204 protein-coding genes and 1 pseudogene (2 of these 205 cut by a window edge) are annotated in these 224525 nt (G+C 68.6%); 118 read left to right on the top strand and 87 right to left on the bottom strand.

Features of this window, described 5'->3' with window-relative positions; genetic code table 11:
- The 6 genes in view from hutF to IEY14_RS12065 are tightly spaced (at most 53 nt apart) and all read left to right on the top strand, a layout consistent with a single transcriptional unit that may run on beyond the window.
- Window positions 1-1341 carry the 3' portion of a formimidoylglutamate deiminase gene (gene hutF, locus IEY14_RS12040; protein WP_188908725.1) on the top strand. It extends 39 nt beyond the left edge of the window, so only the last 1341 of its 1380 coding nucleotides appear in the window; the start codon falls outside the window, past its left edge; its stop codon occupies window positions 1339-1341.
- Window positions 1338-2861 (top strand): HAL/PAL/TAL family ammonia-lyase, encoded by a 1524-nt coding sequence (locus IEY14_RS12045; RefSeq protein WP_188908726.1) that lies wholly within the window; start codon window positions 1338-1340, stop codon window positions 2859-2861. The genes hutF and IEY14_RS12045 overlap by 4 nt, the downstream gene beginning before the upstream one ends.
- Window positions 2858-4063 (top strand): imidazolonepropionase, encoded by a 1206-nt coding sequence (gene hutI, locus IEY14_RS12050; protein ID WP_188908728.1) that lies wholly within the window; start codon window positions 2858-2860, stop codon window positions 4061-4063. The genes IEY14_RS12045 and hutI overlap by 4 nt, the downstream gene beginning before the upstream one ends.
- Entirely contained in the window at window positions 4060-4875 is an 816-nt protein-coding gene (hutG, locus tag IEY14_RS12055) for an N-formylglutamate deformylase (RefSeq protein ID WP_373288975.1), read from the top strand. Before hutI ends, hutG begins: the two co-directional genes overlap by 4 nt.
- The gene (hutU, locus tag IEY14_RS12060) at window positions 4872-6545 is read left to right on the top strand and encodes a urocanate hydratase (protein WP_188908730.1); all 1674 of its coding nucleotides are present in this window, start codon (window positions 4872-4874) and stop codon (window positions 6543-6545) included. Before hutG ends, hutU begins: the two co-directional genes overlap by 4 nt.
- 53 nt (window positions 6546-6598) lie before the next feature.
- A complete protein-coding gene (locus tag IEY14_RS12065) occupies window positions 6599-7174 on the top strand; it encodes a HutD/Ves family protein (RefSeq protein WP_188908732.1) in 576 nt (191 codons plus the stop codon).
- Window positions 7175-7177: 3 nt separating this feature from the next.
- On the opposite strand, the gene IEY14_RS12070 is transcribed toward IEY14_RS12065, so the two are convergent.
- From IEY14_RS12070 to IEY14_RS12105, 8 genes are all read right to left on the bottom strand, one after another.
- Window positions 7178-7951, bottom strand: a complete 774-nt coding sequence (locus IEY14_RS12070) for an enoyl-CoA hydratase-related protein (RefSeq protein ID WP_188908734.1) — start codon at window positions 7949-7951, stop codon at window positions 7178-7180.
- Entirely contained in the window at window positions 7948-8832 is an 885-nt protein-coding gene (locus IEY14_RS12075; RefSeq protein ID WP_188908736.1) for a 3-hydroxyacyl-CoA dehydrogenase family protein, read from the bottom strand. Before IEY14_RS12075 ends, IEY14_RS12070 begins: the two co-directional genes overlap by 4 nt.
- Before the next feature lie 12 nt (window positions 8833-8844).
- Window positions 8845-10050 (bottom strand): CaiB/BaiF CoA transferase family protein, encoded by a 1206-nt coding sequence (locus IEY14_RS12080; RefSeq protein ID WP_210318373.1) that lies wholly within the window; start codon window positions 10048-10050, stop codon window positions 8845-8847.
- Window positions 10051-10064: 14 nt separating this feature from the next.
- Entirely contained in the window at window positions 10065-11603 is a 1539-nt protein-coding gene (locus IEY14_RS12085; protein ID WP_188908740.1) for an HAL/PAL/TAL family ammonia-lyase, read from the bottom strand.
- 83 nt (window positions 11604-11686) lie between these two features.
- Window positions 11687-12598 carry an ABC transporter substrate-binding protein gene (locus tag IEY14_RS12090; RefSeq protein ID WP_188908741.1) on the bottom strand — a complete coding sequence of 304 codons (912 nt, stop codon included), beginning with the start codon at window positions 12596-12598 and terminating at the stop codon, window positions 11687-11689.
- A 38-nt stretch (window positions 12599-12636) separates the two neighbouring features.
- A complete protein-coding gene (locus IEY14_RS12095) occupies window positions 12637-13323 on the bottom strand; it encodes an ABC transporter permease (RefSeq protein ID WP_188908743.1) in 687 nt (228 codons plus the stop codon).
- A gap of 2 nt (window positions 13324-13325) precedes the next feature.
- A complete protein-coding gene (locus IEY14_RS12100) occupies window positions 13326-13970 on the bottom strand; it encodes an ABC transporter permease (RefSeq protein ID WP_188908745.1) in 645 nt (214 codons plus the stop codon).
- The gene (locus IEY14_RS12105) at window positions 13967-15079 is read right to left on the bottom strand and encodes an ABC transporter ATP-binding protein (RefSeq protein WP_188909248.1); all 1113 of its coding nucleotides are present in this window, start codon (window positions 15077-15079) and stop codon (window positions 13967-13969) included. Before IEY14_RS12105 ends, IEY14_RS12100 begins: the two co-directional genes overlap by 4 nt.
- A gap of 267 nt (window positions 15080-15346) precedes the next feature.
- Here IEY14_RS12105 and IEY14_RS12110 point away from each other — a divergent pair, with 267 nt between their 5' ends.
- Entirely contained in the window at window positions 15347-16054 is a 708-nt protein-coding gene (locus tag IEY14_RS12110; protein WP_188908747.1) for a MipA/OmpV family protein, read from the top strand.
- Window positions 16055-16058: 4 nt separating this feature from the next.
- Here IEY14_RS12110 and IEY14_RS12115 read toward each other — a convergent pair whose 3' ends face one another.
- Genes IEY14_RS12115 through IEY14_RS12150 form a run of 8 tightly spaced genes read right to left on the bottom strand, consistent with a single transcriptional unit; the run spans window position 16059 to window position 23748 of the window.
- Window positions 16059-17438 carry a sigma-54-dependent transcriptional regulator gene (locus tag IEY14_RS12115; protein ID WP_188908749.1) on the bottom strand — a complete coding sequence of 460 codons (1380 nt, stop codon included), beginning with the start codon at window positions 17436-17438 and terminating at the stop codon, window positions 16059-16061.
- On the bottom strand, window positions 17428-19224 hold the full coding sequence (locus tag IEY14_RS12120) for a sensor histidine kinase (protein ID WP_188908751.1): 1797 nt from the start codon (window positions 19222-19224) through the stop codon (window positions 17428-17430). Before IEY14_RS12120 ends, IEY14_RS12115 begins: the two co-directional genes overlap by 11 nt.
- Complete coding sequence (locus IEY14_RS12125) at window positions 19221-19766, bottom strand: DMT family transporter (protein WP_188908753.1); 546 nt, start codon at window positions 19764-19766, stop codon at window positions 19221-19223. The genes IEY14_RS12120 and IEY14_RS12125 overlap by 4 nt, the downstream gene beginning before the upstream one ends.
- Window positions 19763-20899 (bottom strand): GNAT family N-acetyltransferase, encoded by a 1137-nt coding sequence (locus IEY14_RS12130; protein WP_188908755.1) that lies wholly within the window; start codon window positions 20897-20899, stop codon window positions 19763-19765. The genes IEY14_RS12125 and IEY14_RS12130 overlap by 4 nt, the downstream gene beginning before the upstream one ends.
- Window positions 20896-21765 (bottom strand): alpha/beta hydrolase, encoded by an 870-nt coding sequence (locus tag IEY14_RS12135; RefSeq protein ID WP_188908757.1) that lies wholly within the window; start codon window positions 21763-21765, stop codon window positions 20896-20898. The genes IEY14_RS12130 and IEY14_RS12135 overlap by 4 nt, the downstream gene beginning before the upstream one ends.
- On the bottom strand, window positions 21762-22112 hold the full coding sequence (locus IEY14_RS12140) for a DMT family transporter (RefSeq protein WP_188908759.1): 351 nt from the start codon (window positions 22110-22112) through the stop codon (window positions 21762-21764). The genes IEY14_RS12135 and IEY14_RS12140 overlap by 4 nt, the downstream gene beginning before the upstream one ends.
- Complete coding sequence (locus IEY14_RS12145; RefSeq protein ID WP_188908761.1) at window positions 22109-23059, bottom strand: arginase family protein; 951 nt, start codon at window positions 23057-23059, stop codon at window positions 22109-22111. The genes IEY14_RS12140 and IEY14_RS12145 overlap by 4 nt, the downstream gene beginning before the upstream one ends.
- Window positions 23059-23748: an MtnX-like HAD-IB family phosphatase gene (locus IEY14_RS12150; protein WP_188908763.1), complete on the bottom strand. Its 690-nt coding sequence runs from the start codon at window positions 23746-23748 to the stop codon at window positions 23059-23061. The genes IEY14_RS12145 and IEY14_RS12150 overlap by 1 nt, the downstream gene beginning before the upstream one ends.
- Window positions 23749-24165: 417 nt before the next feature.
- Here IEY14_RS12150 and IEY14_RS12155 point away from each other — a divergent pair, with 417 nt between their 5' ends.
- From IEY14_RS12155 to IEY14_RS12180, 6 genes are all read left to right on the top strand, one after another.
- Window positions 24166-25503 carry an aspartate aminotransferase family protein gene (locus IEY14_RS12155; RefSeq protein ID WP_210318375.1) on the top strand — a complete coding sequence of 446 codons (1338 nt, stop codon included), beginning with the start codon at window positions 24166-24168 and terminating at the stop codon, window positions 25501-25503.
- 148 nt (window positions 25504-25651) lie between these two features.
- A complete protein-coding gene (locus IEY14_RS12160; protein WP_188908767.1) occupies window positions 25652-26002 on the top strand; it encodes an MbcA/ParS/Xre antitoxin family protein in 351 nt (116 codons plus the stop codon).
- 11 nt (window positions 26003-26013) lie between these two features.
- Window positions 26014-26511 (top strand): RES family NAD+ phosphorylase, encoded by a 498-nt coding sequence (locus IEY14_RS12165; RefSeq protein WP_188908769.1) that lies wholly within the window; start codon window positions 26014-26016, stop codon window positions 26509-26511.
- 269 nt (window positions 26512-26780) lie between these two features.
- Window positions 26781-28538, top strand: a complete 1758-nt coding sequence (locus IEY14_RS12170) for an ABC transporter ATP-binding protein/permease (RefSeq protein WP_188908771.1) — start codon at window positions 26781-26783, stop codon at window positions 28536-28538.
- An 11-nt stretch (window positions 28539-28549) separates the two neighbouring features.
- On the top strand, window positions 28550-29833 hold the full coding sequence (locus IEY14_RS12175; protein WP_188908773.1) for a glucoamylase family protein: 1284 nt from the start codon (window positions 28550-28552) through the stop codon (window positions 29831-29833).
- Window positions 29830-31242 carry a glycoside hydrolase family 15 protein gene (locus tag IEY14_RS12180; protein WP_188908775.1) on the top strand — a complete coding sequence of 471 codons (1413 nt, stop codon included), beginning with the start codon at window positions 29830-29832 and terminating at the stop codon, window positions 31240-31242. Before IEY14_RS12175 ends, IEY14_RS12180 begins: the two co-directional genes overlap by 4 nt.
- Here IEY14_RS12180 and IEY14_RS12185 read toward each other — a convergent pair.
- Entirely contained in the window at window positions 31193-34495 is a 3303-nt protein-coding gene (locus IEY14_RS12185) for a GH36-type glycosyl hydrolase domain-containing protein (RefSeq protein WP_188908777.1), read from the bottom strand. The genes IEY14_RS12180 and IEY14_RS12185 overlap by 50 nt on opposite strands.
- Before the next feature lie 168 nt (window positions 34496-34663).
- Here IEY14_RS12185 and IEY14_RS12190 point away from each other — a divergent pair, with 168 nt between their 5' ends.
- Window positions 34664-35443: a hydroxypyruvate isomerase family protein gene (locus tag IEY14_RS12190; protein ID WP_188908779.1), complete on the top strand. Its 780-nt coding sequence runs from the start codon at window positions 34664-34666 to the stop codon at window positions 35441-35443.
- A 52-nt stretch (window positions 35444-35495) separates the two neighbouring features.
- On the opposite strand, the gene IEY14_RS12195 is transcribed toward IEY14_RS12190, so the two are convergent.
- The 6 genes from IEY14_RS12195 to IEY14_RS12220 form a co-directional block, all read right to left on the bottom strand.
- Window positions 35496-36740, bottom strand: coding sequence for a DUF2254 domain-containing protein (locus IEY14_RS12195; RefSeq protein WP_188908781.1), 1245 nt, complete (start codon window positions 36738-36740; stop codon window positions 35496-35498).
- Entirely contained in the window at window positions 36737-38095 is a 1359-nt protein-coding gene (locus IEY14_RS12200) for a chloride channel protein (RefSeq protein ID WP_188908783.1), read from the bottom strand. The genes IEY14_RS12195 and IEY14_RS12200 overlap by 4 nt, the downstream gene beginning before the upstream one ends.
- 197 nt (window positions 38096-38292) lie before the next feature.
- Window positions 38293-38565, bottom strand: a complete 273-nt coding sequence (locus IEY14_RS12205) for a hypothetical protein (RefSeq protein WP_210318377.1) — start codon at window positions 38563-38565, stop codon at window positions 38293-38295.
- A gap of 109 nt (window positions 38566-38674) precedes the next feature.
- Window positions 38675-38932 carry a 30S ribosomal protein S21 gene (rpsU, locus tag IEY14_RS12210; protein WP_188908787.1) on the bottom strand — a complete coding sequence of 86 codons (258 nt, stop codon included), beginning with the start codon at window positions 38930-38932 and terminating at the stop codon, window positions 38675-38677.
- 89 nt (window positions 38933-39021) lie between these two features.
- On the bottom strand, window positions 39022-39249 hold the full coding sequence (locus IEY14_RS12215; protein WP_188908789.1) for a hypothetical protein: 228 nt from the start codon (window positions 39247-39249) through the stop codon (window positions 39022-39024).
- Between the two features lie 256 nt (window positions 39250-39505).
- Window positions 39506-39715, bottom strand: a complete 210-nt coding sequence (locus IEY14_RS12220) for a cold-shock protein (protein WP_188908790.1) — start codon at window positions 39713-39715, stop codon at window positions 39506-39508.
- 441 nt (window positions 39716-40156) lie between these two features.
- Here IEY14_RS12220 and IEY14_RS12225 point away from each other — a divergent pair, with 441 nt between their 5' ends.
- Together IEY14_RS12225 and IEY14_RS12230 are read left to right on the top strand one after the other, a co-directional pair.
- Window positions 40157-40393, top strand: a complete 237-nt coding sequence (locus IEY14_RS12225) for a hypothetical protein (RefSeq protein WP_188908793.1) — start codon at window positions 40157-40159, stop codon at window positions 40391-40393.
- 116 nt (window positions 40394-40509) lie between these two features.
- A complete protein-coding gene (locus IEY14_RS12230; protein ID WP_188908795.1) occupies window positions 40510-40902 on the top strand; it encodes a YkvA family protein in 393 nt (130 codons plus the stop codon).
- Between the two features lie 75 nt (window positions 40903-40977).
- Here IEY14_RS12230 and IEY14_RS12235 read toward each other — a convergent pair whose 3' ends face one another.
- Complete coding sequence (locus tag IEY14_RS12235; RefSeq protein ID WP_188908796.1) at window positions 40978-41823, bottom strand: oxidoreductase; 846 nt, start codon at window positions 41821-41823, stop codon at window positions 40978-40980.
- Window positions 41824-41911: 88 nt separating this feature from the next.
- Here IEY14_RS12235 and IEY14_RS12240 point away from each other — a divergent pair, with 88 nt between their 5' ends.
- Window positions 41912-42481, top strand: a complete 570-nt coding sequence (locus IEY14_RS12240) for a TetR/AcrR family transcriptional regulator (RefSeq protein WP_188908798.1) — start codon at window positions 41912-41914, stop codon at window positions 42479-42481.
- A gap of 96 nt (window positions 42482-42577) precedes the next feature.
- On the opposite strand, the gene IEY14_RS12245 is transcribed toward IEY14_RS12240, so the two are convergent.
- Window positions 42578-43150, bottom strand: a complete 573-nt coding sequence (locus tag IEY14_RS12245) for a TetR/AcrR family transcriptional regulator (RefSeq protein WP_188908800.1) — start codon at window positions 43148-43150, stop codon at window positions 42578-42580.
- A 122-nt stretch (window positions 43151-43272) separates the two neighbouring features.
- On the opposite strand from IEY14_RS12245, the gene IEY14_RS12250 reads away from it, so the two are divergent.
- Window positions 43273-43836, top strand: coding sequence for a DUF308 domain-containing protein (locus IEY14_RS12250; protein ID WP_188908802.1), 564 nt, complete (start codon window positions 43273-43275; stop codon window positions 43834-43836).
- 73 nt (window positions 43837-43909) lie between these two features.
- On the opposite strand, the gene IEY14_RS12255 is transcribed toward IEY14_RS12250, so the two are convergent.
- Complete coding sequence (locus IEY14_RS12255) at window positions 43910-45064, bottom strand: citrate synthase (RefSeq protein WP_188908804.1); 1155 nt, start codon at window positions 45062-45064, stop codon at window positions 43910-43912.
- An 84-nt stretch (window positions 45065-45148) separates the two neighbouring features.
- Here IEY14_RS12255 and IEY14_RS12260 point away from each other — a divergent pair, with 84 nt between their 5' ends.
- Window positions 45149-46216: a citrate synthase/methylcitrate synthase gene (locus tag IEY14_RS12260; RefSeq protein WP_188909250.1), complete on the top strand. Its 1068-nt coding sequence runs from the start codon at window positions 45149-45151 to the stop codon at window positions 46214-46216.
- A 15-nt stretch (window positions 46217-46231) separates the two neighbouring features.
- On the opposite strand, the gene IEY14_RS12265 is transcribed toward IEY14_RS12260, so the two are convergent.
- The 9 genes from IEY14_RS12265 to IEY14_RS12305 form a co-directional block, all read right to left on the bottom strand.
- A complete protein-coding gene (locus tag IEY14_RS12265; protein ID WP_188908806.1) occupies window positions 46232-49033 on the bottom strand; it encodes a PAS domain-containing protein in 2802 nt (933 codons plus the stop codon).
- A gap of 197 nt (window positions 49034-49230) precedes the next feature.
- Window positions 49231-50631, bottom strand: a complete 1401-nt coding sequence (locus IEY14_RS12270) for a sensor histidine kinase (protein WP_188908808.1) — start codon at window positions 50629-50631, stop codon at window positions 49231-49233.
- Window positions 50618-51295 carry a winged helix-turn-helix domain-containing protein gene (locus IEY14_RS12275; RefSeq protein ID WP_188908810.1) on the bottom strand — a complete coding sequence of 226 codons (678 nt, stop codon included), beginning with the start codon at window positions 51293-51295 and terminating at the stop codon, window positions 50618-50620. Before IEY14_RS12275 ends, IEY14_RS12270 begins: the two co-directional genes overlap by 14 nt.
- 157 nt (window positions 51296-51452) lie before the next feature.
- Window positions 51453-52247, bottom strand: a complete 795-nt coding sequence (locus IEY14_RS12280; RefSeq protein ID WP_188908811.1) for a glycosyltransferase family 2 protein — start codon at window positions 52245-52247, stop codon at window positions 51453-51455.
- Window positions 52248-52700: 453 nt separating this feature from the next.
- A complete protein-coding gene (locus tag IEY14_RS12285) occupies window positions 52701-53465 on the bottom strand; it encodes a DeoR/GlpR family DNA-binding transcription regulator (protein ID WP_188908813.1) in 765 nt (254 codons plus the stop codon).
- 69 nt (window positions 53466-53534) lie between these two features.
- A complete protein-coding gene (locus tag IEY14_RS12290) occupies window positions 53535-54350 on the bottom strand; it encodes an ABC transporter permease (protein ID WP_188908814.1) in 816 nt (271 codons plus the stop codon).
- Between the two features lie 7 nt (window positions 54351-54357).
- Entirely contained in the window at window positions 54358-55281 is a 924-nt protein-coding gene (locus IEY14_RS12295) for an ABC transporter permease (RefSeq protein ID WP_244639455.1), read from the bottom strand.
- Window positions 55278-56354: an ABC transporter ATP-binding protein gene (locus IEY14_RS12300; protein ID WP_188908816.1), complete on the bottom strand. Its 1077-nt coding sequence runs from the start codon at window positions 56352-56354 to the stop codon at window positions 55278-55280. Before IEY14_RS12300 ends, IEY14_RS12295 begins: the two co-directional genes overlap by 4 nt.
- A 38-nt stretch (window positions 56355-56392) precedes the next feature.
- On the bottom strand, window positions 56393-57532 hold the full coding sequence (locus tag IEY14_RS12305; RefSeq protein WP_188908817.1) for an ABC transporter substrate-binding protein: 1140 nt from the start codon (window positions 57530-57532) through the stop codon (window positions 56393-56395).
- A gap of 171 nt (window positions 57533-57703) precedes the next feature.
- On the opposite strand from IEY14_RS12305, the gene fabG reads away from it, so the two are divergent.
- Complete coding sequence (gene fabG, locus IEY14_RS12310) at window positions 57704-58474, top strand: 3-oxoacyl-ACP reductase FabG (protein WP_188908818.1); 771 nt, start codon at window positions 57704-57706, stop codon at window positions 58472-58474.
- A gap of 30 nt (window positions 58475-58504) precedes the next feature.
- On the opposite strand, the gene IEY14_RS12315 is transcribed toward fabG, so the two are convergent.
- Window positions 58505-59830: an aspartate aminotransferase family protein gene (locus tag IEY14_RS12315; RefSeq protein WP_188908820.1), complete on the bottom strand. Its 1326-nt coding sequence runs from the start codon at window positions 59828-59830 to the stop codon at window positions 58505-58507.
- Window positions 59827-60825: a phosphotransferase enzyme family protein gene (locus IEY14_RS12320; protein WP_188908822.1), complete on the bottom strand. Its 999-nt coding sequence runs from the start codon at window positions 60823-60825 to the stop codon at window positions 59827-59829. The genes IEY14_RS12315 and IEY14_RS12320 overlap by 4 nt, the downstream gene beginning before the upstream one ends.
- A gap of 219 nt (window positions 60826-61044) precedes the next feature.
- On the opposite strand from IEY14_RS12320, the gene IEY14_RS12325 reads away from it, so the two are divergent.
- The 9 genes from IEY14_RS12325 to IEY14_RS12365 all read left to right on the top strand — a co-directional run bounded on the left by IEY14_RS12325 (window position 61045) and on the right by IEY14_RS12365 (window position 69756).
- Window positions 61045-61263: an acylphosphatase gene (locus IEY14_RS12325; protein ID WP_188909252.1), complete on the top strand. Its 219-nt coding sequence runs from the start codon at window positions 61045-61047 to the stop codon at window positions 61261-61263.
- A gap of 324 nt (window positions 61264-61587) precedes the next feature.
- On the top strand, window positions 61588-62232 hold the full coding sequence (locus tag IEY14_RS12330; RefSeq protein WP_373288971.1) for a Rieske 2Fe-2S domain-containing protein: 645 nt from the start codon (window positions 61588-61590) through the stop codon (window positions 62230-62232).
- Window positions 62229-63074, top strand: a complete 846-nt coding sequence (locus tag IEY14_RS12335; RefSeq protein ID WP_188908825.1) for an aromatic ring-hydroxylating oxygenase subunit alpha — start codon at window positions 62229-62231, stop codon at window positions 63072-63074. The genes IEY14_RS12330 and IEY14_RS12335 overlap by 4 nt, the downstream gene beginning before the upstream one ends.
- Entirely contained in the window at window positions 63071-63727 is a 657-nt protein-coding gene (locus IEY14_RS12340) for a glutathione S-transferase family protein (RefSeq protein ID WP_188908827.1), read from the top strand. The genes IEY14_RS12335 and IEY14_RS12340 overlap by 4 nt, the downstream gene beginning before the upstream one ends.
- Window position 63728: 1 nt before the next feature.
- Window positions 63729-65108, top strand: a complete 1380-nt coding sequence (locus IEY14_RS12345; RefSeq protein ID WP_188908829.1) for an amidohydrolase — start codon at window positions 63729-63731, stop codon at window positions 65106-65108.
- A gap of 31 nt (window positions 65109-65139) precedes the next feature.
- On the top strand, window positions 65140-66237 hold the full coding sequence (locus IEY14_RS12350; protein WP_188908831.1) for a BMP family ABC transporter substrate-binding protein: 1098 nt from the start codon (window positions 65140-65142) through the stop codon (window positions 66235-66237).
- Between the two features lie 2 nt (window positions 66238-66239).
- Window positions 66240-67757: an ABC transporter ATP-binding protein gene (locus IEY14_RS12355; protein WP_188908833.1), complete on the top strand. Its 1518-nt coding sequence runs from the start codon at window positions 66240-66242 to the stop codon at window positions 67755-67757.
- Window positions 67754-68848, top strand: a complete 1095-nt coding sequence (locus IEY14_RS12360; RefSeq protein WP_188908835.1) for an ABC transporter permease — start codon at window positions 67754-67756, stop codon at window positions 68846-68848. Before IEY14_RS12355 ends, IEY14_RS12360 begins: the two co-directional genes overlap by 4 nt.
- Window positions 68845-69756: an ABC transporter permease gene (locus IEY14_RS12365; RefSeq protein ID WP_188908837.1), complete on the top strand. Its 912-nt coding sequence runs from the start codon at window positions 68845-68847 to the stop codon at window positions 69754-69756. The genes IEY14_RS12360 and IEY14_RS12365 overlap by 4 nt, the downstream gene beginning before the upstream one ends.
- On the opposite strand, the gene IEY14_RS12370 is transcribed toward IEY14_RS12365, so the two are convergent.
- Window positions 69744-70241 carry an amidase family protein gene (locus IEY14_RS12370; protein WP_210318379.1) on the bottom strand — a complete coding sequence of 166 codons (498 nt, stop codon included), beginning with the start codon at window positions 70239-70241 and terminating at the stop codon, window positions 69744-69746. The two genes, IEY14_RS12365 and IEY14_RS12370, sit on opposite strands and share 13 nt — an antisense overlap.
- A gap of 149 nt (window positions 70242-70390) precedes the next feature.
- Between IEY14_RS12370 and IEY14_RS12375 the strand changes: the two genes are divergently transcribed.
- Complete coding sequence (locus IEY14_RS12375) at window positions 70391-70903, top strand: amidohydrolase family protein (protein ID WP_244639457.1); 513 nt, start codon at window positions 70391-70393, stop codon at window positions 70901-70903.
- A gap of 91 nt (window positions 70904-70994) precedes the next feature.
- Here the strand turns inward: IEY14_RS12375 and hydA are convergent, their stop codons facing one another.
- The 5 genes from hydA to IEY14_RS12400 form a co-directional block, all read right to left on the bottom strand.
- Window positions 70995-72398: a dihydropyrimidinase gene (gene hydA / locus IEY14_RS12380; protein ID WP_188908841.1), complete on the bottom strand. Its 1404-nt coding sequence runs from the start codon at window positions 72396-72398 to the stop codon at window positions 70995-70997.
- Window positions 72395-73612: a cysteine desulfurase-like protein gene (locus IEY14_RS12385; protein WP_188908843.1), complete on the bottom strand. Its 1218-nt coding sequence runs from the start codon at window positions 73610-73612 to the stop codon at window positions 72395-72397. Before IEY14_RS12385 ends, hydA begins: the two co-directional genes overlap by 4 nt.
- A 25-nt stretch (window positions 73613-73637) precedes the next feature.
- Window positions 73638-74312: an amino acid ABC transporter permease gene (locus tag IEY14_RS12390; RefSeq protein WP_188908844.1), complete on the bottom strand. Its 675-nt coding sequence runs from the start codon at window positions 74310-74312 to the stop codon at window positions 73638-73640.
- Window positions 74313-74374: 62 nt separating this feature from the next.
- Window positions 74375-75157 (bottom strand): transporter substrate-binding domain-containing protein, encoded by a 783-nt coding sequence (locus IEY14_RS12395; protein ID WP_188908846.1) that lies wholly within the window; start codon window positions 75155-75157, stop codon window positions 74375-74377.
- A 156-nt stretch (window positions 75158-75313) separates the two neighbouring features.
- The gene (locus tag IEY14_RS12400; RefSeq protein ID WP_188908849.1) at window positions 75314-76063 is read right to left on the bottom strand and encodes a GntR family transcriptional regulator; all 750 of its coding nucleotides are present in this window, start codon (window positions 76061-76063) and stop codon (window positions 75314-75316) included.
- A gap of 249 nt (window positions 76064-76312) precedes the next feature.
- Here IEY14_RS12400 and IEY14_RS12405 point away from each other — a divergent pair, with 249 nt between their 5' ends.
- Both IEY14_RS12405 and IEY14_RS12410 read left to right on the top strand, forming a co-directional pair.
- Window positions 76313-77851, top strand: coding sequence for a gamma-glutamyltransferase family protein (locus IEY14_RS12405; protein ID WP_188909255.1), 1539 nt, complete (start codon window positions 76313-76315; stop codon window positions 77849-77851).
- Window positions 77852-77861: 10 nt separating this feature from the next.
- Window positions 77862-79079, top strand: a complete 1218-nt coding sequence (locus tag IEY14_RS12410) for an amidohydrolase family protein (RefSeq protein WP_188908851.1) — start codon at window positions 77862-77864, stop codon at window positions 79077-79079.
- 31 nt (window positions 79080-79110) lie between these two features.
- Here the strand turns inward: IEY14_RS12410 and IEY14_RS12415 are convergent, their stop codons facing one another.
- Complete coding sequence (locus tag IEY14_RS12415) at window positions 79111-80079, bottom strand: SDR family NAD(P)-dependent oxidoreductase (RefSeq protein ID WP_188908853.1); 969 nt, start codon at window positions 80077-80079, stop codon at window positions 79111-79113.
- Between the two features lie 163 nt (window positions 80080-80242).
- Here IEY14_RS12415 and IEY14_RS12420 point away from each other — a divergent pair, with 163 nt between their 5' ends.
- A complete protein-coding gene (locus IEY14_RS12420; protein WP_188908854.1) occupies window positions 80243-81136 on the top strand; it encodes an AraC family transcriptional regulator in 894 nt (297 codons plus the stop codon).
- A 137-nt stretch (window positions 81137-81273) separates the two neighbouring features.
- On the opposite strand, the gene IEY14_RS12425 is transcribed toward IEY14_RS12420, so the two are convergent.
- Window positions 81274-82896, bottom strand: a complete 1623-nt coding sequence (locus IEY14_RS12425) for an ABC-F family ATP-binding cassette domain-containing protein (RefSeq protein ID WP_188908856.1) — start codon at window positions 82894-82896, stop codon at window positions 81274-81276.
- Window positions 82897-83059: 163 nt separating this feature from the next.
- Window positions 83060-84118 (bottom strand): LacI family DNA-binding transcriptional regulator, encoded by a 1059-nt coding sequence (locus tag IEY14_RS12430; RefSeq protein WP_308422028.1) that lies wholly within the window; start codon window positions 84116-84118, stop codon window positions 83060-83062.
- 133 nt (window positions 84119-84251) lie between these two features.
- Between IEY14_RS12430 and IEY14_RS12435 the strand changes: the two genes are divergently transcribed.
- The 4 genes from IEY14_RS12435 to IEY14_RS12450 are packed head-to-tail and all read left to right on the top strand — an operon-like array spanning window position 84252 to window position 88607.
- Complete coding sequence (locus IEY14_RS12435; protein WP_188908860.1) at window positions 84252-85196, top strand: sugar ABC transporter substrate-binding protein; 945 nt, start codon at window positions 84252-84254, stop codon at window positions 85194-85196.
- Between the two features lie 32 nt (window positions 85197-85228).
- A complete protein-coding gene (locus IEY14_RS12440) occupies window positions 85229-86767 on the top strand; it encodes a sugar ABC transporter ATP-binding protein (protein WP_188908862.1) in 1539 nt (512 codons plus the stop codon).
- A complete protein-coding gene (locus IEY14_RS12445) occupies window positions 86764-87759 on the top strand; it encodes an ABC transporter permease (RefSeq protein WP_188908864.1) in 996 nt (331 codons plus the stop codon). The genes IEY14_RS12440 and IEY14_RS12445 overlap by 4 nt, the downstream gene beginning before the upstream one ends.
- A gap of 5 nt (window positions 87760-87764) precedes the next feature.
- Entirely contained in the window at window positions 87765-88607 is an 843-nt protein-coding gene (locus tag IEY14_RS12450) for an N-acyl homoserine lactonase family protein (RefSeq protein ID WP_188908865.1), read from the top strand.
- A gap of 206 nt (window positions 88608-88813) precedes the next feature.
- Here IEY14_RS12450 and IEY14_RS12455 read toward each other — a convergent pair whose 3' ends face one another.
- The 9 genes from IEY14_RS12455 to IEY14_RS12495 form a co-directional block, all read right to left on the bottom strand.
- The gene (locus tag IEY14_RS12455; protein WP_188908867.1) at window positions 88814-90325 is read right to left on the bottom strand and encodes an alkaline phosphatase family protein; all 1512 of its coding nucleotides are present in this window, start codon (window positions 90323-90325) and stop codon (window positions 88814-88816) included.
- Window positions 90309-91346 carry an ABC transporter ATP-binding protein gene (locus IEY14_RS12460; RefSeq protein WP_210318381.1) on the bottom strand — a complete coding sequence of 346 codons (1038 nt, stop codon included), beginning with the start codon at window positions 91344-91346 and terminating at the stop codon, window positions 90309-90311. The genes IEY14_RS12455 and IEY14_RS12460 overlap by 17 nt, the downstream gene beginning before the upstream one ends.
- Window positions 91343-92242 (bottom strand): ABC transporter permease, encoded by a 900-nt coding sequence (locus tag IEY14_RS12465; protein ID WP_188908869.1) that lies wholly within the window; start codon window positions 92240-92242, stop codon window positions 91343-91345. The genes IEY14_RS12460 and IEY14_RS12465 overlap by 4 nt, the downstream gene beginning before the upstream one ends.
- Window positions 92230-93132, bottom strand: a complete 903-nt coding sequence (locus IEY14_RS12470; protein ID WP_188908871.1) for an ABC transporter permease subunit — start codon at window positions 93130-93132, stop codon at window positions 92230-92232. The genes IEY14_RS12465 and IEY14_RS12470 overlap by 13 nt, the downstream gene beginning before the upstream one ends.
- A 4-nt stretch (window positions 93133-93136) precedes the next feature.
- Entirely contained in the window at window positions 93137-94270 is a 1134-nt protein-coding gene (locus IEY14_RS12475) for an extracellular solute-binding protein (RefSeq protein WP_188908873.1), read from the bottom strand.
- 58 nt (window positions 94271-94328) lie between these two features.
- Window positions 94329-95132 (bottom strand): phosphonoacetaldehyde hydrolase, encoded by an 804-nt coding sequence (gene phnX / locus IEY14_RS12480; protein ID WP_188908876.1) that lies wholly within the window; start codon window positions 95130-95132, stop codon window positions 94329-94331.
- Complete coding sequence (locus IEY14_RS12485) at window positions 95129-96292, bottom strand: TIGR03364 family FAD-dependent oxidoreductase (protein ID WP_188908878.1); 1164 nt, start codon at window positions 96290-96292, stop codon at window positions 95129-95131. Before IEY14_RS12485 ends, phnX begins: the two co-directional genes overlap by 4 nt.
- Before the next feature lie 136 nt (window positions 96293-96428).
- Window positions 96429-97322, bottom strand: a complete 894-nt coding sequence (locus IEY14_RS12490; protein ID WP_188908880.1) for a LysR substrate-binding domain-containing protein — start codon at window positions 97320-97322, stop codon at window positions 96429-96431.
- Window positions 97323-97670: 348 nt separating this feature from the next.
- Window positions 97671-98354 (bottom strand): GntR family transcriptional regulator, encoded by a 684-nt coding sequence (locus IEY14_RS12495; protein WP_188909257.1) that lies wholly within the window; start codon window positions 98352-98354, stop codon window positions 97671-97673.
- 159 nt (window positions 98355-98513) lie between these two features.
- Between IEY14_RS12495 and IEY14_RS12500 the strand changes: the two genes are divergently transcribed.
- The 4 genes from IEY14_RS12500 (at window position 98514) to IEY14_RS12515 (ending at window position 102281) form a co-directional block, all read left to right on the top strand.
- Window positions 98514-99410 (top strand): substrate-binding periplasmic protein, encoded by an 897-nt coding sequence (locus tag IEY14_RS12500; RefSeq protein ID WP_244639459.1) that lies wholly within the window; start codon window positions 98514-98516, stop codon window positions 99408-99410.
- A gap of 15 nt (window positions 99411-99425) precedes the next feature.
- A complete protein-coding gene (locus IEY14_RS12505; protein ID WP_210318383.1) occupies window positions 99426-100166 on the top strand; it encodes an amino acid ABC transporter permease in 741 nt (246 codons plus the stop codon).
- A gap of 14 nt (window positions 100167-100180) precedes the next feature.
- The gene (locus IEY14_RS12510; protein WP_188909259.1) at window positions 100181-100972 is read left to right on the top strand and encodes an amino acid ABC transporter ATP-binding protein; all 792 of its coding nucleotides are present in this window, start codon (window positions 100181-100183) and stop codon (window positions 100970-100972) included.
- A 112-nt stretch (window positions 100973-101084) separates the two neighbouring features.
- Entirely contained in the window at window positions 101085-102281 is a 1197-nt protein-coding gene (locus IEY14_RS12515) for an NAD(P)/FAD-dependent oxidoreductase (RefSeq protein ID WP_188908884.1), read from the top strand.
- A 356-nt stretch (window positions 102282-102637) separates the two neighbouring features.
- Here IEY14_RS12515 and IEY14_RS12520 read toward each other — a convergent pair whose 3' ends face one another.
- A complete protein-coding gene (locus IEY14_RS12520; RefSeq protein WP_188908886.1) occupies window positions 102638-103609 on the bottom strand; it encodes an oxidoreductase in 972 nt (323 codons plus the stop codon).
- 431 nt (window positions 103610-104040) lie between these two features.
- On the opposite strand from IEY14_RS12520, the gene IEY14_RS12525 reads away from it, so the two are divergent.
- The 16 genes from IEY14_RS12525 to IEY14_RS12600 all read left to right on the top strand — a co-directional run bounded on the left by IEY14_RS12525 (window position 104041) and on the right by IEY14_RS12600 (window position 126453).
- Window positions 104041-104775 (top strand): response regulator, encoded by a 735-nt coding sequence (locus IEY14_RS12525; RefSeq protein ID WP_188908889.1) that lies wholly within the window; start codon window positions 104041-104043, stop codon window positions 104773-104775.
- Window positions 104772-106217 carry an ATP-binding protein gene (locus IEY14_RS12530; protein ID WP_244639460.1) on the top strand — a complete coding sequence of 482 codons (1446 nt, stop codon included), beginning with the start codon at window positions 104772-104774 and terminating at the stop codon, window positions 106215-106217. The genes IEY14_RS12525 and IEY14_RS12530 overlap by 4 nt, the downstream gene beginning before the upstream one ends.
- 36 nt (window positions 106218-106253) lie before the next feature.
- A complete protein-coding gene (locus IEY14_RS12535) occupies window positions 106254-108137 on the top strand; it encodes an adenylate/guanylate cyclase domain-containing protein (protein WP_188908891.1) in 1884 nt (627 codons plus the stop codon).
- Between the two features lie 160 nt (window positions 108138-108297).
- Window positions 108298-109479, top strand: a complete 1182-nt coding sequence (locus IEY14_RS12540; protein ID WP_188908893.1) for an efflux RND transporter periplasmic adaptor subunit — start codon at window positions 108298-108300, stop codon at window positions 109477-109479.
- On the top strand, window positions 109476-112685 hold the full coding sequence (locus IEY14_RS12545; RefSeq protein WP_188908895.1) for an efflux RND transporter permease subunit: 3210 nt from the start codon (window positions 109476-109478) through the stop codon (window positions 112683-112685). Before IEY14_RS12540 ends, IEY14_RS12545 begins: the two co-directional genes overlap by 4 nt.
- A 598-nt stretch (window positions 112686-113283) precedes the next feature.
- Entirely contained in the window at window positions 113284-114864 is a 1581-nt protein-coding gene (locus IEY14_RS12550; RefSeq protein WP_188908897.1) for an ABC transporter substrate-binding protein, read from the top strand.
- Between the two features lie 76 nt (window positions 114865-114940).
- The gene (locus tag IEY14_RS12555) at window positions 114941-115921 is read left to right on the top strand and encodes an ABC transporter permease (RefSeq protein ID WP_188908899.1); all 981 of its coding nucleotides are present in this window, start codon (window positions 114941-114943) and stop codon (window positions 115919-115921) included.
- Window positions 115921-116844 carry an ABC transporter permease gene (locus tag IEY14_RS12560; RefSeq protein WP_188908900.1) on the top strand — a complete coding sequence of 308 codons (924 nt, stop codon included), beginning with the start codon at window positions 115921-115923 and terminating at the stop codon, window positions 116842-116844. Before IEY14_RS12555 ends, IEY14_RS12560 begins: the two co-directional genes overlap by 1 nt.
- Window positions 116844-118703, top strand: coding sequence for a dipeptide ABC transporter ATP-binding protein (locus tag IEY14_RS12565; RefSeq protein WP_188908902.1), 1860 nt, complete (start codon window positions 116844-116846; stop codon window positions 118701-118703). The genes IEY14_RS12560 and IEY14_RS12565 overlap by 1 nt, the downstream gene beginning before the upstream one ends.
- Entirely contained in the window at window positions 118703-119563 is an 861-nt protein-coding gene (locus IEY14_RS12570) for a DeoR/GlpR family DNA-binding transcription regulator (protein ID WP_244639461.1), read from the top strand. The genes IEY14_RS12565 and IEY14_RS12570 overlap by 1 nt, the downstream gene beginning before the upstream one ends.
- Window positions 119556-120848 (top strand): Zn-dependent hydrolase, encoded by a 1293-nt coding sequence (locus tag IEY14_RS12575; protein ID WP_188908905.1) that lies wholly within the window; start codon window positions 119556-119558, stop codon window positions 120846-120848. Before IEY14_RS12570 ends, IEY14_RS12575 begins: the two co-directional genes overlap by 8 nt.
- A gap of 2 nt (window positions 120849-120850) precedes the next feature.
- Window positions 120851-121816, top strand: a complete 966-nt coding sequence (locus tag IEY14_RS12580; protein WP_188908907.1) for a phosphotransferase family protein — start codon at window positions 120851-120853, stop codon at window positions 121814-121816.
- A 7-nt stretch (window positions 121817-121823) separates the two neighbouring features.
- Window positions 121824-122759, top strand: a complete 936-nt coding sequence (locus IEY14_RS12585) for a phosphotransferase (protein ID WP_188908909.1) — start codon at window positions 121824-121826, stop codon at window positions 122757-122759.
- 413 nt (window positions 122760-123172) lie between these two features.
- A complete protein-coding gene (locus tag IEY14_RS12590; RefSeq protein WP_210318410.1) occupies window positions 123173-123646 on the top strand; it encodes a VOC family protein in 474 nt (157 codons plus the stop codon).
- Window positions 123647-123725: 79 nt separating this feature from the next.
- The gene (locus tag IEY14_RS12595) at window positions 123726-124424 is read left to right on the top strand and encodes a glutathione S-transferase family protein (protein WP_188908911.1); all 699 of its coding nucleotides are present in this window, start codon (window positions 123726-123728) and stop codon (window positions 124422-124424) included.
- Window positions 124425-124530: 106 nt separating this feature from the next.
- Window positions 124531-126453: a methyl-accepting chemotaxis protein gene (locus IEY14_RS12600; RefSeq protein ID WP_188908913.1), complete on the top strand. Its 1923-nt coding sequence runs from the start codon at window positions 124531-124533 to the stop codon at window positions 126451-126453.
- A 70-nt stretch (window positions 126454-126523) separates the two neighbouring features.
- On the opposite strand, the gene IEY14_RS12605 is transcribed toward IEY14_RS12600, so the two are convergent.
- On the bottom strand, window positions 126524-127336 hold the full coding sequence (locus tag IEY14_RS12605) for a beta-keto acid cleavage family enzyme (protein ID WP_188908915.1): 813 nt from the start codon (window positions 127334-127336) through the stop codon (window positions 126524-126526).
- Between the two features lie 93 nt (window positions 127337-127429).
- Here IEY14_RS12605 and IEY14_RS12610 point away from each other — a divergent pair, with 93 nt between their 5' ends.
- The 7 genes from IEY14_RS12610 (at window position 127430) to IEY14_RS12640 (ending at window position 134017) form a co-directional block, all read left to right on the top strand.
- A complete protein-coding gene (locus IEY14_RS12610; RefSeq protein WP_188908917.1) occupies window positions 127430-128320 on the top strand; it encodes a MurR/RpiR family transcriptional regulator in 891 nt (296 codons plus the stop codon).
- Complete coding sequence (locus IEY14_RS12615; RefSeq protein WP_188908920.1) at window positions 128317-129642, top strand: aspartate aminotransferase family protein; 1326 nt, start codon at window positions 128317-128319, stop codon at window positions 129640-129642. Before IEY14_RS12610 ends, IEY14_RS12615 begins: the two co-directional genes overlap by 4 nt.
- Before the next feature lie 208 nt (window positions 129643-129850).
- Entirely contained in the window at window positions 129851-130597 is a 747-nt protein-coding gene (gene glnH, locus IEY14_RS12620; RefSeq protein ID WP_188908922.1) for a glutamine ABC transporter substrate-binding protein GlnH, read from the top strand.
- Window positions 130598-130667: 70 nt separating this feature from the next.
- On the top strand, window positions 130668-131324 hold the full coding sequence (gene glnP, locus IEY14_RS12625; protein WP_188908924.1) for a glutamine ABC transporter permease GlnP: 657 nt from the start codon (window positions 130668-130670) through the stop codon (window positions 131322-131324).
- Entirely contained in the window at window positions 131321-132049 is a 729-nt protein-coding gene (glnQ, locus tag IEY14_RS12630) for a glutamine ABC transporter ATP-binding protein GlnQ (RefSeq protein WP_188908926.1), read from the top strand. The genes glnP and glnQ overlap by 4 nt, the downstream gene beginning before the upstream one ends.
- The gene (locus IEY14_RS12635) at window positions 132039-133085 is read left to right on the top strand and encodes a C45 family autoproteolytic acyltransferase/hydrolase (protein ID WP_188908928.1); all 1047 of its coding nucleotides are present in this window, start codon (window positions 132039-132041) and stop codon (window positions 133083-133085) included. Before glnQ ends, IEY14_RS12635 begins: the two co-directional genes overlap by 11 nt.
- A complete protein-coding gene (locus IEY14_RS12640) occupies window positions 133082-134017 on the top strand; it encodes a MurR/RpiR family transcriptional regulator (protein ID WP_188908930.1) in 936 nt (311 codons plus the stop codon). The genes IEY14_RS12635 and IEY14_RS12640 overlap by 4 nt, the downstream gene beginning before the upstream one ends.
- Before the next feature lie 223 nt (window positions 134018-134240).
- Here IEY14_RS12640 and IEY14_RS12645 read toward each other — a convergent pair whose 3' ends face one another.
- Genes IEY14_RS12645 through IEY14_RS12660 form a run of 4 tightly spaced genes read right to left on the bottom strand, consistent with a single transcriptional unit; the run spans window position 134241 to window position 138710 of the window.
- A complete protein-coding gene (locus tag IEY14_RS12645) occupies window positions 134241-135152 on the bottom strand; it encodes an amidohydrolase family protein (protein WP_188908932.1) in 912 nt (303 codons plus the stop codon).
- Window positions 135149-136135: an ABC transporter permease gene (locus IEY14_RS12650; RefSeq protein WP_188908934.1), complete on the bottom strand. Its 987-nt coding sequence runs from the start codon at window positions 136133-136135 to the stop codon at window positions 135149-135151. The genes IEY14_RS12645 and IEY14_RS12650 overlap by 4 nt, the downstream gene beginning before the upstream one ends.
- Window positions 136132-137667 (bottom strand): sugar ABC transporter ATP-binding protein, encoded by a 1536-nt coding sequence (locus IEY14_RS12655; protein ID WP_188908936.1) that lies wholly within the window; start codon window positions 137665-137667, stop codon window positions 136132-136134. Before IEY14_RS12655 ends, IEY14_RS12650 begins: the two co-directional genes overlap by 4 nt.
- An 8-nt stretch (window positions 137668-137675) precedes the next feature.
- Window positions 137676-138710 (bottom strand): sugar ABC transporter substrate-binding protein, encoded by a 1035-nt coding sequence (locus IEY14_RS12660; RefSeq protein ID WP_188908938.1) that lies wholly within the window; start codon window positions 138708-138710, stop codon window positions 137676-137678.
- Between the two features lie 276 nt (window positions 138711-138986).
- Here IEY14_RS12660 and IEY14_RS12665 point away from each other — a divergent pair, with 276 nt between their 5' ends.
- The 13 genes from IEY14_RS12665 to IEY14_RS12725 all read left to right on the top strand — a co-directional run bounded on the left by IEY14_RS12665 (window position 138987) and on the right by IEY14_RS12725 (window position 153226).
- A complete protein-coding gene (locus tag IEY14_RS12665) occupies window positions 138987-139916 on the top strand; it encodes a LysR substrate-binding domain-containing protein (protein WP_188908940.1) in 930 nt (309 codons plus the stop codon).
- A 258-nt stretch (window positions 139917-140174) separates the two neighbouring features.
- Entirely contained in the window at window positions 140175-141536 is a 1362-nt protein-coding gene (locus IEY14_RS12670; RefSeq protein ID WP_188908942.1) for an NAD(P)H-dependent oxidoreductase, read from the top strand.
- A gap of 31 nt (window positions 141537-141567) precedes the next feature.
- Window positions 141568-141888: a putative quinol monooxygenase gene (locus IEY14_RS12675; RefSeq protein WP_188908944.1), complete on the top strand. Its 321-nt coding sequence runs from the start codon at window positions 141568-141570 to the stop codon at window positions 141886-141888.
- On the top strand, window positions 141881-142879 hold the full coding sequence (locus IEY14_RS12680) for an NAD(P)-dependent oxidoreductase (RefSeq protein WP_188908946.1): 999 nt from the start codon (window positions 141881-141883) through the stop codon (window positions 142877-142879). The genes IEY14_RS12675 and IEY14_RS12680 overlap by 8 nt, the downstream gene beginning before the upstream one ends.
- On the top strand, window positions 142876-143862 hold the full coding sequence (locus tag IEY14_RS12685; protein WP_188908948.1) for a sugar phosphate isomerase/epimerase family protein: 987 nt from the start codon (window positions 142876-142878) through the stop codon (window positions 143860-143862). Before IEY14_RS12680 ends, IEY14_RS12685 begins: the two co-directional genes overlap by 4 nt.
- Before the next feature lie 52 nt (window positions 143863-143914).
- Window positions 143915-144793 carry a ribokinase gene (locus IEY14_RS12690; protein ID WP_188908950.1) on the top strand — a complete coding sequence of 293 codons (879 nt, stop codon included), beginning with the start codon at window positions 143915-143917 and terminating at the stop codon, window positions 144791-144793.
- 380 nt (window positions 144794-145173) lie between these two features.
- Window positions 145174-146268 (top strand): transporter substrate-binding protein, encoded by a 1095-nt coding sequence (locus IEY14_RS12695; RefSeq protein WP_188908952.1) that lies wholly within the window; start codon window positions 145174-145176, stop codon window positions 146266-146268.
- Window positions 146265-146867, top strand: coding sequence for an ANTAR domain-containing response regulator (locus tag IEY14_RS12700; RefSeq protein ID WP_188908953.1), 603 nt, complete (start codon window positions 146265-146267; stop codon window positions 146865-146867). Before IEY14_RS12695 ends, IEY14_RS12700 begins: the two co-directional genes overlap by 4 nt.
- Before the next feature lie 8 nt (window positions 146868-146875).
- Window positions 146876-147772 carry an ABC transporter permease gene (locus IEY14_RS12705; protein WP_188909264.1) on the top strand — a complete coding sequence of 299 codons (897 nt, stop codon included), beginning with the start codon at window positions 146876-146878 and terminating at the stop codon, window positions 147770-147772.
- The gene (locus IEY14_RS12710; protein ID WP_188908954.1) at window positions 147772-148692 is read left to right on the top strand and encodes an ABC transporter permease; all 921 of its coding nucleotides are present in this window, start codon (window positions 147772-147774) and stop codon (window positions 148690-148692) included. Before IEY14_RS12705 ends, IEY14_RS12710 begins: the two co-directional genes overlap by 1 nt.
- Before the next feature lie 33 nt (window positions 148693-148725).
- The gene (locus tag IEY14_RS12715; protein WP_188909265.1) at window positions 148726-150327 is read left to right on the top strand and encodes an ABC transporter substrate-binding protein; all 1602 of its coding nucleotides are present in this window, start codon (window positions 148726-148728) and stop codon (window positions 150325-150327) included.
- Window position 150328: 1 nt separating this feature from the next.
- Window positions 150329-151273, top strand: coding sequence for an acetamidase/formamidase family protein (locus tag IEY14_RS12720; RefSeq protein ID WP_188908955.1), 945 nt, complete (start codon window positions 150329-150331; stop codon window positions 151271-151273).
- A 213-nt stretch (window positions 151274-151486) separates the two neighbouring features.
- Window positions 151487-153226: an ABC transporter ATP-binding protein gene (locus IEY14_RS12725; RefSeq protein ID WP_188908956.1), complete on the top strand. Its 1740-nt coding sequence runs from the start codon at window positions 151487-151489 to the stop codon at window positions 153224-153226.
- A gap of 90 nt (window positions 153227-153316) precedes the next feature.
- On the opposite strand, the gene IEY14_RS12730 is transcribed toward IEY14_RS12725, so the two are convergent.
- The gene (locus IEY14_RS12730; RefSeq protein WP_188908957.1) at window positions 153317-154048 is read right to left on the bottom strand and encodes a FadR/GntR family transcriptional regulator; all 732 of its coding nucleotides are present in this window, start codon (window positions 154046-154048) and stop codon (window positions 153317-153319) included.
- Between the two features lie 162 nt (window positions 154049-154210).
- Between IEY14_RS12730 and IEY14_RS12735 the strand changes: the two genes are divergently transcribed.
- From IEY14_RS12735 to IEY14_RS12765, 7 genes are all read left to right on the top strand, one after another.
- Window positions 154211-155194, top strand: a complete 984-nt coding sequence (locus tag IEY14_RS12735) for an arabinose ABC transporter substrate-binding protein (protein ID WP_188908958.1) — start codon at window positions 154211-154213, stop codon at window positions 155192-155194.
- A gap of 67 nt (window positions 155195-155261) precedes the next feature.
- Entirely contained in the window at window positions 155262-156776 is a 1515-nt protein-coding gene (araG, locus tag IEY14_RS12740; protein WP_188908959.1) for an L-arabinose ABC transporter ATP-binding protein AraG, read from the top strand.
- 6 nt (window positions 156777-156782) lie between these two features.
- Entirely contained in the window at window positions 156783-157733 is a 951-nt protein-coding gene (araH, locus tag IEY14_RS12745; RefSeq protein WP_188908962.1) for an L-arabinose ABC transporter permease AraH, read from the top strand.
- Window positions 157734-157738: 5 nt separating this feature from the next.
- Window positions 157739-158632 (top strand): aldose 1-epimerase, encoded by an 894-nt coding sequence (locus IEY14_RS12750; protein WP_188908964.1) that lies wholly within the window; start codon window positions 157739-157741, stop codon window positions 158630-158632.
- Window positions 158629-159777: a galactonate dehydratase gene (gene dgoD / locus IEY14_RS12755; protein ID WP_188908966.1), complete on the top strand. Its 1149-nt coding sequence runs from the start codon at window positions 158629-158631 to the stop codon at window positions 159775-159777. Before IEY14_RS12750 ends, dgoD begins: the two co-directional genes overlap by 4 nt.
- A 5-nt stretch (window positions 159778-159782) precedes the next feature.
- Window positions 159783-160562, top strand: coding sequence for an SDR family oxidoreductase (locus IEY14_RS12760; RefSeq protein ID WP_188908968.1), 780 nt, complete (start codon window positions 159783-159785; stop codon window positions 160560-160562).
- A 130-nt stretch (window positions 160563-160692) separates the two neighbouring features.
- Window positions 160693-161382, top strand: coding sequence for an MgtC/SapB family protein (locus tag IEY14_RS12765; RefSeq protein ID WP_188908970.1), 690 nt, complete (start codon window positions 160693-160695; stop codon window positions 161380-161382).
- A 98-nt stretch (window positions 161383-161480) separates the two neighbouring features.
- On the opposite strand, the gene IEY14_RS12770 is transcribed toward IEY14_RS12765, so the two are convergent.
- The 7 genes from IEY14_RS12770 to IEY14_RS12800 all read right to left on the bottom strand — a co-directional run bounded on the left by IEY14_RS12770 (window position 161481) and on the right by IEY14_RS12800 (window position 169018).
- Window positions 161481-161948, bottom strand: coding sequence for an NUDIX hydrolase (locus IEY14_RS12770; RefSeq protein WP_188908972.1), 468 nt, complete (start codon window positions 161946-161948; stop codon window positions 161481-161483).
- 29 nt (window positions 161949-161977) lie between these two features.
- Window positions 161978-162982, bottom strand: coding sequence for an inorganic phosphate transporter (locus IEY14_RS12775; protein WP_188908974.1), 1005 nt, complete (start codon window positions 162980-162982; stop codon window positions 161978-161980).
- Between the two features lie 9 nt (window positions 162983-162991).
- Window positions 162992-163636 (bottom strand): DUF47 domain-containing protein, encoded by a 645-nt coding sequence (locus IEY14_RS12780; protein WP_188908976.1) that lies wholly within the window; start codon window positions 163634-163636, stop codon window positions 162992-162994.
- A 170-nt stretch (window positions 163637-163806) separates the two neighbouring features.
- Complete coding sequence (locus IEY14_RS12785) at window positions 163807-164625, bottom strand: inositol monophosphatase family protein (protein ID WP_188908978.1); 819 nt, start codon at window positions 164623-164625, stop codon at window positions 163807-163809.
- A gap of 5 nt (window positions 164626-164630) precedes the next feature.
- On the bottom strand, window positions 164631-165695 hold the full coding sequence (locus IEY14_RS12790) for an ABC transporter ATP-binding protein (protein ID WP_188908981.1): 1065 nt from the start codon (window positions 165693-165695) through the stop codon (window positions 164631-164633).
- The gene (locus IEY14_RS12795; RefSeq protein ID WP_188908982.1) at window positions 165692-167932 is read right to left on the bottom strand and encodes an ABC transporter permease; all 2241 of its coding nucleotides are present in this window, start codon (window positions 167930-167932) and stop codon (window positions 165692-165694) included. Before IEY14_RS12795 ends, IEY14_RS12790 begins: the two co-directional genes overlap by 4 nt.
- Before the next feature lie 60 nt (window positions 167933-167992).
- Window positions 167993-169018, bottom strand: a complete 1026-nt coding sequence (locus tag IEY14_RS12800; RefSeq protein WP_188908984.1) for an ABC transporter substrate-binding protein — start codon at window positions 169016-169018, stop codon at window positions 167993-167995.
- 136 nt (window positions 169019-169154) lie between these two features.
- Between IEY14_RS12800 and IEY14_RS12805 the strand changes: the two genes are divergently transcribed.
- Window positions 169155-170183: a LacI family DNA-binding transcriptional regulator gene (locus IEY14_RS12805; RefSeq protein WP_244639462.1), complete on the top strand. Its 1029-nt coding sequence runs from the start codon at window positions 169155-169157 to the stop codon at window positions 170181-170183.
- A gap of 160 nt (window positions 170184-170343) precedes the next feature.
- On the opposite strand, the gene IEY14_RS12810 is transcribed toward IEY14_RS12805, so the two are convergent.
- The 3 genes from IEY14_RS12810 to IEY14_RS12820 are packed head-to-tail and all read right to left on the bottom strand — an operon-like array spanning window position 170344 to window position 173314.
- The gene (locus IEY14_RS12810; protein WP_188908988.1) at window positions 170344-171540 is read right to left on the bottom strand and encodes an NAD(P)/FAD-dependent oxidoreductase; all 1197 of its coding nucleotides are present in this window, start codon (window positions 171538-171540) and stop codon (window positions 170344-170346) included.
- The gene (locus tag IEY14_RS12815; protein ID WP_188908990.1) at window positions 171537-172247 is read right to left on the bottom strand and encodes a methyltransferase domain-containing protein; all 711 of its coding nucleotides are present in this window, start codon (window positions 172245-172247) and stop codon (window positions 171537-171539) included. Before IEY14_RS12815 ends, IEY14_RS12810 begins: the two co-directional genes overlap by 4 nt.
- Complete coding sequence (locus IEY14_RS12820) at window positions 172244-173314, bottom strand: type III polyketide synthase (protein ID WP_188908992.1); 1071 nt, start codon at window positions 173312-173314, stop codon at window positions 172244-172246. The genes IEY14_RS12815 and IEY14_RS12820 overlap by 4 nt, the downstream gene beginning before the upstream one ends.
- A 248-nt stretch (window positions 173315-173562) precedes the next feature.
- Here IEY14_RS12820 and IEY14_RS12825 point away from each other — a divergent pair, with 248 nt between their 5' ends.
- Complete coding sequence (locus tag IEY14_RS12825) at window positions 173563-175128, top strand: DHA2 family efflux MFS transporter permease subunit (protein WP_188908994.1); 1566 nt, start codon at window positions 173563-173565, stop codon at window positions 175126-175128.
- 193 nt (window positions 175129-175321) lie between these two features.
- On the opposite strand, the gene IEY14_RS12830 is transcribed toward IEY14_RS12825, so the two are convergent.
- From IEY14_RS12830 to IEY14_RS12850, 5 genes are read right to left on the bottom strand one after another with little or no spacing between them, the layout of a single operon-like run.
- Window positions 175322-176803 (bottom strand): NAD-dependent succinate-semialdehyde dehydrogenase, encoded by a 1482-nt coding sequence (locus IEY14_RS12830; RefSeq protein WP_188908996.1) that lies wholly within the window; start codon window positions 176801-176803, stop codon window positions 175322-175324.
- Window positions 176787-177383: a sarcosine oxidase subunit gamma gene (locus IEY14_RS12835; RefSeq protein ID WP_188908998.1), complete on the bottom strand. Its 597-nt coding sequence runs from the start codon at window positions 177381-177383 to the stop codon at window positions 176787-176789. Before IEY14_RS12835 ends, IEY14_RS12830 begins: the two co-directional genes overlap by 17 nt.
- A complete protein-coding gene (locus tag IEY14_RS12840; RefSeq protein ID WP_188909000.1) occupies window positions 177376-180324 on the bottom strand; it encodes a sarcosine oxidase subunit alpha family protein in 2949 nt (982 codons plus the stop codon). Before IEY14_RS12840 ends, IEY14_RS12835 begins: the two co-directional genes overlap by 8 nt.
- Entirely contained in the window at window positions 180321-180599 is a 279-nt protein-coding gene (locus IEY14_RS12845; protein ID WP_188909002.1) for a sarcosine oxidase subunit delta, read from the bottom strand. Before IEY14_RS12845 ends, IEY14_RS12840 begins: the two co-directional genes overlap by 4 nt.
- A gap of 13 nt (window positions 180600-180612) precedes the next feature.
- The gene (locus IEY14_RS12850) at window positions 180613-181863 is read right to left on the bottom strand and encodes a sarcosine oxidase subunit beta family protein (protein ID WP_188909003.1); all 1251 of its coding nucleotides are present in this window, start codon (window positions 181861-181863) and stop codon (window positions 180613-180615) included.
- Window positions 181864-181958: 95 nt separating this feature from the next.
- On the opposite strand from IEY14_RS12850, the gene IEY14_RS12855 reads away from it, so the two are divergent.
- The 10 genes and pseudogenes from IEY14_RS12855 to IEY14_RS12900 all read left to right on the top strand — a co-directional run.
- On the top strand, window positions 181959-182942 hold the full coding sequence (locus IEY14_RS12855; protein ID WP_188909004.1) for a GlxA family transcriptional regulator: 984 nt from the start codon (window positions 181959-181961) through the stop codon (window positions 182940-182942).
- 50 nt (window positions 182943-182992) lie between these two features.
- Window positions 182993-183679, top strand: coding sequence for a helix-turn-helix domain-containing protein (locus IEY14_RS12860; RefSeq protein ID WP_188909005.1), 687 nt, complete (start codon window positions 182993-182995; stop codon window positions 183677-183679).
- 140 nt (window positions 183680-183819) lie between these two features.
- On the top strand, window positions 183820-184731 hold the full coding sequence (locus IEY14_RS12865; protein WP_188909006.1) for a class II glutamine amidotransferase: 912 nt from the start codon (window positions 183820-183822) through the stop codon (window positions 184729-184731).
- A 36-nt stretch (window positions 184732-184767) separates the two neighbouring features.
- Window positions 184768-185454 carry a GltB/FmdC/FwdC-like GXGXG domain-containing protein gene (locus IEY14_RS12870; RefSeq protein WP_188909007.1) on the top strand — a complete coding sequence of 229 codons (687 nt, stop codon included), beginning with the start codon at window positions 184768-184770 and terminating at the stop codon, window positions 185452-185454.
- 22 nt (window positions 185455-185476) lie between these two features.
- A complete protein-coding gene (locus tag IEY14_RS12875; protein ID WP_188909008.1) occupies window positions 185477-186805 on the top strand; it encodes an FMN-binding glutamate synthase family protein in 1329 nt (442 codons plus the stop codon).
- Window positions 186806-186897: 92 nt separating this feature from the next.
- Complete coding sequence (glnT, locus tag IEY14_RS12880) at window positions 186898-188205, top strand: type III glutamate--ammonia ligase (RefSeq protein WP_188909009.1); 1308 nt, start codon at window positions 186898-186900, stop codon at window positions 188203-188205.
- A complete protein-coding gene (purU, locus tag IEY14_RS12885; protein WP_188909011.1) occupies window positions 188198-189100 on the top strand; it encodes a formyltetrahydrofolate deformylase in 903 nt (300 codons plus the stop codon). Before glnT ends, purU begins: the two co-directional genes overlap by 8 nt.
- Window positions 189101-189538: 438 nt before the next feature.
- Window positions 189539-189823: a hypothetical protein gene (locus tag IEY14_RS12890; RefSeq protein WP_188909013.1), complete on the top strand. Its 285-nt coding sequence runs from the start codon at window positions 189539-189541 to the stop codon at window positions 189821-189823.
- Window positions 189820-191532, top strand: coding sequence for a methyl-accepting chemotaxis protein (locus IEY14_RS12895; protein ID WP_188909015.1), 1713 nt, complete (start codon window positions 189820-189822; stop codon window positions 191530-191532). The genes IEY14_RS12890 and IEY14_RS12895 overlap by 4 nt, the downstream gene beginning before the upstream one ends.
- A gap of 70 nt (window positions 191533-191602) precedes the next feature.
- A pseudogene (locus tag IEY14_RS12900) lies at window positions 191603-191997 on the top strand (IS5 family transposase); the annotation flags it as partial.
- A 117-nt stretch (window positions 191998-192114) separates the two neighbouring features.
- Here IEY14_RS12900 and speB (IEY14_RS12905) read toward each other — a convergent pair.
- Complete coding sequence (gene speB / locus IEY14_RS12905) at window positions 192115-193005, bottom strand: agmatinase (protein ID WP_244639475.1); 891 nt, start codon at window positions 193003-193005, stop codon at window positions 192115-192117.
- Window positions 193006-193272: 267 nt separating this feature from the next.
- Between speB (IEY14_RS12905) and speB (IEY14_RS12910) the strand changes: the two genes are divergently transcribed.
- The 6 genes from speB (IEY14_RS12910) (at window position 193273) to IEY14_RS12935 (ending at window position 199003) form a co-directional block, all read left to right on the top strand.
- Window positions 193273-194307 (top strand): agmatinase, encoded by a 1035-nt coding sequence (gene speB, locus IEY14_RS12910; RefSeq protein WP_188909019.1) that lies wholly within the window; start codon window positions 193273-193275, stop codon window positions 194305-194307.
- Between the two features lie 170 nt (window positions 194308-194477).
- On the top strand, window positions 194478-195308 hold the full coding sequence (locus tag IEY14_RS12915) for a transporter substrate-binding domain-containing protein (protein WP_188909021.1): 831 nt from the start codon (window positions 194478-194480) through the stop codon (window positions 195306-195308).
- 56 nt (window positions 195309-195364) lie between these two features.
- Window positions 195365-196009 (top strand): amino acid ABC transporter permease, encoded by a 645-nt coding sequence (locus tag IEY14_RS12920; RefSeq protein WP_188909023.1) that lies wholly within the window; start codon window positions 195365-195367, stop codon window positions 196007-196009.
- The gene (locus tag IEY14_RS12925) at window positions 196006-196668 is read left to right on the top strand and encodes an amino acid ABC transporter permease (protein ID WP_188909025.1); all 663 of its coding nucleotides are present in this window, start codon (window positions 196006-196008) and stop codon (window positions 196666-196668) included. Before IEY14_RS12920 ends, IEY14_RS12925 begins: the two co-directional genes overlap by 4 nt.
- Window positions 196665-197474: an amino acid ABC transporter ATP-binding protein gene (locus IEY14_RS12930; protein WP_188909027.1), complete on the top strand. Its 810-nt coding sequence runs from the start codon at window positions 196665-196667 to the stop codon at window positions 197472-197474. The genes IEY14_RS12925 and IEY14_RS12930 overlap by 4 nt, the downstream gene beginning before the upstream one ends.
- Window positions 197475-197617: 143 nt before the next feature.
- Complete coding sequence (locus IEY14_RS12935) at window positions 197618-199003, top strand: FAD-binding oxidoreductase (protein ID WP_188909029.1); 1386 nt, start codon at window positions 197618-197620, stop codon at window positions 199001-199003.
- An 11-nt stretch (window positions 199004-199014) separates the two neighbouring features.
- Here the strand turns inward: IEY14_RS12935 and IEY14_RS12940 are convergent, their stop codons facing one another.
- Together IEY14_RS12940 and IEY14_RS12945 are read right to left on the bottom strand one after the other, a co-directional pair.
- Window positions 199015-199605 (bottom strand): flavin reductase family protein, encoded by a 591-nt coding sequence (locus tag IEY14_RS12940; RefSeq protein WP_188909032.1) that lies wholly within the window; start codon window positions 199603-199605, stop codon window positions 199015-199017.
- Between the two features lie 2 nt (window positions 199606-199607).
- Complete coding sequence (locus IEY14_RS12945) at window positions 199608-200960, bottom strand: LLM class flavin-dependent oxidoreductase (protein ID WP_188909034.1); 1353 nt, start codon at window positions 200958-200960, stop codon at window positions 199608-199610.
- 156 nt (window positions 200961-201116) lie between these two features.
- Here IEY14_RS12945 and IEY14_RS12950 point away from each other — a divergent pair, with 156 nt between their 5' ends.
- Window positions 201117-202028, top strand: coding sequence for a LysR substrate-binding domain-containing protein (locus tag IEY14_RS12950; protein WP_188909036.1), 912 nt, complete (start codon window positions 201117-201119; stop codon window positions 202026-202028).
- Window positions 202029-202203: 175 nt separating this feature from the next.
- Here the strand turns inward: IEY14_RS12950 and IEY14_RS12955 are convergent, their stop codons facing one another.
- A complete protein-coding gene (locus IEY14_RS12955; RefSeq protein WP_188909038.1) occupies window positions 202204-202722 on the bottom strand; it encodes a DUF1993 domain-containing protein in 519 nt (172 codons plus the stop codon).
- Complete coding sequence (locus IEY14_RS12960) at window positions 202719-203936, bottom strand: MFS transporter (protein WP_210318391.1); 1218 nt, start codon at window positions 203934-203936, stop codon at window positions 202719-202721. Before IEY14_RS12960 ends, IEY14_RS12955 begins: the two co-directional genes overlap by 4 nt.
- Before the next feature lie 107 nt (window positions 203937-204043).
- Here IEY14_RS12960 and IEY14_RS12965 point away from each other — a divergent pair, with 107 nt between their 5' ends.
- A complete protein-coding gene (locus tag IEY14_RS12965; protein WP_188909040.1) occupies window positions 204044-204613 on the top strand; it encodes a TetR/AcrR family transcriptional regulator in 570 nt (189 codons plus the stop codon).
- A 181-nt stretch (window positions 204614-204794) separates the two neighbouring features.
- On the opposite strand, the gene IEY14_RS12970 is transcribed toward IEY14_RS12965, so the two are convergent.
- The gene (locus IEY14_RS12970; protein WP_244639463.1) at window positions 204795-205523 is read right to left on the bottom strand and encodes a GntR family transcriptional regulator; all 729 of its coding nucleotides are present in this window, start codon (window positions 205521-205523) and stop codon (window positions 204795-204797) included.
- A gap of 196 nt (window positions 205524-205719) precedes the next feature.
- On the opposite strand from IEY14_RS12970, the gene IEY14_RS12975 reads away from it, so the two are divergent.
- The 8 genes from IEY14_RS12975 to IEY14_RS13010 are packed head-to-tail and all read left to right on the top strand — an operon-like array spanning window position 205720 to window position 214606.
- A complete protein-coding gene (locus tag IEY14_RS12975) occupies window positions 205720-206805 on the top strand; it encodes an ABC transporter substrate-binding protein (protein WP_188909042.1) in 1086 nt (361 codons plus the stop codon).
- 28 nt (window positions 206806-206833) lie between these two features.
- Window positions 206834-208321 (top strand): sugar ABC transporter ATP-binding protein, encoded by a 1488-nt coding sequence (locus IEY14_RS12980; protein ID WP_188909044.1) that lies wholly within the window; start codon window positions 206834-206836, stop codon window positions 208319-208321.
- Window positions 208314-209285, top strand: a complete 972-nt coding sequence (locus IEY14_RS12985) for an ABC transporter permease (RefSeq protein ID WP_188909046.1) — start codon at window positions 208314-208316, stop codon at window positions 209283-209285. Before IEY14_RS12980 ends, IEY14_RS12985 begins: the two co-directional genes overlap by 8 nt.
- Window positions 209282-210223 carry an ABC transporter permease gene (locus IEY14_RS12990; protein WP_188909048.1) on the top strand — a complete coding sequence of 314 codons (942 nt, stop codon included), beginning with the start codon at window positions 209282-209284 and terminating at the stop codon, window positions 210221-210223. The genes IEY14_RS12985 and IEY14_RS12990 overlap by 4 nt, the downstream gene beginning before the upstream one ends.
- 4 nt (window positions 210224-210227) lie before the next feature.
- Complete coding sequence (locus IEY14_RS12995; RefSeq protein WP_188909050.1) at window positions 210228-210968, top strand: cyclase family protein; 741 nt, start codon at window positions 210228-210230, stop codon at window positions 210966-210968.
- Window positions 210965-212167 carry a mannonate dehydratase gene (gene uxuA, locus IEY14_RS13000; protein WP_188909052.1) on the top strand — a complete coding sequence of 401 codons (1203 nt, stop codon included), beginning with the start codon at window positions 210965-210967 and terminating at the stop codon, window positions 212165-212167. Before IEY14_RS12995 ends, uxuA begins: the two co-directional genes overlap by 4 nt.
- Window positions 212164-213579, top strand: a complete 1416-nt coding sequence (locus IEY14_RS13005) for a mannitol dehydrogenase family protein (protein ID WP_188909054.1) — start codon at window positions 212164-212166, stop codon at window positions 213577-213579. The genes uxuA and IEY14_RS13005 overlap by 4 nt, the downstream gene beginning before the upstream one ends.
- Before the next feature lie 13 nt (window positions 213580-213592).
- The gene (locus tag IEY14_RS13010) at window positions 213593-214606 is read left to right on the top strand and encodes a Zn-dependent oxidoreductase (protein ID WP_188909056.1); all 1014 of its coding nucleotides are present in this window, start codon (window positions 213593-213595) and stop codon (window positions 214604-214606) included.
- Window positions 214607-214768: 162 nt separating this feature from the next.
- On the opposite strand, the gene IEY14_RS13015 is transcribed toward IEY14_RS13010, so the two are convergent.
- Genes IEY14_RS13015 through IEY14_RS13025 form a run of 3 tightly spaced genes read right to left on the bottom strand, consistent with a single transcriptional unit; the run spans window position 214769 to window position 217214 of the window.
- Entirely contained in the window at window positions 214769-215527 is a 759-nt protein-coding gene (locus IEY14_RS13015; RefSeq protein ID WP_188909059.1) for a TetR/AcrR family transcriptional regulator, read from the bottom strand.
- On the bottom strand, window positions 215524-216393 hold the full coding sequence (locus IEY14_RS13020; protein WP_188909060.1) for a histidinol-phosphatase: 870 nt from the start codon (window positions 216391-216393) through the stop codon (window positions 215524-215526). The genes IEY14_RS13015 and IEY14_RS13020 overlap by 4 nt, the downstream gene beginning before the upstream one ends.
- A complete protein-coding gene (locus tag IEY14_RS13025) occupies window positions 216390-217214 on the bottom strand; it encodes a metallophosphoesterase family protein (RefSeq protein WP_188909062.1) in 825 nt (274 codons plus the stop codon). The genes IEY14_RS13020 and IEY14_RS13025 overlap by 4 nt, the downstream gene beginning before the upstream one ends.
- A 272-nt stretch (window positions 217215-217486) precedes the next feature.
- Here IEY14_RS13025 and IEY14_RS13030 point away from each other — a divergent pair, with 272 nt between their 5' ends.
- The 4 genes from IEY14_RS13030 to IEY14_RS13045 are packed head-to-tail and all read left to right on the top strand — an operon-like array spanning window position 217487 to window position 221328.
- Complete coding sequence (locus IEY14_RS13030) at window positions 217487-218602, top strand: extracellular solute-binding protein (RefSeq protein ID WP_188909064.1); 1116 nt, start codon at window positions 217487-217489, stop codon at window positions 218600-218602.
- Window positions 218603-218609: 7 nt separating this feature from the next.
- On the top strand, window positions 218610-219512 hold the full coding sequence (locus IEY14_RS13035; protein ID WP_244639464.1) for an ABC transporter permease: 903 nt from the start codon (window positions 218610-218612) through the stop codon (window positions 219510-219512).
- Window positions 219509-220297: an ABC transporter permease gene (locus IEY14_RS13040; RefSeq protein WP_188909066.1), complete on the top strand. Its 789-nt coding sequence runs from the start codon at window positions 219509-219511 to the stop codon at window positions 220295-220297. Before IEY14_RS13035 ends, IEY14_RS13040 begins: the two co-directional genes overlap by 4 nt.
- Window positions 220294-221328: an ABC transporter ATP-binding protein gene (locus tag IEY14_RS13045; protein WP_188909068.1), complete on the top strand. Its 1035-nt coding sequence runs from the start codon at window positions 220294-220296 to the stop codon at window positions 221326-221328. Before IEY14_RS13040 ends, IEY14_RS13045 begins: the two co-directional genes overlap by 4 nt.
- Window positions 221329-221478: 150 nt before the next feature.
- Here the strand turns inward: IEY14_RS13045 and IEY14_RS13050 are convergent, their stop codons facing one another.
- The gene (locus IEY14_RS13050) at window positions 221479-221718 is read right to left on the bottom strand and encodes a hypothetical protein (RefSeq protein ID WP_188909070.1); all 240 of its coding nucleotides are present in this window, start codon (window positions 221716-221718) and stop codon (window positions 221479-221481) included.
- A 280-nt stretch (window positions 221719-221998) separates the two neighbouring features.
- Between IEY14_RS13050 and IEY14_RS13055 the strand changes: the two genes are divergently transcribed.
- Window positions 221999-223750, top strand: a complete 1752-nt coding sequence (locus tag IEY14_RS13055) for a cobalamin-dependent protein (protein ID WP_188909072.1) — start codon at window positions 221999-222001, stop codon at window positions 223748-223750.
- Window positions 223747-224525 carry the 5' end (the start) of an FAD-binding protein gene (locus IEY14_RS13060; RefSeq protein WP_188909075.1) on the top strand. The gene runs 841 nt beyond the window's last position, so only the first 779 of its 1620 coding nucleotides appear in the window; the start codon lies at window positions 223747-223749; its stop codon lies beyond the right edge, outside the window. The genes IEY14_RS13055 and IEY14_RS13060 overlap by 4 nt, the downstream gene beginning before the upstream one ends.

Consider the following 224525-nt stretch of genomic DNA (forward strand, 5'->3'; position numbering starts at 1 on the left):
CTTCTGCCCGATGGCTGGGCCCGCGATGTCGTGATCGATGTGGGAGGGGATGGTCGGATCGCCTCCCTCGCTTCGGGGCCGATGTCGGGTGAAGGCGAGCGTCTTTCGGGTCCTGTCGTTCCCGCCCTCGCCGATCTTCATTCCCATGCCTTCCAACGGGCGATGGCGGGCCTCGCCGAGCGGGCGGGACCCGGCGACGACAGTTTCTGGACTTGGCGCTCGCAGATGTACCGCATCGTCGGCCGCATGACGCCGGACGACGTCGAGGCGATCGCGGCCAAGCTCTATGTCGAATTGCTGAAGGGTGGCTTTTCGCATGTCGCCGAGTTCCACTATCTCCATCACGGCGCCGGCGGCGTGCCTTACCGCGATCCCGCCGAAACCTCGCATCGCATCCTGGCGGCCGCCGCGAGGACCGGGATCGGGCTCACGCATCTGCCTGTCTTCTACGCCCATTCGAATTTCGGCGGCGCGGAGCCCGGCGAAGGGCAGCGGCCGTTCCTGCACGACGTGGACGGCTTCCTGTCCCTTCTCGAACGTCTCGCCCCCGCCTGCGGCACGGCTGGCGCCACGTTGGGGCTGGCCCTTCATTCGCTGCGGGCCGCGACCCCGGACGAGGTGAGGGCCATCCTCGGTGCCGAGACGACGGGCGGGCCGATCCACATCCACGTCGCCGAGCAGGAGCGCGAAGTGGAGGAGTGCCTGGCCTGGTGCGGCCGGCGGCCGGTGGAATGGCTGCTGGACGAAATGGACGTCGACCCGCGCTGGTGCGCCATTCACGCCACGCATATGACGCCGGACGAAACGGCGCGCCTTGCCGCCTCGGGCGCGGTGGCCGGCCTTTGCCCGGCGACCGAGGCCAATCTCGGCGACGGCATCTTCCCCGCGACCGCCTACCGGGCGGCCGGTGGCCGGTTCGGGATCGGCACCGACAGCCATGTCGCGACGAGCGTCGCCGAGGAGCTCCGCCTTCTGGAATATGGCCAGCGCCTGCGGGATCGCCGCCGCAATCGGCTCGTCGCCGGGCCGGGTGCCTCCGTCGGACGCACCCTGTTCGAAGCGGCCCTCGCCGGCGGCGCGCAGGCCTGCGGCAGGGCGGTACACGGTCTGCGCGTCGGAGCTCCCGCCGACCTCGTCGTTCTCGACGGCAACCATCCCTTCGTCGCGGCCGCCGCCGAAGGGGAGGGGGAGGACACGCTGCTCGACCGCTGGATCTTCGCCGCCCCCGATGTCCTGCGCGACGTGCTCGTCGGCGGACGCGTCGTGATCCGCGACCGTCGTCACGCCGACGAAGATGCGATCGACGCAGCCTTCCTGAAAGCGCTCCGGAGGCTGCAATGAACGCTGCGTCCGAAACCGCCGCTGCCGCCGCGATCGCGATCGACGGCCCGCTCGCTCCAAGCGATGTCGCGGCCGTGGCGCGCGGGGCGCGGCTGACGCTTTCGAACGCGGCCCGCGAGCGCATCGCCGAGGCGCGGCGGATTGTCGTCGCCCTCTCGGATCAGGGTATTCGGGGCTACGGCATCAACACGGGCGTCGGCGCGCTGTGCGACGTCATCGTCGATCGCCCGTTGCAACAGGCCTTGTCTCGCAATCTCCTGTTCAGCCATGCCTGCGGCCTCGGAGACCCCCTGGGGCGCGAGGCGACGCGCGCGGTGATGGCGGCCGAGATCAACGGCTTCGCGCACGGCGCCTCGGGCGTCAGGCTGGAGGTGGTGGAGGCGCTCGTCGCCCTGCTGGATGCGGACATCCTGCCGATCGTGCCCTCGCGCGGCTCGGTCGGCTATCTCACCCATGCCGCCGCGATCGGCCTGGTGCTGATCGGCCAAGGCGAGGCGATGGCGCGGGGCGAACGGATTTCGGGGCGCGAAGCCATGGCGCGCATCGGGCAGGCGCCTCTGGTTCTCGAAGCCAAGGAAGGGCTCAGCCTCGTCAACGGAACGCCGTGCTCCACCGGCTTGGCCTGCCTCGCGCTGGCGCGCTTCGCCGAGCTTCTCGACTGGGCGGACGCGGCGGCGGCCATGACCCACGAGAATCTCGGAAGCCAGATCGGCACCTTCGACGAGGCGACCTTGGCCCTGCGACGGTCCGAGGGATTGCAGGCGGTGGGCCGCCGCATGCGCCGCCTCCTCGCGGGCAGCGCGCTGCTGGATGCCAGGATCGGGCAGCGCACGCAGGACCCGCTGAGCCTGCGCGCGGTGCCCCATGTCCACGGCGCAGCGCGGGACGTCTTGACCAATGCCGAGATCGTGGTGGCGAACGAACTGGCGAGCGTCACCGACAATCCGGCGGTCGCCGGCACGGTGGAGCGGCCCCTGGTGCGATCCGAGGCCCATGCGGTCGCCGCCGCCTTGGCCCTGACGCTCGACGGGGTCGCCACGGCCGCCGCCGAGGTCGCGGCCATCGCCGAGCGGCGGATCGACCGGCTGGTGAATCCGCTGGTGAGCGGCCTCCCAGCCTTTCTCGCGCCGGAGGGCGGCATCTTCTCCGGCTATATGATCGCGCAATACGCGGCCGCGGCGCTCGTGGCCGAGAACCGGCGCCTCGCACAGCCCGCGAGCCTCGACGGGGGCATCACGTCCGCGCTTCAGGAGGACATGCTGCTCCATGCGACGCCGGCGGCGACGAAGCTCCTGGCGATCCTCGACAATCTGCGGGACGTCCTCGCCGTGGAACTTCTCGCGGCAAGCCAAGCCTATGAGCTGCAGCCGATCGAGGGCCGCGCATCCGGCACCGAAGGGCTCTACCGGCGCGTCCGGGCGCTCGTTCCCGCCTATGCCGACGACCGACCGATGAACGCGGATATCGCCGCCATGGCGGCGCTTCTGGCCCTTCCGGCTTTCGCAGGAGACCGTTCATGACCCGAGTTCTGACGAATGCGCGACTGGCCACGCTGGCGGAAGGCTCCGCCGGGCTCGGCCTCGTGGAGGATGGGGCGGTTCTGATCGAGAGCGGACGCATCGCCTATGCCGGGCCGCAGGCGGGGCTGCCGCCGGCGGCGGGCGCCGAGCGGCTCGATCTCGGCGGACGCTGGGTGACGCCCGCGCTGATCGACTGCCACACGCATCTCGTCCACGGCGGCAACCGGGCACGGGAGTTCGAGATGCGCCTGGCGGGCGCGACCTACGAGGAGATCGCCCGTGCCGGCGGCGGCATCGTCGCCTCGCTGGCGGCGACGCGCGCGCTCTCCGTCGCGGAGCTCGTCGAGACCGCTCTCCCCCGGCTCGACGCGCTGCTCGCCGAAGGCGTCTCGACGGTGGAGGTCAAGTCCGGCTACGGCCTCGACATCGAGACCGAATGCCGGATGCTGGAGGCGGCGCGGGAGCTGGAGACGCGGCGCCCGGTGCGGATCGCGACGAGCTGGCTCGCCGCCCATGCGGTGCCGGCCGAATACAAAAACCGCAAGGCCGACTATCTCGCCGAAGTGGCGATCCCCGGTCTGCGCGAGGCGCATTCGCGCGGTCTGGTCGACGCGGTGGACGGCTTCTGCGAGGGCATCGCCTTCTCGGCCGAGGAGATGGCCGAGGTCTTCGCGGCGGCGCGGGCGCTCGGCCTGCCGGTGAAGCTTCATGCCGAACAGCTGTCCCATTGCGGCGGCGCCGCGCTGGCCGCGCGCTCCGGCGCGCTCTCGGCCGATCATCTGGAATATGCGACGGCCGAGGACGCGGCGGCGATGGCGGCAAGCGGCACCGTCGCGGTGCTTCTGCCGGGAGCCTATTACTTCATCCGCGAGACCAGGACGCCGCCGGTCGATCTCTTCCGCCAGGCGGGCACGCGGATGGCGCTCGCCACCGACTGCAATCCCGGCACCTCGCCGCTGACCTCGCTGCTCCTCACCATGAACATGGGCGCCACGCTGTTCCGCCTGACGGTCGAGGAATGTCTCGCGGGAACGACGCGCGAGGCGGCGCGCGCCCTCGGCCTCCTCGCCGAGACCGGCACGATCGAGGCCGGCAAGTCCGCCGATCTCGCGGTCTGGGATGTCGGGAGCCCGGCCGAGCTCGTCTACCGCATCGGCTTCAACCCGCTCCATGCCCGCGTCTTCCGGGGCGAAAGGATCTGATCTTGTCTGTCGTCGAGACCTCTTCGGGCTCCTCGCCCGTGATCCTCGCCTTTCCCCATACCGGAACGGCGGTGCCACCGGACATCCTCGTCCGGCTGAATGCCGAAGGGCGCCTGCTGCGCGACACCGACTGGCATGTCGAGCGCCTTTATGACGGCCTCCTCTCCGAGGCGAGCGTGGTGCGCGCCACTTTCCACCGCTACGTGATCGACGCCAATCGCGATCCTTCGGGGGAAAGCCTCTATCCCGGCCAGAACACGACCGGCCTCGTTCCGCTCACCGATTTCGACGGCCAGCCGATCTGGCGCGAGGGCGCCGAGCCGGACGCGGCCGAGATCGCCCGGCGGATGGAAACCTTCCACGCGCCCTATCACGCGGCGCTCGCGGCCGAGATCGAGCGGGTGAAGGAACGCCACGGCGTCGCGATCCTCTACGACTGCCACTCGATCCGCTCGACCATCCCCTTCCTGTTCGAGGGACGATTGCCCGACTTCAACATCGGCACGATGAACGGCACCACCTGCGCGCCGGCGGTCGAGGCCGCCGTGGCCGGCTTCTGCACGGCGGCGGCGGACTATGCCACGGTCGTCAACGGCCGCTTCAAGGGCGGCTGGACGACGCGCCATTACGGCCGGCCGGAGAGGGGCGTCCACGCCATCCAGATGGAACTGGCGCAGGCCTCGCATCTCGCCGAGGAAGTGCCGCCCTTCGCCCTCGATACCGCCAAGGCCGAGCGCCTTCGCGCCGTGCTCGGCGCGATCCTCGCGCGCCTCGCCGACCTCGCCCCCTCCCTGAAGGAAGTCCGCCCATGAGCAATCCGCGTCACAACATCCGCGAGGTGCGCGCCGCCACCGGTCCCGAGATCACGGCCAAGAGCTGGCTGACCGAGGCGCCGCTGCGCATGCTGATGAACAATCTCGATCCGGCGGTCGCCGAGAATCCGAACGAGCTCGTCGTCTATGGCGGCATCGGCCGGGCGGCGCGCACCTGGGACGATTTCGACCGCATCGCCGCCACCCTGCGCGACCTCGAGGCCGACGAGACGCTGCTCGTCCAGTCCGGCAAGCCGGTCGGCGTGTTCAGGACCCATGCCGACGCGCCGCGCGTCCTCATCGCCAATTCCAATCTCGTGCCGCATTGGGCGACTTGGGACCATTTCAACGAGCTCGACCGCAAGGGGCTCGCCATGTACGGCCAGATGACCGCCGGCTCCTGGATCTATATCGGCACGCAGGGCATCGTGCAGGGCACCTACGAGACCTTCGTCGAGGCCGGGCGCCAGCATTACGACGGCAGCCTGAAGGGCAGGTGGGTGCTGACCGGCGGGCTCGGCGGCATGGGCGGCGCGCAGCCGCTCGCCGCCGTCATGGCCGGCGCCTCCTGCCTCGCGGTCGAATGCAACCCGGATTCGATCGAGTTCCGCCTGCGCACCCGCTATCTCGACGAGAAGGCCGAGACGCTGGACGAGGCGATGGCGATGATCGAGCGCTGGACGGCGGCCGGCGAGGCGAAATCGGTCGGCCTCCTCGGCAATGCCAGCGAGATCCTGCCGGAGATGGTGCGGCGCGGCATCCGTCCCGACATCGTCACCGACCAGACCTCGGCCCATGACCCGATCAACGGCTATCTGCCGGCCGGCTGGACCATGGCGGACTGGAAGGCCAAGCGCGAGAGCGATCCGAAGGCGGTGGAGAAGGCGGCGCGCGCCTCGATGCGCGCCCATGTCGAGGCGATGCTCGCCTTCCACGCGGCCGGGGTGCCGACGCTCGACTACGGCAACAATATCCGCCAGGTCGCCAAGGACGAGGGCCTGGAGAACGCCTTCGCCTTTCCGGGCTTCGTGCCGGCCTATATCCGGCCGCTCTTCTGCCGGGGCATCGGGCCCTTCCGCTGGGCGGCGCTGTCCGGCGACCCGGAGGACATCTACCGCACCGACGCGAAAGTGAAGGAGCTTCTTCCCGACAACGCCCATCTCCACCGCTGGCTCGACATGGCGCGCGAGCGCATCGCCTTCCAGGGCCTGCCGGCGCGCATCTGCTGGGTCGGCCTCGGCGACCGGCACCGGCTCGGCCTCGCCTTCAACGAGATGGTGCGCAACGGCGAATTGAAGGCGCCCGTCGTCATCGGCCGCGACCATCTGGATTCCGGCTCCGTCGCCTCGCCCAACCGCGAGACGGAGGCGATGCGGGACGGCTCGGACGCGGTTTCCGACTGGCCGCTCCTCAATGCGCTCCTGAACACCGCGTCGGGCGCGACCTGGGTGTCGCTCCATCACGGCGGCGGCGTCGGCATGGGCTTCTCGCAGCATTCGGGCATGGTGATCTGCTGCGACGGCAGCGAGGACGCCGACCGGCGGCTCGCCCGCGTCCTTTGGAACGACCCGGCGACGGGCGTCATGCGCCATGCCGATGCCGGCTACGACATCGCGCTGGATTGCGCCAGGGACCAGGGTCTGCGCCTACCGGCCATCCTCGGCAACTGACGAGCGGAGGGCCGGCGCGAAGCTCCGGCCGCCCCTCGGGACGGAGAGACGGAATGCGCGTTCTCAGAAGCGTCGATCACCGGCGCATGGCCTGGAAGAACGGCGGCGGCGAGACGGTGGAGATCGCCGTCCACCCGGCGGAGGCGGATCTCGCCGGCTTCGACTGGCGGGTCTCGATGGCGCATGTCGCGAGCGACGGTCCGTTCTCCCGCTTTCCCGGCATCGACCGTACGCTGGCGATCCTCTCGGGCGCCGGCCTTCGGCTCGACATCGACGGTCTCGGCCGCCATGATCTCGCGCCGGGCGACGCGCCGCTGGCCTTTCCCGCCGATGTCGCGACGACGGCCGTCCTCAAGGACGGGCCGATCACCGATCTCAACGTGATGACGCGGCGCGGCGCTTTGCGCCATCGCGTCGAGCGCCGGACCGTCGCCGATGCGCTCGCGCTCCGTGTCGCGGCGCCCTGGATCCTGCTCCTGCCCCGCGACCCGCTCACCGTGACGGCCGAAACCGGCATCCCCGTCGCGCTCGCGGCCGGCGACGCCCTCCTTCTCGAAGGCGATACCGGCCCGCTCACGCTCGCCGCCGAAAGGGCGGCGCTCTTCGTGGTGACGATCGAGGGCGCGTGAGGCTCAGCGCCCGGTAAAGCGCGGCGTCCGCTTTTCCGCGAAGGCGCGCATGCCCTCGGCCCGATCCTCGCTCGCCGCCATCAGCGCCGACAGGGCGCGCTCGAAGGCGATGCCGGCCGACAGCGGCGTCTCGAAGCTCTGGAGCACCGCGCGCTTGGCGAATCGCGCGGCCAGCGGCGCGCGCTCGGCGATCCGCCCGGCGAGCGCCAGCGCCTCCGCTTCCGCCGCGCCCGCCTCGACCAGGGTGCTGGCGAGGCCGAAGCGGCAGGCCTCCTCGGCGTCCAGGCGGCGCCCGGCCAGGATCATCTCCATCGCCAGCGACTTGCCGACCGCCCGCACGAGGCGCTGCGTGCCGCCGGCGCCCGGCAGCGTGCCGATCGCTGCTTCCGGCAGACCGAAAACCGCACCGCGCTCGCAAACGACGATGTCGCAGATCAGCGCCAGTTCCAGGCCGCCGCCCAGGCAATAGCCGGACACGGCCGCGACGATCGGCGTCTCGATCGCCGCGACGGCGTCCCATTGTTCGCTGAAGCCGCTGCGATAGAGCTCCATCGCGCTGGCCTCGCCGAGCGCGCCGATATCGGCGCCGGCGGCGAAGGCGCGCGGCTCGCCGGAGATCACCGCGGCGCGAATGTCGGGATCGACGTCGAAGCCGCGCAGCGTCGTGACGAGACCGTCCAGCATCGGCCAATCGAGGGCGTTGCGCTTGGCCGGGCGGTTGAGGACCACCTGGGCGACCGCTCCATGGCGGCGCGAAAGAATCGTCGCTTCGCTCATGCCCGGCGTCGCTCGGTCAGAAGGGTGACGATCGCGTCCCGTTCGGCCTTGGTGGCGGTGCTCGCCTCGTCCGTCCATTCGTAGAAGCCGCGTCCGCTCTTGGTGCCGAACGCCCCCTCGCCCGCGAGCCGGGCGACGAGCGGCGGCACGCCGCCATCGGCATGCAGGGCCGGCATCAGCACGGCGGCGACCTTCGCCACCGTGTCGAGCCCGGCAAGGTCCATCAGGCGCAAGGGGCCGGCGGCGCACCAGCGCGGCGCAAGCGTCGTCTCCACCGCCCGGTCGACATCGCGGATCGTCGCGACGCCGCTCTCGACGAGGTGCAGCGCCTCGCGCAGGATCGCATATTGCAGGCGGTTGATCACAAAGCCGGGCAGGTCGGTCGCGACCTCGATCGTCTCCTTGCCGATCGCTCCGCAGAGGGCGCGCGCCCGCTCGACCACATGTTCGGCGGTTTGCGGCCCGCGTACGATCTCGACCAGGGGCATGACGGCGGGCGGATTGAACCAGTGCAGCCCGACGAGGCGCTCCGGACGTGTCATCTCCGCCGCGATCGCGCCGATCGGCACGCTCGACGTATTGGTGGTGAGAAGGCAATCGTCCGGCACCTGCGCCTCGATCCTGGAGAAGAGCGCGCGCTTCAGCTCCAGCTCCTCCGCGACATTCTCGCTGACCGCGCCCGCGCCTTCGAGGCAGGATTCGAGCTCGGTCGAGAAGCGGATGCCGGCGGCCGCCTCGCCGAGCGCCTCGCGGGCCTTATCCAGCGTCGCCGCGCTTCGCGAAAAAAGCGCGACCTCGTAGCCGAGCCGGGCGAAGACGCCGGCGATGCCGGCGCCCATCGTGCCGGCACCGATCACCGCGAGCTTCGGAAGATCCGTCATGCTCCGTCCCCTTCAGATGACGCCACGAGCCTTGAGGCCCGCGATCTGGTCGTCGGTCAGCCCGAGTTCGGCGGCCAGGACCGCCGCCGTGTCGGCGCCGAGCGCGGGCGCGGCAAGATCGCCCTCCGGCGCCGCGCCGCTGAAGCGCACCGGCTGCGGCATGACGCCGAGGACGGCGCCGTTCGGCTGGCGCGTTTCTCGCAGAAGACCGCGATGGCGGGCATGGTCGCTCGCCAGCATCTCGGAAAGCGTCCAGATCGGCGCCGCCGGAATGCCCGCCGCGGCCATGGCCGCGACGATCGTCTCGACGCTCCGCTCTGCCGTCCACGCCTCGATGGCCGCATGGAGAGCGTCGCGATGGACGAGGCGCCGCGCATCGGTCGAGAAACGCGGATCGTCGGACAGGTCCTTCCGGCCGATGGCCTCGGCGAGCCGCAGGAACAGCGGATCGTTCGCCACCGCGATCACCACATGGCCGTCGGTGCCAGCGAAGGAATCCATCGGCGCGCTGACCGGATGGGCGTTGCCGAGGCGTCCGGGCGAGGGCAGGCCGCCGGCGATCTGCGACAGAGTGACCATCTGGAGCGAGGCCATGGCGTCGAGCATGGCGACGTCGACATGCTGGCCGGTCCCGGTCCGGTCGCGCTGCAGCAGCGCCGCCAGCGCGCCGAAGGCGCCGTAGAGCCCGGCGACGACGTCGCCCACCGCGTCGCCGATGCGCGTCGGCGCGCCGTCCGGCCAGCCGGTCACGCTCATGATGCCGCCCATGGCCTGGACGATGTGGTCGTAAGCCGGACGCTGGGCGAGCGGCCCGTCCTGACCGAAGCCGGAAATGCTGACATAGACGAGGCGCGGGTTGAGGAGCCGGGCGCGTTCGTAGTCGAGGCCGAGCCGCTGCGTGACGCCGGGGCGAAAATTCTCGATCAGGATATCGGCGCCCGCCACGAGCCGGCGGACGATCGCCAGCCCTTCTTCCGACTTCATGTCGAGTGTGATGCTCTTCTTGCCCCGATTGACCAGCATGAAATAGCAGCTCTCCCCGTCGAGAAACGGGCCGAAGGCGCGGGAATCGTCGCCGCGTCCGGGAATCTCCACCTTCACGACCTCGGCGCCGAGATCGGCGAGCATCGAGGCGCAGAGCGGTCCGGCGAGGACGCGCGACAGGTCGAGCACCTTCACGCCGGCGAGCGGCGCCGGCACGGCGGCGGGAGGGGTCATGACGGTCTCCTCGGTCATTCGGACCGGATCGCGGCCGCGACGAAGGCCTGGAGGTCGCCGCCGTCGATCAGAGCGCGCACGGCGGCCAGATCGGGCGCCATCACCCGATCCTCGAGGCGGCGCGGAACGCGCGAGCGGATCGCGTCGCGGGCGGCCGCTGTGCCCCGGCCGGGGCGAAGCGGCGCATGGAGGTCCAGCGCCTCGGCCGCGCAGAGCAGCTCGATCGACAGGATGTCCGCGAGGTTGTCGGCGGCCTTGCGGGCCTTCAGCGCCGCCGAAACGCCCATCGAGACGTGATCCTCCTGCCCGGCGCAGGTCGAGACCGTATGAACGCTCGCGGGGGCCGCGAGCGCGCGATTATCGCCGGCCAGTCCCGCCGCGACATAGGGCGGGATCATGAAGCCCGAATGGGCGGCGCTGCCATCGGCGAGAAAGGCCGGCAGGCCGCTGAGATGCCGGCTCGTCAGGCGGTCGGAGCGTGCCTGCGAGATGGTGGAGAGCGCCGCGATCGCGATGGCCAGATGATCGAGCGCCAGCGCCGTGGGCGCGCCATGGCCGTTGCCGCCCGGCAGGGCGACGAGTTCGTCGTCCTCCAGCGTGAAGACCGGATTGTCGGTCACCGAGTCGATCTCGATCTCGATCACCCGCCGGACATGTTCGAACGTGTCGCGCGCCGCGCCATGGACCTGGGGAATGCAGCGCAGGCTGAGCGCGTCCTGCAGACGGTGATCGCGGTTCGCGGCGAGGATCTCGCTTCCGTCGAGGAGCGACAGCAGGCGGTCGGCCGTCGCGATCTGGCCGGGATGCGGACGCAGGCGATGCAGACGCGGATCGTAGCCGCGCGTGTTGCCGCGCAGGGCCTCGAGGCTCATCGCGCCCGCGAGATCGGCCAGCGGCAGGAGCGTCTCGATCCGGGCGACGGCGAGCGCGCCGAGCCCGGTGATCTCGCAGGCATTGCTGATGAGCGAATGGCCCTCGCGGGCGCCGGGCTGGTGAAGGGGAATGCCGGCGCAGGCCAGCGCCTCGCCGCCGGGCAGCCGCTCGCCGGCGAAGAAGGCCTCGCCCTCGCCGAAGATGGCGAGGCCGATATGCGAGGTGGCGATCAGATAGCCGACCGAGCCCGCGATGGGCGCGACAGGCGTGACGCCCCGGTTCAACATGGCGGTCATGGTGACGACGAGATCGGGCGAGACGCCGCTCGCGCCCTTGAGGAAGGCCTCGACCAGGACCGCCATGATGGCGCGGGCGCCCGTCGCGTCGAGCGGTTCGCCGACGCCGCTCGCATGGCTCCGCAGCATGTTCATCTGGGCGCGGGAGAGTTCGTCCGGTCGCAGCGCGACCGAATAGAGATCCCCGACGCCCGTGGTCAGGCCATAGATGGCGCGCCCGCCGGACACCGCCTCGCCGACCCGCCTGTGCAGATCCGCCATGCGGGCGAGCGCCGCCTCGTCCAGAACGACCGTCGCGCCCCGGGCGATCGCGGCGATGGCGCGGGCGCCGACGGGCGCGCGGCCGAGGATCACCGGTGCGGGCGAATCGGAGAGGGATGGCATGGCGCAGTCTCAGAGTGAAGGCGGAAAGGACCGGCGAGCGACCGCCGGTCCGGTTGTCGGCGCGGGAGGTGCGCGGTCGCCGGTCAGTTCAGCTTGTGCTTGGCCAGCCAGTCCTCGGCCACCACATCGAAGCTCTCGTGGTCGGCAAGGCGGCCGTTCATCACAATGAGGTCCTCCGTGGTGAGGGCGGCCGACACGGCATCGAGCGCCTTCGTCACGGTATCGTCGACCTTGGCGGCCGCGATCACCGGCACGATGTTCTGGGCCGGGAAGAGATTCTTCACGTCTTCCAGCGCGACGAGATCGTTGGCGGCGATGGCCGGATCGGTGGAGGTCATGTCGGCGGCCTGGACCTGACCGTTGAGCAGGGCCGACAAGGTCAGCGGTCCGGCGACGTCGAGCGTCTTGAAGGACTTGAACTCGAGGCCGTAGACGTCCTTCAGGCCGACGACGCCTTCCTTGCGCGTCTTCCACTCCGGCGGACCGCCGAGCACCAGTTCATGCGCATGCGGCTTCAGGTCGGCGATGGTCTTCAGCTTGTACTTGTCCGCCGTGGCGCGCGTCACGGCGAGGATGTCGGAATCCTGCGCCGGCGAGGGCGTCAGCATCGAGACACCCTTCGGCAAGGCCGCCTTCAGCGCCTTCGCCACATCGTCGGGCGCATGGGCCGTGGCGGTCTTGTCGAGATAGCTCAACGTCGCGCCGGCATATTCCGGCAGGAGATCGATCGAGCCGTCGAGCAGCGCCGGCATGTAGACCTCGCGGCTGCCGATATTGAGGCGCGTGTCGACATTCATGCCCTTGGCGGCCAGCGCCTTCGCGTAGATCGTGGCGAGGAGTTGGCTTTCCGGGAAGTCGGCCGAGCCGACGACGATCGCCGTCGCGTCGGTGCGGGCAGGGGCGTCGCCGGCGAGCGGATCGTTCGCGGCGGCGGGCAGCACCGCCAGGGCGAGAAGCCCCAGGGCGCCGAGGGCGGGAATCAATCGGAATGCCATGCGAACTGCTCCTGTGGGTGGGGAAAGGATGGCGGCCGTCAGACGGCGCGGCGCGGGATGCGGCGGGTCAGGCCGGGCGAGACCGCGAGGCGTGACAGGAGGCCGATGAGGAGATCGACGGCGAGGGCGAGAAGACCGACGAGCACCGCCCCAGCCGCCATCTGATAGTAGTCGTTCTGGGCGCGGCCATCGATGATCAGGCGCCCGAGCCCGCCGAGCGAGACATAGGCGGCGATGGTGGCGGTGGAGACGATCTGCAGCGTCGCGGCGCGCAGTCCCGAGAAGATCAACGGCAGGGCGCAGGGCAGCTCCACCCCGAACAGGATGCCGAGCGGCCGGTGACCCATGCCGCGCGCCGCGTCGACCGCCGCCGGATCGACCGCCGCGATGCCGGCATAGGTCGAGGTCATGATCGGCGGCACCGCGAGAAGCACGAGCACGATGAGGCTCGGCACGACGAAGGCGAGATCCGAGGCGAAGATCGGTCCGAACAGGATCACCAGAAGCACGATCAGCCCGAGGCTTGGCAGCGCGCGCAGAGCGTTCGCGAAGCCGGCGACGAAGATCACGCCGCGCCGCGTATGGCCGACATAGAGGCCGATCGGCAGGGCGATCAGACAGGCGAAGGCGAGTGCCACCGCGCTATAGGCGAGATGCTGGGCCAGAAGGACGGGAACGCCTTCCTCGCCCTGCCAGTGATCGGGAGTGAGGAACCAGTCGAGCATGGTCAACGCGCCTTCGGCTGCCAGGGCGTCAGCCGACGAGCCACGAACAGCACCAGCCCGTCGAGGCAGGCGGCCAGCACGACGCAGAGGACGATGCCCGCGACGATCGGCGTCAGGAAGCGCAGTTGCAGACCTTGCGTGAAGAGAAGGCCGAGCTGCGGCGTGCCGACCAGGGCGGCGACGGATACGATACTGACATTGGAGACGACCGCGACGCGCAGGCCCGCGGCGATGACCGGGACGGCGAGCGGCAGTTCCACGAACAGGAAGCGTGGCAGGGCGCGATAGCCCATGGCGCTCGCCGCCTGCAGAACGTCGGGCGAAACGGAGTCCAACCCGTCGCTGACCGTCCGCACGAGCAGGGCGAGAGCGTAGAGGGTGAGGGCGGCGACGACGTTGATCGGATCGAGGATCTTCGTGCCGAGCACCAGCGGAAGGAGCACGAAGAGCGCGAGAGAGGGGATCGTATAGAGAAGCCCGGCTGCTCCGAGAAAGGTGGAGCGAAAGAGACCGGAGCGCTGCGCGATCCATCCGAGGGGAAGCGCCAGGAGAAGGCCGATCAGCACGGGAAGGACGGAGAGACCCAAGTGCCAGAGAAACAGATCGGCGATGCGCCCGGACTCGCGCCAGAGCCAATCGAACCTCATGCGCGCGCCTCCGAGCGGGTCCGCCGGGCGCCCTCGACGGCGGCGACGACGTCCGCCAGCGTCGCCGTTCCGACGAGCTCGCCGTCCGGCCCCACGACGACGCCGCGCCCGGACGGGGCGCTCAAGGCCGCGTCCATGACATGCCGTAAGGTGCTGCCCTGCGGCGCCAGCGTGCCGCTGAGGTTGAGATCGCCTTCGCGGACGGGACCCGCCAGAGATGTGCTGTCGACCCAGCCGAGAGGGCGACGCGCCGCATCGACTACCAGCACCCATCGGTCGGTCGCCGCCGCGCGAACCGCCTCGGGCGTCGCCCCGAGCGGCACCGTCGGCTCGGCGCAAAGCGGCAGCGCGGCGTCGAATTCGGCGAAGGACAGATAGCGATAACCCCGATCGCGACCGACGAACTCGGCCACGAAAGCGTCCGCCGGCCGAGCCAGCAGGGTCTGCGGCGTCGCGATCTGCGCCAGAGTTCCGCCCGTCCGCAGCACCGCCACCTGATCGCCGAGCTTCAAGGCTTCGTCGATGTCATGGGTGACCATGATGATCGTCTTGCCGATCTCGCGCTGGAGGCGGAGGAACTCGTCCTGCAGCTGCGCGCGCACGACGGGATCGACGGCGCTGAAGGGCTCGTCCATCAGCATGAACTTCGGATCGGAGGCCAGGGCGCGCGCGACACCGACGCGTTGCTGCTGTCCGCCCGACAGCTGCCACGGGAAGCGGTGCGCGAAGGCCTGGGTCAGCCCGACGCGCTCCAGCAGTTCATGAGCGTCCTTGAGAGCCTTCGGCTTGGCGATGCCGTTCAGGCGCGCGGTGGACGCGATGTTCTGGACCACCGTCAGATGCGGAAACAGGCCGGCATGCTGGATGACATAGCCGATCCGACGCCGGAGCAGGGCGACATCCATCCGGTCCGTCGGCTCGCCGTCGAGGAGAATGGACCCGGAGGAGGGAGCGATTAGCCGGTTGACCATGCGAAGCGACGTCGTCTTGCCGCAGCCCGAAGGTCCGACGAAGACGGTCAGCTTGCCGTTGGGCGCTTCCAGCGAGAGCCCGTTCACCGCGGTCGTCGCGCCCGGATAATGTTTGCTGACATTGTCGAAGACGATCATGCCGGCCACCGATGCTGCGCATTCCGGTGAGCGCTGCGGAAAGACAGGCCGCTTGATGAAACCTCGAACCACATGGTGCCTCGCCACCCACTTGTCTATACATGCTGGCACGATCCTTCGGGATGAGCAAGCGCCTATGGCTACAAAGAAAGCGGGAAAGCTCTATGGCGCTAATTTAAGCGGGCTGAGCACTCGCTCACTCGATCCATAGTTTCGACATGAGCCTTGGGCATGGTCGGCGGGTCACGTCGCCAGCGGCCCCGAACGATGCGGAACCTTCGAGCCATCATTGTTCTCGCCGTCCTCGCGGCGCCGTGTGTCGCCGGTGCGGCGGATGCCCCTGGTAGCGCGGCGGACACGGCGCCCGGCTGGATCGCGACGCTCGGCTTCAGCGCCGAAGTCGCGACGGGCGGCGATTACTCGGTCCTGCCGTCGACGTTCGATCTGCGCCGCGCCGACGAGCCGGAAAGCTTCGGCGCGCCAGACGACGCCTTCGGCTTTTCGCTCCTCGACTGGAACGGCCTCGCTCTCGGCCCGGCGGCGGACCTGCGCTTCGTCGGCCATCGTCTTGCCGTCGACGGCGGGGCCTATGCCGAATATTGGCCGATCGAGAATCATCTACGGCTGCGGGCGGAAGCCCTCGCCAATGTCGGGGAAGGCGAGGGGGCGCATCTCAGCCTCGGCGGCGACATGGTGCTGCCCGCCGACGGTGTCACGGTCTCGGCCGGCCCCCGGCTGACGCTCGGCACCGACCGTTATTTCCGGACCGGCGCCGACGCGGAGGCAGCAGTGCCCGCCTCGCGCCGCTTCTATGCGGGCGCGACCGCCGCCGTGAAGCTGCCGGTGACGCCGGCCGTCTCGACCACGCTCTACGACGAATATCAGACGCCGCTCTCCGGCGCCGGCCGGCGCGACGGCAATCCGGAAAACACGATCGGCCTCGAACTCGACTATTCCTTCAAGGTCGGCGGCTGACCGGTCAGGCCGCCACGACGCGGGCGACCACGATGCCGTGCTTCTTGATGCGGTGCCAGAGACTGCGCTCGTTGATGCCGAGAAGCTTGGCCGCCTCGACCTGCACGCCGCCGCTCTCGCGCAGCGCCGCGACGATCCGCGTCCGCTCGAACTCATCGAGCGCCGCGTCGAGATCGATCGGGAAGGCCGCCGCGTCGCGCGGCGCGGCGGGCCGCTGCGTCACGTAGGGCGGCAGATCCTCGACGCCGATCGAGTTGCCGTGCGAGGAGATCAGCGAGCGCTCGACGCAGTTCTGCAATTCGCGGATGTTGCCCGGCCAGTCGTAGCGCATCAGCAGGGCCTCGGCCTCCGGGCTGAAGCGCACGTCGCGCCGTCCGACCTGCGGCCCGATCTCCTCGGCGAAGCGTTTCAGGAAGAGCGGGATGTCGCTTGCCCGCTCGCGCAGCGGCGGCAGGCCGATCGGGAAGACGGCGAGGCGATAGAACAGATCCTCGCGGAACGTGCCCTCCGCCACCATGCGCTTCAGGTCGCGATTGGTGGCGGCGATGATGCGCACGTCGACATGGCGCGTCTGCGAGCCGCCGACCGGCTCGAACTGGCGCTCTTGAAGCACGCGCAGGATCTTCGCCTGGAGCGCCAGCGGCATGTCGCCGATCTCGTCGAGAAACAGGGTGCCGCCGTCGGCCTGGGCGAAGCGGCCGGCGCGATTGGCGGTCGCGCCGGTGAAGCTGCCCTTCACATGGCCGAAGAATTCGCTTTCGAGGAGCGGTTCGGGAATCGCCGCGCTGTTCACCGCGACGAAGGGCCGGCGCTGGCGCGGGCTGTTGAAATGGATGGCGCGGGCGATGACCTCCTTGCCCGTGCCGCTTTCGCCGGTGACGAGCACGGTGGTGCGCGAGGCCGCGACCTCCGTCACCGCCTTCAACACGTCCTGCATGCGGGGCGAGGTGCCGACGACGCCGTCCAGCCGATGCCGCCCTTCCAGCTCGCGATGAAGCCGATCGTTGTCGCGCAGCGCGTCGTGAAGGCGCAGCGCGTTCGCCACCGCCGCCTCCAGCTCGTCGAATTCGATCGGCTTGCCGATATAGTCGAAGGCGCCCTCCTTGATCATCTGCACGGCGTCGCGCAGCGTGGTGAAGGCGGTCATCACCACGACGGGCAGGATGGGATGGAGGCGGCGGATCTCGGCGAGGAGGTCGCGCCCGCTCATGCCGGGCATGCGGAGGTCCGTCAGCACGAGATCGACCGTCTCGCGTCCGAGCTGGACGAGGGCGTCCGGCGCGCTCGCCGCCGCGAGGACCTGATAGCCGAGGCCCTCCAGCATGCCGCCGAGCACGTCCAGAAGCCGTTCCTCGTCATCGACGATCAGAATGCTATGCGCCATGGCGAACCGTTCCGCCGGCGGGCGCGCCGGCCAGGGGGAGCGTCAACTCGAAGGCCGCGCCGCCGCCCGGCGCGTTGCGGGCCTCGATCCAGCCGCCGTGACTTTCGACGATCGCGAAGACCGTCGCAAGGCCGAGCCCAGTGCCGGTCTGCTTGGTGGTGACGAAGGGATCGAAGATCCGCTCGAGAAGATCCGGCGCGATGCCGGGCCCGTTGTCGGTGACGGTGACGGCGAGAGCCTTGTCGGGTGCCGGAGCGATCGCGATTCGAAGGCGCCCGCCAGCCACCCCGGCCATGGCGTCGAGCGCGTTGAGGATGAGGTTCAGGAAGGCCTGGACCATCTGGTCGAGATCGACGGCAAGGCGCGCCTCGCCCGACCGGTCCTCCACCTCGAGCGCCACGCCGCGCGCCGCGATCTCCTCGCCGCAGAAGCCGAGGACGCGGGCGACGAGCTCGGCCGGCCGGATCTCGCTCGTGCGCTGCGCCGGCCGCGCGAAGATCAGGAAGTCGCGGATCAAGCGGTCGATGCGGCGCACCTCCTCGGCGACATAGCCGAGCCGCCGGGCATCCGCCTCGCTGAGATGGGGACCCCGCTGGACGAGCTCGGCCGTCGTCTTGATGATGCCGAGCGGGTTGCGCACCTCGTGGGCGAAGCCGGCGGCGACCTCGCCGAGCGTCGCGAAGCGCTCCTTGCGCCGCAGGCGGGCCTGGAGCAGGCGATAGTCCTGGAGCTGCGCCGCCATGGTGTTGAAGGCGAGCGCCAGCCGGTCGAGCTCGTCGCCGCCGGTGACGGGGATGTGCTGGCTGAAATCGCCCCGCGCCACCGCGTCGACGCCCCGTCCCAGCCGCCCGACGCGGCGGGTGAGGAAACCCGACAGGGCGATGCCGGCGACGACCGCCAGCGCCATGCCGGTGGCGAAGATCGTGCCGAGAAGCAGCCAGGGCGAGCCGAGCAGCGGCCGGCCGCCGAGATCGATGTCGAAGGAACAGGCGACGACGCCGACCAGCCGGTCGCCGGCCTTGATCGGCGCAAGGACGCCGATGGCCGAGCCGGTGCCCGACCAGGGGGAGTCGAGATAGCGCCCCGGCGGCAGGGCGGCGAGCCGGGCCAGCGTCTCGGCGTCCGGCACGGCCGCATTGCCCTTGCCGCCGGAATCGTAGACCGCGCGGAAGGCGCCGTCGATGTCGTAGAACAGCGTCAGGCCGAGCGAGCCGATCGTGTTGATATCTTCGATGAAGGCGGCGTCGAGGAAATTGCCGACGAAGACCTCGACGGGGCCGCCGGCGCTGTCGACCCGCTCCTCGCCGCCGGTCGCGAGGATCAGCTGGCCGCCGCCCCGGAAGAGATACACGTCGCGGCCGTTCTCGAAGGGCAGGCGCGTCAGGCTGTCGAAGGGCCGGCTCGTATAGAGGAGATGGCCATCCGGCTCGCGCACGGTGAGGATGTCGTAGCCGAGCGCATCGAGAAGATGCGGCTCGTCGCGCGCCGGCGCCGACCCGGCGCGCGCCGCCGCGACGATCCGGTCGAGATGGTGCCGCGTGACGAAGCCCCGGATCACCGGCACCGCTTCGTCGCCGCCGCGCGCGATGCTCGTCGTGAAGAAGCGCGTGATCTGGAACAGCCAGGATTCGACATTCTCCGTATAGGTCGCGGAGACAGCGGAGGCGGCGATCTGCGAGGTAATCAGCATCGGCACGACGCTGACGGCGACGAGCACCGCCACTAGCTTCCAGCGCAGGGACTCGCGCCAGAGCCGCCAGAGCCGCCAGAGCCGGGCAAGACTCACGTCGCCTCGTTTCCCATCACGACGAGGCCGGCGAGGATTAGAAGGATGCCGGCGCCGCGCGCCGGGCCAACCGCCTCGCCGAAGCCGAGAACACCCGCCGCGACGATGGCGAGGGCGACGACCGCGCTCATCGGAAAGCCGCGCGACAGCGGCACCTTGTCGAGGATCGCCATCCAGGCGGCGAAGGAGCCGAGATAGCCGAGCGCGCCGACGATCACCCATGGCTCGGCGAGCGCCGCGCGCAGGAAGGCCGCGCCGAAGGGCAGTCCCGCCAGCCCCTCGCCCCCCGCCTTCATCGCCGCCTGCGCGAGCGTCTCGCAGGCGACGAGCGCCGCCCAGGCGGGGAGCATATGCAGGAGAGAGAGCGTCGGAGCGCGGTCGATCCCTGCCTCCTTGAGGGGCGTCGAGCCTTGCGGCGGTGGCCCTCCTTGCCGGTGCTCGGCACCGTCCTCCGGGCTGCTGCCCAGCTTCCCCTCAAGGGAAGAGCGCACCGCGTCGGGAGGCGCCACCGCCGCGAGCGGGGCGGCCGCTCGGCCGCTCATGCCTCCGCCTCGACGAGTCCGGCAATGGCCGGATCGAAGCGGTCGAGCCGGACGAGGCGGGCGATCTGGAGGAGGATGGTGTTGATCACCGGATTTCGATGCCGGAAATACTGCGCGTTGGGCGACAGGCGGCAGCCGAGCTTCAGCTTCGGGCCGTAGAAGGCCTGACCGCTCTGATAGACCGGCCTGCCGTTCTCGATGCACCAGGCGACGTTGACCATCCAGCTGTTGAAGTAGAAGTTCAGCTTGCGCGCCACGGCGTAGTCCATGCCGACATATTTGTCGATCAAACGGTCTTCCGCCTCGATCACGAAATTGAAGCCGAACAGCCGCTCCTCGTGGAAATAGAGGATCACCGCCGCATGCGGCGCCAGATGGCGCAGCACCGTCGGGAAATAGTCGCGCGGCAGATATTCGAACTGCAATTCGCTGTTCTCCACCGTCTGGCTGTAGAGGGCATGGACCTCGTCGGCCACATCGTCGATGGTCCGGCGGCGCTCGATGCGGACCGCGGCGAAGGCCTTCGCCTTGCGCCGCAGATCCTTGCGCGTCGCCTTGCCGAGGCTGGCGAGATAGGCGTCGAGACTGGCATAGGGCAGCGGCAGGCTGGCGGTCGGCAGACCGGGCAGGAGCGCGAAGCCCGCCCCTTCCGCCAACGGCTCCCAGAGGGCGCGGTCGGCCTCGGCGGCGTCCTTCACCGCGAAGAGGCCGTAACCGCGCGCCGCAGCGAGTTCCCGGGCCTCGTCGACGAGCCGGGTGAGATGCGCCGCCCGGCTGCCCGGCGCGACACGCGGCGCGAAGCCGACATGGCAGACCTCGGCGACCGGCGAGCCGAGCGCGAAGAGATCGAGTTCCATCAGCCGGGGCAGATGCCGGTGCAGCCGATCGGATATGCGGCGCAGCGGTCCTTGGAGTGTCGTGTCGACGCGATAGCGCGTGCCGAAGGCCGGCACGATGGCGAGCGGCCCGTCTCCGTCGGCGAGAACCGCGTAGAACCAGGTGAAGCCCGGCGGACCGGCGAGCTCGCAGGCGCGGTAGAAGTCGTAATTCTCTGCCTCGCGCGGAAAACAGGCCTCCCAGGCGGTGCGGCCGATCGCCTCGATGCCGGGCAGAAGCGCGACGGCGGCGCTCATGCCAGCGCCTCGACGAGCGGCGCGACGGCCGCGATCCCGCTCGGCGCTCCATGCCGGCGCAGGAAGGCGAGGGACAGGTCGGCGACGCGGTCGCGCTCCCGGTCGACGGTGATCATGTGATAGCTGTCGTGGAGGAACTCGATCTCCGCCGGGCCGCCGAGCCGTCGCTGGAGATAGCGGGCATTCCTCGGGCTGCTGACATCGTCCTCCACGGCCTGGACGATGAGGCTCGGCACGGCGATTGCCGGCAGACGCGCCTTCACCGCCCGGATCAGCTTCAGAAGCTGGTGGAGGCTCTGGCCCGGCGTGTCGAGAAGGCCCGCCTCCTCGCTCCGGCCCTTAGTCATCGCCGCGACGATCCGCTCGCGCAGCCGATCGTCCTTCAGCCCGTAGGGATGGGCCTCGCGGAACCGATAGAAGCGCCCGAAGCCGAGCGCCAGCGCCGGCGGCAGCAGGACATGGCCGCGCGGGATGCTCCAGCCATCGTAGAAGAGGGTCGGCGAATAGAGGAGCGTGCCGCGCAGGGCCGGCCCCAGTTCGGCGGCGGCGTGAAGGGCGAGGAGCGCCCCCATCGACAGTCCGCCGACAAAGACCTTCTCGTGGCGGCGCGTCAGCCGCTCGGCCGCCGCGACGGTGGCCTCCGCCCAGTCCGTCCAGCGCGTCGCCAGGAGATCGGCCTCCGTGCCGCAATGGCCCGGCAGCTTCAGGCCGTGCACGGTGAAGCCCGCCTGGGCGATGCGCCGGCCGACGAGCTTCATCTCGGCCGGAGTGCCGCCGAGGCCATGGACGAGGAGAAGGGCGGCATCGCCGCCGGGAAAGGCGAAGCCGTGGCCGGACAGGATCGCGTCGTGAAGGGGAGCGTTCATGCGCTGGCTCCGACAAGGGCCGCACCGGCGGCGATGAGAAGGGTGGCGAGAAGGCGCCGGCGCGGCACCGCCTCGCCGAGAAGGAGGCGGCTGGCGATAAGGACGCCGCCATAGGAAAGGGTCGCGAGGGGAAAGGCGACGGAGAGGTCCGCGCGCGACAGGACGAAGAGCCAGGCGACGAACTCAACCCCATAGGCGAGGATGCCGAGGGCGATCACCGGCGAGCCGAGGACGCGGGCCGGAAGGCCCGTCTGCGGCGCCCGGTCGAGTCCGAGCTTGAAGAGGATCTGGCCGGCGACGTCGAGAAGGATGGTGAGGCCGAGCGCCAGCGCCGTCGCACCGCTCATTGCAGCGCCTCGAAAGCGCCGATGAGGACGCGATTGGTCGCCGCATTGCGTTGGAGTCCCCGTTCCACGGCCTGCGGCGTCGGGCGGGGCGGTTGGTCGAGGACGGCCTCGGCGAACTTCATCGGATGGCGATGGGCGAGCGTCGCGTATTCGCCGCAGATGTCGGCGCCGACGATCTCGCAGCGCGCGGCGATCTGCGGCAGCGCCGCGAGCAGATGGGCGAGCGGCATCCGGCCCTGGTCCCAGTTGGTGAAGGCCTCGTCCGGGGCGAGCACGTCCTTGTCGATGGTGATCCAGACGCGACGCGTCGGCAGGGCGTCGAGAATTTCCGCCAGCGCGGCGGCGAAATCCTCCTCGTCGAGATTGCGCCAGAGGATGGCGCCGTTCCGGTAGCGGTGGCCCGGACCGTCGGCGACACCGCGCCGGGTCTCCGTCGGGGGCCGGCGCCAGGCGAAGACCTGATGGCGTCCTTCGGAAAGCGCGGCGAGATTAGCGCCCTTGCGGTCCGGCCGATCGAGATCATCGCTGCACGGACCGATCGTCACGACGCGGTGCACATGGTTCTCGGCGAGCGCCATGTTCACCCAGCCACCGCAATGACGGGTGGGAAAGCAGCGGCACCAGTCCGGGTGATTGTCGAAATGAAGGACCGAGAGCGGTCCCGTCGCGCGGGCGATGAGCGCGGCGGAGACATGGTGATAGTCGCCGGAGCCGACGAGGGTCAGCGGAAAGCGCGCCGCCGCGCCCGCCGTCGCGGTCTCGGCCTCGGCGAGCGCTTGTTCCAGCCGCGACCAGCTGCGCCCGTCCGACCAGAGGCGCAAGGCGCGGCCGAGGCCGGAGAGGTCGAGGCGGACGGCGCTGCCCTCCGCCAGCCGCGCCGCGAGCATCGGCTGCCCCGGGAGGCTGCCGTCGAGGTCGAGAAGGCGGAGCGACGGGGCGTTGCCCATCACGCCGCCTCCGTCGCGGCCGCCGGGTGCCGCGACCGGTCGCCGAGAAGCCGCATCGCCACCGGCAGGAGGCCGGTCAGTTCCGCGAAATCGCCGAAGACGAGATGGCGGCGTCCGGTCCGGGCGCAATGGGCGGCGAGCGCCTCCTTGGCCAGCACGAGATCCACGGCGGCGCTGGCGCAGAAATCCGAACGGCCGTCGCCGATCAGCACGGTCGGCCGCGCCGACGCGCGGATCGCCACGGCGCATTTGCAGGTGCCGGAGGCGGCGCGGCACCCGGCATCGGCATGGGGACTTTCGAGCCGGTAGCGCCGCTCGCCCTCGGCGACCAGCCGGTTGGCGACGATGTCGAGGCCTCGAAGCCCATGACGCGCGAGAACGCGCCGGATCGCGTAGTCGATGCCGTCGCTGACGATGGTAAGGCGAATGCCGAGCCGCGCCGTCGCCGCGAGGAAGGCAGGAAAGCCCGGATCGATCTCGACCGCGTCGAGCGCCGCGTCGAGCGCCGGCCGCGAGGCCTCAATCAGCCCCACCTGCCGCGCCATGCATTCGCGCGAACCGATGGCGCCGGCTTTCCACAGGCGTTCTAGGTCCTCCCAGCCCGGCAGGGCGAGGCGCTCGAGGAGATGGTCGGTGACATCCGTCCGGGAAACGGTGCCGTCGAAGTCGCAGAGAATATCGAATGCCATGGCGAGATGTCCCTGGGCGAAGCGTCCTTGCACGGCGCCGGCCCGTCCGGCCCTCGCCCGCCCCTTCCATGGCAAGCGGCGTGCCAGACCGCTCGCGCCCCTTGTTTCACGACGTCGCGCCGCGATCGCGCTCCGTCCCGCCCCGGCAGCGTCCTCCAAAATTTGGAGGCGCCCGGCCGTGACGGCGCCGTGGAACCGTTGGCGCCCCCGCGAAGCCCCGTCACGCCGGGCCTTTGTCCCCGTCCTCCAAAAATTGGAGCGTCCCTCGCGTCTTGGAGGCGCCGCGCCGGGGTCCCGCCGGTCATTCCGGCACCAAGGCCCGCCGCGATGGGACTTGGGCGAGTTGGCACGGCTCTTGCGGATTGGGTGGCGGACCGGTCGGGCCCTGTGCAGCCCGCCTTCGCCTGGAGACTTGCCGTGAACATCGCCCTGAAGCTCGACCGCCGCACGCTGGCCAGCGCCCAGCTTTTCGCCGACGCCCAGCGCGTCATTCCCGGCGGGGTCAATTCGACGGCCCGCGCCACCTGGTCGGGCTGGGAACCCTATCCGATCTTCGTGGCGAGCGGGCACGGCGCCCATGTCGTCGATGTCGACGGCAACGACTATGTCGACTACCTGCTCGGCCTCGGGCCGATGATCCTCGGCCACCGGCCGGCGAAGGTGACGCGCGCCGTGGTGCGGCAGATCGAGGAGGTCGGCACGGTCTTCGCCCTGCCGGCGGCGGCCGAGGCGGAGCTCGCCCGCAAGATCGTCGCCGCCGTGCCGAGCGTCGAGATGGTGCGACTATCGAATACCGGCACGGAGGCCGTGCTCTACGCGACGCGTCTCGCCCGCGCCTTCACCGGGCGGCGCCGGATCGTGCGCTTCGAGGGCATGTATCACGGCTTTTCGGACGCGGTTTACTGGAGCAAGCATCCCGATCTCGCCAGCGCCGGGCCGGACGAACAGCCGGTGCCGGTCGCGCAAGGGCCGGGCCTGCCGAAAGGTGTCGAGGACAATCTGCTGATCCTCCCGTGGAACGATGTCGAGGCATTGCGCGAGGCGATCCGCGTCCATGGCCACGAGATCGCGGCCGTCCTCACCGAGCCGATGATGTGCAATACCGGCTGCATCCTGCCCCGGCCCGGCTATCTGGAGGCCATGCGCGAGCTGACGGCGGCGGCGGGCATCCTTCTCATCTTCGACGAGGTGATCACCGGCTTCCGCCTCGGTCTCGCCGGCGCCCAGGGCGTCTTCGGCATCACGCCCGACCTCTCGGTCTTCGCCAAGGGCCTCGGCGGCGGCTTCCCGGTGGCGGCGGTCGGCGGAAGGCGCGACGTGATGGCCCTCGTCTCCGACGGCACGGTCTCGCTCGCCGGCACCTATACGGCGAACGGCATCGCGGTCGCGGCGGCGAACGCGACGCTGGACGAGCTCGCCGTCCCCGGCGCCTACGACCGGCTCTACGAGACCTCTGATCGGCTGCGCCACGGCCTCGCCGAGATCTTCGCCCGCAGCGGCCTTCCGGCCCATGTCGTGGGGCTCGGCCCGGTCTTCCAGGTCTGGTTCGCGGACGGCCCGATCCACAGCTATCGCGACGCGGAGCGCCGGGCCGACCAGGCGATGTTCCGCCGCTGGTGGCTCGGCATGATCGAACGCGGTGTCCTCTTCCATCCGGGTGCCTACGAGAATCTCTTTGTGTCCTTCGCCCATACGAAGGCGGATATCGACGTCACCCTCGCGATCGCCGCCGAGGTCGTCGCGCGGCTCCGATAGTCCGAACGACGGAAGCGTCCGGCGCGCGGACCAGGAGAGCGGCGCTCCGACGTCTCGGGGCGGTCGCCGTGTCTTCTCCCTTGATCGCCACACCAACTGACGCCATATTGCGTCAGGCAACATGGCAGATACGACTGGAACGCGCCCGATGAGCCTGATCCGCTATGCCGACGAGGGGTTCTTCGCGCCGGCTAAGATCGCGGATGTCTTCCGGACCACCCGCGAGGAGATCGCCCGCAGCGCGGGCCTGGGCCGCGACGCGGTGCAACGCAAGGATCGTGTCCGGTCGGACCGGACGCAGCGCCGTCTGCGCGAGGTCGTCGAGATCGTCAATAAGGTGGAGCCGCGCTTCGGCTCGGCCCTCCTCGCTTATGCCTGGTTCCGGTCGGAACCCCTGGCCGGCTTTTCCGGCCAGACCGCGATGCAGCTCGTCCGAAGCGGCCGGGCGGAAGAGGTGCTGGACTATATCGACGCGGTGGATGCGGGCATCCACGCCTGACCGGCCCCGCCATGCGCTATCGCGGTCTCTTGTTCCGCGCCCTCAATCCCGTCTTCGCGCGCGAGCCGCTCTCGGGCCGCGGCGCCGAGATCTATGGCGGTCGCTTCAACCCGAAGGGCATGCCGGCGCTCTACGCCTCCCTGTCCATCATGACGGCGCTGCGCGAGGCCAATCAGGTCGGCAGCCTGCAGCCGACGGTGCTCGTCTCCTACGAGGCCGCGATCGAGCGCGTCTTCGACGCGACGGATGCCGGACTGCTGCAAGCGGCGGGCCTCGACCCGGCGGCCCTGGCGGACCCGTCCTGGCGGGACGAGATGAAGAGCCGAGGCGAAGCCGCCACCCAGGCCTTCGCGCGCCGGCTGTTCGCCGAAGGGTTCGACGGCCTTCGCGTTCGAAGCTTCGCGCCGGGGGCCGGCGCCAAGGATCTGAACCTCGTTCTCTGGCGCTGGGGAGCCTTCGGCACCTCGCGCCTGACGCTGATCGACGACGAGAACCGCCTATCGCGCTAGGCGCCGGCAGCCTGCGGCACCAGGCAGCGGCCGCCGCCCCCTTGACGGTCGTGTCCGCAGGACTTGCTAACCCTTAGATGAACGGCCGCGTCCGGACCGGGAACGCCCCTGCGGGCGCCACCGGTCCGGCCTCGGCCCCGGATCGACATCTCGAGACGCCCTCGGCGCGTCGGCTGGACTTCTTCGTCTTGCCGGAGGCGCGCCTTCCGGAGAAAGGGATCGGCTGCATGAGCGAAGCACCGGCGCAAGGCTTCGGGACAGAGGCCAGGATGATCACGCTCGCGTTCTGGAAATCGCCCCAGCGCAACAAGATCCTTCTCCTGGCTCTGGCGCTGGTGTTCGTCGTCGGGGCGGTGGCCTATGCCCAGATCTGGCTGAACGCCTGGAACCGGCCCTTCTACGACGCCCTGGCCCGGAAGGACTTCCCGGCCTTCGTGCGCCAGCTCGGCGTCTTCGCGGGTCTCGCCAGCGTCCTTCTGGCCCTCAACGTCGCGCAGCTCTGGCTCAACCAGACGGGCAAGGTGGCCCTGCGCGAGGGGCTGGTGCACGATCTTCTCGACGAATGGCTGAAGCCCCTGCGCGCCTTCCGGCTCTCCAATGCCGGCGAGATCGGCGCCAATCCCGATCAGCGCATCCACGAGGATGCGCGACATCTCACCGAGCTCTCGGTCGATCTCGGCATCGGCCTCCTGCAGGCGACGCTGCTTCTCCTCAGTTTCGTCGGCGTCCTGTGGAGCCTGTCGCGCAGCCTGGTGCTGCATATCGGCGGCCAAAGCTTCACGCTGCCGGGCTACATGGTGTGGAGCGCACTTCTCTATGCCGGCGCGGCCTCGCTCCTGTCCTGGTGGGTCGGGCGACCGCTGATCCAGCTCAACGCCGCGCGCTATGCCCGCGAGGCCGAACTGCGCTTCGCCCTCGTCCGCATCAACGAGAGCGTGCGAAGCATCGCCGCCTATGGCGGGGAGGGGGACGAGAGGGCGAGGGTCGAGACGATCTTCCAGACCGTGCTCGCGACCTCGCGCCGGATCGTCGGCGCGGTCACCCGGTTGACCTGGGTGACGGCGGGCTATGGCTGGTTCACCCTGATCGCGCCGATCCTGGTGGCCACCCCGATCTACTTCAACCCCAATGCCAATTTGAGCTTCGGCGAACTGATGATGATCGTCGGCGCCTTCAACCAGGTGCAGCAGTCGCTGCGCTGGTTCGTCGACAACTTCTCCGTCATCGCCGACTGGCGGGCGACGCTGATCCGCATATCGAGCTTCCGGCGCACGATCCTGGCCATCGATACGCTGGGACGCACCGAAGGCCGGATCACCTTCGAGAAGGACGGTCCGTGTTTCCGCTTCGAGAATCTTTGCATCGCGGCGCCCGAGTGCTGCCGGCTGAAGGAGACGGCGGTCGAGCTCAAGCGCGGCGAGCGGGTGTCGGTGGTCAGCGAGACCGGGCAGCAGCATAGTCTGCTGTTCAGCACCCTGGCCGGCCTCTGGCCCTGGGGTAGCGGACGCATCGTCCACCCACCGCGCCGGTCCGTCATGTTCATGCCGGCGCAGGCCTATATGCCGCCCGGCACGCTGCGCGCGGCGATCACCTATCCCCATTCCGAACGGACGCAGGACATCGGCAAGATCGCCAAGGCATTCGAGGCTCTCGGGCTCGAACGCCGGCTCGGCGCGCTCGATAAGGTCGATCGCTGGGACCAGCTCGGCAATGACGAGCGCCAGCGTCTGGCCTTCGTGCGGGTGATCCTGCAACGGCCCGACTGGCTGGTGCTCGACGACGTGCTAGATCCCTTGGAGGACGAGACTCGGGCCCGGGTCGAGGCGCTGTTCGACAACGAGCTGAAGGATATGGGCATCATCAGTCTCGGGGATGCCGAGCCCGACAAGCTGTTCACGCGGGTCCTGCATCTGGTGGCGAACCCGGCCGGCGAGTGCTTCGAGCCGGTCGCGAGCGCCCAGGCGGCGGCGAAGGCGGCGGTGCAGGAGCCCGAGCGGTCGGCGCAGCAGACGGTGCCCGCGCAATGAGGGGAGACGGCATGCCGCAGGCAGGAGCGCAGAAGCGGGGGACCATCGCGCGGGGCGGCACCCTGACGGACGGGCAGCTGCTCGACCGCGTGCAGCAGCAGTCCTTCCTTTACTTCTGGGAGGGCGGCCATCCCGTCAGCGGCCTGGCGCGCGACCGCATCCCGCGCGACGGGGTTTGCGAGGACGATAAGGTGGCGATCGGCGCCTCCGGCTTCGGCGTCATGGCGATCATCGTCGCCTGCGAACGCGGCTGGGTGACGAGAACCGAGGCCGTGGCCCGCATCGGCCGCATGCTCGACCTTCTGACCGAGGCGCCCTGCTATCACGGCCTCTTCCCGCATTTCATGAACGGCGCGACCGGTGCCGTAATCCCGTTCGGACGCAAGGACGACGGCGGCGATCTCGTGGAATCGGCGCTGCTGCTCCAGGGCCTCCTCTGCGCGCGGGCCTATTTCGACGGCGAGACGGATGGCGAGCGGCGCCTGCGCGGGGCGGTCACCTATCTGTGGAACGACGCGGAATGGAGCTGGTACACGCAGGGGCGCGAGGTGCTGACCTGGCATTGGAGCCCCACGAACGGCTTCGCGCTCAACCATCCGGTGCGGGGCTGGAACGAGTGCCTGATCGCCTATGTTTTGGCGGCTTCCTCGCCGACCTTTCCGATCGCGCCGGCCGTCTATCATCGTGGATATGCGGAAGGGCGCTTCTTCCTCAACCGCCGCATGCAGGAGGATATCGAACTGCCGCTCGGCCCCGATGGCGGCGGCCCGCTCTTCTTTGCGCATTACTCCTTCTGCGGCCTCGATCCGCGCGGCCTGCGCGACGCCTATGCGGACTACTGGGAGCAGAACGTCCGCCACACCCTGATCAACCGCGCCTACTGCATCCGCAACCCGAAGGGCTTCAAGGGCTATGGGCCGAACTGCTGGGGCCTGACCGCCAGCGACTCGATCGGTGGCTACGACGCGCATGCGCCGGACCACGATCTCTCGGTGATCAGCCCGACGGCCGCCCTATCGAGCCTGCCTTACGCGCCGGCCGAGGCGATGGCGGTGCTGCACCATCTCCACGACGATCTCGGCGACCGTCTCTGGGGCCGCTACGGCTTTCTCGACGCCTTCAGCGAGGAGCATGGCTGGGTGGCGGACTGGTTCCTCGGCATCGACCAGGGGCCCATCGTCACGATGATCGAGAACCATCGCAGTGGGCTGATGTGGCGTCTCTTCATGAGCGTTCCGGAGGTGCGGACCGGCCTCGCGCGATTGGGCTTCCAGTCCCCGGCGCTCTCGGCATGACCGATACCGACACCGATCTCGACGGCTGGATCGCCGGGCAGGCCGAGATCGCCGCGACGGCGATGCTGCGGGCCATCTCCGCCACGGACCTGGTGAAGCATCGGCCGGGATTCGGGCAGACGGTCGTTCCCCTCCCGGGTTCCGTGCTGGCCTCGCCGGTGCCGGCCTCCTACGACCCGGATCCCGACTATTTCTTCCACTGGTACCGCGATTCCGCCATCGTCATCGACGCGCTGCGCGTGGCGCGGATCGAAGACCTCGTCGGCGATGTCGCCGAGACGCGCCTGCGGGAATTCGTCGAATTCACGCTGTCCCTGGATCGGATGGACCGCGACGGCCGTCCCGCCCATGCGAGGTTCCGGCAGGGCACCACGCCGGACTTCCTGCGCTTTGTCCGCGACGAGGCCGAGATCGGCCGCTGGACGGCGGATTGGGTGCGCGGCGAGACGCGCGTCAACCCGGACGCCACGCCGGACTTCACCCGCTGGGACCGCCCGCAAGCCGATGGCGTCGCCTTGCGGGCCATCGCGCTTCTGCGCTGGCCGAACGGCGCGGACGAGGGCCTGCGCACCGGCCTGCGGGCGGTGATCGAGGCCGATCTCGCCTTCACCCTCGCGCATGGCCGCGAGCCCTCCTTCGACATCTGGGAAGAGGAGCTCGGGCACCACTACTATACGACGCTCGTCCAGGCCGAGGCGCTCGGCCTCGGCGCGGCCTGGTTCGCCGAACTCGATCGACCCGTCGAGGCGCGGGCCTGCGCGGTGGGGGCCGACGAGCTCGCGTCCCGGCTCGGCGAGTTCTGGGACGGGAGGCTCGGCTTCATCCGCTCGCGGCGGGGCGTTTCGGGCGGCTCGGAGCGGAAGGCGCTCGACGCCGCCACGCTTCTCGCAGTGATTCATGCCGGCCGGGCGTCGGGGCCGCACAGCATCCTCGATCCCCGGGTCCAGGCGGGCGTCACGGCGCTCGAATCCCTGTTCGAGACCGCGTACGCGATCAATCGCGACCGGCCGGCCGACCGGGGACCGGCGCTCGGCCGCTATGCCGGCGACGCCTATTACAGCGGCGGCGCCTATTATTTCTCGACGCTCGCGGCGGCCGAGTTCTACTATCGGCTGTCGGCGGCCTTGCGGGACGGCGCGGACCTGCCGGCCGCCGCCGAGAACGGGCGCTTCCGCGAGCGCCTTCCGGCGGGCCGCGACCGGCCGGCGAGCGCGGCGGCGGCCTTGCGCCAGGGCGATGCCATCATGGCGACCGTCAGGGCCTACACGCCGGCCTCGGGCGCGATGTCCGAACAGTTCGACCAGGGGACGGGCGAGCAGACCTCGGCCCGGCATCTCACCTGGAGCTACGCGGCCTTTATCACGGCGGCGGCGGCGCGTTCGGCCGCGACAGGTCGCCGTCGAGCCTGAGGTCCCGCAAGGGCGAAGGCAGACACGGCACTCGCTCGCGCCGGCCGAACATCCGGCGAAGGCCGAGCGCGTGGCGGACGAGCATGTTTACGTAGAGCGCCGGTCCGCTCGAATAGATGCGCCAGCCGCCGTCGACCGCGATCGTGCCCTCGCGAACGCGCCCCCATTCGGCGCTCGCCTGATAGCGGTCGCGGAAGGCGGCGTCGCTGCTGGAAAAGTAGGTGTTGCGTTGCCGCAGCGCGGCGTGGCCCAGGCGGTCGGTCACGGAGATCGGGTTGACCACCGCCAGCGCATCCCACAGCGCCTGCGGCTCGCCGAGCATCGCCATGGCTTCGGCATAGCGCAGATGCGAATGCGTATACATCAGCCCGATTTCCCGGCCGAAGAAGGCCGCCGACTCGGCGCGCCGGAAGATCGTCTCCGGGCCGCCATGATAGGCGAGCGGGCGCTCCATCAGCCGCACCCCGTCCGGAAAGGCGAGATGCTCGTGGATGAGATCGCGATGATGACGCGCCTGTTCCGGCGTGAACAGCCCGCCGATGATGCCCTGCGTCATCGGCAGCAGGGAGGCGCGCAGGCCTGTGCGCCGGTCGGCCGGATGCAGCAGGAGTTCCGGCTCGCCGCCGTCCGGCGGGAAGATCGCGTAGCCCGCGACCGTGCCGTCGCGCATCAGGAGGCGCTCGAAGTCGGCGTGCATCCGGTCGCCGAGCGCCGCGAGGCCCGCGGCCCGCTCCGCGTGGCCGGCGCGGCGCTGGATCTCGGCATAGCGGCTAACCTGCTGGGCGAGAAGCGCGACGGTCCAACTGCTGACCATCCGGTCGCGCAACTCGGGATCGACGGGCTGGAGGGAGTCGTTCCAGTCGCCGTGGCCGTAGCGGATGAGCGCGGTGCCGGGCACGAACCGCTCGCCTACGGCCGCGAGCAGCCCCTCGACATGCGCCGAGACCGGGGTGACGGCTCCGATCGGCCGCGCCGCGTCCTCGCGCCGCCAGGGCACCGGCTCGTCCAGGATCGCCAGATCATTGGTCGCCTCGATATAGTCGCACAGCGCCTTCAGCGGCCAGACGATGACGTCGCCATGCGCCTCCCGGCCCCTTATCTCGGCATAGGGTTCCAGCATGAACCATTGCGGCCAGTCGCGGGCCGCCTCGTCCTGCTGGGCGAACAAAAGACGCAGGATCTCCTTCACCGGGGCGTCGTGCTCCAGCGCCAGGAGAAGCTCGACCGGCCCCTGGCAGACGTCGCGCGTGCCCCAGGCGGCTCCGGTATATTGCTCCAGCCCGTGCGGAACGGTCAGATGCACCATCGCGTCATGCACGAGCCAGGGGAAGGCGGTGTTGACGGCCTCGACATCGGCGTTTCCCGAAATGCCGCCGAGACGAAGATCCCGGCTCACCTGCCGCCAGAAGCCGCCCGTCTTCCGGCGCGTGGCCGCCTCGTCGCCGTCGCGCGCGACCCGATCCGCCAGCGCTTCCGCTGCCGCCGCATCCGTCAGCGAGCCGGTGACGGCGAAGGCGAGCGCATGGGTCGGCACGGTGCGGATCGCCGCGTAGCCGCCGCTGCCCCGGAGGCCCTCCGCGTCGAGCAGTTCGTCCCCGCCGAGCGCGTCCACACAGGCCGGGTCGGCGACGACCAGCCGGTAGCTGGCGTCCGGATAGGTGCGGCCCCACAGATCCTCCGGGTCGGGCCGGAACGTGAAGCACCGGGCGGAGCGGTCGACGGCGACGCGCCCCCGATGCGCGAATTCCCGCGATCCGAGCACGAGACGGCCGAAGACGAGGAGGCGGCAGGGCGCTCCGTCGACAGCGACACGCCAATGCAGCGCGGGCTCGTCGGCCGAGATCACGGCCGATACCGTGACCGTGCGACCGGGTGTCCGGTAGATCCACCGGCAGTCCCCGAGCCCCATCTCGAAGGCGGAAGGCACCGCGAGCAGGCGCCAGCCTTCCTCGGTTTCGATCAGCATGCGCAGCCCGCCGTCGCGCAGGATGTTGAACGGATCGCGCGAGACCGAGAAGAGCTGGTGAAACGAGGTGTTGCCGATGGTGAGCTGGGCGCCGAACACGCCGTGCATCCAGGCGGTCGCGCTGAGCGTCGCCTCGTCCGGCAGCATGGCCCGCCCGCTGCGCAGGATCGCGCCGTGGCGCCGGGCCACCAGAAGCTCCTTGTCCCGCAGCACGACATGCCGGTCGTGGCCGTCGCCCGGGACGAAGAAGGACAGAAGGCGTCCCTCGCGATGCTCCTCGTGCCGCCGTTCCGGATAGAGCGCCGCGATCGCTTCCGCGTCCAAGGGCTCCGAACGAAGCGCCAAAGCATCCTGAAGGAGGTTCCGTCGCGGCGTCGCGGTCGGAACCTCGCGCGGGACGAAGGTCGCGCCCGCCCGTTCGGCCATGGCCACGACGGCGAGATCCGCGTCGCCGGAAGCCGCGGGGTGATCGGGCTGGTAGAGGCCGAAGAAGGTCCAAGCGGCACTTTCTCCCGGCGCTATCGTCGCGGGCCGCGACTGGAGCGCGGCGCAAGCCGTCTCGGCCTGCAACCGGACGGAGGGCAGATCGCTGCCGAAGCCGGCCTCCAGTTCGTCGGCATCGCGGAAGGCCGGTCCCATCACCTGCCGGGCATCGGTGGCGAAGGCCGCCGCGCCGTCGAGACAGCCATGCGCCGCCCAAGGATGGGTCTCCCCCGAGCCGACACCGGCTTGCGCGAGATTCTGGCGGGTCATGAGCACCGGCCCGATCCGCTCGTGCCGGGCGACATGGTGATCGAGATATTGCGAGGCATAGGCCTCGTTGCCCATGAGAAAGCCCTGATCGCCGAGACCGAGGTCCTGGACGAGGACGGCGTCGCAGGAGAGGGGCTCCGCCGAGCCGTTCTCGACCTCCACGCGCCAGAGCCAGAGCGCGCCGGACGGCGCGAGCGACAGGGTCAGGCGATAGGCGAGGCCCCGATCCTCGCCCTCCCAGACGGCGCGGTCGCGATCGACCCCGAAGCGGCCGCGCGCGCGGGGTCCGCAAAGGTCGAGCTGCCGGGCGTCGGGACCACCGATGCGCAGCGTGATCCGTGCCAGCCCGCATCCGAGGGGCGAGCCGAGGACCTGCCCGATGAGGATGCGGTGTCCCCCGGCCTCATGCGCGAGCCCGAAGACGGTCCCGTTCGGCAGAAGATCGCAGACCAGGCCGCCGTCACCGGCGATCCGGCGCAGGCCGAGTTCGTCCTGCCGAGGTGTCGAGAACGATGCTGAAGGGACCTGCTCCACGACCGCGTGCTCCGAAATTTACGCCTTCGCATGATGTAGGGCGCCACTGGGGGCCGCGCCCTAGCGCGGCATGCCAGCTTTTTGCGATGAGGCATCGCCGCGCCGCCCCTGCGGCCGCTTCGGGGAACGCGCGCTTCGAGATAGGGTGCGACGGATGAGGAGAGCCGCATGATCGCGTCGTCGACGATTCCCCTGTCGGCCAATCTGGGCTTCCTGTGGGGCGAGCTGGCATTGCCCGACGCCATTCGCAGCGCCAAGCGAGCGGGCTTTGCCGCCGTCGAATGCCACTGGCCCTTCGAGACCGATCCGGCCGCCGTGGCGGACGCGCTCGCCGAAACCGGCCTTCCCATGCTCTCGCTCAACACGCGGCGCGGGAAGCCCGGCGAAAACGGGCTGGCCGCTCTGCCGGGGCGCGAAGGAGAAGCGCGCGACGCCATCGCGGAGGCGGTCCGGTACGGCGCGCGGATCGGGGCGCGCTCGGTCCATGTCATGGCGGGGGCGGCCCGTGGGCTGGCGGGCGCGGAGGAGACCTTTCTGGCCAATCTCCGCTTCGCCGCCGATCTTGCGGGCGGCAACGGCATGGGCGTCCTCGTCGAACCCCTCAATCCGAGAGACGCGCCGAACTATCTCCACGCGACCGTCGAGGAGACGGCCGCGCTTCTCCATCGCCTCGACCGGCCCGAAGTGCGCATCCTCTTCGACTGCTATCACCAGCAGATCATGGGCGGCGACCTTCTCAGGCGCTTCACCGCCCATCGGCACCTCATCGGGCACGTCCAGTTCGCGGCCGTCCCCTCGCGCGCCGAGCCGCATGGGGGCGAGGTGGCCTATCCCTGGCTCTTTCGAGCCTTCCGGGAGGCTGGTTACGAAGGCCATTTCGGCGCCGAATACAGGCCCGCCACCACAACCGGGGCGGGCCTTGCATGGATGCGAGAATTCAAGGGCTGACGGCGATCCGCCGTCTCGCCCCGCGGAAGATCGGCAGGACGGCATTGGGCAATCAGATTTCCGATGCCAGCGCTCGCAGCGCCTGCTTGTCGGTCTCGAGGTCGAGAGCGAGTTCGGCCCGCTCCAGGGCCAGGCGCGCGTGCCGCCTTGCGGCATCCGCGAAGCCGGGATGGTCGAGGCGCGATAGCGTGCGCAGCGCCTTCTGAAGGCGGATGCCGACCTCCACCACGCCCGCGCCGTCCCGGCCGACCGCCAGGAACGCGTCGTCGAAGAGATCGTCGACGCGAAGCGGCGGCACGAAGACATTGTCGATCGCGCCCTCCTCGGCATCGGTCGGCGCGGCCCAGGCGGCGAGAACGCGCAGCAGGCGCCCGATCACGTCGACCGCCGTGCCGAGATCGTTGGTGGCGGGCGACAGAGCTCGGCTGGCGACCTCCGTCAGGACACAGATGCCGAAGCGCGGGTCCTGATCGAAGGATCGCCGGTCGCCGATCGTGAAACATGCCGAGAGCGCGGCCTCGTCGGCCGGTCCCCCGTCCACCGCGAGGATCGGTTCGGTCGGATCGGCCAGCTCGCCGGGAAGCCGGAGCACGAAGAGGCGGGCATCGGCGGCGGCGGCGAGTTGCGACAGGGCCTCGACATCGATGTGCTGCACGTAGCCGATGGCCCGCGAGGCGACGAGCCTGGCGCCGGAGGGCAGCCCGGCCCGCCGGTCCGCCAGCGGCCGGCAGCCGAGATAGGGCGTGCTGCGGCGCTCGCGGATCGCCTCGATCGCCGCTTCCTCGACCCTCTGCGTCGTTTCCGTCACCCGGCCGAGGCGCGAGAGGTGGTCGATCCAGCGCAGCAGCGTCACCAGGATGAAGCCGATGACGAGGATCGTGACGCCGAAAAGGACAACGCGCCCCTCTTCGCCATAGATGCCGGTGGACAGAGCGATGATGCCGACGAGGCTGAACAGGAAGGAGCCGATGAAGGTCGACAGCACGTTCTGGGTGGTCGAGTCCTCCATGATGAGGACATTGGCGCGGGGCGTGACGTTGCTGGTCGCGGCCGAATAGGCCGAGACCATGGTGGAGAGCGAGAAGGTCGTCACCGTCAGCATCGAGGAGGCGAGGATGCCGAGGATGTTGTCCACCGCGTCCGCTCCGATCCTGGCGGAAAGGCTCCACGAGATGTAGGGACTCGCCCAGGCGCCCAGCAGGGCGGTCGCGATGGCCAGGGCCGAGAACAGCCCGGCGCGGAACCAGATCCGCCGGGTCAGTCGGCGAAGGAGCCAGCGCCAGCGCCCGAGCGTCATGCGGTCTTCTCCATCTCGTCGGTCCGGCGGCGGCGCAGCACGTCGGCGACGTAGTTGCGCGACAGGCTGTGATAGAGCGGCCCGCCCGACACGAGGCGGGCCGTGCCGAAGCCGATGAGCGAGGCCAGCATCACCGGCACGACATTGCCCTGGTTGCCGGTCATTTCGAGGATGATGACGAAGGCGGTCATCGGCGCCTGGACGACGCCGGCGAAATAGCCGGCCATGCCGAGCGTGGCGGCGATGCCGGTGCTGCCCCCGAGCACGAGGCCGAGGGTCGAGCCGAGACCGGCCCCGACGGAGAGCGAGGGCGCGAAGATGCCGCCGGGAATGCCGGACACCATCGAGGCGAGCCCGGCCGCGAACTTGGCGAGAAAGAAGAAGGCGGGCAGGGGCGTTCCCTCGACGGCGGCGCGCGCCTGCTCGTAGCCCGTGCCATAGGTCGTTCCGCCGGTGAAGAGGCCGATCAGCGCGACAACGAGACCGCAGCCGGCGGCGATGCCGACGATCCGACCGGGCGCGCCTTTCGTCCAGCGCCGGATCCGCCGGATCAGGCTGAGGGCGCCGGCGCTGAAGAGCGCGCCGAGCGCGCCGCCGGTGATTCCGCAGAGGACGACCAGAACCCAGCCGCTCGCCGAAGCGACGCTGGCCTCGCTGCGACCGAAATAGGTGTAGTTGCCGGTCAGCGCCAACGAGGCGAGGCCGGCCAGGACGACGGCGGACAGGACAAGACCGTTGGTGCGCGCCTCGTAGGCGCGGCCCATTTCCTCGATCGCGAAGACGATGCCGGCGAGGGGCGTGTTGAACGCCGCCGCGATGCCGGCCGCGGAACCCGCCAGGATCAGCCCCCGCGCCTGCGCCATGCCGCCGAGGCGGCCCGCCGCCAGCATGATGGCGGCTCCGACCTGCACCGTCGGCCCCTCGCGGCCGATCGAGGCGCCGCACAGGAGGCCGACGAGGGTAAGGACGATCTTGCCGGAGGCGACACGCAGGGACAGAAGGAGACCGCGATCCTCGTCACGCTCCAGATGGCGGGCGGCGATCGCCTGTGGAATGCCGCTTCCCTGAGAATTGGGGAAGAAGCGCAGCGCCAGATAGCTCGACAGGGCGAAGCCGAGCGGCGGCAGGAGAAGCGCCGCGATCGGTCCTTGGGAAGCCTGCGCGTGCAAGGCGGCGAAGACCTGCTGCGCCCAATCGGCCAGCCTGGCGAAGACGACGCTGACGAGCCCCACCGCCAGGGCGCCCGACCAGAAGACGAGACGCGGGCGCCAGAGGCGCTTCGACATCCAGACCGCGCGGGAGCGCCGCAGCATGGGGACGCGCCCGAGCCGGCGTCCCGGCGATCGTCGATTCATCTTCTGCACCGGGCGGGACCATGGCTTCCAGACGGAACCCGTGATGGCGAAACCGGCGGCGATTGTCGAGCGGGATCGGCGCGGGCAGTTCGATCTCGTTGCCGATGGCAGTCAGCGTCAGCGTGAGCCGATCAAACCCTTTTCCGAGACCCCGGACCTTGCGCCGGGTCTCGGCGTCGGCGCGCCCGGCGCCGGCTTCAGGCCTCGCCGCCGGTGCCGGTCCTCGCCCGGACGGATTGGCTTCGCGACGCCCGCGCCGCGCCCCGCCGGTCCTCCGACCGCAACAGCCGCAGGGCCTCCCGGCCCGCTGGCGTCAGCCGGAACCAGCAGGAATAGCGCCAACCGATATCGAAGCGCACGAGATCCTTGCCGACCAGACGCTCGCAGACGGCGATCTGATGCGCGGTCAATTCCTCGGCTTCGAGGCCGACCGCGTCCTCGGCCGACCCGTCGTTGAGAAGTTCCAGCATGACGCGCTGAGGCTTCGTCAGGGCGCCAAACCGCCATTCGCTGTTTCTCAAGGCCGGATATCCTTTATTTCGGTGCTCGGTTGATCGCAGACAGCATTCCGACGGGCGATCAGGAACTCCGCGCCGGCCGGGCGACCTTCGGCTCGGCCCGCTTCGGCGCCGGCAGAAGACCTTCGCGCTGCGCCAGCTTGCGCGCCGCCTTGCGGCTGCGGCGGATGGCTTCCTGTTTCTCGCGGACGCGCCTTTCGGACGGTTTCTCATAGGCGCGCCGTGCCCGCATCTCGCGAAAGACGCCTTCGCGCTGCAGCTTGCGCTTGAGCGCGCGCAGCGCCTGCTCGACATTGTTGTCGCGAACGTCGACCTTCATTCGGTCTCTCCTGCCTTTGTCTCTGGTTCGGTCGGGCATGCCGGCGCAGGTGCCCGCGGCTCGCGGAAACCGATCGCCGGCGTCCGAAACTATCGGCGAATGAGGCGCGTGGCGGCCGAGGGGCGCATCGGCTTCGCGCGCTCGGGTCTGACGACCCCGTCGCGCTCCATCCGCAGCGCCTTCAGGCGGGCGGTCTTCTCGTCGTTGGCCTTGGCCTCCGCACTCACGAGGAGCGCGGCCAGGCCTTCGCCCGTCGTGTCGGGCTGCGGACGAAAATGCCGCTCCGCCAGATCGCGGAGATGAGAATTGCTGTGCATGAATGACTTTCGTTCGCCGGCGTTTCGCTCGACCACGGAAGGGTGGGAGTGCCGGCTGGATTTTCCGGCTCCGACAGTCGGAAACCGGGATCGCCGTGGATGGCGAGAGGAAGATGATGCCGCACCGGTTTGGCGCGGCATCCGTCCATCGAGCTTCGCCCCGCCAGTACATCCGTGGTCGGCGCGAAGACGATGGAATTTCAGAGCGTGACCGAGCCCGCCTCGACGACGAGCCACGGTCGGACGCTTGTCAGGCTCAGGCGGCCTGGAGATTGTCGGCCGACTGCTTGCCGGTGCGCCGATCGGCGACGAGGTCGTAGGAGACCTTCTGACCATCGTTCAGGGTCGTCAGACCCGCGCGCTCGACCGCGCTGATATGGACGAAGGCATCCGGACCGCCATTGTCCGGCTGAATGAAGCCGAAGCCCTTCTGGGCGTTGAACCACTTCACGGTTCCCATAATCATCGGGAGACCTTTCTCACGCATAGGTATATCGTCGGCGCGCACGAGTTGCGAACCGCTCAAATCGAACAAAAGGTGGGAAGACAGAAGAACAAGCACCATTCCGATGGTGCGAGGCCAAATGATCCGGCCGAATATCGATTTCTACAACATATGGACATGGCTCGTCATATGCAAGGACCGGAAGGAATTCATTTTGGTTTCATGGAAGAGAGCTGACGACGGCGGGAGGGATTTCGAGGCGACGCTTCGTGATCGGGACCGCCGCGCGAAATCGTCCTCGCTCCGCACGTCGTCCGGGAGCGGCCGTCGATCCGACGTCGTCGCGACGACGCGCGTCGATCCGGCAGGCGGCTGACCATTAGCGGGCGACCGGTGTCGGACCGGATCGGGACCGTCGCGTTAACGGATGGACGGAGCCCGACCCGCGAAGGGATCAAGTCGATGAAGTCGCTCGTCCTCGCTCTCTGGCTGGTGCATTCCTGGTATCCGCTCGAATGCTGCAGCGATCAGGATTGTCATCCGCTGGCCGAGGCCGAGAAGGTCGACGGCGGATATCGGGCGGAGGGCATCTTCTATCCTTCCGCCATCGTGAAGCCCTCGCCCGACAACCGCTTCCATGCCTGCTACGCACCGAAGACAAAGAAGGCCCTCTGCTTCTTCGCGCCGCTGGCCGTCTGACAGGCGCCGTGTCGAAGGACCGATCCGGACGGACGGCGTTCGATCGACGGAAGAGGTATGGGTGAGGCGTCTTGGCCTTCACGCCCGCCTAACCGCTGCCGGCTATCCTCGGCGCCATGACCGGTTGGCTCTCTTCGGCGAAACGCTGGGCGCGTGCGATCAAGCGCGACGTCGTGGCGCTCTGGATCGCCGCGCGCGATCCCCGGACGCCTGCCGCGGCCCGGATCGTCGCCGCCATCGTCGCCGCCTATGCGCTTTCGCCAGTCGATCTCATTCCCGATTTCATTCCGGTCCTCGGCTATCTGGACGACCTCCTGATCGTGCCGCTCGGCATCCTATGGGCGGTGCGCCTGATTCCCGCGCCGCTGATGGAGGAGTTCCGCGCCCGGGCGGTTCGGCGGACGGACCGTCCGACGAGCCGCGCCGGACTGATCGCCATCGTCGCGATCTGGCTGGCGGCCGCGATCGCGGCCGCGCTTCTGGCCTGGAGCCGTCTCGCGGCCCGATGACGGCGGTCCGCCGAGATCGTGGCCGTGACGGGACCGGGCGGGCGAGAGCGTCGGGCACGCCCGTCCCGTCACCGATCAGGCGGCGAAACCGGTGGAGCGCGAAACGCCGTCCCAGGCGGCGAGCTCGGCCCGCATGGCCTCCAGCTTCCGCGTGACCAGCCCCAGCGCATCCTCGCCGAGGAACAGCCGTGTCGGCGGGTCTTCGGCCGCGACCAGCGCCAGCAGCACCTCTGCGGCCCTGGCCGGATCGCCCGGCTGATGGCCGCTCTTCGCCTGCCGCGCCGCGCGAATCGGATCGATGACGGCATCGTAATCCGCGATGCTGCGCGGCGTGCGGTCCATCGACCGGCCGGCCCAGTCGGTGCGGAACTGGCCGGGCGCGAGCGCCGTGACCCGGACCCCGAAGCCGGCGACTTCCTTGCCGAGCGCTTCCGAAATGCCTTCCAGCGCGAATTTCGAACCGCAGTAGAAGGCGATCCCCGGCATGGTGATGAAGCCGCCCATCGAGGTGACATTCACGATATGCCCGGACCGGCGCGCGCGCATGCCCGGCAGCACCGCCTTCATCATCGCCACCGGCCCGAACACATTGGCCGCGAACTGGCGCTGGAGGTCGTCCATCGACGATTCCTCCACCGCGCCTTCATGGCCATAGCCGGCATTGTTCACGAGGACGTCGATCGCGCCGACCCGCCGCTCGACCTCGGCCAGCGCGTCCGGGACCGCATCGTAATCGGTCACGTCGAGCACGATCGGATGGGCACGCCCGGGCGCGAGCGCGGCGAAGAGCTCGGCATCGCCGGCGCGCCGCACCGTGCCGATCACCCGGTGGCCGGCCTCCAGGGCGCCGATGGCGAAGGCGCGTCCAAGCCCGGAACTGACGCCGGTGATGAGAAATGTCTTGGCTGCATCGGCGACCATGATCAAACTTCCTTCGATCGTTTGTTTATATCATGATATAGATAATGGCATGGCGGATCGCAAGACGAGATCGAAGGGAACGGATCCCATGCCGGCCAGCCGAGGCGAGCCGGTGCGCCAGCGCGTCATCGACGCGGCGGAACGATTGCTGCGCGACGGCAAGGCCGACTTCTCGATGCGCGATCTGGCCGCCGGGGCGGGCGTCAGCTTCGCCACGCCCTTCAACCAGTTCGGCAGCAAGGCGGCGATCATGCACGCCCTTTCGCAACGGCGGATCGAGGCGATGACCCGGCGGCTCGCCGGATCGCCGGTGCCGCCGGACGCGGCGGGGCGCATCTTCCTCGCCGTCGACATCGCGGCGGCCGTGATGTGCGAGGAGCCGGCGGTCAACCGGACCGTCATGTCCTGGATCGGGACCGCCGGGCCGACGCCCGGCCGGGCCTGGGAGCGTTCGACCGCTCTCTGGGCTCTCGCGCTCGGCGCGGGCGAGGGGCTGGCGCAGTCGCGACGGGACGAGGCGCTGCGCCGTCTGCCCGGTCAACTCGCCTTCGCCTTTCGCGGTGTCCTGTCCTTCTGGACCGCGGGCGAATTGCCGGATGACGAGCTGGCCCCGAAGGCCCGCGACATCGCCGGCACGTTGCTGCTCGGCTATTCCTGAGGACGGTGCGACAGCGCGCGGGACAGAACGCGGCGAAGGAAACCGGCGCAGCTGTCGCGACGCGCGGGTATCATCGGCCCCCGGGCGAGCGATAGGTCAGGCGCGCAGCCGTTCGGCCGGCGGCGTGACGATGGCCTGAAAAAGCTCGGGATCGCCGAAGGCGCGGGCCGACAGGAGCGCGCCGTGGACGGTCGCCATCAAGACCTGGGCCTCCTCTTCGGCCTTGCCCGACAGGCGCAGCGAGCCCTGTTCCGCTCCCGCCGCCAGGGTCGCGGCCAGCCATTCGACCAAGGCCTGAAAGTGGAGGCGAACCTCGGCGGCGACGGATGCCGGCAGCGAGGGCAGCTCGCTGGCCAGCATGGCACAGACGCAGAAGGGCTGCGTCGCGTCCTGAACGCATTTGCGCCAATAGCCGAGATAGGCATCGAGCTGCGCGGCCGGCCCCGCGACATGCCGTCGGATGGCCGAAAGGCCGGCTTGCGTCTGACCGACATAGCGGCGGACCAGGGCCGCGACGAGGTCCGCCTTCGTCGGATAGTGATGGTGAATGCTGGCTTTGCGGATGCCGACGACCGCCGCGATGTCGGCATAGCTGAAGCCATGATAGCCGCCGGCGATCAGCAGCGACTGCGTCACGTCGAGGATGCGGTCGGCGGTCGAGGTTTCCATGGGGCAGGGCCTAGCTTTCGAAGGCGAGGAGGACAAGGGGCGTGGAACCGGTTCTCGCGCCGACGGGTTGACGGCTCAAAATCTACCAACTAGTAGGTAGATACTTCAAGAAAGGTCAACCAATGCCATCGTCATTTCCCTCGCAGTCCCACTGGCTGCGGTCCTATTACTACGCCCGGACGGTCTTCTCGGTCGCTTGGGTGGCGGGCGCCATCTTGGCGGCCGACAATGCCTTTGCCGTGGCGCTTCTCCTGGTGCTCTATCCAGCGTGGGACGCCGTCGCGAACTTCGTCGATGCGCGGGTCAGCGGCGGTCTGGCCGCGAACAGGAGCCAGAGCCTGAACGTCATCGCCAGCGCCCTGACAGCGGTCGTCGTCGCGCTCGCGATCCTGCGGGACATGCACTCGGTTCTCGCCGTCTTCGGCATCTGGGCCGGACTGTCGGGCCTTGCTCAACTCGTCACGGGCTTACGGCGCAGGCGCTCCGAAGGCGCCCAATGGGCGATGATCCTGAGCGGAGGCCAGTCCGTCCTCGCCGGCGCGCACATGATCCAGAAATCGCTCGGCGCGGCGGCGCCCTCGATCACCGACATCGCTCCCTATGCCGCCTTCGGCGCCTTCTACTTCCTGCTATCCGCCCTGTGGTTGACCGTCGCCGCCTTCCGCGGATCGGGTAAGGTCGCGTGACGAGCGGCCATTCCAGGGGCGGCGCGCCGATGCCGCCCCGGTCGGCGCGGTCCGTGCGGCACCGAGAGGCTTCTCACGGGCTCGCGGCCTCGTCCGGTCGCGGCCCGACATAACGCGCCCGGGGGCGGATCAGGCGTCCCGTCTGCACCTGCTCGAGCGCATGGGCGATCCAACCGGTGCAGCGGGCCGTGGCGAAGATCTGGAACGGCGCGTCCTCGGGGAGGGCGAGCCCCGTCGTGAGCGCGGTCAGCGCGTAGTCGATATTCGGCCGCTGGCCGCTCGCCGCCTCGACCGCCCGGCGGAGGTCCTCGAAATCCTGCGGCGGCGCGAAGGCGGACAGAAGCGCCCGCGCCCTCGGATCGCCGTCCGGATAGAGCGGATGGCCGAAGCCGGTGAGGGCGAGCCCATCCGCCAGCCGATCCCGCACCGCCGTCTCCGCGCCCTTGCGACGCGCCTCGTCCAGGAAGCCGCGCAGGCGGCCGGCGATGCCGCCATGCAGGGGGCCGGACAAAGCGGCGAGCCCCGCCAGCGCGCAGGCGGCGAGCGAGGCGCGGGTCGAGGCCGTCACGCGCACCGCGAAGGTCGAGGCGTTCAATTCGTGGTCGGCGAGAAGCACGAGGCTACGCCGGAGAAGATCGGCGCCCTCAAGGTCGCAGCTCCAGGCTTGCGCCAGCCGCGCATGGATCGGGCCGGTGCCGGGCCCGCCCGCCACGGCGTCGACGAGGAGGTCGAGCACGGACGCGGCTTCGAGATAGAGCGAGCGCGCCGTGCGCGCGCCCATCACGCCGTCGCTCGCCGCCTTCGCGGCCAAGGCGCCGAACATGCGCTGCTTCGCCGAACCCGCCGGCACTGGAAGATGCAGGGGCGGGAAGGGCGCCTCGCCGCAGGCCCAGAGGAGACGGGCGACATCCTCCAGGCGCGCCGTCTCGGCCAGCACGGCGGCGTCGTGCCCGCGATAGCAGAGCCGTCCCCCGGCAACCGTGGTGATCGCCGAGGCGAGGACCGGCTCGCCCCAGTCGATCGCATCCTCGGCGATGGCGGCATCGCGTCGCCCGCGCGCCTTGCGGTGCTCCAGGCGCATCACATCCGCCGCCCGGTAGAGGCTCCGCCGTGGATCGGCCTCGTCCGGCCGTGCCTCGATCCGCCCGCGGCTGGCATAGGCGTAGAGCGTCTGCGGCTTGAGGCCGAGCCGAAGCATCACGTCGCGAGCCGTCAGCCATTCGCTCATCGGACGTTGATTATATGTTTCAAGATTGATCGTCATCCCGATCCTGCCCATCGATTGCGCGAAGACGCAAGGGAGCAGACGATGATGACGGACGGTCTCGACGGCGTGGTGGCGGCCTCCACCATTCTTTCCGATGTGGACGGCGCGGCGGGACGCCTGGTGATCCGGGGTCGTTCGCTCGACGAACTGGCAGGCCGGACGAGCGTCGAAGAGGCGACGGCGCTGCTTTTCGACGGCTTCTTCGACGACAGGCCGTCCGGCGGCGAGTGGCGCGCGCATCTAGGCCAGGCGAGGCACGCGGTCTTCGCGGAAGTCGCGGCGTTGGATGAGCGGCTGATCCGCCATGGGCCGCTCGAAGCCGTGCGCGCGCTGGTCGCGCGGCTGGCGGATGGCGAGGATCTCGCGACCGCCCTGCGCCTCGTCGCGGCCCCGGCGGTGTTTCTGCCGTCTTATCTACGGCTGCGCGCCGGCCATGCGCCGGTGGCGCCCGATGCCTCGCTCGGCCATGCGGCGGACGTCATGCGCATGCTGCGCGGCCAGCCGGCGTCGAGCGTGGAGGCGGCCGCCCTCGAAACCTATCTCGTCACGGTCTGCGACCATGGTCTCAACGCCTCGACCTTCGCCGCCCGCGTCGTCGCCTCGACGCAGGCCGGGCTCACATCGGCGGTGCTGGCGGGTCTCGGGGCCCTGAAAGGCCCGCTGCATGGCGGAGCGCCCGGTCCGGTGCTGACGATGCTGAACGATATCGGCGAGGCCGGCGACGCGCGCGCCTGGCTGGAAGCGGCGCTGGCGCGGGGCGAGCGCCTGATGGGATTCGGCCATCGCATCTACCGCGTCCGCGATCCGCGCGCGGACGCCCTGAAGCGCGCCCTCGCGACGCTCGGCGTCGAAGCGGGACGGCTTGCCCAGGCGGAGCAGGTGGAGGCGGCGGCGCTCGCGGTCCTCAAGGATCACAAGCCGGGCCGGAGGCTGGAGACGAATGTCGAATTCTACACCGCCGTTCTTCTGGACGCCCTCGGCTTTCCGGCCGACAGCCTGACCTGCGTCTTCGCCATGGGGCGCAGCGTCGGCTGGCTGGCGCATGCGCGCGAACAGGCGACGAGCGGCAGGCTGATCCGCCCGCAATCGCGCTATGTCGGCCCCGCGAGCTAGGCGCCGGCCTTCGGGCTAGATCTTGGGCTGATCGGCCGTGACCGGCATGTCGATGACGCAATGGATGCCATCCGCGCCGAAGACATAGCTCGTCCGCGCCTTCAGCTGATAGGGCAAAGCCTTCTCGATCAGCTGGCGACCGAAGCCGCCGCCCTTCGCCGCCATGTCGCCCGTCGGCATGTCGGGCACGCCGCTCTCGCGCCAGTCGACCAGCAGGCGCCGGCCGCCGCTTTCGCTCCGCACCTGCCAGCGGATCGTCAGATGTCCGACATCGGACGCCAGCGCCCCGTATTTGACGGCATTGGTCGCGAGCTCGTGCAGCGCGAGGGCGAAGGTCTGGACGGTCGTCGAGCGCAACCGCACGCCGGTCGGCCCCTCGAGCGTCAGCTGGCGCGCCGCGCCGTTCTGCAGAAGGCCATGGGCCGAGAGTTCGGCGCGCAGGAGTTCGTCGAAGGTGATCTTCTCGCCGCTCTCCAGTCGCGACAGGAGGCCGTTGACGCGGGACAGCGCGCCCAACCGGTCGCGGATGCTGGTGCGGAACTCGTCGGCGGAGGACGAGGCTTCGAGCGTCCGCTCGACCAGCGAGCGGACGACGCCGATGAGGTTGCGGGTGCGATGCTGGACCTCGTGGATCAGGACCATCTGCCGGTCGAGCAGCTCGCGCTTCTCCGTCGTGTCGATCATGGCGCCGACCATGCGGATTGGGCGGCCCTCCTCGTCGTAGAAGAACTTGCCGCGCGCCGCGCACCAGTGGATCGCGCCGTCCGGAAGGAGGGTGCGGAACTCATGGACATATTCGGTCCGGCTGTCCCTGGCGCTCCGCAGCGCGGCCTCCGTCGCCTCGCGATCGTCGGGATGGAGCCTGCTGGCCCAGGCCTCGTAGCTCGGCACGACCTCGCCAACCGCATAGCCCTCCATGCGGAAATGCTCGTCCGACCAGTGGATGCGCTCGGCCACCATGTCCCAGTCCCACAGCCCCACCCTGCCGACCTCGACAGCACTTCGCAAGCGTTCCTCGCTCGCTCGGAGCGCCTCCTCGATCCGTTTCAGCTCGGTCGCGTCATGGCCGACGCCGCCGATGCTGGTGACGACGCCATAGTCGTCGCGGATCGGGAAATCGGTGTTGCGCAGCCAGCGCACCTCCCCATCCGGCCGCCGGATCCGGTAGTCGAAGCTCGTCCGCTCGCCGGCACGGACCCGGCGAATGGCGGCGAGCGCCTCGCCGCGATCGGCCGGCTCGACCAGCTCGACCCAGCGCCGGAAGTCGTTGCCATGGAGCGCCGCCTCGCGGCCGATGCCGTAGATCGTCTCGAAGGCCGGCGTCAGATAGGTCCATTGCAGCGTTTCGGCATCGCGAATCCAGAGGACATCCGTCGAGGCTTCGCCGAACTGGCGCAGCCGCTCCCTGCTCGTGCGCAGCGCCTCCTGCGTCTCCTTCTGCTCGGTGATGTCGAGATGAGCGCCCACGAGACGCGTCGGCCTGCCGTTTCCGTCCCGCTCGATATCGGCACGGGCATGGATCCACCGTATCGCGCCATCGCTCGGCCGGACGATGCGATACTCGCTCTCATAGCCGCTTCCGCCGCCCTCCAGGGCCGCGAACAGGGTACGCTCCGCCGCCTCGCGATCGTCAGGATGCACGCGTGCCCGCCACTGCGCGTGGGTCTCTTCCGAGCCGGTCGCCGACAGGCCGTGAAGCCGCAGATATTCCGGCGAGCGCTTGCTGCGCAGCCCATTGGCGATGTCGATATCGAGACCGCCCACCTCGCCGATGCGTTGGACCCGCGCGAGGTCGAGTTCGCGTTGCCGGAGCAGGGCCTCGGCGCGCGCGCGCTCGATCGCGGTCCAGGTCCGCGCGGCGACTTCCTCGACCAGCTCGATCTCCGCCGGCTCGAAGACATGGGGACTGGCGTAGTTGACGCCGAGAAAGGCGACGAGGCGGCCCTGCTTCAAGACGGGCACGTTGAGCGAGGCGGCGACGCCCGCCTCGGCGAGCCGTCGCTTCTGAGTGCCGTCGAGCGTCGCGTCGGCCTGGATGTCCGGTTGGATGCGCAGGCGCCCGGATTGCAGCTGGTCGAGAATGTCGGGTCCATAGGCTTCGTATCGGAACTCGCCGACGATCTCCTGCGTGCCGTCCACGAAATTCGGCGCGACCGCGAATGTCGCATCCTTCGGCCGGTGCTCGGCATAGGCGACACGGTTCGCGCCGAGATGCCGTCCGAGCATGGTCGTCGAGGTCGTGCGGATCTCGTCCGCCTCGCCAAGGGCCCGAATGGCGTCGCTGAGTTGCAGGAGAAAGGCCTGACGCCTCTCGCTCTGCCGGAGCATGCCGAGGCTGAGCACCTTCGCGGTGGTCTCGGTGGCGATCGACAGGAAGCCCGCGACCTCTCCGCTCGCCTCGCGCAGCGGCGTCCAGGAATAGGTGAAGTAGCTCGGCTCGTCCTCGCCGCGACCGGCGAGCCGCACCGGCTGGTCCTCGAGATAATGCGCCTCGCCGGCCATCGTCCGCGTGACGATCGGCTCGTAGTCGGTCCAGACCTCGGCGAAGACCTCTCGAAACGACCTGCCGAGGCTCGCCGGATGTTTCGCCCCCAGAATCGGGACGATGCAATCGTTGTAGAGCGAGACGGTCTCCGGCCCCCAGCCGAGGAAGACGGGCTGGCGAGCGGCGACCATGAACCCGACGACGGTGCGGAGGGTGGGCGACCATTCGGCGATCGGTCCGAGCGAGGTCTGCGACCAGTCGAAGGCGCGGATGCGTTCGGCCATCTCGCCGTCGCCCGGCAGCCAGGATCGGAAGACGCTTTCGCTATCCATGCATTCATTGGACATGACGCCGTTGCCCGCCGAAAGCCTGATGTTGATGCCAACCTAAGGAGCCCTGCCATCGACATCTGTCGAACAGCCTCCGAAGCCCTGACAGAACCTGTGGGTGGAGGAGGGGCTCTTCGCCGCCGTCAGGCTCGGGACGCCGAAGATCTGCGAGCGACGGACGGGCGGGACCGCCGGCCGGATCAATCGGCGGGCGTGGGGAAGGCCACGCGGATCAGGAGGCCGGGATCGTTGCCGAGGGCTTCGATCCGGGCCTCGTGGAGGTCCGCGATCGCGGCGGCCATGGCGAGGCCCAGGCCGTTGCCCGGCGTCGTGCGGCTGCGATCCTGCCGGTACAGCCGGCGAAAGATCCTCGCATGTTCGCCGTCCGGCACGCCGAGGCCGTCATCGGCGAGTTCCGCCTCGATCGTCCCGCCGGCGCGGCTGGCGCGGAGCGTCAATCGCGTCGCGGTCGCGGCATGCGTCAGCGCGTTTTCGATGAGATTGGCGAAGAGCTGCTGGAGAAGGTCCCGGTCGCCGTCCACGCTGAGATCATCGGCGACGACGAGTTCGAACCGCAGTCCCGCATCTTCGGCGACCGTATCGTAGATGTCGTGGAGTTGCGTCAGGAGTTGCCCCAGATCGAGCCGCGCGAAGCGCGAGCGGCGGGCGCCGGCCTCGATCTGCGCGATGCGCAGGAGGGCGTTGAAGGTCTCGATGATCGTGTCCGCCTCGGCGGTCGCGTCCGCCACGGCCTCCTGAAGGACCCGGACATCGCCCGCCTGGCGCGCGGCGCCGTCGAGGCGCTGGCGCAATCGGGCGAGCGGCGTGCGCAGATCGTGCGCGATATCGTCGGAGACCTGCTTCAGGCTCTCCATCAGGGCTTCGACGCGCTCCAGCATCCGATTGATGTCGCTGGACAGGCGGTCGAGCTCGTCGCCGCGGCCGAGCACCGGCAGCCGCTGGTCGAAGCGTCCGCCGGCGATCGTGCGCATCGTCGCGGCGATGGCATCGACCCGCCGGGTCGGCCCGCTGCTGACGGCGAAGCCGCCGATCAGCGCCAAGAGGGCGGTGAGGCCGCTGCCCCATTTCAGCGCGTCGAGGACGATCTCCTGAAACTCGCCGAGCAGATAGGAATTGCGCGCGATCATCAGCCGCTCGCCGTCCGGAAGGACGAGGCCGAGCGAGAACAGATGGACCTTATGCTCGTAATTGGTGTCGGAGGCTTCGCGCAGCGCCTCGCTGGAGGCAATCAGCTTCGGCTTCGGCTTCTGCTCGGACCAGCCCTCGCGCCAGAGCTCGCCGGGCAGATTGCCGGCGATGACGCCGCCGCCCGCGTCGAGGAGCAGATAGAACTGATCCGTGGCGGCCGCCATCGTGCGCTCGGCGACGGCGGCCCGCAGGGCGGCGCCGCCCTTCGCCGCCTCCGCCCCGAGCAGCCGTTCCAAATCCTCCGCGATCGTGGAGCGGATCACCGCCGCGACCTCGGAGCGCGCCGCCATGTAGACGGCGCCGAAGATCGCCAGCACCGAGACGAGGAAGAACACGGCATAGCCGACCCCCAGGCGGAAGGAGGTCGTGCGCAGGCGGTCAGGCAGGCGCATTCAGGCAATAGCCGGCGCCTCGGATCGTGCGGATCATCTCCTTGTCGAAGGGCTTGTCGATCTTGGTCCGCAGGCGGCTCATATGGGTCTCGACGATATTCGTCTGAGGATCGAAATGCAGCTCCCAGACCCGTTCCAGGAGCATGGTGCGGGTCAGGATCCGTCCGCGATTGCGCATCAGATATTCGAGCAGGCGGAACTCGCGCGGCTGGAGCTCGATCGCCTGGCCGGCGCGCATCGCGCCGCGCGTCAGGAGATTGAGTTCGAGGTCGCCGACGCGCAGCACCGTCTCCTCGCGCCGGCTCGGCGCGCGCCGCCCGAGCGCGTGGACGCGCGCCAGGAGCTCGGAAAAGGCGAAGGGCTTCAGGAGATAGTCGTCGGCTCCGGCCTCCAGGCCCTCGACGCGGTCGTCGACACCGCCGAGGGAGGTGAGGAACAGGACGGGCACGTCCTTGCGGGCCGAACGCAGCGCCCGCACCAGCGACAGACCGTCGAGGCCGGGCAGCATCCGGTCGACGATCAGCACCTCGTAATCGCGCGTGCAGGCGAGTTCCATCCCGCCCGGGCCGGTCGCCGCGTGGTCGACATCGTGGCCTTCCTCGCGCAACCCGTCGCAGACATAGTCCGCCGTCTGGCGGTCGTCCTCGATCACGAGCAGCTTCAAGTCGCCCCCATCGTCTGCGCGCCGCCGCCGGCGGCACGGTCCGGCACCGCGCGCCGGACCAGCGGCGCCGAACGGATGGCGGCTGCCGCAGGGTGACGGATATCGATCGCGGCCTGCCTAGCCGTCGGCGCGCCGTCTGCCAAGAGGGGCGCCGCGCTCAGGCCGCCAGACGCGGCTGGTCGGACGCGGCGCCGGGAGGGCAGAGGTCCGGGGACGCGTGCCAGACGGACCGGCCGGCGACTATTCTCTTCTCGATGCCGCGCGCCGCGCGCCAGTCTCGGCCGATATCCTCGATGTAATAAGCGCCCATCTCGCCGAGGATCAGGTTGCGATAGGGCGCGACGAAGGCTTCGAGAACCGGATTGAGCCCCCGGCAGAACTGCTTCTCCGGATCGAATTGCGGATCCATCCGCCGCGCGGCGGCGCGGGCGAAATCGCCGCGCAGGAACGAGGGACCGGTGAGGAAGTTCGGCATCCGGACCTTGAAGGGCAGGGCGACGCCGAGCATCCGGCGGCTGCGCTTGATGTAGCAGAACGGCCCCTTGCCCGGAATGTCCCAGTTCTTGTTGGCATGGTTGAAGCTGACCTGGCCGACCGCCGCGTCCGCGAAGCGCGGCAGGATGTCATCTGGCGCGACCGTCCGGCCGAGCAGCCAGTCGTCCTCCAGATGCAGGATCAGCTCCGTGCGGCTGTTCAGCCAGGTCCGCGCGACCGCCGCGGCGAAGCCGCTTGCCTTCGGGCAATAGATCTCCGCATCGGGGTCCAGGTCGCGCAGGATCCGCGCGCAATCCTCGCCTTCGTCGAAGGAGCCGAAGACCGGATCGATATTGGCGATGACGCGACGGATGCGGAAATGGCGGAAGAGGCCCGCCTCGAAGGAGGCCAGCGTCCGCGACAGCACATCCGGCCGCCGGGCGGCGGTGATGCAGACATCGATCTCGGGCAGGATCATTCGCCGGACCTTCGGGTTCCCGCTCCGGCCGGGCTCGTCCAGCGCCCGCCGAAACCCATCCGCCGGATCGGCGGGCCGAGCTATCCCGGCGCCGGAGATCCTGCCTCCGGCATCTTGGGGGCACGTGTCCGGAACTATAATCTTTCGTATGGAAACGAGCCGGAACACCCGGCACGGCCTTTCGATCGCCGTGTCCGTCCCGCATGCCGGGCCACCGCCGACCCTCGTCGGCACCGGCACTCCCGCGCCGGCGCGACGCCGGAGCCCGAGGAACGGGAAGGGGCTTCCGCTCCGTCCGCCTTCCGGCGTATGGTTGCAGGCGTGCTGTGAACGACCCGGCATTAATCCATATGGATCATCATCTTACGCATGGTTGCATAAGTTTCATTATGGAACTTTAACGTCGTATCGAGCCTATATGGCAGCGCTGCGCCAACCCATATTATGGAAGGTTCAACTGGTGAGCGTCAGTCGCACCCCACTCGCCCGAATCTCGGCCGCGAGGTCGTCGGCCGGCGGGCGATCCGTCACGAGATGGCCGATCTTCGGCCAGGGCGCGTAGCGCGACGGGAAGATCAGGCCGAATTTCGAGTGATCGGCGACGACCATCGTCGCGGCGGCGCGCCGTGTCATGGCGGTATAGATCGCGCCGCATTCGATCAGGGCTTCGGTCGGCCCTTCTTCCATCAGGCCGCTCGCGCCGAGAATGGCGAAATCGGCACGGAAGCTTTCGAGGAAGGCCACGGCATGGGCGCCGACGATCGCCCCCTCCAGCGCGTGATATTCGCCCGGGAGCATCACGACCTTGATCGTCGGATTGATGGCCAGCACCGTCGCGACACCGAACGAATGGGTGATCACGGTGACGTTCTTCATCTCGGTCGCGATGCGGCGGGCGACGTGGACGGTGGTGGAGCCGGAGCCGATCATCAACGTATGGGCGCCGGCGAGCGGCCCCATGGCGGCGCGCGCGATACGCTGGCGCTCCTCCTGGAACAGGAGATGGCGCTCGGTCACCGAGGGCTCGGAACTCAAGGGGCGCGTCGCGCCTCCATAGGTTCGATTGAGAAGCCCCTGATCGGTCAGCTCGTCGAGGTCGCGCCGGATCGTCTCCGTCGACACCGACAGGATGCGCGCGAGTTCGGCGACGCGAAGGCTCGGCTGGCCGTCCAGCTCGGCCAGGATGCGCGACTGGCGGCGCGATTTCGACGACGCCATGATGATCCCGGCTCCCCCGTTCGCCCGGCGATTGCGATAGGACGATCGCCCGGAGCAGGCAAGCGCCCCTCAACCGGACGAATGGGCCGCCGCGCGCCGCCGGAGCAGGAGCGTCCCGACCCCGCCGGCGAGGAGGACGAAGGCGGCGGCAAGCGTCGCCATCGTGCCAAGGGCCGGCACCATCGGCGTATAGCCCGCGACCATCTTCGAATAGAGCCATTTCGGCACGGTGGAATCGGCGCCCGCCGTATAGAGCGACAGCGGAAAATTGCCCCAGGAGAGAAGGAAGGCGAAGAGCGCGCCCGACCAGATCCCCGGCCAGAGGATCGGCAGCGTGATCTCCCGCAGGATGAACAGGCGCGAGGCGCCGAGATCGCCGGCCGCCTCTTCCAGCACCGGATCGAAGCCATAGACCTGAATGGCGATGACCAGCGTGACGACCGGGACGATCCAGACGAGATGGGCGATCACCACGGTCTTCCAGCTGGGATCGATGCCGAGCGCGTTGAACCAGAGAAGCAGCGCGAGGCCGAGCACCGGCTGGGGAAAGAAGATCGGCAGGAGGATCAGCTTCTGGAACAGGCGCCGGCCCTTCCAGTCGTAGCGGGCGAAGGCGAGCGCGCCGAAGAAGGCGAAGGCGACCGAGATCGCCGTCACCAGAAAGGCGACGAGGAGGGAGGTCCGCACCAGCTCGTGGATTTCCAGCGACGCCCAGGTCCGGTCCCACCATTCCAGGGAGAATGCGCGCACCGGAAAGGCGAAGTAGCGGCCGCGGGACAGGCCGGCCAGCGCCCCGCAGAGGATCGGCAGATAGACGGCGAAGAGGACGAGCCCCGTCCAGACGCCGACGAACAGATGGCGGCGCGAGCTTGCGATCGAGTTCATGGCCCCCTCACCGCCGTCCGAGGATCGTGTCGAGATCGAGCCGGCCCATGACGAAGAGCGACAGACCACTGACGAGAACGACCAGGATCAGCGCCAGCGCCGCGCCGAGCGGCCAGTTCTGCGCATAGGTGAAAGCCACCTCGATATCCTGCGCGATCGTGATGACCGACTGGCCGCCCAGCACCTTGGACTCGGCGACCGCGCCGGCCGACAGGACGAAGGTCAGAAGCATGCCGATGAGGATGCCAGGCATGGCGAGCGGCAATTCGACCTCGCGCCAGATCATCAGGCGGGATGCGCCGAGATCGCGCGCCGCGTCGACGAGATCGCGAGGCACCATGGCGAGGCCGAGCGTCATCGGGAAAAGCATGAAAGGCAGGTAGACATAGACCATGCCGAAGAGCGTCGCGCCCGGTTTGAAGAGAACCTCCGGCACGGTGCCGAGACCGAGCCAGCTCAGCGTGCCGTCGAGCACGCCGTTCTTGATGAAGAACAGCACCCAGCCGAAGAGCCGGACATTCTCCGAGACGAAGAGCGGAAAGACGAAGAGCACGCTGACGAAGCCGGCGGCGCGGCCGAAAACGCAGGTGAGCCCATGGGCGATCGGATAGGCGACGATCGCGAGGATCGCGACCGTAACGGCGGCAAAACCAAGCGACCAGGCGAAGGATGTCCAGACCGTATTGGCCGGATCGACGATCGCGCGGAAATTGGCGAGGGTGAAGGAGCGGAAGGCATCGTAGCTGCGCGGCGTCGCGAAGGCATAGGCCGCGACCGTGACGAGCGGGGCGAGGAAGCCGAGCGCCAGCAGGACGAGAACGGGAAGAGCGGCGCGCGGACCCGCGCCGAGGCGGAAGCGGCGGAACGATGCGCCCTCCTCCCGCGCTTCGGCGATGGCAGGTCGGGCGGCCGAATCCATGGCGACGCTCATCGCGCCACCACGATCGCGTCGGCGGCGTCCCAGCCGATCCGCACCGTGGCGCCCGTCGGCGCCGTGCCGCCGGCCGGCGCCTCGACGAGGAAGGTGCGTTGCGCGGCGTGGACTCGGTACTGGATGCGCGAGCCCAACGAATAGCGGTTCCGCACCTCGCCGGAGAGGACGTTCTCGGCGCTCGCGGCCTCGCCGACGAAGCGCATGGCCTCCGGGCGCACGACCAGCGCCGCCGTCTCGCCGAAGCGGTCGGCCGCCGGATCGACGGCGAGGCGCCCGGTCTCTGCCGCCGCCCAGCCGCCGGCTTCGCGATGGATGTCGAGAACGTTCACTTCGCCGAAGAACTCGGCGACGAAGCGGTTCGTCGGCCGACCGTAGATCTCGTCGGGCGTGCCGATCTGCGCGATGCGCCCGGACTGCATGACGGCGATCCGGTCCGACATGACCATGGCCTCCTCCAGACTATGCGTGATGTAGACGAAGGTCTTGCCGCTCTCCCGGTGAAGCTCCTTCAATTCCTTTTCGAGGATCTTCTTCAGCTTGTAGTCGAGCGCCGAGAGCGGCTCGTCGAAGAAGAGTACGTCGGGATCGTAGGCGAAGGCGCGGGCGAGCGCCACGCGCTGGCGCTCGCCGCCCGAGCAGCGCGTGACGTTGCGGCCGTAATAGCCTTCCGGCAGGCGGACCATCCGCAGGAGTTCGAGTGCGCGGGCCTTGCGCTCGGCCGGCGGCATCTTTCGGACCTTCAGCGGAAACTCGATATTCTCCCCGACGCTTTTGTGCGGGAAGAGCGCAAGCGACTGGAAGACGAGGCAGGTGGGACGCCGGTCGGGCGGCACGTCGTTCATCAGGACGCCGCGCAGCGTGATATTGCCCTCGCTCGGCCGTTCCAAGCCCGCCAGCATGCGCAGCAGCGTGGTCTTGCCGGAGCCCGAGGGGCCGACGATCGTCAGGAACTCGCCCTCGCGGATATCGAGGTCGATGCCGTCGACGGCGGGCACGTCGGAAAAGATCTTGCGGACGCCGACGAGCTGGAGAACAGGCCGCGCGACCGGCTCGGCAGGGTTCGGATTCATGACATGGCTCCCGGATCGAACGACGGAACGAGACGTCCTCAGCTGCGCTGCCGTTTGGCGTTCAGCATCAGATCCAGCGCCTTATCGTAGTCCGGGACGATGTCGTACTCGGCCGAGCGGGCCATCTCCTCTTCCAGCGTGTCCCACTGGATGGCGTCGAGCTCGTCCTTGGTGAAGAGCGCGAAGCATTTCGGATCACCCATCTGGGCGACGGGATTGAAGGTCCCTTCGGCGAAGGCGACGCGATGGGCGACCTCGGGCTTCTGCACGTATTTGAGGAAGTCGGTCGCCAGCGGCGAAAGCTCGGGATTGTTGACGGTCGAGGTGATCTCGATCCAGGCGATGCCGCCCTTGCCGGCGATCGGCCCCTTCAGCGGCGTGACGGCGCGCATCTCCGGATAGCCGTCGGCGCGGGCGGGTGAGACGGAATAGGTGCCGCCGGTGAGATGCAGGTCGATCTCGCCGGAAACGAGCGCCTGGTTCATGGTGGCGGCATCGCCGACGAGCTTGGCGCCCTTGAAGACGCGCAGCGCCGTCGCCTCGAACTTCGCCATCTCCTCGAGCCCGTGCTCCTTGAAGGGATCGATGCCGGCGACCATGAAGATGTTGAAGACGTTCCAGTCGTCCGATTCGAGAATGCCGTAGCGCCCGGCCATCGCCGGGTCGTTGAACAGGTCCCAGCCCTGTTCCTCGGCCGACGCCTTCGACACCTTATTGGTGTTGACGACGAAGCTGTATGGCCCGAAGCGCTGCGCCATGCCGAGAAGCTCGGAGCCGTTTTCGCTCATCGCCCAGCGATAGGGCGGCTTGAACGCCGGCAGCATGGAGTCGAAGAAGGGCTCGAATTCGGCGCGCGGCAAGGGCTTGATGAGCCCGGCCGGGGCCATGATCTTGCGCGCCCAGGGATTGTTGACGTTGATGAGATCCCAGATCCGCGTCTCGCCGGCGCGCAGGCGATTGATCATGGTCGGATCGTTGGTCAGGCTCTCGGCCTTGACCGTGGCGCTCGTCTCCGAGCGGAAGGGGTCGAGGACCTGCGCGGAATTGTAGCCTTCCCAGCAGAGAATGTTCAGTTCGCCCGTCCGCGCGGCGAAGGCGGCGCCGACCTCGGCGAACGGAGCGGCGGCGGCCGCGGCGCCGATCATCTTGAGAACGGAACGTCTGGAAAGCGCGGTCATCGCTCTACCCCTCGATCTGTCGCGGCCTATCCGTCGATGTGGGGAGACTGTCGAATTATTGTGGCACTTGCAACATGAAAATGGCGCGACTAGCATCGCTCGCGCGCAGATGGATGAATTGCGTAAGATTTCAGCAGATCGCCGAAGCGCAGGGCGATCGAAAGGGTATCGATGTTCATATCGCTGGAAGGAAAGAGCGCGATCGTCACGGGGGCGAGCCGTGGGATCGGTCGCGGCATCGCGGCGGGTCTGGCAGGCGCCGGGGCAAAGGTGCTCGTCGTGTCGCGGAGCCGCGACGAGGCCGGGGCCGTGGCGGAGGCGATCGGCAACGGCGCCGTGGGTTTTTCTGCCGATGTCGCCTCGCCCGAGGGGTGCGGCGCCATGGCGGCGGAGGCGGAGGCGCGCTTCGGCGGCATCGACATTCTCTGTGCCAATGCCGGCATCTTTCCGGCGGCCAAGCTCTCGGAGATGACCGCCGACGATTTCGACCATGTGATGGCCACCAACCTGCGCTCGACCTTCCTCAGCGTGCAGGCCGTCTTGCCGGCGATGGAGCGCGGCGGCAAGGGACGTGTCATCCTCACCTCCTCGATTACCGGCCCGGTGACCGGCTATCCCGGCTGGTCTCATTACGGGGCGAGCAAGGCCGGGCAGCTCGGCTTCATGCGGACGGCGGCGATCGAGCTCGCGCCGCGCAACATCACGGTGAACGCGGTGATGCCCGGCAACATCTTCACCGAAGGGCTGGAGGGCATGGGGGCCGACTATATCGCCCGGATGGAGGCCTCAATTCCCCTGAAGCGTCTCGGCCGGGTCGAGGACATCGCGAACGCCGTGCTGTTCTTCGCCTCCGACGAGGCCGCCTATGTCACCGGACAGGGTCTGGTGGTGGATGGCGGGCAGATCCTGCCCGAATCGCTTGGCGCCCTCGAAGCCATGTGAGGCGGATGCCCGTCGGTCCCGGCGAGGCGCTCAGCGCTCCGCCAGGATCGCGTCCAGCGTATCGGTGAAGAGGGCCGCATGGTCCTCGGCGAAGGGCAGCGGCGGGCGGATCTTCAGCGTGTTGCCGTGGAGCCCGGCGGCCCCGATGAGGATGCCGCGCTCCTTCATGGCGTTGATCACATGGCTGGTCAGCGCCGCATCCGGCGATCCGTCCTCCGCGTCGATCAGATCGAGGCCGATGAAGAGGCCCGCCCCGCGCACCGCGCCGATCGCGGCATGGCGTGGCATCAAGGCTTCCAAGCCCTCCTTCAGGCGCGCGCCGACCACCTGCGCATGGTCGATGAGACCTTCTTCCGCGATGACGTCCAGCACCGCCAGGCCGGCGGCGGCGGCGACCGGATTGCCGCCGAACGTATTGAAATAGCCCGTCTCGGCGCAGAACCGGTCGAGAAGCTCCGGCCGCGTCACGACGCCGCCCATCGGAAAGCCGTTGCCCATCGGCTTGCCCATGGTGACGATGTCGGGGACCAGCCCATGTCGCTCGAAGCCCCAGAACCCGGCGCCGGTGCGCCCGAAGCCGGGCTGCACCTCGTCCGCGACGAAGAGCCCCCCGGCCTCCCGCACGATCCCGGCGGCGTCGCGAAGAAAGCCGGGCGGATCGGCATGGATGCCGTCGGAGGAGAAGATCGTATCGACCACGAGGCCCGCGAAGCCGAGGCCCTGCGCTTCGAGATCCGCGATCGCGGCCTTCAGCGCGGCGGCGAAGCGGGCGCCGACATCGCCGCCGGCCGCGATGTCGGGGGCCGGGATCGTGCGCACATGCGCCGCCGGGCGGCGGCGGAGCAGCGAGGACGGGGAGATTTCCGTCACGGCGGCGGTATTGCCGTGATAGGCGGCCTCCGTCACAACGATGCCCCGTGCCCCGGTGAAGCTATTGGCGATGCGGAGCGCCAGATCGTTGCTCTCGCTGCCCGTGCAGGTCATCAGGAGATTGGTGAGGGGCGCCGGGAAGGTGGCGAGCAGCCGCTCGGCATAGGCTTCCACCGGGCGCGTGAGATAGCGCGTATGGATGTTCAGCGCCGCCGCCTGCGCGGCGATCGCCGCGACCACCTTCGGATGGCAATGGCCGACCGACGGCACATTGTTATAGACGTCGAGATAGCGCCGACCATCCGCATCGAAGAGATGGACACCGCTGGCGGAGACCATCTCGATCGGCCGCTCGTAGAACAGGACGGACGCCGCGCCGAACTGCTCGCCCCGCCGCCGTATCTTGCCGGCAATCGCGCCATCGATCCCGCCGATCCTGCCGGGATCGAAGCGGTTCATCGAGAGAATCTCGCGAGCCGCGCTCATGCCGCGCGCTCCGCCGCGCCGCCGGCGAGATAGCGCTCGGCGAGGGTGACGGTGCCTTGCGTATAGGCGGGGCCGAGGGCCTTAGCGGTCGGGGTCTCGGCATGCGAGGCGATCCAGGCGGTGAGCTGCATCCGGCGCAGCATGACGAAGGCCGGCAGCATCGCCGCCTGCGCCTCGGCGAAGAGCGCGACGCCGCGATAGCCCTCCAGCCAGGCCTCCATCAGCGCCGGCACGATCGGCTCGTGCTCGATGAAGCTGACGGCGGCGGCGAAGTCGTAGCCGAACCACGAGAAGCCGCAATCGTCGAAGTCGATCACCGCCATCTCTTCGCCCTCGACCAGAAGATTGGCGGCGCGCAGGTCGCAATGGACGAGGCCGAAGCGGTCCTCCGCCTCGCCGAAGGCGGCCGTGTCCGCTTCGAGCCGCCGGTGCAGGCGCTCCAGCACCGCGCGGCCCGATGCGTCGAGGCCGAGGGCATCGCGCCAGTCGCCCCAGTAAGCCTTGGCCCCGAGGATCGTCGCGAAGTTCCAGCGCTTGCGCGTGAACCCCGCCGGCCGGGTCCAGCCCCTGGCATGGCGATGCAGGCGGGCGTTGATCGCGCCGAGATGGCGGAACCAGCGCGGCAGGTCGTCCCCCGCCTCCGGCTCGCGCCCGCCCCGATGCTCGAAGGCGACGACATGGCGCCGCGTGTCGCCGTTCTCGAAGGCGACGAGCAGCTTTCCGTCGCGCGTCGGCACCGGGCGGGGCGTCGGCACCACGTCGGCCGCGCGCAGGGCCTCGATCCAGGCAAGCTCCGAGGCGATCTCCGCTTCGGTGTGATAGTCCGGCCGATGGACGCGCAGGATCAGCCGCCGGTCCGGCTCCTTCAGAAGGAACGTGGCGTTCTCGGACACCGTCAGGAGATCGAGCGTCGCATCGGGCGAAGCGCCCCATTCAGACAGTCTGGCCCGCACGGTCTCGGCCAGCCGCTCGATGAAGCCCTGATCGTAAAGCATTCCGATACACCTCGTCGCGAAACTTGGCAGATGCAACACCAAATATGTGTAACTTGCAACACTCGAAGGAGTGGCATTAGCGCCTGCTTTTGATCGGTGGAGGCGGGGCGCTGGCGTCGGCGACCCGCGCTTGCCATGCGCTCGGCGCGCCCGCAAAATCGTCGCTGCAAATTTGATGGAGGCCGCCTGTTGGATCGAAGGGATCTGGATCGCGAACGGATGACAATCACCGGCGATTTGGCCGTCGAAGCCTTTCTGCCCTGGATCGACCGCCACGCCGCCAAGCTGGGACTGTCGCCGACCGTGGTGCGAGCCGTGTCCGACCGGATCGAACTCGACCTGTCCGGTCCGTCCGAACTTCTGGACATGCTCGAGATCGGATGCTGGCTCGGGCCAATCGACGCCATGGTCGAAGGCATCGAGCGCCGGCCTTTGTGACGACGAGGCCGATCGGCGCGGTTCGAGAATCCTTCCGCTCTTGCTTCCAAACGAAGCGCCTCGCGCACGGCTCATGGCTGCCCTCCGCCCAATTGGACGGCCCCTCCACTTCCGCCGCGATCAGTTCACCCATCTTGAGGCTGAGCCACCGCACTGGATCTCGCCATGCGCTTGGGCGAAGCGGTGGCGCGCCGATTGCCGCCGATTTAGGCGATTGCGCATGATTTAGACATGCGTTGCTGTTGTTTAAAGCTTGTGCAGCCCATTGAGCGCCGATTAGATGTGCAGGTTGCGAGGCCCGGCGGTCGAGGCCGTCTGCATGGGGTGCGGAGTGGAATGACGGCTTGCTGGATGCCGATCGCTCTATCGTCGGATCTGCCGGCGGCCAGCGTCATGCCGATCGCGACGCCCGCCGGCGCTCTGGCTCTCTGGCGCAGCGCGTCCGGTCGCCTTACGGCGGCGGCGGATCGCTGTCCGCATCGCGGCATGCGCCTGTCGCACGGCTTCGTGCGGGGCGAGGCGCTGTCCTGCATCTATCACGGCTGGAGCTACGATGCCTCGGGGCGTTGCGTACGCATTCCCGCCCATCCGAACCTGACGCCGGGCCAGTCGATTTGCGTCGCGACGCGGGCGGTCGACGAAACGGGCGGCATCATCTGGCTCGCCGAGGAGCGGCCGGAGGCGCCGGTGCCGCGCCTCGCCGGCCTGTCGCCCGTGCGTTCGCTGACGGTCGACGCACCGCTGCCGGCGGTGGAGGCGGCGGCCGGCGCGAAGGCCGACGCTGTCGGCCATATCGCCCGTACCGACGGGGCACCGGGCTTCCTCCTCGCGGCGCAGCCGGACCGGCGGACGCTCGTCCATGTGCTCGTGGCGGAAGCGGCGGGGCCGGCCGAGCGTGTCGCGGCCTCGCGGGCGGCGGAAGCGCTGCGCCGCGCGGCGGAAGCGATCCGGGAGGAGATCGCGGCATGAGCGCCGATCCGATGCGCGACGAATGGTATCCGGTCGGGCTCGCGAGCCGGCTCCGGCGCGCCGGCCGCGCCACGGCGCTGATGGGCGAGCCGATCCTCGTCTCCGGCGAGGCCGGCGGTTCGGCCCGCGTCACCGATGGAGCAGGCCGCGAACTGCCCGTCCTCATGCGCTACGGCCATGTCTGGACTTCGCTCGGCGCGCCCGAACGGGACCTCTTCGCCCTTCCCGAAGCCGGCCAGCCGGGGCGGCGGCTCGTCGATGTCGGCGTCGTGCGCGTGCGCTGTTCGCCGCTGCGCGCCGTCGAGAACTTTCTCGACATCGCCCATTTTCCCTTCGTCCATACGGACATCCTCGGCGCCGAACCGCATACGGAAGTCGCGAACTACAAGGTCGAGATCCGCGAGGATGTCGACGAAGTCTGGGCGACCGAAGTGGAGTTCTACCAGCCGCAGGCCGCGAAATCGGCCGAAGGCGGCCTCACCACCCGTTACATGTATCGCGTGCCGGCGCCGACCGCCTCGATCCTCTACAAGACCTGCCCGCCGCGCCCGAGCGAATGGGATGTCATCGCGCTCTTCGTGCAGCCGCTCGCCGAGGATCTCTGCGACGTCTGGCCTTGGATGGCGCTGTTCGACGACGACACGCCGATGACCGACCTGATCCAGTTCCAGCAGCTCATCTTCCTGCAGGACCGCTCGATCCTGGAAAACCAGATTCCCCGGCTCCTGCCGCTCGACCCGGGCATGGAGATCCCGACACGCGCCGACCTCACCTCGGTCGCCTATCGGCGCTGGCTGAAACGGCGCGGCTATCGCTACGGCGCGCAGCTGGTGGCGCAATGAAGCTCTACGACTACGTCCTCTCGCCGAGCTGCTACAAGGTGCGGCTGATGGCGGCGCTGGCCGGCGTACCGCTGGAGCTTCGTGCCGTCGACTTCCATCCGGGCGAGGAGCATCTGACGCCGGCGCTTCTCGCGCTCAATCCCGCCGGATCGCTACCGATCCTGGAGGACGGCGAGCTCGTCCTCACGGAATCGGCGGCGATCCTCACCTATCTCGCGGCCAGGTCGGCGCCGGCCTGGCTGCCGGACGGACCGGAGGAGACGGCCCGCGTCCAGCAATGGCTCGGCTTCGCCCATCGTCTCACCGCCTCCCTCGGCGGCGCCCGCCTGCACGAGATGCTGGTGCGGCCGGGCGATATCGACCGTTTGCAGGCGGAGGGCGTCGCGGCCCTGCGCGAACTGGAGGCGGGACTCGTGGAACGGCGCCTTCGCGGCCAGCCCTTCCTCGCGGCCGGCCGGCCGACCATCGCCGACATCGCCTGCTTTCCATATGTCGCGCTCGCGCCGGACGGCGGCGTGTCGCTCGATCCCTATCCGGCCATCCGCCTCTGGTCGCGCGCGCTCCGCTCGCTCGACCGCTTCGTCGAGATGCCGGGCATTCACCGCCTGCACGAGCTAAAGCCCGAGCCCGGCCAAGCCATGGACGCCGCCTGACATGGCCGGACATCTCCTGACGAATTGCGCGGCGGTCATCGCCAATCTGGGCCAGGGCCCGATCGTCCTGCGCGACGTCGATCTTCTGACGGAAGGGCCGGCGATCGCAGCGATCGGTCCGAACCTCTCGCAAGGCGAGCTGCCGCTTGGCACCGAGCGGCAGGATGCCAGCGGCTGGTTCGTCTATCCGGGCCTCATCAACACGCATCACCACTTCTTCCAGTGCTTCGTGCGCAACCGCGCCGAGCTCGACTGGACGAAGCTTTCCGTCATCGAATGGCTGGACCGGATCTATCCGATCTTCTCCCGTCTGTCGGAGGACGGCTTCTATCACGCCTCGGTCACGGCGATGGCGGAACTCGTCAAGCATGGCTGCACCACGGCCTTCGATCACCAATATTGCTTCCCGCGACAGGCGGGCAAACGGCTGATCGACCGCCAGTTCGAGGCGGCGGACCTTTTCGGCCTGCGCTTCCACGCCGGGCGTGGCGGCAACACGCTGCCGAAATCCGAGGGCTCGACCATTCCCGACGCCATGCTGGAGACGACGGACGAGTTCATCGCCGATTGCGAGCGCTTGATTCATACCTATCACGACGGCAGCAGCTTCAGCCTGCGCCAGGTGGTGGTGGCGCCCTGCCAGCCGGTGAACTGCCGCCCCGAGACCTTCGTGGAATCGGTGGCTCTAGCGCGTGCCCACGGCGTGGTGCTGCACAGCCATGTCGGCGAAGGGGAAAGCGCCGTGATCGAGGCGCGCCACGGCCGGCGCACGGTCGACTATTGCGCCGAGCTCGGCTTCGCCGGGCCCGACACCTTCTATGCCCATGGCTGGGAACTGACCCATGACGAGCTCGCCCGCATGGCGGCGAGCGGCACCGGCATCGCCCATTGCCCGGAGCCCGTCTATCTCGTCGGCGCGGAGGTGACGGACATTCCCGCCATGGCCGTCCTCGGCCTGCGCATCGGGCTCGGCTGCGACGGCGCGGCCTCGAACGACAATTCGAACCTGATGCACTGCATCCATTCGGCCTATATGCTGCAATGCCTCGTGGCCGCGACGCGGCGTCGTCCGGTGCCGCCGCCGGCCGAGTTCCTCGCCTATGCGACGAGCGGCGGCGCCGCTCTTCTCGGCCGCAGCGATATCGGGCGCCTCGCGCCCGGCATGGCGGCCGATCTCTTCGCCATCGACACGCGGCGCATGGATTATGTCGGCACGCGCCACGATCCCCTGAGCCTCATTCCGAAGGTCGGCATCGGCACGGCGACGGATCTCACCATGATCAACGGCCGCATCGTCTGGCGGAAGGGCGAATTCGTCGGGCTCGACGAGGCACGGCTCTTCGCCGAGGCGGAAGCGGCCCTCGCCCGCTTGGATCTCTAGACGCTTTCAGACCTTCATGAGGGGAATTGCCATGCCGACCACCATCGCCCGCCGCGCGCTTCTGAAGGGCGCCGCCGCCACCGGCCTCGCCGCGACGCTCGGGGGGCGGATCGCCCGCGCCGAGGCACCGCTCGGCATCACCCTCGTCATCCCCTCTCCCGTCGGCGATGTCGGCTGGGGCCATGCCCTCGTCGCCGGTCTGGAGCCGGTGAAGGCCGCCTATGGCGACAAGGTGAAGGTGACGGTGCTGGAGAACATCCAGGAAGGGCCGGACGCCGACCGCATCATGAACAAGACGGTGGCGGACGGCAACAAGGTGCTGATCGCCGGCTCCTTCGGCTATCAGAACGGCGCGCTCCAGATCGCCCGCCGCCATCGCGACGTGACGGTGCTGCATGCCTCCGGCTTCCAGGTGGCGCCGAACTTCTCGCCTTTCGCGGCGCGCTATTATCAGGGCACCTATCTCCTCGGCATGGCGGCGGCCGCCCTCAGCCGCTCGGGCAAGCTCGGCTCGGTCTCCGCCTTCCCGATCCCCGAGCTGATCACCTCGCTGAACGCCTTCACGCTCGGCGCGCAGGCCGTGCGGCCGGACATCGAGGTCGCGGTCGTCTGGGTCAATTCCTGGTTCGATCCCGCCAAGGAGCAGGAGGCGGCCAAGGCCCTGATCGCGCAAGGCTGCGGCGCCATCTTCTCCAACGCCCAGGACACGCCTTCCGTCATCTCGGCCTGCGAGGCGGCGGGCGTGCCGGTCTTCAATCTCAACTCCTCCATGAAGGCCTACGCGCCGAAGACCTATCTCGGCTGCGTGGCGACGGACTGGTCGCCCTTCTTCAAGGCCTCGGTCGACGCCCATCTCGCCGGCAGCTTCAAGGGCGCGAACGCCTTTCTCGGCGTCGCCGATAAGGTCGTCGCGGTCACCGACTGGAACCCAGCCATTCCCGCCGAGACGATGGTGCGAATCCGGGAGACCGAGGCGAAGATCGCGGCCGGCGGCTTCTCGCCCTTCACCGGCCCGATCGCCAAGGCGGATGGCAGCGTGGGCGTTCCCGCCGGCGCGACCCTCGCCGATGCCGAAATCATCGCGATGAACTGGCATGTGAAGGGCGTGTCGACGCCGCTGCCCGCCTGACCATGTCCGCCCCGCTCCTGTCGCTGCGCGGCCTTTCCAAGAGCTATGGCCGGATCCAGGCGAACCGGGCGATCGACCTCGACGTCGCGCCCCGGTCGATTCATGCCGTTCTCGGCGAGAACGGGGCGGGCAAGTCGACGCTGATGAAGCTGATCTCCGGCGTCGAGCAGCCGGATGCGGGCATGATGGCCTGGAAGGGCGAGGCGCTCGCCCTCGCCTCGCCCGCCGAGGCCCGGCGCCGGGGCATCGCCATGGTGTTCCAGCATTTCTCGCTTTTCGAGACCCTCACCGTCGTCGAGAACCTGCGGCTCGTCATGCCCGGCGGGCGGCGCGAACTCGCCGAGCGCCTGATCCGGCTCGGGCGCGAGTTCGGCCTAGAGGTCGATCCCTTCGTCCACGTCCATGCGCTGTCGGTCGGCGAGCGGCAGCGGGTCGAGATTCTGCGTTGCCTGATGACCGACCCGGAACTCCTGATCCTCGACGAGCCGACCTCCGTTCTGCCGCCGCAGCTCGTGGTGGCGTTGTTCGAGACGCTGCGGCGCCTGCGCGACAAGGGCGTGTCGATCCTCTTCATCTCGCACAAGCTGGAGGAGATCCGCGCCATCTGTGACCGGGCGACGATCCTGCGCGACGGCGCGGTGACGGGCACGCTCGAGCCCCGGCACCACGATGCCCAGGCTCTCGCCCGGCTGATGATCGGCCGCGAGATGCCCCGGCCCGTGCCGGCGGCGCCGCGCGAGCCCGGCGAGACGCGGCTCGAGCTGATCGGCCTCGACCATCGCCCCGAAGACCCGTTTGCAATGCCGCTGCACGGCATCGACCTGAAGGTCCGGGCCGGCGAGATCGTCGGCATCGCCGGCATTTCCGGCAACGGCCAGAACGAACTGGCGGCCCTCGTCTCCGGCGAGACGGTGCTGCCGCCGGAGGCGAGCGACCGGATCTTCATGATCGGCCGCCCGGTGGGCGAACTCGGCGCCCGCGACCGCCGGGCGCTCGGCTTCGCCTTCATGCCGGAGGAGCGGCTCGGCCGCGGCGCCGTGCCGGATATGCCGCTCGCCGCCAATGCCCTCCTCACGGCTCACGCCAAGGGCCTCGTGCGGCGCGGGCTGGTCGACCGCGCGAAGGCCCGCGACTTCACTGCCGCCTGCATCCGCGACTACGACGTGCGCACCCCTGGCGTCGAGGCGGAGGCCGGCGCGCTGTCGGGCGGCAATCTCCAGAAATTCATCATCGGCCGCGAGATCATGCTGGCGCCGAAGCTGCTCTTCGTCGCCCAGCCGACCTGGGGCGTCGATATCGGCGCGGCCGCCGCGATCCGCGGCCGTCTCGTCGCGCTGCGCAACGAAGGGGTCGCGATCCTCGTCGTCTCGGAGGAACTGGAGGAGCTGTTCGAGCTCTGCGACGTGATCCATGTCCTGGCCGGCGGCCGGCTCAGCCCGCCGCTCCAGGCGCGCGACACGAGCGCGGAAGTGATCGGCCGCTACATGATGGGCGCCGAGCCGGCGGAGGCCGCTGCGTGAGCCGTCTTCCCCTCTTGCCGGTCCTCGCGCGCCGCGAGCGCCTGTCGCCGGCAGCCGCCCTTCTCGCGCCCGTTCTGGCGCTTCTCCTATCGGGGGCGTTGACGCTCGGCCTCGCCGTCCTCACAGGACGGGACGCGGCGGCCGTGGCGACCGCCCTCGTTCTCGAACCCTTTCTCTCCTGGTCCGCCTTTTCCGAAGTCCTCCTGAAGACCGGGCCGCTGCTCCTCATCGCGCAGGGCCTCGCCATCGGCTACCGGGCCAAGGTCTTCAATATCGGGGCCGAGGGCCAGTTCATCCTCGGCGCCATCGCCGCATCGGCCATTCCTGTCCACCTGCCGGAAGGCGAGGGCCTGTGGATCTGGCCGGCGATGCTGCTGCTCGGGGCGCTCGGCGGCGCGGCCTGGGCGGCGCTGACGGCATTCTGGCGGGTGCGCCTCAACGCGAGCGAGATCCTCGTCTCCCTCATGCTCTCGCTCGTCGCGGCGCAGGTCCTGAACTATCTGCTGCTCGGCCCGTGGAAGGACCCGAACGGCTTCAACTTCCCGCAATCCGTGATGTTTCCGCTCGACGCGACCCTACCGATCCTCTTTCCCGGCACGCGCGTCAACGTCTCGTTCCTCCTCGCGCTTCTCGCCTCGCTGGCGGCCTTCGTCTTCATGCAGCGCAGCTTCGCCGGCTTTCGGCTGGAGGTCGGCGGGCTCGCGCCGCGCGCCGCCGCCTATGCCGGCTTCGACGAGAAGCGGGCGATCTGGCTGTCGCTCCTCGTCGGCGGCGCGGCGGCGGGGCTCGCCGGCGCGGCCGAGGTCGCCGGCCCGCTCGGCCAGCTCCAGCGCTCGATTTCGACCGGCTACGGCTATTCCGCCATCATCGTCGCCTATCTCGGCGGCCTCCATCCGCTCGGCATCCTCGTCGCCGCCCTGGTCATGGCGGCGATCAGCATCGGCGGCGACAGCGCCATGGTCTCGGCCGATCTGCCGCTCGCCGTCGTGCGCGTCTTCCAGGGCGCGCTGCTCCTGGCCTATCTCGCGGCTTTCGCCTTCGCGCGCTATCGCCTGGAATGGCGGCGTCCGGCCGCGCCGAGGCCGGCATGAACGCGCTGGCCTTCGTCCTCGCGGGCACGCTCGCGGCCGCGACGCCCTTTCTCCTCGCAGCGCTCGGCGAACTGGTGGCGGAGCGGTCGGGCGTCCTCAATCTCGGCGTCGAGGGCATGATGGCGCTCGGCGCGGTCCTCGCTTTCATCACCGTCCGGCATGGCGGCGGCCACGGGCTCGCCTTCGCGGCGGCGGGCGCCGGCGGCGCGGGCCTCGCGCTGCTCTTCGCCCTCTCGGTGCTGGGCCTGCGCACCAACCAGGTCGCGAGCGGCCTGGCGATCGGCCTTCTCGGCCAGGGCCTCGCCGCCCTCTTCGGCCAGAGCTACGAGAGCCAGATTGTGCCGGGCCTGCCAAAGCTTGCCCTGCCAGGCCTTTCCGAGCTTCCGGTGCTGGGCGGTTTCTTCGCGCAGGATCTCGTGGTCTGGCTGACGCTCGCCGTGACGCTGGCGATCGGGACGATCCTCGCGCGTGGCAAGCTGGGTCTCGTCCTCCGGGCCGTCGGCGAGAATCCGAAGGCCGCCCATGCCACCGGCATCCCGGTCGTCGCGGTGCGCCTCGCGGCCATCGCCTTGGGTGGGCTGATGGCCGGCTTCGCCGGCGCCTATGCGGCCACGGTCTACACCCCGCTCTGGGCGGACGGGATGATCGCCGGGCGCGGCTGGATCGCCATCGCGCTCGTCGTCTTCGGCACCTGGCTGACGGGCCGAATCTTTCTCGGCGCCTGCCTGTTCGGCGCCCTGTCGCTGACGGGTTTCGCCGCCCAGGCCGTCGGCGTCAGCCTGCCGTCGCAGTTTCTCGCTAGCTTGCCCTATCTCGTCACCATCCTCGTCCTCGGCGTTATCTCGGCGAACAAGCGCCTGATGAAGCTGAAAGGCGTCGCCTCGCTCGGCGAGCCCTACGAGCGATGAGGCCGCCGGCAGGTCGGCCGGCTTCGTGGCATTGCCGGCTGAAGCCGCCGGAAGACGGGATGAACCTCGGCTTGGAAAGCTCGGTGCGGCCCGCCTTCTAGCTTAAGAGTCCCCTGCCGCATCCTTTCTCTAAACGGTGAGAGGCGCGCGAGGGAATGGCCCCACCGATCCTCCGCCTCTAACCGGGCGGCCAGGGCTAGCAGCAGGTGCTCCCTGTCCAGCGGACCCAGGATTTGCACCGGCAGAGGCAAGCCTTCGCCGCCCTCGCCGAAAGGCAGCGTCAGCGCCCGAAAGCCGGAGACATTCGCCGAGGGGGCGAACGGGGCGCACTCGAGCATCCATTCGAAATGTCGATCGACGTCGTCGTGATCAAGCGGAAAGCTGCCGAGCGGCTTTGGCGGACCGGGGAGCGTGGGCGTGAGGGGGGCGTCGATAACCTCGAAGATCCGCCAAAGATCGGCGCCGACGAGGACCATGTCCCGCATCACGCCTCAGATATTCATGGCGCTCATGGCCTGACCTTATTCGGCGACGCACCGCGTAGTCTTCTCGACCGTCGAAAGATCGAGATTCATCCGGTTTGCCGCCTCGGCGAGGTTGGCGGCGACGATGCCGCCCAAATCCTTAACCAAGGTTGGAACGCTGGCGAAGGGCATCGCCGATCAAGGTCGCGGCGGGCCTCCATAAGATCGGCAGCTTCGATTTCCGCGAATGGGCCTCGGCGCACGAGGTCTACGAGATGGCGACGCTCGGCGCCGCGCGCTCCGGCCTGATGGACGCGGAAGTCGGCTCGCTGGAGGTCGGCAAGGCGGCGGACATCGTGCTCCTCGACCGCACGGCCTGGGGTTTCATCCCGCTGCACGATCCGATCAACCAGATCGCCTTCAGCGCCGCGTCCGAATGCGTCGAGACCGTCATCGTCGACGGCCGCGTCGTGATGCGCGATCGCAAGCTCGCCCGGGCCGACGAGACGGCGATCCGCGAGGAGATCATCGAGGCGGCCGAGCGCTTCCGCCGGGAGGCCTGCCCCGACATGAGCCGCGGCGCCGCCATCGTGCGCCCCTATCTCGAAGCCATGCATTTCGAGACGACGGGCGGGACCGGTCTCGGCCTCGCCGACGAGTCCCGCCGCGTCCGCCCCTCCTGAGCCGATGGGCTTTCGGGGCCCCTCGCCGCGCGGTCTCGGCGACGTCGCCCGGATCGCCTCGCCCGGCGGGGAAATGCCCGGCTTCTACGCCTCAGAAGGTGGCAAGGGCCGAGCGGGTGCGGGCCACGTAGCGTCCCGCGCCCTTCGTGCCGACGAGTTCGCCGTCGCGGATCATCACCTTGCCGCCGACGATCATCGTCTTCGGCCAGCCGGTGATCTCGATGCCCTCGTAGGGGCTGTAGTCGGCTCCGTCATGCAGATCGGCATGGCGGATGGTCCGCTTTTCTGCCGGGTCCCAGATGGCGATGTCGGCGTCCTTGCCGATCGCGATGGAGCCCTTCTTCTCCAGGCCATAGGTGCGGGCATGGTTGGTGGCGGTCAGCGCCACGAAGCGCGGCAGGTCGATCCGGCCTTTCGCGACGCCTTCCGAGAAGAGGATCGGCAGGCGCGTCTCGACGCCCGGAATGCCGTTCGGAATGTGCCGGAAGCTCGTTCTGCCCTTCGGATTCAGCTTGCCTGCCGGGTCATCGTAACGGAAGGGGCAATGGTCGGAGGAGAAGAGATCGAAGACGCCCGCCTCGATCCCGCGCCAGCAGGCCTCTTGCTCGGCCTCGTCGCGGGGCGGCGGCGAACAGACGAATTTCGCGCCCTCCCAATCCATGCCGTCGAGGTCTTTCGCGGTCAGGACCAGATATTGCGGACAGGTCTCGCCGACGACCTTCTGGCCGCGCGCGCGTGCCCGCGCGATCTCCTCCATCGCCGCGCCGTTGGAGACATGGACGATGACGATCGGCACTTCGGTGATCTCGGCCAGCGACAGGGCGCGATGGGTCGCCTCGCGCTCCACGGCGACGGGCCGGGTCGCGGCATGGGCCTTCGGCCGGACCTCGCCCGCCGCCTCGTGCCGGCCGATCAGGTAGCGGATCGCGTCCTCGTTCTCGCAATGGACCATGACGAGCGCACCGGTCCGCCGCGCCGTGTCCATGGTGGCGAGGATCTCGGCATCGTTCAGCCGCAGGCCCTCATAGGTCATGAAGACCTTGAAGGACGTGTAGCCGCTTTCCACCAGCGCCGGCAGCTCCTGACCAAGCACGGCCGGCGTCGGATCGGAGACGATCAGATGGAAGGAATGGTCGGTATAGCAGTTGCCTTCGGCCAGCGCGTGATAGGCACTCAGCGCCTCGCGCAGTGACTGGCCCTTCTCCTGGAGGCAGAAGGGAAGCACGCAGCTATTGCCGCCGAAGAGCGCCGAGCGCGTGCCGCTCTCGAAACCATCCGCCATGACGATGCCGTCGCCCGAGGGCTGGGCGAGATGGACATGGCTGTCGATGCCGCCCGGCAGCACGAGCCGGTTCGAGGCGTCGATCACCTCGGCCGCCTCGCCGAGGCTGTCGCCGATCTGGACGATCGTGCCGTCGCGGATGCCGATATCCGCCTGGAAGACGTCGGCGGCCGTCGCGATCGTGCCGCCCCTTATGACGAGGTCGAAGCTCAAAGCCTCGGCTCCAGCGCCGCGATCAGGCGATCGACCTCCTCCACTGTGTTGTAATGGATCATCGACACGCGCACGACGCCGTCCTGGCGCATCAGTCCATGCTCCTCGACGATCCGGCGCGCATAGAAGTCGCCGAAGCGGATGCCGACCTTCGCCGCGTCGACCGCCTCGACCACCGCTTTGGAACTCTCCTCGCCAACCGTGAAGGAGAGTGTCGAGACGCGGTCCTCGATGGCGGTGGAGCGCCGGCCGATCACCCGGACGGAGTTGCGCGAGGTGAGGAAATCCATCAGCCGCGCGGTGACGATGCGCTCCTGCTCGGCGATGGCCGCGAAACCCGCCTCGATCGCCGGCCGGCCGCCGGAGGCGCCCTCGCGGCGCCCCAGTTCCTCGACATAGTCGACGGCGCCGATCGAGCCCCAGGCCGCCTCGTAATTGATGTTGCCGGGCTCCAGCTTGTGCGGAACGCGGCTCTTGTCGAAGAAGTAGTGATAGATGTTGTCCAGCGCCTCCAGCTTGTCTCGCCGGCCGTACATCACCGCGTGATGAGGCCCGAAGACCTTGTAGACGCTGAAGACGTAGTAATCGGCGCCGAGCGCCTTCACGTCGATGGCGCGATGGGGGGCGTAGGCGACGGCATCGACGACGAGATCGGCGCCGACGGCATGGGCGATCTCCGCGATCTCGGGGATCGGGTTAATCGTGCCGAGAATGTTCGAGGCATGGGTGACACAGACGAGCTTGGTGCGCTCGCTCATCAGGGCTTTCAGGTCTTCGAGATCGAGCTCGAAGGTTTCAGGATCGCAGCGCCACCATTTGATGACCACCCCGCGCGCCTCGTGCTTCAGCCAGGGGCCGATATTCGCCTCATGGTCGACATTGGTCAGGATGATCTCGTCGCCCGGCTGCAACCGGCTCGTCATCGCTTCCGACAGGAAGCGCAGGAGAACAGTGGTGTTCGGCCCTTCGATGATCTCGCCCCGGTCGCAATTCATCATCAGGGCGAAGGCGTCGCGCGTTTCGGAGACGCGCTGCAGGGACAGCTGGCTCGGCGCGTAGCTCGCGCCGGTCTGGACATTCGAGGTCAGCAGGTAGTCGGACATCCGCTCGGCGACGCTGCGCAGCACCTGGCTGCCGCCGGCATTGTCCATGAAGGCCCATTCCCCCGCGAGGGCGGGAAATTGCGAGCGGACGAAGGAGAGATCGAGGGGCATCGGGGGACTTTCGGGAAGGGCCGCGTCAGCGCGCGGCGCGGCGCGCATGATGGGACTCGTAGCGCGCGACGAGACGCACCATCGGCAAGAGGAGCAGTAGATAGATGACCGCCGCGCCGATGAGCGGCGTCGGATTGGCGGCGAGCGCCTGAGCCTGCGTCGCCTGTTTCAGAAGGTCCGGCAGCGCGACGACGGAGGCGAGCGCCGTGTCCTTCAGGACGTTGATCGAATTGTTGGTCAGCGGCGGAATGACGATGCGCACCGCCTGGGGTAGGATCACGTGGCGCATCCGCCGATAGGCGTGCAGGCCGAGCGCGTCGGCGGCCTCGAACTGGCCGCGCGGGATCGCCTCGATGCCGGCGCGGTAGATCTCGGCGGCATAGGCGGCCGAGACGGTGGAGAGCGCGAAGACGGCCGCGACGAACGGTGAGAAGCGGATGCCGAGGAAGGGCAGCGCGTAATAGACGATCACCAGCCAGACGAGGACCGGCAGGGCGCGGAACACGTCGATATAGGCGATGGCCAGCAGCCGGACGGGCTTGGCGGCATAGAGCCGCGCGAGGGCCAGAAGCAGGCCGCCGGCGAGACCGAGGGCGATCGACAGGGCGCCGAGCAGCACGGTCCGACCCAGCCCGTCCAGAAGGAGCGGGAAATAGCGGACGAGCACGCCGAGATTGAAGAAGGTCGATACGATGTCCATCGGTCAGCCGTCTCGCGCCGGAAGAGCGCCGGAGGCCGTGGCCTCCGGCAGGAAGAGCCGCGTCAGAGCTTCGGCATCTCCGCTTCCTTGGCCGTCGAGGTGGAGGCGTCGGGGGCCGAGCCGAACCACTTTTCGTGGAGCTTGGCCAGGAAGCCGTCCTTCTTCAATTCGCCGATCGCCTTCGAGGCCTCCGCCGCCAGCGGCGAATCCTTGGCGAACATCATGGAATATTGCTCGCCGGTCTTGATGCGTTCAACGACCGCATATTGCGGCTTGTCCTTGATGTAATAGGCGACCGCCGGAATATCGGAAATATAGCCGTCGATGCCGCCATTGCCGAGGTCGAGCATGGCGGGCGACAGGCCCTCGAAGCGGCGGATGTCGGCGATGCCGTATTCCTTCTGGTGCTCGGTCGCCCAGATGTCGCCGGTCGATCCGGTATCGACGCCGACCGTCTTGCCCTTCAGCCCCTTCAGCCCTTCGATGCCCGACGATTTGAGCACCGAGAGCGACTGGTCGCTGTCGTAATAGGGCTGGGCGAAGGAAACCGACTCCAGGCGCTTCTTCGTGATGGTGATCGAGGAGATCGCGGCATCGATCCGGCCCGACTGCACCGCCGAGAAGAGGCCGTTGAACGGGATGTTCTCGATGGCGACGTCGTCATAGCCGAGGCGCTTGGCGACTTCCTTGGCGAGTTCGACCTCGAAGCCGACATTCTGCGCCGACTCGTCCTGAAACTCCCAGGGGACGTTGCCGATATTGGCGCCGACCGTCAGCGTCTTGGCGAAGGCCGGACTGACGAGGGCGGCCGCGAGGCCGAGTGCGGCGAGCGTGATGCGGATCATGGAAGCTCCTTCGGTGACAGAGGAACGACGCCGAGCATCCGCACAAAATCCGACCAAGTGGATGCTCAACAATCGTGCAGGCTTATTGCATGCACTTTATGATGCAATCTGTACGGCCGATTTGACGATCCGCAAAGCGAAAACTTCGAAGTCCCGTTAGGATTTTACGGAGGAAGGACGCGGTCTCCCTTTCGGCGCGCGCGGCCGCTCGGCGACGGCCGGGCGCTCGGCCGCCGCATAGGGGCCGAGAATGTCCATGAGATCGCCCCGCGATTGCGGCATCTTCAGGAAGGCTCTCGCCGCCACCTGATCGAGATGGTCGCCCATCAGCGCGGCCGCCGCCTCGCCATCGCCGGCCGTCAGGGCCTCGATGACCGCGCGGTGCTCGGAAATGGCGCATTCGGAGGAATGCGGCCGGCCGAAGGTCGCAAGCGACAGGCTGGATCGGTAAGCAATTTCGCGGACATAGCGGGTCAGCGTCGGCTTGTCCGTCATCTCCGCCAGCTTGACGTGGAATTCCGTGGCGAGGCGAATGGAATTGGCCTCCGGCCCGTCCCGTGCCTGCTCCTCCTCGGTGACATGCGCCTTCAGGTCCTCGATCTGCTTCGGCGAGAGCCGGCCGCACAGCGCGCGCACCACCAGACGCTCCAGCTCGCGACGAATGTCGAATTCGTCGCGCGCCTCGTCGAAGGACGGGGTCGCGACGATCGCGATGCGGTTGCGCCGCAATTCGACCAGCCCTTCCGACGCGAGCTGGCCGAGCGCATGGCGCGCGATCGTGCGGCTGACGCCGAAGCGTTCGCCGAGCGTGTCTTCCGGCAGCTTGTCGCCCGGCGCCAGCGCCTGCTCGAGGATCGCGCGGCGAATGGCGCGGCAGATGATCGCGGTGCGATTGGAGGCATCCATGGAACGGCGTCGGCTTTTGAAGGCGATGGTTGTGGGCACAGCCTTAGCAGCTTGCGGCGGGTGAGTTCAAAGCGTTCTCGCCCCACATGCGGTACGCAGTTAGATGGCCTGATCGCATGCACTTCGCTTCGATCTCGCCCGCGCAACGGTCGCGCGTCCGGCACGAATCATGCATGCTGGCCGGGCATGAGCACTCCCGATCCCGTCCATCCTCTCACGACAGATCATCCGCCCGCCCGCTTCCGGGCGATGGTGACGACGCCGCACCGGCTGGCGAGCGAGGCGGGACTGCGCGTCCTCGAGCGCGGCGGCAACGCGATCGAGGCGGCCGTCGCGGCGAGCGCGGCGCTGTCGGTCGTCTATCCGCATTTCTGCGGTCTCGGCGGCGACGCGATCTGGATGATCGCCGACCGGAAGGGCTTCGCCACCTGTCTCCTCGGCATCGGCCAGGCCGCGCGCCATCTGCCGGAGGTCGACCCGATCCCGGTTCGCGGCCCCTTGTCGGCGCTGACCAGCGCGGCCCTCGTCGAGTCCTGGGACCTTGCTCTGGCGCATTCGCAGCGTCTCTGGAACGGGCGCGAAGGGTTGAGACATCTTCTGGACGATGCCGTCCATCTCGCCGGCGACGGCTTTCCGATGTCGCAGTCGCAGCGCTTCTGGCTCGACTTCCGCGCGACGGAACGCTGCGACTGGCAGGAATTCGATCGGCATTTCCTGGGAAGCCCCGGCGCGCTCTTTCGCCAGCCGGAACTCGCCGCGAGCCTTCGGGCCATCGCGGCGCAGGGGCCGCGCGAGTTCTACGAGGGGGCGCTCGGCCGCCGCATCGCGGAGGGACTGGCGCGCGCCGGCTCGCCGCTCGATGCGGCCGATCTCGCCGCGACGAAGGCCCGCGCGGAAGCGCCGCTCGCGATGCCCTATCGCGGCCTGACGCTTCTCGCGCCGCCGCCGCCGACGCAAGGCGTGACGACGCTCGCCATCATGGGCATCCTGGAACGGCTGTCGCTGTCCGGCCTCGATCATCAGGGAGCGGATTTCCTGCATCTCTGCGTCGAGGCCGTGAAGCGCGCCTTTCTCGATCGAGGCATGGTCGCCGATCCCGATTTCGCGTCCGTGCCGCTGGAGCGCATGCTCGATCCCGCAAGGCTCGCCGCGCAGGCGGCGGGGATCGACCCGCGCGCCGCTCTGCCCTGGCCGCATCGGTTCCGCACCGGCGACACGGCCTTCATCGGCGCCGTCGATGCCGAGGGCCGCAGCGTGGCGCTGCTGCAAAGCCTCTATTACGACTGGGGCAGCGGGGTCGTCGCCGGCGACACCGGCATTCTCTGGCAGAATCGGGGCGCCGCCTTCGATCGCAGCCCCGCCGGACCGAACCGCCTGCAACCCGGCAAGCGGCCCTTCTATACGCTCAATCCCGGCATCGCCCTTTCCGACGGGCGTCCGGCGCTCGTCTACGGCACGCAAGGGGCGGACGGACAGCCGCAGACGCTGGCCGTGCTCCTGGCCCGGCTGATCGACGCCGGCCTCGATCCGCAGGCGGCGCTCGCCGCGCCCCGCTTCCTGCTGGGGCGGACCTTCTCGGACGCCCGCGATGCCCTGAAGCTCGAAGCCCCGGCCGGCGAGGCCTGTTTCGCCGAACTCGCGCGCCGGCGCCACGAGGTCTCGGCCCTGCCGGCGCTGAGCCCGCTCGCCGGTCAGGCCGGCGTCATCGCGATCGATGCCGACGGCCGGATGAAGGGCGCGCACGACCCGCGCAGCGACGGCTGCGCCCTCGGCCTTGCCGTGAACTGAAGGAGACGGGATGGATTTCGTCATCCGCAATGCCCGTGTTCCCGGCCGGCCGGCAGTCCTCGACATCGGCATCGCGGCGGGCCGCATCGCCGCGATGGAGCCGGATCTGGCCTGCGAGGCGCCGGAGCGCGACGCGGAAGGCCGGCTGGTCTTCGCCGGCTTCGTCGATAGCCATATCCATCTCGACAAGGCCTGCATCCTCGATCGCTGCGCGATCTGCGAGGGCACCGTGCAGGAAGCGGTGCGCGCGACGGCCGCGGCGAAGGCGGCCTTCACCGAGGAGGATGTCTATCGCCGCGCCGCCCGCGTGGTCGAACGGGCTGTGCTCCAGGGCACGCTGGCGCTCCGCAGCTTCGTGGAGGTCGATCCGCGCGCCGGCTTCCGGTCCCTGGCGGCGATCCGGCGCGTGAAGGCGGACTATGCCTTCGCCCTCGACATCGAGATCTGCGCCTTCGCCCAGGAAGGGTTGACGCAGGAGCCGGAAACCGAGGCCATGCTGGCCGAGGCTCTGGCCGGCGGCGCGGATCTCGTCGGCGGCTGTCCCTATACCGATCCGCGGCCGGACGAGCATGTCCGGCGCATCTTCGCGCTCGCCGCGCGCTACGGCACGGGCGTCGATCTCCATGCTGATTTCGATCTCGATCCGCACGGATCGAGCCTGCCTTGCATCATCGCCGAAACCGAGCGCCATGGTCTCGGCGGGCGCGTCTCGATCGGCCATGCGACGAAGCTCTCGGCGATGGAGCCGGACGCGGCGGATGCGGTCGGCCGACGGCTCGCCGAGGCCGGCATCGCCGTCACGGTCCTGCCGGCGACAGACCTGTTCCTCACCGGCCGCGACCGCCCGCGGCTCGTGCCGCGCGGCGTGGCGCCCGCTCATCGCCTGAAGCGGCTGGGGGTCTGCGCGACGATCGCGACGAACAACGTGCTCAATCCCTTCACGCCCTTCGGCGACGCCTCGTTGCCGCGCATGGCCAATCTCTACGCCAATGTCGCCCAGCTCGCGCGCGACGAGGAGATGGAGGCCGTCTTCGAGATGATCTCGGCGGATGCCGCCACGCTGATGGGACGCCGCTCCGGCCTCGGCATCGGCGCGCCGGCCGATCTCGTTCTCCTCGACGCGTCCAGTTCCGCCGACGCCGTGCGCGAGATCGCCCAGCCCCTCGCCGCGTGGAAACGCGGCAGGCAGGTCATGGAAAGGGCGGCCGGTCGCATCGTTCGGCCCTGAGCGTCGATACGACCGGGTCGGGGTCGGCGTCCTACGAGAAGCGTTCGCCCACCAGCTCCTCGCTTTTCGCCCAGAGCGCTTCCGCCCGTTCGCGATCCAGCGCATAGGGTCGGACGCCGCCCCGGATGCCTTCGCCGTCCTGGATCTCGGCGACGTGACAATCCTCGCAATAGCGCCCGCCCACGGCCTCGGCATCCGCCACGACCGCCGCCCAGACCGAGGTCGCCGCGCCCTGCGGGATCGTCTTGTACTCGAAGGGCGGCAGACCCGCCTTCGCATGAGCGTCGTTGATCGAAGCGATCAGCGCGGTTTCCTGATCCGCCGTCATGTGGCGGCCGAGCTCGGTGCGGATGCCGCCCGGATGCACCGCCGCCGCGCGGACGCCATGCCCGCGATGACGCCGGTCAAATTCCACGGCGAACAGGATGTTGGCCGTCTTCGACCGTCCATAGCCGACCCACGGGTCGTAGGCCGTCCGCTCGAAATTCATGTCCGGGAGATCGACATCGGCGAAACGGTGGCCGGCCGAGGACAGAGTCACGAGCCGCCCACCGTCGCGAAGCAAAGGCGCGATGCGGTTCACCAGGACGAAATGGCCGAGATGATTGGTGCCGATCTGCATCTCGAACCCATTCGCCGTTCGCCCGAAGGGCGGCGCCATCACGCCGGCATTGGCGATGACCACGTCGAAGGCACGGCCGTCCGCGAGCAGCCGGTCCGAAGCCCCTCGCACGCTGGCGAGCGAGGCGAGGTCGAGCTCGATCAGTTCGAAGCCGCCGCCGCCAGTCTCGGCGGCGTCCCGCACGCCGGCCGTGGCGCGCTCGGCTTTCGCCAGGTCGCGAGCGGCGCCCACCACGTTGGCGCCATGCGCCGCCAGGGCCCGCGCCGTCTCCACGCCGAGACCGGCGGAGGCCCCGGTCACCAGCACGCGTTTTCCTTCGAGCACCGTACCGGCCAGAACCTCGTCCGTGGTCGATGTCGCACCGAAATCCTTGGTCATGTCTTGTCCTCGATCCCGTCAAGCGCGGGCGATCCCGATCGGATCGTTCGCCTCCCGGATATGGCCGGCCCGAGGCGTCCCGGCGCGCCTGTTCGTATCGGCTTCTTGCCTGATCCTATCAGGCTGCTTGCGCTTCGATGGGCGCTGCGCGATCTTCGCCGGCATGCAGGACCTGCTCGACCGCATGACCCGGCGCGTGCTGCGCCATATCGATGGCGCGACGCCGGGAACGCCGCTGCCGCATGTCGGCTTCGGCATGACGCATCGGCCGGGCACCGCCATGTCGACCTTGTACGAGCCGATGGTCTGCATCGTGCTGCAAGGCGCGAAGGAGGTTCTGATCGGCGATCGCGTGCTCCGCTACGATGCCGCGACGTTCTTCGTCGCCTCCGTCGAGCTGCCGGCGACGGGACGGGTGATCGAGGCCTCCGCCGCCCGGCCCTATGTCGCCGCCGGCCTGACGATCGATCGCGACGCGCTCGCGGCGCTCATGGCCGAGCGGCCGGCGGCGGTGCCAGAGACGACGGTCGGCTTCGGCACCGCGCCGATCACGCGGGAGCTGCTGGAGGCCTGGGACCATCTCGTCGCGCTGCTCGATGCGCCGGACGACATTCCCTTCCTCGCCGCCGCGCGCGAGCGCGAGGTCCTGTATCGCGTTCTACAGAGCGGACATGGCGCGATGCTCCGTCAGATCGGGCGGCAGGACAGCCGCCTGTCGCGCGTCCGCCGGGCGATCGACTGGATCCGCCGCCACTACGATCAGACGCTGCGGATCGAAGCCCTGGCCGAGATCGCCGGCATGAGCGTCCCCTCCTTCCATCGCCACTTCAAGACGGCGACGGCGATGAGCCCGCTGCAATATCAGAAGGTGCTGCGTCTCCAGGCCGCCCGCCGTCTCATGGCGACGAATGCCGAGGCCGCTCGAACCGCCTATGCGGTCGGCTACGAGAGCGCCTCGCAGTTTAGCCGCGAATATGCCCGCCTCTTCGGCGCCCCGCCCTCGCGCGACGCCGAACGTCTGCGAGCGAAGGACGGCACGCCCTCGACGCCCCTATGACGTCGTGGATCAAGACGGCAAAGCGAAGCGGGCCGGGAGAGGCCGTATCCGCAACGGGCGCAAGACTCTCGTGCGTCGTCGGCGATGCTTCGTGCCGCCAGCTTCTCCTTCCTGGATGATTCAAACCGGCAAGAGGCTCAGTTCCGAAGTCCCGGCGCTTCCTGGCCCGTGCGCTCGACATATTCGGAATAGCCGCCGCCATAGAGATGCGGGCCTTCCGGTGTGAGCTCCAGCACGCGATTGGACAAAGCCGCCAGGAAATGGCGGTCGTGGCTGACGAAGAGCATGGCGCCCTCGAACCGCGACAGCGCCTCGACCAGCATCTGCTTGGTGGCGATGTCGAGATGGTTCGTCGGCTCGTCCAGAACGAGGAAGTTCGGCGGATCGAACAGCATCCTGGCCATGACCAGCCGCGCCTTCTCTCCGCCCGAGAGGACGCGGCATTTCTTCTCGACCTCGTCGCCCGAAAAGCCGAAGCAGCCGGCGAGCGCGCGCAAGGGGGCTTGGCCGGCCTGCGGAAAGCTGTCTTCCAGCGATTGCAGCACGGTGCGCTCGCCGTCGAGCACTTCCATCGAATGCTGGGCGAAATAGCCCATCTTGACGCTCGGCCCCCGCGTCACCGTGCCGGAATCGGGCTCCGAAGTGCCGGCGATCAGCTTGAGCAGCGTCGACTTGCCCGCGCCGTTCACGCCCATGACGCACCAGCGTTCGCGCCGGCGCACCTGGAAATCGAGCGCCTCGTAGATGGTGCGGTCGCCATAGCGCTTGCAGACGCTCTTGACCGTCGCGACGTCCTCGCCCGAGCGCGGCGCCGGCTGGAACTCGAAGCGCACCGTCTGCTGGCGCTTGGGCGGCTCGACGCGCTCGATCTTGTCGAGCTTCTTCACCCGGCTTTGCACCTGCGCGGCATGGCTGGCGCGCGCCTTGAAGCGCTCGATGAAGGCTTCCTCCTTCGCCAGCATCGCCTGCTGGCGCTCGAACTGCGCCTGCTGCTGCACCTCGGCGATGGCGCGCTGCTGGCGATAGAATTCGTAATCGCCCGAATAGGAGGTCAGCGCGCCGCCGTCGATCTCGATGATCTTGGTCACGATGCGGTTCATGAATTCGCGATCGTGCGACGTCATCAGGACGGCACCGTCGAAGCCCTTGAGAAAGCCTTCGAGCCAGATCAGGCTTTCGAGATCGAGATGGTTCGACGGCTCGTCGAGAAGCATGATGTCGGGGCGCATCAGGAGGATCTTCGCCAGCGCCACGCGCATCTTCCAGCCGCCCGACAGCTTGCCGACATCGCCGTCCATCATCGCCTGGCTGAAGCCGAGACCGTCCAGCACTTCGCGGGCGCGCCCGTCCAGCGCATAGCCGTCGAGCTCGTCGTAGCGGCCCTGCACGTCGCCGTAGCGGGCGATGATCTCGTCCATCTCGTCGGCACGGTCCGGATCGGCCATGGCCGCTTCCAGCTCCGCCATCTCGGCCGCCAGCGCGCTGACCGGTCCGACGCCGTCGATCACCTCGATCACCGCGCTGCGACCCGCCATGTCGCCGACATCCTGGCTGAAATAGCCGATGGTCACGCCGCGATCGATCGAGACCTGGCCCTCGTCCGGCAGTTCCTCGCCGGTGATCATGCGAAACAGCGTCGTCTTGCCCGCGCCATTCGGGCCGACGAGACCGATCTTCTCGCCGCGCTGGAGGGCCGCCGACGCCTCGATGAAGACGATCTGCTTGCCGTTCTGCTTGCCGATGCTTTCAAGGCGGATCATGCGGGAATTCCAGGTCGGCGCGGGGCGGGAGCCGCCTCAAATCATCCCATCCGCCGCCGCGCAAGGGGCGGCGGCGACATAGGTCCGGTTTTGCCGGCGCGCATGCGTCATCGCGCTGAACCGTGGCCGCGGCCGCCCGAGCCGGGTGCCGGCCCGGTAAGGCTCAGACCGGCCCGCAACTGTCTCCCAGGATCAGGGCGGGCTGGAAGACGACGTTTCGCGGCGGCGCCCCGGGGCCTCGCTCGATACGGTCGACCAAGAGCCTCAGCGCCTCGTTCGTCATCTCCGAGATGGGATGCTCCGTTCTCGTCAGCCGTGGGCGCAGCCCTCCGATGCCCGGAATGGTGTCGGTGGAGGCGATGGAGATGTCGTTCGGGCAGGAAAGACCGAGATCGGCGAGCGCCCGCATGACCCCGAGAGCCATCACGCCGTTGGCGACATAGATCGCGGTCGGGCGGTTCGAGCTCGTCAGGAGCTCGCGCGCCACGGAATAGGCGACATCCTCGCGGAAAGCGCCGTTGCGGACGTGTTCGGGCTCAGGCGTCAGGCCGCGCGCCGCCATGCCCTCCAAGAGCCCGTCGAGGCGCCCCCGACCCGTCGACAGGTGCAGCGGACCCGTGATCGTCGCGATGCGGCGATGGCCGAGATCGAGAAGATAGTGGGTGACCTGACGGGCGGCCGAGACGTTGTCGATTGTCACGGTGTCGCAGCGATCGTCCGCGACGAGGCGCCCGAACAGGACGGTCGGGATCCGGCTCCCCTCGCCGTCCCGTCCGTCGAGGCGCAGGCCCGCGTCGATGGGTACCAGCATCAGCCCGTCGCATGAGAGAGCGCGGACGCGCGAAAGGATCCGCCGCTCGTTTTCCGGCTTCTCGTCGCTGTTGAAGAGCACCAGCGAATAGCCCCAATCGGCGACGGCCGCCTCCGCCGCGCAGACGATGCGGGCGAAGAAGGGGTTGGTGAGATCGGAGACGGCGAGCGCGATCAACTGGCTGCGACCCCGCTTCAGGTTGCGGGCGGCCGACATGGGCGCATAGTCCAGATCGCCGATCGCGGCCAGCACGCGCGCCCGCAACGAGGGGCTGACATAGGCGGTGTCGTTGACCACCGCCGACACGGTCGCCGTGGAGACGCCGGCCGCTTTTGCAACGTCGCGGATTGTGGCCAAACGAGCCCCGTAGCTAACCGTTTCACCGAAGCGCCGGAACGCTTTTCGAGGCAAACACCGTTACCTGCCCTCGGACAGACGTCAATGCCACTTGCAAATCATCGGCCGTTTGGCACAGATTGGCAAAACGGTTCGCTCTTGTTCGCCGGGAGGGTGGCAGGAGCCGAAGCAGCCGTGGGAGGATCCGATGAACGCTTCAACGATCGCCATCGTCATGGCAGGCCTGGTCGCGACGCTCTCGCCGGCCGCGGCCGAGGACAAGCCGCTTCTCGGCATCGTCTCGATCTCCGCGACGGAGGCCAACAACGTCCGCTACATCGCCGGCGCGACGGCCGCCGCCGAGAAGGCGGGCTGGCAGGTCTCCGTCATCGACGCCGCCGGCAGCGCCGACCAGGCGAATTCCGCAATCCAGAATTTTGCCGGTCGCGGCGCGGGCGCGATCATCGACATGGTCTTTCCCTATTCCTCGATCGGGGCCGGCCTCGCCGCCGCCAAGGATGCGGGCATTCCCGTCGTCACCTGGGGCGGCGGCCTCGGCTCCTCGGTCGCGGCGACCAACGGATCGGGCGCGCCGATCGCGCAGCCGGTGATCGAGAAGATGATCGCCGATCTCGGCGGCAAGGGCAGCCTCCTCGCGCTCACCTACCGCACCGGCGAGGTCTGCCGGAACCGCGAGGTTCTTCTCGACGAGATGCTGAAGGCGAGCCCAGAGATCACCGTCACCAAGAACGAGGTGCGCATCCCCGGCTATTTCGAGGACGGCGCGCAATATGCGAATGCCTGGCTGGCCTCTCATCCCGCGGGCGACGGCAACCTGGCGATCTGGGGTTGCTGGGACGACCCGGCGATCGGAGCGATCGGGGCGCTGCGCCAGCAGGGCCGCGAGGACGTCAAGGTCTATGGCGTGAACGGCAACGCCCAGGCGATCGAGAACGTGCAGAACGGTCATATGACCGCGACCGCCTGGGAGGACAGCTACACCGAAGGCCGGCGCATGGTGGAGATGCTGGACGAGATCAGGAAGGCCGGTGCCGACTGGACGCCGAAGGCCGCCGAGGTTCCGGCCATCCTGGTGACGAAGGACACCGTCGCGAACTTCGTGAAGCAGCATCCCGAGGCGCTCGGCAAGTGACGCCGCAGGCCGCGCCGCGACCGGCCGAGGGCATGCCCGCGACCGATGGCGCGCCGTTCCTCGTCGCCGAGGACGTCGCCAAGTCCTATGGCGGCGTCCAGGCTCTCAAGGGCGTTTCGCTCACCGTTCGGCCGGGCGAGGTGCACGGGCTCGTCGGGGCGAACGGCGCGGGCAAATCGACCCTGATCCGAATCCTGGCGGGTCTCACGCAGCCCGATCGAGGTCGGATCGACGTCGACGGCACGCCCGCCTCGATCTCGGCGCCCCAGCGCGCGGTCGATCTCGGCATGACGTTCATCCACCAGGAACTCGCCTTCGTGCCCGGCATGACGGTTCTCCAGAACATCATGCTGGGACTGCCCCAAAGGCAGCGCTTCGGCGTCGTGGACTGGCGGTCGATCGCACGCGAAGTCGAGCCCGTGGCGCGGCGGGTCGGCCTCGCCGCACCGCTCTTCTCCAGCGTCAAAGGCCTGTCGGTCGCCGAGAAATGGCTGATCAACATCTGCCGCGCTCTTGTGCGCAAGGCCCGTCTGATCGTCATGGACGAGCCCACCGCCTCCTTGTCGGCAACGGAGGCCGAGACGCTGCTGCGCATCGTCGAGGACCTCTCGCGCTCGGGCGTCGCGGTGCTCTACGTCTCGCATCGGCTCGATGAAATCCTGCGGCTTTGCCACCGCGTCACCGCGTTTCGCGATGGGCGATCGGTCGCGACGATGGAGGGGGCCGGCCTGACGAGACTCGCGCTGGTCGAGGCGATCGTCGGCGGCGCCGTCGAGAGGCTCGAGAAGCCGGCGGGCGACGTCAGGCGCAACGAGGTCGTGCTGGCGGTCTCGGGACTGACGCGCCTCCCCCGCGTGCGCGATGTCGGCTTCGAACTCCATCGTGGCGAGGTGCTCGGTATCGGCGGGCTTGTCGGCGCCGGGCGGACCGAACTCGTGCGTCTCCTCTACGGCGCCGACCGACCCGACGGCGGCGTGATGCGCCTCGACGGCGCGCCCTTCGCGCCGCGCCGCCCCGCCGATGCCGTGAAGGCCGGGTTCGGCCTCGTGCCGGAGGAGCGGCGCAGCGAGGGCCTGGTGCTCGCCAAGAGCGTCGCCTTCAATCTCCATTTGTCCAGCCTATCGCGGATCGTCTCCGGCCCTCTCGTGCCGCTCGTCAGCGCCGCGCGGCAGCGGACGCTGTCGAACGACATGATCCGCGATCTCGCGATCAAGACGCCGGACATGCACGCGCCCGTCGGGCGCCTCAGCGGCGGCAATCAGCAGAAGGTCGTGATCGGCCGCTGGCTGCTGCGCGCGCCCCGGATCCTGATGCTCGACGAACCGACGCGCGGCGTCGACATCGGAGCCCGGGGCGAGATCCACCGCCTGATCCGTGACTTGGCGCGGCAGGGCATGGCGGTTCTCGTCGTCTCCTCCGAGCCGGACGAACTGCCGGACCTCTGCGACCGCGTGCTGGTCATGGCCGAGGGACGCATCGTGCGGGAGCTCCGGGGATCCGCCCTCACCCGCAACGCCATCATCGAGGCGAGCTACGCCGAAGGGCGCAACGCCGGAGACTCAAGCCCATGACCGATGCGAGCGCACCGGCGCGCCGCCTTTCCCCTCAGGCGAAGACCGCCCTCGGCATCTTCGCGCGCTATGCGACCATCATCGGCCTTCTCGCCATGATCGCCGCCTTCGCGATCCTGTCGCCGCGCGCCTTTCCGACCCTCAGCAATTTCACCAACGTCCTCAACCAGGCCTCGCTGACCATGATCATCGCGGCCGGACTCACGCTGGCGGTGGTGGTCGGCGAACTCGACCTGTCGGTCGGGTTCGCGGCAAGCCTGCACGGCATCCTCGTGACCGGCCTCATCGTCTCCTCCGGCCTGCCGATCCCGCTCGCGATCCTGATCGTCCTCTGCGCGGGCGCCCTCATCGGTCTCGTCAACGGGCTGATCGTCACCAAGATCAAGGTCAATTCGGTGATCGCGACGCTCGGGGTCGGAACGATCCTCACGGGCCTTGCCTTCGCCTATTCGGCGGGCGTTCCGATCGTCTCGGGCGTGCCGGAGACCTTCCTCCAGCTTTCGCTGGGACGATGGCTCTTCGGGATTCCGAACAACATCGTCATCATGGCCCTCGTGGTCGGCGGCCTTTGGGTGCTGGTGGAGCGCTCGGCGCTCGGCCAGGAGATCCAGGCGGTCGGCGGCAACCCGGCCGCCGCGCGCCTCGCAGGCATCGACGTCGACCGCATCAAGATCCTGGGTTTCGTGATCTCGGGGGTCTGTGCCGCGCTGACCGGCATCCTTCTCGCCTCCCGCCTGGGCAGCGGCACGGCAAGCGCCGCCGACAGCTACCTCCTGACCGCCTTCGCCGCCGTGTTTCTCGGCTCGGCCACGCTGCGGGACGGCGAGTTCCACATCCTCGGCACGCTGATCGGCGCGCTGATCATCGCCTTCGGCTTCAACGGGCTGAACATCTTCGGCGCGCCCACCTTCTCGCAATATGTCCTGCAGGGCGCCATTCTCATCCTGGCCGTCGGGCTCTCCAGCCTCGGCCGTTCGATCGCGGAAAGCTGAGAGCCATGTCGAACCCTGACGCGCCGCACTGGGACGTTCACGTCATCGAGTTCGCCCGGTCGAAGGACCAGCTCGTGGCCGGGCTCGTGCACGGAGCCTATGACGAGGGCACGGTGGACGTGCCCTTCTCCTTCGTCCTCGCCCGGAGCGGCGAGCACCGGGTGCTGGTCGATACCGGATTCATGAAGGAGGGAAGCGGCGAAGCGATGAGCGAGAAGTTCGGCGTGCCCTTCTGGGTGTCGCCGCTGCGCATGCTGGCGGCGCTCGGCGTCGAGCCGGCGGACGTCACCGACATCGTGCTCAGCCACGCCCATTTCGACCATATGGGCTCGATCCACGAGTTTCCGAAGGCGCGGCTCCACATCCAGAAGAGCGAGCTCCTGTCCTGGATCGAGGCGCTCGCGCTGCCGCGCCAGTTCGGCTACCTCACGGAGATCATCAATCCGGACGACCTGCGCCACGCCTTCGACGCCTCGCTGGAGCATCGCTTGAATCTCGTGGACGGGGATGTCGACGATCTCCTGCCCGGCCTGCATCTGAGGCTCGGCGCCGGCCATACGGTCGGGCAGCAATTCGTGATCCTGCAGACGGAGCGGGGGCGGCTGGTGATCTCCGGCGACTGCGTTTATTCCAAGCGCAACATCTGCGGACACAATCACGACGGCGTCTACGTTCCGCTGGCCAACGCCACGGGCAGCGTCTGGGACCAGCTCAAGACGTTCGACCGGATCAACCGCGAGATTGCGGGCGACCTCGGCCGGCTCGTGATCCTCCACGACATGCAGCGCTGGCCCAACCTGCCGGTCGTCGAGGAGATCGACGGCTTCCGCATCGTAAAGGCGTCCTGAACCGGGTTCGTCGCCTTTCGAAGACTGAGCCGTCACCAATCGCGGGCCGAAAGCAGACCATCAGCGATCGAGTGGCGCCGGTCGCATGGCGATACCGCGCCGCGCCGACATCGGCCATAAGACCGCCCGGCTGACGGCGCTCCGACCGCTGCCCACCGAAGCCATGTGGAAACGCAGGCTCGAGAAGACGAGGCGGGCGCCGAAGTTCAGGCGGTCAGCGTGTCGTCCTCATGCGTCAGGCGCAACTCCAGGAGACGTTCGAGGCCTTCCAGGCGAAGCGGGGCCGAGGCGGGATCGCGGCTGCGGTTGATCCGCTCCTCGGGATCCTCGGCAAGGTCGATGAGGACCGGCGGCAGCCCGGCGAAATGAACGTATTTCAGCCGATCGGTGCGCACGACATGGAGGCTCAGCCGGTTCGGCGGCAGGCCGAAATGCCTCTCTGTCCCGCCGCCGGCGGGGTCGCGGAAATCGAAGCTCCAGAAGGCGGCGTCGCGCCAGTCCGCCGGGCGCTCGCCCCGGCAGAACGGCAGCAGGCTGCGCCCGTCGACATTGGGCGGCGGCTGGAGGCCGATCAGGTCGAGGATCGTCGGCAGGACGTCGATCGACTGCGTGAAGGCGGACACGCGCGTGCCTCGCGCACTTCTGGCCGCCGGTCGCGGATCGCGCAGGATCAGTGGAATATGGGCCGACTGGTCGAAATAGCCGAGCTTGCCGAGGAGGCCGTGATCGAACAGCTGCTCGCCATGGTCGCCGGACAGGACGATCAGCGTCCGGTCCCAGCGGCCGGCCGCCTTCAGCGCCGCGACGATCCGGCCGAGATGGTGGTCCACCTCCGCCGCCATGCCGGCATAGGTCGCCCGCAGGCGGCGCACCAGGCGCTCGTCCGCCGCGACGATCTGCCCCGACAGGCTGGGGGCGAAACGCGACAGATCCACCTGTCCCTGATGGAAGGCGATGAGCGGATGCTGCGCCCCCTCGCGCGCGAAATCGCCCCAGCCGATCGGCAGCGCGACATCGGCGGGATCGACCAGCGAATGGAACGGCTCGGCGACGGCGAAGGGCGGATGGGGCGCGATGAAGGAGAGATGGACGAAGAAGGGCTCGGGCCCGGCGACCGACAGCCAGTCGAGGAACCGGTCCGTCAGGAAGGCGGTCTCGGACTCCTCCGCCTGGAAGACGGCCGGCGCGCCGAACGGCGCCTGCCCGAAGATCGCCTCCCGCCCCTCTTCGGGCCGGGACACGTCGTGGCCGCGCTTCTTGAGATGGGCGAGCCAGGGAACGGCGCGTTCGGTGAGAAGCGTGTCGACCTCGATGCCCGGCGCGAGCCCCTCGTAGTCGCCGCGCGCCGGATCGCCCGGCGCCAGAGCGCGCGGATCGGCGGTCGTGTCGGTATAGCCGAAAAGCCTGGGGCGATAGCCGGCGCGGCGGGCCTCGGAGAAGACGGTCGGATGGCGCGCGTCGAGCGGCGTGCCGTTGAGGATCGAGCGGTGCTTGTGCGGGTAGAGCCCGGTATGGAGCCCGGCCCGCGCCGGGCCGCAGGGATAGGCCTGCGTGAAGTGGTTCTCGAAGATGACGCCGTCCCGCGCCAGCGCCTCGACATTCGGCAGCGCCACCGGCGCGCGGCCCGGACCGTGGTCGGCGCGCCACTGGTCGGCGGTGACGAAGAGGATGTCGAAGCCGCCGCCGGGATCGGCCTTGGTCTCAGAGCGGGAAGACATGCGCGTCGCCGGGTTCGATCGCCACATGGACGCGGTCGCCGGGTGCGAGACCGGCCGTCTCGCGGCTCGGCCAGTCGACGCGCAGGCGCAGCGGTCCCTCTTCGCCGTGGAGCGTGAGGTAGAAGCGCGTCGTCTGCCCCTGGAAGAGCCGCGCCTCGATCTCGGCCGGCTCGCCGCCGCCTTCGGCCCTGCGGTGGACATCCTCCGCCCGCACGAAGATCCCGACGCGCGACACCGTCGCCGCGACCGGAAACTCGATCGCGCCGATCCGGGCGCGCCCGTTTCGCACCGGCAGGTCCAGCCGGTTGCGCCCACCGATGAAGCCGGCCGTGAAGGCGCTGGCCGGCCGGTCGTAGAGCGCGGCGGGGCTCGCCACCTCCTCGATCCGCCCCGCCCGCATCACGGCGACGCGATCGGCCATGGCGAGGGCTTCCGACTGGTCGTGCGTGACGATGATCGCCGTCGTGCCCACCCGCTGCTGGATGCGGCGGATCTCGTCGCGCAGATGATCGCGCACCACGGCGTCGAGCGCCGAAAGCGGCTCGTCGAGAAGGAGGACCTCGGGATCGGCGGCGAGCGCACGGGCCAGCGCGGTGCGCTGCTGCTGGCCGCCGGACAACTGGTTCGGATAATGACCGGCCCGCTCGGACAGGCCGACCAGGGCGATCAATTCCTCGGCGCGGGCATGGATCTTCGCCGGCGCGACGCCCCTCACCTTCAGCGGGAAGCCGATATTCTCCGCCACCGTCATGTTCGGAAAGAGAGCATAGGCTTGGAACACCATGCCGATCGGCCGTTTCTGCGTCGGCATATGCGTGACGTCGCGGCCCCCGAACAGGATGCGGCCCCGATCCGGCAGGGCCAGGCCGGCGATGCAGCGCAGAAGCGTGGTCTTGCCGCAGCCCGAGGCGCCGAGCAGCGCGATCATCTCGCCGGCCCGGATCGACAGGTCGACCATTTCGAGCGCCGGCTTGCCGTCATAGCTCTTGCCGAGAGCTTCGATATCGATCGTGGCGCTCACGGCTTGCCTCCCCGGGCCGGGCCGGCGGGCGGAGACGCGCTCCGGCCGGCATTGGCGTAGACGACGGCGATCGACAGGGCGAGCGTCACCGCGAAATTAATCATGGTCATGACGGCGAGGACGTTGAAATCGGCGTCCGCGCTCTTCAGCATGTTGAGGAGATAGAGCTGGACGGTCTCGAACCGGCTGCCCGTCGTGACCTGGACGATGGCGATCTCGTTGAACGAGACGGCGAAGGCGAGGATGGCGCCGCTGGCAAGGCCCGGCCCGATATTCGGCAGGATCACCCGCCGCAGGATCTGCCCGGTGGTGGCGCCGCAGGTGCGGGCCGCCTCGGCGAGCTCTTCCACCTTCGCCGCCGCCATCGCGCCGTCGACGGACCAGTAGACGAAGGAGAAGGCGACCGCGACGTGGGCGGCGACGAGCAGGCCGAGCGAGCCCTGCACCATGGGTAGATAGTCGCCAGTGGCCCGCAGAAGGCCGAAGGCGATGACGAGAAGCGGCATGGCGAAGGGGATGGCGGCCAGCGTTTCCAGAACAGGTCGGATCGCCGGGTTGCGCACGCGCTGCCAGTAGACGGCGGGAGCGACGAGGAGGATGTCGATGACGGCGACCGCCACCGCGAGCCCGAGGGAGCGCCAGAGCACGCCTCGGAATCGCGCGTCGGCAAAGCCGCCGATCCAGTGTTCGAGCGTATAGCCGGCGGGCAGGACATCCGTCGTCCAGCGCGTCGCGAGGCTGTAGAGCCCGACCGCCACCAGCGGCAGGAGGACGTAGAGCGCGGCGAGGACGAGAAGGGGCATCGCGCTCCAGCCGGCCCGTACCGGACCTTCCACGCGGCGCACCCGTCCGGTCCGGCTCGGCGCGGCGCCGGCGGAAAGGGTCACGTCAGCCATTTCAGACCTCGCCGGGTGAGAAGGCGGAACAGGAGAAGACTGACGATGGCGAAGACCATCAGGATCACCGCCATGACCGGCATGCGCTGGCTGCCGAAGAGCGAACCCTGAAGCGTGCGGCTCATGTCGATGGTGATCAGCGGATAGGCGTTCGGCGATTCCCCCATCAGCGCGACGGGCGTGCCGTACATGCCGACAGACCAGGTGAAGATCAGCAGCCAGGAGGCGAGCAGGAACGGGCGCAGCACCGGCCAGCCGATATGCCACCAGAATTGCGCCCGGCTCGCAGAGCAGCACTTGGCCGCCTCCCACCATTCCTCGCGCAGGAGGCTCATCGCGGGCAGCGAGAAGAGCACGAACATCGGAACGTTCGTATACTCGTAGGCGATGACGAGGCCCCAGAAGGAATTGGCCGGAGGCGGCGCGAGATCGAGCCCGGTCGAGCGGAGCATCAGCGTCACCATGCCATAGGTGCCGAGAGCGGCGACGAAGGCGAAGCCGATGCCGATGCCGCTGAAATTGGCGGCGACGTTGAGAAGGCCGAGATAGAGGGAACGGCTGCCGCGCGCCATGCGCGACAGAACCCAGGCGAGCGGCGCGCCGACGACGAGCGCGATCGTCGCCACGGCGAAGGCGAGAAGCAGGCTGTCGCCGATCGCGGTCTGCGCGCTGCGCGAGCCGAAGACGCCGATCCAGTTGGCGAGCGTGAAGCCCGATCCGGTGGCGGTGGCGAAACTGGCCCGCAGCATCACGAGGCAGGGCGTCAGCAGGAGCGCTCCGGCGACGAGGATGAGGGGCAGCGCCGGCAACCAGTCGCCGAGAAGCCGCGCCAGACGCGAAGGGCGGGCCGCCCCCGCGGACGGGGCGGGTGTCGGGTTGCCGGCGCCCATGGTCTCAGCCTCCCGCGACCTGTTCCTGCCAGACGCCGGCGATGGCGGCGACGTCGAGATCGGCCCAGTTCTTGATGACGTGGACGCCCGCGTATTGCGTGTCGGGCAGCCAGCCGGCCTTCGCCTCGGCCGGCAGGTCGAGATCGCCGAGCACCCAGCGGATCGGGCGGGCGCCGAACTTGGCGAAGGCGATCTGCGCCTCGTCGGAGAGGACGAAGTCGAGGAGGAGCTTGGCGGCGTCCATCTTGGCCGTGTTGTAGCGGTTGATCATCAGCGCGGAGGGCGCGTAGATCGAATCCTTCGGGATCACCACCTCGGCCTTCACGCCCTTGGCCTTCACCTGCGCGGCGGCGGCAAGGCAGTTGAAGTCGTATTTGAGCTGGATCGGCACCTCGCCGCGCTCCAGCGTCTGGGCGTTCTTGGCGGCGGTCGAGAACTGCGGCAGCATCGACCGGGCGAAGTCGGCGCCGGGTTTCAGATCCGTCTCGCTGCCGCCATGCGCATAGGCCCAGGCGATGAAGATCGCGAGATCGGTGCCGCTCATGCCGCCGGCATCGATCGAGCCGATGAGGCCCTTGTATTCGGGCTTGGCGAGGTCGGCCCAGGATCGCGGCACGTTCTTGACCACATCGGTGTTGACCACGAAGGCCGGCACGCCCGTATAGGTCGCGACCCAGCCGCCGTCCTTGCCCCGAAGGCCGGCGGGCAGCTTCCGGGCGCGCGGCGGCATGTAGGGCGGCACCACGCCGCGCGCGTCGGCGACCGGTCCGAAGAGGATGCCGATATCGGCCGAGATCGCCACCGGATTGTTCTTCTCGGCGTCGAACTTCGTGATCTCCTCCAGCGAGCTCATGTCCGTATCGACATGGGTGAGCTGGAAGCCGTTGGCGGCGGCCATCTTCTGGAGGACCTCGCCATAGTTCGCCCAGGAATCCGGCATGCCGTAGGACGTGAATTCCGCCGCCTGCACCTTCGCCTTGGCAAGATCGACGGGCGCCGCCCAGTCGCCTTCCGCCGCGAAGGCGGACAGAGCACCGGGACGAGCGAGTCCGAAGGCTGCGGCGAGGCCGAGCGTGCCGGCGCCGGCGAGGAAGCCGCGGCGATCCACCGCCGGCCGAAGAAGCCTTGACATCGTCATGGATAGGTCCTTTCGAAACGATCCGCCCAAGCCTTCGGGCCGGAAGAAGGAAGAGGTGTCAGGGACGCTCGCCGCGCGCGATCCGCGCCTCGATCGCGTCGATGGCGGGCAGAAGGTCAGCGACGGTGTCGATCACGAGATGCGCGCCGTGGCGGCGAAGAGCCGTGCCGGCGCGCTCGCGCAGCGCCTGCCGCTCACCCTCCGGCAGCGCGGCCAATTCGTCCGGCGCGAGGCCGGCCTCGTTGCCGCTGAGCGCGACGCCGATCGTCCAGCAGCCGGCATGGACGCCCTCCTCGATGCCGACGCCCGTATCGTCCACCTTGACAACCCGCGCCGCCGGCCAGACGCCGAGATCGAGAAAGGTGCGATACATGTTCATCGGGCTCGGCCGCCCTTCGGCGAGATCGCCGGCGCAGACGAGATTGTCCGGCGAGAAGCCCTGCGCCGCGGCGAGCGGCAGAAGGCGGGCCATGATCGAGCGCGTGTAGCCGGTGGTGGAGCCGATGCGGCAGCCGCGTTCGCGAAGGACCGCCACGGCCTCGGCCGCGCCGGCCACGAGAGTCGCGTAATCGGCGACGACCGCCTCGTTCATCGGCACGAAGATCTCGTAGATCCGATCGACGGCCGCCTTGTCGGGCGCCGCGCCCTGCGCCGCCCGCCAGGCCGCCGCGATGCGCGGCTCGGCCAGCATCGCGGCGATATGGTCCCATTTCGGCCGGCCCATCGGGCCGCGCGCCTCGGCGACGGAAACCTCTACGCCGAAGCGCGCGAAGGCTTCCACGAAGACGCCCATCGGCGCGCGCGAGCCGAAATCGATTACCGTCCCCGCCCAGTCGAAGACGACCGCCCTCACCTCGCTCATCGCGCCATCTCCTGCATGCGGAAATCCTGCGGCGCGAGGCCGAAAAGCTCGCCCACCACTTCCTCGCCGAGCGCGAAGCCCGTCGAAGCCCCGGTGCCGCCCGTCACCATCGCGAGGCGCACCTTCGGCTCGGGCGCCTCGACCAGCACCGTGCGGTCGCTCGCCGAGGCATAGGTGCCCGTCCAGCGCTCGCGGACCTGCCGCCCCGGCAGGTCGAGCACGGCGTCGAGTTCGTCGAGGATCAGCGCGTCGACGCGCTCGCTGGCGAAGGGGTCGGGCCGGTCGCCATAGACATGGCTGTCGCCGACGACGAGCGAGCCGTCCGCCGACTGGACGGCGATGAGGTGAACGCCCGCCGCCCGCGCCTCCGCAGCCTCCTGATCGAGCCGCCGGACGAGCGGGACGGCCTCGGCGAGGTCGGCGAAGCCCTCGTAGCGGGCGAAGGACAGATCGGACATCACGGCCGCGTCGAGCCGCACCGGCGCGGCCGGGGCGACGCGCAGCATCTGAAGCGTGCAGATGCGGAGCGCCGCCGCCCGGATGACGTCGGGATAAAGGGTCGAAAGGTCGTCGCCGGGGCAGACGACCACCCTGTCCGCCCGGATGAGGCCGCCAGAGGTCGCAAGACCCTCCGGCCGAACGGCGTGGACGGCCGTGTTCCAATGGAAGGCGACGCCATGGGCCTCGGCGAGCAAGGCGGCGAGCTTGGGCAGGGCCTCGCGGGATTCGACCCGCAATTCGTGCGGGCTGTGGAGGGCGCCGCGCAGACCGGCGCGGCGCAGCGCCGGCAGGCGTTCCGCCGCCTCGTCCGGCTCGATCCGCCGGCAGTCGGCGCCCATCTCGGTGCGCAGGAAGGCGTCGAGAACGCAAAAGGCCTCGGCGCGATAGGCCGGCATGACGAGACCGCGCTGCAACACCGCGATGCCGGCCAGCGGCGCGACCTCGGCCCAGACATCCCGGCTGCGGCGGGCGCGCGCCCAATGGGCCCCTGCCTTCTGGCCGGTGACGGTGACGAAGCCGAAATTGCGGATGGACGCCCCGAAGGCGGCCGGGGCGCGATCGGCGACGACAACGCTGAGGCCTCGCCGGGTGGCCGCGAGAGCCATGCCGAGGCCGACGATGCCGGCGCCGACGATGGCGAGATCATAGGAATGGGCCATCGGCCGTCTCGGTTCAGTGAAGCAGAGCCGCCGCTCGCGGCTGTTGCCCTTTCTTAACCGGACCTCATGACAGTTCTATGACTTTTCATAAATTATAGGAGATACCTATAATTCGTCATGCGTCTCGATAGAGCGATCAGAAGCGCGCGGGCGCCGGTCCCACGACGCCCTCGGCGGCGAGCGCTAGAAAGGCGGCAACGGCGGCGTGGCGGACATATTCGGGCAGCGTCACGAGGTAATGCCCGATATCGGAGCCGGCATCCTCCAGGACGGCGACATCGATATGCTCGTCGGCCTCGACCTCGCCCTCGACGGCGATGGCGAGGCCGATGCCGACGGCCGCCGCCGCATAGGCGACATCGAGCGTCGCGACCTCCATGACCGGGTCGAGCACGATCCCCGCCGCCTCCGCCAGCCGATCGAGGAGGGACCGGGTGCCTGACAGCCGGTTCCAGAGCACCATTTTCTGCCCGTCGAGATCGGCGATGCGGATCGCGCCGGAGGCGAGCGCCGCATGGCCCTTCTGGCCGTAGACGACGATCCGGCAGCGGGCGAGTTCGAAACAGACGAGGCGCGGATCGGGCGCCGGGCGCGAGATCGCCGCCAGATCGAGATCGCCCTTCAGCACCGCTTCGATCAGCTCGGCCGAGGGGCCGCCCCGCGTGACGACCCGGATCTCGCCATGACGGCGGACGAAGGCGGAGAGGATCGGCATGATCAGCCGATGCGCGCTGAAGCCGAGCGACAGACGCCGCGCCGCCGCGCCGCCCTCGCCGCGCATGTCGCGCTCGATCTCGTCCAGGCAGGCGAGCGCGATGCGGATCTTGGCGACGAGCGATTCGGCCTCCGGCGCGACGCGGATCGAATGGCCGTCGCGATGGAAGATGCGGAAGGGCGAGGCGGATTCGAAGGCCTGGACCTGGGCGGAGACGGTCGGTTGGCTGACCCCGATCTCGCGCGCGGCACGCGAGAACTGGCCGGTGCGGGCCAGCGCGTCGACGGCACGGAGCTGGGCGAGAGTCGGCGCCATGGACTGAGGTCTCCGAAGAAGGCGGACGGGATCGAGGCCTGTCGCAGCCCGGACGACGCGCGCCGCCCGACGAAGCGACAAGCCGTGAGGCTTGCCCCGAAACCGGCAAGCGGCACCAGTAGCGCGCGCGGAGAACGAACTCCACAGCACCGACGCCTCCCACGATCCGAGGTCGCGCCGCTTGGGAACGGGACGATCGACTGTCTCAAAGGCCAGCGCGCAATCACCAGCAATTTCAGCGCCGGTCATCGTGGAAAAATCCTACCTTCGGCGCACCGTCTTCGACTGCCATCTCACGCTTGGTGGGTGCTCCCCGAAGGCGGGGATGGAAGAACGCATCTCCGGTTGTCAGATGACCTTCCTGACCTCCACCTCGAACCGCTGCACATGGTCCAACGCGATGCGTTCCGCCTCGTCGGCATCACCGGCGCAGACGGCTTCGAGCATTTGAATCTGCTCGATCAGAACGTGGCCAAGGCTGGACAGGAGGCTGGGGAAGGTCCTCACGGTCACATGGAGAATCCGCAGGGACAGATTGTGATAGTGCTCAAGCGTCTCGAAGAGATAGGGGTTCTTCGCCGCCCGGTAGATGAAGCGATGGACCTGGCGATCCAGCGCCAGCGTATCCTTGAGGTCTAGCGGTCCTGTCACGTTCCTCAGCTTGGCGATCAGGCGCTGAGCCTCTTCGCGCTCGGGTTCCCTCAGGCGTTCGGCCGCCAGCCTCGTCGCCCAGGACTCGATCTTCGCCCGCGCCTCGTAGACGGCCGTCAGGTCGTGCATATTGATCCGGCTGACGAACGTGCCCCGACGCGCGCTGACGAACACGAAGCCGTCGCGCTGCAGGCGCTGAAGCGCCTCGCGGACAGGGGTGCGCCCGACGTCGAGCCGCTCCATCAGCTCGCCTTCCTTCAGCAGCGTGCCAGGCGGCAGTTCCGTGTTGATGATCGATTCGCGCAACCGCACATAGGTGCGCTCGGCCAATGTCTGATCGCCTTCGGGCTCCTCCACCCCGATCGCCAACAAATCCAGCATTTCACCCAATCCCGTCTCATCCGCTGCCCTGCTTTCCAGCTCGTCTGTTCAAAAAACGAGCGATCACAGAGCTGCTTGACATCTGCTCATACTGGAATATCGTCAATATATCACAATATATCAAAGGGGCCGCAGTTCATGAAACGCAGATTCCTCGGGATGTCCCTGGCGCTGACCACCGCGCTGGCGATCGGCTTCGGCGCGCTGGTTTCCGGCTCGCTCGACAAGGCCGCGGCGCAGGAGCTCGAAGTGCTGAAGCCGGGCACCCTCCTGGTCACCGTGCAGCCGTATATGCCTTACACGGCGGTCGATAACGGCAAGCTCGTCGGGTTGGACAGCGACATCCTGGCCGCCGTCGCTGCGAAGCTCGGCCTGAAGATCGAGGTCAACGTGACCGACTTCGCCGGCATGTTGGGCTCGGTGCAGTCCGGGCGTGCCGACATCACGATCGGCGGCATTGCCTGGTCGGATGCGCGGCAGAAGGTCGGCCTGTTCACCGATCCGCCCTACTACTCGCCGCCGGCCATGGCCGTGCATGGCGAGGCGACCTTCCCCGACGTGTCGAGCCTGGAAGGCAAGAGCCTCGGGACCGTGACGGGTTATGTCTGGGCGAAGTCGATCGCTCAGGTCCCCGGAGCGTCGCCCCATGTCTATCCGGCCGCCGACAGCGTGTTCTCCGATCTCGCGTCGGGCCGCCTGGACACGGGCTTCCTCGACCCGCTGCTGATCACTTATCAGCAGCAGCAGCGCCCGGACATGAAGGTGCGCATCGCATACCTGAAGCCGCCCGCCGCCGAAGAGGTCGCCAAGCACCCCGACTACAAATACTTCCAGCCCTACATGACGGGCTTCTACCTGCCCAAGCAGTCGGTCAATCTCGAGAAGGCGATTAGCAAGGAAATCGACGCGATGTACGCGGACGGCTCCCTGGCCGCGCTCGTCAAGAGGTGGGGCGGCGATCCCGCTCAGTTCCTCACCCCGTCGCCGGAGATGACGGCGCAGCGGCGAGGTGTCGATCGTCCCTCCGACTGGGCTCTTCCGTCAATCGGGAAGTAAGAGCGGAGTCGTCCCGTGAACTGGTTCTCTGGTTTGACCGATGCGTTCCAGGTGTCCTGGGGCGACTATGCGAGCAATATCGGCTGGGGTCTGCTTCAGACCCTGGCCTATACTCTGGCGAGCTTCCTCGGCGCGACCGTCCTCGGACTGATCGTCGCCCTGATGCGGCTCAACAGCGTGCGCGGCATCCGCTTCGTCGCGGCCTGCTATACCGAGATCTTCAAGAACGTCCCGCTTCTCGCCATCATCTTTCTCACCTATTTCGGCCTTCCGTCGGTGGGTGTGCGGCTGCCGGTCTTCGAGGCCGGGGTCCTCAGCCTCGTCGTTTTCTATGCGGCCTATCTCTCCGAGATCTTCCGGGCGGCGATCTCCGGCGTCCATCGCGGACAGTTGGAGGCCTCGCAAGCGCTGGGCCTCAAGCGCGGCAAGACCTTCTTCCACGTCACGTTGCCGCAAGCCGTCCGCCTGGTTCTGCCCGGCACCAACACGATGTTCGTCGACCTCATCAAGTCGACATCGCTTCTGGTGACGATCTCGGCCGCCGAACTCATGACGCAGGCCCACCTCATCGCCTCGGAAACCTTTCGGTCGCTCGAAGTGTATCTGGTGATCTCGGTCGTCTACTTCGCCATCTGCTACCCGGTATCCCAGGGACTCCTGCTTCTCGAGCGCAGGATCCAGGCCGGCGTCCCGCTGTCGGTCGGGCGCCGGCGCAGGCTCAAGCTGGCGTCCGCCCTTCTGGCTCAAGGGAGCTGACCGAGGTGCTTCTCATGGAAGATCAATGCTTATCCGCCGATGGTCGGGCTTCCCGCAGCCCCGCCATCAGGATCGCCGGTCTGCGCAAATCCTTCGATGGGCGGATCGTCCTCGACGATGTCGATCTGGAGGTTCCCGCCGGACGGATCGTCAGCATCATCGGCCAGAGCGGCGGCGGCAAGACCACGCTGATGCGATGCGTGAACCTGCTGGAGCGCCCGGACCAGGGGATGATCGCGATCGGGGACGACGTCATCTTTTCCGGCAACGGCGTCGCCTGCACGGATCTTCCGAAACTCCGGCAGCGCGTCGGCATGGTGTTCCAGCGCTTCAACCTCTTCCCGCATCTGACGGCGATCGAGAACGTCATTCTGGCGCAGATCCAGGCCGCCGGCATCGAAGAGGAACAGGCGGTCGAGCGCGCCGTCCGCCTCCTGACGCGGGTCGGGCTCGCGAAACGGGCGATGGCATATCCCGAGCAGATGTCGGGTGGCGAGCAGCAGCGCGTCGCCATCGCGCGGGCCCTCGCCCTCGGGCCCTCGGTCCTCCTGTTCGACGAGCCGACCTCCGCGCTCGACCCGGAATCCACCGGCGAGGTCCTGCGCGTCATGCGCGAGCTCGCCGCCGACGGCATGACCATGGTGCTCGTCACGCACGAGCTGCCATTCGCCAGGGAAGTCTCCGATTGGGTCGTCTTCATCGATGGCGGTCGCATCATCGAGCAGGGTCCGCCCCATCAGGTGCTGGGGTCGCCGCGCGAGCCGCGCACCATCGCCTACGTCTCCCGCTACGCAGCGAGCGCCTGAACGCCCCGACATCCCTCCGACGCTTAGGCGGGGCGCCCGACGCTGGCGGGCTTCGCGCCTGTCCGTCACGCCGCCGAAGGGGCGGTGATCTCCGACAGGCAAGATTGACCCGATGGAACATGTCTCGACCGAAATCGCGATCATCGGAGGTGGCGTGATCGGACTGACGACCGCCTTGCGGCTCCGCGCCGACGGGCACGAGGTGGTTCTGATCGAGCCGAACCAGCCAGGATCGGGGGCCTCCTACGGCAATGCCGGCACGGTCGCCGACTATGCCATCATCCCGGTCGGCACTCCCGCGATCCTCCGGAACATCGGCTCCCTGCTTCTCGACGCGAACAGCCCCCTGTCGATCCGCAAAGCCGCGCTCCCCACCCTGTTTCCATGGCTGATCCGGTTCGCCTACGAGGCCCTTCCCCATCGCTACCGGGACAATACTCGCCGGATCGCGAACCTGCTCTCCGACGCATCCGCCGAATGGACGGAACTGGCCAGCGAAATCGGCGGCTCTCACCTCCTGAGCGGCAAGGGCTGCCTCTATCTCTACTCGACCCCGAAGGCCTTCGAAGCCGCCAAGCGGGTCGCCGCCTTCCGCCGCGACCATGGGATCGCGCAGGAGCTGCTTTCGCCGGACGAGATCGGGCGGCTCGAGCCGAACCTTCCCGCGAGCGAAGGCGGCGGCGTCCTGTTTCCCAAGGCCATCAACCTCGCGGACCCTGGCCAGACGATGGACCTCCTCGCCGCCTCGGTGCGGCGAAGCGGCGTCCCGATCTGCCAGGCTTCGGCGACGGCGATCACGCGCGAGGCCGGCTTCGTCAGGATCACGGCGGCGCCCTTCGACATCCGCGCCAAGACCGTGGTCGTCGCCGCCGGGGCGCATTCGGCCCGGTTCGCGCGGCAGGTGGACGATCCCGTCCGCCTCGATACGGAACGCGGCTACCATCTCGAATTCGACATGGACCGCCCGCCCGTCGAGCGCCCGGTCTGTCCCACCGAATACGGCTTCTACTTCTGTCCCATGAAGGGCCGCTTGCGGATCGCCGGAACCGTCGAGCTCGGCGGCCTCGCCGCGCCCTCGAACCCGCGCCGTCTCGATGTCCTGCTGGCGAACGCCCGGCGGACTTTCCCGTGGCTCGGAACGCCGAGCCGCACCTGGCTCGGGTTCCGTCCGTCCATGCCGGATTCGGTGCCGGTGATACGACCGTCGAAGGGCGGCAAGGATGTCATCTTCGCATTCGGACACGGGCATATCGGCCTGACCCTGGCACCCCGCACCGCCCGCATGGTCGGCGAACTTCTGGCGGCGTGAGGGTGGAGCGAAGTCTGCGAGATTGCGACTCGCCTTAAATTGACGGGCAGCCGAAGGCGGCGAATCCTGAAGAGATCGCTATCCACCCCGCCGCATGGCGATGGCGCAGCGCCGATAGGGCGAATTCCTTGTGCGGACGATCGCAGGCGGCGCCGCCGCCAACGCCTCGGGCGGATCGATCTGGCGCCGAGGATCTTGCACAGGCCCTGGACGGGAAAGTTCGATCGATGCCGCGTCGATGAAGCGAACTCCAGCGACCGCAAGACGCCGAGTGCGGCGCCGACTGCCGGGGGTTCATGCAGCCGGGTTCGCCTCGGTCGGATTCGCAGCACGGCGGAAGATGACGTTCCATATGCCTAACCTGCCCTGCTCGTGACGGCTGAGGAACCATCGGCGGCCATGAGTTCGGGTCCACCGAATCCGAGGCCGACGAGGTCCTCCGAGACGTCCCAGAGCCGCTTGGCGGCATGGATGTCCAGCGAGGCGGCGGGTGGCTTCGCTCGCGTCGGGAAGCCGCGCGTCTCGGCGAGCTTGTCGGGTCCGTAATAGCCGCCACCCCGCACGTCGGGAGATGTGGCCGCCAGCAGCGTCGGCAACGCGCCTTGTGCCGCCGGCTGGAACAGGAACCAGCCGAGGGAGCGCACGATGCCCATCGGGCTGAAACGGCCCGGCGCGTTGTGCAGGAGATCGGTTCGCGAGACCCCGGGATGGGCGGCGAGGCTGGTGATGCCCCATCCGGCTGCATCGCTGCGGCGCTGGAGTTCGAAGGCGAACATCAGACAGGCGAGCTTCGACTGCGCGTAGACGGGCATCGGCCTGTAGCCATGTTCGGCCTGAAGGTCGTCGAAGTCGATGCGTCCACTGCGGGCGGCGACGCTGGAGACGGTGACGACGCGGGCATCGGGTCCGCGCCGCAGCAGCGGCAGGAGCTGGGCCGTCAGGGCGAAGTGGCCGAGATAGTTGGTGCCGAGTTGCAGCTCGAACCCATCGGCGGTGGTTCGCCGCCGGGGCGGCGTCATGACCCCTGCATTGTTGATCAGGATATCGACGCCATCCCGGCTCGTCGCCAAGCGACGGCCGAAGGCGGCAACCGAGGCGAGATCGGCGAGGTCGAGCGCTTCGAAGGCCACCGACGCTCCCGGCGCGTCCCGCCTGATCCTCGCGACGGCCTCGGCGCCCTTCGCCGCGCTGCGCCCGGCGACGATCACCTCGGCGCCGGACCGCGCGAGCTCCAGCGCGGTCTCGAAGCCGAGGCCGCCGGTCCCGGTCACGACCGCCGTGCGGCCGCGCTGCGAGGGCATGTCCTTCGTGGTCCAATGCTCGGTCATTTCGGTGCCTTTCCTTCGATGCGGATGGATGGCCGTGGCTTCGCCGCCGACCTTCCGCGCGGGATTGGATGCGCGCCTGCCGGTGCGGGAAGACGGCCGGCGGACAGGCATCCATGAGGGGACAGTCGGGAGGGTCGGTCCTGCGCTTCGCGAGGGCGCGAACGGAAGGGACCGTGATCGCTCCCTCTTCTTGATGTAACGGATCGTCCGCGGCCCCGTCCGGCGTTTCCCTGCTTGTCCTCGAGGCTCACGCTAACCGGCGACTGTCGCGATCTCGTCCCGGCGATGTCGATGAATGTACGAAATTGTATCAGGTCGCGGGGTCGAAGCCCTCTCGCGCCGGGATCCTGGCACAGGCCGATACACTTTCGTGGAAGCGCCGCGCACGCTCCTGCCGTATGAAGATGAGTGTCCAGCGCTGGAGACCATCGATGGAGAGCGTGCCCCATATCGCCGTCGTCGACGATCACCGCGATATCCGCGACCTCGTCGGCAAGTACCTCCAGCAGCAGGGCTACCGCGTCAGCACCGTCGACGGCGGCGCGGCCTTGCGCCGGCTGCTCGAGCGCGGCGCGCCGGACCTCATCGTCCTCGACATCATGATGCCCGGCGAGGACGGCCTCACCCTCTGCCGCGAGCTGCGGAGCGGCTCGCGGACGGGCGCCGGCATTCCGATCATCTTCCTGACGGCCCGCGCGGAGGAGACCGACCGCGTCATCGGCCTCGAACTCGGGGCCGACGACTACCTCGTCAAACCCTTCTCGTCGCGCGAGCTGCTGGCGCGCATCAAGGCGGTTCTGCGCCGGGTCAACAGCCTGCCGCCGCAGCCGGCCGACCTCCGCAAGAGCGGGACGATCCGCTTCGACCGCTGGATTCTCGATTTCGGCCGGCGCGAGCTTCAAGGCGACGACGGGGTCGGCGTGCCGCTTTCCACCGCCGAGTTCCGCCTCCTCAAGGTCTTCGTCGAGCGCCCCGGGCTCGTTCTCAGTCGCGACCAGCTCCTCGACCTGACCGTCGGCCGCGAGGCCGATCCGTTCGACCGCTCCATCGACAACCAGATCAGCCGGCTGCGTCGCAAGGTCGAGGCCGATCCGAAGAACCCCTCCATCATCCAGACGCATCGGGGCGGCGGCTACAGCTTCATGCCGGAGGTCTCCGCCCCGTGAAACGCCTCCTGACCTGGTGGGACAAGAGTCTGACGATCCAGCTCCTCGTCTCCATGCTGGCCGCCCTGTTCATCGCCCAAAGCATCGGGATGTGCCTGTCCTGGGACCAGTTCCGGGCGGATCTGCGCATCGCGGCCCGGAGCGAGCTCAGCAGCCGCGCCGCCGCCGTGGCACGCCTGATCGAGACCGTCCCCGCCGATCTCCGAACGGAGATCGCGCGCGTCAACAGCACGGACTATACGCGCTTCTGGATCTCGGCGGCGCCCGAGACCGATCTCCGGCCCTTTGTGCAGGAGGCGTTCGAGCGGTTCCAGGTGCCCTTGCGCTCGCTTCTCAACGGCACCGGCGAGCGGGCCTCGGCCGGCGCCCCGCCCGCCCCCGAGCCGGTGCCCAAAGGCACGACCGCCGCGGCCTTTGCCGAAGGGGTCGCCTGGGGCGCGCCGCCGGCGAACCGGACGGACCTTCCCACCCGCGCGAGCTATCTCGACTTCGCGTCGGGCAACGGTGCCGGGATCATCGTGCCGCTGAGCGACGGGCGGGCGCTGAACGTCGCTTTCTATAAGAACTACATGCCTTCGATCTGGGCGACGCATCTTCCGCTCTCGCTCGCCGTGACCGCTGTGCTCGTGTCGCTGGTCGGGGTGCTGACGGTGCAGAGCATCGCGCGTCCCCTGCGCCAGCTCACCAAGGCGGCGGAGACGCTCGGGCGTGGCGAAGCGGTGGCTCCGCTCCATGCCTGCGGCCCCGACGACATCCGGCGTACGGCGGAGGCCTTCAACCAGATGCAGGAACGGCTGCACCGCTTCGTGGAGGACCGGACGCGGATGCTGGCCGCGATCGGCCATGATCTCCGCACCCCCCTGACGACCTTGCGCCTGCGCGCGGAACTGGTCGAGGACCGGGATCTTCAGGAGCGGATGCTCTCTACCATCGACGAGATGCAGTCGATGACCGAGGCGACATTGTCGCTGGCGCGGCAGGATGCCAACGGCGAGCCGACCCGCACGATCGACCTGTCGGCCCTTGTCGAGAGCATTTGCGACGATCTCGCCGAGATCGGTCACTCCGTCACGTTCCACACGGGCCCGCGCATAACCTACCGCTGCCGGCCGGACGGGCTGAGGCGCACGATCCGCAACCTCGTCGAGAACGCGGTGCGCTACGCCGGACATGCCGACGTGCGGCTGGCCGCCGGTGCCTCGACCGTGGAGATCCTGGTCGAGGACGCGGGTCCGGGGATTCCGCTCGACAATGTCGAGGATGTGTTCGCCCCCTTCTTCCGCCTGGAGCACTCGCGCTCGCGCGAGACCGGCGGCGTCGGTCTCGGCCTGTCGATCGCCCGCGCCATCGCCCGCCAGCACGGGGGCGATGTCGTGCTGGCGCCGCGAGCTCCCGGTCTCGCGTCCCCGGGTCTGCGGGCAGCCGTCGTGCTGCCGGCTTAGGAGGCTTCCATGTCCAACCCTGACGGAGGCACGAACATGAAGCGCAGGCTCGCCGCGATCATGGCCGGCGACGTCGTCGGCTACAGCCGGATGATGGCCGAGGACGAGACGGCGACCTATCGCGAACTCCGTTCGATGTTCGACGAGATCGTCGCGCCCGCCGTGCACGGCAACGAAGGCCGGATCTTCAAGCAGATCGGCGATGGCTTCCTGGCCTCCTTCACCAGCGCCCATGCGGCGCTGGAAGCGGCGGAAGCGATCCAGACGGCCCTTGCGGTGCACCGGTTCGAACTGCGCATCGGCATCAATCTCGGCGACGTCATCGAGGAGAACGGCGACACCTACGGCGACGGCGTCAACGTGGCGGCCCGGCTGGAAGCGATGGCTAGGCCCGGCGCCATCTATGTCAGCGACATCGTCCGGCGCAGCGTGGAGCAGACGAGCGAGCGCGCCTTCCGCTCGCTCGGGCGAAGGGCGGCGAAGAACATGCCGACCGATATCGTCGTCTATGAACTCGTTCCGCCGCCGGCGGAACGACCTGCCCCGCGCTGGCGCTGGCCGCGCGCCGTCGTCTCCCACCCGGCTCTGACCGCCCTTGGTCTCGCGCTCGTCCTGGCCGGCTCGGCGGGAGCGATGGGCGGACTGGAGGCCGGATCGCGCTGGATCGCCGACTTGCCGCTCGTCCGCGACGCTTCATCCGACGCCCGCCCCTTCGTCGCGGTGATGCCCTTCAACGGGATGGGCGCCGATCCCTCCCATTCCCAGCTCGCGGATGGATTGAGCGAGGACCTCATCACCGAGCTCTCGCGCTATCCCGAACTCGCCGTGGTGGCGCGCAACTCGACCTTCGCCCTGCGCGGCCAGGCCATGGACGTCCGCACCATCGGCCGGATCCTGCATGCGCGCTACGTCGTTGAGGGCAGCGCGCGGCGGCAGGGAGAGCAACTGCGCATCGCGGCGCAACTGGTCGACACCGAGACGGGGACCCATATCTGGGCCAAGACCTACGACCGCGAGGTCACCGACGTCTTCGCCGTGCAATCCGAGCTCTCGGCCGAGATCGTCGCTTCGCTCGTTCCCTATCTTCGCCGATCGGAAGCGGCTTCGGTCGAACGCAAGCCCACGAAGGATCTGAGAGCCTATGATCTCGTGGTCCGGGCACGGGGCATCCATGCGAAGGGGCATTCCGACGCGGCCGCGCTGACCGCCTCGCAGGACCTGCTGCAACAGGCCCTGGCGCTCGATCCGGATTACGCCGAAGCGCATGCCTATCTCGCCCTCAACCTGATCCAGCAAAAGGTCCTGGGAGGCGGCGGCGACGTCGCCGGAGCGATCGAACGGGCCCGGCGCTCGATCGGCCTCGCGCCGGATCTGGCGCTCGGCTATCGCGCTCTCGGCTATGGCCTCGCCGTCGCCGGCAACTATGCCGACGCGCTACAGGCGACCGAGCGGTCCGTCGAACTCAACCCGAACGATCCCGAAGGACTGGCCGCGCTCGCGAAAGCTCAGCTCCGTTCGGGATCCTACCAGGCCGCCGCCCAGAACGCCGCCCGCGCCCGCGAACTGCACCCCATGGCCCCAGACTATTACGCCTTCATCGAAGGGCAGGCTCTCTACGCCGCCGACCAGCCCGACCAGGCCGCGAACGCCTTGAGAGGCTGCCTGCTTGGCAACCAGCAACGCGCCAACTGCCTGCGCATCGCCGTGGCGACGGACGTTCGTCGCGGCAAGCTCGGTGAGGCGATGGAGGCCATGCGGGAGTTGATGGTGCTGGACCCGGGCTTCACGCTGGAGAAGGAAGCCGGAACGCAGCGCTACGGAACGACGCCCGTGATGCGCCGCTACATCGCCGACCTCCGCGAGGCGCGCCCGCAACGCGCCGCGACGATCGGGACAGCCGGATCGCGCTCCGAAATATGAGCGGAAGGTCGGCTTCGGGGCGCCCTTCGCGGAAAGCGGCTGAAGCGTAGACATCCGGCCGGCGGAACGAATACCGGCTCCGATCGGCATCCGCGTTCGGACCACTGAACAAATTGCCGCTCTCGGGCGTTACGGCTGCCGATCAAAGGGATCGCCACCGATGCGAAGCGCCTGCCAGTCGTCATCCGTCCCGATCGTTCGGCGGGAAGTCGCTCTTCTGTCCGTCGTTCTGGCGGTCCTCGTCGCGCAGGGCTCGGCCTCGGCTGCCGCAACGACCGACACCTCGGGCTCCGCGGTGCCGATTCCCGTCACGGCCGTTGTCGCGAAGACCGGTGAACTCGACCGCGTGATCTACGGCATCGGAACGGTCGCACCGCTCCAGTCCGTCATCATCCGTCCGCGGATCGGCGGCCAGGTGACGGACATCCCCTTCGCGGAAGGCCAGACCGTGAAGAAGGGCGACGTGATCCTCAGGCTCGACGACGCGCAGCTGCGTGCCGATCTGGCATCCGCCGAGGCCAAGAAGGCGCAGGACGAAGCTCAGGTCGCCAATGCCAAGGCCGATGTCGAACGCTATGCGAGCCTCGCCGAGAAGGGCGTCGCTTCGACCTCGACGCTGGAACAGAAGCAAGCCTACAATCAGCAGCTCGCCGCCGCGATCCAATATGACGACGCCGTCATCAAGAATGCGGAAACGCAGCTCGGCTTCGCCACGGTGCATGCGCCCTTCGAGGGCCGCGCTGGCTTCCGGCAGGTCGATGTCGGCGCGATCGTCGATGCGAATTCAACGAGCGGCATCGTCACCATCACCCAGATGGACCCGATCGGCGTGTCCTTCGTGGCGCCCGGCGACCGGTTCGGCGAGATCCGCGAGGCGATGAAGGAAGGGCTCGCCAGGGTCGAGGTGTCGACCACGGACGGCAGCCGTCAACTGGCGACCGGACGCCTAACCATCATGGACAATGCCGTCGACGCCGAGAACGGCTCGATCCATCTGCGCGCCGAATTCGACAATCGCGATGGCCGGCTCTGGCCGGGCTTTCCCGTGGCGACGCGTCTGACGGTGGAGCGCCGCAAGGGCGTCGTGGTGCCCGACAAGGCCCTGGCCCGGGGACCGGACGGTCTCTTCGCCTATATCGTCGGTTCGGACGGCAAGGTGGCGCGGCATGCCGTGGCCTCCGCCTTTGTCACCGACGCCCGAGCTTTCGTGACGGAGGGCATCGCGGATGGCGACCGGGTCGTCATGGACGGCCAGTCGCGCATCGGCGACGGCTCGGCCGTGACGGTCACGCCCTGGACGGGTTCGCCGACCGGGGAACTGGCCGAGACGGGCACGCCATGAACGGGACGCGGCGCGAGTCGAACGCTCCCGAAACCGAAGAGGCGCGCGGCGGTCCCTTCGGCTTCTTCATCGACCATCCGATCGCGACCGGCCTGATCATGGCCGGAATCCTGCTTCTCGGCGCGATCTGCTATCCCTTCCTGCCGGTCTCGGCCCTGCCGCAGATCGATTTCCCGACGATCCAGGTGGAAGCGAGCCTGCCCGGCGGCTCGCCCGAAACCATGGCGGCGAGCGTCGCCCAGCCGATCGAGGAGGCGCTCTCCAAGGTCAGCGGCATCACCGAACTGACCTCGACCAGCTCGCTCGGCACCAGTTCGCTGACTGCACAGTTCGATCTGAACGAGGACATCCAGACGGCGGCCAGCGACGTGCAGACGGCGCTCAGCGAGGCCTCGGGCATGCTCCCCAAGGACATGCCCTCGCTGCCGAGCATCCATAAGGTCAATCCGGCCGACGCGCCCGTGATGCAGCTCTCGGCCACGTCCGACACGCTGACGCTGCCCGAGCTCGACGAGTATATCGAGCGCAACGTCGCGACGAAGATCGGCCAGGTTTCCGGCGTCGCCTATGTCAATATCGGCGGCCGGCAGCGCCCGGCGATCCGCATCGCCGTCGATCCCGGCCGCCTCGCCCAGGCCGGCGTGACGCTGGAGGACGTGCGCGCCGCGATCGGCGATCTCAGCCTCAGCGCGCCGAAAGGCAATATCGACGATCCGACGCGCACCTTCCCGATCACCACCAACGACCAGATCACCACGGCGAGCGCCTGGAACGACGCGGTCATCGCTTATCGCAACGGCGGTCCCGTCCGCATCCGCGACATCGGACAGGCGGTCGACGGCGCCGAGAACGCCAAGATGGCGCATTGGACGAACGGTGTGCGCGGCATCGCGCTGGACGTCTTCCGGCAGCCGGGCGCCAATGTCGTCAAGGTGGTCGATGCGATCAAGGCCGAGCTGCCGGCGCTCCAGGCGTCGCTGCCGCGATCCATCCATCTCGAACTCGTCACCGACCGGACGTCGACCATCCGCGCGTCCGTCTCGGACGTGCAGTTCACACTCATGCTGACGATCGGCCTCGTCGTCCTCGTGATCTTCCTGTTCCTGCGCAATCTCCGCGCGACGCTCATCCCCGCGATCACATTGCCCATCGCCCTTGTCGGCTCGCTCGCGCCCATGTGGGTTCTCGGCTTCAGCCTCGACAACCTGTCGCTGATGGCGCTCGTCGTGGCCGTCGGCTTCGTGGTGGACGACGCCATCGTCATGCTGGAGAACATCAGCCGCCATATCGAGGCGGGGATGCCACCGCTGCAGGCCGCGCGCCGGGGGGCGGGCGAGATCGGCTTCACCATCGTCTCGATCAGCCTGTCGCTGATCGCCGTGCTGATTCCGATCCTGCTGATGGGCGGGATCGTCGGCAGGCTCTTCCGCGAATTCGCGGTGACGCTGACGCTGACCATCGTCCTCTCGGCCTTCATCTCGCTCACCTTGACGCCGATGCTGGCGGCGCGGTTCATCCGCACCGTGCCGGACGAGAAGCGCGGCTGGTTCTACCGTGCCGGCGAGGCGGTGTTCTCGCGCGTGACGGCCCTCTATGTCCGCAGCCTCGTGCCCGTGCTGCGCCACCGCATCCTGACCCTCCTCGTCTTTCTCGGCACGGTCGGCGTCACCGCCTATCTCTTCTATGCCGCGCCGAAGGGGTTCTTCCCGGAACAGGATACCGGCTTCATCGCCGGCCTGTCGCAGGCCTCGCCCGACATCTCCTTCACCGAGATGGCGAAGCTCCAGGAGCGGGTCAGCGAGATCATCCTGAAGGACCCGGCGGTCTACAGCGTCTTCATGGATATCGGCGGGGGCAACGGCGGCAACGCCCTGAACCAGGGCCATGTCAACATCACGCTGAAGCCCCGCGCCGAGCGCGACGCCAGCGCCCGCGAGGTGATCCAGCGCCTCGGCCCGGCGCTCGACGCCCAGCAGGGCATCAAGCTGTTCATGCAGTCGGCGCAGGACATCAATATTGGCGCCCGCCCCGCCAAGACGCAGTATCAATACACGCTGCAGGACGGCGATATCGACGAACTGGCGCAATGGTCGACCAAGGTGACCGAAGCGCTGCGCACGCTGCCGCAGCTTCGCGACGTCGGCAGCGATCGCCAATCCGACGCGCCGACGCTCGCGATCCGGATCGACCGGGCGGCGGCGACGCTCTACGGCATCCTCCCCTCGGCCATCGACCAGACGCTCTATGACGCCTTCGGCCAGAGACAGGTCGCCTCCTATTCGACGCAGACCGATACCTTCCACGTCGTCCTGGAAGTGCTGCCCGACCTCCAGCACCAGATCAGCACGCTGGACCGCCTCGCGGTGCGTTCCGGCGGCGGCACGCTGGTGCCGCTCTCGGCGGTGGCGCGTTGGACGACGGACGAGGTGTCGCCGGTTTCGATCGCGCATCAGGGCCAGTCGCCGGCGGTGACGGTCTCCTTCAACCTCGCCCCGTCCGTGGCGCTGGGCGAGGCCACGCGGGCGATCGAGGGCGCGGTCGCCGCCCTGCATCCCCCGCCCTCGCTGCAGACCAGCTTCTCCGGCAGCGCCGCCGCCTTCCAGGACTCGCTGAGGACGGTGCCGCTGCTGATCCTTGCTTCGCTCGTGGTGGTCTACATCATCCTCGGCGTTCTCTACGAGAGCCTCGTCCATCCGCTGACCATTCTCTCGACCCTGCCGCCGGCGGGTCTCGGCGCGCTCCTGGCGTTGGAATGGGCGGGGTTCGACTTCGGTCTCGTCGCGATGATCGGGGTGATCCTCCTCATCGGCATCGTGAAGAAGAACGGCATCATGCTGGTGGATTTCGCCATCCAGGAGGAGAAGGCGGGCAGAAGTCCGGACGAAGCGATCCTGGAAGCCGCGAAGCTGCGCTTCCGGCCGATCCTGATGACGACCATGGCGGCTCTTCTCGGCGGCATTCCCCTGGCCCTCGGCCACGGCTCCGGCTCGGAGCTGCGCCAGCCGCTCGGCTATGCCATCGTCGGCGGCCTTCTCGTCAGCCAGGTCCTCACTCTCTACACGACGCCCGTCATCTATCTCCTGCTCGATCGCCTCCGAGGCGGTCGACCGGCCGGATCGGGACAAGCTCGAAGCGCTGAGGGCTCGGCGCGTGAGGCAAAGGACGCCCGCGATGAAAAGTTGAGCCCGCAGCCCGAAGCGGCCTGATCAGAAACGCCGCGCTCGGCGACGCGCAATACGGGGCCGCGAGGGCGCGCCGTCATTCGATCTCGGTCTTCCAACCCCATTCCTGGAGTCGGGAGACTTCTCTCATAAAGCGCGCCGGCAAAGCCGACCGAGGTACTGCCTGGCGAGATGGGCTGGTATCAGAGCCGATCCTCGCGAAGCGGCTTCGTATCCTTCGGGATTGGCATCCGATCAACTGGAAGCTGGTCGCGGAGATCGACGCTGGAGCAAACGCCAGCCTGCCGGCCGAGACCGTGCGTCGAACCAAGGCGGGAACGGCGACGCTTGGCTCGATCATCGATTTGCCGAGGGTCGAGGCCGACCCGAACGACGGGCTCTCGCCTCGTCACGTCCGGTCGAATGCCGCCTGTGCGGCGCAAGCCCGGTGCATCTCATAGCGCCTTTTCACAATGTCTAAAAAACAGACAGAACGCTGCGCGTAGTGCAGCGATTCCTACAGCACGTCGCTTCGTTACGCTCAGAGCCCTACCTTCAGCCCTTTCCCCATCTGGCACGCGCCTTGCAATGTGGTTTTTGACCACTTTGCACGTTGCGTGGTTTCGAGAACGGAGATCGGAGCATGAACAGCATGTTGGATCGCAGACGATTCCTGCAGGGCGGCGCAGCCTTGGCCGGCATGGCCGGTTTCGCCCAGATCAATCCGGATTTCCTTGTCTCGTCCGCATTCGCGCAAAGCGCCAAGCCGATGGTGTTCCTGTCGGCCGAGAACATCACGGGAAACTGGGATCCGACAGCCCATACGACTCTCTCGCAGAAGAACATCGAGGGCTTCGTGATGGGTTTTCTGACCCGCACCCCGATGAAGCTGGACGATCCCGGCGCGGTGGTCTACGAGCTCGCGACCGATATCCAGCTCCTCGATCCGCACAAGCTCCAGATCAAGCTGCGCGAGGGCATCACCTTCCACGACGGCAAGCCGTTCAAGGCCGAGGACGTCAAGGCGACGTTCGAATATGGCGCGCGGTCCGACCGCCCGGCGCAGTGGTATCCCGGCCCGACCGAGACGCTGACCATCACGACGCCCGACGACTTCACCGTCGTCATCGATACCACAAAGGGCGGCTATCCCGCCCATCTCTTCATATTCCTCGCGTCGTTCTTGCCGATCATGTCGGCCAAGGATATCGCCGGAGGGCCATCCGGCGTCCTGTCCCAGCGGCTCAACGGCACCGGCCCCTTCAAGTTCGTCGAGCAGCGCGGCAACGACACGGTGCTCGCGGCCTATGACGGCTATTTCAAGGGCAAGCCGGCGATCCCCGGCATCAACTTCACCTTCACCGGCGATTCCACCACGCGCATGCTTTCGCTCATGAATGGGCAGGCCTCGATCGTGGAGCGGTTGGAGCCCGAGCAGGTCGAGACGGTTCGTGGCAATGCGGCGATCGCCATCAACGAGGTCGTGTCGGTCGAGAACAAATACCTCTGGTTCCGCTGCTCCAAGCCCCCCTTCAACGACGTACGCGTGCGCATGGCCGCCTGCCACGCGATCGACCGCGAGATGATCGGCGAGATCCTGGGCTCGGCCGGCCACAAGTCGGCCAACTACGTCTCGCCGGTAAAATTCGGATATGTCGACCTCGAGAACTATCCGGCCTACGACCCGGAGAAGGCGAAGGCGCTGCTTGCCGAAGCGGGCTTTCCGGAGGGCAAGGGCCTGCCGCCGCTCGAATACATCACCTCGGTCGGTTTCTATCCGAAGACCAAGGAATATGGCGAGGTCATCACCGCCATGCTCAACGAGGCGGGTTTCCCGGTGAGCCTCACCGTGCTGGAGCCGGCGGCCTGGAACGAGCGTCTCTACCATCGCCCGGGCGGCGGCCCCGGCCATATGGTGGATTGCGGCTGGTCCACCGGCTCGCCCGAGCCCGACTTGATCCTGCGCACCCACTTCCACTCGTCCTCGCACCGCATCTGCGGCATCGAGGATGCCGAGATCGACGCCAGCCTCGACAAGGAGCGCAACGCGCCGACGCTGGAAGAGCGCAAGACCGTTCTCCAGACCGAGACCATGCCGCTGCTCGCGAGCAAGGTTCCGGCGCTCTCGCTCTTCACCTCGGTGATGATCCACGCGATGCAGAAGGAATTCCAGGGACTCTACATCTATCCCGACGGGTCGATGGACGCCTCGCGCAAGGCCTGAGCGCCTCACGGCCCGCCGTGTTAAAGCGGCGGGCCCCATCTCCTTCCCTCGACCTCAACGCGGAGCCTCGGGCCCGATGTTCGTCCTCAGCTTTCTCGCCCGGCGCCTGGCGCAAGGGGCGGTCATCATCTTTCTCGTATCGCTGCTGATCTTCACGCTTTTGCGGGTCGTGCCGGGCGATCCCGTGCGCCTCATGGCAGGCGGCATGGCGCCGGAGGCGCTGATCGAGCAGATCGCCACGCAGATGGGCCTACGCGACCCGATCCCGGTCCAATTCGCGCGCTATATGGGCCATGTCGTGCAAGGCGATCTCGGCCAGAGCTTCGTGCGCCCAGCCAATGGCGCCGCGACCGGCGGCACGTCCTTCGATGACTCGACGCGCGGCGAGCGCGCGGGCGTCGCCGACCTGATCCTCGAAGCCCTGCCGATGACGCTCCAGCTCGCGGCGCTTGCCCTCGTCTTCGCACTGGTCTTCTCCAGCCTCCTCGGCGTGGCGGCGGGACTGCGGCCCGGTGGCGTCGCCGACAAGCTCGCCTTCTACGTTTCTTCCGTCTTCATCTCCCTCCCGAACTTCTGGCTTGGCATCGTGCTGGCGCTGATCCTTTCGGTGAAGCTCGGCTGGCTGCCGGCCATCGGCTATGGCGGCTTTGCCTATGCGATCCTGCCGGCGATCGTCCTGGCCGTCGAACTCTCTCCCGTTCTGATTCGAACTCTGTCGAGCTCGGTCGCGGCGCAGATGGGTGAGTCCTACGTCGCCGTCGGCCATGTACGCGGCTTGTCGCGCCCGCGCATCGTCGCGCACCACGCGCTGCGCAACGCGTCCGTTCCGCTCCTCAACCTCCTCGGCGTCCAGTTTTCGAGCCTGCTCGGGGGTGTCATCATCGTCGAATACATCTTCGACTATCCGGGACTCGGACTGCTCACGATCAATGCCGTGCTCCAGCGCGACTTCCCTCTGATCCAAGGCATCGCGATCGTCACCAGCGCCATCTTCGTCCTCATCAACATCCTGGTGGATCTCGCGGCCACCTCCATCGATCCGAGGCTCGAATATTGATGAGCGCCATCGACCCAATTCTTGCGGCCGTGCCGCTTGCCGTCGACAGGCGCGCCTCACGCTCACTCGGACGCCGCATCCTGGACCGCGCGGGCCGGTCCACCGAGTTCCGCATCGGCCTTGCGCTCTTCCTGATCCTGGCGCTCGCCGCCGCCATCTATCCCGAGCTCAGCGGCATCGACCCGACCAAGATGGACGTGAAGGCGCGCCTTCTGCCGCCGCTGTTCCTGAGCGATAAATGGAGCTGGGCCCACCCGCTCGGCACCGACCAGATCGGCCGCGACATGCTGGTGCGCAGCCTCGTGGGCCTGCGCTACTCCTTCCTGATCGGTGTCGCCTCCGTCGCCGTCACGCTCCTGATCGGCTGCGCGCTCGGCACGATCGCCGGCTATTTCGGCGGCCGCACCGACACGATCGTCATGCGCATTACCGACGCCCAGCTCTCAATTCCGATGATCATCCTGGCGATCGCCGTCCTCGGCGTCTCGCGCCCAACCATTCCCGCGATCATCCTGGTGCTCGGCCTCTCGAACTGGCCGGTCTATGCCCGCGTCATGCGTTCCGTCGTCATGGCCGAGCGAGGGCGCGAATATGTCCGTGCGGCGCAGGTCTCGGGCGCGGGACATGGGCGAATCATCCTGACGCTCCTCGTGCCATTGCTCGTGCCGCCGGTCCTCTTCACCTCGGTGCTCGATGTCGCGCGCATGATGATCTTCGAGTCGACGCTCGGCTTCCTCGGCCTCGGCGTTCAGCCGCCGACGCCCACCTTCGGCAACATCATCGCCGACGGGCGCAAGTATCTTCTCAATGCCTGGTGGATCGCCACCATGCCCGGCGTCTTCCTCGGCCTGACGCTGGTCTCGATCAACCTGATGGGAGCCGCCTTGGAGCGTGCCCGCAACTCGATCCACGGAGGCATTTGATGGACACGTCCAGCAATGGCTCCGTTCTGTCCGTCCGCGATCTGTCGGTCGGCCTCGCCCTGCCGGGGCGCGAACGCGAGATCCTGAAGGGCATCTCCTTCGACGTCGCCCCACGCGAGATCGTCGGCGTCGTCGGCGCGTCCGGGGCCGGCAAGACGGTTCTTTCCAAGGCCGTCGTCAACTGGATCGACCCGCCGCTCGCCATCACCGGCGGCACCGCCGCCTTTCGCGGCGAGAATCTTCTCGATCAGTCGCCTGCTGCCATGCGACGCCTGCGCCGCGACATCGGCTATGTCGGCGCCAATCCGATGGGCGCGCTGGATCCGACGCTCACTGTCGGACGCCAGATCGTCGAGAAGCTTCGTGCCGTCAGCCCGGAGACGAGCCGGGCCGAGGCCGAGAAGCGCGTCGTTGCACTGCTCGACGCCGTGCGCATCCCTTCCGCCAAGGCGCGCTTCCACGACTATCCGTCGCAATTCTCCGGCGGCATGATGCAGCGCGCGCTGATCGTCGACGCCATGATCTCCAATCCCGTGCTGCTCGTCGCCGACAACGTCACGCAGCCGCTGGACGTGACCGTCGCGGCGCAGGTCATCCGCCTGATGCGCGAACTGACCGAGCGGTTCGACACGGCGGTGCTGTTCGTGTCCTCCTCGCTGCCGGTTGCGCGGGAGGCGGCCTCGCGCATCCTGGTGATCGACGAGGGGCGCCTCGTCGAGGAGCAGCCGACCGAGGCGCTGATCGAGACGCCGCGCCATGCCTATACCCGCGATCTCGTGACGCAGATCCCTGTGATCTGGAACGCACCGCCGGCCGAGCCGAGGCGCGCCGGCAATGCCACGCCGGAGATGGTGATCCGCCTCAACGACGTGTCGCAGACCTATAAGGTGCGCAAGCGCGGCTCCTTCGGCGCGGTGGACAGCTTGCGCGCCGTGCGCAACGTGACCTTCGACGTAAGGCGAGGCGACAGTTTCGCGGTCGTCGGGGAATCGGGCTGCGGCAAGTCCACCTTGATGCGCCTCCTGTCGCGCCTCGAGAAGCCGGCCGGCGGCGAGGTCCTCTGCGAGGGACGCGACATCGCCAAGCTGTCGGGCTCGGAACTCCTGGCCTTCCGCCGCAAGCTCCAGCTCGTGCTGCAGGACCCCTTCGGCTCGCTACCGCCGCGCACCGCCATCGGCGCCATGCTGGAAGCTCCCTTACGCACCCATGGCTGGCGCGATCCCAAGAAGATCAGGGAGAAGGTGCGCGATGTCATGAACGATGTCGGCCTGCCCGTCGCGCTCTACGACGAGTTGCCGCTCGGCCTCTCGGCCGGGCAGCGCCAGCGTGTCAACGTCGCGCGCGCGATGGTGCTCGACCCCGAGATCCTCCTGATGGATGAGACGCTCTCGGCTCTAGACCAGACCGAGCAGTTCCGTCTCCTGGCTCTTTTCGACAAGCTGCAGCGCGAGCATGCGCTCACCTACATCTTCATCAGCCACGATCTCGCGATGGTGCGGAAAGCCTGCAACCGCATTGCCGTCATGTATCTCGGCGAGGTGGTGGAACTCGCCGACAACGAGCGGCTCTTCTTCGATCCCGGCCACCCTTATACCCGGGCGCTGCTGTCGGCCATGCCGACGCTGGAGGAGCGGCGCTACCGGCCGGAGGACTGCCTTCTGGAGGGCGAGCCGCCGAGCCCGATCGACCTGCCCGAGGGCTGCGCCTTCCGCTCGCGCTGCCCGCAGGCCTTCGAGGCTTGCGCACGGACGAACCCGCTTCTGACGGTGCGCGGTGCCGACGACCTCGCCTCCTGTCACCTTGTGCCGAGCCCGCAGGCGCTGGCGGCACGCGCGGCGATGCTGGCGGGGGCCACGTGATGCTGTTCGAGGACGAATTGCCGGAGCCGATCCTGCATGACAACCATCGTCCGGCGCGCCCGGCCGTCCTCGGCCGCGCGAAGCGGGAGAGAGCATCGCCGATGGGCATCACCGAACAGCGCCAGCAGCTCGTCCTCGGGGAACTGCGCCGGGACGGACGCGTCAACGTCAAGGATCTCGCAAAGCGACTTGGCATCTCCACCGAGACGGTGCGTCGCGACCTGCGCGACCTCGAGATGCAGGGCCACGCCCGTCGCGTCTATGGCGGCGCCGTCACTGACCGCAAGGAGGCCGACCAGCCCTTCGACGACCGCATGCGCGTCTCCCCCCGCGACAAGGCCCGCATCGCCCAGGCGGCCCTGTCGCTGATCGAGGACGGCATGACGATCTTCGTCGACACCGGCACGACGACGCTGGCCCTCGCTCGGTTGCTCGCGGGCCGGCGGGTGCGCATGTTCACCAACTCCGTCGCGATCGCCTCGCTCGCAGCCGCCGATCCGAACGCCCAAGTCGAGGTGTTCGGCGGTTTTTTGAAGCCCGACTACAAGGGCCTTTACGGCCATCGCACACTCCAGGGCATACGCGAGCACGTCTATGATCTCGCCGTCATGGGCATCGTCACCGTCCATCTCCAGCACGGCTTCATGGATATCGGCCAGGAGGAAGCGGCGCTGCGTCGCGCCGCGGTGGAGCGGGCCGGCCGCAGCGTGATCCTTGCCGATACGTCGAAATTCGGACGCCTCGGCTCGGTGCGCACCTTCGCCCTCGGCGACATCCACACCCTCGTCACCAACGCCCCGCCACCACCCGACTTCGCGGCCGCCTTCCAGCAATCCAACGTGGATGTCCGTCATGCCTGATCTGTCCTCGCGCCCCAGCGCCGCCGTCGATGCTGCCCGGCTGGAGGCCATGATGACCGCCGTCTCGGCCTTCGGAGGCGGCGAAGGCGGGGCGATGACTCGCCTGACGCTCTCGGCTGAGGATGGGCAGGCGCGCGACTGGCTCGGCGCCTGGTTCGAGAGCAACGGCTTTACCCAGAAGGTCGATGCGATCGGCAACCAGTTCGGCTTCGTCGGAATGGGCGGACCCAATGCGCCGGTCGTCATGGTCGGCTCGCATATCGACAGCCAGCCGAATGGTGGGCGCTTCGACGGAGCGCTCGGCGTGATCTCCGCCTGCGAGGCGATCCGCGCCGTGCGCGAGGCGTTGAAGGCGCGCGGCGCGCTGTCGGCCTGCGAGTTCGCGGTGGTCAATTGGACCAACGAGGAGGGAGCACGCTTTCAGCCGAGCCTTCTTGGCTCGAGCGTCTTCACCGGCGCCGCGGACCTCTCCTGGGCCCTGGAGCGGCGCGACGGCAACGGCGTCTCGGTGGGCGAGGCGCTCGGCGCCATCGGCTACGAGGGCAGCGACAAGGTCGCCGTTCCCGGCGCCTATGTCGAGCTCCACATCGAGGGCGGGCCTTTCCTGGAACGCGAGAGCACGCGTTTCGGCATCTTCACCCGGTTTTGGGGCGCCACGAAGTATCGCCTCGCCTTCCTCGGCCGGCAGGCCCATACCGGCCCGACGCCGATGGCGGAGCGCCTCGACGCGCTTCTGGCCGGGGCGCATGTCGTGACCGGGCTCAAGGCGCTGGCAGGCGCCTACGGGCTCGATCTCCACACCTCCGTCGGCCGGCTCGAAGTTTTTCCGAACTCGCCCAATACCGTGCCGAGCGAAGCCGTGCTCTTTATCGAGCTGCGCTCGGGCTCGGCCGCCGTCCTGGCCGAGGCTGAGGAGAAGTTGACGGCGATGATCGAGGCCGCTGCCGTCGAGGCCGGCGTCGCTTTCGAAGTGCGTTCGATCGACCGCCGCGTCGCCGCCCCCATGGATGCCGGGCTGATCGCGCTCGCCGAGCGCGCCGCGTCCCGACAGGGCGTGCACGCCCGCCATCTCGACACGATCGGCGGTCATGACGCGGTGAGCCTCGCGGCGGTCTGCCCTTCCATCGTGCTGGCGGTGCCGAGCGTCGGCGGCGTGATCCACCATCCGACCGAACTGACGCGCGCCGAGGACCACGCCTTCGGCACGCAGGTCCTGGCCGACATGCTGATGGCGCTGGCGACCGAGGGCCTTGCTGCCCTCCAGCCGCGCGAGGAGGCGGCCTGACCATGCTGGCCCACGCTCCGGCATCCCCAGAACGGCTGGCCGAAACGGCGCTCGCCGGCGCGCGCGCCCTCGTCGGCGAACACCCGCGCATGGAGCCGGCCCCAGAGGGCGCGGCATCCCCGTCCTATCAGGCCGTCGAATCGAACGGCTTCCTCGTCGCGGCCGAGGGGACGGACGAGCCCGCCTTTTTCCTGAAGGTGAGCGAGTCGGCGCTCGGCGACCTGCTGGACACCGGCCACGCCTTTCGCGCCGCGGCGGCGATCGCCGATCTCGGCCTCGCGCCCCGGCCGCTGCATCTGGCCGAAAGTGAGGGCGCGATCCTCTTCGAAAGACTCGGCCCCTCCTGGCGGCCGGCCAAGATCGACGAACTCGCGAGGCCCGAGACGGTCGCGACGGTGACGCGCGCCTTCGCCGAGATTGCGGCCGGGCCGTGCCTCGGGCGCCACCGCTGCGTCTTCGAGGGAATCGCCGCGATGCGCGCGATCCTCGGTGACGAGGCCGATACGCTCCCGCCGGATGCCTGGTGGCTGTTGGAGGGAGCCTCCGCCATCGAGGCGGCCTTGGCGGCGGCGGGGCGCGACGAGCGGGCACTCCATGGCGACCCGCACGCTTCCAACCTCCTGTTCGACGAGACGGGAAACCTCCGCTTCGTCGATTTCGACATGGCGGGCGACGGCGACCCGCATTACCAGCTCGGCGCCTTCCTGAACGAGGCGTTCCAGTTCGAGGACGACATGCGCGCCGGCCTCGAGATCGCGGAAGGCTCGGTTCGCTCGTCCTCGTTCAACCGCTGCCGGGCCTATGCGGCGGGCGATGATCTCTACTGGGCCCTGCGCGCTCTGGTGCTGGACCGCCTGTCGCCGCGCCGGAGCATCGAATTCCGCAAATATGCCGGCTGGCGCTTCCTGCGCTGTCGGATGCTTATGAACCGGCCGGGTTTCGAGGAAACCCTGCGCAAGCTCGGATGAGGGCGGCATGAAGGCAATCGGACAGGCTTCGACGGCGGCCGAGCATCTGGTGGAGGGTGCGCTCCGGGGCGCCGCGCCCTGGGCCGGCCGGCCGCTGCGCTACATGCCCGTCTCGGGCGGCATCAGCAACATGAACTGGCGGGTCGAGGTCGAAGGCGAGCCGCACCCCTATTTCGTCAAGCTGCCGGGGCGCGGCACCGAGATGTTCATCGACCGCGCCGCCGCGCGTGCGGCCAGCCGGCAAGCCGAGGCGATCGGCCTCGGGCCTCGCACCTTCGATTATCTCGACCATGCCGACATCGAGATCGCCGAGTTCGTGGATGGACGTCGGCCCTCGACGCATCGCGACTTCGCCGATCCCGCGATGCGCGCGGAGGCGATGCGCGTCTATCGCCGCTTCCACGAGGCGCCGCTCCTGCCGCTTACCAAGACCGTGTTCGACATGATCGACGAACACGACCGCCAGATCGAGGAGCTCGGCGGCGCCATGCCGGCCGACCACGCCTGGCTGCGCCGCCAGACGCAGCTCGCGAGGCAGGCACTGGAGGCCTCCGGCCTCGATCTCGTGCCCTCGTTCAACGATCCGATGCCCGGCAACTTCCTGATCGGCAAGGACGGCTCGATCCTGCTCATCGACTTCGAATATGCCTCGAACAACGACCGGCTCTACGATCTTGGGATCTGGAGCGGCGAGATGTTCTTTTCGGAGAATGTGGATCGCGAGCTGATCGAGCTTTATTTCGGGCGCTACGACGAAGGCCTCTACGCCCGCCTCGTCGTCCATAAGGCACTGGCCGACGTCAAGTGGTCCACCTGGGCCCTCGTCCAGAACCGTATTTCCACGCTCGACTTCGACTTCTTCAAATACGGCATCTGGAAGCACATGCGGGCGCGCTCGATCATGTCCGACCCACGCTGGCCGACCTATCTCAAGGCTCTCTGACACGAGCTCCGCCACGCTTGCGATTGCAGAAGTCCTTACGCCCGATCGCGCTTCGGCATGTTCGCAAGCCGGCAGACGCTCAGACTTACAATGTGACGGCGCATCGCCGAAGTTGGCGGAAGGGGTGCGCTATGAGCCGATTTCTTCATGCGGGCGCCAAGATCACGTTCGCCGTTCCAGCAAAGCGACAGTAATCGGAGGCTTCGGTCGCGCGACCCACGAAGCGATACGGGATCGACCCTCGGAGCAGAACACGGATCGGATCGTCCGGGCGACCATCAGGGGCTCGTCCGGCCATCGCACCGTCAGGTCCGCCGAACTCATCTGATGGCGGTCACTCGACTTGGCCGCTTGCGCGGCGGCTGGCAAAGGCGGAAGCTTCCCGCCACCTCATGACGCGGGAGGGCGTGATGATTGCCAAGAACACGATCTGCCTTTGGTACGACAAGGAAGCGGAGGCGGCGGCGCGGTTCTACGCCGACACCTTCCCGGACAGCCGGGTGATCGCCGTCCATCACGCGCCCGGCGACTACCCGTCTGGCAAGGCGGGCAATGTCCTGACCGTCGAGTTCACCGTCGCCGGCATTCCCTGCCTCGGCCTCAACGGCGGGCCGACCTTCCAGCATAACGAAGCTTTCTCGTTCCAGATCGCGACCGACGACCAGGCGGAGACCGATCGCTATTGGAACGCCATCGTCGGCAATGGTGGCCAGGAAAGCGCCTGCGGCTGGTGCAAGGACCGCTGGGGCGTCTCGTGGCAGATCACGCCGCGCACCCTGACGGAAGCGATTGCCGCCGGCGGCGGCGAGGCGAAGCGCGCGTTCGACGCCATGATGACCATGGGCAAGATCGACGTCGCCGCCATCGAGGCGGCGCGGCGGGGCTGACGGGACGCTCCCCGGCCCGCGCGAAGCCGGGCGGTGCGGTTCTTCATGACCGGATGCGCGACACGAAAGTCATCGGCCGATGCCCGTCACCATCACTGCATTCGAGCGATCGCCGGATGGCGGACGGGGACTGGCGCGGGACACGCGCGTGCGCTGGGCCCTCGAAGAGGCGGGTCAGCCCTACGAGATCCGCCTCGTGTCGTTTCGGGCATTGCGGGAGCCCGCTCACCTCGCCCGTCACCCCTTCGGGCAGATCCCAACCTATGAGGATGGCGACCTCGTCCTGTTCGAGACCGGGGCGATCGTTCTCCACATCGCCGAGCGCCATGGAGGATTGCTGCCGGAAGACGCCGCTGCCCGGGCCCGCGCGATCGCGTGGATGTTCGCCTCGCTCAACACGGTGGAGCCGCCGATCCTCGAACTGACAAATGCGAGGCTCCTGGAAGGCGATCGGTCCTGGAGCGGGGAGCGCCTGCCGCTGGTCGAGGATCGTGTTCGCGCGAGGCTGTCGCAGCTTTCCGCCCGCCTCGGCGATGCCGAATGGCTCGACGGCGCGTTCAGCGCCGGCGATCTCCTGATGGTCTCGGTGCTCCTTCGGTTGCGGTCGTCGGGCATCCTCGACGAGGAGCCGACCCTGGCAGCCTATGTCGCACGGGGCGAGGCGAGACCCGCCTACGAGCGGGCTTTCGCCGCGCAGCTGCGCATCAATGGAGGCGGGTCACGAACGGCGCCGCGCGATGGAACGGGAATCGAGCACAACGGTGCGGCGAAGACATGATCTTGGGTTGCAAAACCAAACGTTGAAAAGCCGTTAACTCGCCGCAAAGTTTTCGGGCGCATTGTGAGCACTTGAACCGATCGTCTCGATACGGTGGGAGTCTCCGATGCTGAGCAATGTCAGGATTTCCACCAAGATCATCGCCATCGTCATCGGTGTAGGCTGTATAGGCTTGGCCCTGTCCGGTTTCGCTTCGTTGCAAATCTGGCGAACCAATGCGGAATACGCCTCGCTCGTCAACGATCGGGACACGGCGGTGGTGAAGCTCGTTCGAGCTGGCCGCAACATCAGCGAAATCGGCTATGCCAGCTATAAGGTGGTGGCCTATGACGGTGTGAGCGACGAGGCCCACGACGCGGTCGCGGCCCAGAAGAAGGCGATCGAGGCGACCGCTAAGATGCTGGCGGACGTCCAGGCCGCGTTTCCCGACGACAAGGCGGATATCGATGGACTGACCGCCGACTTCGGCCTCGTCGCCAGCCTCTCCGAGCAGGTCGTCACGGCCGGACTGCGCAACGACGATGCGACAGCCAAGCCCCTCCTCTCTCGGCTGGATCTGACGACGAAGCATTTCGCCGACGGCTATGCCGCGCTGCGCGATCGGCTCCTCGATGAAACGCGGACCGAAGCGACGTCGCTTTCGGCCGGTTCGGTCGCCACCATCGAGACCGTGCTCATCGGCACGATCGTCGGAATGATCGGCGGCATCGCCGTCGCCTCGTTCGTCTCATCGCGAGGCATCACCCGTCCCCTTCAGCTCCTGGCGCAGCGGATGAAGGAGCTTGCGGCCGGGCGGCTCGACGTGCCCGTCGAGGGCGCCGGGCGCGGCGACGAGGTCGGCGTGATGGCGAAGGCGGTCCAGGTGTTCAAGGACGCCGCCAACCAGAACAAGCGCCTCGAAGCCGAGGCCGTCGCGGCCGAGGCGGCGCAGACGGCCAGCCGCGAGCGGCAGGCCGCCATCGACAATGCCAAGGCCGAGGATCTGAAGCTCTTCGTCCATCTGGTGGAACAGGGCTTCGACAAGCTGTCGGCCGGCGACCTGACGGCGCGGATGACCGAGGTCGTGGCGCCGGAATTCGAGCCGATCCGGGCGAAGTTCAACGCCTCGGTGACGCAGCTGGAGGCGACCATCGGCTCCGTCGTCGGCGCGGTCGGCACGATGCGGGTCGGGCTGAATCAGATCACGGTGGCGGCGGGCGACCTGTCGCAGCGCACCGAGCAGCAGGCGGCGAGCCTGGAAGAGACGGTCGCGGCGCTCTCGGAAGTGATGCGCGGCGTCGACCAGACGGCGCAAGGCGCGGACGGCGCACGCGCGGCCGCGGTTCTCGCGCAGGGCGAGGCCGACAAGGGCGGCAGAATCGTCGCCGATGCGGTGGCGGCGATGGCCGAGATCGAGCATTCCTCGGCCGAGATCGGCAAGATCATCGGGGTCATCGACGAGATCGCCTTCCAGACCAACCTCCTCGCCCTGAACGCGGGCGTCGAGGCGGCCAGGGCCGGCGAGGCGGGACGCGGCTTCGCGGTCGTCGCGCAGGAAGTGCGCGGTCTGGCGCAGCGTTCGGCCGAGGCGGCGAAGGAGATCAAGGATCTCATTCACGTTTCCTCCGCCCAGGTCGAGCGCGGCGTCGATCTCGTGTCGGCGACCGGCCGCTCGCTGGAGCAGATCGTCGGCCAGGTCAGCGGCGTCGCGAACAGCATCACGGCGATGGCGCATGCGACCCGCGAGCAGGCGGTGAGCCTGAAGGAAGTGGCGACGGCGGCGGACCAGATGGATAAGGTCACCCAGCAGAACGCCGCGATGGTGGAGGAAACGACGGCGGCGGCGCAGTCGCTGTCGGCGGAAACGCAGGAGCTGGCACATCTGACGGAGCGCTTCCGCACGAAGGCCGGCGCACCGGCCGGAGCCGCGAACCGCCGTCCGTCCGCCGCCCCCGCCCCGTCGCGTCCCGTGGCGCAGCTGCGCACCACCGGCCATGGCGGCGCGGCGCCGAAGGCTGCGGCTGCCCAGGATCATTGGGAGGAGCTCTGAGAGGCGGCTTCCGTTCGGTGCCGAGGCGATCGCTCCGAACGCCGCCCGTCCCGATCTCAGGCAGACGTGATCAGCGCGATCTCGCGGCGAGCTCGACACCGAGCCCCCGGAGCGACGACGAGACGGTCGAGACCAGTTCCGCGTTGTCGGCGGCCATGCGGCCGTCGGGGAGCCAGAGATTGTTCTCGAACCCGACACGGACATGCCCGCCAAGAAGCGCCGCGGCCGTGACGCAGGCCGCTTCGTGGCGACCGAAGGCGCAGACGCTCCAATGTTCGAAGCGCGGCATCTCGGAGGCGAGGAATGGCAGGAGATCCGCCGGGGTCGAGGTCTGGTTCGCGCTGTAGCGCCCGAGAACGTAAAGGACGGAAAGGCGTTCGAACGGGATGAGGCCTCGACGTCGCATGTCCTGCAGACGCACCGCCTCGTCCGGAGCGTAGAGGATGATCTGCGGATCGACCCTTTCCCGCGCCGCCCAGGCCAGGAGATCGGCGAAAGCGCGTTCCTCGCTGGAGTCCGGCACGAGTTCGCGAAGGGCCAGCGACACCGCCTCCGGGCGGACGGCGCGCACCACATCCCTCTGCGCGGCGGGCGTGTAGAGGCCGAGCGCCTCGCTGGTGATCTGGATCGCCATGCGATCGCCGACCGCGCGACGGATCGCCGCGATGGCCGCGCGATAGGCGTCGGCGTCGAGAAGATGCGTGCCGTCCGGCTTGCGGACATGGACATGGATCATCCCCGCCCCCGCTTCCAGGCAGGTCGCCGCCGTGCGGGCGAGTTCGGCCGGCGTCAGGGGGATCGCGGGATGATCGGCCTTCGTGCGCCGACCGCCATTGGGGGCGACCGCGATGCTGACGGCATGGGGGAAGGGGTCGGCGCTCATCGGGTCGTCCCGGCTTAATGATCCAATTGCATCTATATTACATTTCTTGAAACGATCGTTGCAACAGCCTTCGCATCGACCTATGCTTTCCTCATGGAGCAGAGCCCCCTCACCGATCGCATTCTGAAAGGTTTCGAGGCGATGTCGTCGCAGCTTCAGGCGGCGGCGCGCCATGTGCTCGATCATCCGCGCGACGTCGCGCTCCTCTCCATGCGCGAGCAGGCGCGCCGTGCCGGTGTCCAGCCGGCGACGATGACGCGGCTCGCCAAGCATCTCGGCTTCGAGGGCTTCGAGGAGATCCGCGCCCTTCATGCCGATGTCCTGCGGGAGCGCGATCTCGGCTTTGCCGGCAAGGCCGGGGCGCAAGTCACCAGCCAGAAGCAGCATGGCGACAAGGCGCTGGCCGGCGAGATGCTGCGCTCCGCCGCCAGCCAGATCGAACGCCTCGGCCAGGATCGAACGCTCGAACGGATCGTCGCGGCGGCCGAGACTCTGGCCTCCGCCCGCCGCGTCTACAGCCTCGGCCTGCGCTCCAGCCATCCGGTGGCCTGGCACCTGCACTACGTCCTGACGCTGCTCGGCGAACGGTCGATCCTGCTCGACGGAATCGCCGGGACCGGAGCCGACGGGCTGGCGACGGCAACCGGTGAGGACGTGCTCTTCGTGGCCAGCGTGGCGCCCTATACGCGCCTCAGCGTCGAACTCGCCGAGCATGCCGCCGCGCTTGGATTGCGGGTCGTCGCCGTCACGGACAGCGCGGTCGCGCCGCTGGCGCAGATGGCGGCCCAGGCCGTCATCGTGCCGACCGACACCCCGTCCTTCTTCCACACCATGACGCCGGCCTTCCTCGTCGCCGAAATCCTCGCCACGCTGATCGCGGGAAAGGCCGAGGAGGGCGCCCTGGAGGCGCTGCGGCGCATGGACGGCCATCTCGCCGCCCTCGACACCCATCTCAAGCCTAGCCAGACCAGAAAACGGAAATGACCCATATCCTTCATCGCGCCGCCAATGCCGCCATGCCCGTCGCCGTCGGTGGGCGCGGCATCGAACTCTTCGACCGCGACGGCCGGAGCTATATCGATGCCTCGGGCGGCGCGGCGGTCTCCTGCCTCGGCCACGGCCACCCGGATGTCCTCGCCGCGCTGCACGCGCAGCTTGACCGGATGGCCTATGCCCATACCGGGTTCTTCACGACCGAGGTCGCCGAGCGCCTCGCCGACCGGCTGGTGGCGGACGCGCCTGCCGGGCTCGACCACGTCTATCTCGTCAGCGGCGGCTCCGAGGCGGTCGAAGCCGCGCTGAAGATGGCGCGACAATATTTCGTGGAGATCGGACAACCGCAGCGTCGGCACGTCATCGCTCGCCGGCAGAGCTATCACGGCAACACGCTGGGGGCGCTGGCGACAGGCGGCAACGAGTGGCGCCGGTCGCAGTTCAGACCGCTCCTGATCGAGACGCATCATATCGACGCCTGCTACGAGTATCGCCTCCGCGAGACGGGCGAGAGCGAGGCGGAGTATGCCGCGCGCGCCGCAGGCCAGCTCGAGGCGACGATTCTCGAACTCGGTCCCGATCGCGTCATCGCCTTCGTGGCGGAGACCGTGGTCGGGGCGACGGCGGGCGCGGTGCCGCCCGTCGGCGACTATTTCAAGCGCATCCGCGAGATCTGCGACCGCCATGGCGTGCTCCTGATCCTCGACGAGGTGATGTGCGGCATGGGCCGCACCGGCACGCTGCATGCTTGCGAGCAGGACGGCATCGCACCCGACCTGATGACGATCGCCAAGGGTCTCGGCGGCGGCTACCAGCCGGTCGGCGCGGTGCTGCTCTCGGGCCGCATCTTCGAGTCCTTCTCCAAGGGCTCCGGCTTCTTCCAGCATGGCCACACCTATATGGGCCATCCGATGGCCGCCGCCGCCGGCCTCGCGGTGCAGGAGGTCATTCGCCGCGACGGGCTTCTGGCCAATGTCGTCGCCATGGGCGAGCACCTGCGCGCCCGGCTGGAGCAGCGCTTCGGCAACCATCCGCATGTCGGCGACATTCGCGGACGCGGCCTGTTCCAGGGCGTCGAACTCGTGGCGGATCGCCTGACCAAGGCGTCCTTCGACCCGAAAAGCAGGCTGAACGCCGCGATCAAGCGCGAGGCGATGGCGCGTGGGCTGATGGTCTATCCGATGGGCGGCACGATCGACGGTGTCCGGGGCGACCATGTGCTACTTGCCCCGCCCTTCATCATCGAACGGCATCAGGTGGACGACGTGGTCGAGCGCTTGGGCGAGGCGATCGACGCGGCGCTCGCAGCCTGAGGCGCGGCATAGGGGTGCCAGGGGCCCGTCGTCCCTGTCCCTATCGCTGGGTAGGGACGAGCAGAGCCTAGATCGTCACCGCATTGCACAACAACTCACCAGCAAATGCGCAAATTTTCATGGCGACAACTTCGATATAGCATTCTAGATTTGCGCATAGTCGCCACCGACGGACGGGGCGCTGGCTCTTCCAACCAGGAGAACGATCATGCGCAGGTTTGGAATTCTCGCCTCGATGGCGCTCGCCGCAGCCCTTCTCGTCCAGGCTCCGGCCCGCGCCGAGGATCTGGTGGTGGCGACCGACACGGCCTTCGTGCCCTTCGAGTTCAAGCAGGGGGACACCTATGTCGGCTTCGACATCGACCTCTGGGACGCGGTGGCCAAGGACATCGGCGTCACCTATCGCCTCCAGCCGATGGACTTCAACGGCATCATCCCGGCGCTCCAGACCAGGCAGGTCGATGTCGGCCTTGCCGGCATCACCATCAAGGAAGAGCGCAAGAAGGCCGTCGACTTCTCGGACGGCTATTACGACAGCGGCTTCCTCCTGATGGTGCCCGAGGCCTCGACGATCAAGGGCGTCGGCGATCTCGCCGGCAAGACGGTCGCGATCAAGACCGGAACCTCGGCTGCCGACTACGCCAAGGAGCACTTCAAGGGCGCCGAGCTTCGCCAGTTCCCCAATGTCGACAACGCCTATCTCGAAGTCATGACGGGCAATGCCGACGCGGCGATGCACGACACGCCGAACGTCCTCTACTACATCAAGACCAACGGCCAGGGTAAGGTGAAGACCGTCGGCGAGCAGATGATGGCCCAGCAATACGGCATGGCCTTTCCGAAAGGGAGCGAGCTCGTCGCTAAGGTCAACGCCTCGCTCGCCAAGCTGAAGGCCGACGGCACCTACGACGCCATCTACGTGAAGTGGTTCGGCGCCAAGCCGCCCAAGAGCTGATCCCACCTTTCTTCGAGCCGCGCCGGCCCTCCACGCCCGGCGCGGCGTCTCCTGCAGGGAGCGGTTCTCCATGGAATTCGATTGGTCCGTGATCGGATCGGCGATGCCGGAACTTCTTCGCGGTGCCCGGCTCACCATCCTCATCGCGCTGGCGGGTCTCGCCGGCGGGCTTCTCATCGGCCTTCTCGCCGGACTCATGCGCGCCTATGGCAACGCGGTCCTCAACGCGATCGCCTTCGTCTATGTGGAGCTGATCCGCGGCACGCCCATCATCGTCCAAGTGATGTTCATCTACTTCGCGCTGCCCTTGCTGCTCGAAGTGCGGATCAACCCGCTGACCGCCGCCATCTCGGCGATCGTCATCAATGCGGGCGCCTATATCGCCGAGATCGTGCGGGGAGCCTTCCTGTCGGTCCACAAGGGCCTGCGCGAGGCGGGGCTGGCCCTGGGCCTGCCCTTCTGGAAGGTCCTCCTCTATGTTGTCGGCCCCCTCGCCTTCCGGCGCATGATCCCGGCGCTCGGCAACCAGTTCATCGTCAGCCTGAAGGACACCTCGCTGTTCATCGTCATCGGCGTCGGTGAACTCACCCGGCAGGGCCAGGAGATCATGGCGTCCAACTTCCGGGCGGTCGAGATCTGGACGGCGGTCGCGTTCCTCTACCTCGTCATGACCGGCGTCCTGACGATCGTTCTTCGCCTCACCGAGAAGAGGATGCGGATCCTGTGAGCATCGTCGAATTCCGCAGCGTCACCAAGCGCTTCGGCGCCACCACCATCCTCGACGAGGTCGACCTGTCGATCGGGAAGGGCGAGAAGGTCGTCCTCATCGGCCCCTCGGGCTCCGGCAAGTCCACTCTCCTGCGCTGCATCAACGCGCTGGAAGAGATCGATGGCGGCGACCTCGTGGTCGACGGCCATAGCGTCAAGGGCGGCTCCAAGACCGTGCGCCTGATCCGCCAGGAAGCGGGCATGGTGTTCCAGCAGTTCAACCTCTTCCCGCAGATGACGGCGCTTCAGAACGTCGCCTTCGGCGCCCGGCGCGTGCGCGGCACGCCCAGGCGCCAGGCCGAGGAGGAGGCCCGCGAACTTCTCGCCAAGGTCGGCCTCGCCGAACGGTCCGGCCACTATCCGGGCGAGCTCTCGGGCGGCCAGCAGCAGCGCGTGGCGATCGCCCGCGCGCTGGCCGTGCGCCCCAAGCTGATGCTCTTCGACGAGCCGACCTCGGCGCTCGACCCCGAGCTTCGCCACGAGGTCCTGCGCGTCATGCAGGCGCTCGCCGACGACGGCATGACCATGGTCGTCGTGACCCACGAGATGGCCTTCGCCCGCAAGGTCGGCACGCGCCTGATCTTCATGGAGGGCGGCAAGATCACGGTCGACGGTCCGCCCGTCGCCCTGCTCGACGCCCCCGAGAATCCCCGCCTGCGCGAGTTCCTCCAGCATGTCCATTGAGCCCCGGGATCGACTCCACCTGATCGAAGCGGCGGGCTCTCCGCGTGAGATCGGCCAGCAGCTCGGACGGTTCGGCGCCGGCGCCGTCCACGGCCATCTGATCGGCACGCGCGCCTGGGCGACGATCACGGCGCATGCGGCGGACGAGCGCCTCCGGGGCATGGCCGAGATCGTCCGCGTCCGCTTTCCGTCGATCCAGGCCGAACTCGAAGGTCTCGCCGAGGGGCTCGGCCTCCCCTTCGCGGAAGTCTTCGCCTGGAACTGCCGGGGCGATATCTCCGCCATGGCGCCGGACGGCTGCACCACGGTGCAGGTGCCGGGTCCGCGCATCACCATCGCCCATAACGAGGACGGCGACCCCGGCTTTCGCGGGGCCTGCGCTCTCCTGCGGACCCGTCCCGCCGAAGGCATCGGCTTCACCGCCTTCGTCTATCCCGGCTCCATTCCCGGCCACACCTTCGCGGCGACCGACGCCGGGCTGGTGCAGACGGTCAACAATATCCGCTCGCGGGCGCCGGGCGACGGCCTGCCGCGCATGGTCCTGACCCGCGCCGTCCTCGACTGCGCCAGCCTCGACGCGGCGGTTGCGCTGGTGCGGGACGCGCCCCGAGCCGGCGCCTTCCACCTGACGCTGGCGCAGGCGGGCGACCCGCGTCTCTTGGGCGTCGAGTTCACCGGCGCCCGCTGCTCGGTGACGCGGATCGAGGCGCCGGCGCTCCATGCCAACCATCTCGTCCATGCCGCCATGCGGGACGAACCGCAGATCGTGACGGACTCCTCCGGCTCGCGCCAGATTCGTGGCGACGAACTGGTGGCCGAGGGCATCGCTGCCCGCGATCCGCTCGCCACGCTCCGCGATACCGGCGGCGAGGGCTTGCCTATCCGCCGCGACGACCCGCATGATCCGGACGACGAGAACACGCTGGCGACCGCCCTCTTCACGATCGAGGACGGACGGCTCGACGGGTCGGTCCATGACGGATCGGGCGAGCTGGCGCGGTTCCACTGGCGAGGGTCCCGATCGGCGGCGGCATGAAGCATGAGGACGACGGCGGTGCGGCGATCTCCCCTGGAGAGCCGCCCCGCACCATCGAGGCGCTGCGCGCCTTGACGCTCGACATCGGACGCGACGGCGCCTCCGTATCGCTTGGGCTCAAGGCGCACGGCGTCCTCGCCAAGCTGGTCGACATGCCCGAGCAGGCCGCCGTGCGTTCGATCTCCGAACTCGGGCTCCTGCTCGGCGTCAACGCGTCGACCCTCACCCGCCTCGCCAAGCGCCTCGGCTTCGCCGGCTTTTCCGACTTCCAGAGCGTGTTCCGCGAGGCCATCGCCGACGACAAGCGCTACTTCTACAGCCGGCAGGTCGGCCGCCTCCTGAAAGCTGAGAAAGGCCCGGTCGCCGAGATCGAGCCCTTCGAGCGCCTCGCCGGCGAAACGGCGGCCAACGTCCAGAGCTTCCTCGCCCAGCTCGATCCCGCGACACTCGACGCGGCGGCCAAGCTGCTCGCCACGGCGCGCCGCGTGCGGTTCCATGGCATCCGGCAGTTCCACTCGCTCGCGAGCTTCCTCACCTATGGGCTCGGCATGCTGCGCGGCGACGTCGCGCTTCTCGACGCGCCGCGCCTCGGCGTCGCCGAGGCCCTGTCCCAGCTCGCCCCCGGAGATGTGGTGGTCGTCGCGAGCTGCGCCCCTTACACGCGCAGCGTGGCGAAGGTCTCCGAGATCGCCTCATCCTGCGGCCTCGAGGTGATCGCGATCACCGACACCCGGTCCTCGCCGCTGGCCGCGCCGGCGCGGCACGCCTTCTTCATTCCCCACGCCAGCAGTTTCTATTCCAACTCGATGGCGGCCTACGTCGTCTTCGCCGAAGGGCTCCTCAACCTCGTCGCTCGCGAACTGGGCGACGACGCGGCCACGGCATTGGCCGAGCGGGAGAGGCTCATCGCGGAGATGAACGTCGAGATGTAAATCTCGATATGCTGGCAACGATCCGTAAGGTTGATCAATGCCTCGTGGCACCTCGAGACAGGTTGTCGACCAGCGGCCGGAACCGGAAAGTCGAGGTGCTCGAAACCGTTGGATAAGGCCGCGAATGCGTGATGCGGGTCGACGGCGGGAACGATGCCCCGGCGTCACGGGTCCTGATGGCTTCAAGCGGCTGAGCGGCGCTCCCTCGCTTTCGAATCTCGCGTCAGATCCGATAAAACCGCTCCGCATTGCCGCGCAGCACGGCGATGCGTTCTTCGGTCGTCAGGTCGGCAACCGTTTCGCGGATCGCTGCGGCGATGCGAGCGGGCGGCGCGAACAGACTGTCCACCGGTAGGTTCGTGCCGACCATCGTGCGCTGCGCGCCGAAGCAGTCCAATGCATGGCGGAGCAGCGGTCCGAGATCGTCGATCGTCCAGGCAGGACGGCCGAGCCCGAAGCCGCTGAGCTTCACGCTCACGTTCGGCGCCTCGGCGAGACGCGCCAGCGCCGTGCGCCATCCGGCAAGACCTTCCGCGCCGCCATCGATCGGCATGCCGAAATGATCGAGCACGATGGCGGTGTCGGGAAAGGCGCGCGCCAAAGCCAGCGCCATGTCCATCTGCGGCCAGTATATCTGGAGATCGAAGCTGAGGCCGAGAGGCGCAAGCCGCGCGAAACCGGCTCGCCAGGCCGGGCTCGCCATCAGGTCGTAGCGGGGAGCGGAGCGCAGGCGCGGCTCCTCGTGCCAGTTCAGGATCTGGCGGATGCCGCGAACTCGCGGAAAGGCGGCGTGGGCTTCCAGAAGCTGTCCGACATCCGGAGCACCGAGATCGGCATAGGCGACGATGGCGTCCGGCAGCCCCTCGGTCTCGCCGAGATGCGAGAGCCAGCGCGTCTCGTCCAGCGGGTCCGCCGGATTGCGTCCGTTCTGGACATGCACAGCCTTGATGACGCGAAGTCCTTCGATGTCGCGCCGATAGTCGGCGGGTAGATAGCTCCGCCGGATCGGCGAAAGATCGCCTTCCAGCGGCTCCGGCCGGTCCGGATCGAGCCAGGGATAGGCCGCTTCGAGATCCTGGAAATGCTGGTGGGCATCGACGATGCTCCAGTCATCGATGAGGGTCTCAGCGCTCATCCCCGCTTGCGCGTCCACTGGTCGGCGAGAACGGCGAGGATCACGACGAGACCCGAGGCGACATATTGCCAGAAGGACGGCACGTTCATCAGCGTCAGCCCGTTCTGCAGGCCGCCGAGCGTCAGGGCGCCGACGAGCGAGCCCAGCGGATTGCCGACGCCGCCGAAGAGGCTCGCCCCGCCGATCACCGCCGAGCCGATGGCCTGGAGCTCGAAGCCGCTGCCGCCGATCGGCTCGGCCGCGCCGATGCGGGCGATGAGGATGAAGCCGGCAATGCTGGAGAGCAGGCTGGAGAGGGTGTAGACCGTGATCTTCACCCGCTCGATCCGCACGCCCGAAAGGCGCGCCGCTTCCTCGTTGCCGCCGATGGCGACGATCTGCTCGCCGAGCGCGGTGAAGCGCACGAGAAGAAAGGCCAGGATCGCGACGACGATCGCCAGGATCACCGGTGTCGGCACATCGAGAATGCGGCCGGCGAAGATTGCGCGGAATTCCTTGGGCAAGCCGTAGATCGGCTGGCCATCGACATAGATCAGCGCCGCGCCGCGATAGATCGAGAGCGTGCCGAGCGTCACGATGAAATCGGGAAGCTTGAGCTTGGCGATGAGCAGACCGTTCAGGAAGCCGCAGACGAGGCCGACCCCGAGACCGGCGGCGATGCCGATAACGGCACCATGCGACAGCATATCCGCCGCCACCATCGAGGACAGGCCGACCACCGAGCCGACCGACAGATCGATGCCGCGCGTCATGATGACGAGCGTCATGCCGACCGCGATCACCGCGTTGATCGAGGATTGCAGCATGATGTCGACGAGGTTCGACACCTGATAGAAGGTCGAGTTGAGGACTGAAAAGACGAGAAAGAGCGCGATGCAGCCGATAGCGACGCTCGCCTTGCGCAGCGACTCGCCCTGCCAGGCCGAGGACTTTTCGGGCCGAGCGGCGTTCGGGCGCGGAGTGACAGTGGTGGCGTCGGTCAAGCTTCGATCCTCCCTGCGGCGAGCGACATCAGCCGTTCCTCCGTGAGACTTTGGTCATTGTCGCGGATGCCGACGAGGCGCCCGCCCTGGACGACGGCGATGCGATGGCAGATCGAGAGGAGTTCGGGCAGTTCCGAGGAAACGACGACCAACGCTGCCCCCTCCCCCGCCAGGCGCCGCATCAGGGCATAGATCTCGGCCTTGGCGCCGACATCGATGCCGCGCGTCGGCTCGTCGAACAGGAACACCTTCGCACCGGTCGCCAGCCAGCGGGCGATGACGACTTTCTGCTGGTTGCCGCCGGAAAGGTTGCGCATCGCCGCGCCGATCGCGGCGGGACGGATATGCATGTCCTCGACATAGGAGCGGATCGCCGCCCGGCGCTCTCCCAACCGGATGACGCCCTTCGGCGCGTGGCGCAGGTGGTTGCCGAGGCCGAAATTGCGCTCGACATCCATCATCGGCACGATCGCCTGGCCGCGCCGGTCCTCCGGAATGAGCGCGATGCCGGCCGCCATGGCCTCGCGCGGGTCCTTCGGACGAAGGCTCGCGCTTCCGACATGCACCGCGCCGTCGATCGCCGGGTCGAGCCCGAATACGGCGCGCAGGATGGCGGAGCGGCCGGAGCCGACGAGGCCGGACAGGCCGACGATCTCGCCGGCGCCCACCGTCATGTCGATGTCCTTCACGCGCGCCGTCGACAGCTTTTCGAGGCGCAGCAGTGGCGGCGCCATGACGGGCTCGGGCTTCGCCGAGCCGAACTCGCGCGACAGTTCCCGGCCGGCGATCAGCTCGTTGAGGCCGGATTCCGTGTAATCGCCGATCGGCCCGCTCGCGACCACGGACCCGTCGCGAAGCACGGTGACGCGGTCGGAGATTTCGCGGATCTCGTTCATCCGATGCGAGATATAGACGATCGCCTTACCGTCGGCCTTGAGGCGCCGGATGACGGCGAAGAGGTTTTCCTGCTCCACCGGCGTCAGGCTGGACGTCGGCTCGTCGAAGGCGATGATGCGCCCGCCCCGCGCCAGGGTCCGGCTGATCTCGACGAGCTGGCGGTCGGCCATGCCAAGCGCTGCGACCGGCATATCGGTATTGAGATGGGGCGCGAGATCGTCCAGGATCTTCCGTGCCTCGCGGCGGAAGGCGCCGCGCGGCACGAGCTTCAGGCCACGGGTGCGTCCGAGGAAGATGTTCTGCGCGACGTCGAGCTGGGGAACGAGGCTCAGTTCCTGGCTGACGAGACCGATGCCCATGGCGAGCGCGGCGCGCGGCGAGTCGATCCGGACCGGGCCGATGAAGTCGAGGACGGTCCGCCCCTCGTCCGGCTGCACGATGCCGAACATGACCTTCATGAGGGTGGACTTGCCCGCGCCGTTCTCGCCGAGCAGCGCATGGACCTCGCCGCCCCGGATCGCCAGATCGACACCCTTGAGGGCGCGCACGCCCGCGAAACTCTTGACGATGCCGGACAGGAAGAGGGCTGGAGGACGAGCCGTGTCGTCCTCCTCCGCAAGCGTTTGGCGGGTCATGGCCGGCGTCACTGCACCTTCGGATCCGGGAAGTCCTTGACGTTCGCCTTGGTGATGGTGGCCTGCGGCGACACGATCCAGGCAGGGATGGCCTGGCAGCCGAGGAGGCGCAACGCCATCTGGACGCCGAGTTCGCCTTCCTCGAAGGGGAACTCCGCGACGGTGGCGCGCATCTGGCCATCGGCGACCGAGCGCTTGGCCTCGCGGATGCCGTCCGTGCCGACGACCGCGACCTTGTCCGTGCCGCCGGCATTGTTCACCGCCTCGACCACGCCGAGCGCCATGCCGTCATTGTTGGCGTAGACGCCGACGAGGTCCGGCATCTGGCGCAGGATGTTGGCGGTCGCATTCAGTGCGGTCAGCCGGTCCCAATTGCCCGGCTGGCTGGCGACGAGCTGGAGGTTCGAATACTTCGCCAGTTCCTCCTTGAAGCCCTTGATGCGCAGGCGCGCATTCGGCGAGCCGGCCGCGCCCTCGATCTGGGCGACCTTGCCGCCGTTCGGATAGGTCTCGTGGAAGAAGCTCGCCGCCTTGCCGCCGATCGCCACCTGATCGGTGCCGACATAGGTGCTGGCGCCTTCGGTGCGCGCGTCGTCGATGATGATCGTCGGGATATTGGCCTCGCGCGCCGCGTCGACCACCGGCACGAGGTTGGAGTCGGACTGGGGCGACAGCAGGAGCGCGTCCGGCTTCTGCGACAGGACGGTCTGGGCGAGGTTGAGCTGCTCGATCATCGAGGACTCGTCCTTGGCCGCCTGGACGTCGACCTTGATCTTGTGCTTGGCCGCCTCGGCCTTCACGCCGGCCGCGACGTCCTGCCAGAACTCATTGATCAGCGTCTTCGTCACATAGGCGAAGCGCAGTTCCTTCTTGGGCGCCGGCACCGCGCCGAACTCCTTTTCGACGGCGGTGGACTCGATGCTCTTGCTCTTGGCCTCAGGATAGGCCGAGCAGCTTTCAGCGCCTTGCGCTGCGGAGACCCCCACCGCCGCCAAGGCAAGCGTCGTCGAAGCAACGAGAACGTTGCGAAACCGAATGGTCATGTCTTCCTCCCTGACGGCGCGGACCTCCATCCGTCGCCTGGCATTTTTATCTCGCGCGAGCGTCGATACGCCGCCGATCCTCTTGGGATTCGAAGCGTTCGATCCCGCCTCCTCGCGGGCTCCGCGCTTCGGCCGCGCAGTGCGATCCTTCGCTGCGACGAGATTAGAGCCGGCGATCTGTTAGATGCAATTTAGAAGCTTTGCATGACACGTTAGTTTCTCTAAAACTTAGCCGTACCGGACCGTAGTCGCCGGAGAGGGGAAACGCGATACGCGATGCAGCTACCCGTGCGCGCCATTTTCGTCTTCCACGCCGCCGCGCGGGCCGGCAGCATCTCGCGCGCCGCCGAGGAACTGGGCGTCACCCCTTCCGCCGTCAGTCAGCAAATCCATGCCCTGGAAATCCAGCTCGGTCTGTCGCTCATGCACAAGAGCGGGCGCCGCGTCGTGCTGACAGAGGCGGGCGAGCGTTATTTCTCTTCCATCGGCGACGAGATCGGCCGCATCGCGGAAGCGACGGCGGCGATCCGGGGCTACCGCTCCGTCACGGCGCTGACGGTGCGCGCGACGCCGACCGTCTCCAACAAGTGGTTGCTGCCGCGTCTTTCGTCCTTTCTCGACGCCCATCCCGATATCGAGGTCCGCCTCGACGGCACCAACGAGCCGACCGACTTCAATCGCGAACTGGTCGATATCGAAATTCGGCACGGCGACGGTCGCTGGCCCGGTCTTTTCGTCGAGGGGATGGGCGAGGAGAGCTTCGTGCCGGCTTGCTCGCCGAAGCTCGCCGCGCCGGGTAGCCTTGCCCCGGAAGACCTGCCGGACTTCCGTCTGATCCATTCGGTGAAATCGCAGGCGCAGTGGAGCCGCTGGTTCGCTCTCGCGGGCCTGCGGCCCGAGACGCGCTGGCGCCGCGTCCTCTTCGACCGCAGCCACATGGCGATCGACGCAGCCTCGGACGGCATGGGCATTGCCCTGGAAAGCACGATGATGATGGAGCGGGAATTTGCCGCCGGGCGCCTCATCTGCCCTGTGGCAGTGCCGCCGAAGCTCTGCATCGTCACGCAATGGATCGTCTGTCCGCGCGATCATCTTCGCCACAAGAAGGTCCTGACCTTCTTGGACTGGCTGCGCGAGGAGCGGGCGGCGCGGCGCGACCTGCGGCAGGCGCCGGACGAGGTGGCGGGCGCCGAACCTGTTAGCTGACCTAAACGGTCGGCGCGCATTCCTAAATTGCTCTGGCCTGTCGCGGCGATATAGCCTTTCGACCATACCGGCCCCTTGAGCCGGCGCGAAAGACCGGCGGCAGGCCGGCTTCGAGGAAACGTCGGGCAGACACTCGCTTCGCCGTCTTCGACGCGCCGGCCGTCGGCTGGCGCCGCATTCTTGCGGCGTTCCGAGCTTCAACCGCCGACCGGCGCCGCCCTTCGCGTGACGCCAGCCGCCCGATCCACCGAGGATGCCATGAACCTTCATTCCCTTCTCGCCGCGCGCGCTGCCGCCGGCCGTCCGGTGCGTGTCGGACTGATCGGCGCCGGCAAGTTCGGCTCGATGGTCCTCTCCCAGGCGCAGCGCATCGCCGGCTATCACATGGTCGCCGTCGCCGATCTCAATCTCGGCAAGGCGAGAGCCTCGCTGGAGCGTGTCGGCTGGCCGGCGGAACGATATGGCGCGAAAAGCGCCGGTGAGGCGATCCGCGAGGGCACGACATTCGTCACCGACGACGTCGCCGCGATGCTCGCCTGCGAGGAGATCGAATGCGTCATCGAGGCGACCGGCCATCCGATCGCCGGCACGCGCCATGCGCTCGCCGCCATCGAGGCCGGCAAGCATGTCGTGATGGTCAATGTCGAGGCGGACGTGATGGTCGGGCCGATCCTTGCCGAGAAGGCCCGGGCGAAGGGCCTCGTCTATTCCATGGCCTACGGCGACCAGCCAGCACTGATCTGCGAGCTGGTCGACTGGGCGCGTGCCTCCGGCTTCGAGGTGACGGCCGCCGGCAAAGGCATGAACTTCGAGCCGCGCTACCGCTATTCGACGCCCGACACGGTCTGGGGCTTTTTCGGCTGGACCGAGGAAGAGGTCGCCAAGGGCGACTTCAATCCCAAGATGTACAACTCCTTCACCGACGGCACCAAGGCCGCCATCGAAATGGCGGCGGTGGCCAACGGCGCCGGCCTCGACTGCCCGGAAGACGGCCTCGCCTTCCCGCCGGCCGGCCTGCATGACCTTGCGAAGGTCTTCCGCCCCGCTGTGGACGGCGGCCGCATGGCGCGCTCCGGCCTCGTCGATATCGCCGCCAGCCAGGAGCCGGACGGGCGCGAGGTGTTGAACAACATCCGCTACGGTGTCTTCGTCACCTTCAAGGCGCACAACGAATATACCCGGGCCTGCTTCAAGCAATACGGCCTCCTCACCGATCCGTCCGGCTGGTACGGCTCGATGTGGCGCCCCTTCCACATCATCGGCCTGGAGACCTCGATCAGCGTGCTTTCGGCCGTTTTGCGCGGCGAGGCGACAGGCTCTTCGAAGGAATTCCGGGGCGACGCGGTGGCGACCGCCAAGAAGGACATGCAGCCAGGCGAGTTCCTCGACGGCGAAGGCGGCTATGCGACCTGGGCCAATGCCATTCCGGCCGCGCGCAGCCTCGCGCTCGGCGCGCTGCCTATGGGCCTGGCCCATAATGTCCGCTTGAAGCGCGCCATCCGCAAGGACCAGATCGTGACCTATGCCGATGTCGATCTTGTCGACGATCTCGACGTCGCCGCCGTGCGCCGCGAGATGGAGGACCGGTTCCGCCCCGTCACGGCCGTGGCGGCCGAATGACCGGCGGCGACGGGAGGCGTGAGGGTCAGCGATGAGCGCGGAACCGAGCCGAGTCTTTGTCGTGATCGCCGAGTTTCAGGTGAAGCCGGACTCGATGCCGGCCTTCCTGGAAGCGGCAGCTGATGACGCACGTCATTCCCTGGCGGACGAGCCCGGATGTCGGCAGTTCGATGTGGTGGAGATCGCGGGAGGCGACGGCGCCGTCGTCTTCTACGAGGTCTATGACGACCGCGCCGCCTTCGATCGTCATCTGACGACGCCGCATCTGAAGCGCTTCCAGGCGGCCTTTCCCGCCCTTATCGTCGAGGAGCGCCCGGTGCGCTTCGCCGAGCGATACCATCCCCATGGCTGACGCCCCGGCGCTCCGCATCGGCTTCATCGGCACCGGCATCATGGGCGGACCGATGGCGCGCCGTCTCGCCGAGGCGGGCTTCGCAGTCGCCGCCTGGAACCGCAGTCTCGCCAAGACAGCGGCCCTCAGACCCTTCGGCGTCGTGCCGGCCACTTCTCCGCGCGAGGCCGCCGGGAACGCCGACGTCCTCCTCTGCATGCTGAGTTCCGGTCCCGTCTGCGACGAGGTGATCTTCGGCAAGAGCGGTGCGGCCGAAGCGCTGCGGCCCGGCGCGACCGTCCTCGTGATGAGTTCGATCGCGCCGAAAGAAGCGCGGGAGCAGGCGATGAAGGCGGCGGCGCTGGGGCTCGGCTATGTCGATGCTCCGGTGTCCGGCGGCGAGAAGGGTGCGAAGGGCGGCACGCTCGCCATCATGGCGGGAGGGTCGGCGGAGGCGGTGGAGCGGCTCGGCCCCGTCTTCGCCCCGCTCGGCCACGCGACCCATGTGGGCCCTGCAGGTTCCGGCTCGCTCGCCAAGCTGTGCAACCAGCTCATCGTCGCGACGACGATCGGCGCGGTATCGGAAGCGCTGCTCCTTGCCGAACAGGGCGGCGCCGACCCCGCCCGCGTGCGCGAGGCGCTCCTCGGCGGCTTCGCCGATTCCACGATCCTGCGCCAGCACGGCCTGCGCATGGTGACGGGCGACTTCGCGCCCGGCGGCCCGGCGAAGTATCAGATCAAGGATACGGGCGCCGCTCTCGACGCCGCGGCGAGCCTTGGGCTCGACCTGCCGCTGGCCGCCACCGTCGATCGCCTCTTCCGCTCGCTGGTCGAGCATGGCGGCGCCGATCTCGACCACAGCGCCCTGATCCTCGAACTGAAACGCGCCAACGGCTTGGCGGGAGAGAGAAATGGCTTCTCCGCCGGCAGCCCGGCCGTCAGCGGCGATTCCGGCGGGTTTCCGGTGGCCGATCCGGCAAATACCAGGATGGCAGCGGAGCCTTCACCTTGACCCTCACCCGCTTCGCCACCCGCCTCAACTCCTTCGCCTCCGCGCCGCACCTCTTCTGGCCGGGCATCTCCGGCAAGCCGACCTTCATGCAAATGGCCGAGCGCGCCGCCACTGCGAAGGGTCTGACCGATGTCGATCTGAACTATCCGGATCACGTGACCGACGCCCCGGCGACGGTTGGCCGGCGCATCCACGACCTCGGCCTTTCGGTCAACGGCCTGGCCATGCGCTACTACACCAATCCGGCCTTCAAGCTTGGCGCCTTCACGAATCCGGATGAGGCCGTGAGGCGCGAGGCGATAGACATGACGAAGCGCGGCATCGACGCCACGCGGGCCATGGGCGCCGACCTGATGACGCTCTGGCTCGGGCAGGACGGCTTCGACTACAATTTCCAACTCGACTATGCCGAGGCCTGGGATCTCGAGATCGACGGCATACGCGAGGTGGCCGAGCATGATCCGGCCTGCCGGATCTCGATCGAGTACAAGCCGGACGAGCCCCGCGCTCATGCTCTCTTGCGCGATTGCGCGACGACGCTTCTGGCGATCGAGGACGTCGGTGCGCCGAACCTCGGCGTGACCCTCGACTTCGCGCATGCGCTCTATGCCGGCGAGCAGCCGGCCTATGCCGCGCACCTCATCCATCGCCGCTCGAAGCTCCTCGGCGTCCATCTCAACGACGGCTACGCCAAGCGCGATGATGGGCTGATGGTCGGCTCGGTACATCTGCGCTCGACGCTGGAACTGCTGCGCCAGATCCGCCGCGACGGATACGAGGGCGCCCTCTACTTCGACACCTTTCCCGACGCCTCGGGCCTCGACCCGGTCGCCGAGTGCGAGACCAATATCGAGACCGTGCAGCGGCTTCTCGCCGTCGCCGACCGGCTCGACGCCGACAACCGCCTGGGCGAAGCGCAAAGACGCCAGGACGGCGTCGCCAGCCAGAGCATCGTCAATGCCGCGATGATCGCGGCGGCCTGACTCCAACCTCGTGGCCACCGGACAGACTGCCGAAGCCGAGGGAGATGTTTCGATGCATAGGCCCGAGAAGCCAGTCGTCGTCGTCGTCGGCAGCCTTCACTACGACGTCATGATCGACGCACCACACCGTCCGCATAAGGGCGAGACCGTGACCGGTTACGCTTGGTCCCCGAAGTTCGGGGGCAAGGGCGGCAACCAAGCCGTCAGCGCCGCCAGGTCGGGTACGGAAGTGCGCATGGTCGGGGCCGTGGGGGACGACGAATTCGGCCGTTTCCTTCTCGCGGCGCTCGAAGCCTCTAGCGTGGATGGGACGCGGATCATGCGCATGGCCGGCATGGGCTCGGGCATGAGTGTCGCGATCACCGATACCGACGGCGATTACGGCGCGGTGATCGTGTCCGGTGCCAATCTTCACGTCGATACGGTCCCGCTTGCCGAACCCAGTCTTTGGCATCACGCGAAGGCGTTGATCCTCCAGAACGAAATTCCGGACGCCGTCAATCTTGCCGCCGCCAGGGCGGCGAAGGCGGCCGGCGTTTTCGTATGCCTCAACGCCGCGCCTTTCCGGCCGCTGCCGGACGAACTCGCGACTTTGGTCGATATCCTCGTCGTCAACGCTTTCGAAGCGGAGGCGCTTGGCGGCTTGCCAGTGACCGATCTCCCTTCGGCGGCGGAGAGCGCCCGTGCGCTCGCCATACGCTTCTCCTGTGTCGTCGTGACGGCCGGCGGCGAGGGCGTCGCCGCCGCGGAGTGTGCGAACGATGCGCGCATCGCCCTTCCTGCCCGTCCAGTCGAAATCGTCAGCACACATGGCGCCGGCGACAGCTTCGTCGGCGCGCTGGTCGCTGCGCTGGTCTCGGGATCGAGCTTCGCCGAAAGCCTCGCCGAAGCGAACGAGATCGCCGCGCGGCATGTTTCGGGTCTGAGGTGACGTCGGGTTCCATCGCCAGCAACCGCATCGGCGGCACTCGGCGTTCACGCGCCCCGTTCCTGGGCCCCCCAAGTCTCGCTGCCGCTGGTCGAAGCCGGACGGGTCACTACCGGTCAGGCCTTCTCGCAACGGGCCGCAGATCATTGCCTCCGCCCATAGGTCCAGGCGAACCACCGCGACCAGACCGACGAAGACACTGATTGCCTAATCCATAGGCAGGATTACGAAGTCGTCAGCACGCTTGACAGGACGAAAATCCTGCCGCAAGCTGCCTCCAGATACCGGCCCCGTCCGCCGGATGGCAATCGAGCCCCGTCGACCCCCGCATGCATCACGTTGCGCGGGTCACGGGGCTTTTCGTTTTTGGGACTGCCCGCCGCGTGAAGCGACAGATCGAACTCGGCATCCTCTATTCGCGCTCCGGCAGCTACGAGCTGCTCGGCCAGGCCTGCCGCGCCGGCGCGTTGCAGGCGATGGCGGCGGTGAATGCCGATCCGCGCCGCTCCCTCGCCTTCCGGCCGATCGAGCGCGATCCGGAAGGGCGGATCGACGCCTATGCGCCGCTCTGCGCCGAGATCCTGACCGGGACCGGCGCCCGTCACCTTATCGGCTGCATCACCTCCTGGAGCCGCAAGGAGGTGATCCCCGTCCTCGAGAAACATGGCGGCCTGCTCTGGTATGCCGCCCCCTACGAGGGCTTCGAGGCGAGCGACCATGTCGTCTACATGAACGCATCGCCCAACCAGCATCTCGTGCCGCTCGTCGCCCATGTGGCGGCGCGCTACGGCCGGAACGCCTTCCTGCTCGGCTCCAACTACATCTGGGGCTGGGAAATGAATCGCATCGCCCGCGATCTCGTCGCCGATGCCGGGGGCGAGGTGAAGGGCGAGCGCTATCTGCCGCTCGGCGACACCGATGTCGCCCGGCTCATCGAGGAGATCCGCGCCACCCTGCCGGATTTCGTGCTGAACAATCTGATCGGCCCCTCCTCCTACGCCTTCTTCGCGGCCTATGCGGCGCTGGGGCGGGAGGACGCGCGCTTTCGCGCCGAACGCCGGCCGATCGTCTCCTGCAACCTCACGGAACAGGAACTGCCCTCCATCGCGCCCCATGGCGAGGGGCACCTGTCCTGCCTGCCCTTCATCCATAGGGGTGGTCCCGGTCCGCGCTCCAGCTTCGAGGCGGCTGCCCATGCGGCGGTGATCGCGCTCGCCGACACGATCGAGGCCATCGGCACGGACGACCCGGACGCGGTGCGCCACGCGGTCGCGAACCGCGCGATCGACACCGCGCTCGGGCCCATCCGCATCGATCCGCGCACCCAGCATGCGAGCCTGCCGGTGAGGATCGGCCGCATCGCCGGCCAGGGCTTCGAGATCGTCGAGGCGTCGCCCGGCCTCGTCGCGCCGGACCCCTATCTGTCCCGCTACGATCCCGCCGCCAGCTTCCGGCCGGCGCTGAGGCTGGTGCGATGAGCCGGCGCGCGCGCATTCCCGCGCTCGGCGGGGCGAAGGCGGTGATCCTGCATCGCCCGCATGCCGGCATCGAGGCCTTGGCGCGCCAGCTCGCGGCGATCGGCCTCGACACGTCCGAGGCCTGGCCCGAACTGCCGCCCGGCGCGATCGGCGCCGATTTCCTGTTCTTCGACGTCGATCTCGGCTTCGACGAGCAGTTCCCCTGGCCGGCGGGTGAGGCGCCGATGCCGCTCGTGGCGCTGATCGGCTCGGAAGCGCCGGGCCGCATCGAATGGGCGCTCGCCCAGAAGGCGGATGCGCAGATCGTCAAGCCGGTCGGCAATGCCGGCGTCTATAGCGCCCTCGTCATCGCCCGCCGCGCCTTCGACGAGCGGCGGCGGCTCGCCGCCGAGATCGCCGATCTGCGGGCGCGCGTCGCCGAGCGCCAGACGATCGTCAAGGCGGTCGTCGCCCTCGCCGCCGCGACGCGGGACGAGGACCAGGCCTATGCGCAGCTCCGGGCGCTGGCGATGAGCTGGCGCGTCACGATGGAAGAGGCGGCGCGCCGCGTCCTCGATCTGAAGAGCATGGATTCCAAGCACAAGGAGGCCTCCGCTTGAGCGTCCTCATCGGGCCCGAGGCCTCCCTGGCGTCTCCCGCCGCGCCGATCGGCGGCGAAGGCGTGCTGCGCCGGCTCCTGCGCCGCCGCCTCGCCCTTCTCGGCCTCGTCATCATCACCCTCGTCGTCGGCGCGGCGCTTCTCGCCCCGCAGGTCGCGCCCTTCGATCCGAACGAGCAGTTCTTCGACGGCCTCACCCTCGAAGGCGCGCCGCTGCCGCCTTCCGCCACCTATTGGCTCGGCACCGATCTTCTCGGCCGCGATCTCCTGTCGCGCCTGCTCTACGGGGCGCGCAACTCCCTCGTCATCGGCGTCGTCGCCAATGGCGCGGCGCTGGTCATCGGCACGCTGGTCGGCGTCGTCGCCGGCTATTTCCGCGGCGTCGTCGGCGCGGTGCTGATGCGCTTCACCGATCTGATGATGGCCTTTCCGGCGCTGCTTCTCGCCATCTGCCTCGCCGCCGTCCTGCGGCCGAGCCTCTGGATCGTCGCCCTCGTCATCGCGCTGGTGAACTGGGTGCAGGTGGCGCGGGTCGTCTATTCCGAGACGCGCTCGCTCGGCGAGCGGGAATTCGTCGCCGCCGAGAAGACGCTCGGCGCCGGCTCGGCCCGCATCCTCTTCCGCCATATCCTGCCGCATCTCACCTCGACCGTGATCGTCTACGGCACGCTCGGCATCTCGACGACGGTGCTGCTCGAAGCGACGCTCTCCTTTCTCGGCGTCGGCGTGCAGCCGCCGGACGCCTCCTGGGGCAACATCATCTTCGAGAACCAGACATATTTTCAGGCGGCGCCCTGGCTGGTCTTCTTTCCGGGCGCCGCGATCCTCCTCCTCGCGCTCGCCTTCAATCTCGTCGGTGACGGCTTGCGCGACGCGCTCGACCCGACCGAGGAAGGGCGCGGCTGATGGCGATCTACCTCCTGCGCCGCCTCGTCCAGGCGCTCCTGATCCTTCTCGGCGTCAGCCTCGTCACCTTCGCGCTGCTCTATCTCCTGCCGGCCGACCCCGCCCGGCAGATCGCGGGCCGCACCGCCTCGGCCCAGCAGGTGGCTGCGATCCGCAGCCAGCTCGGGCTCGACCAGCCCTTTTTCGTCCAGTACGGCCGCTATCTCGGCAATCTCGTCCAGGGCGATCTCGGCCGCTCCTATCTCCAGCGCTCGGAAGTCTCCGACCTCATCGCCGCGCGCCTACCGGCGAGCCTTCTCCTGATGGTCGCGGCCATCGCCTGCGAGCTGGCCATTGGCCTCACGATGGGCGTCGCGGCGGCGGTCCGGCGCGGCCGGACGAGCGACCATCTCCTGATGGTCGGCTCCTTCGTCACCGTCTCGGCGCCGCAATTCGTCGTCGGGCTCCTGCTTCTCTACGTCTTCGCCGTCCGGCTCGGCTGGTTCCCGATCGGTGGCTATGGCAGCGTCTCCCATCTCGTCCTGCCGGCGCTGACGCTCGGGATTCTCGGCGCCGGCTGGTATTCGCGCATGATGCGCTCCTCCATGGTGGACGTGCTCCGCCAGGACTACATCCGCACCGCGCGCGCCAAGGGCCTCCGGCGCTGGACGATCCTCTGCCGCCACGCCCTGCCCAACGCCATCCTGCCCGTCATCGCCATGATCGGCATCGATATCGGCCTGTTCATGAGTGGCATCGTCGTGGTGGAGAGCGTCTTCGGCTGGCCCGGCATCGGCCAGCTCGCCTGGCAGGCGATCCAGCGCGTCGACCTGCCGATCATCATGGGCGTCACTCTCGTCTCGGCCGTCGCCATCGTCCTCGGCAATCTCCTTGCTGATCTCGTCGCCCCCTTCGTCGATCCCCGCATCAAGCTGCAATAGTCTCGAAAGGACACGCGTTCCATGACCTCCATCCTGAAGCGCGGCCTAGCCGCGCTGGCCGTCTCCGCCGCGCTCCTCGCCGCGCCGGGCCTCGCTCTCGCCGCGGGCGGCTCGATCACCGTCACCTACAAGGACGACATCGCGACTCTCGACCCGGCGATCGGCTACGACTGGCAGAACTTCTCGATGATCAAGGCCCTGTTCGACGGGCTGATGGATTACGAGCCGGGCACCGCCACGCTGCGGCCGGGCCTGGCCGAGAGCTACCAGATCTCGGCGGACGGCAAGGTCTTCACCTTCAAGCTGCGCGAGGGCGTGAAATTCCACAACGGCCGCGCCCTGACGGCCGAGGACGTGAAATATTCCTTCGAGCGCACCACGAACCCGAAGACGCAGTCGCCCGGCGCCGGCTTCCTCGGCTCGATCGAGGGCTTCGACAAGATGCAGTCGGGCGAGGCGAGCGAGCTTGCCGGCGTGAAGGTGGTCGATCCGAAGACGGTCGAGGTGACGCTGTCGCGGCCGGACGCGACCTTCCTCTCGGTGATGGCGCTCAACTTCTCCTTCGTCGTCCCGAAGGAGGAGGTCGAGAAATACGGCGCCGATTTCGGCCGCCATCCGGTCGGCACCGGCGCCTTCAAGCTCGCTGAGTGGACGCTCGGCCAGAAGCTGCAATTCACGAGAAACCCGGACTATTATCGCGAGGGCGCGCCGAAGCTCGACGAGATCAATTTCGAGATCGGCCAGGAGCCTGTCGTCTCGCTGCTCCGCGTGCAGAAGGGCGAGGTGGACGTGCCGGGCGACGGCATCCCGCCGGCGAAGTTCCGCGAGGTGATGGGCAACGAGGCGGAGGCCGCCCGCGTCGTCCAGGGCGTGCAGCTTCATACCGGCTACATCACCATGAACACGACCAAGGCGCCCTTCGACAATCTGAAGGTCCGCCAGGCCCTGAACATGGCGATCAACAAGGACCGCATCGTCCAGATCATCAACGGCCGCGCGACCCCGGCCAACCAGCCCCTGCCCCCGACCATGCCCGGCTACGTGAAGGATTTCGCGGGCTATCGCTACGACGTCGCGGCGGCCAAGAAACTTCTCGCCGAGGCCGGCCATCCGGACGGCTTCGAGACCGAGCTCTTCGTCGCCAATGTCGATCCCCAGCCGCGCATCGCCCAGGCGATCCAGCAGGATCTCGCCGCGATCGGCATCAAGGCCTCGATCCAGAGCCTCGCCCAGGCCAATGTCATCGCCGCCGGCGGTTCGGCCGAGGGCGCGCCGCTGATCTGGTCGGGCGGCATGGCCTGGATCGCCGACTTCCCCGATCCCTCGAACTTCTACGGTCCGATCCTTGGCTGTTCGGGCGCCGCCGAAGGCGGCTGGAACTGGGCGAAATACTGCAACAAGACCCTCGATGAGAAGGCGGCCGCCGCCGATGCGATCGTCGATCCGGCGAAGGCCGAGGAACGGGCGACGGCCTGGGGCGAGGTCTACAAGGGCGTGATGGCCGACGCGCCCTGGGTGCCGGTCTTCAACGAGAAGCGCTACACGATGCGCTCGGACAAGATGGGCGGCGCCGACGCGCTCTATGTCGATCCCGTCAACACGCCGATGAACTACAAATACGTCGAGACGAAGTGAGATGTGCCGCGCCTGCGACTACACGATCCACGGCCGACAGCATCATTTCGGCTGGGACAACAGCTTCGAGCCGGCGGCGCGCGTCGCCCCCGGCGCGACGATCGAGTTCGAGTGCCGGGATTCCTCGGCCGGCCAGCTGACGCCCGCCTCCACCGTCGAGAGCGTCAAGGCGCTCGACTTCTCGAAGATCAATCCGGTCTCCGGCCCGATCTTCGTGGACGGGGCGGAGCCGGGCGACGCGCTGAAGGTGACGATCGAGGGTTTCAAGCCGTCCGGCTTCGGCTGGACGGCGAATATTCCGGGCTTCGGCCTCCTCGCCGACGACTTTCCGGAGCCGGCGCTGACGCTCTGGTCCTATGATCCGGACAGTCTCGCGCCGGCGGCCTTCGGCGCCCATGGCCGCGTGCCGCTGAAGCCCTTCGCCGGCACGATCGGCAATGCGCCGGCCGAGCCCGGCCTCCATTCGGTGGTGCCGCCGCGCCGCGTCGGCGGCAATCTCGACATCCGCGACCTCGCGGCCGGCACCACGCTCTACCTGCCGGTGGAGGTGGCGGGCGCGCTCTTCTCGGTCGGCGACACCCATGCCGCGCAGGGCGACGGCGAGGTCTGCGGCACGGCGATCGAAAGCCCGATGAACGCGGTGCTGACGCTCGACCTCGTGAAGGACGCCCGCCTCGCTATGCCGCGCTTCACGACGCCGGGGCCGGTGACGCGCCATCTCGACGCCAAGGGCTACGAGGTGACGACGGGCGTCGGGCCGGACCTGATGACCGGCGCGCGCCGTGCGGTGGCGGACATGGTGGAGCTTCTGGCCGGTCGCTACAACCTCGCCCCGGTCGATGCCTATATGCTCGTCTCGACCTGCGGCGACCTGCGCATCTCGGAGATCGTCGATCTGCCGAACTGGGTCGTCTCCTTCTACTTCCCGCGCACCGTGTTCGAGTGATCGTCTCTCGGCCGGCCTGACCCTTCCGCCGCGCCCGGCGGAAGGGCGCCTCCCCTCTCCCGAGCCGGGAGAGGGTGGCCCGAAGGGCCGGGTGAGGGAGCCGAAGGACGCGGGCGTCGGCGCTCGACGCTTCCCTCATCCGCCTGCCGGCACCTTCTCCCGCCTCGGGAGACGGCGGCGGCTTCCTCGTCGCGCCTCCATCTGCGAGTGGCCATGACCGACCCCATCCTCACCGTCTCCAACCTCACCATCGCCGTCGGCGAGGGCGCGCGGCGCCGGACGCTGGTCGAGGACCTGTCCTTCACGCTGGCCAAGGGCGAGACGCTCTGCATCGCCGGCGAGTCCGGCTCCGGCAAGTCGCTGACCTCGCTGGCGATCATGGGCCTCCTGCCGAAGCCCGGGCCGCGCGTCGAGGGCGGCGCGATCCGGCTCGGCGGCGAGGATCTGACGCGCCTTGGCGAGGGCCAGATGCGCCGGGTGCGCGGCGACCGGATCGCGATGATCTTCCAGGAGCCGATGACCTCGCTGAACCCGGTCCTGACGATCGGCCGCCAGCTCGCCGAGGCGATCGAGGCGCATCGCAGCATCGCGCCCGGCGAGGCGAGGCGGCTGGCGCTCGAGGCGCTGCGTGCCGTCCGCATTCCCGAGGCCGAACGCCGGCTCGGCCAATATCCGCACGAGCTATCCGGCGGCATGCGCCAGCGCGTGATGATCGCCATGGCGCTGGCGCTGGAGCCGGACGTGCTCATCGCCGACGAACCGACGACGGCGCTCGACGTCACCATCCAGGCGCAGGTCCTGGGGCTCCTGAAGGAGATCCAGGCCGAGCGCGGCACCGCCGTGATCCTCATCACCCACGACATGGGCGTTGTCGCCGAGATGGCCGATCGCGTCGTCGTCATGCGGAGCGGAAGGGCGGTGGAGAGCGGCGCCGTCGCTCCGCTCTTCGCCGCGCCGCATGAGGACTATACGAAGGGCCTGCTCGCCGCCGTGCCCCGCATGGGCGACGGTGCGAAGCAGGCCGTGCCGGCCGCCGCGACGGCACCCGTCGCCGAGATCCGCGACCTCACCGTCCGCTTCCCGCTGAAGGGCGGGCTCTTCGGCCGCCTCCAGGCCGAGGTCCATGCCGTCGCCGGCATCTCCTTCGATATCCCCGCGCGCCAAACCTTGAGCCTCGTCGGCGAATCCGGCTGCGGCAAGTCGACCACGGCGAAGGCGATCGCCGGGCTGGTCGCCTATGGCGGCCGTCTCTCGGTCGACGGCCGGCCGGCCGAGAACCTCGCCGCCTCGGCGCGGAAGGCGCTGCGCCGCGACGTGCAGATGATCTTCCAGGACCCCTTCGCCTCGCTCGATCCGCGCATGCGCGCCGGCGATCTCGTCGCCGAGCCGCTCGTCATCCACGCCATCGGCTCGCCGGCCGAGCGGCGCGAGCGCGTCGCGGCCCTGTTCGAGCGCGTCGGGCTCTCGGCGGATGCCATGCGGCGCTATCCGCACCAGTTCTCCGGCGGCCAGCGCCAGCGCATCTGCATCGCCCGCGCCCTGGCGCTGCGCCCGAAGCTGATCATCGCCGACGAGAGCGTCTCGGCGCTCGACGTCTCGGTGCAGCGGCGCGTCCTCGACCTCCTCAAGGAGCTTCAGGCGGAATTCGGCATCGCCTATCTCTTCATCAGCCACGACATGGCGGTGGTCGAGAACATCTCGGACCGGGTGGCGGTGATGTATCTCGGCCAGATCGTGGAGATGGGCACGCGCGCCCAGGTCTTCGGCAATCCGCGCCATTCCTATACGCGGCGACTGATCGAGGCGGTGCCGGTGCCCGATCCGGCGCGGCGCCGAACGGCCTTTCCGCGCCTTTCCGGCGAGATCCCGAGCGCGGTGCGCAAGGCTGGCGATTCGCCGGTCCGCCTCGCGCTCGCCGATCTCGGCGAGGGCCATCTCGTGGCGGCGGAATAGCGGCGGGGCCGATCATCCGGCCTCAGGCGGACGATGGTCGATCCGGCCGGATCGCTCCGCCAGGCCGGTCTCGCATCGCGGCCTCGACCGTCACGCGAATTCGCTGATGTCGCGGGCCGCCGTGTCCAGGATTTCGTCCGACGCGGCGCGGGCGGCCGCGCCGTCGCGCATGCGCAGCGCCTCCACCAGACGGCCATGGACCTCGACCGTGTGGAGATGGGATTCGACCGAGCGGTTGGCGCGGTCGAGCGCGCGGGTCAGCGCCGCGTCGATAACTCCCGAGAGCTGGACGAAGACGCGGTTTCCGCTGGCGCCGAGCAGGATGCGGTGGAACTCGGCATCGGCGGCCGTGAAGGCGTCGTCGTCGCCGGGCTCGGCATCGCGCATGGCTTCCCAGGCGGCGTGCAGCGCGGCGATGTCGGCGAGACTGGCGCGGCTGGCGGCGAGTTCGGCCGCGAAGGGCTCGACCGCGCGGCGCGCCTCCAAGACGGAGGCGAGCAGGTCGGCATCCACCACCGCGTCTCCCATCCAGTCGAGAAGATCGGCGTCGAGGAGGTTCCATTCGGCGCGCGGGCGCACCAGCGTGCCGGCCCGCGCCCGCGAGCGCACCACGCCTTTCGATTCCAGCACCTTCAGCGCCTCGCGCACCACGGTGCGGCTGATCGAGAACTCGGCGCAGAGATCCTGTTCGCGCGGCAGGGTCGAGCCTTCCCCATAGCGTCCCGCCACGATCGCCTTCGCGAGGGCGGCGACGAAGTCGCGTCCGACGCGCGGTCGCGAGCGGCCGCGAGCGGGACGGTCCATGCTGGAGGCGAGCGTCATGCGGCGGGGTTCCGGTCTCGGCTGCCTCCGTTGTCCCCGATTTCCAAGCGTCCGACAACTGACTATATAAGTCATACATTGCAATTGACTCATCAGACTTGTCGGCGCTACCAATCGATCCGCGTCGTGGGAGAACGGACGCGAACCATCCGGGAGGCAGGCATGAGATTCTGGAAACAGGCGCTGTTCGCGGGCGCGACCCTTCTGGTCGCCATCGGCTCGGCCGGCGCGGCGGACGTGAAGATCGGCTTCGTCGTGAAGCAGCCCGAGGAACCCTGGTTCCAGGACGAATGGAAGTTCGCGCAGGCAGCCGCCAAGGAGAAGGGCTTCACCCTGGTGGAGATCGGGGCGGAGGACGGCGAGAAGGTCCAGGCCGCGATCGACAATCTCGGCGCGCAGGGCGCGCAGGGCTTCATCATCTGCACGCCCGACGTGAAGCTCGGCCCCGGCATCGTCGCCAAGGCCGCCGCCAACGACCTCAAGGTCATGACGGTGGACGACCGCCTCGTGGACAGTTCCGGCAAGCCGCTCGAGGACGTGCCTCATATGGGCATCTCCGCCACCAAGATCGGCGAGACCGTGGGTCAGGCGATCGCGGACGAGATCAAGGCGCGGGGCTGGGACATGGCGAAGGTCGGCGCGATCAAGGTCTCCTACGACCAGTTGCCGACCGCGGTGGACCGCGTGACGGGCGCGACCTCGGTGCTGGAGAAGAATGGCCTGCCCGCCGCCAACATCTTCAACGCCCCCCAGGCCAAGACCGATACCGAAGCGGCGCTGAACGCGGCGACGACGGTGGTGAACGCCCATCCCGAGGTGCAGCATTGGGTGGCGGTCGGCCTCAACGACGAGGCGGTGCTGGGCGCGGTGCGCGCGACGGAAAGCGTCGGCATTCCCGCCGCCAACGTGATCGGCGTCGGGATCGGCGGCGCGGACTCGGCCATCAACGAGTTCAAGAAGCCGAGCGCGACCGGCTTCTTCGGCACCGTGATCATCAGCCCCAAGCGCCACGGCTACGAGACGGCCTCCAACATGTACGACTGGATCGCCGAGGGGAAGGCGCCCGAAAAGCTGATCCTGACCAGCGGCCAGCTCGCCAAGCGCGGCGACTACGAGGCCGTGCGCAAGGAGCTCGGCATCCAGTAACGCTCCTTCCGACGCCCTGGCGGCGGGTCTTTCGGCCCGCTGCCTCACCCCTTGGAGCGGGCAAGCCATGGCCTTTCTCGAATTCAGCGGACTGACCAAGTCCTATCCGGGCGTACGCGCGCTGAAAGGCGTCGGTTTCTCGGTTCCCGCCGGCCATGTCCATGGGCTGATGGGCGAGAACGGCGCCGGCAAGTCGACCCTGATCCGCATCCTCTCGGGCGATACGCGCCCCGATGGCGGCACGATCCGCATCGACGGTGCCGAACAGCACTTCACGCGGGCGCGGGACGCCTTCGATGCCGGCGTCGTGGTGGTCCATCAGGAACTCCAGCTCGTCCCCAACCTCTCGGTCGCCGAGAATCTGCGGCTCGGCCGCACGCCGTCGCGCGGCGGCATCGTGCGCTTCCGCACCCTGTTCGACGAGGTCGGGCGCACACTGCGCGAGATCGGCGTCGAGATCGATCCGGCGGCCAAGGTCTCCAGCCTCTCCATCGGCGAGCGGCAGATGGTCGAGATCGCCAAGGCCGTGATGATCGACGCGCGCGTCATCGCGCTGGACGAGCCGACCTCGTCCCTCTCCTCGCGCGAGAGCGAGATCCTGTTCCGCCTGATCGACCGCCTGCGCGCGTCCGGCAAGGTCATTCTCTACGTCTCGCACCGGCTCGACGAGATCTTCCGCCTTTGCGACGGTTGCACGGTGCTGCGCGACGGAGCGCTGGCCGCCCATCATCCGACGATGGAGGGCGTGACGCGCCAGGGTCTCGTCTCCGAGATGGTCGGGCGCGAGATCAGCGACATCTGGGGCTGGCGGCCGAGGGCGGCCGGAGGGGTGCGGCTCGCCGTCGAAGGCCTTGCGGGCGAGAAGCTCCCCACGCCCTTGGGATTCGAGGCGCGGGCCGGCGAGATCCTCGGCTTCTTCGGTCTCGTCGGCGCCGGCCGCTCGGAACTGATGCGGCTCGTCTATGGCGCGGATCGCGCGGCGGTCGGCTCGGTCCGCATCGACGGCGCGCCGCTGCCGCTGTCGGATCCCCGGGCCTCGATCCGCGCCGGGCTCGTCCTCTGCCCGGAAGACCGCAAGGCCGACGGCATCGTGCAAGGGCGCTCCGTCGCCGAGAACATCGCCATCTCCTCGCGGCGCCACCATTCGCCTCTCGGCGTCGTGCGTCCCGCGCGCGAGGCCGAAACGGCCGATCGCTTCATCGAGACCCTGCGCATCCGCACGCCCTCGCGCCGTCAGGACATCGTGAACCTCTCCGGCGGCAATCAGCAGAAGGTCATTCTCGCGCGCTGGCTGTCGGAACCCGACATCAAGGTCCTGATCGTCGACGAGCCGACGCGCGGCATCGATGTCGGAGCCAAGTCCGAGATCTACGAAATCCTCTATGCGCTTGCCGAGCGCGGCATCGCGGTCGTGGTGGTGTCGAGCGAGCTGCCGGAGGTGATCGGCATCTGCGACCGCGTCCTCGTCCTGTGCGAGCGGCGCATCGCCGCCGAATTCGACCGTGGCGCCCTGACCGAGGGCGCCCTTCTCGCCGCCGCCCTGCCCGACCGCGCGACACCCCGCTTCGCCGAAAAGACCTGACCCGTCATGACCGCATCGATCAAACGCATCCTGCTCGGCGAGCAGGGATTGCTCGTCCTCTTCATCCTCGCCTTCGCGCTGGTGTCGCTGACGGTTCCCAACTTCCTGACCGAGCGCAACATCCTCGGCCTGCTCCAGTCCGTAGTGACCATCGGCATCGTCGCCTGCACCATGATGTTCTGCCTCGCCTCGCGCGATTTCGACCTGTCCGTCGGCTCGATCGTCGCCTTCGCCGGCATGGTCGCGGTGATGGTGTCCAACGCGACGGGCTCGATCCCGCTCGGCCTTCTGGCCGCGCTCGCCGCCGGCGGCATCGTCGGTCTGGTGAACGGCATCGTCATCGCCAAGCTTCACATCAACGCCCTGATCACGACGCTGGCCACCATGCAGATCGTGCGCGGGCTGGCCCTCATCGCCTCCGACGGCCGCGCCGTCGGCATCAACGACCCGGCCTTCTATTCGCTGGCGCTCAGCCGTTTCCTCGGCATCCCGACACCGGTCTGGATCATGGCGATCCTCTTCACGATCTTCGCCTTCGTGCTCAACCGGACCGTCTTCGGCCGCAACACGCTCGCCATCGGCGGCAATCCGGAAGCCTCGCGTCTGGCGGGCGTCGATGTCGACTGGGGCCGCATCGGCATCTTCGCGCTGCAGGGTCTCGTCTGCGCGGTGGCGGGCATCCTCCTCGCCTCGCGCATCACCAGCGGTCAGCCGAACGCCGCGACGGGGCTGGAACTCTCCGTCATCTCGGCCTGCGTTCTCGGCGGCGTCTCGCTCGCCGGCGGGCGCGCGACGATGAGCGGCGTCATCGTCGGGGTCCTGATCCTCGGCATCGCCGAAAACGTCATGAACCTCCTCAACATCCAGGCCTTCTACCAATATGTCGTCCGGGGCCTGATCCTTCTCCTCGCCGTGCTCCTCGACAACCTGCGCTCGCGCGCGCTCGGCCGGCGCTGATTGCGGTGGAGACCCTCGCGCTCGCGTCTGACGGGCTGACGGCCCGGCTGTCGACGCAAGGGGGACGGATCCTTTCGCTCGACTGGCGGATGGGCGGGACGACGGTCCCGCTTCTCCATCGCTGCGACGAGACGGGGCCGGAGGCGCGTTCCGCCTTCCCGCTCGTCCCCTTCGCCAATCGACTAGCCGGCAACGCCTTCCGCTTCCGGGGCGAGGATGTCGTCCTGGCGCCCAACACGGCCGATCCCGCCTATCTCCACGGCGACGGCTGGCTCGGGACCTGGGCCGTCGAGGCGGCGGACGGGGCGTCCGCGCGGCTCGTCTTCCGTCATGAGGGCGAGCCCTACCGCTACGAGGCGCGGCTCGGCATGCGTCTTGAGGACGGCGCCGGCCATCTGGCGCTGGAGGTCCGCAATACGGGCGGCCGGCCTCTCCCGTTCGGTCTCGGCTGGCATCCGTTCCTGCCGCGCACGCCGGAAACGAAATTGGAGCTTCGAGCGCACGGCTTTCGCGCGGAACGGCCGGGGCATCTCCCCGGCGAAGAGGCGCCTTTGCCGGCCGATCTCGACTTCGCCTCCGCCGCGCCGCTCCCCGGCCGCTGGGTCAATAATGGGCTGGAGGACTGGGACGGCAGGGCTCGCATCCTCTGGCCGGAGCGGAGCGCCGGCCTTCTCGTCGAAGCCGATCCGCTCTTCGCCCACGCTTTTCTCTTCCTGCCGGATCGCGCGCTGGCGCCCCGCGCCGACTGGTTCTGCCTCGAGCCGATGAGCCATCGCGCCGGCGCCCACCATCATGCCGATCTCGGCGGTCTCCGCGCGCTGGCGCCCGGCGAGACTCTGTCCGGCGCCTTGCGCCTTTCTCCCTTCTCCCTTCGCCAAGGGGCGTCGAACCCGTCATGAAAATCACCAAGCTCACGACCTTCATCGTCCCCCCGCGTTGGCTCTTCCTCAAGATCGAGACGGACGAGGGCATCACGGGATGGGGCGAGCCGGTGGTGGAGGGGCGCGCCCTCACCACCGAGGCCGCCGTCCACGAGCTCGCCGACTATCTCGTCGGCAAGGACCCGTTCCGGATCGAGGATCACTGGAACGTCCTCTATCGCGGCGGCTTCTATCGCGGCGGCGCGATCCACATGAGCGCGCTCGCCGGCATCGATCAAGCGCTCTGGGACATCAAGGGCAAGGCGCTCGGTCAGCCGGTCCACCAACTCCTCGGCGGCCAGTGCCGCGACCGCGTCATGGTCTATTCCTGGGTCGGCGGCGACCGTCCGGCGGATGTCGCGGCCAATGCGCGCGAGGCCGTGGCGCGCGGCTTCAAGGCGCTGAAGATGAACGGCTGCGAGGAGCTCCAGATCGTCGACACGTTCGACAAGGTCGAGCGCGCCGTCGCGGCCGTCGCGGCCGTGCGCGAGGCGGTCGGTCCGCATATCGGCATCGGGGCGGATTTCCACGGCCGCGTCCACAAGCCGATGGCCAAGGTGCTGGCCCGGGAGCTCGAACCCTACAAACTGATGTTCATCGAGGAGCCTGTCCTGTCGGAGAACCGCGAGGCGCTGGCCGAGATCACCAAGCACTGTTCCGCGCCGATCGCGCTCGGCGAGCGGCTCTACTCGCGCTGGGACTTCAAGGGCGTCCTCCAGGACGGTTACGTCGACATCATCCAACCGGATCTCAGCCATGCCGGCGGCATCACCGAATGCCGGAAGATCGCCGCGATGGCAGAGGCCTATGACGTGGCGCTGGCCCCGCACTGCCCCCTCGGCCCCATCGCGCTCGCCGCCTGCCTGCAGATCGACGCGGTGAGCTATAATGCCTTCATCCAGGAACAGAGCCTCGGCATCCATTACAACGAAGGCAACGACCTCCTGGACTACGTCGCGAATCCGGACGTCTTCGCCTACGAGAACGGCTTCGCGTCGATCCCGCAGGGGCCCGGCCTCGGCGTCGAGGTGAACGAGGAGATCGTGGTCCGGCGCGCCGCCGAGGGTCATCGCTGGCGCAATCCCGTCTGGCGCCATGCCGACGGGTCCTTCGCGGAATGGTGAGCGTCATGACGGGACGGCTTCGGGGCAAGCGCATCATGGTGACGGGCGCGGCGCAGGGCATCGGCGCCGCGATCGCCGAAGCCTTCGCGCGCGAGGGTGCGGCGCTCCTCCTCGTCGACCGCGACGAGACGCTTCTCGCCGAGACCGCCGGACGACTGGCGGACAGCGGCGCCTCGCTCGTGCACGTGGCCGCCGACATCGCCGACGCGGAGGCGATCGCAGAGGCGGTGGCCAGCGCGCGGGACGCGATCGGCCCCGTCAACGCGCTCATCAACAATGCCGGCGTCAACGTCTTCGCCGAGCCGCTCGCCTCGACGGACGCGGATTGGGACCGCTGCTTCGAGATCAATCTGAAGGGCGCCTGGAACTGCTGCCGCGCCGTCCTGCCGGGCCTCGTCGCGGCGGGCGGCGGCGCGATCCTCAACATCGCCTCCACCCACGCCTTCACGATCATCCCGCACACTTTCCCCTATCCGCTCGCCAAGCACGCGCTTCTCGGGCTGACGAAGTCGCTCGGTCTGGAATATGCCGCCAAGGGCGTCCGGGTGAACGCGCTCGCGCCCGGCTATGTCGCGACGCAGAAGGTGCTCGACTACTGGGCCTCCTTCCCCGACCCGGAGGCGGCACGGGCCGCGACCCTGGCGCTGCATCCGGGCGGCCGCATCGCCACCCCGCAGGAGATCGCGCTCGCCGCCGTCTTCATGATCTCGGACGAGTGCCCCTTCATGAACGCCGCCTGCCTCACCGTGGACGGCGGTCTCAGCGTGCAGCAGCACCCGGTCTGAGGCCCGGGCCGCGCGCGCCCCGCCCGGCGACCATCGCAACCGACGTCTCGGACCGATGGCGGAGTGCCCGTTCGAGGATGCCGGGTCCGGCATTGTCGGAACCTCGGGGCCGGCCCGCGATTAGCCGGCGATGATCTCGAACGGCGATATCGTCCTCCGGCTCCTGATGGCCGCGGTCCTCGGCAGCCTGATCGGTTTCGAGCGCGAGCGGCTCCTTTGGTCGGCGGGCATCCGCACGCATATGCTCGTCGGCGTCGGCGCCTGCCTTTTCATGATCGTGTCGGCCTATGGCTTCCAGAACGCGACACGGATGGAGCATGTCGTCCTCGACCCTTCCCGTATCGCCGCGCAGGTCGTGTCGGGCGTCGGCTTCCTGGGCGCGGGGGCCATTCTCCTGAAGGGCAATGTCGTGCGCGGGCTGACGACGGCCGCCAGCGTCTGGGCGGTGGCGGCCCTCGGGCTCGCGGCGGGCGGCGGGCTCTACTTCGCCGCGGCGGCGGCAACCTTCATCATCCTCGTCATTCTCGCCGGCATCAAGCCGCTGGAGGAAGCCTACCGGACCCGGCTGCAAGCCTGCATCGTCCAGATCCGCGCCGATCACGGCGCGCTGTCGACGGCCGACGTGAAGGCCGCGCTGAGGCTGCGCGGCGGCCAGATCAAGCGCGTGACGCAGACGATCGGGCCGGACGGCAAGGACGATCTCGTGCTGCACCTCGCCCGCGTCGCGCCGTCGCGCATCCACAACAGCGTCGGCGACCTTGCCGGACGCCCGGGAGTCCACTCCGCCACGGTCGAACGTCCGAACGAGCGTCCGAGCTGACGCCGCACGAGGCCCGGCCGGCGCAAGGAGCGGCTCGCGGGCCTTTGACCGCAGCCTTCCGAGAGGGCCGGGGCATCATCGAGGAGCGTGCGAGAGGCTCAGCCCGGCATCTTCCAGCCGAGAAACTTCATCACCTTGGCATCGAGCGGCAGGCGCACGATCAACGTACTGAGTTCCGGGTCTGCGACGAGATCGGCGGCATCGAGGAGGTTCGCCCAGCGCGCCTCGCGCTGTTCCCGTTCCTTCCACTCGGCGAGCACCGTCTCGACCTTGAGGGCATAGGCGACGACGTCGGTCAGACGGAAATCCGTGCGCGTGCGCCGCCAGTAGCTGTAATGCCCGGCCGCCCGGCGCAGCATCGTGCCGCGCACGCCGGCTTCCTCGAGAGCCTCGATGGCCGCCGCCTTATGGTCCTTCAGCCCCTTCATCGGCCAGCCTTTCGGCACGATCCAGCGGCGCGTCTCGCGCGAGGTGACGACGAGAAGTTCGGGCCGGCCCGCCTCGGACAGGCGCAGCGGCAGCGCGGCCACCTGATGGCCGCTTCGTATGCTGGTCCGGGACGCCACGGCCGGGCCTCAGACCGCCTCGCGCCGCATCAGGCGAAAAGCCCGATCGCGGCATGGACGAGCGCCGCGACGAGGGCGGCGGCCGGCAGCGTGACCACCCAGGCGACGACGATATTGCCGGCGACGCCCCAGCGCACCGCCGAGACGCGCCGGGCCGCGCCGACCCCGACGATCGCGCCGGTGATCGTATGGGTGGTCGAGACCGGAATGCCGAGGCCGGTCGCGAGGAACAAGGTCAGCGCCCCGCCCGTCTCGGCGCAGAATCCCTGCATCGGATTGAGCCGCGTGATCTTCGAGCCCATCGTGTGGACGATGCGCCAGCCGCCGAACAGCGTGCCGAGCGCCATCGCCGCCTGGCAACTCAGCACCACCCAGAGCGGCACGTGAAAATCGTCGCCGAGCCGGCCCTGGCTGAACAGAAGCACGGCGATGATGCCCATCGTCTTCTGCGCGTCGTTGCCGCCATGGCCCAGCGAGTAGAGCGAGGCGGAGGCGAACTGCGCCATGCGGAAGGTCCGGTCGACGGCGAAGGGCGTCTGGCGCACGAAGGTCCAGGAGACGATCAGGACGAGAAGCAGCGCGAGAAGGAAGCCGATCAGCGGCGAGAGGACGATCGCCGCCGAGGTCTTGATCACGCCCGACCAGACCACCGCCGCGAGGCCCGCTTTCATCGTGCCGGCGCCGATGAGGCCGCCGACCAGCGCGTGCGAGGAGGAGGAGGGAATGCCCATCACCCAGGTGACCACGTTCCAGACGATGGCGCCCATCAGGGCCGCGAAGATCACGCGCGGATCGACGATGGCGGCGTCGACGATGCCGGTGCCGAGCGTCTGCGCCACATGCAGGCCGAAGAACAGGAAGGCGATGAAGTTGAAGAAGGCGGCCCAGAGAACGGCGAATTGCGGCCGCAGCACGCGCGTCGACACGATGGTGGCGATCGAGTTGGCGGCGTCGTGCAGGCCGTTCAGGAAATCGAAGAGGAGCGCCACCGCGACGAGGCCGGCGAGCAGCGGCAGGGAGAGCGCGGCATCCATGCTCCGGCCTCAGACGTTCTCGATGACGATGGCGCTGATCTCGTTGGCGACGTCCTCGAACCGGTCAAGCACCTTCTCGAGCTGGCCGTAGATCTCGCTGCCGATCAGATATTTCATCGGGTCGCTCGATCCGTACTGCTTGAACAGCGCCTTCAGGCCTTCCTCGTGCAGCTCGTCGGAGCGGTTCTCGGCCCGGAGCAGCTCTTCCGTCAGCGTGTTCAGCCGATTGGCGTTGGCGCCGACATTGGCGAGCAGCTCCACGGCCTGCGCGACGATGCGCGCGGCATCGACGATGACCGCGCCCATCTCGCGCATCGGCGGCTGGAACTCGCTCTGCTCGAACAGGATCACGGTCTTCACCGTCTTCTGCATCGTGTCGATCGCATCGTCCATGGACTGGATCAGGTCCTTGATGTCGCCGCGGTCGAAGGGGGTGATGAAGCTGCGGCGCACGGCGAGCATGACCTCGCGCGTGATCTCGTCCGCCTCGTTCTCCAGGGCGACGATGGTGCGGCAATGGTCGCGGACCGCCTCGCCGCCGTCGAGAAGGCGCGCCAGGGCCTCGGCGCCGCCGACCACCGTGCGGGCATGCCGGGCGAAGAGATCGAAGAAGCGATCCTCGCGCGGCATCAGCTTGCGAAACCAGCCCAGCATCCGTTGGCGGCTTTCCTGTTCGGAACCGCCGTCATGACGGTTTTGTGACATGGCGCTATATGGGCTGCCGCCCTGCGGCGGCATCCGGTCGCCGTGAGGGCGGAGGTGAGAATTCGTCAGCCGGCACCGGTACTTGGCCGACGTTTTGGTGCGGGCGGGCGCCGTGCCGCTCAAGCCTTGCCGGCGAGCCGCAACAGGTCGTCCCGCGTGCCGGGCGAGCCGGCGAAGACGGGCCCGCCCGCCCGCATGTCGCCCCAGGCGGCCGGATCGACGATCCAGCCGCCGGCCTCCTCGACGAGAAGGAACCCGGCATAGCAGTCCCAGGCGTTCATATGCGGCTCCCAATAGGCGGCGAGCCGGCCGGACGCGACATAGGCGAGCATCAGGGCGCCCGAGCCGTTGCGGATGAACATGCCGCCCTCGTCCAGCAGCTTCTCGACCATGGCGGACACGGTGCGGCTCGGCACGCGATGATTGGCGCCGAGGCCGAGGACGCCGTTGCGCAGCGTGATCCCCTCCGCCACGCGGATCGGCCGGCCGTTCATCGCGGCGCCCTGCCCGCGCCGCGCCGAATAGAGTTCGTCCACCGTCGGCGCATAGATGATGCCGGCGACGATCTCCGATCCGCGCATCACCGCGATCGAGACGCACCAGGCGGGAATGCCGAAGACGAAGGGGCTCGTGCCGTCGATCGGATCCATCACCCAGGTGAAGCCCGAGGCGCCCTCCTCGAGCCCGTATTCCTCGCCGAGCAGGCTGTCGTCCGGGAACGTGTCGCGGATGCGCCGGCGCAGCAGCGTCTCGACCTCCTTGTCGGCGATGGAGACGACGTCCTGGCCGTTCAGCTTCTCGTCGACGGTGAGGCGCGCCCGGTCGCGGAAATAGCCGAGCGCGATGCGGCCGCCCTCCCTGGCGATCGCTTCGGCCAGGGTCTGGCGCGCGGCGATTGCATCTTCGGTTCGCGACGGTTCGGATGATGATGTCAGCATGGGTCTCAGGCCGGGATGAGGGCGACGCCGCGCTGGTGCAGGCCGATGCCGACGTCGCTGGATACGGGGCGGACGCGCTCGATGGCGGGGTCCACGATGAAGAGGCGACCGAAGGCGGTCTCGACCTCGTATTCGATATGGTCGCCGAGATAGGCGGCGCTGGTCACGCGCCCGTCGAGGAAATCCGGATGCCGGTCGCCAAGGAACATGGCGTTCGGCCGGATGGCGAGCTTGGCCGCGCCTTCGCGCGCCGTGCCCGCGCGGATCTCGTGCGTCAGCCCGCCGAGCCGCGCCTTCAGCCGGCCGTCGCCAGCGCGCACCACCTCGCAGGGCACGACATTCGCCTCGCCGATGAAATCGGCGATGAAGGAGGAGGCCGGCATCTCGTAGAGGTCGCGGGGCGAGCCCGCCTGCGCGATCTCCCCGTCCTTCATCACGATGATGCGGTCGGACACGGCCAGCGCCTCCTCCTGATCGTGGGTCACATAGACGGCGGTGAAGCCGAGCCGCTGCTGGAGTTCGCGGATCTCGGTCCGCACATGGCGGCGCAGCCGCGTGTCGAGATTGGAGAGCGGCTCGTCGAGAAGCAGCACCTGCGGCTCCAGCACCAGGGCCCTCGCCACCGCGACGCGCTGCTGCTGCCCGCCCGAAAGCTCGCTCGGAAGCCGCGCGCCATAGCCCTTCAGGCCGACCTGCACGAGCCCCTCCTCGGCGCGCTCCTGCGCCTGGCGCTTCGACATTCCGCCCGAGCGCAAGCCATAGGCCACGTTCTCGGCGATCGTCATATGCGGGAACAGCGCGTAGGACTGGAACACCATGGAGACGTCGCGCTCGTTGGCGGGCAGCGCCGTCACGTCCTTGCCGCCGATCAGGATGCGGCCGGCCGTCGGCTGTTCTAGGCCCGCCAGCATGCGCAGCGTCGTCGTCTTGCCGCAGCCGGAGGGGCCGAGCAGCGTGACGAGCGTTCCCGGCTCGATCTCCAGCGACAGGCTGCGGATCGCCACCACCGCGCCGAAGCGCTTCTCGACGGCCTCGAACCGGACCGATCCCTTGTTCATCGCGGTGTTCATGCGACCTTCCCTTGCGAAAGCGTTGCGGCGGCGATGGGCGCTGCGGCGGCCGGCGCGGCGTTCCGCGTCTCGCGACGCAGCCTTCGCTGGCCGACGAGCAGCTGGAAGGCGCCGATCACCGTGATCATCACGAGGATCAGCACCGTCGAATAGGCGATGGCGACGCCATATTCGCCGTTCTCCGTCAGGCCGACGATGTAGGAGGTCGCCATGTTGTATTCGGCGCTGACGAGGAAGATCACCGCGCTGATCGAGGTGATCGAGCGCACGAAGGAATAGACCAGCGCGCTGACGATGGCGGGCTTCAGCAGCGGCAGGACGACCCGTCTGAGCGTGGTGAAGGAATTGGCGCCGAGCGTCAGCGAGGCCTCGTCCAGGCTCTTGTCGAGCTGGCTCATCGCCGCGATGCCGCCGCGCACGCCGACCGGCATGTTGCGGAACACGAAGCAGACGATGAGGATGACCGCGGTGCCCGTCATCTCGATCGGCGGCAGGTTGAAGGCGAGGACGTAGGAGACGCCGATCACCGTGCCGGGAATGGCGAAGGACAGCATCAGCAGGAATTCCAGCGCCTCGCGGCCGGCGAAACGCTGGCGCACCAGGAGATAGGCCGAGAGCAGACCGATCATGGCCGTCAGCGGCGCGGCGATCAGCGCGATTTCCATCGTCGTCCAGAACGAGTCCCAGGCGACACCCGTCCAGCGGATGCCGTTCTCGCCCGAAGCCACGGAGAAGGCCTTGGCGTAGTGGTCGACGGTCAGCGTGTTGTCGAGCCCGAGGGTGCGCACGAAGCTGCCGACGACGATCATCGCATAGACGACGAGCGTGAAGAGGATCCAGGGCAGGACGAGCGCATAGACGCCCGCCCGCAGCCGCGCGTCGAGGGCGGCATGGCGGCCGGAATCGCCCTTGCCCGTCACTGTCGTATAGCTCTTCCCCTTCAGCCAGAGCCGCTGCGCCATGAAGGCGGAGAGCGTGAAGGCGAGGAGCACGAGCGCCAGGACGGCGGCGCGCGCCGGATCGTTCTGCGCGCCGACGACGGCGAAGAAGATCTCCGTCGACAGGACGCCGTGACTGCCGCCGAGCACCAGCGGATTGCCGAAATCGGCCATGCTCTCGATGAAGCCGACCAGGAAGGCATTGGCGAGGCCGGGCCGCATCAACGGAAAGGTCACGGTCCAGAACGTGCGCCAGCGGTTGGCGCGCATCGTCTGGGCGGCTTCCTCCATGGACGGGCTGATCCCTTCGACGACGCCGATCAGCACCATGAAGGCGATGGGCGTGAAGGACAGCATCTGAGCGATCCAGATGCCGGTGAGGCCATAGAGCCAGCGCCCGCCATCATAGCCGGTCGCGGCGAGGATGCCTTGGGTGACGAGGCCCGAGCGCCCGAAAAGGAGGACCAGGGCGAGGCCGATCACGAAGGGCGGCGTGATGATCGGCAGGATCGTCAGGATGCGCAGGAGCTTCTTGAAGGGAAAGCGCGTGCGCGTCGCGGCGAGCGCGAAGGCGAGGCCGAGAACCGTCGTGCCGAGGCCCGTCATCAGCGCGAGGAAGACGGTGCGCCAAGCGAGGCCGCAGGAGCCGGCGCCCGACAGGCAGGACAGCGACCAGATGGAGGGATCGACGATATTGGCCGAGAAGCTCGTGGCGTCGAACGTGCCGTCGAGCGACTGGAATGCGCCGACGAAGAGGCTCGCCAGCGGATACAGCACGAAGGTCGAGACCAGCGCCACGACGAGCGCGATGGCGAAGAGCACGAAGGCATCGCCGCGCAGCCGTCCCCGCTCCGCGAGGCCGAAGGCGAGGAAAAGCAGGAAGGCGAGCGCCAGCGCGAAGGCGCCGAGCCCGAAGGGCGGCTGCCCTTCGTCCAGCGGGCCGAACAGCGCCTCCAGGCCGCTCCAGTTCCAGCCCTGGTAGCCGACCGACAGGCCTTCGGCGACGAGAAGCGCGAGCCCGGCGCCGCCGACGGCGGCGAGCATCGCGCCCCGCCCCTCGCCCGGCGGCCTGAAGCGGAGAAGAACCGCGCAGAGGAGCGCGAGCGCGACCGGCACGAGCCAGAAGGCGTGACGCAGGGCGATCTGGGCGATGCCCGGAGCGGCCTCGGAGCCGAGCGGCCAGGAGGCCAGCCAGCCTCCGCCCCAGACGCCGCCCTCCAGCCCGTACCAGGGCAGGACGGCGAAGGCGAGGAGCGCGAGCAGAAGCGCGCCGTCGAGCCGGCGAATGCGGGAATCCATCGACATTCCTCCCGAAGGCAGGGATCGGTGGCGGGCGCCCTCCTCGCGCCCGCCGCGCAATCAGTTGGCGGAGGCGCCGATCTCCCGGTCCCACCGCTCCAACAAGCTCTTGCGGGTCGTGGCATTGCCGAACTTAGCGAAGTCGTAGTCGATCAGCTTGATCTCGCCGAGCTTCGGCGCCTCCGGCGGCACGGCGGCGGTCCTGTTCGAGGGCAGCTGATAGGAATCGGCCTCGGCGGCATGCGACTGGACCTCGGCGGACAGGGCCCAGTCGTAGAAGACCTTGGCGTTCTCCAGATTCTTGGCGCCCTTGACGATCGACATTGAGCCGACCTCGAAGCCCGTGCCCTCGCAAGGGGCGACCGTCTTCACCGGAAAGCCCTGCTTCGTCATCGCCACGGCGTCGTGCATGAAGACGATGCCGATGCCGGTCTCGCCGCGCGCCGCCGCCTTCACCGGCGCGGAGCCGGACTTCGTATATTGGGTGACATTGGCGTTCAGCGCCTTCAGATAGTCGAAGGCCTGATCCTCGCCCATCAGCTGGACGAGCGTCGCGAGCGCCGTATAGGCGGTGCCCGACGAATTCGGATTGGCGATCTGGATCTCGCCCTTATACTTGGCGTCCGTCAGGTCCTTCCAGCAGGCCGGCGCCGCGAGCCCCTTCTTGTCCAGGATCTGCGTGTTGTAGCCCCAGCCGAGCGCGCCGGAATAGACGCCGACGGTGCGATAGCCGGAAACCTCCGCCTGCTTCTGCGCCCAGGGCTGCAGTTCGGCGAGCTTCGGCGACTTGTATTCGAGCGTCAGCTTGTCCTCCGCCGCCTGAAGATGCGGGTCGCCCGTCCCCGCCCACCAGAGATCCGTCTTCGGGTTGCGCGCCTCGGCGCGGATGCGGGCATAGGCCTCGCCCGAGCTCATGCGGACCATGTTGACGTCGATGTCGTGGTCCTTCTCGAACAAGCGCTCCATCAGCTCGCACCATTTGACGTCGGAGGCGCAGATCAGGTTCAGCGAGCCGGCGGCCTTGGCGGGCAAGGCGGACGCGGCGAGACCGACGAGAAAGGTGGTCACGAGGAAAGTCGTGCGCATTAGGGGGAGCCTCCCAGCATCCGTCGTGTTGCACTCGTGTGCAAACTTGCGCGTTCCACTAGGGATGTCAACGCGCTTCTGGACGGCCATTGCGTGCCGGGCTATGAGTGCAAGGCCTTGCACGCGGATCGATGCCTTGGAACGGACGAAAGACGGCGCCCCCCGATCGACGGCCTTTGCCAGCGCGCAGGAAGTGGCGCGCCTCGCCGGCGTCTCGCGGTCGGCGGTGTCGCGCGCCTTCACGCCGGGCGCCAGCATCTCGGAGGATACGCGGGCGAAAGTGGAGGCGGCGGCCGCCAAGCTCGGCTACCATGTCAACCATCTGGCGCGCGGACTGATGCGTCAGAAGACCGGCATCGTCTGCCTCGTCGTGGCGGATATCCACACGCCCTATCTGTCGCGGCTTCTCGATCACCTGTCGCGCGCGCTCCAGGAGGCGGGCAATGTGGTGATGGTGCTGAACGCCGGACGGGCCGCCGGCAATGTCGAGGCGGCGCTGCGCCAGACGCTCAACTACCGCGCCGATGCGACCATCGTCCTGTCGGGCACGCCCTATCGCTCCATCGCACAGAGCTGTCTCGACAGCGGCCAGCGGCTCGTGCTCCTCAACCGCGACGACCATCTGCCCGGCACGGTCAATCTCGCGGTCGACAATGCCCGCGCCGCCCGGACGGCGGCGACGCTGTTCCTGCGCGCCGGCTATCGCCGGCTGGCGCTCGTCAGCTCGGCGATCGGCACGCCCAGCCTTCTGGCGCGGCGCCGGCATTTCCTCGAAGCGGCGAGCGAGAACGGCGTGGCGGTCCGGATCTGGGAAGGCGGCGCCACCGCCTATGACAGCGGCCTTCAGGGCGGCACGGAACTGCTGGCGGCAGACGAGCCGCCGGACGCGGTCTTCGCCGTCACCGATCTCCTCGCCTGCGGCGTCCTCGACGCCGCTCGCCGCCGCTTCGGTCGCCGCGTGCCGGAGGAGATCGGCGTCATCGGCTTCGACGACATCGAACAGGCCGGCTGGGCCTCCTACGACCTGACGACCTTCGCGCAGCCGGTCGGCGAGATCGCGGATTGGACCGTGCGGCTCGTGGCCGGCGGGATCGAGGCCGGCATGGAGGATCGCGTCTTCGAGGCCCCCCTCGTCTGGCGGTCGTCCGTCGCGCGGACGGTCTGACGGCCGAGACCGCCGGCCGGAGCGCGCGCGAGGCCTCCGATCGGCGTCGTCGATGCTTGAGCGCGATCGCTTCGGCGCGGCCTGCGAGGCTGCATGCCTGGGCGCCCCGCGCAATGCAGGTGACGAGCCGCCACGAGCCGGCATCTGACCGAACGAAGCCTCATCCCGTCGGTGGAGGCGAGCCGAGCCGGAGGGGCGTCGTCTTGCCGGCGAGGGCGGCGCCGAAGGTCAGCAGGCGAGGCGCGAGGCGAATGCCGGCCGCGGCGATCGCGGCAAGGGTCCGGTCGGCCCCCAGCCTGGCGAACAGGTCCGCCGCCCTTATGCGGCCGGCGAACTGCCTGCGCCAGGCATCCGCGTAGCGTCGGCCCGCCGCCGCGCGGCCGGCGGGGGTGCCGGCATCGACATCCGCCAGGGCCCGGTCCAGAAGCCAGGCGGACTGGATCGCCATGGAGATCCCTTCGGCGACGATGGGATGGGATTCTCCGGCGCAATTGCCGACGCGGAAGATGTCGTCGGACCATTTCGGCCGGATGCCCGGCCGGATCGGGCCGACGGACAGCCAGCCTCCATCGAGCGCCGCCTCGCCGACAGCTTCGCGCAGGCCGCGACAGGAAGCCAGAAGATGGCGATGAACCGCTTCGGCGATCGTTCTCGCGCCGAACTCGGCACGGATTCTCGACAGCATATCGCGGCGCAGGCAGCAGGAAACGGACAGACGCTCGCGGTCCGCCCAGACGATGCCCCCGTAGCCGCCCGGGAAGACGAGGAGCGGCATGAGATCCGGCTTCATGATGGCATCGCGGAAATAGGCCTTGAAGCCGAAGTGATCGGATGGCCGGTTGCTCTTCGGAAGATGCGTCGGGAGAGGTCCCACATCCCAGGACCCGTGCGCGCCGATGATGACCTGCGCCCATAATGTCTGCTCGCCATTCTCGGCCATCACGCGGACACGCTGCCCGGTTCCGTCGGGCTCGATGGCGACGGCACGACAGGGCTGGAAGATCTCCACGCCCGCGCGGGTCGCGGCGGAGAGGAGAATCATGTCCAGTCGGTCGCGCCCCAGCGCGCGTCCGAAGATGCCTGCCGTCGCGGGCACCGGCGCCTCGACGACATCCGCTCCGGCAAAAAGGGCGAGCCGGCGCACGGCCGGTCCGGCTTCCTGTCGCCAGATCGGGCCGATCCCGAGCTGGTCGAGCACCCCGATGCTCGTGGCGGACAGGAACTCGCCGCAGACCTTGCGCCGAGGGAAGATCGCCTTCTCGATCACCGCGACCTGCCAACCCCTTTGGGCGAGCAGGGTCGCCGTTGAGGCGCCCGCCGGTCCGCCTCCGATGACGATCGCATCGAACCGTCTCATCGTCGCGGCTCGACGGTGGCGACGAAGGCATGGGTGAAGAGCCCTCGCCGACGCTCCTCGATCCGGGCCGGCCGGGTGGCCGGCCAGAGATCGGCGAGTTCGCGGCCCGCGAAACCGGCCCGGACGCTGGCCGGGGCGTCGTGACGCGTGATCCGGCTGGCGCCGACGGCGAGAAGCATTCGGGAGGCGAGATAGGGAACCGGTGCCCGGCGCGGCTCGGTGGCGGCCAGGACCGGCGTCACCCCGGCAATGAGAGCAAGGAGCCGGCGCAGAGCCTCGTCGTCGAAATGGTGCAGGAAGAGATTGGCGATCACGAGATCGAAGGACGAGTCTCGCCGGGTTTCGAGATAGGAGAAGACGTCGGCGACGACGGCACTGACGTGCCAACCCAGAGCGTTGAAAGCATCCAGCCGATGGGAGGATACCAGGTCGAGACGGTCGAGAAGAACCAGTTCGGGGGCCGGCCAATGGGCCCGCATCCGCCGGGCGATGCCGAGCATGAATCGCCCGTCGCCCGCTCCGATCTCCAGGATGCGCCTCGGCGGCCGCGCGATTTCCTGACGCAGAAGACCCGTCATGATCCGAGCCTGGCCCATCAGGATGTTGACGCGCACGAGATCGGCGCGAGACCGGATCGCGGCAGGATCGGCCACGGGCAGTGAATCGAGCAGTTCGGGCACGAGGCGTCGATGGCGGAGCCCGCTCATCCGGCGGTCTCGAACAGCATCGTTTCCGCCGTCAGGCCCGGGCCGAAGGCCATGGCGCAGCCCGGCAGCCCCGCCGGCATGTCCAGCATCTTGCGCAGGACGAACATCACCGTCGCGGACGACATGTTGCCGACGTTCCGCAGCACCTCGCGGGAATGGCGGAGCGCGTCCGCTGGAAGAGCGAGCGCCCGCTCGACGGCGTCGAGCACCGTGCGTCCGCCGGGATGAACCGCCCAGAGCGAGATCTCGTCGACCGGACGTCCGTCGAGAAAGGCGCCGGGATCGGTGCCGAGAGACCGCTGGATCGCCGCCGGCACCCGGCCGGACAGGACCATGTCGAAGCCGTCGTCGCGCACGCTCCAGGACATCAGGTCCCGGCTGTCGGCGGCGAGCATCGCCTTGAAGCGGTCGAGGCGCAGGCCGCCTGGCTCGGCGCTGATCAGCGACGCGGCGCAGCCATCGCCCCAGAGACAGAAGGACAAAAGCTTCTCGAGATCGGTCGTTTCCTTCAGGTGCAGCGTGCAAAGTTCGATATTCACGAGAAGAACGCGGGCGTCGGGCGTCGAGCGGACGATATGGTGGGCGAGCTTCAGCCCGTTGATCGCCGCGTAACAGCCCATGAATCCGATGATCGTTCGCTCCACCGAGGGATCGAGGCCGCAACGCGCTACGATCTCGAGATCGATGCCGGGCGCCGAGAAGCCGGTGCAGGTCGTCACGACGAGATGGGTGATGCTCCCCGCCCGATCGCCGAGGTCGAGCTTTTCCACCGCCTCGACCGCGAGGTCGGGTGCGTCGCGTTCGAACATCTGCATGCGCTGCGCCGTGCCGGGAAAGGCGCCGCGCCGGAACACGCCCTCGACATCGACACTCGCGCCCCTGGGGTCCTCCGAAGGGCGGATACAGGAATAGCGTCGCTCGATCCCGCTCCGATCCGCCAGGCGATTGAAGACGGCCTGACGTCCCGGATCGCCGTCGAGCTGCGAGTTCGCGAAGCCGAGGAAGTAGCGATGCACCTCGTTCGGCGGCAAGGCCGTCGCGATGCGGTTGACGAAGGCATGCGGCACGCGCGGTTCCAATCATCGATCGGTGGGCTTCCGCATATGGTTCGCGACCTCGCGGCGTCCGACGTGTCATATCGCCCCAGACGATCGGCGGATCGCGGCAGCATGCCATTGAAATCACGGATATTTCGATAGGCCGCGACCGGGCTCGGCCGAAACTTCGCCCCCGGCGGGGCGAGAAGCTCCGTCTCATCCCTCGCGCCCGGGCGGAGATGCCCCAGTTCCCGGGCGGGAAGGCCATCGAGGGCGCCATGACAGCCGAACCGAACCCGCCGACCGGTCGCGTCGCCGTTGCGCTCGGCTTCGGCGCCATGTGCCTTGGTATGTTCATGGCGATCCTCGACATCCAGATCGTCGCGACGTCCCTGCCGACGATCCAATCCCATCTCCGGATCGAGCCGGACGACGCGAGCTGGATGCAGACCGCCTATCTGATCGCCGAGATCGTCGCGATTCCCCTCACCGGACCGCTCGAGGCCGTTCTCGGTCTTCGGCGCCTCTTCGCGATCGCGGTTCTCGTCTTCACCCTGGCCTCCTGCGGCTGCGCCGCGAGCGGCGGCTTCGCCGGCCTCGTTTCCTGGCGTGTCCTGCAAGGATTCTCCGGAGGCATGCTGATCCCGCTGGTGTTCGCGGCGGTCTTCATTCTCTTCGAGCCGCGACGACAGAGCGTGGCGACGACGGTTGCCGGCGTGCTCGCCGTGCTCGCGCCGACGGTCGGGCCGATCGCCGGCGGCTGGATGACCAGCACGTTTTCCTGGCACTGGCTGTTCCTCGTCAATGTCGTGCCGGGCCTCCTCGCGACGTTGGGCGGCTGGCTGCTTCTTCCGAGAATGGCGGCATCCGTCCGGGAATGGCGGGAGATCGATCTCGCTTCCGTCGCGATGCTGGGCGGCGGACTGGCGGCGCTCGTGATCGCGCTCAAGGAAGCGCCTCGTCTCGGCTGGACCTCTTCCTCCGTGATCCTCGAATTCTCGGTGGCGGCGGCGCTCGGAGCCAGTCTCCTGGCACGCTGCCGTCGCACCGATCCGCCGCTCCTCGATCTGTCGCTTTTCCGCCAGCGCAATTTCGCGTTCGGCTGCGTCATGAGCTTCGTGCTCGGCATCGCCCTTTTCGGCTCGGTCTATCTGATGCCGGTCTTCCTCGCCTATGTTCGCGGGCACGACGCCTTCGCCGTGGGCCGGATCATGCTCGCGACAGGGCTCGCGCAGCTTCTCAGCGCGCCGGTGGCCGTCGCCCTGGAGCCGCGGGTCGACGCTCGCCTGCTGACCGGGTTCGGCTTCGTGCTGCTGACGCTCGGCCTATGGGCGAGCGGCGGACAATCGGTGTCGACCGATGCGGCCGAGATGGTCGTGCCGCAGGTTCTTCGCGGCACCGCCTTCATGTTCTGCCTTCTGCCGCCGACAAGGCTGGCGCTCGGCAACCTGCCGGAAGAGCGCGTCGCCGCCGCGAGCGGGCTCTTCAATCTGATGCGCAATCTCGGCGGCGCGATCGGCCTCGCCCTGATCGATACGGTGATCTATGGCGGCGCTCCGCGTCACGCGGAGGCGATCGTCAGAAGCTTGCGGGCCGGCGATGCGGCCACGGCGGAAGCGATCGGTCTGCCCGGCCTGCTTTCGACCGATCGAAGCATCGTCATCGGCGAGCGGGCCATGACGTCGCTCCTTCAGCCGCTTGTTCGGCGGGCGGCCCTCACGGAAACGGTCAACTCGTCCTGGCTCCTTGTCGGCGCGTTGACCGCGACGGTCCTGCTGATCCTGCCGTTCGCCCGACCCGTCGCCCAGGAGAGGTCAGACAGGGATCGGCAGGGTGAGCGCTAGCCAGCCGGCGCGGCGATCCCTGTCGTATCTGATCGTTCGAACCCGCTTCGCTCCACAGCGCTTTCGCCCTCCTCCGAAGACCGGTCGCCGCTTCGCAGCAGCTCCGACGCCTGCCGGACGGGCCGGGCCGCGTCGCCCGCGTCGCCGCCGGTCTTCTCGGCGGCGAAGGGCGTCGGAGCGCGGCCCGGGACCGTCAGAGCCCGGCCAGCGCGACGTATTTCAGTTCCAGATATCCCTCGATGCCGTGATGCGAGCCCTCGCGGCCGAGGCCGGACTGCTTGACGCCGCCGAAGGGCGCCATCTCGTTGGCGAGCGCTCCCGTATTGACGCCGACCATGCCCGACTGGAGCGCCTCGGCCACGGTGAGGATGCGCTTCATGTCGCGGGCGTAGAAATAGCTCGCGAGACCGAATTCCGAGTCGTTCGCCATGGCGATCACATCCGCCTCGTCCCTGAAGGAGATGATCGGGGCGAGCGGCGCGAAGGTCTCTTCCTTGGTCAGGATCATGTCCTGCGTGACGCCCGCGACGACGGTCGGCTCGAACATGGTGGGCGCGACATCCGAACGCCGGCCGCCGGTCAGGAGCTTCGCCCCCTTGCCCAGGGCATCCGACAGGTGGCGCTCCATCTTCTCCACCGCCTGCGTGTTGATCAGCGGGCCGAGCGTGACGCCCTCCTCCGAGCCGCGCCCGAGCTTCAGCGTGGCGACGCGCTCGAGCAGCTTGCGCGTGAAGGCCTCGACCACGCCCTCCTGCACGTAGATGCGGTTGGCGCAGACGCAGGTCTGGCCGGCATTGCGGAACTTCGACAGGAGCGCCCCGTCGGCGGCGGCGTCGAGATCGGCGTCGTCGAAGACGATGAAGGGCGCGTTGCCGCCGAGCTCCAGGCTCAGCCGCTTGATCGTATCGGCCCCCTCGCGCATCAGCCAGCGCCCGACCGCGGTCGAACCGGTGAAGGTGATCTTGGCGACGGTCGGATTCTTGGTCACCTCCAGCCCGAAGCTCTTGGCGTCCGTCGTGGTGACGACGGAGAAGGCGCCCTTCGGCACGCCGGCCCGCTCCGCCAGGACGGCGAGCGCCAGCGCCGACAAGGGCGTGAGTTCCGAAGGCTTCAGGACGATCGTGCAGCCCGCCGCCAGCGCCGGGCCGACCTTGCGGGTGATCATGCCGTTCGGAAAGTTCCAGGGCGTGATCGCCGCGCAGACGCCGACCGGCTGCTTCAGGACGAGAATGCGCTGCGCGGGATTGGCGCCGGGTATGATCTCGCCGTCGATGCGCTTGGCTTCCTCCGCGAACCATTCGAGATAGGCGGCGTTCGAGACGACCTCGCCCTTGGCCTCGGCGAGCGGCTTGCCCTGTTCGGCGGTCAGGATGGCGGCGAGGTCCTCGGCATTCTCGATGACGAGCTCGTACCAACGCTTCAGGACGCCGGCGCGCTCCTTGGCGGTGCGCTTCGCCCAGTCCTTCTGCGCGGCCGCCGCCGCCGCGACGGCGCGGCGCGTATCGTCCGGCCCGAGATCGGGCAGGACCGCCAGAAGCGCGCCGTCGAACGGATCGGTGACGGCGAAGGTCCGATCCGACGCGCCGACCCATTCGCCGGCGAGATAGGCCTTCGAAACGAGCAGCGAGGGATCGCGAAGCGCCCGGGCGACGGGGTGTTCACTGGCCGGAAGCATGATGTCTCCTTGCCGCGACGTCGCGGCCATCGCCCTCATCGGACAGGAACTCGGCGCCCGCATGGCAGAGATCGTGCCAAAGGCTCGCGGCGAAGCTGCGCAGAACGATCAGTTCGTAGCGATCGGGCGCGGTGCGGGTGATGTGGACCCCGATATGACCGAACAGGGTCTGCGCCGAGGCGCCGACCGGAAAGGCGCGGTCCCCGAGATCGAGCGCCGTCCCCTTCGCCAGAAGACGTCGCGCGCCCTCGCCCTCCAGCGCGAGGCGGACGCGGCCATGGCTCTGGTCCGACAGGGCGGCGCAAGTGTCGAGGCGCTCGCCCATCCGCGCGAGATCGCCGGGTCGCAGCGGCGCGTCGCCGACCAGAAACCACTGGCCGGGCGCATAGGGGCGAAGGGCGTGCGGCGCGTCGCCGAACAGGGCGGCGAGGCTCGCGGCGGCATCCTCCGCCGCTTCGGCCGGGGCGAGCGCGTGCAGGAGGCGCCCTTCCGGCAAGGGCTCGATCCGCAAGACCCCGCCCGCATGCCCGAGCGGCGCGAAAGGCAGAGCGGGGCGGGAGAGAAGCGCGATTTCAGCCATGGAGCTTCTCGTTCTCGGGGTCGATGAAAACCGGATCGCACAGAAGGGCCGGCGTCGTTTCGCCGTGGAGACCGCTCCATATCACGACTTCCTCGCCATGCCGTTCGGCGCCGCGCTTCACCAGCGCAAGGCCGATGGTCGAGCCGAGATGGGGCGAGAAGCAGGAGGAGGTGACGTAGCCCTCGTCGTTTTCGAGCGTCGCGGCGGCGCCCCTGGCCAGGATATGCGCGCCGGTGCGGAAGGTCGTCCCAGGATCGATCGGCCGGACGCCGACGAGACAGGGCCTGTCCGGCGCGGTCAGCCCTTCGCGGCCGAGCATGTGCTTGCCGATGAAATCGACCTTGGTCCTCGACACCATCCGCCCGAAGCCGAGATCGGCGGCCGTCACCGTTCCGTTGATCTCGTTATGGGTGACATGGCCCTTCTCGATGCGCAGCACGCCGAGCGTTTCGGTGCCGTAAGCGCAGATGCCGTGCGGACGGCCCGCCGCTATGAGCGCGTCGGCCAGCGCCTCGCCGAAGCCCGCCGGCACGGCGATCTCGTAGGCGAGTTCGCCCGAGAACGAGATGCGGAACAGGCGGCCTTCCAGGCGCCCGCCGAACAGCGTCACCTCGCGCGCCGCCAGGAACGGAAAGGCGGCGTCCGAGATGTCCTCGTCGACGATCCCCGCCAGGATCTCGCGCGAGCGCGGTCCGGCGACCGCGATCTGCGCCCATTGGTCGGTGGCGGAGGCGAAGCGCACGTCGAGTTCCGGCCAATGGGCCTGGGCGCAGAATTCCAGATGGTTCATGACGCCCGCGGCGAGCGCGGTGGTGGTGGTCATGAAGAAATGCTCCGCCGACAGGCGGCTCGTGGTGCCGTCGTCATAGATCATCCCGTCCTCGCGCAGCATCAGCCCGTAGCGCGCCCGCCCGACCGGCAGCTTGGCGAAGCCGTTGCAGTAGACGCGGTCGAGAAAGACGGCCGCGTCGCGTCCGAAGATCTCGATCTTGCCGAGGGTCGACACGTCGCAGAGCCCGGCCGCCGCGCGCACCGTGCGCGCCTCGCGATCGACGCTCTGCCGCCAGTCGGCCTCGCCGGCGCGCGGAAACCAGGCCGAGCGGTGCCAGAGTCCGGTTTCCACGAAGACCGCGCCGTTCTTCTCGGCCCAGCCGTGCAGCGGCGAGCGGCGCGCCGGCTGGAACTCGCGGCCCCTCGCGGGACCGGCGAGCGCGCCGAAGGACACGGGCGTGTAGAAGGGGCGGAAGGTCGTGGTGCCGACGGCACCCGGCGACTGCCCCCTCGCCTCCGCCAGGATGCCGATGGCGTTGACATTGGACAGCTTGCCCTGATCGGTCGCCATGCCGTTCGTGGTGTAGCGCTTGGCGAGCTCGACATGGGCGAAACCCTCGCGCACCGCGAGATCGAGATCACGCAAGTGCACGTCGTTCTGGAAGTCGACGAAGGCCTTGCCCTTCGGCTGCCGCACCTGCCAGAGCGTCCGGACCGGACCGGGCGCGACATCGCCTTCCACCCGGCCGAATTCCGCCGGGCTCGCCGCGATGCCGAGATCGGACAGCGTGGCGACGGCCGCCGCCGCGCCTTCCGCGAGGCAGGCGGCGATGGTGAAAGCTCCGTTCGCCGCGCCGGCGAGCGGAAGCGCGCTGCGTCCCTCGGGAGCGAGAAAGGCGCCATGCGCCTCGCTCCAGCGCGGCTTGCCGCCGCGATGACAGGCGAGATGGATGCGCGGAGAAAAGCCGCCGGACATGGCGAGCGCATCGACCTCGACACGCTCCTCGCGTCCATCGGCGCGGCGAAGCCGCAGCGCGCGCAGCGCTCTGCCGCCCTCGGCTCCGGCGACCACGGTGTTCTTCAGGACGCGCGCTTCGATCGTCGGCGTTGCCGCCTCGCCGCGCGCGTCGATCAGCGCCACGACCTCGATGCCGGCGGCTTCGAGGGCGGCGGCCGCCCGCGCGCCGGCCGGGCCATTGGCGAAGACGGCGACCCGGCGGCCGATCGCCACGCCGTAACGCCGCGCATAGGCGACGGCGGCGTCGGCGGTCATCACGCCCGGCCGATCGTTGTCGCCGAAGACGAGCGGGCGTTCCTCGGCCCCGGTGGCGAGGATGGCGCGGCGCGTAGCGATGCGCCACAGCCGTTCGGCCGGCGCTCCGTTCCCCGCACCGACGCGCTCCACCGCGCCGAACACCATGTCGTCGTACCAGCCGAAGGCCGTCGTCCGCGTGAGAAGGCGCACATTGGGCAGGTTACTCAGCTCGGCCAGCGCGTCGCGAAGCCAGGCATCCGCCGGCTCGCCGCCGATCGTCGCGGTCTCGCCGACCAGCGCGCCGCCGATCTCGGCATTCTCGTCGAGGAGCATCACCTCGGCGCCCGCGCGCCCGGCGGTCAGCGCCGCCGCCAGCCCCGCCGGCCCCGCGCCGACGACGAGGAGGTCGCAATGCGCCCAGAGCTTCTCGTAAGCGTCGGGATCGGCGTGGTAGGTCGCGCGCCCGAGGCCGGCGGCGCGGCGGATCAGCGGCTCGTAGACCTTTTCCCAGAAGGCGGCGGGCCACATGAAGGTCTTGTAGTAGAAACCGGCCGAGAGGAAGGGCGACAGGAGACCGTTCAGCGCGCCGATATCGAAATCGAGCGACGGCCAGCGGTTCTGGCTGACGGCCTCCAATCCCTCGCACAGATCGACGACCGTCGCCCGGCTGTTGGGCTGGCGGCGCCCGCCCGTGCCGATGGTGACGAGGGCGTTCGGCTCGGCCGCCCCGGCGCTCACCGGCCCGCGCGGGCGGTGATACTTGAAGGAGCGCCCCATCACCATCCGGCCTTCGGCGAGAAGCGCGGAGGCGAGGCTGTCGCCCGAGAAGCCGACATGCGGCCTGCCGTCGAAGGTGAAGCGCAGCGGCCGGGTCCGGTCGATCCGGCCCCCTTGCGCAAGACGGAAGGAGGTCATCGCGCGCCCTCGCCGAGACGGGCCGAGGCCACGTCGGTCACGGACAGCGTCTCGTGGGTCGCCGTGTCGCGCGTCACCCGCAGCCAGCGCCGGCAGCCGGACGTGTGGTGCCAATATTCGGCATAGGGGCCGCGCGGGTTCTCGCGCAGATAGACATAGGAGAACCACGCGTCCTCGCCGGCGGCGGGCGCCGGGCGGTCGAGCGCCGCGCCCTTCACCGTGAATTCTTCCTTCGGACGTGCGCCGCAATGCGGGCAGCGGATCAGACTGGCCATGGAACGGTGGTCCTCAATGGAGGTTCGGCTGGGCGCCCTGGCCCTTTTCGTCGATCGTCAGGCCGCGTCGGAACCGGTCGAGGCGGAAGGCGCGCGCCGTCTCGTGCGGCTCGCCGCGCGCGATCAGATGGGCGAAGCAATAGCCGGAGGCGGGCGTCGCCTTGAAGCCGCCGTAGCACCAGCCGGCGTTCAGGAAGAGATTGTCGATCGGGGTGCGGTCGATGATCGGCGAGCCGTCCATGGACATGTCCATCACGCCGCCCCAGCTGCGCAACACGCGCACCCGCGACAGGCCGGGGATCATGGCGACGCCCGCTTCCGCGACATGTTCCACGGTGGCGAGGTTGCCGCGCTGCGCGTAGGAATTGTAGCCGTCGATATCGCCGCCGAAGACGAGCCCGCCCTTGTCGGACTGCGACACGTAGAAATGCCCGGCGCCGAAGGTGACGACGCAATCGATGAAGGGCTTCAGCCCTTCCGTCACGAAGGCCTGGAGGACGTGGCTTTCCAGGGGAAGCACCATGTCCGCCATGGCGGCGGTCGCGGAGGAATGGCCGGCGGTGGCCAGCGCCAGCTTGCCGGCGCCGATGAAGCCGCGCGTCGTCTCGACGCCGGTGACGAGGCCGTTCCGGCGCCGGATGGCGGTGACCTCGCAGTTCTGGATCACGTCGACGCCGAGCGCGTCCGCGCCCCGCGCATAGCCCCAGGCCACGGCGTCGTGGCGCACGGTGCCGCCGCGCGGCTGGAGGAGCCCGCCCTTGATCGGAAAGCGGGCGTCGTCGAAGCCGAGAAAGGGCAGCTTCTCGCGCACCGCCTTGGCGTCGAGCAGCTCGGCATCGACGCCGTGGAGGCGCATGGCATTGCCGCGCCGCGTATAGCTGTCGCGCTGCGCGTCGGAATGGAAGAGATTCAGCACCCCGCGCTGGGACACCATCGCGTTGTAGTTGAAGTCCTGTTCCAGCCCCTCCCAGAGCTTCATCGAGAATTCGTAGAAGGGATTGTTGCCGGGCAGGAGGTAGTTCGAGCGGATGATGGTGGTGTTGCGGCCGATATTGCCCGAGCCGAGCCAGCCCTTCTCCAGAACCGCGACCTTGCGGAGGCCGAAGGTCCTGGCGAGATAGTAGGCCGTGGCGAGACCATGGCCGCCGCCGCCGACGATCACCACGTCATAGGCGGGCTTCGGCGCCGGATCGCGCCAGGCGGCCTGCCAATGGCGGTTGCCGCGAAGACCGTTCTTCAGGATGGAAAGCGCGGAATAGCCCATCGTCGGCCCGTTCGCAGGTTCGAATGACGCCGATCCTGCCTCCCGCCGCGCCGCTTGGCTTGCACGAAAAGGACGATTTCTTGTAGATCCGGGACATGAGCGCGCTCAACGACGTTCCCGAACGGCGCATCGGCTTCCTGCTTCTGCCGGGCTTCGCGCTGATGTCCTTCGCCTCGGCGAGCGAGCCGTTCCGGGCCGCCAACATCCTGGCGAACCGGACGCTGTTCCGCGTCGAGACCTTCGCGGAGGAGTCCGGCCTCGTGGCCTCGTCCGGCGGGGCGGCGGTGCCGGCGGCGGCGCTGCCGGGGCCGGGCGCCAAGCTCGACATGCTCTTCGCCTGCGCCGGCGGCTCGCCCGCCGACTGGCGCCGCCCCGCCGTGCACGCCGCCCTTCGCCAGGCCGCGAGCGAGGGCGTCGCGCTCGGCGGCATTTCCGGCGGCCCCTACCTTCTCGCCGAGGCGGGGCTTCTCGCCAACCGGCGCTTCACCATCCATTGGGAACACGCGCCGGCTCTGCGCGAGGCCTTTCCCCATCTCCATCCCGAACAGGCGCGTTTCGTGATCGACCGCGACCGGTTGACCTGCGGCGGCGGGATCGCGCCGCTCGACATGATGCATGCCCTGATCGCCGCGCGCATGGGGGCCGGCTTCGCCCGGCGCGTGTCGGACTGGTTCCTTCACACCGAGATCGAGCCGGGCAGCAGCCCGCAGCGCGGTTCCGTGCCCGAGCGCTACGGCGTCCACCATCCCGCGCTCGTCGCGATCCTGGAGCGCATGGAGGCGAGCGTCGAAGCGCCCTTGTCGCGCGCGGCCATGGCGCGCCTCGTCGCCCTGTCGCCTCGGCAGGTGGACCGCCTGTTCGCACGCCATATGGGATCGAGCTTTCTCGCCCAATATCGCCGGCTGCGACTGGAACACGGTCGCCGCCTTCTGCGCGAGAGCCCGCTCTCGGTGGCCGAGATCGCCTTCGCCACCGGCTTTTCCAGCGCCGGACATTTCTCCCGCTCCTTTCGCGACCTGTTCGGCCAGCGCCCCGGCGAGGCGAGACGCGCCGTGCCCGGCGACATTCTTCGCAGTTGAGTGATTTTCACCGGGAGGATAATTCCTGCGCGATGAGGCGAGCGCTTGGCATGACCGAAACCGGAACCGCGAAACCGAAACGGGGGGCGCCGGACGGCGACGCGGCCGCGTCGCCGCTCCATCAGGACCCGCACGCGCTGCGCGAGCCGAAGGAGAACAACCTGGAAATGGCGATCGGCGCCGAAGTGCGCGCCCGGCGCAAGGCGCTCGGCATCACCGTCGCCGATCTCGCCTCCGCCACGGGTCTGTCGCTCGGCATGCTGTCGAAGATCGAGAACGGCAACATCTCGCCCTCGCTGACGACGCTGCAAGCCCTGTCGCGGGCGCTCGGACTGCCGATCACCGCCTTCTTCCGCCGCTTCGAGGAGACGCGCAACGCCGTCTTCGTGCCGGCGGGAGAAGGCGTCGAGCTGGAACGGCGCGGCACGCGGGCGGGACACCAGTACAAGCTTCTCGGCCATATCCACGAGACCACGAGCGGCGTGACGGTGGAGCCCTATCTCATCACGTTGACCAAGGATTCCGACACCTTCCCGACCTTCCAGCATGCGGGCCTCGAATTCCTGCACATGCTGGAAGGCGAAGTGGTCTATCGGCACGGCGACCAGCTGTTCCACATGCGGCCGGGCGACAGCCTGTTCTTCGACGCCGACGCCCCGCACGGCCCGGACAGGCTGGTGACGCTGCCGAGCCGCTACCTGTCGATCATCGCCTATCCCGCCGGCGGCGGCGATTGACGCGCGAACGGGCAGAGGCGCCGCCGCATATTTGGGCACCTGCCCATATGTTCTTCAGAAGAAATTTTTATTCCTGCAAGGTTGATCTCGGCGCGAAGCTTGGCCTACGCTCTCATCACAACAGATGAGGGCCGCCGCCGATGTGTGGGATCGTTGGACTGTTTCTGAAGGACAAGACGCTGGAGCCGGAACTCGGCGCGCTCCTGTCCGAAATGCTCGTCACCATGACCGATCGCGGACCGGACTCGGCGGGCATCGCCATCTATGGCGGCGAGACGAACGATCTGGCGAAGATCACGGTGCAGTCGGCCGCCCCCGAGCGCGACTTTCCGGGGCTGGAGGCCAAGCTCGGCGAGGCCTCGGGCGGCGCCGCGACGGTGACGGTGAAGAGCACCCATGCCGTGATCGCCGTCCCCTCGGACAGGCTCGACGCGGTTCGCGCCGCGCTGGCGCGGACGGCGCCGGACGTGCGCGTCATGGGCGTCGGCACCAGCGTCGAGATCTACAAGGAAGTCGGCCTGCCGAAGGATGTCGTCGCCCGCTTCGGCGTGGCGCGGATGAGCGGCACGCATGGCATCGGCCATACCCGCATGGCGACGGAATCGGCCGTCACCACCATGGGCGCGCACCCCTTCTCCACCGGCGCCGACCAGTGCCTGGTCCATAACGGGTCCCTGTCGAACCACAACAACCTTCGCCGCGAGCTGGTGAAGAAGGGCATGCGTTTCGAGACGCAGAACGATTCGGAAGTCGCCGCCGCCTATCTCACCGCCGAGATGGAGACCGGCAAGGATCTGGGCGAGGCGCTGACCGGCGCGCTGGACGATCTCGACGGTTTCTTTACCTTCGTCGTCGGCACGAAGTCCGGCTTCGGGGTCCTGCGCGATCCCATCGCCTGCAAGCCCGCCGTGATGGCCGAGACCGACCGCTACGTCGCCTTCGGGTCGGAATATCGCGCGCTCGTCAACCTGCCGGGCATCGAGACGGCGCGCGTCTGGGAGCCGGAGCCCGCCACCGTCTACTTCTGGGACCACGACAAGGCCGCCGCCTGATCGCACCGCCTTCCTTCTCTTTCCCAGGATCCTGCCATGCCCGTCTTCGATCTCGCCCACACGCCTCTGCGTGAACTGAACCAGGCGCTGCACGCCATTCCGGCCGGCGCCAACGACACCGCGTTCGAAGTGGTCAATCCGCGCGGCGCCCATGCGGTGGCGGTCGGCATCGACAGCCCGGTCGCCGTCCAGGTGAAGGGCTCGGTCGGCTATTACTGCGCCGGCATGAACGACGGCGGCACGGTGACGGTGGAGGGTTCGGCCGGGCCGGGCGTCGCCGAGAACATGATGTCGGGCACGGTCGTCATCGAGGGCGACGCCTCGCAATATGCGGGCGCGACGGGTCGCGGCGGGCTCCTCGTCATCAAGGGCAACGCGGCCTCGCGCTGCGGCATCTCGATGAAGGGCATCGACATCGTCGTCCATGGGTCGATCGGGCACATGTCGGCCTTCATGGCGCAGTCGGGCAATCTCGTGGTGCTGGGCGACGCCGGCGAGGCGCTCGGCGACTCGCTCTACGAGGCCCGTCTCTTCGTGCGCGGCGCGGTGAAGAGCCTCGGCGCCGACTGCATCGAGAAGGCGATGCGGCCCGAACACCTCGACCTTCTCGAAGGCCTTCTCGCCAAGGCCGGGGTGGAGGGCGTCTCGCCCTCGGAGTTCCGGCGCTACGGCTCGGCCCGCACCCTCTACAGCTTCAACATCGACAATGCCGACGCCTATTGAGCCGAAACGAGGAGACGGTCGGATGAGCTATCACAACCCGCCCATGCCGCCGAGGAAGTCGGCGACCTTCGACGACCAGACGCTCGCCGAGATCCGCCGGGCGGCGGCGACCGGCATCTACGACATCCGCGGCGGCGGCACCAAGCGCAAGGTGCCGCATTTCGACGACCTCCTGTTCCTCGGCGCCTCCATCTCGCGCTATCCGCTGGAAGGCTATCGCGAGCGCTGCGACACCTCGGTGACGCTCGGCACGCGCTTCGCGAAGACGCCGATCCACCTGAAGATCCCGATCACCATCGCCGGCATGAGCTTCGGCGCGCTGTCGGGCCCGGCCAAGGAGGCGCTGGGGCGCGGGGCGACGATCGCCGGCACCTCCACCACCACCGGCGACGGCGGCATGACCGACGAGGAGCGCGGCCATAGCCAGACGCTCGTCTACCAGTATCTGCCCTCACGCTACGGCATGAACCCGGCCGACCTGCGCCGCGCCGACGCGATCGAGGTCGTGGTGGGTCAGGGCGCCAAGCCCGGCGGCGGCGGCATGCTGCTCGGCCAGAAGATCAGCCCACGCGTCGCCAAGATGCGCAACCTGCCTGAAGGCATCGACCAGCGCTCGGCCTGCCGCCACCCGGACTGGACCGGCCCGGACGATCTCGAGATCAAGATCCTGGAACTGCGCGAGATCACCGACTGGGAAAAGCCGATCTACATCAAGGTCGGCGGCGCGCGGCCCTATTACGACACCGCGCTGGCGGTGAAGGCGGGCGCCGATGTCGTGGTGCTCGACGGCATGCAGGGCGGCACGGCTGCGACGCAGGACGTCTTCATCGAGAATGTCGGCATGCCGACGCTCGCCTGCATCCGCCCGGCCGTGCAGGCGCTCCAGGATCTCGGCATGCATCGCAAGGTGCAGCTCGTCGTCTCGGGCGGCATCCGCTCGGGCGCCGACGTGGCGAAGGCCCTGGCGCTCGGCGCCGACGCGGTGGCGATCGGCACGGCGGCGCTCGTCGCCATCGGCGACAACGATCCGAAATGGGAGGCCGAATACGAGAAGCTCGGCACCACGGCCGGCGCCTATGACGACTGGCACGAGGGCAAGGACCCCGCCGGCATCACCACGCAGGACCCCGAGCTGATGAAGCGCGTTGATCCGGTCGCCGCCGGTCGCCGCCTCGCCAACTATCTGAAGGTGATGACGCTTGAAGCGCAGACTATCGCGCGCGCCTGCGGCCACAACCACCTGCACAATCTGGAGCCCGAGGACCTGGTCGCCCTGACGATCGAGGCCTCCGCCATGGCGCAGGTGCCTCTGGCCGGCACGGGATGGATTCCCGGCAAGACCGGCTTCTAGCCGCCACCTTTCCTTGTCCGGCCGGCTTCGGGGGAGAGGCGGGCCGGACCCACCGCCAGCTTCCGCGCCACACCGATCCGAGGGGACAAGCCGTGACCGTCGATCTCTCCGCCTATGCCGCCGAGCATGGGATCCGCTACTTCATGATCAGCTATACCGATCTCTTCGGCGGGCAGCGGGCCAAGCTCGTGCCGGCCCAGGCGATCGGCGACATGCAGAAGGACGGGGCGGGCTTCGCCGGCTTCGCGACCTGGCTGGACCTCACCCCGGCCCATCCCGATCTCTTCGCCGTGCCCGACGCCACCTCCGTGATCCGGCTTCCCTGGAAGCGGGACGTGGCCTGGGTCGCCGCCGACTGCGTGATGGAGGACAAGCCCGTCGAGCAGGCGCCGCGCGTCGTCCTGAAGCGGCTCGTGGCGGAGGCGGCGGCCGAGGGGCTCCGGGTCAAGACCGGGGTCGAGCCCGAATTCTTTCTCGTCACGCCCGACGGGGCGCGGATCTCCGACGACTACGACGCGGCCGAGAAGCCCTGCTACGACCAGCAGGCCCTGATGCGCCGCTACGACGTCATCGCCGAGATCTGCGACGCGATGCTGGAGCTCGGCTGGAAGCCCTATCAGAACGACCACGAGGACGCGAACGGCCAGTTCGAGATGAACTGGGAATATGACGATGCCCTCGCCACCGCCGACAAGCATTCCTTCTTCAAGTTCATGGCGAAATCCATCGCCGAGAAGCACGGGCTGCGCGCCACCTTCATGCCCAAGCCCTTCAAGGGGCTGACCGGCAACGGCTGCCATTGCCACATCTCGGTCTGGAACACGGATGGGACGCACAACGCCTTCGCCGACAAGTCGATGCCCTTCGCTCTCTCGGAACAGGGCCGGCACTTCCTCGGCGGCATCATGAGCCATGCCTCGGCGCTCGCCGCGATCACCAACCCGACGGTGAACTCCTATAAGCGCATCAACGCGCCGCGCACGATCTCCGGCGCGACCTGGGCGCCCAACTCGGTCACCTGGACCGGCAACAACCGCACCCACATGGTGCGCGTGCCCGGGCCGGGCCGCTTCGAGCTGCGCCTGCCCGACGGCGCGGTGAACCCCTACCTTCTCCAGGCCATCGTGATCGCCGCCGGCCTCGACGGCATCCGCCGCCGCGCCGACCCCGGCCCGCACCGCGACATCGACATGTATCGCGAGGGCCATACGATCACGGACGCGCCGAGGCTGCCGCTCAACCTTCTCGACGCGCTGCGCGAATACGAGAAGGACGAGGACCTCCGCGCCGCCATGGGCTCGGACTTCTCCAGCGCCTTCCTCACCCTGAAGAAGCGCGAATGGGACACCCATTGCAGCCAGTTCACGGCCTGGGAACACGAAACGACGCTCGATGTCTGACGCCATCTCCCCGTCCCGCTTCGTTCTGATCGTCTCCTGCCGCTCGACGCGCGGCATCGTCGCGGCGATCTCCAGCTATCTGGCGGCCAAGGGCTGCAACATTGTCGACTCGGCGCAGTTCGACGATCTCGACACCGGACGCTTCTTCATGCGCGTCGGCTTCCGCTCGGAAGAGGGCGTCGGCCGGGCCGAGCTGGAAGACGGTTTCGCCGAGGTCGCCGCGCCCTTCGCCATGACCTACGCCTTCCATGACGGCGCGGCCCGAATGAAGACCATGCTGATGGTCTCGCGCTTCGGGCACTGCCTCAACGACATCCTCTACCGCTGGCGCATCGGCGCGCTGCCGATCGACATCGTCAGCGTCGTCTCGAACCATCTCGACTATCAGAAGCTCGTGGTGAACCACGACATTCCCTTCCACCACATTCCCGTGACGAAGGAGAACAAGACGGAGGCCGAGGCGCGCATTCTGGCGCTGGCCGAGACCAGCGGCACCGAACTGATCGTGCTTGCCCGCTACATGCAGGTCCTGTCGGACACGATGTGCCAGAGGATGTCGGGGCGCATCATCAACATCCACCATTCCTTCCTGCCGAGCTTCAAGGGGGCGAACCCCTACAAGCAGGCCTATGCGCGCGGCGTGAAGCTGATCGGGGCGACGGCCCATTACGTCACCGCCGATCTCGACGAGGGTCCGATCATCGAGCAGGACGTCGCCCGCATCACGCATGCCCAGTCGGCGGCGGACTATGTCTCGATCGGCCGGGATGTCGAAGCGCAGGTCCTGTCGCGCGCGATCCACGCGCATATCCACCACCGCGTCTTCCTGAACGGCGACCGCACCGTGGTCTTCCCCGCCTCGCCGGGCGGCTACGCCTCCGAACGCATGGGCTGAACACTCGGCTCGTCCGAGGAGAATGAGCAGGATCGCCGGCAAAGCGGCCCGAAGCCTCTTGATGTGCCATAACTTGGCATACCAACATACGGGCATAGTCTGACATGCAGGCCGATGCCGCTCGTGATCCGCACGACCTTGCTGCCAATCGAGACGACCCTGGTGGAAGTTGGGAAAGCGGCGACATCCCCTTCGAAGCTCTTAGCGACCCATCACCGCCAGTCCCACTGCCGACGTTGCGGGCCGACGTCGCAACGCGAAAAAGCATTGCTAGATGGAGCGAAGTCGGGAGGCGGACAGGCCCCCGAAACGTCAGATCACTTGCTATGCAATACGGATGATTAAACGTTTTATGAGACGACATGACATGAAGCAATTAAAAGTTGCATGTCAGTATCAGCTTTGATGCGCTCTCGATCCTATTCGTCGGTTCTGATCTTGATCATCAATCTTGCGATCAGCGGAGCGGTCTCGCTGGGCATCGCGGTCGTGCCTCACAGCCTTCGGATCGCCGTGGTGGTGGCTCCGTGGAGCCCACCTCGACACGTTCTCGATGTGATCGCCGATGCCGGCGGGAAAGTCGTCAGAAGCAGTCAGGTGCCGTGGGTCGCTCTTTCTGAGGGCATGTCACCCGGCTATGTTCAGCGACTGTTTTCGGCCGGCGCGGTCCTTGTTTTCGACGGAAGCTTATTTTCAGCCTACCGAAGGGAAGCCCTTCCATGAGTATGATCGAAACCATGCGTCTGCGCGCTGGGTTCATCACCACCGTCTTGCTTTGGATCAACTTTACTCTGATCCTTCTTCGACTCACGGGAGGGTCAACGGGAGATCCGCTGCTGCTCGTGGGTGGCGGGTTCGCTCTGGCGCTAGTCGGAACCGTAACATGGAAGCTCGACCCTATCGGGCCGACGACGCGAACCATGTCGGGAGTGGTGCAGGCGGCATTGGTCGCACTGCTTCTTTATTCATTCACCGGCTCGCCGCTCCAGTCCGACATCCACCTCTATTTCTTTGCTATCCTCGCGATCTGCACCGCTTGGATCGACTGGCGACCGATCGTGACCTTCACGCTTTTCACCGCGGTCCATCACCTGTTCCTAAGCCTCGTTCTGCCGGCGATGGTGTTTCCGGGAGAGGTCAATCTCGCGCGCGTCCCCATCCATGCCGCCATTCTTCTTCTGGAGGCCGGCGTTCTGATGCTGATCGTCCATGCGCTGCGGAAGGCCTTCCAAGAGACATACAGCGCTATGGAGAGTTCCTCCGCGGCCCAGCGGCAGGCTGCCGAACTCCATGCCGAGGCCGAGAAGGCACGCAACGTCAGCGACGCGCTTCGCTTGAAGCATGATGAGGCGACCGAGGCTCGGCTCACCGCACTGCAAGCCTTCATTGCCGAGATCGAGTTCGGCTTCGCGCAGCTTTCGGAGGGCAATCTGACGGTTCGCCTGAAACAGCCCTGCTCGCCGGAATACGAGCGTATTCAAGTCCTCTTCAATGAGAGTGTCGGTGAGCTGGAGCAGGCATTCGGCGCCGTGGCGCGCACCGTCCGTGCCATTCGTGCCGGATTGAGCGAAATCACGACCGCCTCGAACGATCTCGCGCAACGCACCGAGAAGCAGGCGGCGACCCTGGAAGAAACCGTCGCCGCCCTCGGCCAAGTCAACGCGGCGATCAACGCGACCGCCAGCAGCGTCGGACAGGCGCAAACCTCCGCATCGACGGCCCAGATCAATGCGCAGAAAGGCGGTGAGGTTGTCGGCCACGCCATAGCAGCGATGGCGGAGATCGAGAGGTCCTCCACCCAGATCGCCAAGATCATCGGCGTCATCGACGAGATCGCTTTTCAGACGAACCTTCTTGCCTTGAATGCGGGGGTGGAGGCCGCCAGAGCCGGCGAGGCAGGCAAGGGCTTTGCGGTCGTGGCCCACGAGGTACGGGGATTGGCCCAACGCTCGGCGGAAGCTGCCAAGGAAATCAAGATCCTGATCGCGACATCGAGTGCTCAAGTCGATCGCGGAGTCGGTTTGGTCTCTTCGTCGGGCGGTTCGCTCGAAGAGATCGTCGGGCAGGTGAAGGCCATGGCGGAAGTCGTGTCGGTCATCGCGGACAGTGCGCGCGAGCAGGCCGGGAGCCTCGGCGAAGTCTGCGCGGCGGCGGATCAGATGGACAGAGTGACCCAGCAGAATGCGGCGATGGTCGAAGAAACGACGGCAGCCGCGCAGAACCTCACCTTCGAGACGGATCGGTTGGGGGCCATGATCGAGCGTTTCAAGATCGATGGGGGCACTCCACCAAAATCGTCATCCGTGGACTTCGCTGCGAAAGGGCTCAATCCGGTCTCGATCCCAAACGCCGTTCCCCAATTGCGCAGCCGAGGGTTGGGCGGCGCGGCCCTATCCCAGGCCGCCGACCACGACGACTGGGAGGCATTCTGACGATCGTCATGGGCTTGCGGATCAGTGTGATCGATTCGGCTCGGGACCTGTTGATCTGGTTTGAGGCGCGATTCACTTCGGCATTGAAGGGAGTTTCCCGGCGCATGGGGTTCCCCGGATGGACGACCGTCGCGTGGTGGGCGGCATCGTCTACCTGATCCGCAACGGCTTGCAGTGGAAGGATGCGCCCGTGGACTACGGGCCGCGCAAGACGCTCTACAACCGCTTCATCCGCCGGTCTCGGCTGGGTGTCTTCAACCGCATCTTCGCCGCGCTCGTGGGCGAAGGGCCGAGGCCCGAGCGCCTCATGATCGATGCCACGCACCTGAAGGCCCACCGCACGGCGGCGAGCCTTCTCAAAGGGGGGATGTTCCCCGACGTATCGGACGCACCAAAGGCGGCCTGAACTCCAAGCTGCACGCCGTCTGCGACGGGCAAGGGCGCCCTCTCGTCATGACGCTCACCGAGGACCGGCGCGACTTCGGCTGCGCCCTTCCCCCTCCAGGCCCTCCGTGACGGTCCGCCTCCCGTCACCCGCAGGGGCCGGGTCGACGGCCGGATCGCCGTCGCCCGGATCCAAGGTCAGGAGGGCTCGACGTCCGCCCTCTCCCGCGCCGTCATGGCGCAGAGGATCTCGAAAAGCATCGTCGCCCCCGTCAGGGCGGTGAGGCCCGTCGGGTCGAGCGGCGGCGACACTTCCACGAGATCGGCGCCGGCGATATCGAGGCCGCCGAGCAGGCGGACGAGCATCTGCGCCTCGCGCGTCGTGAAGCCGCCAATCTCGGGCGTTCCCGTTCCCGGCGCCATCGAGGGGTCGATGCCGTCGATGTCGAAGGAAACGTAGGTCGGGCGGTCGCCGACGATGGCGCGCGCTTCCGCCATAACGTCGGCCGGTCCCCTGGCGACGAACTCCTCCATGAAGACGATGCGGATGCCGACCGCCCGCGCCCAGTCGTAGTTCGCGGCATCCGACACCGCGCCCCGAATGCCGATCTGGATCATCCGCGCCGGGTCGAGGAGCCCTTCCTCGACCGCCCGCCGGAACGGGGTGCCGTGGTTGTAGCGATTGCCGAAGAAGGAATCGTAGGTGTCGGAATGGGCGTCGAAATGGATGAGCCCGAGCGGCGCCGCGGGTCGCAGACCGCGCAGGATCGGCAGCGTGACGAGGTGGTCGCCCCCTACCGTCAGCGGACGAGCGCCGCCTGCGCAGATTTGGCGAAAGAAGGTCTCGATCAGCGTCAGGCTTTCTGTGGCGTCCAGCGGATTCACCGGCGCGTCGCCGCAATCCGCGACGCGAAGGGCATCGAAGGGCGACAGCCCGGTCACGTGATGGACGCGGCGCACGAGACTGGACTGGTTGCGGATCTCGCGCGGACCGTGGCGCGCGCCGGTCCGGTTCGTGGTCCCTCCGTCGAACGGAACGCCGACGAGGGCGATGTCGACCTCGTGCGGCTCGGCCAAGGGCAACCGCATGAAGGTCGCGGGTCCGGCGAAGCGCGGAACGGCGCCCGAATCGAGCGGCTGGAACCGATGCGGCGGCGTCCTGGTCAAATTCCGCTCCTCATGCACGATGCTCTTCGGCCTCGGCCGGCCAAGGCGCATGCTGCACGGTTGCGCCGTCAGGTCCACCCCGTCCCGCCGGATCGTGGCGCATGGCGCTCTTGCCGCGTCGATCCTATGCTGGCGGCGGTTCGGCCGGGGCGGTCGATTCGGCGGATCGTCGGGCTGGAGAAACGCGAAATGGATGACCGCAAGCTCGACGCTCTGCGCAAGCGCTATCTCGGGGCCACCGGCGGAGACATCGACGATCCGGACTTCGCCAAGGCCGCCCGCCAGCAGTTCTCCGAAAGCGATCGCCGCAAATGGCCCTTCGCCGATCCGGCCACCTTTCTCGACGCGCCCTTCCGTGCCGATGCGGTCGAAACGAATTTCGAGGGGCTGGACGTCGCGCTGATCGGCGTGCCCATGGATCTCGGCGTCACCAACCGGGCCGGCGCGCGGCTCGGCCCGAGGGCGGTGCGCAGCGTCGAGCGCGTCGGCCCCTACGAGCATGTCCTGCGCATGACGCCGATGGCGGATCGCCGCGTCGCCGATGTCGGCGACGTGCCCTTCCGCTCGCGCTTCAGCCTCGAATCCTGCCACGAGGACATCGAGGACTTCTTCGGCCGCGTCGTCGCGGCGGGCGTCGTGCCGCTGGCCGTCGGCGGCGACCATTCGATCAGCCGCGCCATCCTGGCGGCGGTCGGGCGCGAGCGCCCGGTCGGCATGGTGCATATCGACGCTCATTGCGACACCGGCGGCGTCTACGAGGGCTCGAAGTTCCACCACGGCGGACCGTTCCGGCAGGCGGTGCTGGAAGGCACGCTCGACCCCGAGCGCACCATCCAGATCGGCATCCGCGGCGGCGCCGAATATCTCTGGGAATTCTCCTATGTCTCCGGTATGACCGTGATCCACGGTGACGAAGTGCCGAAGCTCGGCATCGCGGAGATCGTCGACCGGGCGCGGGCGGTCGTCGGCGACGGTCCGACCTACGTTTCCTTCGATATCGACAGTCTCGATCCCGGCTTCGCGCCCGGCACCGGCACGCCCGAGGTCGGTGGCCTGATGCCGCGCGAGGTGCTGGAGATCCTGCGCGGCCTGCAAGGCATTCGCTTTGTCGGCGGCGACGTGGTGGAAGTCGCGCCGCAATACGATGCCAGTTCCAACACCGCCCAATGCGGCGCGCAGATGCTGTTCGAACTTCTGTGCCTCGCGGCGAGCGCACCGCGATAGAGACCGGCTCCCGGCGACCGATGGCCTCTGCCGCCGGCTGCCTGATTTATGCGCATGTCGCGCTCTGCCTTGCGAATTGACATTCGGCGTGTCGGAGGCTGTTATGTCTAGGCATAGCGTCGGCGAACGCGCCGTTCTTCGACCCACCCTTCGTCCAGCGGGAGACCGGCATGAACAAGCGCATCCTCCTTCAAGCCGCTCTCGGGCTGGCCATGGCGCTGTCGGCGCCGGCGATGGCGCATGCGGAGGACGCGCTGGCCCGCGTCAAGGCCGCCGGCGTCCTGAAGGTCGGGACCGAGACCGCCTTCGCGCCCTTCGACTTCATCGACGAGGCGGGCGACCACGCGGGTCTCAACGTCGATGCCTTCGCGGAGATCGGCAAGGAGCTCGGCGTCAAGATCGAATGGGTCGAGCTGCCCTGGGACGGCGTGTTCCCGGCGCTGGAAGCCGGCCAGTTCGACATGGTCGCGGGGCCGGCCACCATCACCAAGGCCCGCACGGAACGCTACCGCTTCCTGTCGCCGATCGCCGAGGCGACGGTGGCGATCCTGAAGGGCGCCAAGGACGACACGATCACCAAGCCGGAGGACATCGCCGGCAAGACGGTCGGCGCCGGCAAGGCGACGGCGCAGCTCGCGCAGTTGCAGGCCTTCGGCAAGACGCTGTCCAAGCCGGTCGAGACGCGCGAATATCCGGCCTTCAACGAAGCCTATGCCGATCTTGCCGCCGGCCGCATCGTGGCCGTCGCCAATTCCCTGCCCAATATCGCCTATGTCGCGTCCAAGCAGCCGGACACCTTCGCCGTGGTGACGCCGCCCTTCGGCCAGAAGAGCTATTTCGGCTTCATCGGCACGAAGAAGCCGGACGATCAGGCGCTGCTCGACGCAGTGCAGGCCGCGCTGGTCAAGATCAAGGGCGACGGCCGGATGAAGGCCATGCAGGAGAAGTGGTTCGGCACGTCCTTCGACACGCCCGACGTCGCGCCCGAACCGGCCTTCTAAGAAGCCGGTCTTCGTCGCGGCCGCGACGCCGCCCGGCGGAAACGCGGGATAGCCCCATGTCCATGCGACTGTTCGAACTGATGCTGACGGCAGCGGGCTACACCGTCGTCCTCAGCTTCGCGTCGATCGCGATCGGCCTCGTGATCGGCATCGCCGTCTGCGCGGCGAAGCTTTCGCCCCGCCCCGTCTTGCGCTGGCCCGCCGCGACCTTCGTCAGCTTCTTCCGAGGCGTGCCGCTCCTCGTGCAGCTTCTTCTGATCTACAACCTCCTGCCGACGCTGGGCATCGGCGTGCCGAGCGTCGTCGCGGCCCTGATCGGGCTGTCGCTCTGCACCGCCGCCTATCAGGCCGAGAACCTGCGCGGCGGCTTCATGAGCGTGCCGCGCGGCCTCATCGAGGCGGCGGACATGGCGGGGCTCACGCCCTGGCAGCAGTTCCGCCGCATCCGCGCGCCGATCGCGCTGCGCCTCACAGTTCCCGCCCTCGTCAACGAGGCGATCCTGATCCTCAAGGCGTCCTCGCTGATTTCGGTGGTCGGCGTCATCGAACTGACGCGCATGGCGCAGAATCTGTCCGCCTCGACCTACCGGCCGCTGCTCTTCTATTCCGTCGCGGGCGGCATCTATCTCGCGATCAACTGGCTGGTCGCGGGCGGCGGCGCCTTCGCCGAGCGGATGATGCGCCGGGGGCGGCTCGCATGAGCTTCGACCCTTCCGTCATTCTTTCCGCGCTGCCGGCTCTTGTGTCCGGCTTGAAGGTGACGCTCTCCATCTGGCTCGCGTCCATGGCGGGGGGCGCCCTTCTCGGCTTCCTCGTCGCGGCGCTGCGCCATTTCGGCCCCACACCCCTCGGCCTCGTCCTGCGGCTTTGCGTGGAGATTTTGCGCGGCACGCCGTTTCTCGTGCAGATCTTCCTTCTCTATTTCGGCGGTCCCTATGTCGGGCTGAAGCTCGACCCGGTTCCGGCGGGCCTTCTCGGCCTCACCGTCTATGCCGCCGCCTATTTCTCCGAGATCTTCCGCGCCGGGTTCAAGGCCGTGCCGAAGGGCCATGTGGAAGCGGCCGAATGCTTCGGCTTCACGCGCGTCCAGACCCTACGGCGCATCATCGTGCCCGAGATGACCATGCTGGTCCTGCCGCAATGCGTGAACATGGCGATCATCCTTCTGAAGGAGACCGCCGTCCTGTCGATCATCGCCGTGCCCGAGATGACCGCCGTGATCAGCGCCCTCGGTTCCCAGCAATATGCCTTCGTCGAGGCGATGTTCCTGCTCGCGCTCGTCTACTGGCTGCTGGTGGAAGCCTGCGGCTGGGCGGGCGGGGCGGCCGAGCGCCGGCTTTCCAAGTTCAGGTTCGCATGACGTCCTCCACCGAGCCCGCCGTTTCCATTCGCGGCCTGTCGAAGAGCTACGGCAAAACCGAGGTGCTGCACGGCATCGACCTCGAGATCGCGCGCGGCGCCACCACCTGCCTCATCGGTCCATCGGGCTCGGGAAAATCGACCCTTCTGCGCTGCATCGCCTTCCTGGAGGAAGCGACCGGGGGCACGATCCATGTCAACGGCCGGCCGCTCGGCTTCGAGGAGCGGCCGGACGGCAAGCGCGTGCGCCTCGGCCCCCAGCGCATCCGCGAGGTGCGCTCGGGCATCGGCATGGTGTTCCAGCAGTTCAACCTCTGGCCGCACATGACGGCGCTCGGCAACGTCACCGAGGCGCTCGTCACCGTGCGGCGCCTGTCGCGCAAGAATGCCGAGGAACGCGGCATGGCCCAGCTCCGCCATGTGGGGCTCGAAGCGCGGGCCCATCATTACCCGTCGGAGCTGTCCGGCGGCCAGCAGCAGCGCGTCGCGATCGCGCGGGCGCTTGCGCTGGAGCCGAAGATCCTGCTCTTCGACGAGCCGACGGCCTCGCTCGATCCCGAACTCACGGGCGAGGTGCTGAACGTCATGCGCAAGCTCGGCGAGGAAGGAATGACGATGGTGGTCGTCACCCACGAGATCGGCTTCGCCGCGACGGTCGGTCAGCGCATCGCCTTCCTCGACCACGGCCGCATCCTCCTGAACGGCACGCCGGGAGAGGTCTTCTCGGACCCGCGCCATCCGCGCCTGACGCAGTTCCTCGAAACCTATCTCGATCGCGGCGCGGCCATGCTGCTGAAGCCCGCGTGAGACCGACGGGCGGCCAGCGGCGATGACATCCGCACCGATCGCGGGCGGGACGCTGTTTTGAGAGCTGGACCCCGGCGCCGACCGCACGTCCTTCCGTGCGACCGCCGCGCGGACGAGGCGAGATGAATCAAGGATCGGACGCTATGGGTGATACGGCGCCCTCTCACGACTCTCCGGCCTGGGCGGAACTCGACGCCCTTTTCCCGGGGCGCATCGAGCGCGGCCACGCGCTGCGGGAGCAGCATGCCGTCGGCGACAGCTGGCATCCGGCCATGCCGCCGGACGCCGTGCTCATGGTAGAGACCACCGAGGAGGTCGCGGCGGCGGTGGCGGCCTGTCACAGGCACGGCCTGCCCGTGGTGCCCTTCGGCGCGGGTTCCAGCATCGAGGGCCAGGTCCAGGCGGCGCGCGCGGGGCTGTCCCTCGACCTGTCGCGGATGACCCGGATCCTGCGGATCAGTCCCGGCGACATGGACTGCACGGTGGAAGCCGGCGTCACCCGGCAGGCGCTGAACGAGGACCTGCGCGCGACCGGGCTGTTCTTTCCAATCGATGTCGGCGCGCATGCGACGCTCGGCGGCCTCGCGTCCACGAACGCGTCCGGCACGATCACGGTCCGCTACGGCACGATGCGCAGCCTCGTCCTGGGCCTGACCGTCGTGCTTCCGGACGGCCGCGTCGTGCGCACCGGAGGACGGGCGCGGAAGTCGTCGTCGGGATACGACCTGACGCGGCTCTTCGTCGGTGCCGAAGGCACGCTCGGCATCATCACCGAGCTGACGCTGCGCCTTCATGGCGTACCGGAAAAGAACACGGCCGCGCTCGCGAGCTTCGACACGATCGACGACGCCACTGAAACGGTGGTCGAGGCGATGCAGTGCGGCCTCGCCCTCAACCGCATCGAGCTTCTGGACGCGTCGCAGGTCCGGGCGATCAACCTCTACAACCGCACGGACCTTCCGGAGAAGCCGAGCCTGATGATCGACATGGCCGGGGCGGCGGCCCAGGTCGCGGCCGACATGGACGTCTTCGGCGAACTCGCCGCCGCGCGCGGCGCCGTCGTTCGTCCGGCGGACACGCCGGAGGACTATAGCGCGCTCTGGAAGCTGCGCCATTCGGCGCTCTACGCGGCGCGGGCGCTGCGGCCGGGCTGCAAGAGCCTGTCCACCGATGTCTGCGTGCCGGTCACCGAGCTTCCCGGCGTGATCCACGCCATCCGGGCGGAGCTCGACGCCGCGAACGTCCTTGCGCCCCTGCACGGGCATGTCGGCGACGGCAACTTCCATCTCGTCATGCTCTTCGACCCCGACAGCCCGAAGGAAATGGACGATATCCGCCGCCTACATGCCCGCCTGATCGAGATGGCGCTGCGCGTCGGCGGCACGATCACCGGCGAGCACGGCGTCGGCCTCGGCAAGAAATCCTACATGGAAGCCGAGCACGGGGAGGCGCTGGACGTGATGCGGCAGATCAAGCGGGCGCTCGATCCGGCAAACATTCTCAATCCAGGCAAGATCTTCGATCTCTGACAGACGGCGGCTCAGGCCGCCGGACTCGCGAAACGGCCGTAGCTCCCGTCGCAATAGATCAGCGGATCGGCTTCGCGCGCTTCGGTCGCGTTCGCGATCCGGGCGACCAGGATCGAATGCGTGCCGTAGTCGAGCCGCGCATCGATCGCGCAGAAGAGCGTCGTCCGGGCTTCCTCCAGCCAGGGCAGGCCGTCGATCGCCTCTCCCGATGCCCGGATCCGCCGCCAGGTGCCGTGCGTGAAGCGCTGCGCGGACGGAGCCTCGGCGATCGCGGCCGCGAGGTCGCGCTGGCTCGATCCAATGATGCCGAGGGAAAACGCCCCTCGTTCGCAGAGAGCCGCGTGCGACGAGGCGGAATGGTTGACGCAGACCAGAAGCGACGGCGGCTCCATCGAAACCGAGCTGACGGCCGTCGCCAGCATCGCGTGGCGCACGGCCCGGTGCTCGGTGGCGATCAGCGTCACCGTCGAGCCGATGCCGCGCCAGGCGCGCCGGAAGCTCTCGGCGTCGCCCGGCCGGAAGGCGGGCGCGGGAAGGTCCGCCTCGCCCGTCGCGTCATACGGGTCCTCGGGCGGCATGCGGGCGGCAACCGATTCCACCATGCTCACGCGCCCCCGCGCGCCGCCGCGTAGCGATTGGGCGGTGTCGAGATGCCGAGATTGGCCCGCAGCGTCGAGCCCTCGTATTCCTCGCGGAACAGACCGCGCCGGCGCAGTTCCGGCACGACAAGGCGCGTGAAGTCCTGAAGGCTCGCCGGCAAAGTCGGGCACATCAGGATGAAGCCGTCGGCCGCGCGGGTCTCGAACCATTCCTGCATGAAGTCGGCGACGTCCGTCGGCGTGCCGGTCAGGCCGTTGCCCGTATGCCGCCGCGCATAGTGCGTGATCAGTTCGCGCATCGTATGCCCCTTCGTCACGAAGTCCCTCAGTTCCTCGAACATCGCCTTCGAGCCCTTGGCCTTCTCCGGCATCCTGTCCATCGGGAAAGGCTTGTCGAGCGCGACGCCGTGGAGATCCGTTTCCAGAAACTCCTGAAGCATCAGGAGACCGACATCCGGGTGCATGAGGTCGACGAGTTCCTGGGCCTTCGCCTCGGCCTCGGCGCGCGTCTCGCCGACATTGATGACGATGCCGGGCAGGATCTTGAGATCGTTCGCGTCTCGCCCGTACCGTTCCATCCTTCCCTTCACATTGGCGTAGAAGGCTCGGTTCTTCTCGATGTTCGAGGCGAGCGAGAACACCATTTCCGCCGTGCGCGCGGCGAGTTCCATGCCCTGTTCGGAGCCGCCCGCCTGCGCGATCACCGGCCGCCCCTGCGGAGTGCGCGCGATGTTCAGGGGGCCGCGCACCTGGAAGTGCCTGCCCTTGTGGTCGAGGGCGTGAAGCTTGTCCTTGTCGTGGTAGAGACCGCTCGCCCGATCGAGCAGCAGCGCGTCATCCTCGAAGCTGTCCCAAAGGCCGAAGACGGTGTCGATGAACTCCTCGCCCCGCTCGTAGCGCTCGGCATGCGGCGGCAGGCCCTCGCGGTTGAAGTTGTAGCCCGTCTCGTCGTGATCCGATGTCACGACGTTCCAGGAGATGCGGCCGCGCGCGATGTGGTCGGCCGAGGCGAAGAGCCGGGCGATGTTGTAGGGCTCGTAATAGCTGGTCGAGGCCGTGGCGACGAAGCCGATCCGGTCCGTGTGCTGAGACAGGGCCGTGATGGCCGTGATCGGCTCGAAGCGGTTCATCTTGGTGGGATTGCGGGCAAGGGCGTCCGCGTCGCCGACCGCGCTCGCCGGACTGTCGGCGAAGAACATGAAGTCGAGCTTCGCCCGTTCCGAGATGGTCGCGCATTCGATCAGGTGGCGAAGATCGTTCGCGCCGCGCACATCGCTGCCGGGATGCAGCCATGCCGCCGGATGGAAGCCGAAGGTGTAGACGAACGTGCCGAGCTTGAGCTTGTCCGATCTTGTCATGCGCTCACCCCGACGGCAGACCCAGTCTTGTGAAGAGCAGTATGCCCGCGCGGCGCCGAAGGCGAAGCGCAGTTTTTCTGCTCCACGATTTAGTTTAGCTGATGGCCTCCGGTCCTGATCCCTCTATCGCAGGGCGTTGCCGGCAGGAGGATTCCCATGCCTTCCAAGCCTCCCTTGAAAGCGTTGCAGGCCTTCGACGCGCTCGGGCGGACCGGCAGCATCGCCCTGGCCGCGCTCGATCTCGGTGTCACGCCGGGCGCGGTCAGCCAGCAGCTCCGCAAGCTCGAGGACGCGCTGCAGGCGACGCTCGTGCACCATGACGGACGGGGCCTCCGCCTGACCCCGCTCGGAACACGATATCACGCGCGGATCCGCGAGGGCTTCGCGGCCTTCGACGAGGCCGGCGCCATCCTGGGGGACGCGGCCGACGACATCATCGTCCTGTCCTGCCTGACGACCGTGCTCGGCAAATGGATCGGCCGCCGGATGCGGGACTGGACGGATCTCGACGCCCATGCCCGCATCGCGCTCGTCGGCGCCGACGAGGAGCCCGACCTGTCGCGGGGCGAGGCGGACATGCGCATCTACTATGGCGGCCGCATCCATCCGCCGCATCGCGTGGAGCTCTTCACCGACCATGTCGTGCCGGCCTGCGCGCCCGCGCTGATCGAAGGGCATCGCCTGTCCGGGCCGGAGGACGTCCTCGGCTTTCCCCTTCTGCATATCGCATGGAATCCGCGCTTCACGGCAGGTCCCGGCTGGCAGGACTGGGGACGGCTCGTCGGCCGGCATCCGCCGTCCGGAGACGTGACATACGGCCTGTCCGGCAGCGCGATCGACGCGGCGATCGCCGGGCAGGGCTTCGTTCTCGCGCAGACGGCCTTCATCGGGCCGGAGCTGGAATCTGGGCGTCTGGTGATTCCCTACGACCTGCGACTGCCCTTGCCCGAGCCCTATCATCTGGCGTGGAACCCCACCTCGCTGGAGAAGCCGGGCGCGCGCGCCTTTCACCGTTGGCTCCTCGGCGAGGGCCGCGCCCAAGGCCTCCTCGCCGCCCCGGCGCGATGAGCGCGCCCGCGAGACGGCGTCGATCTCCTCTTCGGCCATGCCGTCCGGGTTTCGGCGGAACGTCGCCGACGAACTGCCGAAGGGACGTTGTGATTACGACGGGCTGGCCTTGCAGCGTCGCGCCGGACGGCGGCCCGTTGCCTGAGTTCCAGCCGTCGACACGGATATTGCCGCGTCAGACGGGATCATCGAACGAACCGAGATAATCGAGCTTTCCGATCGGAACGCCCGCCTGACGCAGGAGATCGTAGGCGGTCGTGACGTGGAAGAAGAAGTTCGGCAGGGCAAAGGCATAGAGATATTCCTCGCCCTTGAAGACGCGCCGGCGCTCGCCGGAGAACATCGGAACGTCGCGCTCCGCCGCGCCGTCGAACGCCTCCGCCGGCACGGTTCGGAGAAAGGCGATCGTCTTGGCGCAGCGAGCCTGCAAGGCTTCGAGCGATGTCTCGTTGTCGGGAAAGCTCGGGGCCTCGACGCCGGAAAGACGGGCGGCCGACAGCTTGGCGGTGTCGCTGGCCCGTTGAATTTGCCCTGCCAGATTCAGCATGTCCGGCGCGAGCCTCGCCTCGACCAGGGTCGAGGGATCGAGATTTCGCTCGGCGGCATGGCGCATGCCCTTGCCGATGAGGTCGGAGACGATGGTCAGTCCCCGGATGAAGACGGGGATCGTGGCGCGGTGGAGCGTCGAGGTCATTGTGTCGTCTCGCGTCGGGAGAAAGCGGATCGCAGAGCCGCCGCGAGGGCGGCCAACGACAGGAGGATGGTGCCGGTCCCGTAGGCGACGGTCGTCGGAACGAGGCCGGCGATCGGGATCGCGACGCCCGCGATCATCACCGGCGCGCTGAAGGCGACGTAGCTGACGACGAGGAGCGCCGACATGAGGCCGGCGCGGTCGGCGGCGGACACGTTCGAAAGCGTCGTCTTCAACGCCCCGAGGAAGCCGGCGCCGAAGCCGACGCCCGCCACGACCGTTCCCGCCAGCATGATCGCCACCGAGCCGGCGAGAACGCCCGCGAGCGTCGCCGTCACTCCGAGCGCCAGCATGGCGGCGGACACGGCGATGATGCGGTTCGGCGCGTGCGGCCGCGCGAAGAGGATCGAAACGGCGCCGGTCGACGCGAGCGCGGCGACGACCGTGCCGCTGGTCAGCGCCATGGTCGATCCCGTGACGTGGCGGACGATGGTCGGGATCAGCGACAGGTAGAGCCCGCCGAGCGCCCAGCCGGCGATGCTAATCGGCAGCGCCGAAGCCAGGTCGCGGCGGGACCCGGCCGGAACGTGGACCCGCGGCCAGAGCGACCGGAGCGCGCCTGGACGCCGTGGCGCGGTCTCCGGCGCAAGGATCACGGCCACGAGTTCGGCGGTCAGGATCGCGAGGAGCAGAAGGAAGACGAGATGCAGCGGCGCCGGCGCGAAATCGACCAGAGCGCTGCAGCCGAGGGCGCCGGCGGCGAGACCGAGCAAGGGCGCCAAGCTGTTGAACAGCGACGCGCGGGCTTGATCCGCATCGATGAGACCGGCCGACAGCGTGCCCATCGCCGCACCCGTCGCAAATCCCTGCAGGATGCGGGCGGCTACCAGTCCGCCAGGCCCGGCGGCGATCAGAAAAAGGACGACCGAGAGGATCTCCAGCACCAATGCCGCGAGAAGCACCGGCTTGCGGCCGACATGATCGGATAGCGAGCCGACCGTCAGCAGGGCGCAAAGAAGGCTCAGGACGTAGGCGCCGAAGATCGCCGTCAGCGTGGACGGCGGAAACCCCCAGCTTTCCTGATAAAGCCGGTACAAGGGCGTCGGGACGCTGGATGCCGCCATGAACGTCATGAGCGTCAACGCGTAGAGCATGAAGGGCTTGCGTGGCAGCGGCACGGAGCGGCGCGCCATATCGGTGGACGAGGCGATCGACATTCCGGCCCCTCCCGCTTAAGGCTAATCGTTGGCGATAAGCTCCTAAACTCATCCTTCCGTTAAAGCAAACGAATTGCGTTAGAAGACATGCAGGCAAGATCGGCGTCATGATGATCCGACAGGGAATCCGACCCGGCGGACGCAGCGAGCGGGTGCAGAAGGCCGTCCATGCGGCTGTGAAGACGCTCGTCTCGACCGGAGCGGAAGCCGAGGTGACGATCCCGATGATCGCCGCGGAAGCCGGCGTGACGCCCTCGACGATCTATCGCCGCTGGGGAAGCCTGACCGAACTCCTGGCGGATGTCGCGGTGGAACGCCTGCGGCCGGATGCCGACCCGGTGGATACCGGGTCGTTTCGCGGCGATCTCGAAGCCTGGCTGGAGCAATATGCCGAGGAGATCTCCTCCGGCCCGGGCCGGGCGATGATGCGCGACGTGCTGGCGAGCGCCCACGGGCCGCAACTCGCCGGCAAATGCACCAACTATACGGTCGCACATCTCGACCTTCTCGTCGCGCGGGCCGAACGGCGCGGCGAGAGAACGCCCGCCGTGGATCGATTGATCGACGGCCTCGTCGCGCCGATCCTTTATCGCATCCTCTTCGTCGGAGACGAGATCACGGCCGACTACGCCAAGGACCTGCTGCGACGAACCCTCGACGACACGACCGATCCCTGATCGGCGGTCGATCGCGCCGCCATCGCCTCCTGCGGCTACCATGCCAGGCCGACCGGGCGAACCGCTCCTCGGCAGACCTTCAACAGCAGAGGTCGGAGTTTAAGATCAGCGCCGGCCGGCGGGCGGGATGGATCGAAGATGGCACCGTCACCCGTTGTCCCGAGCCCGCCCCTACACGTTCTCACCCGATGAGATCGGCACGTCGCTCGCTGAGTTTGCGCACGGTGCGCAGCACTTCCTGCAGATGGATGCCCATCGATTCCTCGGCGCGTTCCGCATCGCCCGTCCGGATCGCCGCCAGGATGCCCCGATGCTGGGCAAGCAGGCTTTCCAGGTGGCCCGGTTCGGGCAGACTGAAGTAGCGGACGCGGTCCATCTGGAGTTTCACCGTCTGGATGAGGCGCCAGCTCCGCGACAGGCCGGCGCCCTCGCAGAGGCTGCGGTGAAAGGCCTCGTCCAGTTCGAGGAAAAGATCGAGATCGCGCCGGGCGACCGCGTCCTCCTGCCGCGAGAGATTGGCCGAGAGTTCCGCCAGGACGGGCGCCGGACAATCCTTCGCCAGCCGCTTGACGATCGCCCGCTCCAGCGCTTCGCGAATGAACTGCGCCTCTTCCACGTCCCGCAGCCGGATCGGCGCGACGAAGCTGCCCCGCTGCGGCAAGATGTCGATCAGCCCCTCGTCGGCGAGACGGATCAGCGCCTCGCGCACCGGGGTGCGGCTGACACCGAGTTGGAGCGAGAGTTCCTTTTCGCTCAAGGCCTCCGAGGGCAGCATGGCGAGCGTGATGATCGCCCGGCGCAGGCGGTCGTAGATCTGCGGCGCGATCGGCAGCCGGGGATTGACCGGCGCCATCTCGGCCGGCTCGTAATCGTCGCCGCCGCTTCCGCTCGCCACCGCCTTCCGCGTCATTCTCGCCTCTCCTGCCGGCTCGTATCCGGCCATGTCGCAACCTATAGCATCCCGCGTTGACATTCTACCATGGTAGTATTAGAGACAGGCCAACGACGGTCGGGAGGGGTGGGCTGGGCCGCCCGAGCGTTCTTTCCGGATGTCGGGCCGGTCCATGGCGGACCGGCGGCGTCGGGGTCCCTGGGAGGTGGATTTCATGCGCAGATCTCATGTCGCGGCCACCGCCGCCTGTTTCGCCGCGCTTTGCGCCGCCACGGCGCTTTCCGGCAGCGCCTGGGCGGCGGAAGGCGTCGCCACCGGCGACACGAGCGGCAAGAAGATCGCCTTCAGCAATTCCTATGCCGGCAATTCCTTCCGGCAGGTCATGATCAAGAGCTTCGAGGCGATGGGCGAAACGGCGAAGGCCGACGGCAAGATCGCCGGCACCACCGTCGTCAGCGCCAACAACTCGGTCACCGAACAGGCCTCCCAGATCCAGAACCTCATCCTTCAGGGCTATGACGCGATCATCGTCCTCGCCGGGTCCGACACGGCGCTGAACGGCGCGATCAAGGATGCCTGCGACGCCGGCATCACGGTCGTCGCCTTCGCGAGCGGCGTCACCGAACCCTGCGCCTATGTCGTCGACTACAATCTCGATTCCTATGCCAAGGCCGAGCTCGACTTCGTCGCGAAGAGCCTCGGCGACAAGCCGGCCAATATCCTGGAGATCCGGGGCATGGCGGGCGACGGCTTCGACAAGCGCCTGCACGAGGGCGTCGAGAAGGCGATGGCCGCCCATCCGAACTACAAGAAGGTCGGCGAGGTCTATGGCCAATGGACCGCGACCGTGGCGCAGAAGGAGGTTTCAGGCCTCCTTCCCTCGCTGCCGCAGGTCGACGCTGTGCTGACCCAGGGCGGCGACGGCTATGGCGCGGCCCAGGCCTTCAAGGCCGCCGGGCGGCCGCTGCCGATCATCATCATGGGCAATCGGCAGGACGAGCTGGCGCTCTGGAAAGAGGAGCATGCCGCGTCCGGCTACGAGACCTTCTCGCTCGGCGCGACGCCCAGCGTCTCGCAGGTCGCCTTCTGGGTGGCTCAGCAGATTCTCGCCGGCAAGCCGGTGCCGAAATTCGTCGAGGTGCCGCTGCTCCAGATCAACCAGCCGGATCTCGACGCCTGGCTGAAGACCGTCCCGGACGGCGGCGTGGTGAATGCCGACTACCCGCAGGCGCTCGTCGCGAAGATCATCGACGCCAATGCGATGAAGGTGCCGCTGCCGGGCGTGCCGGCGCCGAAGTGAACGCCCGGCGGCTGGAAGACGCGACGCGATGAGCCTTGCCGCAGCAGCGCCCCGGACGGCCGAGGGGACGGAGCGCGAGCCGGTGCCCTATATCGCCATCCGCGGGGCGACGAAGCGCTACGGCGCCGTCGTCGCACTGGCGGGCGTCGATTTCGCCATCCGCCCCGGCGAGGTGATCGGCGTCGTCGGGCATAACGGCGCCGGCAAGTCGACGCTGATGAACGTTCTGTCGGGCGCCGTCAGGCGCACGGCCGGCGAGTTCGCGCTCGACGGCGTCTCCATCGGGGACTGGAGCACCGGGGAGGCGCAGGCGCGGGGCCTGCGCTGCGTCTTCCAGGAGCTCTCGCTCTGCGCCAATCTCTCAGCGGCCGAGAACACGCGGATCGTCCACCGTCCGCTGAAGGGCTTCGGCTGGCGCGGCCGCGCGGCTAAGCTCATCAGCGCCAAGCTCGACGAGATCTTTCCGGGCCACGGCATCGACCCGCATCTGCGCCTCGCCCGGCTGCCGATCGGCGCGCGCCAGATGGTCGAGATCGCCCGCGCCTATACCGAGACCGACATCCCGCTGCGCTGCGTCATCCTCGACGAGCCCACCTCCGCCCTCGGCCACGAGGCGACGGAACAGCTTCTCGCCCATATCCGGCGCTCCGCCGCCAAGGGTATCGCCGCGATCCTCATCACCCACCGCCTCAACGAGATTCTCGCCGTCTGCGACCGCGCCGTGGTCATGGTGGACGGCCGCACCGTCGCCGAGCGCCCGCGCGCCGGGCTGACCCGCTCGGCGCTGATCCAGCTCTCCGGCCATGTCGAGGGCGTGCCCCAGCGCTCCGAGCGGCGGATGGACGCTTTCGCCGGCCGCCCGCCGCTCGTCGATCACGCGGGCCGAACTGCGCGGGATCTCGGCATACGCGCGGGGCCCGGCGAGATCGTCGGCTTCGCCGGCCTCGACGGCCATGGCCAGCGCGAGCGGCTGCGCGCGATCTTCGGCGCGATGCGCGGCGGGACGACCCGCAGCGCCTTTGTCGCGGGCGACCGGGGACACGAAGGGACCTTCGCGCTCTGGTCGATCGCCGACAATCTGACGATCCTCAGCCTCGGCGCGCTGCAACGCGGCGGCTTCCTGTCCGAACGGTCCGCGCGGGATCTCGCGCAAGTCTGGTCCGAGCGGCTGAAGGTCAAGGCGCCCTCGATCGACACGCCGATCGCGGCGCTCTCGGGCGGCAACCAGCAGAAGGTGCTCTTCGCCCGAGCGCTCGCGTCCGATGCCGAGGTGATCTTCCTCGACGATCCGATGCGCGGCGTCGATGTCGGCACCAAGGAGGAGGTCTATCGCCTCATCCGGGCCGAGGCCGAGCGCGGACGCGCCTTCGTCTGGTACACGACGGAACTCGAGGAACTGTCGAACTGCGAGCGGATCTACGTCTTCCGCGAAGGCCGCGCGGCCGTGGAACTCACCGGCGAGGCGATCGAGCCGAGCCGCATCCTCGAAGCATCCTTCGGAGGCGCCGATGAGTGACGCCGCCCTGCCCCGCCCTCACGCGGCGGCGCGCCGCCCCGCCTGGCTGGAGGACGGTCTCGCCGTCGTCCTGCCGGCCGTCGCGCTTCTCGCCATGCTGGCGGTGATCTTCGCCATCCGGCCCTCGGCCATGAGCTATTTCGGCTTCACGCTGCTCTTCAAGCTGGCGGTGCCGCTGGTCTTCGCCGCGCTGGCGCAGATGCTGGTGATCATGCTGGGCGATATCGACCTCGCCAATGGCAGTTTCGTCGGCCTCGTCACCTGCGTGACCGCCGTCTATCTGCCGAGCGCGCCGATGGTCGCGCTTCTCGTCTATCTCGGCCTCGTCCTCGCCTATGCCGGGATCGGCTATCTGATCCATCTGCGGCAACTGCCCTCGATCATCGTGACGCTCGGCCTCTCCTTCATCTGGCTCGGCACCGCCGTTCTCGTCCTGCCCTCGCCGGGCGGACAGGCGCCCGACTGGTTGAAGGCCTTCGTCACCTGGAAGACGCCGCTGATGCCGCTGCCGCTCTGGCTCTCGCTCCTCGCGGCGCTGGCCGGGCATTTCGTGATCACCCGCTCGGCGCTAGGCCCGGTGCTGCGCGGCGCCGGGGCCAATCCGCGCGCCGTGGAGCGCGCGGGCTGGTCGATCACGGCGATCCGCGTCGGGGTCTATGCGGCGGCGGGCCTCCTGACGCTCGTCGCGGGGCTGCTCCTCACCGGTCTCACGACCTCCGGCGATCCGAATGTCGCCCCGGCCTATACGCTGCTCGGCGTCGGGGCGGTGATCCTCGGCGGCGGCTCGTTCACCGGCGGCACCGTCTCGCCGGTCGGCACGGTGATCGGCGCGCTCACCCTGTCGCTCGCCGGCTCGCTCCTCTCCTTCCTCCAGGTGCCGCCGACCTGGCAGATCGGCGCGCAGGGCCTGATCCTCTTCCTCGTCCTGGCCGGCCGCGTCCTTCTGGGAGCCAGACCCTCATGAACCGTTCCCGCCTGCTTCTCGCGCCCTGGGCCTACGGATTCGCCGCCGCCCTCGTGATGTGGCTCGCGACGAGCGTCCATTCCGGCTTCGGCGGCGCCGGCGCCACCCTTTCGGCGGCGCTCGCCTTCGGTGCCTTCAGCGTCGTCGTCGGCACCGGGCAGATGCTGGTGATCGCGTCCGGCCCCGGCAATATCGATCTGTCCGTGCCCTCGGTCCTGACGCTTTCGGCCTATGTCTCGATGAGCGCGATGGCGGGCGAGGATTCCAGGCTCGTGCTCGGGCTCCTCGCCGCCCTCGCCGTCGGCGCGCTCGCCGGGGTGCTGAACTTCCTGGCCATCCTGGCGCTGCGGCTGCCGCCGATCATCGCCACCCTCGCCTGGAGCTTCGTGTTCCAGTCGCTCGCCTTCAATCTCGGCGGCGAGGCGACGCTGAAGCCGCCGGCACTGCTGTCCTGGTTCACGGCGGTGCGGCTCGCCGGCATCCAGGTCATGCCCGTCGTGGTGATCGCCCTGTCGCTCGGCATGGCGCTGGTGCTGAAGCGCCATGTCTGGGGACGGCGCCTCCTCGCCACCGGCCAGAGCGAGCCGGCGGCGGAACTCGCCGGCATCGCGGTGAAGCGGGTGCGGCTCGCCGCCTATGTCGCCTGCGGCGTGACGGCCTCCCTCGCCGGCTTCCTCATCGCCGGCTTCACCGGCGGCGCGGCGCTGAACATGGGCGACGCCTATCTGCTCGAATCGATCGCCGTCGTCGTCCTCGGCGGCACCAGCGTCGCGGGCGGTCAGGCGAACGCCCTCGGCATCTGGGGCGCCGCGCTGTTCTTCAACCTGATGGCGACGATGCTGAACACCTTCGGCATCGAGGTCGGGGTCCGCCTCCTGCTCACCGGCGTCCTGATCATCCTCATCGTCGCCATCGTGCCGCGCCCCCGGACGGCCTGACGCCATGGCAGCGAACCCGGCCTTCTCCGCCCTCTTCGACCGCGACGGCGCGACGCTCGTCGATCTGACGCATCCGATGCGGCCCGGCATGCCCGTCTGGCCGACGCATCCGCCCTTCTGCCAGGAGGTGGCGGAAAGCTACGAGCGCGGCGACGTCGCGCTCAACCACGCGCTCTGCCTCAGCGAGCATTCGGGGACGCATTTCGACGCGCCGCTGCATTTCATCCGAGGCGGCCGCAGCATCGACCGCATGCCGCCGGAGCGCTTCTTCGGCCGCATGGCGGTGATCGACGCGCGCGACGCCGCGCCCTGCGAGGCGATCGGCACGGAGCGCATCGCCGCCTTCGAGGCCGGGCACGGGCCGATCGAGGCCGGCGACGCCGTCTTCTTCCATTTCGGCTGGGACCGCTTCTGGGACGATCCCGCCCCGCAGGACCGGTTCCTCCGCGACTGGCCGGGCCTGTCCGGCGCGGCCGCCGCGCTTCTCGTCCAGCGCGGGGCGCGGATCGTCGGCTCCGACTGCCTGTCGATCGATCGCTTCGGCAGCACCGACTTTCCCGCGCATAACCGCCTTCTCGGCGCGGACATCTTGATCGGCGAGAATTTCGCCAATCTCGGACGCCTTCCCGCCTTCGCGGATCTCGTGACGCTGCCGCTGCCGATCGTCGGCGGCTCGGGCGCCCCGCTGCGCGCCTTCGCGATCCTTCGCCCCGCCTCGAACCCCCATCCGCGGACGCAAGCATGAGACATCTCTGGCGCTGGTTCGGCCCCGTCGACAAGGTGAGCGTGCGCGACGCCGCGCAGGCCGGGGCCGAGGGAATCGTGAGTGCGCTGCATCATGTTCCGACCGGCGAGGCCTGGCCGGTCGCCGAGATCCGCAAGCGGCAGGACGAGATCCGGGCCGACGGGCTGGAATGGGAGCTCGTGGAAAGCATCCCGGTCTCGGAGGACATCAAGACGCTGTCCGGCGACTGGAAGGCGCATCTCGCCGCCTGGAAGACCAGCCTCGTCCGGCTCGGCGAGGCCGGTATCGGCACCGTCTGCTACAATTTCATGCCGGTGCTCGACTGGACCCGCACGGACCTGCGCTGGGAAACGCCGGATGGCGCCCGCACCATGCGCTTCGACCTCACCGACTTCGTCGCCTTCGACCTGCATCTTTTGCGCCGCCCGACGGCGGAAGCCGACTATCCGGCAGCGCTCGTCGAGGCCGCCGGACGGCGCTTTTCCGCGATGGACGAGGCGAAGAAGGCCGCGCTGTCGCGCAATATCGGCGCGGGACTGCCGGGCTCGACCGACGGCTACAGCCTGGACGAGCTGCGCGGGGCGCTGGCCCGCTATGCCGGGCTCGACGCCGACCGGCTGCGCGCCAATCTCGTCGCCTTCCTGGCGGAGGTGGTGCCCGTCGCCGAGGCCGCCGGCATGCGGCTCTGCGCCCATGGCGACGATCCGCCCTGGCCGTTGCTCGGCCTGCCGCGCATCCTGTCCACGGAGGCCGATTATCGCGCGATGCTCGATGCGGTCGATAGTCCGGCGAATGGCGTCACCTTCTGCACCGGCTCGCTCGGCGCGCGGCCCGACAACGACCTGCCGGCCATGATCCGCCACCTCGCGCCGCGCATCCATTTCGCCCATCTGCGCAATGTCGCGCGCGAGACGCCGGACTTTCCCTGCTCCTTCCACGAGGCGCATCATCTCGAAGGCGCGACGGACATGGTGGCGGTGGTCGCCGAACTCGTCGCGGAAGAGGCGCGGCGGCGCGCGGCCGGGCGCGACGACCACCGGATCTTCATGCGACCCGACCACGGGCAGGAGATCCTGGACGACCTGACGCGCGGCGCGCAGCCGGGCTATCCGGCGATCGGGCGCCTGCGCGGTCTTGCGGAACTGCGCGGCATCGAGCGGGCGCTCGCCCATCCGTCCCATGGCCGGGCGCCGGCATGACGCGGCTCGGCTCCGCCTCGCTCCTGCCCTCCTCGGTCCGGCGGCCGGCCTATGACCGCGCAGCGCTCCGGCCCGGCATCGTGCATCTCGGCATCGGCGCCTTTCATCGGGCCCATCAGGCCGTCTATACCGATGCGGCCCTCGCCCATCGTTTCGGCGACTGGGGCATCGTCGGCGTCAGCCTGCGCTCGACCGCCATCGTGGAGGATCTCCGGCGGCAGGACGGCCTCTTCGGCGTCGTGACGCGCGGCGCCGCCGGCGACGCGGCGCAGGTCGTCGGCTGCGTCATCGACGCGCTGGCCGCGTCGCGCGAAGGCGAGCGCCTTCTCGCGCTGCTCGCCGATCCCGCGATCCGCATCGTCACGCTCACCGTCACGGAAAAGGCCTATGGTCTCGATCCGGCGACCGGCGGCCTGGACGAGCGACACGCTGCCGTCGCCGCCGATCTCGCCCATCCAGGGGAGCCGGTCGGCGTTCTCGGCTTCATCGTGGAAGGGCTGGCGCGGCGCCGGGCCGCCGGGCATCCGCCCTTCACCGCCCTGTCCTGCGACAACCTGCCGGACAATGGCGGCGTGCTCCGCCGGCTGGTGCTCGCCATGGCGGCCCGGCGCGAGGCGGGACTGGCGGAGTGGATCGCGCGCCACGGCCGCTTCCCGTCGAGCATGGTGGACAGGATCGTGCCGGCCGCGACGGAGGAGACGCGCGGGCGGGCGGCGGCCCTGCTCGGTGCCGAGGACGCCCTCGCCGTCGAGACCGAACCCTTCTCGCAATGGGTGATCGAGGACGACTTCGCGGCCGGACGCCCCGACTGGGAGGCCGGCGGCGCGCTCTTCGTGAAAAGCGTCGCCCCCTACGAGCTCATGAAGCTCCGCCTTCTCAACGGCGCCCATTCCCTGATCGCCTATCACAGCCAGCTCAACGGCGTCGAACTGGTGCGCGACGCGATGCGCGATCCGGCGCTCGTCGCCCTCGTCCGCCGCCAGATGCAGGCGGTCCTGCCGGTGCTCGACCCGGTGCCGGGCATCGACCTCGCCGACTATGTCGAGCGCCTTCTCGAACGCTTCGCCAACCCGGCCATCGCCCATCGCACGGCGCAGATCGCGATGGACGGCTCGCAGAAGCTGCCGCAGCGCATCTTCGCGCCAGCGGCGGCGAGCCTGCGGAGCGGCGGCGATGGCGACGCCTTCGCGCTGACCACGGCGCTGTGGCTCGCCTATCTCGTCCGAACGGAGCGGCCCGACGATCCCCGCGCGGAGGTTCTGAAGCGCGCGGCGGACGTACGGCCGCCCGGCGATCTGACGGCGGGTTTCTTCGCCATCGACGGCTTGTTCCCGCCGGGGCTGGCGGCGGACCGGGACTGGCGCGACCGCGTCAACCGGCATTTCGCCTGCGCCCTCGGTCTCGAGTTCTGAAGGAGCCACCGTCATGGTGACGATCTCCGTGCGCCAGCCGCACGACCTCGTAGTGAGCGAAGGCGAACCAGCCGCGCCCGGACCCGGCGAGGTCGCGATCCGCGTGCGGCGCGCCGGCATCTGCGGTTCGGACCTGCATATCCTGCACGGCTCCAATCCCTTCGCCGTCTATCCGCGCGTCATCGGGCACGAATTCTCCGGCACGGTCGCGGCCCTGGGCAGCGGCGTCGCCGGTCTGACGCTCGGCGATCCCGTCGTCGCCGATCCGGTGATCGCCTGCGGACATTGCCATCCCTGCCGCATCGGCCGTCCGAATGTCTGCGCCAATCTTCAGGTCATCGGCGTCCATCGCGACGGCGGCTTCCGCACGGTCGCGATCGTGCCGGCCGCGAACGCCATTCGCGTGTCGCCCGCGCTCGGCCTCGACGTCGCGGCGCTGGCGGAGCCGCTTGCCGTCGCGGCCAATGTCCTGTCGCGCACCGGCTGCACGCCGGAGGACACGGTGCTGGTCTATGGCGCCGGCACCGTCGGCCTGACGGTCCTGCAGGTCGCCAAACGCCACGGCGCGCGCTGCATCGTCGCCGATATCGATCCGGCCCGCCTCGAACGGGCGTGGGCCTTCGGCGCCGATCGCGTGATCGATTCGAGCCGCGAGCCGGTCCCGGCAACCGTCGCGGACGAGATGGGCGGGCTCGGGCCGTCGGTCGTGATCGACGGCGCGGGCGTGCCGGCCCTTCTCCATGAGGCCTGCCGCGTCGCGGCGCCGGCCGGCCGGATCGGCCTTCTCGGCTTTTCGGCGACGCCGAGCGAGGTGACCCAGGCCGAGATCGTGCGCAAGGAACTCTCGCTCGTCGGCTCGCGCCTCAACCGCCGCTTCATTCCCGAAGTGGTCGGCTGGCTCGAACGCGGCGAGATCCGGCCCGCCGCCATGATCACCCAGACCTTCGCCGCCGAGGAGGCGCGCCGAGCCTTCGATCTCGTGGAAAAGCATCCCGAGCAGGTTCTGAAGGTCCAGCTGGAATTCTAGATCGTCGTGCTTGGAGTCGGACTTGGGTTGTCGGGCGTTCCGGCCGGTCGACCCGCTCTCCGCTTTCGGAAATCGCTCCGGAACGCGCAGAGCGGCGGCAGGCCTGCGAACGCCCTCTCGACGAAACCCGCCGCAAGGCCGTGCTTCATGGATTTGGAACGCTCAGGCACGGACCATGGCGAGGATCGAGTCCTGGTTGAAGGCGAGTCGTTGCGCAAGGGCCTCGGGCGAGGCCATGTCGCGTTCGTAGACGACCGAGCCGGTATGGCGGTTCGTCAGGTAGTAATAGTTCACCGCGCTGATCGTGATGTTGAGCTGGACGGGATCGATCCCCGCGCGGAAGCGGCCGGCCGCCACGCCGCGTTCCAAAATGCGCTCCACGAGCGTCTTGGAGCGGCGCGCTCCGGCCTCGATCAGGGCCGAGCGCTTGAAATGGCGGGCCTCGAAGAGGTTTTCGCTGTTGAGAAGCGTGATGAATTCGGGATGGGCGAGATAATAGGTCCAGGTGAAGGCGACGAGGCGAGACAGCGCCTCCTCGGGCGGCAGATCGTCGAGTTCGAGCGCCGCCTCCGCCGCCCAGACGCGCAGATAGGCATTCTCGACCACGGCCTGGAACAGCGCGTCCTTGTTGCCGAAATAATGGTAGAGCATGCGCTTGTTGACCGTCGCCCGCGCCGCGATCTCGTCGACCCGGGCACCGGCGAGGCCCTTGGCGGCGAACTCCGCCGTGGCCGCCTCCAGAATCCGATCGCGTGTCCGCTGCGGGTCGCGCGGCCTGCCGGCCGCCGGGCCCGTCGCCTCGCCGCGCCTCGTCCTGATCCGCAGCGCGGTCTTGCTCCGCACCTTGCTCGGCGCGGCGCTGCTCGCGCGGCCCTTGCGGTGGCGCGGGGTCGGCCCTCCCTCGTCGGAGATCGAGGTCATCGGGGCGACACGGTTTCGATCGGCACGTCCCGCCAGCCGTTCCGGCGGTCGAGGCGGCGGATCGTGCGATAGCCCGCCGCCGCGATGGCCGCGAGCGAGAGCTCGAGCCCGATCCCAACGGTCTCCGGCCCATGGCTGTCGTCGCCAAGGGTCACGCCGACCCCCATGCGCCGGGCCATGGCGAGGAGATCGGGCAGAGGATAGGGCGGACCATAGCCATTGCGCGCCGGCGCGCAATTGACGTCGAGAGCGCCGCCCGTCGCCGCCACCGCCTCCAGCAGGCGCTCCGCCGCGGCGAGGGCCCTCGGGCCGAAGCGGAAGCCGGCGGGCTCGAACTTGCGCACGAGGTCGATATGGCCGACGACATCGGGCTGCAGCGTCTCGACCATCGTGGTCATCCGCGCGAACCAGGCCAGATGCAGCGCCTCGGCCCCGCCGAGATCGGCCTTGAGCCCCTCGGTCGCGGCGGCGCTGTAATCCACCCAGCGCCCGTCGATGTCGTGGACGCTGCCGACGACGTAGTCGAAGGGATGGGCGCGGCGCAACGCGTCCATGGCATCCGCCCAGCGCTCCGGGGGCAGCATCTCGGTCTCGAAGCCGATCAGGAGTTCGATCGACCCGGCATGGAGCTCGCGCAGCCGCAGGGCTTCCGCCACATAGGCCCGGAAGGCGCTCGCCAGTCCCTCGGTCCCGAGCGCTTCCTCGCCGGGATAGAGATCGACGTCGCGGAAGCGCGGCGCGTGCTCGCTCAGCCCGTAATGGGTGAAGCCCCGCTCCACGGCCGTCCGCACGACGGCGTCGAGCGTCCCCTTGGCATGGGCGCAGAATTCGCCGCTATGGCCGCCATGGAAGCTGAACCAGCTCATCGGGCCGGCGCCGGATAGAGCGTGCCGTTGAAATCCTCGATGAAGAAGGTCTCCAGGTCGGGGATCGGATGGAAGCCGACCGCAACGCCCGTTTCGGAGAGGTCGAGGAGCGTGATCCCGGTCATCGCCGTCCCGCCTTGCGGCGGCATCGAGGCGTCGCGCGTCAGGAAGCTCGTGGCCGGCGTCCAGACGAAGGACGGCCCCGCCTTCGGCAGGGACACGAAGGCCCGGTGCATGTGGCCCGAGACGACGGCGGCGACATCCGCCGAACGGAAGAGATCGCGCAAACGCCGCCGCGCCGCGCCACAGCTCGCCCAATAAAGGCGATCCGCCTCGTCCCAGTTTTTCAGGAACAGCGGCTGATGGGTGAAGAGGAGAACGCGCCGCCCGCCGGTCAGCGCCTCCTCCAGGAAGGCCCATTGCTCCGTCTCCGCCGCGAGGCCGGTGCCGAGGATCTGGCTGTCGATGCCGACGAGCCGCCAGCCGCCATCGAGGTCGCTCAGCCAGAAGTCCGGGCCGAAATGGCGGCGCCAGCGCGCCAGCCGCGCCGGATCGGAGGCCTTGCCGCTTCCGCGATCCGTGTCGCCGACATCGTGATTGCCGGGCACCGCCAGCCAGGGCGTCGCCAGGGCCGCCAAGGCTTCTCGTGCGAAGGCGCAATCGGCCTCCGAATGGGCGCCGTCGAAGGTGAGATCGCCGAGAATCACCGTCAGGTCCGGCGCGCGGGCATTCGCCTCGGCCACCGCGCGATGCCAGTTGCCGACGAAATGCGGCTTTTCCACCCCGATATGGGGATCGGCGATCACGGCGATCTTGGGCATGGGCGGCTCCTTGGCGCGGCGGGTCGGACGATATGCGCCCTTATGCACCGATTCTCCAGTGTAACCAATCGGTTATTTGTTGTTTTCTCCCGAATTTATTCATTTCTTTCAGAGAGTTGTCGCGCGTCTGTCATGCGCTTGTCACGTCGCTGGTGTTAGGGCTGCCGCTGCGCTTCGAGCCGAGGCGCTCCGCCGTCCGGCCCGGCCTTGCCGGCGCGGAGCCACGGCGGAACCGCGCGATATCGTCCACCTCCACCGTCCGGGGAACCGCCATGGCGTCCTTCCATCTCAATCGGCGCGCGTTGCTCCAAGGGGGCGCGCTCGCCCTCGGCGCCACCGCCTTCCAGCTCCCGCTGTCGGGGCGCGCCCTGGCGAGCCCTGCTCCGGCCGCCGATCTCGTGGCGGCGGCGAAGCGCGAGAGGGTGCTGAACACCATCGCCCTCTCGCCCGACTGGGCCTTCGGCAAGCTGATGAAGGATTTCGCCGCGCGCTACGGCGTCGAGGTGAACCCGACCAATCCGGAAGGCAGCTCGGCGGAGGAACTCCAGGCGATCCGCAGCCTGAAGGGGCAGGAGCGGGCGCCGGACTGCGTCGATCTCGCGCCGTCCTTCGCCCGGCAGGCCGTCTCCGAGGGCCTGCTCCAGCCCTATAAGGTCGCCACCTGGGACGACATTCCCGCCTCGGTGAAGGATGCCGAGGGACATTACAACGGCTGCTATTACGGCATCATCAGCTTCGCCGCCAACAAGGCGGTGGTCGGCACCGTGCCGCGCGCCTGGGCCGACCTTCTGAAGCCCGACTATCGCGGCATGGTGGCGATGGGCGGCAATCCGATGCGCGACGGCTCGGCCTTCGCGGCGGTCATGGCGGCGGCGCTCGCCCATGGCGGCAGCTTCGACGACATCGCGCCGGGCGTCGAGTTCTTCGCGCGGCTCGCGGCGGCCGGCAACTACAACCCCGCCCAGACCGACAAGGGCACCATGGTCAGCGGCCAGACGCCGATCGCCCTGCGCTGGAACTATCTGAACCTCTCGATCCGCGACGAGGAGGCGGGGCGGACCGAGTTCGAGGTCGTCGTGCCGAATGACGGCGCGCCCTATGGCAACTATTATGTCCAGGGCATCAGCGCCTTCGCGCCGCATCCGAACCTCGCCCGGCTCTGGCAGGACTATCTGTTCAGCGACGAGGGCCAGCTCGGCTTCCTGGCGGCCTATGCCCATCCGATCCGCTTCGGCCGGATGCTGGAGACGGGCACCGTGCCGGAGGCGATCCTCGCCCGCCTGCCCTCGCCGGAGGCCTATAAGCAGGTCCGCTTCGCCAGCCAGGCGCAGCTCGACAAGGCCAAGCAGGTCGTCGCCGATCTCTGGCCGCGAGAGGTCAAGATCTGACACCGGCATGACCGGGCTCCGCCTCGCCTCGCCGGGCCGCCGGACCGCCGCCAAAAGGCGGTGGTCCGGCCATCTCCGGTCGCCGCTCGTCGCCGGCGCGATGATCATCCCCTTCCTTGCCCTCGCCGCCTTCGCCATGGCGGCGCCCGTCGGCATGCTGCTCCTCGAGGCCTTCCGGGACGCGGCGGGCTTCACCTTCGGGAATGTCGCGGCCCTGGCGCGGCCGGCCTACCGGCTGGCCGCCTGGAATTCGGTGACGCTGTCCCTCGCCTCGGCGCTCCTGTCGCTGGCGGCGGGCGCCGCGCTCGCCTTCGTCGCCGGGCGCGAGGGCTCGCGGCTCGGCACCGCCGTCGCGAGCTTCAGCGCCGTCGCCGCGCATTTCGGCGGCGTGCCGCTCGCCTTCGCCTTCGTGTCCTCGCTCGGCTTCCAGGGGCTCCTGACGCGCGGCCTCAAGGCGATCGGTCTCGATTTCTATGCGATCGGCTTCTCGCTCTATTCGCTCGCCGGGCTGACGATCGTCTATGCCTATTTCCTGACGCCGCTCGCCATCCTCGTTCTCGGTCCGTCGATCCGGGCGCTGCGGGCCGACTGGCTGCTGGCGGCGACAAGCCTCGGCGCGACGCCGGGCCAGCGCCTCCGCCTCGTGATCCTGCCGATCCTCGCGCCGTCGCTCGTCTCCTCCTTCCTCCTGCTCTTCGGCTCGGCCCTGTCGGGCTATGCGACCGCCTATGCCCTGACCTCCGGCAATATCGTGCTTCTCACGACCGAGATCGGCAATGTCCTGAGCGGCGACGTCGCGAGCGCCCCGGGCATCGGCGCGGCGCTGTCGCTGGCCATGATCGCGATCATGACCCTCCTGCTCCTCCTCGCCCGCCGCTTCAACCGCCGCGCCTGGACCCGGCCGCGATGAGGACGATCGCGCGGCTCACCCGGCGGCTGCTTCTCGCCCTGATGCTCGCCTATTTCGCGCTGCCGCTCCTGACGACACTGGTCTTCAGCCTGTCGCAGGGACGCCAGGGCTACGGCTTGTCGGCCTATGCGGCGCTCATCCGGCGCGCCGATCTCCTCGAACCGCTGCTCCTGTCGATCGCGCTCGCCGCGGCGACGATCGCGCTCGTTCTCGTCGTGCTTCTGCCGGCGATGATCGCGATGCATCTCCTCGCGCCGCGCCTCAAGGGGCTGTTCGAGGCGATCGCCGTCCTGCCCTTCGTCGTTCCGGCCATCGCCCTCGTCGCCGGCCTCACCGCGCTCGTTCCAGGGCCGGGCTGGCTGGTCGGCTCGCCGGCCTTTCTCGCGCTGCCCTGTTTCGTCCTGGCGCTGCCCTATGCCTATCGCGCCATCGATGTCGGGCTCGGCCCGCTCGATCTGCCGCAGCTTCGTCTCGCGGCGGCGAGCCTCGGCGCGGGGCCGGTCCGCACCATCCTCTGGGTCGTCCTGCCCAATCTCGGCCCGGCTCTCGTCAATGCCGCGCTCCTGACCTTCACCGTCGTCCTCGGCGAGTTCACGGTCGCCAACATCCTGCTGTTTCCGACCTTTCCGGTCGCGCTCGCCCGGATCGGGAGGTCGCAGCCCGATGTCGCCGCCGCCCTGTCGATCGTCAGCTTCCTCCTCACCTGGGCGGCGCTCTTCGGCGCGCTGCGGGCCGGGCGGCTGGCCGCGCCGAGGGCCGCGAACCGCGACGGAGTCTCCCCATGACGCTCGCCTTCGACAATGTCACCTACACCTATCCCGGCACCAGAACCGGGGTGTTCGACCTCGCCTTCCGGATCGCTCCGGGCGAGCTCGTCGCGCTCGTCGGCGCCTCCGGCTCGGGCAAGACGACGGCGCTCAAGCTCCTGGCCGGCTTCGTCGCGCCGGATGCGGGGCGCATCCGCATCGCGGGCGAGGATGTCGGCGGGCATCCGGCCGAAGCCCGTCGCCTCGGCGTGGTCTTCCAGAACTATGCGCTGTTTCCCCATCTCTCCGCCTGGGAGAACGTCGCCTTTCCCTTGCGGGTCCGGGGTCTGCCCGGCCCGGTCCGACGGGCCGAGGCGATGGCGATGCTGGAACGCGTCGGCATGGGCGCGCGGACGGGCGCGATGCCGCATCAGCTCTCCGGCGGGCAGCAGCAGCGCGTCGCGCTGGCGCGCGCCCTCGTCTTCGAGCCGCGCGGCCTCCTCCTGGACGAGCCTCTGTCGGCGCTGGACGCGGCCCTGCGGGTAGAAATGCGCGACGAGATCCTGCGCGTGCAGCGCGAGGCCGGCATCGCGACCCTGCTCGTCACCCATGATCAGGAGGAGGCGCTCTCGCTGGCCGACCGCGTGGCGGTGATGCGCGAGGGCCGCATCGTCCAGATCGGGGCGCCACGCGAGCTTTACGACGCGCCGGCGGATGCCTTCGTCGCCGGCTTTCTCGGACAGTCGAACCTCTTAGCGGGAACGGTTCGCCAGCCCGGCCTCGTGGAAACGCCGATCGGCTGCCTCGCCTGCGACACCGGCGCCCTGCGGAGGGGCGAGACCGTCACCCTTCTGGTGCGGCCCGAGCGGATCGAGCCGCTCCGCGAGCCGCCGGAGCCGGGCGAAGCCGGGCTCTTCGCCGGACGCTTGACGGCCGACCGCTTTCTCGGCGCCGTCCGCCGCCTCGACTTCGCCGTGGGAAGCGGCACGATCCGCCTCGAAACCCATCGCCGCGAGCCGATCCTCGGGCTGCGAGTCCCGCCGGACGCCGTCCGGCTCATCGCGGGTTGACGCGGCAGGCAAGTCTCGAAGCCGCAAGGGTTCGCTCCTCGCCTTTCCTCGATTGCCTGCCGCGGCATGATATATCGGGACCGAACGCCAGAGCGCCAAGCGCTGCCGAAACGTCGCTGGAGAAACGCTTCTGCGCCGGGTCGGACGGATTCACACCCTGTTGTCGCCCGATGCTCGCCGCGCATTTTCCTGTCGACTTTGGCCGCCCGGCCTCGCGCAACGCGCCAACAGCACGGCGGGCACCGCGACCGCTGCGGACGGATCGTGGAAGCGGATGACGTCGCTGAACGACGGCAGCGCGTCCTTCAACTGGGCGACGCGCGTTCGGAGGCCGGCGACTTCCGCCTCGATGCCTGCCCTGCACGCCTTCGGATCATCCTCGAAACCCATCGCCCGAACTCCTGCGAAACTCGAGGAGTCGTGCCCAAAAATGGTCGCCCGACCCGGTGGCTTTTGCGACCTGATGCCGAAGGCCTGTGTGAAGCGCATCGAGACCGATTTCGCTCGACAGGCGCAAACTCGATGATAGAGTGTATGCAGTAGAGTCGACACTTTAGGGTGGGTTGATCTGCCGCCAAGCCAGTGCGCTGCATGCCACTCCGCCCGACACCGAAAAACGAACCGAATGTCCCGCTCCGAACCGGCGTCCATGCGAAGGAGGCAACCCGCTTTGGATCGACCGCTCGATCGACGCACCATCCTCGGAGAGGCGCCGCTCGACGGAGCGGGAGCACTGGCGCGCGGCGCCGACCGGGCCCGTCTTGTTCGGCTCGGGCCGAACCCGTTCCTTGCGGCGCGCGGCGTCGAGAGCGAGTTGGCCGAGAAGCGGCGCCTCATCGCCGAGCGCTGCCTCAGCTTCCACGCCCAGATCGGCTATCGCGATCCGGCCGAGAGCCGCCGCGCCTATGCCGAAATCCACGACCGCCTCGCCCGGCACGGTGCCGCGCCCGATCGTTACGGCATCTGTCTCGACTGGAGCATGGGTTATCCGGCGGCGCAGCGGCCCGGCCGGCCCTGCGGCACCGGCATGATCCTCACCGGGCCGGAGGATTTCGTCGCGCTCACCGCCGCCGCGCCCGTCGCGCCGCATTTCGGCGACTTCGTCCTCGGCATGCCGGCGGCGGTCGAGAACGCCTCGGCGGCTCTGCTTGCCGGCTCGACGACGATCGGCAATCTCTCGCAATATTTCACCTTCCGCCTGCCGGGCTGGGACGACGATCTCGGCACCACGCTCGCCACCGTCGAGGCGCTCGGCCTCCTGGCAGCGCAGGATGTCCGGATCCTCGTCCATTCCAATCTCGACGACGGCTATGCCGCCTGGTTCGAGGACATGGGCTCGGCCCTCGGCTTCGCCATGGTCGAGCGCTGGATCGTCGAGGAGCTGATCGGCCTGCCGCTCGGCCAGTGCTTCGGCCATACCTTCACCGAACCGGTCAAGCGCCTCGCCTTTCAGCTTGCTCTTTCCCGCGTGAACCCGACGCCCGGGACGATGCTCTATGGCAATACGACACTCTACGGCCCGGAGCCTGTGGCCAATTACGGGGCGCTCGCGAGCTATCTTCTGGTCGACGCCTTCTCGCAATGGACCAACCCGTCCGGCCATGCGCTGACGCCGATACCGGTAACGGAGGCGCAGCGAATCCCGACGGTAGCGGAGATCGTCGAGGCCCATCTCGCCGGGCGCCGCCTGGCCGAGCGGATCGGCGACCTCGCGCCCTTGCTGTCGACGGCGGAGGCCGGGCCTCTCGCCGACCGGCTCGTCACCACGGGCACGCGCTTCCGCGATCGCCTGATGGCGGGGCTAGAGGAAGGCGGCTTCGATCTCGCCGACCCGGCCGAGATGCTTCTGGCACTGCGCCGCATCGGGCCGGCCGAGCTCGAACGCCGCTTCGGCGAGACCGCAGCCGGCGAGGCGGTGGCAAGCTCCTTCGTCGACGAGATCGAGACGCTCGCCCGCCGGGTGCTGGCGGCGATCCCCGAAACGGAGAAGCTGGCGCTCGCCCGGCAACGGCCGCGCATCGTCGTCGCGACGACGGACGTCCATTTCTACGGCAAGCGGCTTCTCACCCTCGTCCTCACCCGGCTCGGTCTCGACGTGATCGACGGCGGCGTCAGCGTCGATGCGGATGTCCTCGCCGAGCGGGCGGCGGCGGCTTCGGCCGAGGCCGTTGCCGTCTCGACCTATAACGGCGTCGCCCTGTCCTTCGCCCAGAAGCTGATGGGCGAACTGTCGCGCCGGAAGATCGCGCCGCGCGTCTTCATCGGCGGACGGCTCAACGAGATCATGGCGGATGCCGGTTCCTCGCTGCCCGTCGATGTCGGCGCCGAGATCCGGCAGAGCGGCGCCCTGCCCTGCCGGACGGTCGAGGAGCTGGTGGCGGCGCTGGTGGCCCGGACGACGGAAGAGGAAGAGGGACGATGACGGATTGCGACGTTCTGGTGCTCGGCTCGGGCTCGGGCGCGCTCGCGGCGGCGCTGCGCGCCGCGCGCGGCGGCCTCTCGGTGATCGTCGCGGAAAAGACGGAGAAGCTCGGCGGCACCAGCGCCATGTCCGGCGCGGGCACCTGGGTCCCGGCCAATGCCATCGCCCGCGCCGCCGGCGTCGAGGATAGCGAGGCGGAGGCACTCGCCTATATCCGCGCCGTCTCTCCGGAAGGCTGGGGCGAGACGGAGGACGAGCTCTGGCAGGCCTTCGTCGCGACCGCGCCGAAAATGCTCGATTTTCTCGGCGAAGCGACGCCCCTCAGCTTCGCCCTCGTCGACGAGCCGGACCCGATCTCGGAAGGAACGGGCGGCAAGAGCTTCGGGCGCATGCTTTCGCCCGGCGCTCTGTCCCGACGCATTCTCGGGGTCCATGCCAAGGCGCTGCGGCGCTCCACCCTGCCCCATCTCTTCACCTATCAGGAAGTCGTCGCCACCGATCCCTATCACCATCCGCTGCGGGCCGGGCTGAGGCTGTGGCCGAAGCTTCTGTGGCGCTGGCTCACCGATGCCGGCGGCCAGGGCACGGCGCTGATGACAGGGTTGCTCAAGGGCTGCCTCGATGCCGGTTGCCACGTCCAGACGGGGCTGCGCGCGGTGGCCCTGTCGCAGGACGCGACCGGCGGCGTCACGGGCGCGGAATTCGAGCGCGCGGACGGGACGCGCCTGACGATCGCAGCGCGGCGCGGCGTAGTCATCGCCACCGGCGGCTTCGA

The sequence above is a fragment of the Aureimonas endophytica genome (genome assembly GCF_014642635.1).
Classification (GTDB): Bacteria; Pseudomonadota; Alphaproteobacteria; order Rhizobiales; family Rhizobiaceae; genus Plantimonas; species Plantimonas endophytica.

What these genes read in the sequence shown, in the direction of transcription:
- IEY14_RS12045 (WP_188908726.1), top strand. Translation starts at nt 1,338, where the DNA reads ATGAACGCTGCGTCCGAAACCGCCGCTGCCGCCGCGATCGCGATCGAC.
- hutI (WP_188908728.1), top strand. Translation starts at nt 2,858, where the DNA reads ATGACCCGAGTTCTGACGAATGCGCGACTGGCCACGCTGGCGGAAGGC.
- hutU (WP_188908730.1), top strand. Translation starts at nt 4,872, where the DNA reads ATGAGCAATCCGCGTCACAACATCCGCGAGGTGCGCGCCGCCACCGGT.
- IEY14_RS12065 (WP_188908732.1), top strand. Translation starts at nt 6,599, where the DNA reads ATGCGCGTTCTCAGAAGCGTCGATCACCGGCGCATGGCCTGGAAGAAC.
- IEY14_RS12070 (WP_188908734.1), bottom strand. Translation starts at nt 7,951, where the DNA reads ATGAGCGAAGCGACGATTCTTTCGCGCCGCCATGGAGCGGTCGCCCAG.
- IEY14_RS12075 (WP_188908736.1), bottom strand. Translation starts at nt 8,832, where the DNA reads ATGACGGATCTTCCGAAGCTCGCGGTGATCGGTGCCGGCACGATGGGC.
- IEY14_RS12080 (WP_210318373.1), bottom strand. Translation starts at nt 10,050, where the DNA reads ATGACCCCTCCCGCCGCCGTGCCGGCGCCGCTCGCCGGCGTGAAGGTG.
- IEY14_RS12085 (WP_188908740.1), bottom strand. Translation starts at nt 11,603, where the DNA reads ATGCCATCCCTCTCCGATTCGCCCGCACCGGTGATCCTCGGCCGCGCG.
- IEY14_RS12090 (WP_188908741.1), bottom strand. Translation starts at nt 12,598, where the DNA reads ATGGCATTCCGATTGATTCCCGCCCTCGGCGCCCTGGGGCTTCTCGCC.
- IEY14_RS12095 (WP_188908743.1), bottom strand. Translation starts at nt 13,323, where the DNA reads ATGCTCGACTGGTTCCTCACTCCCGATCACTGGCAGGGCGAGGAAGGC.
- IEY14_RS12100 (WP_188908745.1), bottom strand. Translation starts at nt 13,970, where the DNA reads ATGAGGTTCGATTGGCTCTGGCGCGAGTCCGGGCGCATCGCCGATCTG.
- IEY14_RS12105 (WP_188909248.1), bottom strand. Translation starts at nt 15,079, where the DNA reads ATGATCGTCTTCGACAATGTCAGCAAACATTATCCGGGCGCGACGACC.
- IEY14_RS12110 (WP_188908747.1), top strand. Translation starts at nt 15,347, where the DNA reads ATGCGGAACCTTCGAGCCATCATTGTTCTCGCCGTCCTCGCGGCGCCG.
- IEY14_RS12115 (WP_188908749.1), bottom strand. Translation starts at nt 17,438, where the DNA reads ATGGCGCATAGCATTCTGATCGTCGATGACGAGGAACGGCTTCTGGAC.
- IEY14_RS12125 (WP_188908753.1), bottom strand. Translation starts at nt 19,766, where the DNA reads ATGAGCGGCCGAGCGGCCGCCCCGCTCGCGGCGGTGGCGCCTCCCGAC.
- IEY14_RS12130 (WP_188908755.1), bottom strand. Translation starts at nt 20,899, where the DNA reads ATGAGCGCCGCCGTCGCGCTTCTGCCCGGCATCGAGGCGATCGGCCGC.
- IEY14_RS12135 (WP_188908757.1), bottom strand. Translation starts at nt 21,765, where the DNA reads ATGAACGCTCCCCTTCACGACGCGATCCTGTCCGGCCACGGCTTCGCC.
- IEY14_RS12140 (WP_188908759.1), bottom strand. Translation starts at nt 22,112, where the DNA reads ATGAGCGGTGCGACGGCGCTGGCGCTCGGCCTCACCATCCTTCTCGAC.
- IEY14_RS12145 (WP_188908761.1), bottom strand. Translation starts at nt 23,059, where the DNA reads ATGGGCAACGCCCCGTCGCTCCGCCTTCTCGACCTCGACGGCAGCCTC.
- IEY14_RS12150 (WP_188908763.1), bottom strand. Translation starts at nt 23,748, where the DNA reads ATGGCATTCGATATTCTCTGCGACTTCGACGGCACCGTTTCCCGGACG.
- IEY14_RS12160 (WP_188908767.1), top strand. Translation starts at nt 25,652, where the DNA reads ATGAGCCTGATCCGCTATGCCGACGAGGGGTTCTTCGCGCCGGCTAAG.
- IEY14_RS12165 (WP_188908769.1), top strand. Translation starts at nt 26,014, where the DNA reads ATGCGCTATCGCGGTCTCTTGTTCCGCGCCCTCAATCCCGTCTTCGCG.
- IEY14_RS12170 (WP_188908771.1), top strand. Translation starts at nt 26,781, where the DNA reads ATGATCACGCTCGCGTTCTGGAAATCGCCCCAGCGCAACAAGATCCTT.
- IEY14_RS12175 (WP_188908773.1), top strand. Translation starts at nt 28,550, where the DNA reads ATGCCGCAGGCAGGAGCGCAGAAGCGGGGGACCATCGCGCGGGGCGGC.
- IEY14_RS12180 (WP_188908775.1), top strand. Translation starts at nt 29,830, where the DNA reads ATGACCGATACCGACACCGATCTCGACGGCTGGATCGCCGGGCAGGCC.
- IEY14_RS12190 (WP_188908779.1), top strand. Translation starts at nt 34,664, where the DNA reads ATGATCGCGTCGTCGACGATTCCCCTGTCGGCCAATCTGGGCTTCCTG.
- IEY14_RS12195 (WP_188908781.1), bottom strand. Translation starts at nt 36,740, where the DNA reads ATGACGCTCGGGCGCTGGCGCTGGCTCCTTCGCCGACTGACCCGGCGG.
- IEY14_RS12200 (WP_188908783.1), bottom strand. Translation starts at nt 38,095, where the DNA reads ATGAATCGACGATCGCCGGGACGCCGGCTCGGGCGCGTCCCCATGCTG.
- IEY14_RS12205 (WP_210318377.1), bottom strand. Translation starts at nt 38,565, where the DNA reads ATGCTGGAACTTCTCAACGACGGGTCGGCCGAGGACGCGGTCGGCCTC.
- rpsU (WP_188908787.1), bottom strand. Translation starts at nt 38,932, where the DNA reads ATGAAGGTCGACGTTCGCGACAACAATGTCGAGCAGGCGCTGCGCGCG.
- IEY14_RS12215 (WP_188908789.1), bottom strand. Translation starts at nt 39,249, where the DNA reads ATGCACAGCAATTCTCATCTCCGCGATCTGGCGGAGCGGCATTTTCGT.
- IEY14_RS12220 (WP_188908790.1), bottom strand. Translation starts at nt 39,715, where the DNA reads ATGATTATGGGAACCGTGAAGTGGTTCAACGCCCAGAAGGGCTTCGGC.
- IEY14_RS12225 (WP_188908793.1), top strand. Translation starts at nt 40,157, where the DNA reads ATGAAGTCGCTCGTCCTCGCTCTCTGGCTGGTGCATTCCTGGTATCCG.
- IEY14_RS12230 (WP_188908795.1), top strand. Translation starts at nt 40,510, where the DNA reads ATGACCGGTTGGCTCTCTTCGGCGAAACGCTGGGCGCGTGCGATCAAG.
- IEY14_RS12235 (WP_188908796.1), bottom strand. Translation starts at nt 41,823, where the DNA reads ATGGTCGCCGATGCAGCCAAGACATTTCTCATCACCGGCGTCAGTTCC.
- IEY14_RS12240 (WP_188908798.1), top strand. Translation starts at nt 41,912, where the DNA reads ATGCCGGCCAGCCGAGGCGAGCCGGTGCGCCAGCGCGTCATCGACGCG.
- IEY14_RS12245 (WP_188908800.1), bottom strand. Translation starts at nt 43,150, where the DNA reads ATGGAAACCTCGACCGCCGACCGCATCCTCGACGTGACGCAGTCGCTG.
- IEY14_RS12250 (WP_188908802.1), top strand. Translation starts at nt 43,273, where the DNA reads ATGCCATCGTCATTTCCCTCGCAGTCCCACTGGCTGCGGTCCTATTAC.
- IEY14_RS12255 (WP_188908804.1), bottom strand. Translation starts at nt 45,064, where the DNA reads ATGAGCGAATGGCTGACGGCTCGCGACGTGATGCTTCGGCTCGGCCTC.
- IEY14_RS12260 (WP_188909250.1), top strand. Translation starts at nt 45,149, where the DNA reads ATGACGGACGGTCTCGACGGCGTGGTGGCGGCCTCCACCATTCTTTCC.
- IEY14_RS12265 (WP_188908806.1), bottom strand. Translation starts at nt 49,033, where the DNA reads ATGGATAGCGAAAGCGTCTTCCGATCCTGGCTGCCGGGCGACGGCGAG.
- IEY14_RS12270 (WP_188908808.1), bottom strand. Translation starts at nt 50,631, where the DNA reads ATGCGCCTGCCTGACCGCCTGCGCACGACCTCCTTCCGCCTGGGGGTC.
- IEY14_RS12280 (WP_188908811.1), bottom strand. Translation starts at nt 52,247, where the DNA reads ATGATCCTGCCCGAGATCGATGTCTGCATCACCGCCGCCCGGCGGCCG.
- IEY14_RS12285 (WP_188908813.1), bottom strand. Translation starts at nt 53,465, where the DNA reads ATGGCGTCGTCGAAATCGCGCCGCCAGTCGCGCATCCTGGCCGAGCTG.
- IEY14_RS12290 (WP_188908814.1), bottom strand. Translation starts at nt 54,350, where the DNA reads ATGAACTCGATCGCAAGCTCGCGCCGCCATCTGTTCGTCGGCGTCTGG.
- IEY14_RS12295 (WP_244639455.1), bottom strand. Translation starts at nt 55,281, where the DNA reads ATGAGCGTCGCCATGGATTCGGCCGCCCGACCTGCCATCGCCGAAGCG.
- IEY14_RS12300 (WP_188908816.1), bottom strand. Translation starts at nt 56,354, where the DNA reads ATGAATCCGAACCCTGCCGAGCCGGTCGCGCGGCCTGTTCTCCAGCTC.
- IEY14_RS12305 (WP_188908817.1), bottom strand. Translation starts at nt 57,532, where the DNA reads ATGACCGCGCTTTCCAGACGTTCCGTTCTCAAGATGATCGGCGCCGCG.
- fabG (WP_188908818.1), top strand. Translation starts at nt 57,704, where the DNA reads ATGTTCATATCGCTGGAAGGAAAGAGCGCGATCGTCACGGGGGCGAGC.
- IEY14_RS12315 (WP_188908820.1), bottom strand. Translation starts at nt 59,830, where the DNA reads ATGAGCGCGGCTCGCGAGATTCTCTCGATGAACCGCTTCGATCCCGGC.
- IEY14_RS12320 (WP_188908822.1), bottom strand. Translation starts at nt 60,825, where the DNA reads ATGCTTTACGATCAGGGCTTCATCGAGCGGCTGGCCGAGACCGTGCGG.
- IEY14_RS12325 (WP_188909252.1), top strand. Translation starts at nt 61,045, where the DNA reads ATGACAATCACCGGCGATTTGGCCGTCGAAGCCTTTCTGCCCTGGATC.
- IEY14_RS12335 (WP_188908825.1), top strand. Translation starts at nt 62,229, where the DNA reads ATGAGCGCCGATCCGATGCGCGACGAATGGTATCCGGTCGGGCTCGCG.
- IEY14_RS12340 (WP_188908827.1), top strand. Translation starts at nt 63,071, where the DNA reads ATGAAGCTCTACGACTACGTCCTCTCGCCGAGCTGCTACAAGGTGCGG.
- IEY14_RS12345 (WP_188908829.1), top strand. Translation starts at nt 63,729, where the DNA reads ATGGCCGGACATCTCCTGACGAATTGCGCGGCGGTCATCGCCAATCTG.
- IEY14_RS12350 (WP_188908831.1), top strand. Translation starts at nt 65,140, where the DNA reads ATGCCGACCACCATCGCCCGCCGCGCGCTTCTGAAGGGCGCCGCCGCC.
- IEY14_RS12355 (WP_188908833.1), top strand. Translation starts at nt 66,240, where the DNA reads ATGTCCGCCCCGCTCCTGTCGCTGCGCGGCCTTTCCAAGAGCTATGGC.
- IEY14_RS12365 (WP_188908837.1), top strand. Translation starts at nt 68,845, where the DNA reads ATGAACGCGCTGGCCTTCGTCCTCGCGGGCACGCTCGCGGCCGCGACG.
- IEY14_RS12370 (WP_210318379.1), bottom strand. Translation starts at nt 70,241, where the DNA reads ATGCGGGACATGGTCCTCGTCGGCGCCGATCTTTGGCGGATCTTCGAG.
- IEY14_RS12385 (WP_188908843.1), bottom strand. Translation starts at nt 73,612, where the DNA reads ATGCCCCTCGATCTCTCCTTCGTCCGCTCGCAATTTCCCGCCCTCGCG.
- IEY14_RS12390 (WP_188908844.1), bottom strand. Translation starts at nt 74,312, where the DNA reads ATGGACATCGTATCGACCTTCTTCAATCTCGGCGTGCTCGTCCGCTAT.
- IEY14_RS12395 (WP_188908846.1), bottom strand. Translation starts at nt 75,157, where the DNA reads ATGATCCGCATCACGCTCGCCGCACTCGGCCTCGCGGCCGCCCTCGTC.
- IEY14_RS12400 (WP_188908849.1), bottom strand. Translation starts at nt 76,063, where the DNA reads ATGGATGCCTCCAATCGCACCGCGATCATCTGCCGCGCCATTCGCCGC.
- IEY14_RS12405 (WP_188909255.1), top strand. Translation starts at nt 76,313, where the DNA reads ATGGTGACGACGCCGCACCGGCTGGCGAGCGAGGCGGGACTGCGCGTC.
- IEY14_RS12410 (WP_188908851.1), top strand. Translation starts at nt 77,862, where the DNA reads ATGGATTTCGTCATCCGCAATGCCCGTGTTCCCGGCCGGCCGGCAGTC.
- IEY14_RS12415 (WP_188908853.1), bottom strand. Translation starts at nt 80,079, where the DNA reads ATGACCAAGGATTTCGGTGCGACATCGACCACGGACGAGGTTCTGGCC.
- IEY14_RS12420 (WP_188908854.1), top strand. Translation starts at nt 80,243, where the DNA reads ATGCAGGACCTGCTCGACCGCATGACCCGGCGCGTGCTGCGCCATATC.
- IEY14_RS12425 (WP_188908856.1), bottom strand. Translation starts at nt 82,896, where the DNA reads ATGATCCGCCTTGAAAGCATCGGCAAGCAGAACGGCAAGCAGATCGTC.
- IEY14_RS12435 (WP_188908860.1), top strand. Translation starts at nt 84,252, where the DNA reads ATGAACGCTTCAACGATCGCCATCGTCATGGCAGGCCTGGTCGCGACG.
- IEY14_RS12440 (WP_188908862.1), top strand. Translation starts at nt 85,229, where the DNA reads ATGCCCGCGACCGATGGCGCGCCGTTCCTCGTCGCCGAGGACGTCGCC.
- IEY14_RS12445 (WP_188908864.1), top strand. Translation starts at nt 86,764, where the DNA reads ATGACCGATGCGAGCGCACCGGCGCGCCGCCTTTCCCCTCAGGCGAAG.
- IEY14_RS12450 (WP_188908865.1), top strand. Translation starts at nt 87,765, where the DNA reads ATGTCGAACCCTGACGCGCCGCACTGGGACGTTCACGTCATCGAGTTC.
- IEY14_RS12455 (WP_188908867.1), bottom strand. Translation starts at nt 90,325, where the DNA reads ATGTCTTCCCGCTCTGAGACCAAGGCCGATCCCGGCGGCGGCTTCGAC.
- IEY14_RS12465 (WP_188908869.1), bottom strand. Translation starts at nt 92,242, where the DNA reads ATGGCTGACGTGACCCTTTCCGCCGGCGCCGCGCCGAGCCGGACCGGA.
- IEY14_RS12470 (WP_188908871.1), bottom strand. Translation starts at nt 93,132, where the DNA reads ATGGGCGCCGGCAACCCGACACCCGCCCCGTCCGCGGGGGCGGCCCGC.
- IEY14_RS12475 (WP_188908873.1), bottom strand. Translation starts at nt 94,270, where the DNA reads ATGACGATGTCAAGGCTTCTTCGGCCGGCGGTGGATCGCCGCGGCTTC.
- phnX (WP_188908876.1), bottom strand. Translation starts at nt 95,132, where the DNA reads ATGAGCGAGGTGAGGGCGGTCGTCTTCGACTGGGCGGGGACGGTAATC.
- IEY14_RS12485 (WP_188908878.1), bottom strand. Translation starts at nt 96,292, where the DNA reads ATGGCCCATTCCTATGATCTCGCCATCGTCGGCGCCGGCATCGTCGGC.
- IEY14_RS12490 (WP_188908880.1), bottom strand. Translation starts at nt 97,322, where the DNA reads ATGGCGCCGACTCTCGCCCAGCTCCGTGCCGTCGACGCGCTGGCCCGC.
- IEY14_RS12495 (WP_188909257.1), bottom strand. Translation starts at nt 98,354, where the DNA reads ATGCTGGATTTGTTGGCGATCGGGGTGGAGGAGCCCGAAGGCGATCAG.
- IEY14_RS12500 (WP_244639459.1), top strand. Translation starts at nt 98,514, where the DNA reads ATGTCCCTGGCGCTGACCACCGCGCTGGCGATCGGCTTCGGCGCGCTG.
- IEY14_RS12510 (WP_188909259.1), top strand. Translation starts at nt 100,181, where the DNA reads ATGGAAGATCAATGCTTATCCGCCGATGGTCGGGCTTCCCGCAGCCCC.
- IEY14_RS12515 (WP_188908884.1), top strand. Translation starts at nt 101,085, where the DNA reads ATGGAACATGTCTCGACCGAAATCGCGATCATCGGAGGTGGCGTGATC.
- IEY14_RS12520 (WP_188908886.1), bottom strand. Translation starts at nt 103,609, where the DNA reads ATGACCGAGCATTGGACCACGAAGGACATGCCCTCGCAGCGCGGCCGC.
- IEY14_RS12525 (WP_188908889.1), top strand. Translation starts at nt 104,041, where the DNA reads ATGGAGAGCGTGCCCCATATCGCCGTCGTCGACGATCACCGCGATATC.
- IEY14_RS12535 (WP_188908891.1), top strand. Translation starts at nt 106,254, where the DNA reads ATGAAGCGCAGGCTCGCCGCGATCATGGCCGGCGACGTCGTCGGCTAC.
- IEY14_RS12540 (WP_188908893.1), top strand. Translation starts at nt 108,298, where the DNA reads ATGCGAAGCGCCTGCCAGTCGTCATCCGTCCCGATCGTTCGGCGGGAA.
- IEY14_RS12545 (WP_188908895.1), top strand. Translation starts at nt 109,476, where the DNA reads ATGAACGGGACGCGGCGCGAGTCGAACGCTCCCGAAACCGAAGAGGCG.
- IEY14_RS12550 (WP_188908897.1), top strand. Translation starts at nt 113,284, where the DNA reads ATGAACAGCATGTTGGATCGCAGACGATTCCTGCAGGGCGGCGCAGCC.
- IEY14_RS12555 (WP_188908899.1), top strand. Translation starts at nt 114,941, where the DNA reads ATGTTCGTCCTCAGCTTTCTCGCCCGGCGCCTGGCGCAAGGGGCGGTC.
- IEY14_RS12560 (WP_188908900.1), top strand. Translation starts at nt 115,921, where the DNA reads ATGAGCGCCATCGACCCAATTCTTGCGGCCGTGCCGCTTGCCGTCGAC.
- IEY14_RS12565 (WP_188908902.1), top strand. Translation starts at nt 116,844, where the DNA reads ATGGACACGTCCAGCAATGGCTCCGTTCTGTCCGTCCGCGATCTGTCG.
- IEY14_RS12570 (WP_244639461.1), top strand. Translation starts at nt 118,703, where the DNA reads ATGCTGTTCGAGGACGAATTGCCGGAGCCGATCCTGCATGACAACCAT.
- IEY14_RS12575 (WP_188908905.1), top strand. Translation starts at nt 119,556, where the DNA reads ATGCCTGATCTGTCCTCGCGCCCCAGCGCCGCCGTCGATGCTGCCCGG.
- IEY14_RS12580 (WP_188908907.1), top strand. Translation starts at nt 120,851, where the DNA reads ATGCTGGCCCACGCTCCGGCATCCCCAGAACGGCTGGCCGAAACGGCG.
- IEY14_RS12585 (WP_188908909.1), top strand. Translation starts at nt 121,824, where the DNA reads ATGAAGGCAATCGGACAGGCTTCGACGGCGGCCGAGCATCTGGTGGAG.
- IEY14_RS12595 (WP_188908911.1), top strand. Translation starts at nt 123,726, where the DNA reads ATGCCCGTCACCATCACTGCATTCGAGCGATCGCCGGATGGCGGACGG.
- IEY14_RS12600 (WP_188908913.1), top strand. Translation starts at nt 124,531, where the DNA reads ATGCTGAGCAATGTCAGGATTTCCACCAAGATCATCGCCATCGTCATC.
- IEY14_RS12605 (WP_188908915.1), bottom strand. Translation starts at nt 127,336, where the DNA reads ATGAGCGCCGACCCCTTCCCCCATGCCGTCAGCATCGCGGTCGCCCCC.
- IEY14_RS12610 (WP_188908917.1), top strand. Translation starts at nt 127,430, where the DNA reads ATGGAGCAGAGCCCCCTCACCGATCGCATTCTGAAAGGTTTCGAGGCG.
- IEY14_RS12615 (WP_188908920.1), top strand. Translation starts at nt 128,317, where the DNA reads ATGACCCATATCCTTCATCGCGCCGCCAATGCCGCCATGCCCGTCGCC.
- glnH (WP_188908922.1), top strand. Translation starts at nt 129,851, where the DNA reads ATGCGCAGGTTTGGAATTCTCGCCTCGATGGCGCTCGCCGCAGCCCTT.
- glnP (WP_188908924.1), top strand. Translation starts at nt 130,668, where the DNA reads ATGGAATTCGATTGGTCCGTGATCGGATCGGCGATGCCGGAACTTCTT.
- IEY14_RS12635 (WP_188908928.1), top strand. Translation starts at nt 132,039, where the DNA reads ATGTCCATTGAGCCCCGGGATCGACTCCACCTGATCGAAGCGGCGGGC.
- IEY14_RS12640 (WP_188908930.1), top strand. Translation starts at nt 133,082, where the DNA reads ATGAAGCATGAGGACGACGGCGGTGCGGCGATCTCCCCTGGAGAGCCG.
- IEY14_RS12645 (WP_188908932.1), bottom strand. Translation starts at nt 135,152, where the DNA reads ATGAGCGCTGAGACCCTCATCGATGACTGGAGCATCGTCGATGCCCAC.
- IEY14_RS12655 (WP_188908936.1), bottom strand. Translation starts at nt 137,667, where the DNA reads ATGACCCGCCAAACGCTTGCGGAGGAGGACGACACGGCTCGTCCTCCA.
- IEY14_RS12660 (WP_188908938.1), bottom strand. Translation starts at nt 138,710, where the DNA reads ATGACCATTCGGTTTCGCAACGTTCTCGTTGCTTCGACGACGCTTGCC.
- IEY14_RS12665 (WP_188908940.1), top strand. Translation starts at nt 138,987, where the DNA reads ATGCAGCTACCCGTGCGCGCCATTTTCGTCTTCCACGCCGCCGCGCGG.
- IEY14_RS12670 (WP_188908942.1), top strand. Translation starts at nt 140,175, where the DNA reads ATGAACCTTCATTCCCTTCTCGCCGCGCGCGCTGCCGCCGGCCGTCCG.
- IEY14_RS12675 (WP_188908944.1), top strand. Translation starts at nt 141,568, where the DNA reads ATGAGCGCGGAACCGAGCCGAGTCTTTGTCGTGATCGCCGAGTTTCAG.
- IEY14_RS12680 (WP_188908946.1), top strand. Translation starts at nt 141,881, where the DNA reads ATGGCTGACGCCCCGGCGCTCCGCATCGGCTTCATCGGCACCGGCATC.
- IEY14_RS12690 (WP_188908950.1), top strand. Translation starts at nt 143,915, where the DNA reads ATGCATAGGCCCGAGAAGCCAGTCGTCGTCGTCGTCGGCAGCCTTCAC.
- IEY14_RS12700 (WP_188908953.1), top strand. Translation starts at nt 146,265, where the DNA reads ATGAGCCGGCGCGCGCGCATTCCCGCGCTCGGCGGGGCGAAGGCGGTG.
- IEY14_RS12710 (WP_188908954.1), top strand. Translation starts at nt 147,772, where the DNA reads ATGGCGATCTACCTCCTGCGCCGCCTCGTCCAGGCGCTCCTGATCCTT.
- IEY14_RS12720 (WP_188908955.1), top strand. Translation starts at nt 150,329, where the DNA reads ATGTGCCGCGCCTGCGACTACACGATCCACGGCCGACAGCATCATTTC.
- IEY14_RS12725 (WP_188908956.1), top strand. Translation starts at nt 151,487, where the DNA reads ATGACCGACCCCATCCTCACCGTCTCCAACCTCACCATCGCCGTCGGC.
- IEY14_RS12730 (WP_188908957.1), bottom strand. Translation starts at nt 154,048, where the DNA reads ATGACGCTCGCCTCCAGCATGGACCGTCCCGCTCGCGGCCGCTCGCGA.
- IEY14_RS12735 (WP_188908958.1), top strand. Translation starts at nt 154,211, where the DNA reads ATGAGATTCTGGAAACAGGCGCTGTTCGCGGGCGCGACCCTTCTGGTC.
- araG (WP_188908959.1), top strand. Translation starts at nt 155,262, where the DNA reads ATGGCCTTTCTCGAATTCAGCGGACTGACCAAGTCCTATCCGGGCGTA.
- araH (WP_188908962.1), top strand. Translation starts at nt 156,783, where the DNA reads ATGACCGCATCGATCAAACGCATCCTGCTCGGCGAGCAGGGATTGCTC.
- dgoD (WP_188908966.1), top strand. Translation starts at nt 158,629, where the DNA reads ATGAAAATCACCAAGCTCACGACCTTCATCGTCCCCCCGCGTTGGCTC.
- IEY14_RS12760 (WP_188908968.1), top strand. Translation starts at nt 159,783, where the DNA reads ATGACGGGACGGCTTCGGGGCAAGCGCATCATGGTGACGGGCGCGGCG.
- IEY14_RS12765 (WP_188908970.1), top strand. Translation starts at nt 160,693, where the DNA reads ATGATCTCGAACGGCGATATCGTCCTCCGGCTCCTGATGGCCGCGGTC.
- IEY14_RS12775 (WP_188908974.1), bottom strand. Translation starts at nt 162,982, where the DNA reads ATGGATGCCGCGCTCTCCCTGCCGCTGCTCGCCGGCCTCGTCGCGGTG.
- IEY14_RS12780 (WP_188908976.1), bottom strand. Translation starts at nt 163,636, where the DNA reads ATGCTGGGCTGGTTTCGCAAGCTGATGCCGCGCGAGGATCGCTTCTTC.
- IEY14_RS12785 (WP_188908978.1), bottom strand. Translation starts at nt 164,625, where the DNA reads ATGCTGACATCATCATCCGAACCGTCGCGAACCGAAGATGCAATCGCC.
- IEY14_RS12790 (WP_188908981.1), bottom strand. Translation starts at nt 165,695, where the DNA reads ATGAACACCGCGATGAACAAGGGATCGGTCCGGTTCGAGGCCGTCGAG.
- IEY14_RS12795 (WP_188908982.1), bottom strand. Translation starts at nt 167,932, where the DNA reads ATGGATTCCCGCATTCGCCGGCTCGACGGCGCGCTTCTGCTCGCGCTC.
- IEY14_RS12800 (WP_188908984.1), bottom strand. Translation starts at nt 169,018, where the DNA reads ATGCGCACGACTTTCCTCGTGACCACCTTTCTCGTCGGTCTCGCCGCG.
- IEY14_RS12810 (WP_188908988.1), bottom strand. Translation starts at nt 171,540, where the DNA reads ATGAGACGGTTCGATGCGATCGTCATCGGAGGCGGACCGGCGGGCGCC.
- IEY14_RS12815 (WP_188908990.1), bottom strand. Translation starts at nt 172,247, where the DNA reads ATGAGCGGGCTCCGCCATCGACGCCTCGTGCCCGAACTGCTCGATTCA.
- IEY14_RS12825 (WP_188908994.1), top strand. Translation starts at nt 173,563, where the DNA reads ATGACAGCCGAACCGAACCCGCCGACCGGTCGCGTCGCCGTTGCGCTC.
- IEY14_RS12830 (WP_188908996.1), bottom strand. Translation starts at nt 176,803, where the DNA reads ATGCTTCCGGCCAGTGAACACCCCGTCGCCCGGGCGCTTCGCGATCCC.
- IEY14_RS12835 (WP_188908998.1), bottom strand. Translation starts at nt 177,383, where the DNA reads ATGGCTGAAATCGCGCTTCTCTCCCGCCCCGCTCTGCCTTTCGCGCCG.
- IEY14_RS12840 (WP_188909000.1), bottom strand. Translation starts at nt 180,324, where the DNA reads ATGACCTCCTTCCGTCTTGCGCAAGGGGGCCGGATCGACCGGACCCGG.
- IEY14_RS12845 (WP_188909002.1), bottom strand. Translation starts at nt 180,599, where the DNA reads ATGGCCAGTCTGATCCGCTGCCCGCATTGCGGCGCACGTCCGAAGGAA.
- IEY14_RS12850 (WP_188909003.1), bottom strand. Translation starts at nt 181,863, where the DNA reads ATGGGCTATTCCGCGCTTTCCATCCTGAAGAACGGTCTTCGCGGCAAC.
- IEY14_RS12855 (WP_188909004.1), top strand. Translation starts at nt 181,959, where the DNA reads ATGAGCGCGCTCAACGACGTTCCCGAACGGCGCATCGGCTTCCTGCTT.
- IEY14_RS12860 (WP_188909005.1), top strand. Translation starts at nt 182,993, where the DNA reads ATGACCGAAACCGGAACCGCGAAACCGAAACGGGGGGCGCCGGACGGC.
- IEY14_RS12865 (WP_188909006.1), top strand. Translation starts at nt 183,820, where the DNA reads ATGTGTGGGATCGTTGGACTGTTTCTGAAGGACAAGACGCTGGAGCCG.
- IEY14_RS12870 (WP_188909007.1), top strand. Translation starts at nt 184,768, where the DNA reads ATGCCCGTCTTCGATCTCGCCCACACGCCTCTGCGTGAACTGAACCAG.
- IEY14_RS12875 (WP_188909008.1), top strand. Translation starts at nt 185,477, where the DNA reads ATGAGCTATCACAACCCGCCCATGCCGCCGAGGAAGTCGGCGACCTTC.
- purU (WP_188909011.1), top strand. Translation starts at nt 188,198, where the DNA reads ATGTCTGACGCCATCTCCCCGTCCCGCTTCGTTCTGATCGTCTCCTGC.
- IEY14_RS12895 (WP_188909015.1), top strand. Translation starts at nt 189,820, where the DNA reads ATGAGTATGATCGAAACCATGCGTCTGCGCGCTGGGTTCATCACCACC.
- speB (WP_244639475.1), bottom strand. Translation starts at nt 193,005, where the DNA reads ATGCGGTTGCCCTTGGCCGAGCCGCACGAGGTCGACATCGCCCTCGTC.
- speB (WP_188909019.1), top strand. Translation starts at nt 193,273, where the DNA reads ATGGATGACCGCAAGCTCGACGCTCTGCGCAAGCGCTATCTCGGGGCC.
- IEY14_RS12915 (WP_188909021.1), top strand. Translation starts at nt 194,478, where the DNA reads ATGAACAAGCGCATCCTCCTTCAAGCCGCTCTCGGGCTGGCCATGGCG.
- IEY14_RS12920 (WP_188909023.1), top strand. Translation starts at nt 195,365, where the DNA reads ATGTCCATGCGACTGTTCGAACTGATGCTGACGGCAGCGGGCTACACC.
- IEY14_RS12925 (WP_188909025.1), top strand. Translation starts at nt 196,006, where the DNA reads ATGAGCTTCGACCCTTCCGTCATTCTTTCCGCGCTGCCGGCTCTTGTG.
- IEY14_RS12930 (WP_188909027.1), top strand. Translation starts at nt 196,665, where the DNA reads ATGACGTCCTCCACCGAGCCCGCCGTTTCCATTCGCGGCCTGTCGAAG.
- IEY14_RS12935 (WP_188909029.1), top strand. Translation starts at nt 197,618, where the DNA reads ATGGGTGATACGGCGCCCTCTCACGACTCTCCGGCCTGGGCGGAACTC.
- IEY14_RS12940 (WP_188909032.1), bottom strand. Translation starts at nt 199,605, where the DNA reads ATGGTGGAATCGGTTGCCGCCCGCATGCCGCCCGAGGACCCGTATGAC.
- IEY14_RS12945 (WP_188909034.1), bottom strand. Translation starts at nt 200,960, where the DNA reads ATGACAAGATCGGACAAGCTCAAGCTCGGCACGTTCGTCTACACCTTC.
- IEY14_RS12950 (WP_188909036.1), top strand. Translation starts at nt 201,117, where the DNA reads ATGCCTTCCAAGCCTCCCTTGAAAGCGTTGCAGGCCTTCGACGCGCTC.
- IEY14_RS12955 (WP_188909038.1), bottom strand. Translation starts at nt 202,722, where the DNA reads ATGACCTCGACGCTCCACCGCGCCACGATCCCCGTCTTCATCCGGGGA.
- IEY14_RS12960 (WP_210318391.1), bottom strand. Translation starts at nt 203,936, where the DNA reads ATGTCGATCGCCTCGTCCACCGATATGGCGCGCCGCTCCGTGCCGCTG.
- IEY14_RS12965 (WP_188909040.1), top strand. Translation starts at nt 204,044, where the DNA reads ATGATGATCCGACAGGGAATCCGACCCGGCGGACGCAGCGAGCGGGTG.
- IEY14_RS12970 (WP_244639463.1), bottom strand. Translation starts at nt 205,523, where the DNA reads ATGACGCGGAAGGCGGTGGCGAGCGGAAGCGGCGGCGACGATTACGAG.
- IEY14_RS12975 (WP_188909042.1), top strand. Translation starts at nt 205,720, where the DNA reads ATGCGCAGATCTCATGTCGCGGCCACCGCCGCCTGTTTCGCCGCGCTT.
- IEY14_RS12980 (WP_188909044.1), top strand. Translation starts at nt 206,834, where the DNA reads ATGAGCCTTGCCGCAGCAGCGCCCCGGACGGCCGAGGGGACGGAGCGC.
- IEY14_RS12985 (WP_188909046.1), top strand. Translation starts at nt 208,314, where the DNA reads ATGAGTGACGCCGCCCTGCCCCGCCCTCACGCGGCGGCGCGCCGCCCC.
- IEY14_RS12990 (WP_188909048.1), top strand. Translation starts at nt 209,282, where the DNA reads ATGAACCGTTCCCGCCTGCTTCTCGCGCCCTGGGCCTACGGATTCGCC.
- IEY14_RS12995 (WP_188909050.1), top strand. Translation starts at nt 210,228, where the DNA reads ATGGCAGCGAACCCGGCCTTCTCCGCCCTCTTCGACCGCGACGGCGCG.
- uxuA (WP_188909052.1), top strand. Translation starts at nt 210,965, where the DNA reads ATGAGACATCTCTGGCGCTGGTTCGGCCCCGTCGACAAGGTGAGCGTG.
- IEY14_RS13005 (WP_188909054.1), top strand. Translation starts at nt 212,164, where the DNA reads ATGACGCGGCTCGGCTCCGCCTCGCTCCTGCCCTCCTCGGTCCGGCGG.
- IEY14_RS13010 (WP_188909056.1), top strand. Translation starts at nt 213,593, where the DNA reads ATGGTGACGATCTCCGTGCGCCAGCCGCACGACCTCGTAGTGAGCGAA.
- IEY14_RS13015 (WP_188909059.1), bottom strand. Translation starts at nt 215,527, where the DNA reads ATGACCTCGATCTCCGACGAGGGAGGGCCGACCCCGCGCCACCGCAAG.
- IEY14_RS13020 (WP_188909060.1), bottom strand. Translation starts at nt 216,393, where the DNA reads ATGAGCTGGTTCAGCTTCCATGGCGGCCATAGCGGCGAATTCTGCGCC.
- IEY14_RS13025 (WP_188909062.1), bottom strand. Translation starts at nt 217,214, where the DNA reads ATGCCCAAGATCGCCGTGATCGCCGATCCCCATATCGGGGTGGAAAAG.
- IEY14_RS13030 (WP_188909064.1), top strand. Translation starts at nt 217,487, where the DNA reads ATGGCGTCCTTCCATCTCAATCGGCGCGCGTTGCTCCAAGGGGGCGCG.
- IEY14_RS13035 (WP_244639464.1), top strand. Translation starts at nt 218,610, where the DNA reads ATGACCGGGCTCCGCCTCGCCTCGCCGGGCCGCCGGACCGCCGCCAAA.
- IEY14_RS13040 (WP_188909066.1), top strand. Translation starts at nt 219,509, where the DNA reads ATGAGGACGATCGCGCGGCTCACCCGGCGGCTGCTTCTCGCCCTGATG.
- IEY14_RS13045 (WP_188909068.1), top strand. Translation starts at nt 220,294, where the DNA reads ATGACGCTCGCCTTCGACAATGTCACCTACACCTATCCCGGCACCAGA.
- IEY14_RS13050 (WP_188909070.1), bottom strand. Translation starts at nt 221,718, where the DNA reads ATGGGTTTCGAGGATGATCCGAAGGCGTGCAGGGCAGGCATCGAGGCG.